The 219,460-nt window shown below is 37.3% G+C and carries 205 protein-coding genes, 10 tRNA genes, 3 other RNA genes and 4 pseudogenes (1 of these 222 running past the window's edge); 102 read left to right on the top strand and 120 right to left on the bottom strand.

Features of this window, described 5'->3' with window-relative positions; translation table 11 throughout:
* The 29 genes and pseudogenes from HX005_RS06910 to HX005_RS06770 all read right to left on the bottom strand — a co-directional run.
* Nucleotides 1-1,502: phage tail fiber domain-containing protein (locus HX005_RS06910; protein ID WP_502872725.1), on the bottom strand; the 1,502-nt coding region annotated here is incomplete at its 3' end.
* A gap of 12 nt (nt 1,503-1,514) precedes the next feature.
* Nucleotides 1,515-3,164, bottom strand: a complete 1,650-nt coding sequence (terL, locus tag HX005_RS06905; RefSeq protein WP_286376779.1) for a phage terminase large subunit — start codon at nt 3,162-3,164, stop codon at nt 1,515-1,517.
* Nucleotides 3,164-3,508, bottom strand: coding sequence for a hypothetical protein (locus HX005_RS06900; RefSeq protein WP_286376778.1), 345 nt, complete (start codon nt 3,506-3,508; stop codon nt 3,164-3,166). Before HX005_RS06900 ends, terL begins: the two co-directional genes overlap by 1 nt.
* A gap of 69 nt (nt 3,509-3,577) precedes the next feature.
* On the bottom strand, nt 3,578-7,105 hold the full coding sequence (locus tag HX005_RS06895; RefSeq protein ID WP_286376777.1) for a hypothetical protein: 3,528 nt from the start codon (nt 7,103-7,105) through the stop codon (nt 3,578-3,580).
* A 66-nt stretch (nt 7,106-7,171) separates the two neighbouring features.
* The gene (locus tag HX005_RS06890) at nt 7,172-7,387 is read right to left on the bottom strand and encodes a hypothetical protein (protein WP_286376776.1); all 216 of its coding nucleotides are present in this window, start codon (nt 7,385-7,387) and stop codon (nt 7,172-7,174) included.
* A 42-nt stretch (nt 7,388-7,429) separates the two neighbouring features.
* On the bottom strand, nt 7,430-10,399 hold the full coding sequence (locus HX005_RS06885; protein WP_286376775.1) for a lytic transglycosylase domain-containing protein: 2,970 nt from the start codon (nt 10,397-10,399) through the stop codon (nt 7,430-7,432).
* On the bottom strand, nt 10,396-12,435 hold the full coding sequence (locus HX005_RS06880; protein ID WP_286376774.1) for a methyl-coenzyme M reductase: 2,040 nt from the start codon (nt 12,433-12,435) through the stop codon (nt 10,396-10,398). Before HX005_RS06880 ends, HX005_RS06885 begins: the two co-directional genes overlap by 4 nt.
* Nucleotides 12,435-12,860 (bottom strand): hypothetical protein, encoded by a 426-nt coding sequence (locus HX005_RS06875; RefSeq protein WP_286376773.1) that lies wholly within the window; start codon nt 12,858-12,860, stop codon nt 12,435-12,437. The genes HX005_RS06880 and HX005_RS06875 overlap by 1 nt, the downstream gene beginning before the upstream one ends.
* Nucleotides 12,860-13,345 carry a hypothetical protein gene (locus tag HX005_RS06870; RefSeq protein WP_286376772.1) on the bottom strand — a complete coding sequence of 162 codons (486 nt, stop codon included), beginning with the start codon at nt 13,343-13,345 and terminating at the stop codon, nt 12,860-12,862. The genes HX005_RS06875 and HX005_RS06870 overlap by 1 nt, the downstream gene beginning before the upstream one ends.
* A 2-nt stretch (nt 13,346-13,347) precedes the next feature.
* Entirely contained in the window at nt 13,348-13,797 is a 450-nt protein-coding gene (locus HX005_RS06865) for a GNAT family N-acetyltransferase (protein WP_286376771.1), read from the bottom strand.
* A gap of 2 nt (nt 13,798-13,799) precedes the next feature.
* Complete coding sequence (locus HX005_RS06860) at nt 13,800-15,881, bottom strand: phage nozzle protein (protein WP_286376770.1); 2,082 nt, start codon at nt 15,879-15,881, stop codon at nt 13,800-13,802.
* Nucleotides 15,881-16,447, bottom strand: coding sequence for a phage connector family protein (locus HX005_RS06855; protein ID WP_286376787.1), 567 nt, complete (start codon nt 16,445-16,447; stop codon nt 15,881-15,883). The genes HX005_RS06860 and HX005_RS06855 overlap by 1 nt, the downstream gene beginning before the upstream one ends.
* 57 nt (nt 16,448-16,504) lie before the next feature.
* Nucleotides 16,505-16,825, bottom strand: coding sequence for a Gp49 family protein (locus HX005_RS06850; protein WP_286376769.1), 321 nt, complete (start codon nt 16,823-16,825; stop codon nt 16,505-16,507).
* Nucleotides 16,826-16,889: 64 nt separating this feature from the next.
* On the bottom strand, nt 16,890-17,792 hold the full coding sequence (locus tag HX005_RS06845; protein WP_286376768.1) for a phage capsid protein: 903 nt from the start codon (nt 17,790-17,792) through the stop codon (nt 16,890-16,892).
* 14 nt (nt 17,793-17,806) lie between these two features.
* Nucleotides 17,807-18,487 (bottom strand): hypothetical protein, encoded by a 681-nt coding sequence (locus HX005_RS06840; RefSeq protein WP_286376767.1) that lies wholly within the window; start codon nt 18,485-18,487, stop codon nt 17,807-17,809.
* Nucleotides 18,480-18,920: a Bbp19 family protein gene (locus HX005_RS06835; RefSeq protein ID WP_286376766.1), complete on the bottom strand. Its 441-nt coding sequence runs from the start codon at nt 18,918-18,920 to the stop codon at nt 18,480-18,482. Before HX005_RS06835 ends, HX005_RS06840 begins: the two co-directional genes overlap by 8 nt.
* Entirely contained in the window at nt 18,917-20,557 is a 1,641-nt protein-coding gene (locus tag HX005_RS06830; RefSeq protein WP_286376765.1) for a portal protein, read from the bottom strand. Before HX005_RS06830 ends, HX005_RS06835 begins: the two co-directional genes overlap by 4 nt.
* Entirely contained in the window at nt 20,558-20,737 is a 180-nt protein-coding gene (locus HX005_RS06825; protein WP_286376764.1) for a hypothetical protein, read from the bottom strand.
* Between the two features lie 2 nt (nt 20,738-20,739).
* Nucleotides 20,740-21,060 carry a hypothetical protein gene (locus tag HX005_RS06820; protein WP_286376763.1) on the bottom strand — a complete coding sequence of 107 codons (321 nt, stop codon included), beginning with the start codon at nt 21,058-21,060 and terminating at the stop codon, nt 20,740-20,742.
* Nucleotides 21,061-21,125: 65 nt separating this feature from the next.
* Nucleotides 21,126-21,416, bottom strand: a complete 291-nt coding sequence (locus HX005_RS06815; protein WP_286376762.1) for a hypothetical protein — start codon at nt 21,414-21,416, stop codon at nt 21,126-21,128.
* A gap of 14 nt (nt 21,417-21,430) precedes the next feature.
* Nucleotides 21,431-21,583 (bottom strand): hypothetical protein, encoded by a 153-nt coding sequence (locus HX005_RS06810; protein ID WP_286376761.1) that lies wholly within the window; start codon nt 21,581-21,583, stop codon nt 21,431-21,433.
* The gene (locus tag HX005_RS06805) at nt 21,573-22,046 is read right to left on the bottom strand and encodes a hypothetical protein (protein ID WP_286376760.1); all 474 of its coding nucleotides are present in this window, start codon (nt 22,044-22,046) and stop codon (nt 21,573-21,575) included. Before HX005_RS06805 ends, HX005_RS06810 begins: the two co-directional genes overlap by 11 nt.
* A 224-nt stretch (nt 22,047-22,270) precedes the next feature.
* Nucleotides 22,271-22,729 (bottom strand): annotated as a pseudogene (locus HX005_RS06800) (hypothetical protein); the annotation flags it as partial.
* 9 nt (nt 22,730-22,738) lie between these two features.
* Entirely contained in the window at nt 22,739-23,257 is a 519-nt protein-coding gene (locus HX005_RS06795; RefSeq protein ID WP_286376786.1) for a RusA family crossover junction endodeoxyribonuclease, read from the bottom strand.
* 2 nt (nt 23,258-23,259) lie between these two features.
* Nucleotides 23,260-23,895, bottom strand: coding sequence for a restriction endonuclease (locus HX005_RS06790; protein ID WP_286376759.1), 636 nt, complete (start codon nt 23,893-23,895; stop codon nt 23,260-23,262).
* Nucleotides 23,888-24,883 carry a replication protein gene (locus HX005_RS06785; RefSeq protein ID WP_286376758.1) on the bottom strand — a complete coding sequence of 332 codons (996 nt, stop codon included), beginning with the start codon at nt 24,881-24,883 and terminating at the stop codon, nt 23,888-23,890. The genes HX005_RS06790 and HX005_RS06785 overlap by 8 nt, the downstream gene beginning before the upstream one ends.
* On the bottom strand, nt 24,880-25,155 hold the full coding sequence (locus HX005_RS06780) for a hypothetical protein (RefSeq protein WP_286376757.1): 276 nt from the start codon (nt 25,153-25,155) through the stop codon (nt 24,880-24,882). The genes HX005_RS06785 and HX005_RS06780 overlap by 4 nt, the downstream gene beginning before the upstream one ends.
* Nucleotides 25,156-25,165: 10 nt before the next feature.
* Nucleotides 25,166-25,477: a hypothetical protein gene (locus tag HX005_RS06775; protein ID WP_286376756.1), complete on the bottom strand. Its 312-nt coding sequence runs from the start codon at nt 25,475-25,477 to the stop codon at nt 25,166-25,168.
* Between the two features lie 13 nt (nt 25,478-25,490).
* Complete coding sequence (locus HX005_RS06770; RefSeq protein ID WP_286376755.1) at nt 25,491-25,706, bottom strand: helix-turn-helix domain-containing protein; 216 nt, start codon at nt 25,704-25,706, stop codon at nt 25,491-25,493.
* Nucleotides 25,707-25,832: 126 nt separating this feature from the next.
* Here HX005_RS06770 and HX005_RS06765 point away from each other — a divergent pair, with 126 nt between their 5' ends.
* The 3 genes from HX005_RS06765 to HX005_RS06755 all read left to right on the top strand — a co-directional run bounded on the left by HX005_RS06765 (nt 25,833) and on the right by HX005_RS06755 (nt 27,475).
* A complete protein-coding gene (locus tag HX005_RS06765; RefSeq protein ID WP_286376754.1) occupies nt 25,833-26,507 on the top strand; it encodes a LexA family protein in 675 nt (224 codons plus the stop codon).
* A 156-nt stretch (nt 26,508-26,663) separates the two neighbouring features.
* Entirely contained in the window at nt 26,664-27,221 is a 558-nt protein-coding gene (locus tag HX005_RS06760; protein WP_286376753.1) for a hypothetical protein, read from the top strand.
* A gap of 56 nt (nt 27,222-27,277) precedes the next feature.
* Nucleotides 27,278-27,475: a hypothetical protein gene (locus HX005_RS06755; RefSeq protein ID WP_286376752.1), complete on the top strand. Its 198-nt coding sequence runs from the start codon at nt 27,278-27,280 to the stop codon at nt 27,473-27,475.
* Here the strand turns inward: HX005_RS06755 and HX005_RS06750 are convergent.
* A complete protein-coding gene (locus tag HX005_RS06750; RefSeq protein WP_286376751.1) occupies nt 27,450-27,626 on the bottom strand; it encodes a hypothetical protein in 177 nt (58 codons plus the stop codon). The two genes, HX005_RS06755 and HX005_RS06750, sit on opposite strands and share 26 nt — an antisense overlap.
* A 190-nt stretch (nt 27,627-27,816) precedes the next feature.
* Here HX005_RS06750 and HX005_RS06745 point away from each other — a divergent pair, with 190 nt between their 5' ends.
* From HX005_RS06745 to HX005_RS06720, 6 genes are all read left to right on the top strand, one after another.
* Complete coding sequence (locus HX005_RS06745) at nt 27,817-28,002, top strand: hypothetical protein (RefSeq protein ID WP_286376750.1); 186 nt, start codon at nt 27,817-27,819, stop codon at nt 28,000-28,002.
* A gap of 2 nt (nt 28,003-28,004) precedes the next feature.
* The gene (locus HX005_RS06740; protein WP_286376749.1) at nt 28,005-28,373 is read left to right on the top strand and encodes a hypothetical protein; all 369 of its coding nucleotides are present in this window, start codon (nt 28,005-28,007) and stop codon (nt 28,371-28,373) included.
* Nucleotides 28,370-28,624, top strand: coding sequence for a hypothetical protein (locus HX005_RS06735; RefSeq protein WP_286376748.1), 255 nt, complete (start codon nt 28,370-28,372; stop codon nt 28,622-28,624). The genes HX005_RS06740 and HX005_RS06735 overlap by 4 nt, the downstream gene beginning before the upstream one ends.
* On the top strand, nt 28,621-29,547 hold the full coding sequence (locus tag HX005_RS06730) for a PD-(D/E)XK nuclease-like domain-containing protein (protein ID WP_286376747.1): 927 nt from the start codon (nt 28,621-28,623) through the stop codon (nt 29,545-29,547). The genes HX005_RS06735 and HX005_RS06730 overlap by 4 nt, the downstream gene beginning before the upstream one ends.
* A gap of 49 nt (nt 29,548-29,596) precedes the next feature.
* Nucleotides 29,597-31,141 carry a hypothetical protein gene (locus HX005_RS06725; protein WP_286376746.1) on the top strand — a complete coding sequence of 515 codons (1,545 nt, stop codon included), beginning with the start codon at nt 29,597-29,599 and terminating at the stop codon, nt 31,139-31,141.
* Nucleotides 31,142-31,281: 140 nt separating this feature from the next.
* On the top strand, nt 31,282-31,536 hold the full coding sequence (locus HX005_RS06720; RefSeq protein WP_286376745.1) for a hypothetical protein: 255 nt from the start codon (nt 31,282-31,284) through the stop codon (nt 31,534-31,536).
* Here the strand turns inward: HX005_RS06720 and HX005_RS06715 are convergent.
* Entirely contained in the window at nt 31,525-32,748 is a 1,224-nt protein-coding gene (locus HX005_RS06715) for a tyrosine-type recombinase/integrase (protein WP_286376744.1), read from the bottom strand. The two genes, HX005_RS06720 and HX005_RS06715, sit on opposite strands and share 12 nt — an antisense overlap.
* Nucleotides 32,749-32,954: 206 nt before the next feature.
* A pseudogene (locus HX005_RS19680) lies at nt 32,955-33,026 on the bottom strand (hypothetical protein); the annotation flags it as partial.
* 404 nt (nt 33,027-33,430) lie between these two features.
* Here HX005_RS19680 and HX005_RS06710 point away from each other — a divergent pair.
* On the top strand, nt 33,431-33,640 hold the full coding sequence (locus HX005_RS06710; RefSeq protein WP_107007093.1) for a DUF1090 family protein: 210 nt from the start codon (nt 33,431-33,433) through the stop codon (nt 33,638-33,640).
* A gap of 57 nt (nt 33,641-33,697) precedes the next feature.
* Here the strand turns inward: HX005_RS06710 and HX005_RS06705 are convergent, their stop codons facing one another.
* Together HX005_RS06705 and HX005_RS06700 are read right to left on the bottom strand one after the other, a co-directional pair.
* The gene (locus tag HX005_RS06705; RefSeq protein WP_286376743.1) at nt 33,698-34,141 is read right to left on the bottom strand and encodes an acyl-CoA thioesterase; all 444 of its coding nucleotides are present in this window, start codon (nt 34,139-34,141) and stop codon (nt 33,698-33,700) included.
* Between the two features lie 98 nt (nt 34,142-34,239).
* The gene (locus HX005_RS06700) at nt 34,240-35,631 is read right to left on the bottom strand and encodes a Do family serine endopeptidase (RefSeq protein ID WP_107007091.1); all 1,392 of its coding nucleotides are present in this window, start codon (nt 35,629-35,631) and stop codon (nt 34,240-34,242) included.
* A gap of 227 nt (nt 35,632-35,858) precedes the next feature.
* Here HX005_RS06700 and nadB point away from each other — a divergent pair, with 227 nt between their 5' ends.
* Nucleotides 35,859-37,496: an L-aspartate oxidase gene (gene nadB, locus HX005_RS06695; protein ID WP_286376742.1), complete on the top strand. Its 1,638-nt coding sequence runs from the start codon at nt 35,859-35,861 to the stop codon at nt 37,494-37,496.
* A 63-nt stretch (nt 37,497-37,559) separates the two neighbouring features.
* Here nadB and HX005_RS06690 read toward each other — a convergent pair whose 3' ends face one another.
* Nucleotides 37,560-37,976, bottom strand: coding sequence for a PaaI family thioesterase (locus tag HX005_RS06690; RefSeq protein ID WP_286376741.1), 417 nt, complete (start codon nt 37,974-37,976; stop codon nt 37,560-37,562).
* A 178-nt stretch (nt 37,977-38,154) separates the two neighbouring features.
* On the opposite strand from HX005_RS06690, the gene HX005_RS06685 reads away from it, so the two are divergent.
* Nucleotides 38,155-38,604 carry a DUF6210 family protein gene (locus HX005_RS06685; protein WP_286376740.1) on the top strand — a complete coding sequence of 150 codons (450 nt, stop codon included), beginning with the start codon at nt 38,155-38,157 and terminating at the stop codon, nt 38,602-38,604.
* An 8-nt stretch (nt 38,605-38,612) separates the two neighbouring features.
* On the opposite strand, the gene tmk is transcribed toward HX005_RS06685, so the two are convergent.
* From tmk to pabC, 3 genes are read right to left on the bottom strand one after another with little or no spacing between them, the layout of a single operon-like run.
* Entirely contained in the window at nt 38,613-39,221 is a 609-nt protein-coding gene (gene tmk / locus HX005_RS06680) for a dTMP kinase (RefSeq protein WP_286376739.1), read from the bottom strand.
* Between the two features lie 9 nt (nt 39,222-39,230).
* On the bottom strand, nt 39,231-40,262 hold the full coding sequence (mltG, locus tag HX005_RS06675; protein ID WP_286376738.1) for an endolytic transglycosylase MltG: 1,032 nt from the start codon (nt 40,260-40,262) through the stop codon (nt 39,231-39,233).
* Nucleotides 40,234-41,079: an aminodeoxychorismate lyase gene (pabC, locus tag HX005_RS06670; RefSeq protein WP_286376737.1), complete on the bottom strand. Its 846-nt coding sequence runs from the start codon at nt 41,077-41,079 to the stop codon at nt 40,234-40,236. Before pabC ends, mltG begins: the two co-directional genes overlap by 29 nt.
* 161 nt (nt 41,080-41,240) lie before the next feature.
* On the opposite strand from pabC, the gene HX005_RS06665 reads away from it, so the two are divergent.
* The 7 genes from HX005_RS06665 to HX005_RS06635 all read left to right on the top strand — a co-directional run bounded on the left by HX005_RS06665 (nt 41,241) and on the right by HX005_RS06635 (nt 48,136).
* The gene (locus HX005_RS06665) at nt 41,241-42,248 is read left to right on the top strand and encodes a sulfate ABC transporter substrate-binding protein (RefSeq protein WP_107007084.1); all 1,008 of its coding nucleotides are present in this window, start codon (nt 41,241-41,243) and stop codon (nt 42,246-42,248) included.
* A 23-nt stretch (nt 42,249-42,271) separates the two neighbouring features.
* Nucleotides 42,272-42,877 carry an RBBP9/YdeN family alpha/beta hydrolase gene (locus HX005_RS06660; RefSeq protein ID WP_286376736.1) on the top strand — a complete coding sequence of 202 codons (606 nt, stop codon included), beginning with the start codon at nt 42,272-42,274 and terminating at the stop codon, nt 42,875-42,877.
* Between the two features lie 83 nt (nt 42,878-42,960).
* The gene (gene cysT / locus HX005_RS06655; RefSeq protein ID WP_107007082.1) at nt 42,961-43,794 is read left to right on the top strand and encodes a sulfate ABC transporter permease subunit CysT; all 834 of its coding nucleotides are present in this window, start codon (nt 42,961-42,963) and stop codon (nt 43,792-43,794) included.
* Nucleotides 43,791-44,684, top strand: coding sequence for a sulfate ABC transporter permease subunit CysW (cysW, locus tag HX005_RS06650; protein ID WP_107007081.1), 894 nt, complete (start codon nt 43,791-43,793; stop codon nt 44,682-44,684). The genes cysT and cysW overlap by 4 nt, the downstream gene beginning before the upstream one ends.
* Before the next feature lie 11 nt (nt 44,685-44,695).
* Nucleotides 44,696-45,757, top strand: coding sequence for a sulfate/molybdate ABC transporter ATP-binding protein (locus HX005_RS06645; protein WP_107007080.1), 1,062 nt, complete (start codon nt 44,696-44,698; stop codon nt 45,755-45,757).
* A 53-nt stretch (nt 45,758-45,810) separates the two neighbouring features.
* Nucleotides 45,811-46,740, top strand: a complete 930-nt coding sequence (locus HX005_RS06640) for a CysB family HTH-type transcriptional regulator (RefSeq protein ID WP_107007079.1) — start codon at nt 45,811-45,813, stop codon at nt 46,738-46,740.
* A gap of 178 nt (nt 46,741-46,918) precedes the next feature.
* Nucleotides 46,919-48,136: an outer membrane protein transport protein gene (locus tag HX005_RS06635; protein WP_286376735.1), complete on the top strand. Its 1,218-nt coding sequence runs from the start codon at nt 46,919-46,921 to the stop codon at nt 48,134-48,136.
* Between the two features lie 82 nt (nt 48,137-48,218).
* Here the strand turns inward: HX005_RS06635 and carO are convergent, their stop codons facing one another.
* Nucleotides 48,219-48,962: an ornithine uptake porin CarO gene (gene carO, locus HX005_RS06630; protein WP_107007077.1), complete on the bottom strand. Its 744-nt coding sequence runs from the start codon at nt 48,960-48,962 to the stop codon at nt 48,219-48,221.
* Between the two features lie 299 nt (nt 48,963-49,261).
* Here carO and dapD point away from each other — a divergent pair, with 299 nt between their 5' ends.
* From dapD to HX005_RS06600, 6 genes are all read left to right on the top strand, one after another.
* A complete protein-coding gene (gene dapD / locus HX005_RS06625) occupies nt 49,262-50,083 on the top strand; it encodes a 2,3,4,5-tetrahydropyridine-2,6-dicarboxylate N-succinyltransferase (RefSeq protein WP_107007076.1) in 822 nt (273 codons plus the stop codon).
* A 115-nt stretch (nt 50,084-50,198) separates the two neighbouring features.
* Entirely contained in the window at nt 50,199-50,909 is a 711-nt protein-coding gene (queE, locus tag HX005_RS06620; protein WP_286376734.1) for a 7-carboxy-7-deazaguanine synthase QueE, read from the top strand.
* A gap of 119 nt (nt 50,910-51,028) precedes the next feature.
* The gene (gene queC, locus HX005_RS06615) at nt 51,029-51,697 is read left to right on the top strand and encodes a 7-cyano-7-deazaguanine synthase QueC (protein WP_107007074.1); all 669 of its coding nucleotides are present in this window, start codon (nt 51,029-51,031) and stop codon (nt 51,695-51,697) included.
* A 16-nt stretch (nt 51,698-51,713) separates the two neighbouring features.
* A complete protein-coding gene (locus HX005_RS06610) occupies nt 51,714-52,121 on the top strand; it encodes a hypothetical protein (protein WP_107007073.1) in 408 nt (135 codons plus the stop codon).
* A gap of 72 nt (nt 52,122-52,193) precedes the next feature.
* Nucleotides 52,194-52,895, top strand: coding sequence for a Dph6-related ATP pyrophosphatase (locus tag HX005_RS06605; RefSeq protein ID WP_213069626.1), 702 nt, complete (start codon nt 52,194-52,196; stop codon nt 52,893-52,895).
* A gap of 2 nt (nt 52,896-52,897) precedes the next feature.
* Nucleotides 52,898-53,356, top strand: a complete 459-nt coding sequence (locus tag HX005_RS06600; protein ID WP_286376733.1) for a peroxiredoxin — start codon at nt 52,898-52,900, stop codon at nt 53,354-53,356.
* 62 nt (nt 53,357-53,418) lie between these two features.
* On the opposite strand, the gene HX005_RS06595 is transcribed toward HX005_RS06600, so the two are convergent.
* The 8 genes from HX005_RS06595 to HX005_RS06560 all read right to left on the bottom strand — a co-directional run bounded on the left by HX005_RS06595 (nt 53,419) and on the right by HX005_RS06560 (nt 61,936).
* On the bottom strand, nt 53,419-54,618 hold the full coding sequence (locus HX005_RS06595) for an alpha/beta hydrolase family protein (protein ID WP_286376732.1): 1,200 nt from the start codon (nt 54,616-54,618) through the stop codon (nt 53,419-53,421).
* Nucleotides 54,619-54,743: 125 nt separating this feature from the next.
* A complete protein-coding gene (gene ubiA / locus HX005_RS06590) occupies nt 54,744-55,631 on the bottom strand; it encodes a 4-hydroxybenzoate octaprenyltransferase (protein ID WP_286376731.1) in 888 nt (295 codons plus the stop codon).
* A 14-nt stretch (nt 55,632-55,645) separates the two neighbouring features.
* Entirely contained in the window at nt 55,646-56,146 is a 501-nt protein-coding gene (locus HX005_RS06585) for a chorismate--pyruvate lyase family protein (RefSeq protein ID WP_286376730.1), read from the bottom strand.
* Between the two features lie 186 nt (nt 56,147-56,332).
* Entirely contained in the window at nt 56,333-57,178 is an 846-nt protein-coding gene (dapF, locus tag HX005_RS06580; RefSeq protein WP_107007067.1) for a diaminopimelate epimerase, read from the bottom strand.
* A 13-nt stretch (nt 57,179-57,191) separates the two neighbouring features.
* On the bottom strand, nt 57,192-58,436 hold the full coding sequence (lysA, locus tag HX005_RS06575; protein ID WP_286376729.1) for a diaminopimelate decarboxylase: 1,245 nt from the start codon (nt 58,434-58,436) through the stop codon (nt 57,192-57,194).
* Nucleotides 58,437-58,470: 34 nt separating this feature from the next.
* Nucleotides 58,471-58,689 carry an LPS translocon maturation chaperone LptM gene (gene lptM / locus HX005_RS06570; RefSeq protein ID WP_107007065.1) on the bottom strand — a complete coding sequence of 73 codons (219 nt, stop codon included), beginning with the start codon at nt 58,687-58,689 and terminating at the stop codon, nt 58,471-58,473.
* A 118-nt stretch (nt 58,690-58,807) separates the two neighbouring features.
* Nucleotides 58,808-60,373 carry a hypothetical protein gene (locus HX005_RS06565; RefSeq protein WP_286376728.1) on the bottom strand — a complete coding sequence of 522 codons (1,566 nt, stop codon included), beginning with the start codon at nt 60,371-60,373 and terminating at the stop codon, nt 58,808-58,810.
* A 165-nt stretch (nt 60,374-60,538) separates the two neighbouring features.
* Nucleotides 60,539-61,936 (bottom strand): amino acid permease, encoded by a 1,398-nt coding sequence (locus HX005_RS06560; protein ID WP_107007063.1) that lies wholly within the window; start codon nt 61,934-61,936, stop codon nt 60,539-60,541.
* 419 nt (nt 61,937-62,355) lie between these two features.
* Here HX005_RS06560 and HX005_RS06555 point away from each other — a divergent pair, with 419 nt between their 5' ends.
* The 3 genes from HX005_RS06555 (at nt 62,356) to HX005_RS06545 (ending at nt 66,348) form a co-directional block, all read left to right on the top strand.
* The gene (locus HX005_RS06555) at nt 62,356-63,711 is read left to right on the top strand and encodes an alanine/glycine:cation symporter family protein (RefSeq protein WP_286376727.1); all 1,356 of its coding nucleotides are present in this window, start codon (nt 62,356-62,358) and stop codon (nt 63,709-63,711) included.
* A gap of 132 nt (nt 63,712-63,843) precedes the next feature.
* On the top strand, nt 63,844-65,232 hold the full coding sequence (gene radA / locus HX005_RS06550) for a DNA repair protein RadA (protein ID WP_286376726.1): 1,389 nt from the start codon (nt 63,844-63,846) through the stop codon (nt 65,230-65,232).
* Between the two features lie 120 nt (nt 65,233-65,352).
* A complete protein-coding gene (locus HX005_RS06545; RefSeq protein WP_286376725.1) occupies nt 65,353-66,348 on the top strand; it encodes a Tim44 domain-containing protein in 996 nt (331 codons plus the stop codon).
* Between the two features lie 71 nt (nt 66,349-66,419).
* On the opposite strand, the gene HX005_RS06540 is transcribed toward HX005_RS06545, so the two are convergent.
* Both HX005_RS06540 and HX005_RS06535 read right to left on the bottom strand, forming a co-directional pair.
* Nucleotides 66,420-67,112: an aspartate/glutamate racemase family protein gene (locus HX005_RS06540; protein ID WP_286376724.1), complete on the bottom strand. Its 693-nt coding sequence runs from the start codon at nt 67,110-67,112 to the stop codon at nt 66,420-66,422.
* Between the two features lie 134 nt (nt 67,113-67,246).
* Nucleotides 67,247-68,422, bottom strand: a complete 1,176-nt coding sequence (locus HX005_RS06535) for a S1C family serine protease (protein WP_107007058.1) — start codon at nt 68,420-68,422, stop codon at nt 67,247-67,249.
* 249 nt (nt 68,423-68,671) lie between these two features.
* Between HX005_RS06535 and HX005_RS06530 the strand changes: the two genes are divergently transcribed.
* Both HX005_RS06530 and sodB read left to right on the top strand, forming a co-directional pair.
* Nucleotides 68,672-69,430, top strand: coding sequence for a Nif3-like dinuclear metal center hexameric protein (locus tag HX005_RS06530; RefSeq protein WP_286376723.1), 759 nt, complete (start codon nt 68,672-68,674; stop codon nt 69,428-69,430).
* A gap of 216 nt (nt 69,431-69,646) precedes the next feature.
* The gene (gene sodB, locus HX005_RS06525) at nt 69,647-70,273 is read left to right on the top strand and encodes a superoxide dismutase SodB (protein ID WP_107007056.1); all 627 of its coding nucleotides are present in this window, start codon (nt 69,647-69,649) and stop codon (nt 70,271-70,273) included.
* A 145-nt stretch (nt 70,274-70,418) separates the two neighbouring features.
* Here sodB and HX005_RS06520 read toward each other — a convergent pair whose 3' ends face one another.
* From HX005_RS06520 to greB, 6 genes are all read right to left on the bottom strand, one after another.
* Nucleotides 70,419-71,306, bottom strand: a complete 888-nt coding sequence (locus HX005_RS06520; RefSeq protein WP_286376722.1) for a metal-dependent hydrolase — start codon at nt 71,304-71,306, stop codon at nt 70,419-70,421.
* Between the two features lie 126 nt (nt 71,307-71,432).
* On the bottom strand, nt 71,433-72,614 hold the full coding sequence (locus HX005_RS06515) for a lipid-transfer protein (protein ID WP_286376721.1): 1,182 nt from the start codon (nt 72,612-72,614) through the stop codon (nt 71,433-71,435).
* Nucleotides 72,615-72,697: 83 nt separating this feature from the next.
* On the bottom strand, nt 72,698-75,721 hold the full coding sequence (locus HX005_RS06510) for a peroxisomal multifunctional enzyme type 2 (protein ID WP_286376720.1): 3,024 nt from the start codon (nt 75,719-75,721) through the stop codon (nt 72,698-72,700).
* A gap of 262 nt (nt 75,722-75,983) precedes the next feature.
* Nucleotides 75,984-77,159, bottom strand: a complete 1,176-nt coding sequence (locus HX005_RS06505; protein ID WP_286376719.1) for an acyl-CoA dehydrogenase family protein — start codon at nt 77,157-77,159, stop codon at nt 75,984-75,986.
* Nucleotides 77,160-77,586: 427 nt separating this feature from the next.
* Nucleotides 77,587-77,676: transfer RNA gene (locus HX005_RS06500), tRNA-Ser, on the bottom strand.
* Between the two features lie 90 nt (nt 77,677-77,766).
* The gene (gene greB, locus HX005_RS06495; protein ID WP_286376718.1) at nt 77,767-78,261 is read right to left on the bottom strand and encodes a transcription elongation factor GreB; all 495 of its coding nucleotides are present in this window, start codon (nt 78,259-78,261) and stop codon (nt 77,767-77,769) included.
* Nucleotides 78,262-78,623: 362 nt separating this feature from the next.
* Here greB and HX005_RS06490 point away from each other — a divergent pair, with 362 nt between their 5' ends.
* Nucleotides 78,624-79,736 (top strand): transglycosylase SLT domain-containing protein, encoded by a 1,113-nt coding sequence (locus HX005_RS06490; RefSeq protein WP_286376717.1) that lies wholly within the window; start codon nt 78,624-78,626, stop codon nt 79,734-79,736.
* 72 nt (nt 79,737-79,808) lie between these two features.
* Here the strand turns inward: HX005_RS06490 and HX005_RS06485 are convergent, their stop codons facing one another.
* Both HX005_RS06485 and ttcA read right to left on the bottom strand, forming a co-directional pair.
* Nucleotides 79,809-80,192, bottom strand: a complete 384-nt coding sequence (locus HX005_RS06485; protein WP_286376716.1) for an SCP2 sterol-binding domain-containing protein — start codon at nt 80,190-80,192, stop codon at nt 79,809-79,811.
* Between the two features lie 221 nt (nt 80,193-80,413).
* Nucleotides 80,414-81,322 (bottom strand): tRNA 2-thiocytidine(32) synthetase TtcA, encoded by a 909-nt coding sequence (gene ttcA / locus HX005_RS06480; protein ID WP_107007049.1) that lies wholly within the window; start codon nt 81,320-81,322, stop codon nt 80,414-80,416.
* A gap of 489 nt (nt 81,323-81,811) precedes the next feature.
* On the opposite strand from ttcA, the gene HX005_RS06475 reads away from it, so the two are divergent.
* Both HX005_RS06475 and htpX read left to right on the top strand, forming a co-directional pair.
* Complete coding sequence (locus HX005_RS06475) at nt 81,812-82,693, top strand: lytic transglycosylase domain-containing protein (RefSeq protein ID WP_286376715.1); 882 nt, start codon at nt 81,812-81,814, stop codon at nt 82,691-82,693.
* 255 nt (nt 82,694-82,948) lie between these two features.
* Nucleotides 82,949-83,854: a protease HtpX gene (htpX, locus tag HX005_RS06470; protein ID WP_107007047.1), complete on the top strand. Its 906-nt coding sequence runs from the start codon at nt 82,949-82,951 to the stop codon at nt 83,852-83,854.
* Nucleotides 83,855-83,960: 106 nt separating this feature from the next.
* On the opposite strand, the gene HX005_RS06465 is transcribed toward htpX, so the two are convergent.
* The 3 genes from HX005_RS06465 to HX005_RS06455 all read right to left on the bottom strand — a co-directional run bounded on the left by HX005_RS06465 (nt 83,961) and on the right by HX005_RS06455 (nt 89,243).
* Nucleotides 83,961-84,551 (bottom strand): DUF4112 domain-containing protein, encoded by a 591-nt coding sequence (locus HX005_RS06465; RefSeq protein WP_286376714.1) that lies wholly within the window; start codon nt 84,549-84,551, stop codon nt 83,961-83,963.
* A gap of 102 nt (nt 84,552-84,653) precedes the next feature.
* The gene (gene mgtE, locus HX005_RS06460) at nt 84,654-86,006 is read right to left on the bottom strand and encodes a magnesium transporter (protein ID WP_286376713.1); all 1,353 of its coding nucleotides are present in this window, start codon (nt 86,004-86,006) and stop codon (nt 84,654-84,656) included.
* A 138-nt stretch (nt 86,007-86,144) separates the two neighbouring features.
* Nucleotides 86,145-89,243, bottom strand: a complete 3,099-nt coding sequence (locus tag HX005_RS06455) for a multidrug efflux RND transporter permease subunit (protein ID WP_286376712.1) — start codon at nt 89,241-89,243, stop codon at nt 86,145-86,147.
* 250 nt (nt 89,244-89,493) lie between these two features.
* Between HX005_RS06455 and HX005_RS06450 the strand changes: the two genes are divergently transcribed.
* Entirely contained in the window at nt 89,494-90,648 is a 1,155-nt protein-coding gene (locus HX005_RS06450; RefSeq protein ID WP_286376711.1) for a glycerophosphodiester phosphodiesterase, read from the top strand.
* Nucleotides 90,649-90,776: 128 nt separating this feature from the next.
* Entirely contained in the window at nt 90,777-91,151 is a 375-nt protein-coding gene (locus tag HX005_RS06445; RefSeq protein WP_107007042.1) for a diacylglycerol kinase, read from the top strand.
* 372 nt (nt 91,152-91,523) lie between these two features.
* Here the strand turns inward: HX005_RS06445 and HX005_RS06440 are convergent, their stop codons facing one another.
* Nucleotides 91,524-95,426 (bottom strand): YadA-like family protein, encoded by a 3,903-nt coding sequence (locus tag HX005_RS06440; RefSeq protein WP_286376710.1) that lies wholly within the window; start codon nt 95,424-95,426, stop codon nt 91,524-91,526.
* A gap of 358 nt (nt 95,427-95,784) precedes the next feature.
* Here HX005_RS06440 and HX005_RS06435 point away from each other — a divergent pair, with 358 nt between their 5' ends.
* Nucleotides 95,785-96,147: a hypothetical protein gene (locus HX005_RS06435; RefSeq protein WP_286376709.1), complete on the top strand. Its 363-nt coding sequence runs from the start codon at nt 95,785-95,787 to the stop codon at nt 96,145-96,147.
* 332 nt (nt 96,148-96,479) lie between these two features.
* Here the strand turns inward: HX005_RS06435 and groL are convergent, their stop codons facing one another.
* The 4 genes from groL to HX005_RS06415 all read right to left on the bottom strand — a co-directional run bounded on the left by groL (nt 96,480) and on the right by HX005_RS06415 (nt 100,357).
* The gene (gene groL / locus HX005_RS06430; RefSeq protein WP_286376708.1) at nt 96,480-98,114 is read right to left on the bottom strand and encodes a chaperonin GroEL; all 1,635 of its coding nucleotides are present in this window, start codon (nt 98,112-98,114) and stop codon (nt 96,480-96,482) included.
* A 71-nt stretch (nt 98,115-98,185) separates the two neighbouring features.
* A complete protein-coding gene (locus HX005_RS06425; protein ID WP_107007039.1) occupies nt 98,186-98,476 on the bottom strand; it encodes a co-chaperone GroES in 291 nt (96 codons plus the stop codon).
* Between the two features lie 203 nt (nt 98,477-98,679).
* Nucleotides 98,680-99,438: a metallophosphoesterase family protein gene (locus tag HX005_RS06420; RefSeq protein ID WP_286376707.1), complete on the bottom strand. Its 759-nt coding sequence runs from the start codon at nt 99,436-99,438 to the stop codon at nt 98,680-98,682.
* Nucleotides 99,419-100,357, bottom strand: a complete 939-nt coding sequence (locus HX005_RS06415; protein ID WP_286376706.1) for a diacylglycerol/lipid kinase family protein — start codon at nt 100,355-100,357, stop codon at nt 99,419-99,421. The genes HX005_RS06420 and HX005_RS06415 overlap by 20 nt, the downstream gene beginning before the upstream one ends.
* A gap of 407 nt (nt 100,358-100,764) precedes the next feature.
* On the opposite strand from HX005_RS06415, the gene HX005_RS06410 reads away from it, so the two are divergent.
* The gene (locus HX005_RS06410) at nt 100,765-102,597 is read left to right on the top strand and encodes a phosphoenolpyruvate carboxykinase (GTP) (RefSeq protein WP_286376705.1); all 1,833 of its coding nucleotides are present in this window, start codon (nt 100,765-100,767) and stop codon (nt 102,595-102,597) included.
* Between the two features lie 138 nt (nt 102,598-102,735).
* Complete coding sequence (locus HX005_RS06405; protein WP_286376704.1) at nt 102,736-103,440, top strand: hypothetical protein; 705 nt, start codon at nt 102,736-102,738, stop codon at nt 103,438-103,440.
* A gap of 52 nt (nt 103,441-103,492) precedes the next feature.
* Here the strand turns inward: HX005_RS06405 and glpD are convergent, their stop codons facing one another.
* A complete protein-coding gene (gene glpD, locus HX005_RS06400) occupies nt 103,493-105,013 on the bottom strand; it encodes a glycerol-3-phosphate dehydrogenase (protein ID WP_286376703.1) in 1,521 nt (506 codons plus the stop codon).
* 333 nt (nt 105,014-105,346) lie between these two features.
* Here glpD and HX005_RS06395 point away from each other — a divergent pair, with 333 nt between their 5' ends.
* Complete coding sequence (locus HX005_RS06395; RefSeq protein ID WP_286376702.1) at nt 105,347-105,775, top strand: hypothetical protein; 429 nt, start codon at nt 105,347-105,349, stop codon at nt 105,773-105,775.
* Between the two features lie 36 nt (nt 105,776-105,811).
* Here the strand turns inward: HX005_RS06395 and HX005_RS06390 are convergent, their stop codons facing one another.
* Together HX005_RS06390 and folD are read right to left on the bottom strand one after the other, a co-directional pair.
* A complete protein-coding gene (locus HX005_RS06390; protein ID WP_107007032.1) occupies nt 105,812-106,480 on the bottom strand; it encodes a class I SAM-dependent methyltransferase in 669 nt (222 codons plus the stop codon).
* A gap of 284 nt (nt 106,481-106,764) precedes the next feature.
* Nucleotides 106,765-107,613, bottom strand: a complete 849-nt coding sequence (gene folD, locus HX005_RS06385) for a bifunctional methylenetetrahydrofolate dehydrogenase/methenyltetrahydrofolate cyclohydrolase FolD (protein ID WP_286376701.1) — start codon at nt 107,611-107,613, stop codon at nt 106,765-106,767.
* 151 nt (nt 107,614-107,764) lie between these two features.
* On the opposite strand from folD, the gene HX005_RS06380 reads away from it, so the two are divergent.
* The 4 genes from HX005_RS06380 to HX005_RS06365 all read left to right on the top strand — a co-directional run bounded on the left by HX005_RS06380 (nt 107,765) and on the right by HX005_RS06365 (nt 109,263).
* A tRNA-Cys gene (locus tag HX005_RS06380) sits at nt 107,765-107,838 on the top strand.
* Between the two features lie 9 nt (nt 107,839-107,847).
* Nucleotides 107,848-107,933, top strand: a tRNA-Leu gene (locus HX005_RS06375).
* A 309-nt stretch (nt 107,934-108,242) separates the two neighbouring features.
* Complete coding sequence (locus HX005_RS06370; protein WP_286376700.1) at nt 108,243-108,974, top strand: hypothetical protein; 732 nt, start codon at nt 108,243-108,245, stop codon at nt 108,972-108,974.
* A gap of 203 nt (nt 108,975-109,177) precedes the next feature.
* Nucleotides 109,178-109,263: transfer RNA gene (locus tag HX005_RS06365), tRNA-Leu, on the top strand.
* A gap of 352 nt (nt 109,264-109,615) precedes the next feature.
* Here the strand turns inward: HX005_RS06365 and HX005_RS06360 are convergent.
* The 5 genes from HX005_RS06360 to rlmE all read right to left on the bottom strand — a co-directional run bounded on the left by HX005_RS06360 (nt 109,616) and on the right by rlmE (nt 115,736).
* Nucleotides 109,616-109,930 carry a DUF5713 family protein gene (locus HX005_RS06360; protein WP_107007029.1) on the bottom strand — a complete coding sequence of 105 codons (315 nt, stop codon included), beginning with the start codon at nt 109,928-109,930 and terminating at the stop codon, nt 109,616-109,618.
* An 80-nt stretch (nt 109,931-110,010) separates the two neighbouring features.
* The gene (locus tag HX005_RS06355) at nt 110,011-111,516 is read right to left on the bottom strand and encodes a vWA domain-containing protein (RefSeq protein ID WP_286376785.1); all 1,506 of its coding nucleotides are present in this window, start codon (nt 111,514-111,516) and stop codon (nt 110,011-110,013) included.
* 369 nt (nt 111,517-111,885) lie between these two features.
* Nucleotides 111,886-112,743, bottom strand: coding sequence for a dihydropteroate synthase (gene folP, locus HX005_RS06350; protein ID WP_286376699.1), 858 nt, complete (start codon nt 112,741-112,743; stop codon nt 111,886-111,888).
* A 140-nt stretch (nt 112,744-112,883) separates the two neighbouring features.
* Entirely contained in the window at nt 112,884-114,773 is a 1,890-nt protein-coding gene (gene ftsH / locus HX005_RS06345; protein ID WP_107007026.1) for an ATP-dependent zinc metalloprotease FtsH, read from the bottom strand.
* Nucleotides 114,774-115,085: 312 nt separating this feature from the next.
* Nucleotides 115,086-115,736, bottom strand: coding sequence for a 23S rRNA (uridine(2552)-2'-O)-methyltransferase RlmE (gene rlmE / locus HX005_RS06340; protein WP_107007025.1), 651 nt, complete (start codon nt 115,734-115,736; stop codon nt 115,086-115,088).
* 199 nt (nt 115,737-115,935) lie between these two features.
* Here rlmE and yhbY point away from each other — a divergent pair, with 199 nt between their 5' ends.
* The 7 genes from yhbY to HX005_RS06305 all read left to right on the top strand — a co-directional run bounded on the left by yhbY (nt 115,936) and on the right by HX005_RS06305 (nt 124,374).
* Nucleotides 115,936-116,259 (top strand): ribosome assembly RNA-binding protein YhbY, encoded by a 324-nt coding sequence (gene yhbY, locus HX005_RS06335; protein WP_286376698.1) that lies wholly within the window; start codon nt 115,936-115,938, stop codon nt 116,257-116,259.
* A 12-nt stretch (nt 116,260-116,271) separates the two neighbouring features.
* Nucleotides 116,272-116,811 carry a DOMON-like domain-containing protein gene (locus HX005_RS06330; protein WP_286376697.1) on the top strand — a complete coding sequence of 180 codons (540 nt, stop codon included), beginning with the start codon at nt 116,272-116,274 and terminating at the stop codon, nt 116,809-116,811.
* An 800-nt stretch (nt 116,812-117,611) separates the two neighbouring features.
* Entirely contained in the window at nt 117,612-118,754 is a 1,143-nt protein-coding gene (carA, locus tag HX005_RS06325) for a glutamine-hydrolyzing carbamoyl-phosphate synthase small subunit (RefSeq protein ID WP_286376696.1), read from the top strand.
* Between the two features lie 13 nt (nt 118,755-118,767).
* Nucleotides 118,768-122,001, top strand: a complete 3,234-nt coding sequence (gene carB, locus HX005_RS06320; protein WP_286376695.1) for a carbamoyl-phosphate synthase large subunit — start codon at nt 118,768-118,770, stop codon at nt 121,999-122,001.
* Nucleotides 122,002-122,097: 96 nt separating this feature from the next.
* Nucleotides 122,098-122,574 (top strand): transcription elongation factor GreA, encoded by a 477-nt coding sequence (greA, locus tag HX005_RS06315; RefSeq protein WP_107007019.1) that lies wholly within the window; start codon nt 122,098-122,100, stop codon nt 122,572-122,574.
* 169 nt (nt 122,575-122,743) lie between these two features.
* The gene (locus HX005_RS06310) at nt 122,744-123,628 is read left to right on the top strand and encodes a class I SAM-dependent methyltransferase (RefSeq protein WP_286376694.1); all 885 of its coding nucleotides are present in this window, start codon (nt 122,744-122,746) and stop codon (nt 123,626-123,628) included.
* Nucleotides 123,629-123,750: 122 nt separating this feature from the next.
* A complete protein-coding gene (locus HX005_RS06305; RefSeq protein ID WP_286376693.1) occupies nt 123,751-124,374 on the top strand; it encodes a CatB-related O-acetyltransferase in 624 nt (207 codons plus the stop codon).
* Between the two features lie 185 nt (nt 124,375-124,559).
* Here the strand turns inward: HX005_RS06305 and HX005_RS06300 are convergent, their stop codons facing one another.
* The 3 genes from HX005_RS06300 to ubiH form a co-directional block, all read right to left on the bottom strand.
* Nucleotides 124,560-124,805, bottom strand: a complete 246-nt coding sequence (locus tag HX005_RS06300; protein ID WP_107007016.1) for a hypothetical protein — start codon at nt 124,803-124,805, stop codon at nt 124,560-124,562.
* 171 nt (nt 124,806-124,976) lie between these two features.
* A complete protein-coding gene (locus HX005_RS06295; protein ID WP_286376692.1) occupies nt 124,977-126,221 on the bottom strand; it encodes an FAD-dependent monooxygenase in 1,245 nt (414 codons plus the stop codon).
* Nucleotides 126,218-127,429 carry a 2-octaprenyl-6-methoxyphenyl hydroxylase gene (gene ubiH / locus HX005_RS06290; protein WP_286376691.1) on the bottom strand — a complete coding sequence of 404 codons (1,212 nt, stop codon included), beginning with the start codon at nt 127,427-127,429 and terminating at the stop codon, nt 126,218-126,220. The genes HX005_RS06295 and ubiH overlap by 4 nt, the downstream gene beginning before the upstream one ends.
* Before the next feature lie 169 nt (nt 127,430-127,598).
* Between ubiH and HX005_RS06285 the strand changes: the two genes are divergently transcribed.
* Together HX005_RS06285 and HX005_RS06280 are read left to right on the top strand one after the other, a co-directional pair.
* Nucleotides 127,599-128,105, top strand: a complete 507-nt coding sequence (locus HX005_RS06285; RefSeq protein ID WP_286376690.1) for a metal-dependent hydrolase — start codon at nt 127,599-127,601, stop codon at nt 128,103-128,105.
* On the top strand, nt 128,102-128,809 hold the full coding sequence (locus HX005_RS06280; protein WP_286376689.1) for a hypothetical protein: 708 nt from the start codon (nt 128,102-128,104) through the stop codon (nt 128,807-128,809). The genes HX005_RS06285 and HX005_RS06280 overlap by 4 nt, the downstream gene beginning before the upstream one ends.
* 131 nt (nt 128,810-128,940) lie before the next feature.
* On the opposite strand, the gene HX005_RS06275 is transcribed toward HX005_RS06280, so the two are convergent.
* From HX005_RS06275 to HX005_RS06265, 3 genes are all read right to left on the bottom strand, one after another.
* On the bottom strand, nt 128,941-130,305 hold the full coding sequence (locus tag HX005_RS06275) for a spinster family MFS transporter (RefSeq protein WP_286376688.1): 1,365 nt from the start codon (nt 130,303-130,305) through the stop codon (nt 128,941-128,943).
* Nucleotides 130,306-130,781: 476 nt separating this feature from the next.
* Nucleotides 130,782-132,104, bottom strand: a complete 1,323-nt coding sequence (gene pepP / locus HX005_RS06270; RefSeq protein ID WP_286376687.1) for a Xaa-Pro aminopeptidase — start codon at nt 132,102-132,104, stop codon at nt 130,782-130,784.
* 114 nt (nt 132,105-132,218) lie between these two features.
* Nucleotides 132,219-132,851, bottom strand: a complete 633-nt coding sequence (locus HX005_RS06265; protein WP_286376686.1) for a UPF0149 family protein — start codon at nt 132,849-132,851, stop codon at nt 132,219-132,221.
* 64 nt (nt 132,852-132,915) lie between these two features.
* Between HX005_RS06265 and HX005_RS06260 the strand changes: the two genes are divergently transcribed.
* The 3 genes from HX005_RS06260 (at nt 132,916) to ssrS (ending at nt 134,036) form a co-directional block, all read left to right on the top strand.
* Nucleotides 132,916-133,467, top strand: a complete 552-nt coding sequence (locus HX005_RS06260) for a hypothetical protein (RefSeq protein WP_286376685.1) — start codon at nt 132,916-132,918, stop codon at nt 133,465-133,467.
* 2 nt (nt 133,468-133,469) lie between these two features.
* Nucleotides 133,470-133,754 carry a cell division protein ZapA gene (locus HX005_RS06255; protein WP_107007008.1) on the top strand — a complete coding sequence of 95 codons (285 nt, stop codon included), beginning with the start codon at nt 133,470-133,472 and terminating at the stop codon, nt 133,752-133,754.
* Nucleotides 133,755-133,854: 100 nt separating this feature from the next.
* A non-coding RNA gene (gene ssrS / locus HX005_RS06250) (6S RNA) lies at nt 133,855-134,036 on the top strand.
* Nucleotides 134,037-134,182: 146 nt separating this feature from the next.
* Here ssrS and HX005_RS06245 read toward each other — a convergent pair.
* Together HX005_RS06245 and HX005_RS06240 are read right to left on the bottom strand one after the other, a co-directional pair.
* The gene (locus HX005_RS06245) at nt 134,183-135,178 is read right to left on the bottom strand and encodes a hypothetical protein (RefSeq protein ID WP_286376684.1); all 996 of its coding nucleotides are present in this window, start codon (nt 135,176-135,178) and stop codon (nt 134,183-134,185) included.
* Nucleotides 135,179-135,316: 138 nt separating this feature from the next.
* On the bottom strand, nt 135,317-136,501 hold the full coding sequence (locus HX005_RS06240) for a putative solute-binding protein (protein ID WP_502872726.1): 1,185 nt from the start codon (nt 136,499-136,501) through the stop codon (nt 135,317-135,319).
* 439 nt (nt 136,502-136,940) lie between these two features.
* Between HX005_RS06240 and HX005_RS06235 the strand changes: the two genes are divergently transcribed.
* The gene (locus HX005_RS06235) at nt 136,941-137,540 is read left to right on the top strand and encodes a 5-formyltetrahydrofolate cyclo-ligase (RefSeq protein ID WP_286376683.1); all 600 of its coding nucleotides are present in this window, start codon (nt 136,941-136,943) and stop codon (nt 137,538-137,540) included.
* 136 nt (nt 137,541-137,676) lie between these two features.
* Complete coding sequence (gene lon / locus HX005_RS06230) at nt 137,677-140,106, top strand: endopeptidase La (RefSeq protein ID WP_286376682.1); 2,430 nt, start codon at nt 137,677-137,679, stop codon at nt 140,104-140,106.
* A 470-nt stretch (nt 140,107-140,576) separates the two neighbouring features.
* On the opposite strand, the gene HX005_RS06225 is transcribed toward lon, so the two are convergent.
* Complete coding sequence (locus HX005_RS06225) at nt 140,577-141,533, bottom strand: M28 family peptidase (protein WP_286376681.1); 957 nt, start codon at nt 141,531-141,533, stop codon at nt 140,577-140,579.
* Between the two features lie 158 nt (nt 141,534-141,691).
* Between HX005_RS06225 and rlmH the strand changes: the two genes are divergently transcribed.
* The 3 genes from rlmH to HX005_RS06210 all read left to right on the top strand — a co-directional run bounded on the left by rlmH (nt 141,692) and on the right by HX005_RS06210 (nt 144,121).
* A complete protein-coding gene (gene rlmH, locus HX005_RS06220) occupies nt 141,692-142,174 on the top strand; it encodes a 23S rRNA (pseudouridine(1915)-N(3))-methyltransferase RlmH (protein WP_107007003.1) in 483 nt (160 codons plus the stop codon).
* A 158-nt stretch (nt 142,175-142,332) separates the two neighbouring features.
* Entirely contained in the window at nt 142,333-143,109 is a 777-nt protein-coding gene (locus tag HX005_RS06215) for a DODA-type extradiol aromatic ring-opening family dioxygenase (protein WP_286376680.1), read from the top strand.
* 235 nt (nt 143,110-143,344) lie between these two features.
* Nucleotides 143,345-144,121, top strand: coding sequence for an META and DUF4377 domain-containing protein (locus HX005_RS06210; RefSeq protein ID WP_286376679.1), 777 nt, complete (start codon nt 143,345-143,347; stop codon nt 144,119-144,121).
* Nucleotides 144,122-144,568: 447 nt separating this feature from the next.
* On the opposite strand, the gene gdhA is transcribed toward HX005_RS06210, so the two are convergent.
* Nucleotides 144,569-145,912: an NADP-specific glutamate dehydrogenase gene (gdhA, locus tag HX005_RS06205; RefSeq protein ID WP_286376678.1), complete on the bottom strand. Its 1,344-nt coding sequence runs from the start codon at nt 145,910-145,912 to the stop codon at nt 144,569-144,571.
* Nucleotides 145,913-146,241: 329 nt separating this feature from the next.
* Between gdhA and HX005_RS06200 the strand changes: the two genes are divergently transcribed.
* The 3 genes from HX005_RS06200 to HX005_RS06190 all read left to right on the top strand — a co-directional run bounded on the left by HX005_RS06200 (nt 146,242) and on the right by HX005_RS06190 (nt 148,347).
* The gene (locus HX005_RS06200; RefSeq protein ID WP_286376677.1) at nt 146,242-147,033 is read left to right on the top strand and encodes an RnfABCDGE type electron transport complex subunit B; all 792 of its coding nucleotides are present in this window, start codon (nt 146,242-146,244) and stop codon (nt 147,031-147,033) included.
* Nucleotides 147,034-147,062: 29 nt separating this feature from the next.
* Complete coding sequence (nth, locus tag HX005_RS06195) at nt 147,063-147,740, top strand: endonuclease III (protein WP_286376783.1); 678 nt, start codon at nt 147,063-147,065, stop codon at nt 147,738-147,740.
* Nucleotides 147,741-147,870: 130 nt separating this feature from the next.
* On the top strand, nt 147,871-148,347 hold the full coding sequence (locus tag HX005_RS06190) for a GNAT family N-acetyltransferase (RefSeq protein ID WP_286376676.1): 477 nt from the start codon (nt 147,871-147,873) through the stop codon (nt 148,345-148,347).
* Between the two features lies 1 nt (nt 148,348).
* Here HX005_RS06190 and HX005_RS06185 read toward each other — a convergent pair whose 3' ends face one another.
* The 5 genes from HX005_RS06185 to HX005_RS06165 form a co-directional block, all read right to left on the bottom strand.
* The gene (locus HX005_RS06185) at nt 148,349-148,711 is read right to left on the bottom strand and encodes a hypothetical protein (RefSeq protein WP_286376675.1); all 363 of its coding nucleotides are present in this window, start codon (nt 148,709-148,711) and stop codon (nt 148,349-148,351) included.
* Nucleotides 148,712-148,726: 15 nt separating this feature from the next.
* Nucleotides 148,727-148,945 carry a hypothetical protein gene (locus HX005_RS06180; RefSeq protein WP_353621995.1) on the bottom strand — a complete coding sequence of 73 codons (219 nt, stop codon included), beginning with the start codon at nt 148,943-148,945 and terminating at the stop codon, nt 148,727-148,729.
* Nucleotides 148,946-149,035: 90 nt separating this feature from the next.
* The gene (gene adk / locus HX005_RS06175) at nt 149,036-149,689 is read right to left on the bottom strand and encodes an adenylate kinase (RefSeq protein ID WP_107006995.1); all 654 of its coding nucleotides are present in this window, start codon (nt 149,687-149,689) and stop codon (nt 149,036-149,038) included.
* Nucleotides 149,690-149,760: 71 nt separating this feature from the next.
* Nucleotides 149,761-151,077, bottom strand: a complete 1,317-nt coding sequence (locus HX005_RS06170) for a DUF445 domain-containing protein (protein ID WP_107006994.1) — start codon at nt 151,075-151,077, stop codon at nt 149,761-149,763.
* A gap of 58 nt (nt 151,078-151,135) precedes the next feature.
* Nucleotides 151,136-151,654 (bottom strand): hypothetical protein, encoded by a 519-nt coding sequence (locus HX005_RS06165; protein ID WP_107006993.1) that lies wholly within the window; start codon nt 151,652-151,654, stop codon nt 151,136-151,138.
* A 292-nt stretch (nt 151,655-151,946) separates the two neighbouring features.
* Between HX005_RS06165 and mrdA the strand changes: the two genes are divergently transcribed.
* The gene (gene mrdA, locus HX005_RS06160; protein ID WP_286376673.1) at nt 151,947-153,989 is read left to right on the top strand and encodes a penicillin-binding protein 2; all 2,043 of its coding nucleotides are present in this window, start codon (nt 151,947-151,949) and stop codon (nt 153,987-153,989) included.
* Nucleotides 153,982-154,536: a 16S rRNA (guanine(966)-N(2))-methyltransferase RsmD gene (rsmD, locus tag HX005_RS06155; protein ID WP_286376672.1), complete on the top strand. Its 555-nt coding sequence runs from the start codon at nt 153,982-153,984 to the stop codon at nt 154,534-154,536. Before mrdA ends, rsmD begins: the two co-directional genes overlap by 8 nt.
* Before the next feature lie 40 nt (nt 154,537-154,576).
* Here the strand turns inward: rsmD and HX005_RS06150 are convergent, their stop codons facing one another.
* On the bottom strand, nt 154,577-154,795 hold the full coding sequence (locus HX005_RS06150; protein WP_107006990.1) for a hypothetical protein: 219 nt from the start codon (nt 154,793-154,795) through the stop codon (nt 154,577-154,579).
* Nucleotides 154,796-155,010: 215 nt separating this feature from the next.
* Here HX005_RS06150 and HX005_RS06145 point away from each other — a divergent pair, with 215 nt between their 5' ends.
* A complete protein-coding gene (locus tag HX005_RS06145) occupies nt 155,011-155,772 on the top strand; it encodes a 3-oxoacyl-ACP reductase (protein ID WP_107006989.1) in 762 nt (253 codons plus the stop codon).
* Nucleotides 155,773-156,037: 265 nt separating this feature from the next.
* Here the strand turns inward: HX005_RS06145 and HX005_RS06140 are convergent, their stop codons facing one another.
* The 10 genes from HX005_RS06140 to sdhC all read right to left on the bottom strand — a co-directional run bounded on the left by HX005_RS06140 (nt 156,038) and on the right by sdhC (nt 168,482).
* Complete coding sequence (locus tag HX005_RS06140) at nt 156,038-156,553, bottom strand: hypothetical protein (RefSeq protein WP_286376671.1); 516 nt, start codon at nt 156,551-156,553, stop codon at nt 156,038-156,040.
* Nucleotides 156,554-156,697: 144 nt separating this feature from the next.
* Nucleotides 156,698-157,588, bottom strand: coding sequence for a succinate--CoA ligase subunit alpha (gene sucD / locus HX005_RS06135; RefSeq protein ID WP_107006987.1), 891 nt, complete (start codon nt 157,586-157,588; stop codon nt 156,698-156,700).
* Between the two features lie 12 nt (nt 157,589-157,600).
* Complete coding sequence (gene sucC, locus HX005_RS06130) at nt 157,601-158,764, bottom strand: ADP-forming succinate--CoA ligase subunit beta (protein WP_107006986.1); 1,164 nt, start codon at nt 158,762-158,764, stop codon at nt 157,601-157,603.
* A 168-nt stretch (nt 158,765-158,932) separates the two neighbouring features.
* Nucleotides 158,933-160,366, bottom strand: a complete 1,434-nt coding sequence (lpdA, locus tag HX005_RS06125) for a dihydrolipoyl dehydrogenase (protein ID WP_286376670.1) — start codon at nt 160,364-160,366, stop codon at nt 158,933-158,935.
* Nucleotides 160,367-160,465: 99 nt separating this feature from the next.
* Nucleotides 160,466-161,677 carry a 2-oxoglutarate dehydrogenase complex dihydrolipoyllysine-residue succinyltransferase gene (odhB, locus tag HX005_RS06120; protein ID WP_107006984.1) on the bottom strand — a complete coding sequence of 404 codons (1,212 nt, stop codon included), beginning with the start codon at nt 161,675-161,677 and terminating at the stop codon, nt 160,466-160,468.
* Nucleotides 161,677-164,514: a 2-oxoglutarate dehydrogenase E1 component gene (locus tag HX005_RS06115; RefSeq protein ID WP_286376669.1), complete on the bottom strand. Its 2,838-nt coding sequence runs from the start codon at nt 164,512-164,514 to the stop codon at nt 161,677-161,679. Before HX005_RS06115 ends, odhB begins: the two co-directional genes overlap by 1 nt.
* Before the next feature lie 577 nt (nt 164,515-165,091).
* On the bottom strand, nt 165,092-165,802 hold the full coding sequence (locus HX005_RS06110) for a succinate dehydrogenase iron-sulfur subunit (protein WP_286376668.1): 711 nt from the start codon (nt 165,800-165,802) through the stop codon (nt 165,092-165,094).
* A gap of 14 nt (nt 165,803-165,816) precedes the next feature.
* Complete coding sequence (locus HX005_RS06105; RefSeq protein ID WP_286376667.1) at nt 165,817-167,715, bottom strand: FAD-binding protein; 1,899 nt, start codon at nt 167,713-167,715, stop codon at nt 165,817-165,819.
* Between the two features lie 12 nt (nt 167,716-167,727).
* A complete protein-coding gene (gene sdhD / locus HX005_RS06100) occupies nt 167,728-168,093 on the bottom strand; it encodes a succinate dehydrogenase, hydrophobic membrane anchor protein (RefSeq protein WP_107006980.1) in 366 nt (121 codons plus the stop codon).
* Nucleotides 168,093-168,482 carry a succinate dehydrogenase, cytochrome b556 subunit gene (sdhC, locus tag HX005_RS06095; protein ID WP_107007113.1) on the bottom strand — a complete coding sequence of 130 codons (390 nt, stop codon included), beginning with the start codon at nt 168,480-168,482 and terminating at the stop codon, nt 168,093-168,095. The genes sdhD and sdhC overlap by 1 nt, the downstream gene beginning before the upstream one ends.
* 1,067 nt (nt 168,483-169,549) lie before the next feature.
* Between sdhC and gltA the strand changes: the two genes are divergently transcribed.
* Nucleotides 169,550-170,824, top strand: a complete 1,275-nt coding sequence (gltA, locus tag HX005_RS06090) for a citrate synthase (RefSeq protein ID WP_107006979.1) — start codon at nt 169,550-169,552, stop codon at nt 170,822-170,824.
* Nucleotides 170,825-170,883: 59 nt separating this feature from the next.
* Here gltA and HX005_RS06085 read toward each other — a convergent pair whose 3' ends face one another.
* Together HX005_RS06085 and HX005_RS06080 are read right to left on the bottom strand one after the other, a co-directional pair.
* Nucleotides 170,884-171,525 carry a hypothetical protein gene (locus HX005_RS06085; protein ID WP_502872724.1) on the bottom strand — a complete coding sequence of 214 codons (642 nt, stop codon included), beginning with the start codon at nt 171,523-171,525 and terminating at the stop codon, nt 170,884-170,886.
* Between the two features lie 115 nt (nt 171,526-171,640).
* Nucleotides 171,641-172,306: a YARHG domain-containing protein gene (locus tag HX005_RS06080; RefSeq protein WP_286376665.1), complete on the bottom strand. Its 666-nt coding sequence runs from the start codon at nt 172,304-172,306 to the stop codon at nt 171,641-171,643.
* A gap of 163 nt (nt 172,307-172,469) precedes the next feature.
* Here HX005_RS06080 and HX005_RS06075 point away from each other — a divergent pair, with 163 nt between their 5' ends.
* Nucleotides 172,470-173,135: a DUF2306 domain-containing protein gene (locus HX005_RS06075; RefSeq protein ID WP_286376664.1), complete on the top strand. Its 666-nt coding sequence runs from the start codon at nt 172,470-172,472 to the stop codon at nt 173,133-173,135.
* Between the two features lie 21 nt (nt 173,136-173,156).
* On the opposite strand, the gene HX005_RS06070 is transcribed toward HX005_RS06075, so the two are convergent.
* Genes HX005_RS06070 through HX005_RS06060 form a run of 3 tightly spaced genes read right to left on the bottom strand, consistent with a single transcriptional unit; the run spans nt 173,157 to nt 176,816 of the window.
* Nucleotides 173,157-174,962, bottom strand: coding sequence for an NAD(P)-binding domain-containing protein (locus tag HX005_RS06070; RefSeq protein ID WP_286376663.1), 1,806 nt, complete (start codon nt 174,960-174,962; stop codon nt 173,157-173,159).
* Nucleotides 174,963-174,983: 21 nt separating this feature from the next.
* On the bottom strand, nt 174,984-175,829 hold the full coding sequence (locus HX005_RS06065) for an SDR family NAD(P)-dependent oxidoreductase (protein WP_286376662.1): 846 nt from the start codon (nt 175,827-175,829) through the stop codon (nt 174,984-174,986).
* 30 nt (nt 175,830-175,859) lie between these two features.
* Nucleotides 175,860-176,816: a metal-dependent hydrolase gene (locus HX005_RS06060; RefSeq protein WP_286376661.1), complete on the bottom strand. Its 957-nt coding sequence runs from the start codon at nt 176,814-176,816 to the stop codon at nt 175,860-175,862.
* Between the two features lie 362 nt (nt 176,817-177,178).
* Here HX005_RS06060 and HX005_RS06055 point away from each other — a divergent pair, with 362 nt between their 5' ends.
* The 4 genes from HX005_RS06055 (at nt 177,179) to HX005_RS06040 (ending at nt 181,253) form a co-directional block, all read left to right on the top strand.
* Nucleotides 177,179-177,682 carry a hypothetical protein gene (locus tag HX005_RS06055; RefSeq protein ID WP_286376660.1) on the top strand — a complete coding sequence of 168 codons (504 nt, stop codon included), beginning with the start codon at nt 177,179-177,181 and terminating at the stop codon, nt 177,680-177,682.
* A gap of 361 nt (nt 177,683-178,043) precedes the next feature.
* Complete coding sequence (locus tag HX005_RS06050; RefSeq protein ID WP_107006972.1) at nt 178,044-179,669, top strand: NAD+ synthase; 1,626 nt, start codon at nt 178,044-178,046, stop codon at nt 179,667-179,669.
* 5 nt (nt 179,670-179,674) lie between these two features.
* On the top strand, nt 179,675-180,730 hold the full coding sequence (locus HX005_RS06045; RefSeq protein ID WP_286376659.1) for a hypothetical protein: 1,056 nt from the start codon (nt 179,675-179,677) through the stop codon (nt 180,728-180,730).
* A 28-nt stretch (nt 180,731-180,758) separates the two neighbouring features.
* Entirely contained in the window at nt 180,759-181,253 is a 495-nt protein-coding gene (locus HX005_RS06040) for an endonuclease V (RefSeq protein ID WP_286376658.1), read from the top strand.
* A gap of 105 nt (nt 181,254-181,358) precedes the next feature.
* Here HX005_RS06040 and HX005_RS06035 read toward each other — a convergent pair.
* Nucleotides 181,359-181,435, bottom strand: a tRNA-Met gene (locus tag HX005_RS06035).
* Nucleotides 181,436-181,601: 166 nt separating this feature from the next.
* Between HX005_RS06035 and HX005_RS06030 the strand changes: the two genes are divergently transcribed.
* Nucleotides 181,602-182,003, top strand: a complete 402-nt coding sequence (locus tag HX005_RS06030; protein WP_286376657.1) for a hypothetical protein — start codon at nt 181,602-181,604, stop codon at nt 182,001-182,003.
* Nucleotides 182,004-182,138: 135 nt separating this feature from the next.
* On the opposite strand, the gene HX005_RS06025 is transcribed toward HX005_RS06030, so the two are convergent.
* The 4 genes from HX005_RS06025 to coaD all read right to left on the bottom strand — a co-directional run bounded on the left by HX005_RS06025 (nt 182,139) and on the right by coaD (nt 183,444).
* A tRNA-Met gene (locus HX005_RS06025) sits at nt 182,139-182,215 on the bottom strand.
* A gap of 61 nt (nt 182,216-182,276) precedes the next feature.
* Nucleotides 182,277-182,659, bottom strand: an RNA gene (rnpB, locus tag HX005_RS06020) — RNase P RNA component class A.
* Between the two features lie 28 nt (nt 182,660-182,687).
* Nucleotides 182,688-182,951, bottom strand: coding sequence for a YfhL family 4Fe-4S dicluster ferredoxin (locus HX005_RS06015; protein WP_107006968.1), 264 nt, complete (start codon nt 182,949-182,951; stop codon nt 182,688-182,690).
* Between the two features lies 1 nt (nt 182,952).
* Nucleotides 182,953-183,444, bottom strand: a complete 492-nt coding sequence (gene coaD, locus HX005_RS06010; RefSeq protein WP_107006967.1) for a pantetheine-phosphate adenylyltransferase — start codon at nt 183,442-183,444, stop codon at nt 182,953-182,955.
* Nucleotides 183,445-183,584: 140 nt separating this feature from the next.
* Between coaD and smpB the strand changes: the two genes are divergently transcribed.
* Nucleotides 183,585-184,061, top strand: a complete 477-nt coding sequence (gene smpB / locus HX005_RS06005) for an SsrA-binding protein SmpB (RefSeq protein ID WP_107006966.1) — start codon at nt 183,585-183,587, stop codon at nt 184,059-184,061.
* A gap of 44 nt (nt 184,062-184,105) precedes the next feature.
* Here smpB and HX005_RS06000 read toward each other — a convergent pair whose 3' ends face one another.
* The 4 genes from HX005_RS06000 to rluD form a co-directional block, all read right to left on the bottom strand.
* On the bottom strand, nt 184,106-185,365 hold the full coding sequence (locus HX005_RS06000; RefSeq protein WP_286376656.1) for a hypothetical protein: 1,260 nt from the start codon (nt 185,363-185,365) through the stop codon (nt 184,106-184,108).
* A gap of 178 nt (nt 185,366-185,543) precedes the next feature.
* Nucleotides 185,544-186,098 carry a flavodoxin family protein gene (locus HX005_RS05995; protein ID WP_286376655.1) on the bottom strand — a complete coding sequence of 185 codons (555 nt, stop codon included), beginning with the start codon at nt 186,096-186,098 and terminating at the stop codon, nt 185,544-185,546.
* A gap of 39 nt (nt 186,099-186,137) precedes the next feature.
* Nucleotides 186,138-186,878, bottom strand: coding sequence for a peptidoglycan editing factor PgeF (gene pgeF, locus HX005_RS05990; RefSeq protein ID WP_286376654.1), 741 nt, complete (start codon nt 186,876-186,878; stop codon nt 186,138-186,140).
* 22 nt (nt 186,879-186,900) lie between these two features.
* Nucleotides 186,901-187,953, bottom strand: a complete 1,053-nt coding sequence (rluD, locus tag HX005_RS05985) for a 23S rRNA pseudouridine(1911/1915/1917) synthase RluD (RefSeq protein ID WP_286376653.1) — start codon at nt 187,951-187,953, stop codon at nt 186,901-186,903.
* Between the two features lie 71 nt (nt 187,954-188,024).
* Here rluD and HX005_RS05980 point away from each other — a divergent pair, with 71 nt between their 5' ends.
* Both HX005_RS05980 and HX005_RS05975 read left to right on the top strand, forming a co-directional pair.
* A complete protein-coding gene (locus tag HX005_RS05980; protein WP_286376652.1) occupies nt 188,025-189,089 on the top strand; it encodes an outer membrane protein assembly factor BamD in 1,065 nt (354 codons plus the stop codon).
* A 148-nt stretch (nt 189,090-189,237) separates the two neighbouring features.
* On the top strand, nt 189,238-191,130 hold the full coding sequence (locus HX005_RS05975; RefSeq protein WP_286376651.1) for a DNA primase: 1,893 nt from the start codon (nt 189,238-189,240) through the stop codon (nt 191,128-191,130).
* A 67-nt stretch (nt 191,131-191,197) separates the two neighbouring features.
* On the opposite strand, the gene hemA is transcribed toward HX005_RS05975, so the two are convergent.
* Complete coding sequence (gene hemA, locus HX005_RS05970) at nt 191,198-192,487, bottom strand: glutamyl-tRNA reductase (RefSeq protein ID WP_286376650.1); 1,290 nt, start codon at nt 192,485-192,487, stop codon at nt 191,198-191,200.
* A gap of 77 nt (nt 192,488-192,564) precedes the next feature.
* Between hemA and HX005_RS05965 the strand changes: the two genes are divergently transcribed.
* From HX005_RS05965 to panD, 11 genes are all read left to right on the top strand, one after another.
* Nucleotides 192,565-194,277, top strand: a complete 1,713-nt coding sequence (locus tag HX005_RS05965; RefSeq protein WP_286376649.1) for a tetratricopeptide repeat protein — start codon at nt 192,565-192,567, stop codon at nt 194,275-194,277.
* 7 nt (nt 194,278-194,284) lie between these two features.
* Nucleotides 194,285-194,863, top strand: coding sequence for a lipoprotein insertase outer membrane protein LolB (gene lolB, locus HX005_RS05960; protein ID WP_286376648.1), 579 nt, complete (start codon nt 194,285-194,287; stop codon nt 194,861-194,863).
* A gap of 21 nt (nt 194,864-194,884) precedes the next feature.
* Nucleotides 194,885-195,712 carry a 4-(cytidine 5'-diphospho)-2-C-methyl-D-erythritol kinase gene (gene ispE / locus HX005_RS05955; RefSeq protein ID WP_286376647.1) on the top strand — a complete coding sequence of 276 codons (828 nt, stop codon included), beginning with the start codon at nt 194,885-194,887 and terminating at the stop codon, nt 195,710-195,712.
* Between the two features lie 4 nt (nt 195,713-195,716).
* Nucleotides 195,717-195,791: transfer RNA gene (locus tag HX005_RS05950), tRNA-Gln, on the top strand.
* A 37-nt stretch (nt 195,792-195,828) separates the two neighbouring features.
* Nucleotides 195,829-195,903 (top strand) — tRNA-Gln (locus HX005_RS05945).
* Between the two features lie 91 nt (nt 195,904-195,994).
* Nucleotides 195,995-196,069 (top strand) — tRNA-Gln (locus HX005_RS05940).
* Between the two features lie 91 nt (nt 196,070-196,160).
* A tRNA-Gln gene (locus HX005_RS05935) sits at nt 196,161-196,235 on the top strand.
* A gap of 37 nt (nt 196,236-196,272) precedes the next feature.
* Nucleotides 196,273-197,226 carry a ribose-phosphate pyrophosphokinase gene (locus HX005_RS05930; protein ID WP_107006955.1) on the top strand — a complete coding sequence of 318 codons (954 nt, stop codon included), beginning with the start codon at nt 196,273-196,275 and terminating at the stop codon, nt 197,224-197,226.
* 97 nt (nt 197,227-197,323) lie between these two features.
* Nucleotides 197,324-197,620, top strand: coding sequence for a 50S ribosomal protein L25 (gene rplY / locus HX005_RS05925; RefSeq protein ID WP_107006954.1), 297 nt, complete (start codon nt 197,324-197,326; stop codon nt 197,618-197,620).
* Nucleotides 197,621-197,640: 20 nt separating this feature from the next.
* Nucleotides 197,641-198,219: an aminoacyl-tRNA hydrolase gene (gene pth / locus HX005_RS05920; RefSeq protein WP_107006953.1), complete on the top strand. Its 579-nt coding sequence runs from the start codon at nt 197,641-197,643 to the stop codon at nt 198,217-198,219.
* Nucleotides 198,220-198,368: 149 nt separating this feature from the next.
* Complete coding sequence (panD, locus tag HX005_RS05915; protein ID WP_004722504.1) at nt 198,369-198,749, top strand: aspartate 1-decarboxylase; 381 nt, start codon at nt 198,369-198,371, stop codon at nt 198,747-198,749.
* 227 nt (nt 198,750-198,976) lie between these two features.
* Here the strand turns inward: panD and HX005_RS05910 are convergent, their stop codons facing one another.
* Nucleotides 198,977-200,230, bottom strand: coding sequence for an acyl-CoA dehydrogenase family protein (locus HX005_RS05910; RefSeq protein WP_286376646.1), 1,254 nt, complete (start codon nt 200,228-200,230; stop codon nt 198,977-198,979).
* 13 nt (nt 200,231-200,243) lie between these two features.
* Nucleotides 200,244-201,419: pseudogene (locus tag HX005_RS05905) on the bottom strand (SfnB family sulfur acquisition oxidoreductase); the annotation flags it as partial.
* 374 nt (nt 201,420-201,793) lie between these two features.
* Between HX005_RS05905 and HX005_RS05900 the strand changes: the two are divergent.
* On the top strand, nt 201,794-203,173 hold the full coding sequence (locus tag HX005_RS05900; RefSeq protein WP_286376644.1) for an LLM class flavin-dependent oxidoreductase: 1,380 nt from the start codon (nt 201,794-201,796) through the stop codon (nt 203,171-203,173).
* 78 nt (nt 203,174-203,251) lie between these two features.
* On the opposite strand, the gene glpK is transcribed toward HX005_RS05900, so the two are convergent.
* Complete coding sequence (gene glpK, locus HX005_RS05895; protein WP_286376643.1) at nt 203,252-204,733, bottom strand: glycerol kinase GlpK; 1,482 nt, start codon at nt 204,731-204,733, stop codon at nt 203,252-203,254.
* A gap of 131 nt (nt 204,734-204,864) precedes the next feature.
* Between glpK and ssrA the strand changes: the two genes are divergently transcribed.
* From ssrA to ssb, 10 genes and pseudogenes are all read left to right on the top strand, one after another.
* Nucleotides 204,865-205,223, top strand: a transfer-messenger RNA (tmRNA) gene (ssrA, locus tag HX005_RS05890).
* A gap of 180 nt (nt 205,224-205,403) precedes the next feature.
* Nucleotides 205,404-206,633: a tyrosine-type recombinase/integrase gene (locus HX005_RS05885; protein ID WP_286376642.1), complete on the top strand. Its 1,230-nt coding sequence runs from the start codon at nt 205,404-205,406 to the stop codon at nt 206,631-206,633.
* 150 nt (nt 206,634-206,783) lie between these two features.
* Nucleotides 206,784-207,875, top strand: coding sequence for a DUF6387 family protein (locus tag HX005_RS05880; protein ID WP_286376641.1), 1,092 nt, complete (start codon nt 206,784-206,786; stop codon nt 207,873-207,875).
* Nucleotides 207,876-207,971: 96 nt separating this feature from the next.
* Complete coding sequence (locus HX005_RS05875) at nt 207,972-208,193, top strand: transcriptional regulator (RefSeq protein WP_286376640.1); 222 nt, start codon at nt 207,972-207,974, stop codon at nt 208,191-208,193.
* 2 nt (nt 208,194-208,195) lie between these two features.
* Nucleotides 208,196-208,405 carry a helix-turn-helix domain-containing protein gene (locus HX005_RS05870; RefSeq protein ID WP_286376639.1) on the top strand — a complete coding sequence of 70 codons (210 nt, stop codon included), beginning with the start codon at nt 208,196-208,198 and terminating at the stop codon, nt 208,403-208,405.
* A complete protein-coding gene (locus HX005_RS05865) occupies nt 208,402-208,911 on the top strand; it encodes a BRO-N domain-containing protein (RefSeq protein WP_286376638.1) in 510 nt (169 codons plus the stop codon). Before HX005_RS05870 ends, HX005_RS05865 begins: the two co-directional genes overlap by 4 nt.
* 122 nt (nt 208,912-209,033) lie before the next feature.
* Nucleotides 209,034-209,339, top strand: a complete 306-nt coding sequence (locus HX005_RS05860) for a hypothetical protein (RefSeq protein WP_286376782.1) — start codon at nt 209,034-209,036, stop codon at nt 209,337-209,339.
* Nucleotides 209,332-209,556, top strand: a complete 225-nt coding sequence (locus HX005_RS05855) for a hypothetical protein (RefSeq protein WP_286376637.1) — start codon at nt 209,332-209,334, stop codon at nt 209,554-209,556. Before HX005_RS05860 ends, HX005_RS05855 begins: the two co-directional genes overlap by 8 nt.
* Nucleotides 209,557-209,656: 100 nt before the next feature.
* Nucleotides 209,657-212,077, top strand: a complete 2,421-nt coding sequence (locus HX005_RS05850; protein ID WP_286376636.1) for a DUF927 domain-containing protein — start codon at nt 209,657-209,659, stop codon at nt 212,075-212,077.
* A gap of 262 nt (nt 212,078-212,339) precedes the next feature.
* Nucleotides 212,340-212,663, top strand: a pseudogene (ssb, locus tag HX005_RS05845) (single-stranded DNA-binding protein); the annotation flags it as partial.
* Nucleotides 212,664-213,057: 394 nt separating this feature from the next.
* Here the strand turns inward: ssb and HX005_RS05840 are convergent.
* Nucleotides 213,058-213,369: a hypothetical protein gene (locus HX005_RS05840; RefSeq protein WP_286376635.1), complete on the bottom strand. Its 312-nt coding sequence runs from the start codon at nt 213,367-213,369 to the stop codon at nt 213,058-213,060.
* Nucleotides 213,370-213,528: 159 nt separating this feature from the next.
* Nucleotides 213,529-213,786: a hypothetical protein gene (locus tag HX005_RS05835; RefSeq protein ID WP_286376634.1), complete on the bottom strand. Its 258-nt coding sequence runs from the start codon at nt 213,784-213,786 to the stop codon at nt 213,529-213,531.
* Nucleotides 213,787-214,431: 645 nt separating this feature from the next.
* Here HX005_RS05835 and HX005_RS05830 point away from each other — a divergent pair.
* The 4 genes from HX005_RS05830 to HX005_RS05810 all read left to right on the top strand — a co-directional run bounded on the left by HX005_RS05830 (nt 214,432) and on the right by HX005_RS05810 (nt 218,990).
* Nucleotides 214,432-214,971, top strand: coding sequence for a hypothetical protein (locus HX005_RS05830; protein WP_286376633.1), 540 nt, complete (start codon nt 214,432-214,434; stop codon nt 214,969-214,971).
* Nucleotides 214,972-215,387: 416 nt separating this feature from the next.
* Nucleotides 215,388-216,533: a tyrosine-type recombinase/integrase gene (locus HX005_RS05825; RefSeq protein WP_286376632.1), complete on the top strand. Its 1,146-nt coding sequence runs from the start codon at nt 215,388-215,390 to the stop codon at nt 216,531-216,533.
* A 567-nt stretch (nt 216,534-217,100) separates the two neighbouring features.
* Nucleotides 217,101-217,979 carry an SDR family oxidoreductase gene (locus HX005_RS05815; protein ID WP_286376631.1) on the top strand — a complete coding sequence of 293 codons (879 nt, stop codon included), beginning with the start codon at nt 217,101-217,103 and terminating at the stop codon, nt 217,977-217,979.
* Nucleotides 217,980-218,003: 24 nt separating this feature from the next.
* Nucleotides 218,004-218,990 carry a methyltransferase gene (locus tag HX005_RS05810; protein ID WP_502872723.1) on the top strand — a complete coding sequence of 329 codons (987 nt, stop codon included), beginning with the start codon at nt 218,004-218,006 and terminating at the stop codon, nt 218,988-218,990.
* Nucleotides 218,991-219,037: 47 nt separating this feature from the next.
* Here the strand turns inward: HX005_RS05810 and katE are convergent, their stop codons facing one another.
* On the bottom strand, nt 219,038-219,460 hold the 3' portion of the coding sequence (gene katE, locus HX005_RS05805) for a catalase HPII (protein ID WP_502872722.1). Its footprint extends 1,707 nt past the window's final position; only the last 423 of its 2,130 coding nucleotides appear in the window; its start codon lies beyond the right edge, outside the window; the stop codon is at nt 219,038-219,040.

Raw genomic sequence — 219,460 nt, 5'->3', positions numbered from 1 at the left:
GCCCCACCCATTGCGCATGCATGACGATGCGCATAAGCGTAATCAACATAAATATCTAAATCTTGGCAGTTTGAAGCAATAAAGCCATAATCAGTCCCAGTTGTTCCACTGCCTTTTTTTATTGCCGATCCTGATGCTTTTGACTTATAAATGCGATCAAAGATACAAGCATACGATGCTGTACCAATATTTAATAAGTTTTTAGCATCGATTTTTATTGTACTGTTTGATGCCAGCGCAAAACGGATCGCTGATAATCCATTTCCCTCAACAATCATATTAATATCTAAGTAGATAGGAGATATTTTATAAACTTTATCTTCTATCCCTCCAGGATAAATTGATTCTAAACTCTGATTTAAAGTAATAATATCATTAGAAGCAGAAACTACTTCTTTGATTTCTCCATCAAAATAATACGGACGATATTTATTAAAGCTATATTCTCTTGTATTCTGTATTGCAATAATGTCTGATTCAAATAAATTAGATACAATATCTAAAGTTACTTTATTATCAACTACAGATACTATACTTCCAACTTCTTCAATATCTCCTGTGAATGTAATAAAAGAGTTATTTGACTTTAAAATACAATTTGTATGTATTTTAACTTTCTTGCCTGGTGCTGAAATTATTATATTTTTTTTAAAAAAATATATCTCTCCGCTAAAATCCTCTATAACAATGTCATTATTTTTAATGTATTGAGCTAAATATTCTAATTGATTCGTGCAATCTTCATCATGTAAAAATCCGAAATCAAAAAAAGTAAATTTTGCGTCTTTATATTTCCAACCTGTCATATTTAGATTTGGATCATTTTTATTTTCTGCGATTACAGAAACTACTTGCTTCCCATTTTCAAGTAAAACCATTTCACCAAACAAGTAAAACTTATCAGATCTCCATCGGTTTGCCTGCCCAATTCGTGCTAAATCATTAATTTGTTTTTGATTTTCTTTTCCATCAGCAATAAACTCTGCCAACCAGCCTTTTTCTACAGCAACATTAGCTAATTTCTTATATAGCCCCTGAACATAGAGATCTAGTTGTTGCATTGAAACACCCTGCTTTTCAATCATTGCTAAAAATGCAGCTTTAGTTTCATCATTTAAACTATCAACATAAGCACCCAAGTCTTTAATATCATTATTGATCATCCAATTCAGTACGCCCATTTCTTGCAGCTTGTACCAAATTGAATCAAGATCTTCATTCACGGGTTCTGGTCGAAATGAGTTGTCATAAGTCTTATAACTACCATCTCGTTTAAGTGGTGTATCACGTCTAATTTTAATAACCGAATTGGCTTTTGGTGCTTTCAAAAAAGTCACTTGATCAGTATTAAAATCAAATGACCAATCACCCACTGGTGGTTCTACATCATCAACTAAAACAATAAGATGATCTTGTTCTTTAGCATCAAAATTTAAGGGAAAAACTGTAGTAGTTCCATTTGCAATAAATTCTTGGTAGGGTGTTTGCTCTGATACAGCCATGGTAAATTCACCTTAATATTCAAAATCTAAGGTGGCTTCAATCACACCACCGTCCGTTCTCCAATTAGGCGATGCATTCGCTTCGTTTTGTCTGTGTATTTTCCCGATGCGTTCAGGTGAATCAGTGATTGCACCAGCTAGGGAATCAAGATAATCATCTTCTTGATCTGTAATAGCAGGGTTGAACATACGCATTTGTTTGAATTGAACAGAAGTGTTTTCACCCTCATGTGTATCAAGTACAGAAACATGTGCCCACAACAAGCCTGAAACCAAAGGTCCTTCAATTCCATCTAAAATACGTTTATTTTTCTGCCCTGTAGAATGGTTCTCGTTTACACCACAACGAATTTTTCTTTTTTTCAACGCTGCTTTTAAGGATGCTGGTGCAAAATTACCAATGCCGTTGGTTTCAATGGTCACGCTTGGTATGTTGTATTCTTCGATCAAATCACATAACTGCCATACTTGGCCACCTGTGACTTCACCAAAATCATCTGTGATAATGACTTCGCCTTTCAATGCGATAGATCTATGCCAGTACTTGTTGCCAAGATCATCATGCAGAACCAACGTTACAGCAGAAACATCCGATTTTAACTTACCTGAACTTGGGTCCCATCGGCATGTCATCCCTACAATTTGACGCTCACCTAACATCATAATGTAGCGACCATTGGCACGTCTTAATATTGGCTCACAGTCATAAGCAATCAGTTTTTCAGGATCAAGGCGTACATCACCAGTAGGCTTGGCATGTAATTGGTACTGTGAATCCCATTCATTGATTGTTCGGCATTCTTTGCGTCGCTCTTCCATGACTGCAGGTGTAAAGCGTTCTGGCCATAGTGCTTCACTGTACACATCAATCAGATAATGCTGTTCTGTAAATATAATTTTGTAAGCTTTACCTTGTTGTACCCACTTATAATTAATGCCTTCTTTTAAAAGTTTTGCCTGGTTACCAATACCACTAAAAATATAAACCGGGTCAAAATCAACAATGGCTTCAAATACATTTTCAAATCGTTTTTCATGTTCAAACATTTTAAGCACCAAGCATTTTGCACCTAGTTTTTGAATGTGGGTGTACAAAGAATCATGTGTGTGTGGTGTACCAACAAAAAGTTTCTGTCCACCTGGTATTAAAATATGTGTTTGCTCAGATAGGCGATAACGCAGTTTTTCACGTGATTCAGGCGTACCAATATTGCTAGGAACTTCAACATCATCATTTTGGATTTCATTTGCACGTGAACCTGTGACATTGGATAAAATGCCACGTGCATGAATAGAGCCATGACGCACATCAGTTGAACCTGTTACCCACCATTTTTGTGTCTCCCCACGTGCTTTTTTGATACTGAAAAGTACACATAAAGGATGACGTTCTAATACTTGTTCAGTACCTCGACTGACTTTATAAGCATCAGGATCTGTTGCGCCCTGATGCAAAATGAGATGATCAGGATTGTTATAAAGTTTCCATGCATTATAAATATCTAAGATCGTTGATTTACCATGTCCACGTGGCATCATCAATAAGCCAAGCGTGCCGTAATCTTCTAAGAAATCACAAACATCTAAGTGAAAATCAGGCACGACCCAGTTTAATGTTTCAGCATAAACAAGGTAGAACGCAGCAAATGAAACCTTGATCATTAGCTTGGTCGATTTGGACGTTGTTTACGCTCACCAAGCTTTTTGGTCACACTTTCTAAAAGTGCTGCTGCTTGCTGTTCAGGTGTTATTGCTCTGTCATCCGTATTACCTTTTGTAAATTCATCATCATGTAAAATACGTTTGAGCTTTTCCATACAAGTGAGTGCTTCTTTCGCCCCTTTGTATAGCCACACCTTGTCCCCTCGTCCCTCTTTTGAAAAAATATCCTGTCCGTATGCTTCAGTCATTAAATCAACTGCATCGCTACTAGCCATTTCAAGACATAGTTTTAATTTCTCTTTAGTTTCAGGTTTTAAATGACCTTCTTTCTTTTCATCTGACATAAAAAAAGCCCTATCATCATGTTTCGATAGGGCTAGTGTTGCTGTGAAAGACTTGTGTTTGGTTGGGTACTATTGGACTACACGTTCAAAGTCAGGCATTTGTATATCAGAAAGATCATCACCCCAAAAACGTGTTTTGTCATGTTGCCGTTCAGCTTTCCGTAAAACTTTTTCACGATATCCTGGTGCAATGGTATCTTGCAATTCATCAAAAATCATACGGTTCATAACGGCTTTTGTATACCATAGATTTTGTCCCGGTATTTTTCCTTTGACCATTTTAAAAGCCTCATTCCCTGCATTGGTTTCAATGCCATTGGCGAGTTGAGTAGCATTACCTAAAGTCACATTGAGTGCAGTTTTCACATCAGATCCAAAAGGACCAGTTAAAACATTCTCAGTACTTCGCCCTGTTGGGTCCATCCCTGCCACAACAATATCCCCCATGATCGCCAAACCACCACCTTGGGCAATCGAACGTTTCATAAAGTCGACTGTTTTTTCAGGATCGTCACTATCCCACATGGTGAGTGGATCATTGCCGTTTACGATTTCACGAAGCTGTACTACAAATGCACCAAGTAACGATGTTAGCGCAACCAGTGAAGCACCATAAGTTGCTTTGCTCATTGTCGATGGTCTGCTAAAAGTTCGGCTACCATGACGCATAAGCATGGCTGCTGGGAATGATTTAAACTGCAGCATTGAGCGTAGAATCTCACCCATTGCAGTGCCTTTACGCAAACCACCAGTCATCCACGTTTTTTCACGTAGACCAGCTTCAATGACAGCCATGCCTTGCTCATCTAATAAATGCGCTTGGAAGCGTGAAGCTGCTTCGTCACGTAATTTTTTAGCAAGTTCCTTTTTTTCACCGTCAATACTTTTTGTTAACCGATCGGATACTTGTTCACGTTTTAACTGACGTTCATTAACACGTGTTTGATATTCAGAAAATTCATTATCTAATTTTTGAATACGTTTATCCAATTCATTATATTTTTTTTGAATTGCCTTATTTGCTTCACTATCAGCTTTTTTAATTTTCGCACGTAACTCAACCATACGACGTTCAGCATTGCCTATCCGTTTACCAATACTTTCACCACTTGTGTAGTTTTGACGAGCTTGTGAAGTAATCGAACTATCAAGTTTTGCATCCGTCTTTGACTTAAGCTTGCTTTGCTCAACAGCTTTTTTAATCTCAAATTCTTTTGTAATGTGACTTTGTTTAAGCTCAACCAAAGATTTGTATTCATTTAAAATATCAACTTGCTTCATAGCTTTAACTTCACGTGTGTTTGCAAATGAATTTAAGCGATCGGCTAACTTGCTTTCATACACTTTGAGCTGTTCAGGTGTAAGCTTTGTTTTGCTATTCAATAAGCCACTAAAATCATTAAACTTAGATTGAATTTCCTTATCATTCCTACTAACAGTATCTGATATTTTTTTTGTTTTCTGATGAACTTTGTTGTTCAGAGATTCTAATTCCTTTCCTAATTTTTTAGCACTATCAGCTATACGGTCAATTGCCTTACCTTGTGTAATACCATCCATAAACCCCTTTAAATTTTCGGTATTTGTAAGTGTTCGTAGATATGTATTCATATCAGCCTGTGCTGCTGCTGCCTCTTTTTGAGCATCTAATAAATCCATTCGATCCTGTAATGCCTGTTTCTCAGCAATAGCTTGACTATCCTTACGATTCGCATAGTCTTGTAATCGTTGTGATAATTGACGTTTAGTATCATCTAAACGCTGTGATCTATTTGAGACTCTTAAATCATCTTCAGTATTTCGAGTGTTAAGTTCATTAACTTGATTGTTAATATCATCAACTAACTTACGTACATCACCATCCATAGCAGCTAAAATTTTATCATCAGGAATTTGATAGATAGATCTGGCGCTCATGAGTTGATTACCTTTACGATCTAACACTGGCTCAGCCAAACGCATGATTTCCCATGTACGTTCATTTAAACCTGTACCTTGCAGCAGCTCACGGTCAATTGCTTCTAAATCATTCCATGACTTTTCACGTGTCAATCGACCGTACTTATCCATAAGCATTTTTGAAAAACCAACTTTATTGGCTGCGGTTAAAGCATTTAATCCCGATAGTCTTAATACTTGAGTTGCCAATGAACTTGATAATTTTGCAGCCTTTTCAGCTTTACCATGCACTGAGGTTAGACCATCATCCGACCAGCGTGTAATTGTACCTAACATTTCTTCAGTGGCTAAACCTAAGCTATGTGCCTGCTCACGATCTGCCTTATTCTTCGGATTAAGTTGGCTAATGATTTCACCAAAAATTTTACGATACGCAATATCATGGATCTGCGCTGTTTTAAGTGTCATCGCTTGGTCAGTCAGTGATGCAAGCGTAGTAGCACCTAACATTGATGCAACGTTCATGGAGCGATAAGTTAAACCAATGTTTGCCAGTACTTCGTTTTCAGGCATGTTTGCACCCATAAACTCATCAAACATGACTTGAGAACGGTTTAACCCCTTTTTAGTATCATTTGGATCAATACCTTTTTCCCAATCTTTTTGACGTGCTGCATCCATAAGAATACGCATAGCACCTTTTGGGTTACTTCCTAGGTTTTCGACCAATGCAATGTCTTTAGATAATCCATTCACATGTGCTTCAACTAGATCTACAAACTGCATACCGCCGTATTTTTCTTGATACTCAAGCCAAGCATCAGCATTTTTGAAATGTAGTACACGGCTTTCACTATGTTTGCTAGTGACTTTGGAATTACCACCAAAATTATTACGCCCAATCTCTAATTTGTTTGCACCATTACTGGTGATCGAATCGTATGAATATTCTAATAATGCTTTGATTTCTGCATCAGAATATAAAGAACCATCTTCTTTGACATACATTTCACGATCAATCACATTTTCAGCATCACGTACCCATTGGTCTTTACCTACTTGCACCATTTTCTGTGCGCTATGGGTTTGAGGTAATGCCCAATTATCAAGCTTGCCAATGTCTCCACCAGAACGATTAAAACGCTCTCGCATCCCTTCAAAGACTTCGCCCATCTTGTCTGAGATCTGTTTTGCCGATGCATTACCTGAGCTTTCACCAAATCGCTCTTTAATAATTTCATGCACTAATTTTTTATCAGTCCATACGCCAATACCGCCTTTAATATTGGTATAAAAGTCCATCAGCTCACCACGATAAATCCCTGCAATGGCACGTGCCTGTGAGCTAAAAGACTTAATGCCTGACATGTCACCATGAGGTGCAATCATACGATCGACAACTTGGGAAGCTGGTAAGGTTGGGTGATCTAACTGATTTAAGTTTCGTGCCTGAATAATAATGTCATTTGCAGCAATCCTATTTTTACGTCTAACCTCGCCTAAAATATCATCCGCAATACGCTGACCAGCCGCAGAAATACGATCGTTTAGGCTCATGTTTTGCCATTTTTGACGATCTTCACGTGCTAAGTTTTGCATCGTTTTATTAATGCTTTTTTCAACTGCTGCGACTTCTTGAGCGTTTAGTGTTTGTTTGCCTAATGCCTGTGCTACGGCTTGTTTACATTGGTCTTTCATAATAAAAATGCTCAGATAATTTCCACTATCTGAGCATTGACTGGGGTAGGGTTTGTTAGGTGTCTTTTAAATAACCCCTAGAATTTTTTTAATTCTGTCGTTTGCTACTTCATTTGGCATACTTTCAACAACCCAAAAAGTGTGTTCACCAACTAAAACTTTTCTATAAGTTTCTGATTCCCCAGTTTTTATATCACCAGCTTTGAAAGTGCTACCTTCATATTTATCAGGGTCAAAAGGAAAATCTTGACCATTTTGAAAACCGCCTATAAATTTATTCATATAACCACTCTAAAAATAAGTAAAAAATAGTTATAGTCACATTTACCCAAACTGTAAAGCGCAAGACAGCGCTGTCTGTGCTGCTAAAACATCTTGCTCTGCTGCCTTTGCTTCAGCGTCTAATTCATCCAAACGCTCACGTAAAGTCATTGTGATTTCTTCCACTTCACCATCGGGCTTGGTACGAGAAACTGTGATTTCTTGGTTGGGATTATTGGCAATAATTTCTAAAGCTGCTTTTTCTTCGGGTGATTCACCAAACAAACTGCCTTGGCGTGGATCCCCCATTGCTTCAACTTCATTAATTTTGGATTGAATGTTGTCACCAATGGCTTTGGCACTTCGCTTATTGCTGTCAAAAACATTGAGGAAGTCACGTGCACCTGCAGATAAACCGTCATCAATAAGCTGACCTTGATCAAGATAGTCACGGATATTTGAACCACTGGCTTTAATATCACTATATTTTTGCGTGGCTTGCGCTAGATCGGATGCAATTGTATTTTGATGTCTACCGCCTTGCTTCACTAAATCTGCAAGCTGTGCGAGTTGTGGTGCAGCACGAAGCAAAGAATTTAAAATATTTTTCCCATCTTCATCAAGATTTTCAGCAAGTCGTGTCACAAGGTTTGAATCACCGTAAGTGCGTTGCACCAGGGCAGATTCAATACGCCGTTTTCCTTCTTGTGATAAACGTCCTTCAGGTGTGATTGCTGTTGCACGTTCTGACTGTGGAAGTTGATCCACAAAGCCTCGAACAAAGTCCATTGAACTCTCGAGATTGATCGAACCGTCATTATTGATCTTCAAAAGTGATGAATCAGGTAAACGATCAGCATCCGTTTTTGCTCGTTCTGTTGCGCTGAATTGAGCTACATCGCTTTCATTTGCAAGCTTTGCGAAGTCTGCACGATTGGTATCAGTCAAGCGTGTACGTACTAAAACTGGATTTTCAATGCCTGAAATATCTAAACCTCGAGCAGCAGCAAAATCACTTACAAATTTTGTATATGCTTCGGCTTTACCTGTTTCGTATGCGCGATTAATTGCCAATGTTCGACCGTTACCCGATTCAACTACATTATCAAAACCAATAATTGGTGCGCCGTCTGACAACTTATAGGACTCACCTAATAATTCAGGTTTTAAGTCGTTGGCCATACTTTCAATTTGCTGACGTGATGCTTCACGTGTCCGATCACGTGGCTGTAGTTCGGCTGGATAACGTGGATTTACACCATAAGCCGTATCATTTGATGCGATTAGTTCGCCTAGTGATTTCACATCATAGGAAACATCGTAACTTGTACCGTCCATTGCATGAACAGTCTGAATATTTGAACCATCACCACCGTATTTTTTAGCAATATCATTCCATCTTTTTTGATATTTTGCTTTCACTTGCCCGACGGTCATACCATTAAAGCCATGTGACTTGGTTATACTTGTCCCTTGTTCTGCTGCAGTAATCATTCGACCTGTTTTTTTATTCTTATATGATTTACTCCAACGTGTGGCCACATTAACAAACAACTCATCATCACCAGCTTTTAAGAATACAGGACCACCACCTTCACCAAAGAAATGCATGAAGTACACTTCAAGCCCTGACGGATCACGGTTAAATTTATTTTTAAATATTTTGGCATTGTGTTGGTAGTAGTTTAAGCCAGCACGGATCTGATCATTACCGTTCCATCGATCACCACCACCCATAGAATCGAATGTTCTATCAAGTGTTTGATACAAACCCTTAGCACTAGAAAGCAACTTTCCATTTCTATCCTTGGGTTGGATTTTAGGATCAAACGTGCCGCCTGTTTCAATGTGAGAAATAACCACCGCATTGATGGGGTCAATACCACGCTTTTCTGCTTCAGTTGCGATTGTTTTTGCCCAAGGCTTGTTAGTATAGCTTGCAACTCTTGAAGCAGTTAAAACGGTTGTTTTGGGTGCGCCTTGCACGTTATGAGGTACATTGACAGGTTGGCCACTTTCAATTTGCGATCGTGCAGTATCTAAATTGACTAAATTATTATTGTGTTGGATTGGATCTGTCGTGCGTACTGGTGTTGAGATATTATCTAAATCAAGCTCGTTAGCAACCAAAGTATGTTCTGCTAGATCTTGTCGTGCTACCGCCGTATCAGCATCTAATGAGCGAATCTCAGCATCTACATTTTCATTTAGACCTTTTTGTTGATAATGTTTTAAACCACGTGCACCACTAAAAAATAAACCATTCAGAATAAGATTGGTTGCAACGCCTTCTTTTGTGATTTCATAATATTTAGCTTGTTGGTTATAACCTGCTGATTCTAAAATATTACCACTAACCCACTGCCCTGCGGTCATGATCCCAGTTGCACCGCCAATGGATAGCCCAGCATCAGCAAGTAAGCCGCCAGCACCTTTAAAACCATAGGTAATGGGTAAAGCAGTCGCACCCCCGGCAATAACACCGTCAGTCAAAGCAACTTTTAATGCAGTCCCCTCATCAACCCCTTTAGTTGTAAGGTTGTCATATACGAAATTTGTTTCAGATGCACCTGTAGCTGCTACAGCCCCACCAATACCACCTGCAGCACTACCAAGAACAGCACGTGTTAAGTAATCACTAACTGAAAAACCAATATTCCCAATAGTTCCTGTGTTTTCTGCATCTTGAAGCTGTTCAATTTCAGATACCAATTCTTGTTTTCTAACTTTGTTTTTAGCTTCGTGTACCTCACTAAATGATGGATCTGCAACGTTGATACCGCCATCAATGCCGTTTTTTTCAATATCATCATAAGCATATTGCACATGATCTTTAATACGCTCAAAAGGTTTTGCAGCCGTATCAATAACTTTGATTGTCCCTGCAACCATGCCTTTAGGAACTGCCAATGCAGCCCCATCCCAAAGACCAGGTGTTTTTTGCTGCGTAGGTTTATGAGCGATACCAGTAGCATTTAATGTATCTACTTGTTGCTGATCTTCACCCGAAAATTCTGATAGCCAATTACTCATTTGGTTTTACCTTTCATGTTAATTCGCCAGACGACACCATTCACAATCAATGGATTGCCACGCGCATTGACTAAATCATATTGAATTTCACCCTTAGCAGATCGTTGATCTGAGCGTCTTAAACGTAACGATTCAAGATCATTCACACTAATATTAGTTTTAGATGAAATATATTTAAGACCAGATGTGACATTGGTTTCAAAAGCATCATTTGCCATGCCGTATGGTTTTGATACCTTCCATTTTTCATTGCCATATTTCATGTCTTGCTCATATACACCACCAGTTGCTAAATCTAATGCCGTACTCAAAGCATCTTTACTTATGTCATCTTTGTCTTTGTGCTGATAATTATCGCGTTCAACCAAATGTGCATATATAGATTTAAAGCCAGCAAAGGTCATATTTGCAGTTTGGCCACTAGCAGTATTTCCCACGTATTTTGAAAATTCTTGTTTTAATAATTCATCTTTAGGCATGATCATTTGCTTATTTTTAAGCGCCTGTGTACCACTGATAATTGCTGTTGCTACATCCTCTCCTTCAGTGGATTTATAACCATATAAACGAGCAATACCAGCCAAAATATAAGACTGATCGCCACCACCCAATTGCCCTAAAGTAGCTCCCCAAATTCTATGACCATCGGGTAGATTTTTAGACTGACCAATCAAACTGCCAATAAAATTAAGCTTTCCATTCACACCAAGACTCTCAAAAGCTTGCTTAGCTTCTGGCAGATCCTCACTAGAAATAGGTTGGAGTTTAATGTTGGCATCTTTTAAAGCAATCTGATTCACGCCGTTCTCAACCACTTTTTTAGCAAATGATCCTGAATCTGTTTTTAATTCCGCTGCAGTCAAATCGTGTGGTTGTAAACCTGCTTCACGTACTGCTTGGTTTGGATTTTCTTTGATTGTATTGAGCTTATCTTTATAAATTTCCTCATAAACACCCAATACTTTTTCTTCAGTTTGAGCTTCTGCAGAAGAACTATTTTTCATTTTGGCTTTTTGCTGATTGATCATAGCTGATTGATCACTTGTTTTTAAGCGACTGAATTTTTGAAAATTTTCAGACTGTGCTTTATAAAATTGATATTCACCTTCGTATTCAGTACCTACAACAGATGTACCTACATTTGATGCATATTCAGAATCTATTGCACGACCAGTCAAAACATTGGCTTTAAACTCATTAAAAACTTTACCTGCCATTGTGACACGCTTGTTTTCTTCAACTTGTTTTTTCTGATTCAGTGCATCGATACGGCTTAAAACTTGTTTTTGTTTATCCTGGATTGTTGGTCCATCAACATAACCATATTGCCCACCCTTTAAATCAGTAAGCAATCCGTTTAAATCTTCAACACTTTCATTTTCTAAAGCTGTATTAATACGCCCATCAATCGACATAAGATTGCGTGTTGTGTTGTATTTTTGACGATAGGCAGACTTATCAGCTTCAGGTAAATTCGAATTTGTTAAATAAGTTTCAAGATATTCACGCCCTTGCTGCTCATCATAACGAGTAGCAATATCAAAAGCACGGTCAACTAACTGTGATGACTTTTGTAGATCCGCACGTAACTGCAGTGGTAAAAAATCATTTTCTTGACGCTGAATATTATTGTTCCAATATGCATCTAGCTCATGTTTCGAATGCATTGGAAGTGTGGGCGCAAACTCATCATATTTCGTTTTTGACCAAGTTTGAAGCTGTGTCTTACCTTCTTCAGCACTGATTACACCTTTAGAAACTTGATCTTTAATCGATACAATCTGATCACTCATTTCGGTTGTGAGTACATCATCAAGTTTTATCTTGGCTTCATCAGTTGCTAACTTATCGTGATACAGCGCAATTTGCTTCTGTTGCGCTTCTTGCTCACGTTGTTTCTGATCAAACTGCTGTGCAACCTGCGATACATTTTGCAGTGAATTAGCGATCATTTGACCGCTTTGAGACTGTGGTAATTGAGTCCGTTCAGCCTGTGGCATAGACTGACCGAAATTACCCATCGGGATTCTAGCCATTATTTCCACCCACCTTTAGCACTGGCACCTGCTGAAACCGTATTTAAAACACCTGTGGCTGCTGCAGTATTCGCATCACTACGATAAACACTTGCTGCTGCTTTTAGTTTCTGTGATGAATTAAACCCTGTCAGTCGCGCCATTTCTTCGTCATATGTTCCGTCACGCTCAATTTGATCATTGATCACAACAGAAGTGCCTTCGTTCACATCAAGCCCATTTTCCGCTGCTGCTGCACGTGCTGCTGATTGAGCTTTCTCTTTTTGTTTGCGAATACGTTCAGCTTCGACACGACCTTGTTTTACTTGCGCCTCTGCATCTGCTTCCGCTTGTTCTGCTGCTGTTTTATTTGATGAATATGCGGAATACCCACTAATTGCAGCACCTGCTACTGCTGCAACTGCTGCTACGGCTGCCCATGACATTATTCGATCTCCTTACATTTACTGGGTAAAGATGCAAGGAATTGATCGATTTCATGATCTGGAACAATTACTTGTTTTTCGATTTCTTCCAAGTCAGTGCTATTTGTTGGATGTACAGTGATCCATGAGCTATCTTCGTGAAAATAGCCGATTCGTTTTGTGCCAGGCATGGATTTTAAAACCACTGGCGCTTTCATAAGCTCAATACCATTTTCAGTCGCAACGGTTAATGAGCCTGTGAGTAAAATATTCATGTGTTCAGTACGATGCATCTTACTTACAACGAGCGTTCCAGCCTTAGCATCCATCTGACGCAGATAAACACCTGGTGCAAAATGATTTTGAATAGGTACATCAATTAATTCAGCACTGTCTTGAATCTGTTGTTGAACATCACGAACCACATCAATGTAAGCCTTGTTTTGAATGTCGCCTAAGATGTGCGCCAAAAGCTCGGTGTTATCAGGTGAAATGATTTCTGACATGTTTATAGCTCCATATCCAAAACTGTGCCGTATTGCTTAAATCCAAAGTGTTCATACAAACGAATACAGCCTTTTGACTCCACATCTGTTGTGGTACCACACTGAATTCGATTTGCCCCCATACCAGCCGCCCACCCAATAAAAGTTTGAATAAGATAGTAAGCAGCACGTGTTTTGCGAAATTCAGGAAGTACATACATCACATGATCAATGGCAATTTTTTGATTGTTAAACCAGTCTTTACCGATGCTACCTGCAAAGCCTGCAATCACTTCCTGGCGATGCTCAATGACAAAAATAACGCCTTGGCCATTAATCAAATCTTCAAAGTGTTTCTGTGCTTCTTGTGCAATAAATTCACGATTTTTATAGTTTGGTGACTCTTGGACAAAGGATGCTCCAAACTTTAATAAAACTGGTATATCATTCAGTGTTGCTACACGTATTTTCATGACTAACGCTCATTGATTGAAATATCGATAGCTATAGCTTGCAGATGAAATGGCAACGGTTTGTCGTGTGTTATCGTGAGTTTTACGTCATAGAGATCTGACCAGTCTCCTCCCTCATACAAATGCCGACCAGTGAAAGGTTTTTGCGAGTTCATAGGGGATTCAGGGAATTTATAAAGTTCTAAAATATTGTCGTTTAGTATTGGTGCTTGTGTCTTATAAAAGAAAAGCCAAACGCACTGTATTTTTGCTTTATTCGATAAAGATGATTGTGGTACTTGAGTCAGTTCAGGTGGAAATAAATCAACTTCGGAAGTAAACCCTTGCCCGACATAATATGTTTTTTGAGTTTTATCAATGATGTGATTTAACGTGTACTTGTCACCGTTTTTCTTATAATCAATATAGAACTGAAAAGTATTTGAAGATTGATAAATAGCTAAATTTTCAAGAAAGTTATATTGTAGATTATCAAAAGTATCACCCGTCATTGTTATTGTACGTTGGCAGTCAGTATATGCATTAAAAGACAACTCTTCTAACACTACCTTACCTTTACGATTGATCAACATATAACAATAATCTGAGCCTAACTCTGTCGGGATTGAACACATTGATAGTGCTGTACCACCAAAATCATGTTGTGCCCAAGCAATTACTTCTTGCTCTCGATTGAATGTAATACTGGCAACTTTGCCGTCACCCAAAACCAACCATACAAGCGATTCAGGTTCTTGCTGATACGTTGCTTCACTTATCCCTTTATGCGTTTCACCAATATGCCCAGCGACTGCACTCACCTCAGGTGATACCAGTCCGTCAACTTCATATCGATATGACAATGCACGTAAACGTTCACCGCCACGCTGTACAAATAAAATCTCATTACCCACTCGACAAGGGCGTGTTAAAGGATATGCGCCATAAGCTGTATTTTCATCAATTTGCACAGTTGTTGGTGATAATACTCCCTCAGATCCAATGAGAAATTCTGCACCACTTGTCAGAGCTACCAATCCCTTTTGTGGCACTAGGAATGTGATTGAATCAGACTGGTCGGAAGATGAAACGACACTAAATGCATCAGCATCGTCAGTTGTTTCTAAGAAGTTGGTTGTGTTACCAATACGGCTGAACCAAATTTTATTGGGGAACTTTCGAGTATTTGCAAAAACTAGACGCTGCTTAAAGTAAGTACAGCACTTTGGATAACCTAAAGTTGCGTTAAATGCTGCGGTTTTAAGCACCCATGATTTTGCAATTGCTTGAACGACTGCAGTTAATTCAACAACAACCTCACCCATAACGTTTCCAGAGTTAACAACTTCAGTGATACGTACATGACCGCCATTAATTTCAATAATTGCACCTAGATGTGCATTGGTGAATACATTCGCTTCTGATCCTGTCACCTCATCCCAATTCACATTGCTCGCTGTTGGTGCTGAGTTGGTATTATCAGTGACTGCACGCCATGTTTTGTTTGCATAAATCACACGGTCATTCTGAAAATAAGTCACAGTATTCGACCAAGTTGGATATTCAGCAGCAATCAAAGAAATCGTCATCCCTAATTCTTTATCACTTGGTGTTAGTGCAACGTTTGGTGTAGTAGTAACCTCATCAATTGGGGGAATATCAAACGACATCGCCCGAAATTCCCAATTCGTAAAGTCCTCTGAACATTCAAGCAAATGGACTGGGTACGATTGATGTGTAAAGTACATGACATAACGTGTATGCACATAATGCAGCTCTAAAGTTGCAGCAGCTAAATAAGGTGTAGTGAGTGTTTTAATGATCGTGTTAGTTTTAGGGTTGTACACCAACAATTGTTTTTCTTTCAGAATGATTAAGTAAGCATCTTTTGATGTGCTGACAAAAGGTAACAGTCGTTTAGCACCATCCATAATTGAGCGAAGATATGTACCTGGTCTTTTCTTTACTCCACCTTCAATCAATGGAATAACATTCAAAAGTGTACGTGCACCATTAGAATACTGCGCCACGTCGGTTCGAGTGCTTAAAATTGGTGACAACTCACCAGAGCTAAAATTATTTTTAATTAGGCTGTATTTAGGCATTAGTAGCGCACTCCAATTAATGAAGTGCTGTCGTAATCATCACTAAAGCTTTGACTTGGTCGTTCTTGACCATTGATTGCACGTGCTTGTTTTAATGTCACTTGAAGCCTTTGCCAAGCACTATCAGCTTCTGAATTGCTACCTGTTGTTGCTTTGGCTAATTTTGAAGCCATGTAATAAACCATGCTTTCAGTGAGCAATGAATCCCATGTTTGCTCATTATCATTATCAAAAACATAGACCAAATTAATGATATTTGTGTTCGCCAAGATGTGTCGATTTTCAATTTCAAACTCTTTTGTACCTGCATCAATCAAGCGAATAAAATCTTTAGGTAGGACAAATGCATTTGAATAACCAAAGCTTGGATAAGTTGAAGTTGGTGCGAGTTGAATCCGTTTTTTAGCACACGACCATGGATGCATTCGTAGCAATGTCTTGCGCGTTTGATCATAAAGAGTTGCACAACGTCTGGCACTGTGACTTGCTTCATCAAATGAAATGATCGACTGTGATCCAATCAAGTTCAGCGCTTCATTACAGATAGATACTTTTGTAGACATAATAAAAATCCCAATCATTTTGAACATCATGACTGGGATTTAATGTGGTTCGGTTGGGTGTTAAAGCTTGTTCTGAGAAGCAAACAAACGATAACCTTCTAATTCCCACAGCTTAGATTTCGCTTTTTTATATGCGTCATCACGTGCCATATGGAAGCCGATTTCTTCATCAAAATTTGCTTTATTTACACACGCACTAAAACCAGTAGCTAAAAAGAAACTACCATCAAGAAATGCATGTACAAATGTTGAAGTTGTACCACCTGGCTGCATAACAGGAACAAATGTTACACGTTCCATTAATGCATTAATTTGATCAGCAGTTACACGCGGTGCTACTGCTTTTGCTGCTAACTCTTGTTCTGTAATACCTTTAATCATTTTACTTTCCTATCTTAAATAATAAAAAAGCCCTGCACCTCGCCCGAAGATGCAGAGCAAAAACTTAGACTACAAAATCAATTGCAACGACTTTTTGCTCATTGGCACGACCAGCACCATAAGAAGTGATGCCACCAATTTGCTTAACGTTTTTCTTATCACCACGAACAGTGATATCGAAGTCATTAATTGATACGCGACCAAAATGAACACCACCTTTCGCATATGCAAATGTACGCTTTGTTGTTACAGGTGTTGCACCATCCGCTAACTCTTCATATGGCAACCAAATGAAGCCACCCCACTTTTTAGCAACATCACCATCCTGAATGGCTTGAATCGTATCCTTATCCCATTTGGTTAATGTCTCATCTACAAGGATCTGCTCAAGCATATTGCTGTCATACACCATGTAAAGCTCATGATCTTTATCAACATGATTTTTTCGGAATAATGCACGTGCACGTGCTAGCTTTGCTTTATTAAATGGTAATGCGCTTGCACCGATGATTTGTGTCGCAGGTAATGGAGTTGGTGTATATGTTTCACCATCTACAATTTTTCGATTAATTGATGCGCCTAAAGCAGCGTAAATTGTACGATCACGTTGTCTGTGTTCCGCTTGCAAGCAAAGTCGCATATAACTATCGTCAGGGCGTGCTGATAACTTTGGGGCATCTTTGGGTTCAATTGGTACAAATAAATCATAGTCTTCCATTAGAGCTAGACGTGTACCAGATTCAGGAATAGACCAATCAGTATCTTGGAAACGACCTGTTGATTTTTTCATTTCAACAGTACCCATATCGTTAATCGTAAAAGATGCACCTTGAATTACACCGCGATCCTTTACCGTTCCTTGTAAGACACTCTCTGTTTGAGCACAAAGAATATCAAACGTATCATGAAACTGACGCTTAAAAGCTGATGTAAGCATCCCTTTATTTGTTGCGAAATCTTGAGACATAATTTTTTACCTCTTTAATCTTTATATGATTTTGCGTAATGAGCTTCGATTTGTGCTGCAACCCGTTTATGCTCAGGATGAGACGAATCTAAATAAGCTTCCGATGACATCAATTCTGATAGGTTGGTAGCTGTGTTTGCTTGTGTGTTTTGAGGGGGTAGATCTTCCCCAAGTTGCTGACCGAAATACGCCATAGCTTTGAGTACGGCTGGATTATTTCCAAAGGCTGCGCTGTTGACTTCTTCTGACGTTAAGATGCCGTTTTGAATTGCATTGTTTGCAGCAGCTTGTGCAAAACCAAAATTGGCTTGTGTCTCATTACCCCATACATCAGTCATTGCCTGTACGCATGCTTCATTGTCTAAATGTGCATTGGCTTCCATCAGCCCTGGAATAATGTCGTTATATTCCTTTAGCAAGAAATTCAGGCTTTCATTACTTAAACCTGCTTCACGTGCGCGTTCTAAAAATGCCTGATTTTCTTCAATTGCTTTAAATTCTTCAAAGTCAAAGCCTTCGACTTCCACGTTATAACCGTCAATCGACTCAGGTGCGGTTGATGTTGTATTTGTTTCTGTTTGGCTTTGATCATTGTTGCCCTGATCTTGATCTGATTGCCCACCTAACAAACTTGTTTGAGTAGTTTCATCTGTTGAAGTGTTTTGTGTATCTGTGTTTTGATTTTCATCAGTCATCTGATTGTTCCTTAAAGTTTGGATCATTGGCTTGATTAATTTTTGCCAAAATATGGTTTACAACGGACGATTGCCCAGCTCTATAACAAGACTCTCGTTCTGCATCTTGACCACCACGTACATAAGTCGATCGACAAAATACGTTGGTTAGATCTTCTAAAATTCGTTGTCCGTTAATGTCAAAATCAAAGACATTTCGATATGTTTCCGCGGTAGGCTTTCGATAAAACTTGCGCTTAATTTGATGACCTGTTTCCACTTCTGAAACAGAAGTGGTGTCATTTGATGTACCTACATTCTGTGCATCTTCTTTGATTCGATGATTCACTAAGCGTTCCTCTTCTAACCCTCGATGAGCCTCTAACCAACCAAGACCACAGATCACAGTTGCTATTGCAAAGATAAGTACCAAGACAATTAAGAAATAAATCATTGCATCACCTCAGTACCCATTTGCTGTGCCATTTGCCCTTCAATACCCTTTGCCATTGCTTGACCTGCTATTTGCTGCATGGCTTGTTGCTGTTTCATTTCAGCTTGTTTTTCCTGAGCTTCTTGACGTGCTTTGCGTAGATCTTGAATTTCTTCGGCACTTCTTAAAATAGCTGCTGGTACACCTCGCCCTGTTGCCATGACTTGAGCTGCTGCATCAAAGTTAACGTTGTCTAAAATTGTGTTATCGATTTGTGCAGCATTGGCAATACTTGCAATGTATTGTTCAGTTGCCACAACTTCTTCCATTTGTTGTGAACGTGCCATTGGTGACATGAACTTGAATGAAAGATTGCGTCCTTGAAGCTCTTGTGGTGGATTGCCTAAAACGCCTGAACGCAACGCTAAACCAAAGCAACGGTCTAAAAGTGGAATCAGGTACTCAGATTGGAAACGTCCATACAAAGGACCTAGCATCTGACGAATAATTGCAACACGTGTATTAATCTCAGTCGCTGTCATTTGCTGTGTTCCGATCGGTGGCAACTGATCAGCCATAAGCTTTTTACGAATACCACCTTGCAAGCGATCTAAAAGCAGCTCAGATACTTGGAAATTAGATCCATCATCCAAACGCTTCATTGAATCAACACTGTTTGCCACAATGATTTTCTTGGGACCAATACGGACTGTATGCGGATTGAGTACGCCGTCATCTTCTGCGATCCACATACCAGCAATTGCAAGATCTGCAGATTCAAGCGTTTTGCGCATGAGATGATTTACAGACTTTGCATCAGGTAAAGCGACTGTCATTTGCCCCTTACCATAGACTGAATTAGGGATTCGGCGCATACGTGGACAAGCACATGGGAATTCGTGGAACCCTGATTCTTTCATCATGTGTTTATTATTGAGATCAATGTGATATGAAGCGAAAGGCATATCTTTACTAAGCTGCCCTGCGCCTTTAACTTTTCTTGGTTTAATCACATGCAGAACTCTAAAACGCTCTTCAGGATTACGTTTAGCAGCTTCTAAGATTGAGTGATGACAATTCTTTTCGCCGTATTCGTTGATAATTGCCTCACAAGTCATCATGTGTTCACGATAAATTGTATCTACCATTCCATCGGCACGGCTTGAACCTAGAAAACAATCACCAATAGCCCAAGACTCAAAGACATAACCACCGCCAGCTTCACGATCAATATCAACAAAAAGAACACCCCAACCTGCCACGGTCACATCAGTTACGGTTTCAGGTGCTTCACTATCAAAGTTTGCAGCGTGAATATTGCGCCACATAAATTGACAGACCGCTTCAAGCCAACGTTCACCCTCTGTCACTTCTGTAATGTCGTCCACACCATCAGGCACAGCTTTAAACCAAAGCGCATTTGACGGAGTGACACCCGACATAATTGAAGCAACAAGCAACTGAACAGACTCAGAAGCAGTGGAATCGTATATATCAGCGCGTTCAGTTTCACGTGTTGAGTTGACCTCTCCACCATCAAAACTTTGCTGACGCTCAGGTGCACCAAACTTATAGCATTCACGCCAATGAGCTTCGTGCATTGATCGTTGCAGTTTCATTTGTCCGTGCCGTTGGCACATCTGAACAGTCAAATTCATTTAGCCACCGCCTAAGGTTGTTTTCTGTTTTGGTTGAGCTGTATCAGAACTTGCAAGCACTGATTGACTAAGTGACTTATTACGCTGTGCAGTCTTAGCATTGGTTTTGATTGCAGCTTCTTCTGCTGCTTTCTTTGCGTCTGCCTCAGGATCTTGTTTAACGACTTTTCCGCCACACATAATCAAACGTCCTGTAATTCCATGCCATGTTTACCCTGTACCCACTTTTGCTTTTTAGGTACAAGGGATTCGATACCCCCTGCTTTGATCAAGGAGTCAATTTTCTTTTCGATACGAGCCTGATTATTGAGGATCTGTTTAAGAAGGTAACTTGATGCTGTTACTTCGGTTTCAGAAGTAGTGGTTTCTGGTTTGGCTTGCTCTGCTTCTGTTTCGGAAGTAGTAGCATTTAATGTAGCTGCATCCAATGTAGGTACATTTGATGTATCTACTTCGGTTTCTGTAGTGGTGGTTTCGCCCGGTGTTTTAAGAGTACGTGCCATAAAAAAAGCCCCATCGTTGTGATAGGGCTAGTTTGCAGAGTGAGTAGTTAGCTTTGGTTGGGTGATTATTTGATGAGTTTTAATTCTTCAATTGTTTTTAATTCAAAGCCATCTTCTACTGGATCACCATCTTCAACATAAGAAATACATAGTGTTTTATCGATTACGCACAAATGACTAACTGTTTCATGCCAACAATCATCATTTAAAACAAATTCAGGTTCAGTTTTCCATTCATTACTGCCGAACTCAATATAATCACTTCCTGCCGACTCCCAATCCCAACCATGCTTAAAGCATGCAAGTTGAGCCTGATCAAATGCTTCTTTAGTCGGTGTGCTTATGCAAATTTTCATGAATTACTCTCTTGTTAAATCGTTTTAAACTTATCATAAAAACTTTTAGGTTTAGATCCAACATACTGACACCACCCCCAACCCTCACGCCACCAGTACCATTCGTTGCTACTGGTTTGCATCCAATATGTGCCGTCATGTTCGATGTGAGTGGTGTCAGGTGGCATCATCACCTCGCAGGCGTTTTATGTCATCTTTCAAGCAACGAATCATTGCCATTTGCAGAAATTCAAAATTTTCACGTCGATCTTGCTCAACGTATTTCAAATCACCTTCTAGCATTTTCAATACTGTTTCAATCCGCTTATCTCTCTCTTTCAACTCTCTATACAGACAACACTGACCTCTCGCCAAGTCATCGTTATATTGTTGAAGCAGGTCAATCTCAGCCTGTCTTGATTGCTGACCTACCTCAAAAGCATCCCTTGCGATTGTTTCAGCATAAGCTTCATTGTTGTTGTGATAATCAGTGAACCACTGCTCAAATTTAGTCATTTTGGTTTCATTCCTCTTTGAGCTTTTTAAACCCAACTCCAATCTTTTGCTTTCTGCTTGAAGCATTCCTATTGCCAATTCAATTGGGAAATCAATCCCACCAACATCTTCAATCAAGTTGTTTATAGTTGTCATTTCCTAATTTCCTTCTCTCTCCACTTCCTGATTGCATACACAATTTCTTTCTTAGTTGCTTTACGGATCTGTGCTGACGGCGCGTTTGGTGGCATTGATGATCCAAACTTACTAACAAGTACAATATCGTGATTCTTGTGAACTCTAAGAAGTACTGGCTGACCAACCGTATACACAACAAGATCACCATGTTTATATTCATTATGATTAATTTTTGGCATAGCTAAAGCATCGTCCAGCTGCTCAATCACACCATCCAATATGTTTAATAGATCCAATTGACCAACCTTGTATTTATATGTGAGCCACTCATCTTCACGTGGATATCGATCAATGCCTGTTTGCTCTTGCCATAGCATGATGAGCTGCTCACCATTTTCATAAAATGGCTTTGTACCTGTTGACCAAGCTGACACAGTTGAAGCGCTTGAAACATCTAGTACATGCGCTATCTTTTCGTGTGACCAACCCAAGTTACGAAGATCCAGGATAATTCGGTTGAAGTCAGGACATCTGTAGCCACGTTTTTTGACAATGAAAGCCTTAGCTTGTTTACGTGCAGCAACAAAACGTGCGCGCGCGCGAGGAGAGTTCGAATATTCATACACAGACGCTTGTGTTGTACCTTTCTCTCCACCTAAAATTTCAAAAAAGCCATTACCTCTAGTTGTAACTACAGACATCCTCACCCCCTATAATTCCCAGACTTTTAAGCGAATAAGACCGCCTTTTACGACCGCACCACGTTTAACAATCAGCTCATCAAACTGCTCATCAAACTGCTCATCATCATCACAAAATCCACACTTCACTAAGCTGTCGATCGTTGCTTTAAGTGGGTTATCTATGTCTCTACGTTTACGATCAGGAAAGTGAAAAACAATTTCTAGCTTCAAACGTGATGACAACCTTAAAGCTGGTACAAGAGCCATCATCACAGCGTGAAATTGCCTTGCTCTATCCGTTAATTTCATTCCTTTGCCATTTCTCTCCCAATAGTGATTTACAGACGGTGGTGTTGCTGCCACTTCACAGAACAAAACTTGATTTTTGTCATATTCCGTATTTGGCTCTAATTTCGCTTGTACGATATCTTTCCTAGCTTGCTGTACCTTTGCATCGTTTTCGCTTTTAAGTCGAAATTTCGAGAGATTAGACCTATTTCTGTGCGCTTTTAAATGCGCTTCTAGCATTTGTTCGCTCCAACGCATTGTCATGATACTTTCCCTGCACGTTTGTAAATCAACTCAACTTGTGCTGCTAGATTCGCTGGCATTGGTGATACTGTTCTAGATCTTTCCTTTTGTTTTTCCTCAAATTCCTTTTGTTTTTCCTCACTATTTGTACGATCAGGTCTAACCCACATGAGTTGCGTACGATTCTGTTTTTTCGCTTCACGTAAATTAAATTCATACGTTTCGATAAACGGCTTGTATGCTGCCTTCTGCCCTTGTGTTGTAAGGATTTCAGACACTTCGAACAATGTTTTTCTTGTCAAATTTGTGATTGGTTTGGTGTTGTCCTTTTTCCAATTCAGTGCCATTGCCCAAGCCATTTCCGCTGTCCACCAAGAATCATCCTGCAAACACAAACGTCTGAACTCAGAAAGCGTTGGACACCATTTTTCACTACGCATGTTTTTGATGCCGTTGGCAAGCTGTGCTGGAGTAAGTCCATCCAAAACCACACGAAACGTTTCAATCAAAATTTCGATATCGGTTGCACCATGGACACGTTCAAAATCTGCCCCAAATACTGCCTCGATGACCCCAAGGATCTGCTGAGCAACTTCGATCGGGAAAGTGACGGTTTGTTCAAGTGCTTGCTGGTACTGCTGAACTTCAAACATCGTAGATCTCCCCTTGCTGTGGTTTTAAATATTTTCCAAATCGGCTGACACGTTTTTGTTTTTCAGCCTTAGGCGTTTGAGATTGAGATTTTTGTTGTTTACGTGCTTCGGCTGCTGCGAGTTCTGAATCACTTGGTAGGTTTTTCATGAACGTGTCTAGCCAGATCGTCATCCATTTTTGCGGTGTGTGATTTGATTTGTCCAAAGACCATTGCGCCATTTTTTTGAGATTTTCAAAAATGCGGTTTGGTGAGTGATCAGGAAAACTAACTCGTGCTTGATCCTGAAAATCGATTTGAGCTGAATATTTTTTGCAGAGCTCAGGAAATGAAATTTGTGTTCGGTCATCGGTGTGGTACTGAACAAAATTTAACTGACGATTTTGAGCCTGAAATTTCGCCTGCGCTTCCTCTTCATCTTTTTTAATATTTTCTTTTAAATCTATTTCTTTTAACGGGTGACATGCCATGTCACTGGTGGTGGGTACATCACATGCTACTGGTGTAGTGACATGTGATGCTACTGGTTCATTAAAAGCAGTAACATGTGATGCTACTGCTTTTGGTTTAATTTTAACTGCTTTATCACTTAAAGTGGGTACATGTGATGCTACTGCTTTTGGTGATATTCGACTTTCAAAATGTAAAAAATAAGTGTTCTTCTTGCCATCCTCTTTCTCAATTGTGACTAAATTAAACCTTGCCAATTCGGCCATACATTTTCTAATCGTGCGCTTATCTTTGATACCTGTAATCAGTACTACAGTATCTTCACTCATTGATTTATTTTCGATATGAAAGCCAATAATATGACGATTCAAGAAAATTAAGCATTTAACAGCATCACCGCCTAAGGCTGCTAAATACCCCTCATCACAGATGAAGTTAGGCAACGGTGTATAACCGTCGTTCTTATCTTCTGTATCCACAATTACCTCTTCAATTTGCGGATCAGGCGCGCGAAATGGAATTACTTCTGCAATACTCATGCTGCCACCTTCTCATGCTGTGATTTAACTTTGTATGTGCCTTTAACATGACCAGGGCGATAGCGGACGTTGTAACAACCTTTACAAGCTGCTTCATATTTAACGCCGTTTGGGTCTTTGATGGACTTGTTCTTACGTGTCCACCAAAATTCCTCGTCCAGTGGCCAATACTCTTGGCACTCAATGCAAAGTTTTTCTTTGCCCAGTTCTGTTTCGATATACTTTGGCAATTTTTCTTTTGCCAATTCTTTTGTCTGTGATACATTGGTCATCGGTAGTTCCTCATATCAATTCATTGGTATGGCAAATCAAGCTCAACTGGTCGCACAGATGAGCTTTTTTTGTGCCTGTGGTTTTTGGGGTGACATCACGTAAAGGAGCTGTAAGCTCAAACGTATCTCTTGTATCTGTGGTAAGACATGCAAAAGATTGGAGAGAATGGAGGTATTCACGAACCTCTTGGATTTTCTTCTTCATGCACACACGACTTAATTTAGAAATGTCAGATTTCTCAGCTAATGCGATAGCTTCAAATTCTCTTTTTTCTTCATATGTACATTTGAATGTAATGCTATCTGTGAGTTTTTCAGACATAAGGCTTTTACCCCTAACCTAAAACGACAGTTTTTAGAGCTGGACATAAATCCACGGCTTTAAATTTACCTTTTGTCGCTGCTTCTGCACGCATTGCTACGATTGGGGTCATATTCCAACGGTCAGTCACATAACCACATACCGTTGGTTGGCTAACACCAATAGCTTTTCCAGTAGCAACTTGACTGCCAAAGTAGTTGATTAATTCTTGATAAATGACTTTAGACATAATGGATAGCTCAAAATATAGGTATATACCAAATAATATTAGTATTCCTATTTTTATTCAATAGGTAAACTAATTTGTTTACCTATAGGCTATCTAATAAAATGAAAAAAAATTATTGGTGTAATTATGGAACTCAAAGATCGATTAAAATTAGCTCGTAAGAATGCTAAAAAATCACAAAAAGATGTAGCTGAAAGTGTTGGTATTACTCAACCAACGTTGAGTCAACTTGAAAGTGGCTTAATTACGTCATCTACATTTCTGCCAGCTATTGCTAGATACTTAAATGTGGATCTCTACTGGTTGGAAACTGGTAAAGGTGAAATGTTAAGTAAAAATGAAAAAACAGAAGAGTCTGAGTTTTCAAATATAAAAATAAATGGCAGAAAACTTTATAAAATTCCTGTTCTTGATTTTGTTCAAGCTGGTCTGTTTCATGAATCTTGCTATGACGGAATCAATGCTAAAGGTGAAACTTATACAACTTATGAAACACCAAGGCCTAAAGATGTATTTAGTGTTGAAGTTGATGGAATGAGTATGGCACCTGAGTTTATGCCAGGCGATGAATTAGTTATAGATGCAGCTTTAGCGCCTAAACCAGGATCTTATGTAGTTGCGCAGAATGGTGGAAATGAATCTACTTTCAAGAAATATAGAGTTACTGGTTATGATGAGTTTGGGCGAGATGAATTTGAGCTTGTACCTTTAAATCCTGATTTTCCAAAGCTTTCTTCAAGGGATCACGATATACGAATAATAGGTGTTCTTGTTCAGCATTTAAGAAGATACAGATATTAAGTTGAGATAAATAATGAGCAAAGAAGTAATACTTTTTATCCTATGGCAGTTAGGTAGCCTCGCTACACTAATCTATTTAATGTTCTTTGATGATACTAATTATAATTGGTGGAATTGGATAATTATAGTACCTATTAATTTTTTTCTAGCAGAAATATGGCCTATTTATTGGCTCTTAAAGTGGTTGGGGTTCGCATCATGAAATATTTTATTTGCTTAACTGTGATTTTTTTAATAACAGCATGTTCGAAAGTCGAACAAAATGAGAGTATTACCTATAATACACAAGGGTGGAGCTCTCAAAAAACTCCTACTGGGTTTGGTTTGGTTTGTACAGAATGTGAAAATCAGGTAATGATATCGATTGATATAGTTCCAGTTGATAGGTCAGACAAATATACTAAATCCAACTCGGATTTTATTAATTATTTAATGTCTGAAAAAGATACTGTATCTCAAAAAATGGCATCAGATATAATGCCAAGTGCTAAAATAGAAATGCTTAAAAGTGGTAAAGCTAAAATAAGTGATAAAGATGTTTTTAGATATACCTTCATCATTGACGATGGTTTAAAAAGCTCTTTTGATAACAGCTCACTCCTTATACATAACAATAATTTAATAAAAATAACTCTTAATTATCATGATGGATATTTTTCTGAAAAGGATAAAAAAATAGTTGATTCATTTTATAAATCAATCAAATTTAATTAATAAATAACCCTGCGAACCCGATGCAGCTCTTTCAAACAGATCGGGTGGAGAACATAGTGAACAACGATATTAAACAAGCAATAGCTCTTGAGATTACTAAACGTAAAATGGACTACATGGCAAACAAACACCCAAATTCTGATCTAAATGCAGATACTTGGGTCGATGAGTTTCATACAGCTTTAAGTAAAATTATTGAGGCTGAGAAAGATTATGCTAGGAATAAAACTAAGAATCGCTATTCTGAGTTTTGATATCTTTTTCCAATTCTTTAGGGAGTTCTCCTGTCATAATAAACTTTTCTGCCATCATTACGTCTGGAATAATTTGCTCAATGCAAATACCAGTAGAAAGCATTCTACTAACAATATCCTTACGCCATACTAGTAACTGATCTTTATCCATAACAAACTCCATCTAACCCACCCAGCGTGGGTTTTCTTTTGTCTATTAAAACATAAATATTAGTATCCAGATATAAAAATATAAGTATTCCTATTGACTATAAATATAGGTTTGCTAATATTAATCTCGTACCCACAAAAAAACCGCCGAAGTTTGAGACCCGAGGCGGTTACATAAATGCGAGATCATTATGAAACAAAAACATACTAAGAGTCAAACGACTCAGCTCTATCAAGAGCCGACCGCTGCTGAAATGCGTACTTCACGTCTATCTATCATCCTTGCCAATACTAAAGAATTTGCAATTTTTGCAATCATAGCTTTGGTGTTTTGGTTTGCTATCACTGCTGCATTAGTTGCGATGGCTGGGGGTTGATCATGAATTTAATTTTGCAAACCGCAATTCAGGCACCAGTAGAAATCCCTGCTTGGTTTGACGCTGAAAATGGTTGTTTTGAATTTTCGTATCCTGAATTTTCCTTAGAAAAGCCTGTAGAACCTCGTGATCTATCAGCAGTTGAGTGGAAAATTTTACAGGATTGGCTTGCTGACCCTAGTTTTGATCTACCAGAAAGTTTAGAGAAGATTGGTAATCAGTGGGTCGAATATTGGGATGCAGATCGTGATCATAAAGCAGCTAAAAGAGTTGCCTATGCACAAGCACGATATTTTGAATGGCGTAAATTCTACGCTTTGAACATGCTGAAAATTACCAGTAGTGATCAGTTTACGGTGGTTTACTTATGAACGATTGGAAAAAACTACGTGCTCGCTATGGCAGTACAAAACAGTATAAAAAACGTGTAGCAGTATTTCCAAGCCAAGTTGAAGAATTTAGTAATTGGCTTATAGATAATGGTGCTGATGTTTATGCCCATCTTGCACAAGATGAAATCTTACGTTTCAGAATGGATGGTGAGTACGGCATTGTTTGGCGCACTGGAGCTGGCAATTTAATCGCACACAATTGTGCAGAAAAATGGGGAGCTAACCAATGAATGCTTATATCGAACTTTCAACACCTGCTCAACTCATTGAGAAAATGAGTAACGATGAATATCACTCTCGTCCTGAATTTAGCTCAAGTCAGCTTAAAGATTTATTGCGCAGTGCTGCACACTTTCATTCTCATAACATCATTAAAGAACATGAGCGTGAAACTAAGAAACACTTAGATTTTGGCACATTGGCACACACTCTATTTTTAGAACCTGAACAATTTGATGCTGAATTTGTTGTGTTACCTGAGGATGCACCAAAGCCACCTACAGACGTTATGCGTAATGCTAAGAAACCATCTGAGGAATCTATAGCACGTGTGCAATGGTGGGATGCTTTTAACGCTGAAAATGCTCACAAGATCATTATCACGGTTGAACAATTGGCTGGTGCTCAACGTATTGCTGACAATTTAAAGTCATTAAGCATGTATGCAGAAATGCAAAACAATTATGGCATGGCAGAAGCAAGTATCTTCTTTACAGATCCTGTTTTTGACCTGCAACTACGTGTACGTCCTGACTATCACATTGTGCCGTGTTCACGTTTTCCCAATGGTTTAATTTTAGATGTGAAGTCATCTAAAGACGCACGTTTTCATAGTTTCTCAAAAGACTGTGGCAATTATGCCTACGATCTATCTGCTGCTATGTACCGTGAAGGCTTCCAGCAGTACTACAACACTGATGATAAACCACCTTTTATTTATCTAGTTGGTGAAAATACTGCACCATTTTTAGCGAAACAATATAAAGCCTCTCCGACTTTCATCAGTTGTGGTGAGCATCGCTATAACAAAGCTAAAGAATTACTTGCTGAGTCTCTACTTATCAATGAGTGGGACGGCTATTCACTTGATCTAGAAGAAATCAGCTTACCGAATTACATGCTTAAACAGGCTTTAGAAGCTGATTTTCACTAATTTTATTCATTTTTAAGACAGTTTTATTCAAATTTAAGGAATTTTATTCATGAACGCTCAAACACAAATGTCTGCACCAGCTCAACAATCAGTTGGCTTATTAAACCTTGAAGCTTTTGAACTATCACAACGTATTGCGAAAATGTTGTCTAGTTCTACCCTTGTACCTGAACAATATCGCGCAACGATTCAAAAGAAAGCAGGTAAAGATGATTATGGAAATCAGCTATGGCGTGAAGAACCAAACCCAAATGGTTTATCTAACTGCATCATTGCTTTGAATATGGCAAATCGTATGGGTGCAGATCCTTTAATGGTTATGCAAAATCTTTACCTGGTAAATGGTCGCCCTAGCTGGTCATCACAATTTATTATGGCTGGCATCAATAGCAGTGGTCGTTTCTCTGCTTTACGATTTGATATTCAAGATTTAGGTGAAAAAGAAGTTGAATATACGGAGGCTGTTTGGGAGAACCGCAAAAAGAAAAATATTACTAAAACTTTAAAAATTCATGATTTTAGTTGTGTTGCATGGGCAATTGAAAAAGAAACAGGTGAACGTCTTGAATCTTCTAAAATTACCATTGAAATGGCTGTAAAAGAAGGCTGGTACACAAAAGAAGGTAGTAAATGGCAAACGATGTCTGAGCAAATGCTTCGTTATCGTGCTGCTTCATTCTTTGGTCGTGTTTATGCACCTGAGCTATTAATGGGCTTACGCTCTGCTGAGGAAGAACAAGACCGCATTATTGATGTGACACCTGCTCAAGAATCAACAATAATCAATGCATCTGATTTCAAACACATCAAAAACTTAATTTTAAAAGCTAAATCAATGGATGATTTAGAAGAATTGGAAAGCAGTATCTATGCTCTTTCTGATGAAGCCGAACGTAATGAGTTAATTAGGTTCTGGACTGCTCAATCGAATAAATTCAAAGTCACTGACATTGAGCCAGTTGAAACAACTGAAGCAAAAAAGCCTGAACCAACTCAGCAAGAAGCACCACCAGTAGAAGAGGTAAAAAAACCTACATCAACACAGGTGCGTAAAGAAATGCTAGATCGAATCAGTGGTTTTACAAGCTCTCAAGACTTACAAGCAATTATTCCATTTATTCAGGGTAATGAGATCTTAACTGATACTCATAAGACATATGTTCTAAGTACAGTTCAGCAAAAGATTGATGAAATTAATAAATTGAAAGCACCTGTAGTTAATGAGATTAAAAGTATCAGTGTCAAAAATGGTTTGATCGCACAGATACAAGAATCTAAGGACGTTGCCGAGCTTGAGGAAATCGCTAAGCGTATTACTGGAAGCAAAGCTCAAATGACGAATCAACATCATCAAGAAGTTTTAATGTCCTATGCACAGCGTAAAGAGATCCTAAGTCAAGCCGATATTTTTGGCGAAGAAGAACCCAAGAAAATGAGTTATTTCGATTCAGCAATGGCACGTATTGCAAATGCTAGAAATCAGGACGATATCAATGGTGTGTTTATCGACCCTGCTTTTGATGAGCAAGACGATTTGACTAAGCAAAAGATTACTGTTGCAGCTCAAAAACGTGAAAGTGAAATTATGGGCTAAACAAGTTTGGCCACATTAAAAATAGTGTGGCCACATTGGAAATTAAAATGATCGAATATTGTTTTTTATGTAAAAAATTCACATTACGTTGTGGCGTGTATTGTAAAGAATGTGGGATTAGGTAAGGGAAGGTTATTAATATGTCTAAATTTACTGGGATGACAATTGAACAAGCTTTAAATTCACAACCTGTTTTAAGAACACCTGAGCTAGTTGAATTATTTGGTCGAACTGCACGAACACTAAACCGTTGGCAAGATGCAAATGTTTATGAAAACCCAATGCCGAAGCCATTTTCTGAATGTCGCGGTGCTGGAAACAACTATGACTCAGGTGAGATATTGGACTGGTATAATGACTGGCCAATCCGCAAAAAAGAAACGCTAGATTCCTAGCGTTTCATCGTTAATGATCGAATGAAAACGATCCACCCATTTTGTATAGGCTTCTCGCTGTTCTTCTAAATAATCATGTTTATCGTATGTTCCCCAAATTTTAGGTAAAGCATGTCCTAGCATGATTTCGCATACATGAGGCTGAGCGATCGTAGACATGTTTGTACGCATCGTCCGTCTTAAATCGTGTACAGACCAATGCTGAAGATCATAGTCTTTATGACGTTTTAACCAAGTAAAAATATTATTTGGCATTGTAAGGTGTGATGTTTCTCGCAAAGGCTCAATACTACCATCCAATGTAAATAAATACTCTGATCCTACTGATGTATCCATTGCCTCCAGTAAATAAGGTTTTATATTTTCAGTAATTGGACGGACAATTGGCTTTTTGGTTTTTTTACCTGTTTTGTGATTTTCCGCAGGTACTGTCCAGATATTGGATTCAAAATCGAAATCTACTTTTTTTGCAGCTTTTAACTCACCTACACGACACCCATATAAAATTAACAAAGTTAAGAACAATTTATTTTTATAAACCATTTTTGTGCGTTTCAATGCATAGAAAGTTAAATGGATCTCTTGATCAGTCAATGTACGCTCACGCATACCTTTTTCAATCCGTAGGTCATGCTTTGCTGAAACATTCATTAAATGATTTACAGATGTAAGTCCACGCTTACTACCCCACTTTAAACACTGATTTGCATTTAATAATACACGTGCAGCAATTGAAGGGCTTTTTTTGGTAATGCTTTCAAGTAATGATAGCCATTGATTCGCTGAAATGTTGTCACTGTTTTGGTTGCCAACTGTTGGTAAAACATAGATCTCAAATGATCTTTTAATATCGTGTGAGCTTTCTTTATTGGGTACACAAAATTTTTCATGCCATTCATAAAATAGCTTTTCAAAAGTATATGCGTTTTGGATCTCACTTAATTCTTGAAGTTTTACTTGCTTAGGATCATAGCCTTTTTCCAACTCAGCACGTAAGCGATCTGATTCGAGTCTGGCATTTTTTAATGAAAGATTTGGGTACGAACCTAAATCCAATCTGTGTTGTTTGCCATTGTAGCGATAGCGAAGCTGAAAGATGACCTTGCCTTTTGGTGTCACACGTACACTCATTGCATCACGATCTGCGAATTCTTCTAACTTCTCCCTATCCTTGCCTAGTTGTGCTTTCAACCAAGCCTCTGAAAGAGCCATAAAATCACCATGTACACATAAAATAAAACTATTGTGCCATAAACTAATAATATGTACCCAATTGTGTACATACTTATCGTGTCTTATAGCGTCCGTTGGTGTCCTATTGTGTCCGATAGTGTCGCATTAAAAAAGCCCATGATAGGGCTTTTATTAATGTTTATGTCTTATAGTGTCCGATAGTGTCGCTTGGTGTCTTATACTCAGTGGTTAATATGCGCGATGATACTGAAATTACGAATATTTTTAATATCGACGGATTTTTTAGCTTGCGCCATGGGCTACCTTGAAGAAAAACGCGCTATGTACTGAAAAAATATACATAACAAAAGCTGAATAGAAATTGCGAAGGATTATAGCAGATGGTTTTTTTAAAGTATTCATATTAATTTATGTAGAGCCTATAAATGTGAGTTGAAAACAAAAACTCAGCATCAAAAAAGTAAATTAATGAAAAAAATAGATCCTATAACTATTTTAAAAAATGAGAATCAATATACAAATAGTCAAAAATATATGTTCAAATTTTCAAAAAAAGATAAATAAAATAGATATTTATTCTTAATTCATCCATTATTTTAATATTTAAAAACGTGAATAATACTGTAATTAACAACTTTTCCACTTTATATGCATCAGCTCAACTTATCATACAGTTTTTATTACTTAAGATATATTTATCATGTTAAAACGGACGCTATTAACAGTTACAGTTGCTCTTATTTCAGTACAATCATTTGCTTATGATGCAAAATCATGCCAAATCAAAAAAGAGAAACTTGTAGAGCAATTACAATATGCTAAAAAATACAATAATACCCATCGCATTGAAGGGTTAAATAAAGCGATTGCACGTTTAGATCAAGACTGTGCAAAGTATGTAAAGAAATAATTCTCCACATATAAAAATTTTCAGCTATATGAAAAATATAGCTGAAAATAAGAATACTTATAATGTGGTAAAAGCGTAAGGATCTACTGCTAAATCAAGTGGCTGATAAGCCTGAATAAATGTCGGTGACATACGTTTTGGACGTCCTGAAGAAATTTCAATACATGCCCATTTGGTACTTCCTGTAAACAATAAACTTTTATCACTTGCTCTAAAAAAAGCATACTGACGAAACGAATATAGGGCATTAATATCATTAAACCATGTACGTAAAATAATCTCATCGTCCAACATTGCTGCTTTACGATATTGCACATGATGTTCAACAGCGACCATCGCATGTTTCATTTCTAAATATTCTTTAAGCCCTACACCTAGCGTTTCAATATGTGCAGTAGCGACATCTTGCATCCACTCTACATATACAACATTATTCACATGACCCAATATATCAATATGTTCTGGCTTTACCTTGATTTTTAAATCAAATATTGAACTCATGTTCGTCCTTTGTCTTTCATCTTAAATATTGCACTTATTTTGTCATAAAAAAGCCACTAAATAAGTGGCTAATATGATTTAAAAATTAAGGAATTGACTTATTGAATACGCAAGCCAATCATTGCATGTTGCCCTTCACGAATAATGGCAACACGTGCCACAGAATTTGCCTTTAACTCTGAAACTGCTGCAACAAAATCATTTGAATTTTGAATCGTTTTTGAATTGATTTGGGTAATAATATCACCAGCCATGATACGTGACTGAGCAGCTAAACCACCTCGTGTCACATCCTGAATCAAAACTCCACCTTTAATGCCCAAACGTGACTTTTCCACTTCATTTAAAGAACGAATTGCCACACCTAAAATTGGACCTTTTTTGCTTTTTACATCCGCTGCATTATCATCTTTTGCAGGTGTATCATCTGGTGCAATGGTCAACGTTGCTGAAATCACTTTTGGTTTATCATCACGTAATACTTCTAACTGAACAGTTTGTGCAGGTTGAGTACGATTCAAATAATTCAATAACTCACTTGTACGTGAAATAGGTGAACCATTATATTTCATAATGACATCGCCTGATTTAAAGCCTGCTTTTTCTGCGGGTGAATCAGGTGCAACTTGTGTAATGAGTGAACCTTCAGGTTTATCCAGTTTATAAGCTTCTGCTAAGTTACGATCAATATCTTGCAACATGACACCTAGATAAGAACGTGTCACTTTACCATTCTTTTTCAACTGATCTACAACATCCATCGCAACATCAATGGGTATCGAAAATGATAAACCCATATAACCACCTGTACCGCTAAAGATCCGTGAATTCACACCCACAACTTGACCTTGCTGATTAAATAATGGTCCACCTGAGTTCCCAGGATTTAGAGCAACATCTGTTTGAATAAAAGGAACTGAGGTTTCACCCATCATATTTCGAGACTTAGCACTCACGATACCCGCTGATGCCGAATAGTCAAAGCCAAAAGGAGAACCAATCGCTAAAACAGGTTGCCCCACTTTGAGCTGATCTATATTGCCTGTACTTAAAGATGGAAAATTTGTGCCGTCAACTTTAAGTAATGCAATATCAGTACGTTCATCACTACCCACAACTTTAGCATCAATTTCACGGCGATCATTTAATACGATAGTCACTTTTGAAGCATCTTCAACCACATGATGATTTGTTAACAAATAACCATCTTTACTGATAAAAAAAGCGCTGCCATAGCCTGTTTTTTCTTGTGGTATTTGCTGTTGTGGAATGATGATTTGATTACCAAAAAAACGTTTTAATATCTCAGGAACTTGTTGTTGTAATAACTCTTCTTGAGACAGTTTTTTTACAACATTCACACTCACAACAGCAGGGCTCACCTGCTCAACTAAATTTGAAAAATCTACAGGAGCTGACGCTTGTGCTTGTGTTGCTGCAACAGTAAAAACTGCAGCGTACATTCCTTTTTGTATAAAGCCACTTTTCATGAATAATCAACCTACAAATTTTGTTTTTTGTTGAAACATTTGTTTTTAGCATAAAAAATTACTTTTTTACGTAATATTATGTTTCTATATTATTAAAAAACAATACTTTACTTAAAAATTACTTAAAATATGACAAATTCGTCATATAAACCAAAATATGAGCGCTATAACGCTTGAAATTTGTTTAAAAAAAGAGTGTCATTATCAGACTTTTTTCAAATTAGCTGATGGACATGCCTAATTTAAAAACCACGCATCAATTTGACGTGATTATTGTGGGAAGTGGTGGCGCAGGTTTAAGCCTTGCTTTATCTTTGCCAGCACATTTTAAGATTGCGGTTTTAGCCAAATCAAATCTAACGGATGCAAGTACTTATTTTGCACAAGGTGGCGTTGCTGCGGTACTTGATGAAACAGACTCTATTCAACAACATATAGATGACACCATGATTGCAGGTGCCCAACTTTGTGAATTAGACGCTGTTAAACATACCGTTGAAGGTGGACGCCCTTCGGTTGATTTCCTGCTTGGTCATGGTGTGCAATTTACTTTAGATGATGATGAACAATTACATTTGACCCGTGAAGGTGGACATTCTCAGCGTCGTATTATTCATGCTGCAGATGCAACAGGCAAAGCCATTTCTACCACTTTGGTTGAACGCGCCCAAGAAAAAGAAAATATTACAATTTTTGAAAATTATATTGCTATTGACCTCATTACCACGCATAAACTTGGGCATACTCACGAAGCAAATCATGCTGTGGGCTTATATGCGCTGGATGAACGTAATGAAAATGTTCATACCTTTTTAGCACCATTTACTGCACTTGCTTGTGGTGGTGCTATGAAAGCCTATTTATATACATCAAATCCTGATATTGCCACAGGTGATGGGATCGCTATGGCATATCGTGCAGGTTGTCGTGTTGCCAATATGGAGTTTAATCAATTCCATCCAACCTGTTTATATCATCCTCAGGCGCGTTCTTTCTTAATCACAGAAGCCATGCGTGGTGAAGGTGCTTATCTGCGTTTACCAGATGGTGAACGTTTTATGCTGCGCTTTGATGAACGCGCAGAACTGGCACCACGAGATATTGTGGCACGTGCCATTGACTATGAAATCAAACGCTTAGGTATTCGGCATGTATGGCTTGATATCAGTCACAAACCTGCTGATTTTGTCAAAGAACATTTTCCGACACTCTATGCACGTTTACTTGAACTAGGCATTGATATTACCAAGGAAATGATTCCAGTCGTTCCTGCTGCGCATTATACCTGTGGCGGTGTCGTGGTTGATGAAAACAGTGAAACTGATATTGCAGGTTTGTATGCCATTGGAGAAACATCCTACACAGGCTTACATGGTGCAAACCGTATGGCAAGTAATTCATTACTGGAGTGTTTTGTTTATGGTATGAGTGCCGCCAAAGATATTGAAGATAAATATCAGCAGCATTTTGAAGTCCCACAAGTTCCTGAATGGGATGCCTCACAAGCTTCGAATCCAGATGAAGATGTGGTGATTTTACAAAACTGGGATGAACTACGTGCCACCATGTGGAACTATGTTGGTATTGTCCGAACCACGAAGCGTTTACAACGTGCATTACATCGTATTGAAATGCTTAAAAAAGAAATTACTGAGTACTATCAAGATTACCACGTCAGTAAAAATCTGATCGAACTGCGTAATTTGGTTTTAGTCTCAGAAATGATTGTACGCTGTGCGATGGAACGCAAGGAATCACGTGGTTTGCACTATACATTGGACTATCCTGAACTGGCGCCAGAACTACGTAAAACTGTACTCACGCCGCCTGACTTCAAAGTTGATACACCTCTGGTGAATACTTAATCAATACATTAAAAAAGAGATTCATTGGAATCTCTTTTTTTAACTAAAATAGTTTAGATGGTTTTATCTTTTCGGTGGAATCGAATACGTTCCCGTGACATGCGCGACAGGCTCATCTTGATCAATCGAGTAAATCCAAACTTCACCAACAATCAATGCCTGTCCAACTTTCATAAGTTTACATACCCCACGCAAATCTACGCCACCAGAGGGTTTACGTAAAAAATTAATATTTAAATTGGTTGTGACTGCCAAACCGACAATGCCAATTTCACCTAAAATCGCGACATATAAAGCAAAATCAGCCAAAGTCATCATGGTTGGTCCTGAAATCGTCCCTCCTGGACGAAGATCTGTGCCACTCACATGCCAAATCAAGCTTGCACCACACTCGGTGACTTCCTCAATTTCACATTTTTCTAAACTTGGTGGAAAATGGACGGTTAAAAAATCAATAATTTCCTTTTTAGTGCTTTTCATTTTTGATTCATCCCTTGAATTATTTCTTTATGACACTGTATTTTCAATATAAAGCTTTTTCTGTAAAGACTTGAGAACGCTTGGGTTCACATTTTCAATCAAAAAGAAGCTTTTTGCCAATGCTTTCATTTTGTTCTATTTTAAAAGTCACTCAAACCATAAATTTTCATCAAATACGATGCAAAACCCTTACATTTTTATAGATGCCGATGGTACACAAAGCTCGTGGTTATACTTAATTATTGAAAAATCAACGCAAGTATTTTATGCAAGTCAGTGCGCAGGTTTAGAGAATCAAATACGCAGCACTGAAGGCTATTTAATTCCGTTGATTGGACTGACATTTGATACAGATGTTTTATTAGATGAATATTCACACAAGTTAAGACAAATATTTCATCAAGGACAATCTTGTCGCAGTGCAACCAAACTCAATACACAACAATTAGATCGACTGCAAAGCAGCATTGAAAATATCACCATTTGGTTCACAAACAATGAACCAGAAGATGATCAACGTCAGCATTTATGTTTAGACATGAGCCGACTGGAGGAAATCACAGAAGCTTGGGTTCCTGTTATTTCCCCTTATGGCAAAGCAATTTTAATCTGGAAAAATTGTGACTAAAACGATGCTTAAACGCATTCAACCAGATAATTTAAAGCCTCAGCAAACACCTGTTCAGGACTTTGTGTTGCATCTAAACGCTTCATACGCTCAGGCTCACGTGTATGAATTTCTGCAAATCCTGAACGGACAGATGCAAAAAAAGCGACTTTTTCTTGTTCGAAACGGTCTAAAGCACCTCGCTCTCGTGCACGTGTCATGCCCAATTCAATTGGTGCATCCAACCAAAAAGTAAGATCAGGCATTCGACTGACAAAGTTTTCATTCAGAAGTTGTAACTTGTCCCGACTTAAACCACGCCCTGCACATTGATAAGCAAAACTGCTGTCCGTAAAACGATCACATAGTACAATTTTACCCTCTGCCAAGGCAGGTAAAATAACACGATCCAAATGCTGCGCCCGTGCAGCATACATCAACAATAATTCAGTATCATGACTCATTTGTTCATCATGATTGACTGACAGCAATAACCCGCGAATTTGCTCAGCCAACGGTGTTCCACCCGGCTCACGGGTCAATACAACCTCTTTGCCTTGCGTCTGAAAATGCTCAAATAATTTTCCAATCAGTGTGGTTTTACCTACGCCTTCTGTGCCTTCAAAACTAATAAACATAACTACTCCTTAATTTTTAGCACGCATGACAGCAAGGTATTCCTGAACTGCTTTGTTATGATCTGCCAGATTACTTGAAAATTTATGCCCACCATTGCCTGTTGCAACAAAGTAAATATTGTCTGAGTTGTCAGGATGCATGGCTGCCTCAATGGCTTTTTTACTTGGCAAGGCAATCGGTGTAGGTGGTAAACCATTGATCGTATAAGTGTTATACGGTGTAGGTGTACGCAAATCTTGTTTGCTGATATTACCTTTATAGTTGTCACCCATACCATAAATCACTGTCGGGTCAGTTTGCAGACGCATTCCTGATTTCAAACGGCGGACAAATACCCCTGAAACCTGACGTAACTCACGATCCACACTGGTTTCACGTTCAATAATGGATGCCATAATCAAGGCTTCATATTTGTTTTGATAAGGTAAACCTTGATCACGTTTTTCCCAAGCAGCATCTAAAATTTTCATTTGACGCTGATATAAATCGGTCAGAATCTTTTGATCAGTTGCGCCTTTATCAAAGAAATAGGTATCAGGTGCAAATAAACCTTCTGCATGCTCAAAAGGAATATTTAAAGCTTTAAGCATCTCAGCAGTAGGTAGATTTGCAAGCTCAGCTTTCACATATTGATCTTTTTTCAAGGTCTTTAAAAGCTGCTTTGTCGTCGTTCCTTCAATCACCAGAATACGGTTCATTTGTGCATTATCAGCATCAGAGACCATTAACAACACTTCACGTACACTCATGCCTTGTGTCACTTCATAGACACCTGCTTTCATGGTTTCCTGAATAAATGCTTTGCGATATAACTTTAAAATAATTGGAAAGCTGACTTTGTCATCTTTGGCTAATTGATCAATAAATCTAGTATAAGTTTCACCATTATCAATCACCAGTTTTTGCTTCTGACCATTGACTGGATAGGTTTTAAATAAACTCATTTTCAACACGACTGCACCTAAGACTAAAAGTCCACTCAGTACAAGCGCAATGCCTTTATAAAATTTGTTATTGGTTTTTACAGGAGTATTCGGCATGAGATTTAAACAGTTGTAATTGCAAAGTTTCAAATAATTCAACACAAGGTTGAATCTCTAAAGCACGTGTATTCAAAGTATGTACTATTTTCATCGGGCTTAACGCATTACAAAAAAATAGACTTTGAATATGTGGAATTTCATTAAAATCAACGATACGTTGTTCACATGAAATCTTGTGGCGTTGCATACGCTGCAAAATCTCAGCACGCATAACACCATGCACACCATTATAGCGGAGTTCAGGCGTAATCCATGTATTGTTTATTTGAATAAAACAATTACTGCTCACTCCTTCAACAATTTGATCTTGTATATCGACCACCAAAGCTTCAAGCCATCCTTTTTCATGTGCTTCTTTTTTTAACATCACTTGTTCAAGTCGATTCAAACTTTTTAATCCCACAAGTTTAGGCATGGTTAAACCAATTTTTTGGGTTAATACTCCACTTTGAATCAATTCGGGCTGAAAGTTTTGGGTATTTTGTGGATAATAAAATACATATAAATCTGCGGGATGATCAGGCATCAGGTAGCCTCGTTGCCCTTCACCACGACTGATTACGATTTTTAAAGTCCCATTTAATACATCAAATTTTTGTGTAAGCTGTTTGAGCATTTTATCTAAAAGGGAAAAATCTACTGTCAAAAATAACCGTTCAGCAGATTGTTGCAAACGTTGACGATGTAAATAGTCTAATTCGATGACATTTTGATGAATACGGGCAGTGGTAAAACAACCATCTCCATACTGAAACGCGCGATCAAAAATTGAAATATTATCAATAATTTGACCATTTTTATAACAAAAAACCATACTCATTTTCCTAAAAAAACACCAAAAACATACATATTTACCAATCCATCTTATGCGTTTTTATTCATATAAAATTCGTTTTTTATTATTTTTTATGGATAAAGACTGGCGTTATGCTGCACGCATATTAACGAAATTACGAATTATTTGGGGCATATCAGATGCAATTTTCAAAATTAAAATTAGGTGTTGTTGCTGCACTCATTTCAGTGACATCTTTGAGCGCAAGTGCAAAAGATTTTCTAAACGTTTCTTATGACCCAACACGTGAACTTTATGACAATTTTAATAAACAGTTTGCAGTATATTGGAAGTCAAAAACAGGACAAGATATTGATTTTAAACAATCACATGGTGGTTCAGGAAAACAAGCTCGTTCTGTGATTGATGGCTTAGGGGCAGATGTAGTAACGCTTGCTTTAGCAGCAGATATTGATGCAATTGCAGAAAAGACAGATTTATTACCAAAAGATTGGCAAAAGAAATTTCCACAAAACTCTACACCTTATACATCAACCATTGTCTTCTTAGTACGTAAAGGCAACCCTAAAGCCATTAAAGACTGGGCAGATTTAGTAAAACCAGGTGTAGAAATTATTACCCCAAATCCAAAAACGTCAGGTGGTGCGCGTTGGAACTATTTAGCAGCTTGGGCATGGGCAAAACATAAATATGGTACAGATGCTAAAGCACAAGATTTTGTGCGCCAAATTTATAAACAAACCAAAGTTTTAGACTCAGGCGCACGTGGTGCAACGACAACATTTGCTGAGCGTGGTATTGGTGATGTGCTATTGGCTTGGGAAAATGAAGCATTTTTAGCGCAACGTGAACAGCCTGGTAAATTTGAAATTATTACACCTTCACTCTCTATTTTAGCTGAACCACCTGTTGCAATTGTGGAAAAAAATGCTCAAAAAGATGGCAACCTGAACCTAGCTAAAGCTTATTTGAACTATTTATATTCACCAGCAGGACAAGAAATTGCAGCAAAAAATTACTACCGTCCACGTAATGCTGCAACTTTACAAAAGTATAGTACAACATTTAAACCACTCAAATTAGTCACGATTGATAAAGAGTTTGGTGGTTGGACTAAAGTTCAAAAGCAACATTTTGAAAATAATGGTGTTTTTGATCAAATTGTAAAAGCAAACACAGCGAAATAATACGCTTAAGCAGGAGCATCGACATGATTCATACCGTAATTGTTCCAGGTGTAGGTGGCAGTGATTATGATCATTGGCAATCTTGGTTACAGCGCCAATTCATGTCTTGCTCTCGTGTGCAACAAGAGAATTGGAACCTTCCTGTGTTAGCACATTGGATTGAAAAATTTGTTGATACCTTAAGTAAAACAAATCGTCCTGTCCAAATTGTTGCACATAGCTTTGGTTGTTTAACCAGTGTTGCAGCATTAGCTCAACATCCTGAATTAACTAAAAAAGTTAAAAAACTTGTTTTGGTTGCACCTGCCAACCCTGCTCGTTTTGGTGAAGCTGGTTTTGCACGAGATAGCATTGGCAATTATGCTGAGTATTTTCACAATCTAAGCATTCATGTGCCTGTTGATATGATTATTTCTGAAAATGATCCTTGGTTAAATTTTGAAGATGCACAGGCTTTGGCAAAAGCTTGGAACATTCAAGCTTATAATCTGGGGCAAGCAGGTCATATCAATGTTGCTTCTGGTTTTAATACTTTTCCTGAAATTTTTGATCATTTAATTGCAACACCATCAATACCTTATATCAATAATTTTGATGACAGCAAGTTGTTTTTTAAATTTGCAATTTGAGTATTGCCTTTTAAGCTTGGCAAAAGTTGTTTAGTTTATTGGCTTGTTGACTTCAACAAGCTTTCTCTCTTTGAGGAGTAGTCATGTCGCAGCGATCCCGAGTGCTGCCAGGATTTGGTCTTTCACTAGGCTTCACCCTTGCGTATTTGTCTTTAATAGTACTGATACCATTATCTGCTGTATTTATAAAATCATTAGGTGTAGGTTGGGACGGGCTTTGGGAAATCCTAAGTTCTGAACGTATTTTAAAATCTCTACAACTCAGCTTTAGTACAGCAATTATTGCAGCCTTAATTAATGTTGTATTTGGCTTGTTACTGGCTTGGTGTTTGGTTCGTTACACCTTTCCTGGTAAACGCATTGTTGATGCTCTCGTTGATTTACCGTTTGCATTACCCACTGCTGTTGCAGGGATTGCCTTAACTTCTCTTTATGCACCTACAGGATGGATTGGTCAATATCTAGAGCCTTTAGGAATAAAAGTTGCGTATACGCCTTTAGGTATTACTTTAGCATTGATTTTTATTGGAATTCCATTTGTAGTACGTACAGTACAACCTGTTTTAAGTGATTTTGAAACAGAATTAGAAGAAGCAGCTTCTGCTTTAGGTGCAAACCGTTTTCAAATTATTACTAAAGTGATTTTACCTGTGCTCTTTCCTGCACTATTAACAGGCTTTGCTTTGGCATTTGCTCGTGGTGTTGGTGAATATGGCTCTGTTATTTTCATTGCAGGTAATCAACCCTTTGAAACTGAAATTGCACCATTAATGATTATTTCTCGCTTAGAAGAATATGATTATGCAGGTGCAACAACAATTGCTGTGGTCATGTTAGTCATCTCATTTTTTATCTTGTTCTTAATTAACTTGATTCAAGCTTGGGCAAGTCGCCGTACAGGGAGAACTGCACGATGAGCTTAACAACAAATAGTCAGGCTTTAGCTGAAAAACTGCAGTCACGAGACGCAACACGTGAACCAAAATGGGTACGTTATACGCTTTTAACAATTGCCTTGGTTTTCTTCTTAAGCTGTCTTATTTTGCCATTAATTTTGGTTTTTGTTGAGGCGTTTAAACAAGGTCTCACGGTTTATTTTGAAGCTTTGGTTAATCCAGATACATTATCAGCCGTTAAATTAACCTTATTAACTGCTGCAATTGCAGTACCTCTTAACGTCATTTTTGGTGTTGCTGCTGCATGGTGTGTTGCGAAGTTTAACTTCCGTGGCAAAGCCATTTTAACCACGATCATTGATACACCTTTTTCAGTTTCTCCTGTAATTGCAGGTTTAATGCTGGTCTTGATCTTTGGTTCGCAAGGTTGGTTAGGTGGCTGGCTCATGGACAATGATATTAAAATTTTATATGCAACACCTGCCATTGTTTTAGCTACTGTATTTATTACCGTTCCTTTTGTTGCACGTGAGCTCATTCCACTCATGGAAGCACAAGGAACAGAAGAAGAAGAAGCCGCTATTGTTTTAGGTGCTTCAGGTTGGCAAACTTTCTGGAAAGTCACTTTGCCAAATATTAAGTGGGGTCTAATCTACGGTGTGATTCTATGTAATGCTCGTGCAATGGGCGAATTTGGTGCAGTTTCAGTTGTTTCTGGGCATATTCGTGGTGAAACCAATACGCTACCGCTTCATGTAGAGATTTTATATAACGAATATACCTTTAGTGCCGCATTTGCCGTGTCATCATTATTGGCTTTATTGGCAATTATTACCCTTATTCTTAAAACATGGGTCGAGTTCCGCCAAGAAAGACTCAACCAAAGTAAAGATGATTCAACAGTTTCTTAAGGAATGACCTCATGAGTATTCAAGTTAAAAATATTGAAAAACATTTTGGTGCATTCCATGCACTAAAAGATATCACTTTAGATTTTCCAGATGGTCAATTGGTCGCATTACTCGGTCCTTCTGGCTGCGGTAAAACCACTTTATTACGTATCATTGCTGGCTTAGAGTCCGCAGATCGTGGGCAAATCGTACTTGAAGGACAAGATGCCACCAATGTTCATGTTCGTGAACGTCAAGTCGGTTTTGTATTTCAGCACTATGCACTATTTCGTCATATGACTGTGTACGATAATGTCGCTTTTGGTTTACGTGTTCGTCCACGCGCAACGCGTCCTAGCGAAGCAGAAATTAAAAAACGTGTCACGCGTTTATTGGATTTGGTTCAACTTGGTTTTTTAGCTGATCGTTATCCTGCACAGCTTTCAGGTGGTCAACGCCAACGTATTGCTTTGGCACGTGCCTTAGCTGTAGAGCCTCGTGTATTATTACTTGATGAACCCTTTGGCGCATTAGATGCTAAAGTACGTAAAGAATTACGTCGTTGGTTGCGTACTTTACATGATGAATTACATATTACCTCTATTTTTGTCACACATGACCAAGAAGAAGCGTTAGAAGTTGCTGACCAAATTGTTGTGATGAATAAAGGTGATATTGAACAAATCGGTTCACCTCGTGAAGTTTATGAAAGACCTGCAACACCATTTGTTTTTGACTTCTTAGGTCAAGCAAACCGCTTTGAAGGTGAAAATCGTCAAGGTGTTATTCATTTAGGTGAAGATACGATTCGACTTGCAGCAGCGCAAAATACAGCAAATGGCAAGATTATTGCTTTCGCTCGCCCTGATGAACTCATCATTCATACTCAACCTACAGAAAATGCCATCCAAGCAACATTTTTACGTGAGGTTTGGATTGCAGGAAAAATCATGGCTGAGTTACATGATCGTCAAGGTAATCTCATTGAAATTTCTCTAAATTCTGAAGAAGCTAAATTACACAAATTTCGACCAAATCAAACTGTTTGGGTCAGTCCGTCTACTTTACACTTATTTGAAAATCAAGTTGCATAATGCGCTATACGGGTGAGTGATCTACACTCATCCATGATTGAGGTATCCACACAATGAACTTTCAACAATTACGAATTATTCGAGAAACGGTTCGACAAAATTATAATTTAACTGAAGCTTCTGCTGCTTTATACACCTCACAGTCAGGTGTAAGTAAACACATTAAAGATTTAGAAGATGAACTCGGTGTGCAATTATTTGTACGCAAAGGTAAACGTTTATTAGGTTTAACTGAACCTGGACAAGCTTTACTGAGTATTGTTGAACGCATGCTCATCGATGCGGATAATATTAAACGTCTTGCTGATGATTTTAATAAAGTGGATGAAGGCACATTAACTATTGCAACAACACATACACAAGCACGTTATGTGTTACCTCCAATCGTTAATTTGTTTAAAAAAGCTTTTCCTAAGGTTCATCTGATTTTACAACAAGCGAGTCCTGTTGAAATCTCTGAAATGCTACTTCTTGGTTTAGCTGATATTGGTATTGCAACTGAGTCACTCACCACTGAAGACAATTTAGGTAGCGTTCCATTTTATGAATGGAAACACAGTATTATTACGCCACAAGATCATCCTCTGAGTAAACTTGACGCGAAAGAAATTACACTAGAAAAATTGGCAGAATATCCAATTATTACCTATCACGGTGGGTTTACAGGTCGTTCTAAAATCGACAAAGCCTTTCAAGATGCCGAGTTAGATGTTGATATTGTGATGTCCGCACTAGATGCTGATGTCATCAAAACCTATGTTGAACTAGGTATGGGTGTCGGTATTGTCAATGATGTCGCTTATGACCCAGAACGCGACCATCGTTTAAAACAAATTGATACCGATATTTTTGGAATCAATACGACATGGATTGCTGTACGTAAAGGGCATTTACTACGTGGTTATGGTTATGAGTTTATTTCTCTATGCTCACCTGAAGCTGATATTAAAGCACTCAAGAAAATCGCCTACCCTGAAGACTAAATAGCCGCATAGTCAACAGATTTATATCAAAGAGAGCACTATTGCTCTCTTTTTAATTTTCACATTCAAAATCATACAATTATTCATTCTAATTATTGCGCATTGTAAAAAATCGACCTAAAATATTTGTATAAAAAAAAACCAATTTACTTTTTAAGATTAAGGTCAAGGTCATTACATGAATATTCAGTGGTTAGGGACAGCTTCGTTAGGGATGCTACCTGTATTTTGCATGGCTGCTGGATTGGAAAAATCAGACCAATCTATTCATGCCTTTTTAGAAGGTGGTAACTATTTAGAATTATCTTACGCACAACTGCATGCCAATGTATCAGGTCAAGTCAGTCATCAAGAGGAATTACAAAAAATTGGCGTACAAGATTTCTCAACAGGTGACTTAATTCAACCTTATTCTATGCTCAATGCTGCAATCAAAATTCAATATCAACCTAAATTATCCTTGGCTGTTATTTATGACCAACCTTACGCAGCAAACTTAAAATATGATTATTCACCACATACAACACTTGGAAAACAGTCTTTAGAATCTGCTCAATTCGATGTTAATAGTCATAACCTTTCCAGTATTTTTGGCTATCAACCCACACCGAATTGGAATATTTATTCAGGCTTTGCAATTCAAGATTTTAAAGGTTATTTAAATCTAAATGGCTTATCCTATTCGGTGATGAGTGGTTATAAGGCTCAATTTAAACCTGATACAGCCTTAGGTTGGATTGCAGGCTTAAGTTATCAGCGACCAGAATATGCCTTACAAGCAGCGATTACTTATCGTTCTGAAATCAAACATCAATCACATATTAATGAAAGTATTCAGGGGCAAACTTTGCTCTATACTCCAGAGCAATCAACAACAATTAAAACACCACAATCTATTAATATTGATTTTAGGTCAGCACTGAATACAAATAACTTGCTCTATAGTTCATTACGTTGGGTTAATTGGAAAAATTTTGAAATCCAACCCACTCAATTTGATGCTATTTTAAATACAGTGGTAGAACAATATCCAGATTTAGTACAACATTTTAACTTAATTGATTATCAAGATGATCAATGGTCTGCGAAGTTAGGTATTGCGCATCGTTTTACTGAACAATGGGTCATGTCTACAGATGCTTCATGGGATTCAGGGACAGGAAATCCCGCAGGAACCTTAAACCCATCAGATGGCTATTATGCTTTCGCTTTAGGTGTTATGTATTACCCACGACCTAAGAGTTTCATCGCAACAGGTGTTAAATATTTTAAACTACAAAAAGCTGATGTAATGAATCAATCGACCTTAATTACAGGTAATCAAAATACCAACCTAAACACTGTTAATAACAATGATGCTATTGCCTATGGTTTACGTATAGGACATTTTTTTTAATTATCGAACATTTAAGATTGAATGCGTAAAAATCAAAAAAACGAGCCGAAGCTCGTTTTTTATGTATGAAAGAAGGCTTGTTTTACCAGTGGTAACTCACACCAACTTTACCTACAGGCATCCATTCATATTTATCATCATTTGCAATTTTATTAGATTCATTTGCAAGTTCTTGATCTAAATTATGACCTACAGTTGAGCTAGCTGAACCAGATACCGCTTGAAGGTTTACTTTTGGATTACCTGTATAGTAAGCACCTACTTCACCAAAAACGCCGATGTTTTTAGTAATTTTTGGTGCAAAACCAAGACCAACATAAGGTGCTATATCATTATCATATGATAAATTACCTTTAATTTGTGTACCATTAGGACCTGCTTGGAAGTCTTTATGATTCACAGTAAAATTACGACCAGCGTTTACATTACGGTTTAGATCATAATCGTTATCAACATAGCCTACACCCGCTGCTACATATAAACCTTGAGCCCATACATTTTGACTTGCACCCCAAGGGCGGAATTCAGCATTTAAATAAGCAAGGCTGTTATCCATATCCATATCATATGTTGAGCCATTTACTTTAACATCATCTGACCATGAAATATCACCGCCATTATAACCTAAAGCCAAACCTACGTATGGATTAGCAGTCCAAAGTAAGGCACCACCATAACCTGTTGTACCAACTTCAGCACGTACACCTGTTGGAATGAGTTGGCTTTTATCAAATGTATAACCACTATGTACAACTTGGTCATCAGCCATAGCAAAACAAGATGCAGATAATGCTGTTGCTACCGCTAATACTTTTAACATTTTCATAGATGTCTCCTCAGAAAGCATTTCTTCTTTAATCATTCGTATATTTTTGACTCAAATTTATAATATGTAAAAATTACCTATCAAAAAATATGCATATTGATTAACTTTTGTTAACTTTTGATACAATTATGCATAATTATTTGTTTTTAGGTGCTTTACATCTATACAAAACTAGTATTTTTATGCTTATGCAATACAAACTTTTTCCAGTATGATATTTTTCTAGAAAAAGCTGTTTTTTTATCTCATTTAATCACTTTTGGTGTAGAATCTTCGGCAAACTTTTTTGGAAAAAGATCATGTCTCAGCTTTCCACTCTTATTGAGCAAGCATTTGAAGACCGTGCTAATTTCACTGCTGCAACATGTCCAGCAGAAATTCGCCAAGCAGTTGAGGAAGCAATTGCAGGTTTAGATAATGGCTCACTTCGTGTAGCAGAAAAAATTGATGGTGAATGGGTTGTTCACCAATGGCTTAAAAAAGCTGTTTTATTGTCATTTAAAATCAATGACAATAAGCCAATTGAATCTTGTGATCTTCGTTTTTACGACAAAGTTGATACTAAATTTAAAGGCTGGACTGAAACACAATTCCAAGAAGCAGGTGTTCGTGTTGTTCCTCCTGCTGTTGCACGTAAAGGCTCTTTCCAAGCAAAAAATGTGGTCTTGATGCCTTCTTATGTCAACATTGGTGCTTATGTAGATGAAGGCACAATGGTTGATACATGGGCAACTGTAGGTTCATGCGCTCAAATTGGTAAAAATGTTCATCTTTCTGGTGGTGTAGGTATTGGTGGTGTATTAGAGCCACTTCAAGCAAACCCAACAATTATTGAAGACAACTGTTTTATTGGTGCACGTTCTGAAATTGTTGAAGGTGTTATCGTTGAAGAAGGTTCTGTGATTTCAATGGGTGTCTTCATTGGTCAATCAACAAAAATCTATGATCGTGCAACTGGTGAAATCCATTATGGTCGCGTACCAGCAGGTTCAGTTGTTGTTGCAGGTAGCCTACCTTCTAAATGCGGTACTTATAGTCTATATGCTGCTATTATTGTGAAGAAAGTTGATGCTCAAACTCGTTCTAAAACTAGCTTGAACGACTTACTTCGCGAAGACTAAGTTTCTATTCATTTTTAAATAAAATTTAGTCCTTCCTCATCTCTACGCTCAGTGATGAGCGTGGAGATTTTTATTTTGTAAGCTGTGGCACTCTTTGTAATCTGTGGTAAAAGTCATGAATTCTCTACGTTCTTCAACTATTCCTGTTTCTGATCCGTCTGCGGGGCTACGTATCACGGAGATTTTTTATTCTTTACAAGGTGAAGCCAATGCTGCTGGTTTGCCTACGGTATTTATTCGCCTCACAGGTTGCCCATTACGTTGCACGTATTGTGATACAACGTATTCTTTTGAAGGTGGTGAACGTCAATCTTTAGACCACATTATTCAAACGACTTTAGATTTTAAAACACCTTATATTTGTGTTACTGGGGGCGAGCCACTTGCTCAACCCAATGCACTTCCCTTAATGACTCGTCTTGCTGACTTAGGCTGTCATGTATCGCTAGAAACAAGTGGTGCTTTAGATATATCTAAAGTAGATGCTCGTGTATCTAAAGTGCTTGATCTAAAAACACCAACATCAGGTGAAATGCAGCGTAATTTAATCAGCAATCTTGATCATTTAACCCAACTCGACCAAATTAAATTTGTTATTTGTAATCGTGAAGATTATGAATGGGCAAAACAGCAAGTGACAGATTTTGCTTTAAACCAAAAAGTGAGTACTGTTTGGTTCTCGCCCGCTTTCGCTGTAGAAAAAGGTGCTGTCCGTTTACCTCAATTGGCACGTGACTTGGCACAATGGATTTTAGAAGACCATCTCCCTGTACGTTTCCAATTACAATTGCATAAACTGCTTTGGAATGATGAAACTGGTCGTTAATACCTTTATTTTTTGATGCATTACTTTTTCTGATGATTGTTATTTTTCAATAAATGTGTAATTTCATTTTGAAGTAATAATCTATCTTTTTGAAAAAGTTCAATATTTGGAGTTAAAATATGCGCTCTCGTGCCGTAGTCTTATTATCTGGTGGCTTAGACTCAACAACCTGCTTAGCTTGGGCGCAAGCAAATTATGACTGTATTGCGCTAAGCTTTATGTATGGTCAACGTTCAACAACCGAGTTAGATGCGGCTCGTGCCATCGCTCAACAAGCGGGTGTTGAACATCGTGTGATTAACATAGATTTAGGTAACTTAGGTGGCTCAGCCCTTACAGACCATAACATTGACATTCCAGATCATGAAACCGATGGTATTCCTGTAACTTATGTTCCAGCACGTAACACTATTTTCCTCTCTTATGCACTCGCTGCCGCAGAAGTTTTCGACGCTCAAGCCATTGTCATTGGAATTAATGCTGTTGATTATTCAGGATATCCTGACTGTCGCCCTGAATTTATTGACGCTTTTGCTAACATGGCACGTCTTGCAACTAAAGTTGGTGTTGAAGGAAAACCACTTAAATTTGAAACACCTCTGTTACATTTATCCAAAGCGAATATAATACGCTTAGGCATAGAACATGGCGTAGACTATAGTCAAACGGTCTCATGTTATCAAGCAGATGACCAAGGACGTGCTTGTGGAATATGTGATAGCTGCCGCCTTAGAAAACAAGGTTTTAATGATGCAGGTGTTACTGACCCAACACGTTATATACAGTAATAACAAGGTACAGTTTATGAAAAACTTAAAATCGGGTCTCATTCTTTCAACTTTATTTTCTACAGTAGCATTGTTTGGTACTACGGCTCAGGCAGACAATAATGCATTACAACAAGCATATAAAAGCAGCAACGTAAAGTCTGCATTGATTGGTGTATGTAAAACTGAAACTGCAAAAGGCGGTAAGTTAACCAGTGCTGAAGTCAGCAAATATTGTTCTTGTGCAATTGAGTCCGATGGTAAATTAACCAATGACCAAAAATGGCAAATTCAAAGTGCCATCAATCAAAAGAAAAGCCCATCAACTTTAGCTTTTGTTCAAAAACAAAATCAAGAACTTCAATCATGCTTTGGTCCTCAGTTAACAGGTAAATTAAAAACTTTAACTGAAGCTGCAATGAAAGCTGCTCAAGCACAAAAATAAAATTTGGTATGTGTAAAAGCCTGCTTTATGCAGGCTTTTTTATCATTTGGAGTCAATCAATTAGATCGTATTATGCACAAATTTATTCCAAAACCCTTGCAACAGCGTAAATTTGTTGCTTCTTATAGTGGTGGTAAAGACAGCAGCCTTGCGCTTTATCATGCCATGCAAACAGGTACGCCTGTTGCTTTAATGATCATGCTAGAAGAACAAGGTCTACGTTCACGCTCCCATGCAATGCCTCTTGAAATTATTGATGCGCAAGCTGCAGCATTAGGTTTGCCTATTTTAAAAGCAGCCGCCACATGGGAAAATTATGAGCATGAGTTTTTACACATGCTAGATGAAGCAAAACAATATGGCGCTGAGATTTTAGTGACAGGAGATATTGATTTACTTGGACATGCGCAATGGAATCAATCTATTTGTGACCGTCAAGATATCGAGTTATGTATGCCTTTATGGCAAAAACCACGTCTTGAGGTTGTAAAAGAACTTATTTCATTAAATTTTAAATGTATTGTGGTTACTATTAATTTAAATCTAGGTATGAAAGTTGAAGACCTTGGGCGTGTTTTAGATCAAAGCTTTGTTGATGAATTATTAGCACGTCATATCGACCCATGTGGTGAAGCAGGTGAATTTCATACAACTATGATTGATGCACCTATTTTTAAACAACCACTTTCTGTGGTTAAAGGTGATATTCTGTATCATGAAAATTATGCTTTTTTAACATTGAAACTAGAGCATGAACAACATTTTAAGGAATAAGCATGACTGAAACGATTCAACTCCCAACACAAAATTTTTTAAGTACAACAGGCGAAATTAACCTTTCTGAACAATCAACGGATTGGTTAATCATTTATTTTTATCCAAAAGATAATACGCCAGGTTGTACGACACAAGCCGTTGGATTTTCTTGTTTAAAAGATCAATTTGAGGCTTTAAATACTACAATTATTGGGGTTTCTCGTGACTCAGTAAAAACGCATCAGAACTTTACTGAAAAACAGGCTTTAACGATTGACTTGATTAGTGACAAAGATGAAGTGTTATGTCAGCATTTTGATGTCATTAAAGAAAAAAATATGTATGGTAAAAAAGTCATGGGCATCGAACGCTCTACTTTTATTTTCCATAAAGGTCAATTGGTTAAAGAATATCGGAAAGTCAAAGCAGCAGGACATGCTGAAATTGTTTTAGAAGATTTAAAAGCTCTACAGAAATAACTCAACATTTAATATGAAAAAAATAAGGAGCATATAGCTCCTTATTTTTTTATAAGACTAAATTATTGTTTCATCAAACTATCTATAGTATTCACTAATAGTGGAATATTTTCAGATACAGCCGTGCTATGAGTTTTTCCTTCTAAAAGCTGCAATTTAACATTGGTTTTTTTCGCAGCCATATTTGCAGCCAATTGTTCTGTAATGAGATATGGGACTGTGGTATCAGCTTTACCTTGATAAATATATACTGGCTTTTCAAGTTTCACTTTGGCAGGTGTATTATCTGCTAAATAATGTGCAACATCAGGATCTGTTTTAAAGTTTGTTTGCAGTGCTTGATATTTACTAAAATTGCCGCCATTGGACTGTAAAGTTTTTTGAATATCCTCACCAAATTTAACGGCTAACTCAGGTGAACACAAACTTTCCGCTTGTTCTGCTAAAGGTACTTTTGCATCAATAAATGCTTGATTATATTTAAAGGTTGTTGATCCTGCTTTGATTCCTGAGCTGACAATTGCAGCATAGGTATATAAAGTTGCACCTATTTTTGTCGCCTGCACAGCATCACCTGCAAGTGCATATTGATTTGCAACTTGCATACCCAAATCAAGTGTTTCACCTAAATAAGATGCTGGTGCAATCGCCACTGTGCCTTTAAAATTATAATTTGGTAATGCTTTGCTATATTCAGCCGCAGCTAAAGCAGCATGCCCACCTTGAGACCAACCAATCACACTCCAGTTTTTAGAAAGATTACCATAGTGTTTATTTGCCTCATCTAAAGCAAATAAAATTGATTTTGCAGCACTTTGTAAATTGAGGTACGGATGTGCAACATTCTTATTACCTAAACCTTCATAGTCTGGTGCAACAACAGCATATCCTCTTTGAACTAAAGCCATAATTAGGCTTTTTTCAAGTCCATCTAAAGCATTCGCAGATGGTGCACATTGGTCAGCAGCACCCGTTGTACCATGAGCCCATACAACCACAGGCCAACCACCTGTTGGTACTGTACCTTTCGGTGTAAAGACTAGGGTCGTTGCACTGATATCTTTATTTAATACACTTGGCATTGTATAAGTAAAAATATCGTGTGTATTCACAACATTTGCCACATCATTATCAACTGTAAATGTTTTAGTCTTTGAATCTACTATAAAGTTAAAGTCGTCATCATCGTCATTACACCCCGCAAAAAAGAGAACCGAACTACAACTCAGTGCGATAAGTGATTTTTTAAGTAAGTGTTGCATAGTTACATCCTCATTGTTGTTTTTTCGCCCTTCATGAGCACTTACCTAATAAAACACAAAAAAAAGTACCTTACTAGGGTACTTTCCATGAAAATGTAATGTTTTCATCGTTTGTCTTTAAATTTTTAATTTTTAAAATATAAAGCAATAAATATACCGACAAAGATAATAAACCCCACCCAACGATTATGACGAAATGCCCAAAAACAGCGTTGTGGATCACGATCATTGGTTTTTGTCCATTGATAAATAAAATCTGCAACAACAACAATTAAAGCAATCAAGCCATAAGGAAATAATAAATTTTCTAAATATAAAGTTGCACCAATTAAAAGTACGCTGATCGCTTGTAACAATGAAATAATTTCGATGTCATATTTACCAAATAAAATGGCTGTCGACTTCACACCAATTTTTAAATCATATTCACGATCAGTAATCGCATATTGTGTATCATAAGCCACTGTCCAAGCCAAATTACCAAAATAAAGTAACCAACATGACCAATCCAAAGGCTTGCCCATCGCTGTAAAAGACATTGGAATACCCCATGAGAATGCCATGCCTAAAACCACTTGTGGTAAATGCGTATAGCGTTTCATAAATGGATAAATAAATGCCAATACCAAACCTGCCAATGCACAATAGAATGTTGCAATCGGTAAGAAAAACAATGTACAAGCACTCGCAGCCACCAAGGCAATAAAAACCCAAATCGCTTCTTTGGCTGAGATGACACCTGTGGCTAAAGGTCTATTTTTGGTTCTCTCTACATGCGCATCCACCTTGCGATCTGCAAAATCATTAATTGCACAACCTGCTGCACGCATGAAAATCGTACCTAATACCATAGCAGTTAATGTCACAAGATCAGGAATTCCCCCTGCTGCAATCCATAATGCCCACATCGTTGGCCAAAAAACCAACTCTGTACCAATTGGTTTATCAAAACGGCACAAATAATAATAAGCTTCTAAACGATCACGCCATGAGGTTTGTTGCAGAGTTCTCATGAAAATATAACACCTTATTTCAATGACTTACTTTCAATAAATTGCTCAAAAGTAGGTAGGAAAGTTTCTTGCACAATAAATTTACAGCCATGCCAAGTATAACAACTTTGACGAGTCCAACCATCGTCTAAAAGCAATACACGACGCTCACAAGCAGGATGTGTACGCTGAAATAAAAATCGACCTATAGGTTGTCGCCCAATATGCTGAAATAAACGGGCACGTTTTTGTAAGCTTAAAATCGGGAAAATACTTTTAGCTTTGACCCATGCATCTGCATCACAACCATATAAAAGGCTTTCACGTACCCATGCTGTATGTTGATACGGCATCTGCATCCATTGACTATCAATAAATGTTAAACGTTGAAAACGTTCCTGAGTAGGCACAACCTTAAATACACCACCTGCAAATTCAGTCAGTTGTTGTGTAAGCGAACCTTCAGCATAAAGCCATTTTTTTAAATGTTCAGGAATATCAGAAATCTGTTTGGGGCAGGAAGCAATCAATGTCATTTCCTTGAAATGTTAAATAAAGAAAAGCATCATTTAGAATAATCACAAAATAATGTCAATTTTTATAAAGTATATCAAGATGGTGACAAGCTGTGTTGTTATTGCCCGATTCTCATAAAAAATCTAGGCAATAACACAGTTTTGTAGGGTTAAATGATCTTTAACCTAAAGAAAAATAGATAAAACTTAACCTTGGAAATAACGTAAATCTAAACGACCTTCATAAACATTTGCAGTTGGACCTGTCATCCAAACCACATCGCCTTCTTTCCATTCAATGTGCAATGTACCGCCTGCAAGCTCAATTTCCACTTGATTAGACAATAAACCACGACGTATGCCCGACACTGCCGCAGCACAAGCACCTGTGCCACATGCCATGGTTTCACCCACACCACGTTCAAAGACACGTAAACGCGCATGTTTTTCATCAATGATTTGCATAAATCCTGCATTTACACGCTGAGGAAAACGCGCATGTGACTCAACTTGACGACCAATATTTTCAACATCAGCCGTTAAAACATCAGAAACCACGGTGACTGCGTGCGGATTTCCCATGTTGACAACATCAATCGTCAACTTTTGTTCATTGGCTAAATCGATGTCATATAAAGCATCTGCTTCTTCCGCAACAAATGGGATTTCAACAGGTAAAAACTTCGGATAGCCCATATTGACACGTACCCAACCATTTGCACCGATCTCAGGCTCTACAATTCCTGCACAGGTTTGCACCTTAAATTTGGTTTTATTGGTTAACTGACGCTCATGTACAAAACGCGCAAAACAACGTACACCATTACCACACTGTTCGACTTCAGAACCATCTGCATTGAAAATACGATATTTAAAATCGACATTTGGAAAATCAGGTGGTTCAACGATCAATAGTTGGTCAAAGCCCACACCAAAATGACGGTCAGCCAAACGACGAATTGTAGCGGTATCAAAAAAAGCACGTTGGCTGATCAGGTCAACCACCATAAAGTCATTGCCCAAGCCATGCATTTTAGTAAATTCTAATAACATCTTCATTTACTCCTTAAGGCAATAACTGTTCATTTTCCCAAAGTGATTCAATCGTTTCACGCTGACGAATCACATGTGCTTGATCGCCATCCACCATGATTTCAGCAGCACGTCCACGACTGTTGTAGTTTGAGCTCATCACAAAGCCATAAGCCCCTGCACCCATAACTGCCAAAATATCATTTTCTTGTAATGCTAAATCACGCTCTTTTCCTAAGAAATCACCCGTTTCACAAATCGCACCGACAAGATCCCATGTTTTTGTTTCAACATCGGTACGAGGTGTAACCGCTTGAATGTCCATCCATGCTTGATATAAAGACGGACGAATTAAGTCATTCATTGCTGCATCAATAATTGCAAAATTACGATGATTGGTCGGTTTCAACAAATCAACTTTGGTCAGCAATACACCTGCATTGGCAGAGATACTACGACCTGGCTCCATATAGACTTTTAAGCCAAGTTTTTCTAAAGCAGGACGCATTGCATTGGCATATTCAGTCACTGTAGGCGGTGTTTCATCTTTATAGGTCACACCTAAACCACCACCAATGTCGATGTGTTTTAGATTGATGCCAAGTGCTTTCAACTGTTCAATCATGGCAATCACACGATCAAGTGCATCAACAAAAGGCTGTGTTTCTGTCAACTGTGAACCAATATGACAGTCGATGCCCACAACATCAAGATTTGGTAAAGACGCTGCATATTGATAGGTTTCAAAAACGACATCTGAAGGAATACCAAATTTATTTTCTTTTAACCCTGTTGAAATATACGGATGTGTTTTCGCATCTACATCTGGGTTTACACGTAAAGAAATCGGTGCTTTTTTGCCAAGTTGTGCTGCAACTTTTTGAATACGATCAAGTTCAGCATAAGATTCAACATTAAAACAAGCAATGCCCACTTCTAAGGCTTTTTGAATATCTGCTTCTTGTTTACCTAAACCAGAAAATACAATTTTTGAAGCATCGCCACCTGCGGCTAACACACGTGCAAGCTCGCCACCTGTCACAATATCAAAACCTGAACCTAGTTTTGCCAGTACATTCAATACCGCAAGATTTGAGTTTGACTTCACCGCAAAACAAATTTGATGATCGATAAATGCAAAAGCTTTATCCATATCTAAATAATGTTTTTCAAACGTTGCTTTAGAATAAACATAAAGCGGTGTGCCAAATTGCTGTGCAAGCTGATCTAAAGAACATTGCTCTGCATGCAATACCCCATTAATGCGGGAAAAACTCATGAATGTATCCTTTCAATAAAAAACTATAAAAGCTTTAGTTAGTGGTGACTTCTGATGCAGCAGCAACATCGACTGAATCTGTCACCTTACGATCTGAATGAGATGCCTTAGGCGCTGCATTTGGATAAAGCAAATATTTTGCACGTTGATCGTAATTTGGGTCATTTGGAAGTTGTAAAGCGCCTGATTGACCACACGCTGTTAATAAGAGACTTATTGACAACAAAGCGATTTTGTTTGAAATAGCGCGCATCTGTATATCCAATACAATGTTTAACCAAAGTATAGCGTGATCATTCAGATGATAAAAGTCAAAGCCTATGATTTACTCATCGGCTTTTAACATAAGTGAAATTGATAAATTTGCTAAATTATTCTGTATGCTCTCCAACACTGTCTAATGCTTTTTGAATCGCATTTTTAGCAATGTCATAAGATAAATACCTGTATAAATCATGCAAGGCTTGTCTACCACTTTCACCATGCTGTAATAATACATAGATGGCTGTATTTGCTAAATTGGTGCTATTTGCACCGATCCCCGCAATTTTACGATAACCAATCTGTACAACACGACTTAATAATGCAATCACTTCTGGTTGTGTAGGCAATAACAATAAAAACCACAACACGCCTTTCAAGGTATTTTCATTTTTACTGTCAAATATACGCATATTTCGCGGTGAATTTTGCTCAATCAATGTCATCCAGCCTGACACACGCTGTACATAAGCATCCTGAATAGATGACTGTAAAATTTCTTCGGCTTTTTTTAACCATTTTTGACTGGGTTTTTTCGTACTTACATGGTCTACATGCTGCCAAAATATCTGCCAATCTGCTTTTTTGTCTGTATCAAAAGCTGAAAATTCTTGTTGTAAAATATCCACCCAAACCAAAGGCATCTCACTATAAAATGCCCTGCTTGGCGTCACCGCAGACAGCGGTAATTGATATTCGATATCTGCATTTTGCGCAGAACTGAGTGTATTTTGCTGCGTAAATGCTACTGCCAACTCGCTGACTTTGTGTTGAATTTGTTCCAAACGGCGCATAGCTATAGACTGGGTACTATGTTTGGTAAACTGAATCTGTTGCATCGCCTCTACAATGACATGATTCAATTGTTGCGCTTTGGCAACTTTTTCAATTGAAAATGCTAAATGTAAAATAAAAGGTTTGGCATAAATCATTTTTTGAATAATTAAATCAAAATTTTGCACTAATTTTTCTAAAATTTCAGTTTGATTTAAACGTTTGTCTTTTTGTTCCATTAACACAAAAAATAACTGCTTACTGACCCAATAGTGAAAATACGCTTCTTTTTCAATCGCAAATAAAAATAAATTTAAAATTTCTTCAGGATATGTTTTCACGATCTGCAATTGTAAGCCTTTGATTAAAGGCTCACGCTCATCATAATTCAAAGCCTGATAAGGACCTAAAAGGTCAATATATGCATCCAAGAAATCAAGTAAGCCTGCTGGAAAATGAAAATCTCCCTGATGATAAAGCTGTTGTAAATCCCAAAATTCTTGTGTTTTTTCTAAAATCTCTTTGAGATTTAACAGACCTTTTACCAAATATTCATGATAGGTATGCTGCCTTAAAAAATAGGGTTTACCCAAATCATATAATTCATTCAACAATGCAATGAGTTGTTGCCTTTGCTCAGGATGATCTCGATAAAAATTCGCGATCGCTTGTGCTCTTGGTACATAATGAATTTTATATTCAGAAATCGGCAAAACTGCTTCTAAACTTTCGATATAGTCAACACACAATGCCAACAATGCTGAAGGCTGCTGCTGATATTTTTCCTGAATTAAGCTTAACCATGTTTGATATCCTGCTCTAATTTCATGATTATGTGCCAGTCCATGCACACGTTGTATGTCTTGCAAATGTCTTTGTAAATATTCTTGATCATGACTCATGTTTATTTTCCCCCTTTTTATTTTGAATCAATATTTTAATATAGAGATTTGTTGTCTTCTAGAGCAAAAAATAAATCATAAAAAGTATAACGACATTCTTTGTCGCATAAAAAATACCCTATGAAAACATAGGGTATTTTAAAATTTCATTACGAAGAATAAGCACTATTTTTTCTTATAAAAAAAGAAATAACCGATGGCTAAAATCACCAACCATATTGGACTAACACGTAGAGCTTGTGCAGTAACTTCATCTTTTGATAGGACATAAATCATTCCAATAAAGAATAAAATCACCACATAACACGTTAGAGGACCACCAGGTAATTTGAAAATAGATTTTTGATGTAATTCTGGGCGAGTTTTATAATAAACCAAATAACTCCACAAAATAATAATCCAAACCAAGATAAATAAAATTGTAGATAAGGTTGTTGCTAAGGTAAATGCTTTCACAGTATCAGGTACAACATATTGTAACCCAGCACCTAACAATAAACATACACCAGAGAAATACAAAGCATTCGCAGGAACAGCACGACCATTCAACTTGCCAAAAGCTTTCGGACCTTGTTCTTCACGAGATAAACCAAACAACATTCGACTTGTAGAAAAGACACCGCTGTTCATTGATGACATCACAGATGATAACACCACTAAATTCATAATAATTGCGGCTGCGGCAATACCAGCTTGACTAAATAAATTAACAAACGGGCTGACTTGCGGATCAATCAAATCCCATGGCGTTACTGACATCACAATAACCAACGCCAATACATAAAAAATAATGATACGGACTGGAATTGAGTTCACTGCTTTTGGTAAATTTTTCTCTGGATCTTTGGTTTCTGCGGCTGTAGTCCCGACTAATTCAACACCAACAAAAGCAAAAATTGCAATTTGGAAACCCGCAAGAAAACCATCAAAACCTTTAGGGAACATTCCACCATGATCCCATAAGTGTGTAAATGAAGCGACATGCCCTGTTGTAGATGTAAAATCAGTAAAAATCATCCACAGACCTACAGCAATCAAAACAAGAATGGCGATAATTTTGATTAAGGCAAACCAAAACTCTAACTCACCAAAAAGTTTTACTGTCACCAGATTCAGCCCCATAATGAAGAAAATTGCAGCAATACTGATCATTGCCCCTTCAATAGGTGAAAATGCTTCACCACCATTAAAAAATTGTAAATAATAAATAATGGCTGATAAGTCTGCGATTCCGATTGTGATCCAGCACAACCAATACGTCCATCCAACAAAATAACCTGCCCAAGGACCAATTAAATCAGTGGCAAAATCAATAAACGACTTATATTTCAAGTTAGAAAGTAATAATTCGCCAAGCGCGCGCATGACAAAAAACACCATCAAACCAATGATCATATAAATAAATAAAATCGAAGGACCCGCTTTACTAATGGTCGAACCAGAGCCCATAAATAGCCCCGTACCAATCGCACCACCAATTGCAATCAACTGCAAATGACGGTTGGATAAACTCCGTGCGAGCTCCCCATTTTCATTGGAGGAAGTGTAATTTCCGTTTGACATTTTTAATTCATCTTTCGTGTTAACTCGCACAAATTAGCTTAATTTTGCAAAAAAATAAAAAAAAATATTCGACTTGACTACTTATTGCACATCTGGTTTTTAAAGTGTTTTCCATTTTTTACCAATCAATAATTTACTGATTTTATTTCACTTTACGAATTACTATAAAAATCAACCATTAAAACTGACTGCATTTCTACAAAATTTAAAATCTGAAATGACTTGTAACTTAAATAAATCTATGTCAAAAAAGAAATCATTGGAAAAAACAATATGTCCTTATGCGCTTGTTTTATAAAGTTCATATTATTTCAGTGATATGAATTCAAAGATAATAAGTAACAAAACACGGATGGCATAGCTTTTGCTTTATTAGAGCTAAGCTAAATTCAGAATGGAAATAACAAAGAAGAAGTATTATGCAAAATTTACAATCCCTGATGGAAACACTTAGCGGCTGGGTATGGGGTCCATACATGCTCATCCTTATTGTGGGTACAGGTATTTTCCTGACATTTCGGCTACTGTTTTTACAATTTCGTTTATTGCCTTTGGCATTCAAACAAGTTTTTGGCAAACATGACAAAGCGAAAAGTGCAGATGGCGACATTTCTCAATTCGCAGCATTAATGACCGCCTTATCTGCCACTATTGGTACAGGTAATATTGCAGGGGTTGCAACTGCATGCGTACTTGGTGGACCAGGCGCGGTTTTTTGGATGTGGATCACTGCTTTAGTCGGTATGGCAACAAAATATGGAGAAGGTGTTTTAGCTGTTAAATATCGAATCAGCAATGAAAAAGGCGAAAAATCAGGCGGTCCAATGTACTACATTGAACGTGGCTTAAAATGGAAATGGTTGGCTTTAATTTTTGCACTATTTGGTACTTTAGCTTCATTTGGTATTGGTAGTTCAGTGCAATCGAATACTGTTGCTTTAGCTGTAGAGAATAGCTTAGGTATCCAAACATGGATCACGGGTATTGCCATTACTGCTTTCTCTGCTCTTGTGATTTTAGGGGGAATTAAATCGATTGCTAAAGCGGCATCTTTTATTGTGCCTATCATGGCTATAGGCTATGTACTGGGTGGTTTGGTGATTATTTTATCCAATCTTGATTTGGTTATGCCTGCTTTAAGCTTGATTTTTCGTGATGCATTTACAGGTGAAGCCGTTGCTGGTGGTGCAATTGGTGCAGTGATTCGTTATGGTGTTGCCCGTGGTGTCTTTTCCAATGAAGCAGGTATGGGTTCTGCACCTATTGCTGCTGCTGCCGCAAAAACTGATCATCCTGTACGTCAAGGTCTAGTTTCAATGACAGGTACATTTATTGATACCATCATTGTATGTAGTATTACAGGCATTGTGTTGGTCATGGGTTATATCATGGCAGGCAACAGTTTTGGTGCTGAAACAGGTGCTGTACTCACCACACAGATTTTTGACCGTCTTCTACCGGGTGTTGGTGGTTGGATCGTGACATTTGGGATTATTTTCTTTGCTTATTCGACTATTTTAGGTTGGTGCTATTATGGTGAAAAATGTGCGACCTATTTACTTGGCGAAAAATTTGTTCTGATTTACCGCATTATTTATATCATCAGTGTTTTCGTGGGTACAGTGGCTACACTCGATCTGGTTTGGCTATTTGCAGATACATTTAACGGTTTAATGGCTGTACCGAACTTAATCGCATTACTGTTACTTTCTGGTGTGATTGCCAAAGAAACCAAAGATTTTATTGCTAAACGTAAATCGGGTGAATTGTATTAAATACTTCAAAATTTAATCCCCTATTTCCACATGAGAGCGACTTAAATAGTCGCTCTTTTTGGTTGGCTGACTGTGGAATCAACAAAATCTATTGTATAGTCAAAATAATTTTCATGTGTACTGAACTTATTTATGGCTAAAGTTAAAACTGTTTATCGTTGTGAACAATGTGGTACAGACCATTCTAAATGGGCAGGGCAATGTTCAGACTGTGGTGAATGGAATTCTTTAACTGAAGTACGTATTGAACCTGCTGTAACACATCGTGCCAAACCAATGGGCGGTGGTTATGCAGGACAAGCGGCAAATGTTACTTTACTCAATAAAATCACAGTATCTAATGAAACACGCTTAGCAACGGGAATTAGTGAATTTGATCGTGTTCTTGGTGGTGGTCTGGTCACAGGTTCAGTGGTATTAATTGGTGGTGATCCCGGTATTGGTAAGTCCACCATTTTATTACAAACAGCAACCCACATGGCGGCTGTAAATAACTCTGCTTTATATGTCACAGGTGAAGAATCACTCTCTCAAGTTGCCCTGCGCGCAAACCGTTTAGATCTGCCTACAGATAAACTACAAGTTATGGCAGAAACCTGTGTAGAGCGTATTTGTGAAACCTTGGCGCAACTGCGTCCATCCGTTGCAATTTTAGACTCGATCCAAACTTTATATACTGAAACGCTACAATCTGCACCTGGTGGTGTTTCACAAATCCGTGAATCTGCCGCACTCCTCACTCGTTTTGCTAAAAATAGTGGAACTGCTTTATTTATTGTGGGTCATGTCACTAAAGAAGGTTCTCTTGCAGGTCCTCGTGTACTTGAACATATGGTTGACTGTGTCCTATATTTTGAAGGTCAGTCTGACTCACGTTATCGTATGATTCGTGCAGTGAAAAACCGTTTTGGTGCGGTGAATGAACTCGGTGTGTTTGGTATGACAGACAAAGGGCTAAAAGAAGTTGCCAATCCATCAGCAATTTTTCTTAGTCGCTATGATGAAGCCATTCCTGGTTCTGTAGTCATGATCAGTCGTGAAGGTACACGCCCACTTTTGGTTGAAGTGCAAGCCCTAGTAGATGATGCTCACGGTCAACCACGTCGTGTCGCCTTAGGCTTAGAGCAAAACCGTTTAAATATGTTACTTGCTGTGATGCACAGACATGGTGGTGTACAAACTTCAGGACAAGATGTTTATGTCAATGTCGTTGGTGGCTTAAAAATCACTGAAACAGGCTCAGACTTGGCTGTATTACTAGCATGTGCTTCTAGTTTACGCTCCAAAGCACTTCCCCAACAATTAGCAGTATTTGGAGAAGTTGGCTTATCAGGTGAAATTCGTCCTGTACCGAATGGTCAAGAACGCTTAAAAGAAGCCATCAAACATGGCTTTAAATTTATTATTGTGCCACGTGCCAATGCACCACAAAAACCTATTGCTGGTGTACAGATTATTGCTGTTGCTCGCTTACATGAAGCTTTAACTGAAGCGATTCAATTAAGTGATGAACATAGTTAAAGAAATCGTTGTTTTTATGTGAATAACTGTGCAAAAAACTGTCGATCATTCTTGATATTTCTCCTAAAAGGCGTCATATATAGAAGTTATATTTCTCGTTATATTGAATAGGAAAACGCAATGGAAGTTCGACAGCGTAGTTTAATGGCTGGTGTATTAATGGCAGCATTGGTGGTTGCACCTTTAGCAGAAGCTAAACGAGCAGGTGGTGGTAAAAGTCATGGCATGAGCCGTTCCGCTACGCCAAGTCAGTCTTATTCACAACCGCGACAAGCTACGCCTGTACAACAACCAATGCCTGCTCAAAATACCCAACAGAAGTCAGGTTCTGGTGTAGGTAAAATGGTTGCTGCTGGTGTTGCAGGTGCAGCAGTCGGTGCAATTGCCGCAAATGCAATGGCAGATGACAACAATACAAATCCTCAAGCACAAACCAATGATGCAGAGTTAGCAAAACAACAAGCTGCTGCTCAGCAAGAAGAGGAAAAAGGTGGAATCCCAAGTTGGATTTGGCTCATTCTCATCGCAGGTGGTGCTTTCTTCTTGTTCCGTAAATTTGGTGCAAAAAAAAAATTAGCAGCAACTAATCCATACGCACCAAATAATGCAGGTCCAACAAGCGCTCCTTTTGGTAAATCAACTGCACCAAATCACCAAGACAATACCAATATTTTTGGTCAGTCGGTGGCAGGTGGTGCAGCAACTCAAGCACCGTTTGGTTCTGCATCAACACAAAGTGGCAATCAACTTCCAGATGGTACTGAACCTGCGGCATTTTTACGTATCGCACGTCAACGCTTCAACCATATTCAGTCTATGAATACAGCAAGTAATATTAGTGAGATTCAACGTTATTTAACACCTGATCTTTATCAGTCTATGTATAGCGATATCATGGCAAATCAAGATCAAGACGTTGCTGAATTCTCTAATTTAAATGCAATGGTGACAGATTCTGCGACTGAAAATGGACAATACATTGTCAGTGTTCGTTTTACAGGTACAGTGAGTGAAGACTTAAATAGTCAACCTGTGCCTTTTACTGAAATTTGGCATTTTGTTAAACCAGCAGGTTCTACACAAGACTGGCTCGTTGGTGGTATTCAACAAGCATAATTTTAATTTTCCAATCAAAAAACCAGTGCTCGCCACTGGTTTTTTATTTTCAAAATAATAACTTATAAAAATTAATTCGATAAAGAAAACTCAACCAAAGCATCAACATGAATATGTGTAGTATCAAAAATAGGAACTTGCAAATCTTGCTGTTGAATCAGTAAACCAATTTCTGTACACCCCAAAATAATGCCTTCAGCGCCTTGCTGCAACACCGTTTGAATGATCCTTAAATATTCATGTTTAGATGATGCATTTATTTTGCCACGACATAATTCCTGATAAATGACATCATGAACGATCATTTGATCGGCAAGTGTTGGCGTTAAAACCTTAATGCCTTGTGCAATGAGTCTAGCCTTATAAAAATCTTGCTGCATAGTAAATGCAGTTCCCAATAAACCCACACATTGAATATTTTGTTTTTTGATGACCTGAGTGGTTGCATCAACAATATGTAAAAAAGGGACTTGAACTGCACTTTCGATTTGTTCAGCAACTTTATGCATCGTATTGGTACATAGCGCAATCACCTCTGCGCCAGCGAGTTCCAACTGCATTGCGAGTTGTGCAAGATATTGCCCTGCTTCATCCCAACGATTTTCTCTTTGTAATTGTTCAATTTCATGAAAATCAACACTACTTAAAATCACTTTTGCAGAATGTAAACCACCATATGACTGCTGAATTTTACGATTGAGTTGTTGATAATAAATATCTGAAGATTCCCAACTCATTCCACCAAGTAAACCAATTGTTTTCATTTTCAGTTCATTCATCGCATTTTATGGTTAATTTTTTAACATAAACGCTTTAGAAGACAAAACAAATCGTGAGATAACAATTTAAAAGCCAACAAAAAGCCCTGAAAAATCAGAGCTTTTTAGACTATGTCATGTTAGCGTTTAGGCAAAGGAATATATTGTGAATCAGTTTGCTCAATCTGACGTTCACCTACTTTCACATTTAAATCAAGTGTTTCTTGTCCACGTACAACTTCAACTTTGATATGTGAATTTGGTGCTTGTAAAGCAACGTAATTAATTAAATGTGATGTTGAAGTAATCACTTCATCATTGACTTTAACAATGCGATCGCCAATTTTTAAGCCAGCATCGGCAGCAGGTCCTTGTTTCAGTACGTCTGCAACCACTACACCTGTTTGACGTGGAGCAAGAACATCGACTTGCGCTGGTGGAACTAAACTAATTCCTAACCAACCACGAATCACTCGACCATCTTTTAAAATAGAATTTAAAACTTGTTGACAAATTTTTGCAGGAATCGCAAAACCAATGCCTAAAGAGCCACCTGATTGTGAAAAAATCGCAGTATTTACCCCAATCAAATTACCTGCAACATCAATCAATGCCCCACCAGAGTTTCCAGGGTTAATAGCTGCATCTGTTTGAATAAAGTCTTCATAAGTGTTAATTCCTAAGTCAGAACGACCTGTTGCAGAAATAATACCTTGTGTGACGGTTTGCCCTACACCAAAAGGATTACCAATCGCAAGAACAACATCACCAACTTCATTACCACTGAGTTTAAACGGTAATACAGGCAAACTCTCTAATTCAATTTTAATAACAGCCAAATCTGTATCAGGATCAGTTCCAATGACTTTGGCTTCAGCCCGACGACCATCTTGCAATGCAACCACAATTTGATCTGCTTGTGCAATTACATGATTATTCGTCAAAATATAACCATCAGGACGAACAATCACGCCTGAACCTAAACTATTTTCATTTTGCCCTTGAGACTGTTCAGGAATTTGATTACCAAAAAACTCACGGAATGCAGGATCATTTAACAATGGATGATTTTGTTTTACTTTTTGTGTTGTAAAAATATTAACCACTGCTGGCGCTGCGACTTTTACCGCAGCATTATAGGAAACCACACCACCCGTACGAGATGTATCGACTAATGGCTCAACCTTTTCAGCTGGCATTTTTACACCATCTGATGCAATTGGTGCTTTTGGTTGTTGTAATTTTTGCCATACAGCAAAACTAATAATTACTAGGATGAGTAACACCCAAGGTAGCCATGTAAAGGTGCGGCGCACTTTTTCGCTCCTCTTCAGAATTTTTTAATTCATTGATGTGAAAGTATTTTCAATATTGTAATCTAATTCAATAAATAAACCTAAAAAACACAAAGAGTTTTGTTCAGCTTTAGTTACAATTTACAGTTAGGTTTAACCCGATCTTTGTTTAGTCATGATTTATATTTCATATAATCAAACTCAGCAATGTACATTCCCATATCATCTAAGTTAAAAACTTTAATTTTCACTCAATTTAATCAGAGTCATATGGCAAATTTAAATGAAATAATCCAATGGTGTAACCAAACTTTAAAAACGCATGAATTTAAAGACTATGCTCCTAATGGTTTACAAATCGAAGGAAATATCGAAGTCAAAAAAATTCTTTGTGCGGTTACTGCATCACAAGATGCCATCAATGCAGCAATTGAACAAAAAGCTGATCTTCTCTTGGTTCATCATGGCTATTTTTGGAAAGGTGAACCTTACCCAATTACGGGTATGCGTGGAAAACGAATTAAAGCATTGATTAAAAATGATATTTCTTTATTAGCTTATCATCTTCCTTTAGATTCACATCCAACACTTGGCAATAACGCAGCAATTGCTGAAATTTTAGATTTAGAAAATTTAGAAGCACTTGACCCAACTGAACGCAACCCAATAGGTAATATTGGTAATCTAAAAACTGCAATGTCACCAGATCAATTTAAAAATTATGTTTCTGAAAAATTGGGTTTTGATGCGATTCATTTGCCTGCTGAAAAGACACAAATTCAAAAAATAGGCTTTTGTACAGGTGGCGCGCAAGATTTTATCTCTAAAGCTGCTGCAATGAATTGTGATGCTTATATTTCAGGTGAAGTGAGTGAACGTACTTTTTATGAAGCACAAGAATTAAATGTACATTATTTTGCCTGTGGACATCATGCAACTGAGCGTTATGGCGTACAACGATTAGGCAAAGCTATTTCAGAACACTTCAATATTGAGTATAGTTATTTCGAATTAAATAATCCGATTTAATGGCGGCTCAAAAGTTAAATTTGAATGAACATAAAAACATTCAAATAGAAAGCTTTTTTGCCAAAAATAATGGCTGTTTTTTAACATTTTCTTTATACGTATTAAATCGAAATAAATTGTGTATTGTTATTTAACAAGCTGCGCAATTATTTGAAGAATCTATTACAATAAAGCCACTTAATGTTAAAACCCAGCAAAATGCAAGGAATTTAAAACATGACAACCATTACTTTACCTGCGCTTCCATACGGTTATGATGACCTCGCTCCGCACATCAGCAAAGAAACTTTAGAGTTTCACCACGATAAACACCACAACACTTATGTTGTTAACTTAAACAACCTCATTGCTGGTACAGACCTTGAAGGTAAATCTTTAGAAGAAATCATCACTGCTGTTGCAGGCGATGCATCTAAAGCAGGTGTTTTCAACAATGCGGCTCAAGTTTGGAACCACACTTTCTACTGGAACTGTATGGCTAAAAATGGTGGCGGTAAAGCGACTGGCGCTTTAGCTGCTAAAATTGATGAAGCTTTCGGTTCTTACGAAAAATTCGCTGAAGAATTTGCTGCTGCTGCAACAACTCAATTTGGTTCAGGTTGGGCTTGGTTAGTTGCTGACAAAGTAAATGGCGACCTTTCTATCCTTAAAACTTCAAATGCTGATACTCCACTTGCTCATGGTAAAGTTGCTGTACTCACAATTGACGTTTGGGAACACGCTTATTACATCGACTTCCGTAATGCACGTCCTAAATATATCTCTACTTTCCTAGAAAGCTTAGTGAACTGGGACTATGCAAATGCTAAATATGCTGGTCAAGAAGCTGGTGTAGAGAAATAATTTACTTTTTTATAAAGTAAATAAAAAGCCAGTCGGTGCAAACTGACTGGCTTTTTTTTAATGCATTTTTACATCTGTGGATTCAAAAATTAAGTAAACTTGATCTAAGACTTAAAATGTCCTTGATATCTTTGTGTTGAACGCATTAGACCTTTTTATTTTTCACTGATTCATCAGCCAATTTATAAATCAGATCTTGCATTGCAAGCATTTTGTCACGATTAGCATGATCCCAAGGATGAAAATTAGGACGAAAATAATCAATATAATTACCCAATTGCTTTCTTAAAGCACCCACTTCACCAAACGTATATTTGTACGCTTTACGCCAACTAGAAAGATCAGTCAATTTTTTCTCATCCATCACGATCTTGGTAAAGACAGGTAGTACAAGCCCCCAGAATACAATTGTTGCAAGTACTAAACCTAAACTACGGACTGCGTAGGCATAAGGTCCATGTCCCATAGCAGTATTCCACACATCGAAAGCAACGGCTTTATGTTCAGTTTCTTCAAAGGCATGCCAACGCCAAATATTGGCATAATTTTCTTCAGCACCATCAAAGAGTTCAGGAATTTGTAACACAGAATCTGCTAATAGTGCAGTAAAATGTTCTAATGCAATTGTCGCACTCAGCCAAAAATATTCTGGTGTATGCTTTTTGATTAAACCAAAAATATCCAAAACAAAAGCTTCAAATTTTGGTGCAATGGTATTTCGATCAAACAAGGCACTATTATAGTCTTCATGCTCACGACCATGCATCGCTTCCTGACCAATAAAAGCAGTCAATGCTTTTTGCAAATCAGGGTCTTGCACTAGATCTCGGTGCGCACGCACAGCATCAATAAAGAAACGCTCACCAATAGGCAAAACAATTGAAAATGTATTGAGCAATGCGGTAAAAATTGGTCCCGCCGAAGTATGCCAGTCCGCAATACGATCGGCTGGTAAATCAAATCGTACATCACGACGAATGGGTAATGGCTCATGATATACGGTGGATTTTATAAGTTTCTGTAAAATGCCCATAGCTTCATCCTATCTATTTATTTGAATAAGTGTGATGTCCCAAACAAAATTGTACTCTTTTGAGCACAATCTTCTATATCATTTCAACTCAATTCCATGTCATATCAACTCATTTCCATCAATTTTTCAGTCACGACGGTACATGGTAATGACACAAGCACCACCTAAGCCAAGATTATGCTGTAAGGCAATTCGAGCATTTTCCACCTGACGGTTACCTGCTGTGCCACGGAGTTGCCACACCAGTTCGGTACATTGTGCCAAGCCAGTTGCACCGAGTGGATGACCTTTGGACAGCAAGCCACCAGATGGATTGGTGACATATTTTCCACCATAGGTATTGTCAGCATCCCAAATGAATTTTTCCGCCTCACCCTCAGGGCATAAACCCAAAGCCTCGTAAGTCAGTAACTCATTTGCCGTAAAACAATCATGTAATTCAATCACATCAACATCTTCTACACCTACACCTGCTGCTTCATAGACTTGTTTCGCAGCGTGTTTGGTCATGTCATAACCGACCATTTTAATCATACTTTTTTCTTCAAAACTTGAGGCATAATCTGTGGTCATCGACTGCGCTGCGATATAAACAGGGTTGGAAATACCATGTTTTTTGGCAAATTCATCTGAACAGAGAATGACTGCACCTGCACCACAGGTCGGAGGGCAACATTGGAAACGGGTCAAGGGATCAAAGACTTCATCCGATGCCATGATTTCATCCAATGACAATACCTGACCGAACAAAGCGTATGGATTCTGACTGGCGTGTTTACGGGCTTTTACCGCAATTTGTCCAAAGGTTTCTTTTTTGGTGCCGTGCAACCAACGATATTCACGACCTGCGCCACCGAACATTTGTGCTGCAGGCGGTGCTGAATTGAAACCTTGTACATCCAACATGACTTGGGCATGTTGTCCCATTGGTGGTTCACGGTCATTGAATTTTGCTCCCAATGCGCCCTTTTCCATTTTTTCAAAACCCAGTGCAAGAACACATTCAGCCAAACCACCCTCGATGGCTTGACGTGCTAAATACAACGCACTCGAACCAGTTGAGCAGTTGTTATTGACATTGACAATGGGTACGCCTGTTAAACCCAACTCATAAGCCGCACGCTGTCCACAGGTTGAATCACCATAGACATAACCTGCAAACACTTGCTCGATTTCGTTATAGTTAATGCCTGCATCTTTCAGTGCATTTTGCCCTGCTTCTTTTGCCATGACATAATATTCTTCACTTGCACCCGGTTTGGCAAACTTGGTCATCCCAACACCGATGACATTGACACGTCTTTTCATTTCTTATTCTCCAATGTATCGCATTTTCCAAACTATCCTTTTGTAGAAAATGCGATGACTTTATTCATTTATATTGAGATGGATTAATTGCTTAAACCTTGTAGGAATTGCATCTGATGAACCAGTCGAATATCACCATTCACTTTGACCTCACCATGCTGATATAAGTCACGAATCTCACGCTGATTCGTCACCAACTCCGCCAAATGATGATCACTCAATGTTAAGATCACATCGGCATTGGCATCATTGCCCTGCGTGACACTTCCATTGGCTAAATTCACCGTCCACGACTCATTTGGTTCTGTGATGTTGAATTGATATGAATGATTGCTATTGCTTTCACCCTGTAAACGATTTTTCAAAGCATTGAAAATTTCAGGCGCTTTAGCTACTTTAGGCGTTGCATTACTCGTTGAAGCAGTTGTTGTCGTTGCACCTGAAGCCACTCGTGCATCGCGTGCTTGATCAACCAACTTCTTATCCATGTCCTGCAACACAGTTAATTTGTTGGAAGCCATAACATTGCCACCAATTTTCAACTGACCACCGAAGAATAACTTCTGTACAGAAGCAAGATCACCACCAAACACGGTTGGAATATGTTCTTCATCCAATTCCAGTGTCACATCAGGATTGGCAATGTCACCTGCACCAGCACTGCCTGCACCATTTTTTAGGTCAATAAACCAGACCGAATCAGGATTTTTAATCTTGAATAAGAATGAAGTTTTGGTTTTATCAACAAGATCTGCTTTGGACTGAATATGTTGATTCACCGCAGTAAAAACATCAGCAAGGGTAATTTCTGTATTGACCGATGGCGTTGCATCTGTATGAGTAGATGATGAGCTTGAACTGTCTGCACTGGCTAGGCGTTGATTTTTTGCTTCGCTAAACAATTTAGATTCAATCTCTTGCAGGACGATCAACTTATTGGAAGCCATGACATTGCCACCGATTTTAAGTTGACCACCAAAGAATAATTTCTGTACATCGGCAAGTGAACTGGTCACGACCGTTTCAAGATGCTCTTCATCCATTTCCAAAGTGACATCAGCATTGGAAATTTCACCTTGTGTGCATGAGCCTGCGCCATTCTTCAAATCCAAAGTCCAAACAGAATCAGGATTTTTCAGTTTGAATAAGAATGAAGTCTTGGTTTTATCGACCAATTCAGGGTGTTGTGCAACATATTCACCAATCACTTTAAATACATCTTTGGCAATGAGGCGATCAGGTTCAGCCGATGCTTGAACTTGTGCAGATGGCGCTGAATCCTGAGCTGCTTTCGGCTTAGCTTTCGCCGTTGGAATTTCCGTATACAATTCAATGGCAGCGTTTTTAATCACCACTTCATTGCGTTCTTTGACCCACGTTTCAAAAATGATTTTAGTGTCGGATTCCTTCCACATCTTGGTGACCAAGGTATCACCCGGATAGACGCTCTTGGCAAAACGCACTTTGATGCTTTTAAAATAACGACCATCGTTATTGCTAAATGCTTTAATCACATGGCGACCACTGAAACCAAAAGTACATAGACCATGTAAAATCGGGCGATCAAAACCAAAGGCTTTGGCAAATGCAGGGTCTGCATGGAGCGGATTCCAATCGCCTGATAAGCGATATAAAAGTGTTTGATTGACATCGGTTTTTTCTTCAATCACGGCGTCAGGTTCACGCTCAGGTGCGACATTTTGTTCTATTGAATCACCACGCTCACCGCCCCAACCGCCTGCACCACGTACAAATGCCGTCATTTCGTTGTAAATCAGTTCTTCACCATTTTCATCTTTCGAGGAAATCGCGAAAGTCACTACCGCATTTGGGTCTTTATCGTAGGCACTTTTTAAGGTGAATGTATGCTGTAACTTGGCATGTGGCGGTAAAGGTCGCTTAATTTCAGTATATTGCTCACCATGCAACACACGGTCAAAGCCATAATTCATGCCCGGAAGCGTCACACCTTGTTTCGCCATTTGTAACATGGCATTCATTTGTGGCATCACACCATAGGTTGGAAATGCTTGGAATTCACTGCCCAACTCATAAACGTAAGCAAGTTCAGAGCTGTCGAGTGGATTTTGCGCTGCGCCAATACCCAAAGCATATAACGATAAATCACGCTCATCATAAGACGATTCAATTTCCAGTTTGGCTTTCGAAGCGACATCCAAGTCTATAAATTCATTACCACCCAAGTTTGGATGATTGATGCCTTCAAGAATTGGTGTGAACGATTCTGTGGTCGAAGTCGGATGAGTCGATTCTGTGAAATCGGTGATTTTGTCCCAATGACGTGCAACATCATCGATATTAAATGGGCGTTTATTTGGGAAAATATAACCTTCTGTACGTTCCCAACGCAGTTTGGCAATAAAACCTGCACCAACTTCAAATAAGCCTTTATTTTCCTGACAGTCTTCATGCGCTAGCCACGCCACTAACGGACTGACTGCTTCAGGTTTCAGCAAAGCCAATAAATCAGGTGGCATCACAGTTTCAGTCAATCGTGACGCTGCCAAAGGTGCAATAGTATTGACGAAAATGTTTTTACTACGCCCTTCTTCCGCTAAGCAATTGGCGAGTCCGAGAATCCCCAACTTTGCCGCACAGTAGTTGGCTTGCCCGAAGTTGCCATAAATCCCTGCCGCAGAGGTGGTCATGATGATCCGACCATAACCTTTTTCACGCATGATGGGCCAAGCCGCATGTGACACGCTTTCCGTACCATTCAAATGCACCCGCATGATCAAGTCCCAGTCTTCTTGGGTCATTTTGGCAAAGCTGACATCACGTAGAATACCTGCATTGTTAATGACAATATCGACTGTACCGAAATGATCTAAAGCGGTTTGGACAATGGCTTGACCATTTTCTACTGAATCATAGTTAGCAACCGCTTCACCACCTGCGACACGGATTTCTTCCACGACTTTATCGGCTGCTGAGGACGATTGTCCTGAGCCATGCGCACCACCACCTAAGTCATTGACCACCACTTTACAGCCACGTGCGGCAAGGGTTAGCGCATGTTGGCGACCCAACCCACCGCCTGCACCTGTCACAATGGCAACGCGTCCATCAAAACGTAATTCTGACATTTTCAATCCTTTTTCTAAATCTTGTTGTTCTAAGCAATTTGAATTTTTAATCTTGTTGTAAAATGATTGAATGATCACAGGAAATTTATAATGGAAGTCCCCTCTCCTTTATTAAAGGATGAGCGTAGCGCAAGAGGGTGAGGATTTATTTAAAAATATCAATCAACCCGATCTTTCTCTGAACTGTTTAAGCAACAAAAAAAGAACTTTCCAGAATTAAATTTCCATCATGCTAATCATTTTACTTTTACAAATACGTGAATCAAATCGTCCGTGAAATCAACTCTTTCATGATTTCATTGGTACCACCATAAATACGGTTTGGACGCATATCCAAGTACGCACGTGCAATTGGATACTCAAGCATATAGCCATAACCACCATGCAATTGCACACATTCATCGACAACTTTACACGCTAAGTCCGACACCCAATATTTTGCTGTGCATGCTGCTTCAATCGACAATTCATTTTTCAAGACTTGTTGCATACATTGATCTACAAAAGTACGAGCGATTTGTACTTCAGCACGCATTTCAGCCAGTTTAAAACGTGTATTTTGAAACACTGAAATAGGCTTACTAAATGCCTTACGCTGTTTGGTATATTCCACTGTGTTTGCTAAAGCATTTTCAGCACCTGCTGCACAGATAATCCCAATCATCATGCGTTCCCAAGCCAGTTCTTTCATGAGCATGATAAAACCCATGCCTTCCATACCGAGCAAATTACTTTTTGGTACACGCACATTGTCAAAAAATAATTCACATGTATCTTGACCATGCATACCGACTTTTTTTAACGGCTTACCTTTAGTAAAACCCTCTCGATCAGCTTCAATAATGATTAAAGAAACATTTTGAGCAGCATTTTCACTTTTACCTGTTTTGACTGCAACGACAGCAATATCACATAGATAACCATTCGTAATAAAAATCTTGGAACCATTAATAATGTAATCGTCACCATCTTCCACTGCTGTGGTGCGAATACTTTGTAAGTCCGAACCCGTACCCGGTTCAGTCATCGCAATTGCACCTACTGCTTCACCTGTTGCCATTTTTGGCAACCAGTATTGCTTCTGCTCTTCATTACCAAAATTATTTAAATAGTTTGCAACAATGTCTGAATGTAAGGAAAAACCTGACGAAGAATCTCCCACACGAGCTTGTTCTTCCATTAAAATCATCGAATACAAGCGATCTACACCTGAACCTCCATATTCTTCTGGCATAGTGCAACATAAAAAACCTAACTCACCCGCTTTATTCCAAAGATGACGATCAATGTGCTGTTGTTCTTCCCATTTTTCACGATGTGGTGCAATTTCAGTTTCAAAAAAACGACGTGCCGTTTGACGAAATTGTTCATGCTCTGCATTGAATAAAGTGCGTGGAATCATTGCAGGAATAGCTTGTGGAATATTTAAAACAGACATGATCTTTCCTTAATTTAACGTTATTTTTCTAGCATGTTAAGAAGTTATGAGTTTTTAAGATATAGATATAACTTCATCTTCTACTTTTAAAATGAGATCAAATATTCGTCAATTGTAATAAACATAGTCTACTGATTAAAAATGATGTTTTTTGCCAAAAAATATTTTAAGCAATACCAGTAATTTTTATAAAATCATGATAAATCGTGCTGTTTTTTTATCGTTACAATCATACTGATTTAGCTTAATAAAATGAATTATTTCAACTTTAGCTATATCTCATTAGAGTTATTTTTACTTTTTAAAAAACATGGAAAATAGGGAAATTAAGTTTCTAACATTAAAACTTCAATTGTAGAAATTTTTATTGATTAAATTTTCACAATAAAAAAAAGACCCTTGAATGATCAAGGGTCTTTTAAATATTTGGCGGAAGCGGTGAGATTCGAACTCACGGAGGACTCGCACCCTCGTCGGTTTTCAAGACCGGTGCATTAAACCGCTCTGCCACGCTTCCAATGGCGGCTATCATATAAATAAAAAATCAATTTGGCAAATGTTTTTATAAAAATATTGAACCAAGTGTACAAAATAAAATCAAATATCACTATTTAGATGATTTTTCAGGCTTTTCATATTCAATTGAGTTGATATACCAATTTTTTTTGCCTGATGGGGTTAATACTTCAACTTCATCATCCACTTGTTTAGTAAGTAGTGCCCTTGCCATAGGTGAATCTATAGAAATATTTTGAGGATGATGGTCATAAATTTCATCGACTCCAACAATTCTAAGCTTTTTCTTCTCTCCTTCATCATTCTCTATTTCCACCCAAGCTCCAAAATAAACTTTGCCCTCTTGTTCCACAGAAAAATCAATTATCCTTAATTCTTCCAAACGCTTTCCTAAATATCGAACACGTCTATCAATTTTCTTAAGTATTTGTTTATTATATTGATAATCTGCATTTTCAGAACGATCACCGAGACTCGCAGCCCAATTCACTTTCTGGGTAATTTCAGGACGTTCTTCATGCCATAAACGTTGTAATTCAGCAACTAATTGATCATGTCCAGTTCGGGTAATTAAGTTCGATTTCATGATGTCATCCCTTTACTTCAACAGCATAACTTTACATTTTGAAATAGGAAATTCTCGTTTTCCACACAAAATAAGTATATAAAATTTTTTCACTAACTAAATCAATCCATTATGTTACACAAATTAAATAATCTCAGTACAAAATTTGACATTTTAAATTTTCAACTTTATTATTCGCACATGTTTTAGGTTGCCTATTTTTTATACGATGTAGTTTTTCTACATAATCCTAATTTCCCATATGTCATTTTTTGAATGACGTCCATGCCTGCCCACCCTTATTGAATTTATCAACTTAAGAAAGTCTTGAGTCGTACTGGCTTTGTCTTTTGAGGGCATAAATTACTAGTAGCGGAGACAACATGCACAGTAATTCAACATCTGGATCGAGGTTAAAGCTTGATTCTTTTTTTTCCACTCTCCCATTAAAAGCCTTGGTTCTGGCTAGTGCATTTATTCCATTTCATAGTATTAATGCCACTAAAGTTAACCAATACAATAGTGTTGTCAACAGCAACAAATTGACTGTTGTAGCCGTATCAATGCCAACAATCGTGTTTAAAGATGGTCAATATAAACATGGTTTTGGTTATGATTTAGCGCATAGCTATGCACAAAATTTAAATGTGCAATTAGATTTTAAAACAGTTGCAGACAATGCCACAGCTTTAAAAATGATTGCGCAGGGAAAAGCAAATTTTGCCATTACAACAGCATCGACTGAACGTATTGAAGCAAAGAAATTAACCTCTTTTTCTGCTACTTGTGGTGACTTAAATAGCTTAAAAAAGAATGGTTTAAATACCGAAATCAATTGGGTTTTTAAACATGCTGATGACCCTTTGACAGAAGCCGCAAGTGGTTTTGTTTGTCAAAGTAAGCAAAATGGTTCTATCCAACAACTGGCTTCATTTTACAACCGTAATTTGTTGAAAAAAGATGATTGGAATATTATTCAACGCGATTTAAGCGCTCGACTTCCTATTTATAAAGCCAGTTTTCAACGCTCAGCACAACAATATGGTCTAGATTGGCATTTGCTCGCAGCCATTGGTTATCAAGAGTCATATTTAAAACCAAATTCTGTTTCTCCTACAGGAGTTCGTGGTTTAATGATGCTGACTCATGCAACAGCACGTGAAATGGGTGTTTCTAACCGAACTGACCCAAGTCAGAGCATCCAAGGTGGCGCAAAATATTTTAATCAAATGTTGAATCGTTATAACTATATACATACTCCTGACCGTCATTGGTATGCATTAGTTGCCTATAATATGGGACCGGGTGCTGTTGATGCCATTCAAAAACGTATCAAAGCTCAAGGTAAAGATCCGAATGATTGGATGAATCTTTATAACTATTTAACACGCCACCAAACACGTAATGGTCGTTACAAGCAGGCGCTTCAATATGTCACGCGTATCCGAGCGTATTTAGAACATATTAAAAATACACCTGACTTGATGACAATTTAATAGTTCAGAGTATATTTATCTCAAATAAAAAAAGCTTACATCAATGTAAGCTTTTTTTTGCTTTAACGCAGCTTAAGCTGTTTGCTCAAGTACACGCTTGAATAAATCTTTTTGCTCTTGGCTTGGTTTAGCCGTTTGTAATGCCATCAACTGAGACATATCACCTTGAACTTTGATTTTACCAGTCATGAATGCTTGCATTGCAGCAGCCATATCAAACTCTAGGAATACTTTACGAAGTGTTTCGCCATCCATATTCAAAGTTGTTTTTGCATTTGGAGATAAACCTTTTACAATTTTACCGCCATCTAAAGATAATTCAGTATTACCATTATCATCAGCAACCACAAGGTTAATTGCAAGATTTGCCAATGCAGGTGGTAAATTCAGATCACCAGCTTCAGCAGTCAATTTTTCTACAGTTGCAAACCAATCATCAGTTAAAAATGCAGGCATGTTCATTCCTCAAAATTATTTATTCATTTATCGTGTTGTCTATCCAAACAACATCATGAAGCATTTCGCTTGTTAAAGGTTATAACACGATAATTTCTATTTGGGCTAAAGTTTTTTGTACTGGTTATTCTATTTTTATTGATTTTATCGTTTTATTTTTATAAATCAGGCACTCAAACGAATATGAATGCCCTTTTCGATCAATTTATTAGCAAAAAAGATCAATCAGCAGCAAAGCTTAAATTTACTACATCCAAACGGTTTTTCATTTCTTCAGTGTCACATTTCATATCAAACTCACGCTCTTCATCTAATTTTTCAAAATCAAATAAGTCACGATCTGCAAGTTGTGATGGCGAAACGTTTTGTAAAGCACCAAAAATACTATGTAAACGTTTTGGATATTTTTGATCCCAGTCACGTAACATATCATTTAAAATGGCACGTTGTAAGTTTTCCTGTGAACCACATAAGTTACATGGAATGATTGGGAATTTACGCATTTCTGCATATTTAATAATATCCTTTTCTTCAACATAAGCCAAAGGACGAATCAAAATATTCTTTTTGTCAGATGACAATAATTTTGGTGGCATAGCTTTTAAACTACCACCATGAAAGAGGTTCAAGAAAAAAGTTGCCAAAATATCATCACGGTGATGACCTAATGCCACTTTTGTTGCACCAATTTCTTGTGCGAAGCCATATAACGAACCACGACGCAAACGAGAACATACTGCACAATACGTTTTACCTTCTGGCGTTAAACGTTTTGTAATGCTGTAAGTGTCTTTTTCCAAAATATAATATGGAATGTTATTTTCTTCCATATAACGTGGTAAAACATCTTCAGGAAAGCCTGGTTGCTTTTGATCTAAGTTGACCGCAACCACATCAAAATTAATCGGTGCAATACGTTTAAACTGCAACAAGATATCTAGTAATGTGTAGCTGTCTTTTCCTCCAGATACACAGACCATGACCTTATCACCTTCTTCAATCATTTTAAAATCACGAATGGCGTGACCTACCTGACGACGAAGTTTTTTTAATAAACGATAATAAGCTGAACTTGTAGGAAGCTCTGGTTTGAAATTAAATCCTTGATCAGACTCAATTGGCGAGTACATAGAGGAGAATTACCCATAAAAAAATGCTGCCTGATTTTAGCCGATTTGCGTTTATATAACATCTAAAGATTTTTGTTTTTTACAATTATGCGATTTTGTCATTCATCTGTCTTATAGCAAGGTATAAAATAAGCAGTCATGGTTAAATATTCGCCCAAACGCTTATCTTTTGGACTTTTCCACAGTTTTCCACAAAAGCTGTGGATAAAACTGTGGATTGTTTAGGGCTTGACAAAGGGTAGCGCCGAATAAATGGAGCTTTTATTTAAATTGATCATTTTTTAATCAACTATTTTTTTGAATATTTTTCAATACCTTACAATAGTCAAGTGATCTTTAAATAAAAAAAATTAATTTTTTTTTTGCTTAAATGCAGATCAAATAGCACTTGATTTTTTCTATTTGCCTTGATAAAAATCAATTCAAGGTTTTACTTCATGATGAACTTTGTTAAACTCCAAAAGAATTGGGGAAAAATATAATATTACAATGAAAAATTTCATCCGCAGATCTACTTTTTTATTAGGTTGCATCAGTTTTAGTGTATTTACGTCATCAAGCTTTGCTGGGCAAATTTATATTTATAAAGACCAACAAGGAAGTACTTTACTGACCAACAAAAAAAGTTCAGATAGCTCATTACAAAAAGTGAAAGTCACTTATTATCCAGACAGTAATATTCACAGTTATAGCAACTGGGGAAGCTCTGAAGCATCCGTTTTACCAAGCTATAACCGTAATAAAAATGCATATGACCATATTATTCAACAAGCCGCAGCAACACATGGTGTTTCTGAAGGTCTAATTAAAGCCGTCATGCATACCGAATCTGGCTTTAATGCAAATGCACGCTCACCTGTAGGTGCTCAAGGCTTGATGCAATTAATGCCAGCAACTGCACGCCGTTTTAATGTTTCTAATTCTTATGATCCTCAACAAAATATTTTCGGTGGTGCTAAATACCTCAGTTGGCTGATAAAACGCTTTAAAGGTAATACCAATTTAGCCCTAGCAGCCTACAATGCTGGTGAAGGTAATGTTGATAAATATGGCGGTATTCCGCCATTTCGTGAAACACAAGATTATGTAAGACGTGTTTCAAGTCGTTATAATAATTTGTATTCAAATGGAACGGGCTTAAGTGCTAGCACGAGTTCAACCAGTAATAGCAACAATAATACAGCACCTCAAGGTCAAGTGATCGCCCAATCCAACAACTACAATTCAAACAGTGAAGCAACGGTTACAACACCTAAATACCCACAACGACAGATTATTGTTGCAAGTGATGGTACTTTTACTGATGCTCCTGCGGGTTCTTATTCGACCAATAATGCAACAGCTTCTGCACGCATCTATATATCCAATTAAAAACTGTGTTTACAATGATTTCTTAAATAAATAATCTAAAAATAAAAGTATTTCTCTTGATAAGAGAAATACTGAAAAATAGTCGAATTATTTTGACTATTTTACTAACTTCACTCTACTCATTGCAGAATCAAAGCAAATTAATGGGTATAGATTTTTTCAATTCTTCTTGAATTTTCACATATTAATCCTCATATTCCCCATAGGTTTATAATTTATAAATCACATTATTTTATTATTATGAGGATGTTCTCGATGATGCGGATTGGTTTGTTTTTGCTTACCAACCTCGCGGTACTGGTTGTAGCTGGCATTATCCTATCTGTTTTAGGTGTTGGTAGTTACCACGGCGCTGGCGGTCTAAACTTAGGCAACCTAATGGTTATCTGTTTTGTCTTTGGTATGGTGGGTTCTCTCATCTCACTGTTCATGTCTAAATGGATGGCGTTAAAAACAACAGGTACAGAATTAATTGATCCTAATGCTCCACGTAATCAAGCTGAAGTCTGGTTACTCCAAGAGGTTGCTCAACTTTCTCAACGCGCTGGTATTCAAATGCCAGATGTAGGTATTTTCCCATCTTATCAATCTAATGCTTTTGCAACGGGTTGGAACAAAAACAATGCGCTTGTTTCTGTTTCATCTGGTTTATTAGAACGTATGAATAAAGATGAGTTACGTGCTGTTATTGCACATGAAATTGGTCACGTTGCAAATGGTGACATGGTCACTCTATCTTTAATCCAAGGTGTAGTGAATGCCTTTGTCATGTTCTTTGCTCGTGTTGTTGGTGACTTTATCGACCGTAATATTTTTGGTCGTGAAGATGGTGAAGCTCCAGGAATTGCATATTTTGTCATTACGATTGTATTAGATATTGTCTTTGGTATTTTAGCATCTGCGATTGTGATGTGGTTCTCTCGCCACCGTGAATATCGTGCGGATGAAGCAGGTGCACGTTTAGCAGGTAAAGAAGCGATGATTTCTGCTTTACTTCGTTTGCAATCAGAATCAGAAATGCCTGATCAAATGCCTAAAGAAATGAAAGCCTTTGCCATTACTGAAGGTAAAGAACAAGGCTTTAGTTTAGCTGCATTATTTCAAACACATCCTAGTATTGAACAACGTGTCGCTGCCTTACGTCAGTTGAATGTACCATAATTTAATCACTACGTTCCAAAATTTAACAATAAAGCCTTAACTTATTGAGGCTTTATTTTTTTCAACAACTCAAATATTTTCCAATCTATTCAATTTATTTAAGATTTTATGCTGAATGTGCTTTCCACGCTTGATACCAATCCCACAGCATAGTTAAACCCAACCACATTGCCAAGCCAATCATGATTAAGACAAATATGCCTAAAAGATCAGGAATATGTAACCAAAACCAAGCCACGACAGGATTACGCCAAAATGCCGAATTTTGTTGTTTTTGTTCTAGACGTTCATGTAAAAATGGATGAATCACATGATCTTCTGTTTTAATTTGATATTCAGTCTGAATATGCTCATGCACAACATCTAAAGCTTTACGGCTAGGACGGATAAAAATATCAAATACTGTCCCCACAACTGGCACAAAACCGACAACCGCATCCATTACAGCCAATTTCATCACACCATTTAATTTCGTTTGTGGTACACCCAATTGCTTCGCTTTATAAATCGCATAGCAGGTCAATACAAACCCAGCAACATCACCTGCAACAGGAATTGTACTCAGTGCGGCATCAGCTCCTACCCCCTGCTTAGTAAATGGAATACGTACAACAGAATCCATCATATTGGCAAATTTGGCTAAATCACGTTCAAGTCGAATGACTTCTTGAGTTGATAGTTTTTTTTCTGTGCTCATATTTGAGTAATAACCTAATCCAAATCTTACATTAAAATCATAACGATTAAATTCCGTATATTGTGTATGAATTTAATATTTAACTTTCAATTTTATCTATGTTTATACAGCAACTTGCCCCAGCAAAATAGACGCTATAAATAAGTAGACAATTACACCTGTCGCATCACAAATAGACGTGACTAACGGTGCTGAAGCACTTGCAGGATCAAGTTTTAAGCGATTTAAAATAAAGGGTAAACTCATTCCAATCAAACAGCCTAATAAGACAATCCCCATCATACTCAATGCTAGAACCAATGCGACCATTGCATCACCTCGGATATAACCCAAAATAGACACAGCAAATGCCATCGTGCCGCCTAGACATAGAGCCACTAAAGTTTCGCGTCCAATTAAATACATCCAATCCTTTAATTGTACATCTCCCATTGCAAGCGCACGTACCATTAAAGTTGCTGATTGAGAGCCTGCATTTCCTCCACTGCCCACCAATAAAGGCAAGAAAAACACCAAAACAATATTGGCTGAAATAATATCTTCAAAGTGTGAAATCCCAATTCCAGATAACAAACTACCAAATACCAAAATCACCAACCAAAATACGCGTTTTTTATATAAGAAAAAAATGGGAGCAGTTTTAATGCTCATTTTGGGTGAACTACTGACCGCGCTAGATTTTAAAAAATCCTCCGTCATTTCTTCTTGTGCGACATCCATCGCATCATCATAGGTGACGATTCCTAATAAATGTTGCTCATCATCTAAAATAGGCAATGCAATAAAATCATAATGACTAAGTTTTTGCGCAATACTCTCTTGATCTTCATGTACTGCCCCCACCACCAAATCAGTCGTCATAATATCTGCTATGCGCTTTGTAGGTTCCGCTAAAATAATTTCACGTAAAGACACCACGCCCAACAACTTTGAGGCTTGATCTACAATATAAATAAGATATAAGGTTTCACGGTCAGACGCTTGCTGACGAATCTGTTCAATGGCTTGTGGTATTGTCAAATTTGGTGACAAAGCCACAAAATCTGAACTCATTATTGCCCCTGCTGACTCTTCAGCATATTGAGCAAGTTGTTGAATTTGTTGTTGTATCTGAGGGTCTAATTGAGCATATACTTCATTTTTTAAGTTTTTAGACAATGCTTTAAATAAATCTGTACGATCATCCGAATGCATTTCAGAAATTAATTGTACTAACTGAGATGTCGGTAATTGCTCTGCAATCTCAAGCTGCTGCTCTAAACTTAAAAATTCAAAAACATAAGCTGCATGTGGTAAATATTCAATTAATTTTACTTGAACATCAAAGCTTAATGTTGCCAATACATCAGCAAGATCCGCATGATTGACCTGTTTAATTAAACGCTTAATCTCCTCAATATTATGATCTTGAATGGCTTGTTCTAAATTAACAATAAGTTGAGAAGATAATTGCATACCGATAATACTCATTATTTTGCTATATCATAAAATGCTCGCTTTTGGTAAAGCAAACAAATTCACATAAATTGATGATAAAAGCAAAAATTGCCCATCAAAGTGAGCAATTTTTAAAATTTTATCGTGAAAAATTGATTATGTTTTTGCTTTTAACTTAAAAATTGAACGTACCATAACATACATAAATGGAATAAAAACAAGAACTAATACCGTACCAAAAATAACACCACCTAAAACACTCACACCAATTTCTTGGCGACTTGCTGCACCTGCACCAAAAGCAAAAACCAGAGGTACAATACCCGCACCAAATGCCAGTGAAGTCATTAAAATTGGGCGTAAACGAAGCCCTGCTCCTTCTAAAGCAGCTTGTACAACACTTTGCCCTTTTTCTTGAGCTAATGCAGCAAACTCAACAATTAAAATGGCATTTTTGCACGATAGACCGATTGTAGTGAGCAGTGCAATTTGAAAATAAATGTCATTTGGAAAACCAGCAAAATAACTAAATAAAATATTACCGCCAATTCCTAAAGGAATAGCACTCATCACTGCTGTTGGAATAGACCAACTTTCATAAAGTGCTGCTAAGCATAAAAAAATAAAACCAATCGAGACTAAATATAATAATAATGCCTGATTACTCGTTTGCTTTTCTTCAAAAGCAACACCACTCCATGCCAAATCTACACCCGAAATTTGACTGACTTGATCATCAATTTCTTGCATAGCTTGACCTGTACTTGATGCTTTTGCCTTATCTGCTTCTAGCTCCAATGCAGCATAACCATTAAAACGATTAACAACTTCAGGTGCGCCTGACCAACTGACCTCAGAAAAGCTACTAAATGGCACCATTTCATTCAAACTATTACGCACTGACCAATACTGTAAATCTTCAGGTTTGGCACGATAAGGAGCATCCCCTTGCATAATGACTTTTTTAATCCGACCACGATCAATAAAATCATTAATATACTTACTTCCCAACGCTGCTGACATGGTGCTATTAATATCAGTAAGCGACAAATTTGATGCCATTGCTGCTTTTTGATCAATTTTAACTTGTAAATTTGCTTTATCAGGTAAGGCTTTTTTATCTAAATTTTCATAATGCATCGCATGTTGTGATGTTTCTTTTAAAGCATTAAATTTCTGTGCTAAAGCATCACGACCTTGCCCATCAATATCACGAAACCAAACTGCAATGCCATTGGTATCTCCTAAACCATTCACCACAGGAGGCATATTGATCATCACTGAAGCAGCTATACTGCTTTTACGAAAATATTGACTTGCACGCTCACGAATAGCCGTTGCACTATTTGCTTGACCTGTACGCTCATCCCAAGGTTTTAACTTAACAAAACCTTGTGCTAAATGTTGTCCCGTTCCTGCACGATTACGCCCATAACGTAACATCACCAAATCAACATTTTCTTTTTCATGCTCTAAAAAGTAACGTCGAACATTTTCACCAACCTCAATCGCTTTAGACATTGGTGCATTATCTTGTAAAGTAATTTGTAAGCTTAGTGTGCCTTGATCTTCACTAGGTAAATAGCTCGTTGGTAAAGCTTTATAAATTAATGTAAAAGTACCAATTAAACCTATAGCAATAACTAAAGTGATTAATTTATGTTGAATCGTTATTTGTGCAATAGCAATATATTTATTTTTTATAGTCTCTAAAAAATTATTAAAACGCACCGCCCAACGGTAAGGTTTTGCAGTCGGTTTTAACATCAAAGAACATAATGCAGGTGTTAAAATCAATGCCACAGCCAATGAAATTGCCATAGCGGTCACCAGCGTCACTGAAAACTGCCGATAAATTACACCTGTAGAACCGCCAAAAAATGCCATTGGAACAAATACAGCTGTTAAAACTAGTGTGATCCCAATCAAAGCACCACTGATTTCCTGCATAGACTCAATAGAAGCTTGTTTGGCATCCAAACCCTTTTCATGCATTAATCGCTCAACATTCTCAACAACAACAATGGCATCATCAACCAACAAACCAATCGCCAAAACCAAAGCAAATAAAGTTAAAGTGTTGATACTCATTCCAAAAACATATAACACAGCCATCGTGCCTAACAACACAACTGGTACAGTCATTGCTGGAATTAAAGTCGCTCGCCAATTTTGTAAAAAGAGAAACATCACAATAATGACCAGCAAAATCGCCTCAAATAAAGTTTTAACGACTTCTTTGATGGACTCTTGCACAAAAGGTGTGTTGTCACGAGGATAGACCAGTTTATAGCCTTGTGGTAATTGCTTAGATAAATGCGTAACTGTTTGCTCAATCAATTTCGACGCTTCTATCGCATTCGCCCCTGAGGCTAAAGAAATTGCCATTCCAGCAGAAGGAAAACCATTAATCGTGTTATAAGCTTGATAATTTTCAGCACCAATTTCAACACGTGCTACATCTTTTAAATAAACAAAACCGCCTGATTGAGTCGATTTCACAATAATGTCATTAAATTCTTCAACCGTTTTTAGGCGTGTCCCTGATGTGACTTTAGCACTTAAATACTGTGTTTCTGCTGTTGGTAAATCACCAATTCCTCCTGCTGCTACTTGAGTATTTTGTGCTTCTACAGCTTTTTGAATATCACTAGGAATTAACTTATATTGTGTGAGTTTATTGGGATCTAGCCAAATACGCATCGCAAATTGTGAACCAAAAACATCTACTTCACCGACCCCTTCGACTCGCGCTAACTCAGATTCTAAATGTGCAGACAAATAATCTGATAGCTCAATATTATTACTACGACGACTTTCATCATATAGCCCAATCACCATATGAGTATCGCCTAACGATTTAAAAACATTAACACCTTGCCGTTGAACATCTTCTGGCAAACGATTAATCACACTATTAATCGAGTTTTGAACCTGAACTTGTGCTGTATCAGGATCTGTACCATTTTCAAAACTAATATTAATTCGACTACGCCCCGTCGAATCACTACTTGAACTAAAGTAAAGTAAATGATCTAAGCCTTTGATTTGTTGTTCTAAAACTTGCGTTACACTTTCTTCAACTGTTTCTGCATCTGCTCCCGAATATGTTGTACTAATCGCAATACGTGGTGGGGCTATGTCAGGATAACGCTCAACGGGCAAATTTAATAATGCAAAAAAACCAATTGCCATCACGAAAATAGCAAGAACAAAAGCAAAAATTGGACGAAAAATAAAAAATTTTGAGAGCATCAGATTAGATTCTGTATCAGATAAATATAAAGGTGTAATGTCTTTATAATGAAATCCATTTATATGGATATTCTGTGACTTAACTAAAAAAAACAAGAACTAATAACAGAAAAACTGCGCTTAAAGTGAAATAAGAAGAAAATATGTAGAAACTTAAAAATTATCTTTTGTAACTCAAAATACTTTTTCATTATTCTGCAAAAAAGATCGAGCACATTGCAATGACACAAACAAAACAATAGAGCGAATCATGATTAAAAAAACTGTACTGAGTTTCAGCCTTTTAGCAGCATTAACCGCATGCAATGATGACAATGATGATGACTATTCATCACCTCCTAAAACCGAGTATCAAGAACCTAAAATCATTATTGTAGGACATCGTGGCGCAAGTGCTTTACGTCCTGAGCATACTTTAGCTTCATATCAAAAAGCGATTGATGATGGTGCAGACTTTATCGAACCTGATCTCGTATCAACAAAAGACGGTGTTTTAGTTGCTCGTCACGAAAATGAAATTGGCGGCACATCAAATATCAGTACACTTAGTCAATTTGCCGACCGTAAAAAAACCAAAATTATTGATGGTACATCACTGACAGGTTGGTTTACCGAAGATTTTACTTTAAGTGAATTAAATCAAATTAAAGCACGTGAGCGTATTCCTAAAGAACGCCCAGCAAATACTCAATATAATGATCAATTTGCCATTCCAACCTTAGAGCAAATCATTGAACTTGCTGATCAAAACTATAAAAAAACAGGTAAAATTATTGGTTTATATATAGAAACTAAGCATCCAACTTATTTCCAAAAACAAAATTTGGCGATGGAAGATACGTTACTCAAAACATTAGCAAAATATGAATATACACGTGATATTGCCCCTATTTATCTACAATCATTTGAGGTCAGCAATCTAAAATATTTAAAAGACCAGCTTACACTACATAAAAGTTTAAAACATGCGAAAATCATCCAACTTTATGATGAAAAAACTGCACAACCTGCTGACTTTAAAGAACAAAAAAACCAAACTACTTATGCAGACATGGCAACAGCACAAGGTTTAAAAACAGTCTCGTTATATGCAGATGGTGTTGGACCATGGAAACCTTATATTTTTAATGACACATTTACTGCACCTTCAGACTTTGTTAAAAATGCGCATGCTGTCAACTTAAAAGTTCATCCTTATACCTTCCGCCCTGAAAATCATTTTTTAGCACCAAATTTAAAATGTAGCCAAGCAGAAATTGATGCTGCTCAGCGTTGTGAATCTGGTGCAGAAAAAGAGTTTGAAATGTACTTTAAAGCAGGCGTTGATGGCGTATTTACCGATGATCCTGCTTTAGGACGTAAAGCCTTAACGAACTATCAAAAAGCGAATCCATCTCTCAAATAATCTATTTTGCTCAATACATCAAATCGTATTGAGCAATTTTTCCTTTTAAAAGCCAGTAAAATTCAAATTAATGCTCATTTAAGCTTAAACTATGATAATTCAAACTATTCTTATTATTTTCCAAACTTATGAGTCTCTATTCTCCCCAAAAAGGTAAAACTGGTTTTAAACGCATCCTAAATGCAACAGGCTATTCTTTAGCTGGATTTAAAGCTGCTTACCAAAATGAAGCTGCTTTTCGGCAAATTATTTTTTTAAATATTATTCTTATTCCAATCACTTTTTTTTTAGATATTAGTGCTATTGAACAAGCATTAATGGTTGCTGTCTGCCTCTTTGCTATTATTGTTGAATTATTTAATTCGGCACTAGAGGCTGTTGTAGACCGTATCTCTTTAGAGCAACATCCACTTTCAAAAAATGCAAAAGATATGGGGAGCGCAGCACAGTTTGTTGCTCTGTCTATTATTTTTAGTACATGGTGTATTATTTTATTTTTATAAAAATTTTGATCCCATTTTCCATTAAAATCTAAACGTCTGATAAATTTAGAACTTAACTAAACAGCACTATCACACAAGACATGGATGTCACCGTTGAACGAAGCTGATCTAAATATCTTACGAAACTTAGCCTTTCATTTTTAATAAAGAATTTTTTATTGTCTTGCAGAATATCTTCTTTCTTTAAAATGAGGCACCATCTATACAAATGAATGTGAACCTTGCAATACAGATTGAGAAAATACCAAACAATAGTCTTACCCAATTTATTTGGCAACAAAAATATATTTAAAAAAAATCAATGAATTATTTTTATCCATAAAAAATCCCCGCATGAAGCGAGGATTTTTTTATTTTAGATGAAAAACTTAATTATTTGCCACCAAATACGTAAGATACACCAATTCGACCGCCAACTTCGCTACCACCAGCAACACCGATTGCACCACTTAGAGATGTACGACCATCACCAAATACTGTAGTTACACCTAAAGCACCTGCTGATTCACCTTCATAGTGACCTACACCACCAAACACAGCAAACTGACCTGGTTGGATATTAGGAACTGGTTGTTGAGCAGCTAATGCAATTGCGATACCACGATAAGCGGTTGATTCAACATCATCTACACGACGATTCAAATCAGATGCAAATGAACGAACTTGCCCCATATTTGCAGCATCAGAGTCAACAACACCATTTGCAACATTACCGATTACTTTATTACCAGCATTTAAGCCTTTATCAGCATTGATCGTAACATCACCAACTTTGATTTCACCAGCTTTAATTGAAGTAGAACCTACAACTGTAGTTGTTGCTTTACCAGCAGCATCTGTTGTAATTTTTTCTTCAGTTAATGTAATACCTTGAACATTATCTACACGAGTTTCAGATTTTGCTGTAGAAGTTTTGTCCGCTGCAACTTTAGTTTCAGTACGATTAATAGTATCTGACTCAAAAGTATTGAACTTATCTGCTACCGAAGTTTGTGTTTTAGCAACTACAGTTTTTCCACCATCTGCTGCCGTAATCGTTTCAGAGCCATAAACTTTTGCAGTAGCACTTTCATCTGTACGTTGGGTTACATCGCTACCACGTGTAATACTAATATCTGTCGTTTTACCGTCAGTACCAGTTTGTTTTAATGCTTCTGTACGCTCAGAAGTATTTGTTTGTTTCACATCTTGTGATGCCAACAAGCCCATATCTGTGTTATTTACAACATTATGTGCTTTCGTTGCTTGCGTGTATGTATAACCAGACTTGTCTTTGTTACTTACTACAGTTTCAAAATTAGACTCAGCTTTTTTCTCTGTTTCAATTTTTTGATCTGCTTGATATATAAGATCTTCAGCCTTAGCAGAACCTTTAGATGCTGTTGTTCTAGCATCTGTTACAACTTTTTCAGTTCCATTAGACTCTGTAATTGTTGAACTAGTTAATGCATTTTTACCTTCTTGGTAATTTACAGCAGTTGTTTTTGCATTGTCAGTATATTCATACGTCTCTGCAACAACAGCTTCACCTTTCGCATTTAGCTCATAAGTTTTTCCACTGCCTTCTTGTGAATTTGTTTTTACAGAATCACGATATTTATCACTTTGACCATGATTATAAAGTGTTACATCATCTGTAGACTTATTCGTTTGAGTAACAACAGTGCCATCTTTATAAGTATCTTTTAAGCTAGAAGAAGCTTGTTCAGATTTTTTATAAGCTACAGCACCTGTTTGATAAACATTTTCATCTACCTTTTTAGCACCAGTTGTTTCACGAACAGCTTCAATTGATGCAGTTTTAGGTTCTTGACGTGAAACCACATCTCGACCTAATTCGTCTTTAGCAAGAACACCATTCGTTGCTGATAAAGCTTTACCATCTTCGTCTACGCCATAATATGGTGTATTTACAAGATCAATAAGACCTGATTCTTTTTTAGATGCGTTTGCATTCGTTGCAATTGTACGATCAAGAGTATTCTTACCTTCAGCATATTGTGTTGCTGCAAGCGAACTATCAGATTTGTCATACGCAGTAACATTACCCTTCGCATCTGTAGACTGATTGTTTTTTGCTGCTGTAGAAGTAGAACTCCACACTTTTTCTTGACCAGCTTGATATTGCTGTAAAGATGCTTTACCTGAACTTGACTCAGTATCTACACCCAATACAACTACATTACCTTTTGAATCTAGTTCATAGTTCGTATGTGTACTTTCTTTATTATATGCTTGTGTTGTTTCACGATCTAAAGCATTTTTACCAGTCGCATATAACTTAACAGTTTCTTCTTTTGATCCCTTGCTTGAATCATAAACGATTTTGCCATCTTTTGATGTCGTTGCACTTTCATTTGATTCTTTTGCATTTAAATCATAAACAGTAGTATTGCTATGATCTACATTTTCTTTATAGTCATGAGATGATTTGCTAGTAACAACTGTAGCTACTTTGATATCTTGTGTTTCATCACCTTTACCATTCGTAAACGTAACTTCACTACGAATATCATTACCATCTAGATCTTTACCAAGTACAACATAATAACGTTGCTTACCATTTTCATCTTTCCAAGATTGAATCTGGTCTTCTGTGATCTCTTTACCTTGGTTAAGTACAATGTGTCCATTTATATCATTAATTTGGATATTATTAGTTGAACCAATTTGGTCATTAATTGAATCTTCAATAGTTAGAGCAACAGTACCCGCTTTAAATGTCGACTCACTGCCTGGCTTAGTTACAATTGAACCAACATTTTTAGTTCCTAACTGCTTGCTGTCAAACGTTGCTTGATCAACTAACACACGGTTAACTTCAATATTTTCTTGTTGGCTACGTTTATAGTCAGCAGAATCATTTGAAGTCGTTTTAGTATGTGCTACGAAACCATCAGCATAAGTTTTAGTTTCGCTAGATGATGATTTATCAACAGATTTTTGTACTGCTGAATCTGTATAACGTGTAGAGCCGCCATTATTCAAGATTTCATAATCTTTACCTTGGTTTTTACCAGCCGTATATTGTGTTGGCTGGTATTCTGAATCAAAACTTTCATTTGATGTTTCAGTTGCAGTTGTAAATGCTACAGTTGGTTTACCATTGGTTAAAACATACTCACCTTTAGCATTTTTAACAAATTCACGATTTGTTAATTTTGTCGTAGAACTTGAAGAACGTTCAAAAGCTAAATTACTTAAACCATCTTTATATTCTTTATTCGAGTCTGAAGAAGTCGAATTATTTACATAATTAAAGTTATCAAGTAATGAAGTTGACGTTTGTTCTGTTTTAGATGTTGAACTTTCATCTACTTTTAATGCAGCAACATCATCATAGCTTGTACTTTTGTCTGTAAACGCTGTTTTAGTATTAACAACTTTAGACTCATCTAAAGACTTCTTGTCAGCACTTAAGCTATAACCTGCAACTTCACCTTTCTCATTATGAGCATAATCAGTATTTACTGTTTCAGAAGTTACACTGTTTTCAGAAACTGAAAGACGACCAGCTGTATCTTGGCTTACATTTTTTCCAGCTGTGTTAACTTTTGACTTAAAGTTAATATCACTAGTATTTGTTTCACGTGCCACAGTACCAGTACTAATAAACTGTCCTGCGATTTCTTTACCATTCGCATCACGTTTTGCTTCAGATTTTAAATCTGTAACTTTAGTTTGTGATTCACGAGACGTTGCACGTGCATCAGCTGATGTGTAAGCTGTATTTACAGTTTTATTATAATAACTTTGTTTGATTGCATTATTTACTTTAGCTAAGTCATCAGCACTGAATTCAAAAGAACTATCTTTTGTACGTTGTTCAGAATCTTTAACCTCTGCACCTTTATCATTTAGCTGCACACGTGTATTTGCAGTACGAGTTACTAAACCACTTTGTTGAGTATTTTGTGAAATCACTTCTGAACGGCTGAGTTGAGTATTTGCATCAGTAACTTTGTCATTGGTTGTCGTACTTGATGTCGCTACTTCACCTTTACGTGTTTCTGTATAAGCATATTGTTGATAATTAACACCATTATCTTCAACTTTTTTACCAGCCACTTTTGCAGTAGCAGATTCAATTTTATCACTATTCGCTATTTCAGTTGTTAGTGGATTGCCTTTGGTATCTACAGTACCACTTGTTTGATCATATGCCCCTAGTTTTGTATCCGTTGCTGGACGATAGCTATAATCGGCAGCGATTGTTGCGCTAGATAAAGTTGCAATTGCAAGTGCAAGTGAAGTTTTTTTCATTACTAATTTCATATATAAATCCTGCTGAATACTTTTATATCAACGTTGTTCAAGCACATATAACTTCTAATAAGTATTTATTGTAGAAGTTAGACATTTTTTGTTTCCCATGGAGGATTCTAATATTGCTTTATATTTTTATCAATCAAAACTTGATGGAATATTTAAATATTACTTGATATGTGGTTTTTATTTTCTTATATCTTTATAAGTTAAATATCTAATTAACAATAAGTTAATATTTTCAAATAGTTTTTTATCTTTTTGTATACAAATCTTGGTTTTTTCATCTTATGTTCTTATAATTAAAAAAGTTTTTATTTTACAAATATCTCCTAACGTATATTTTTAAAGGATTTTTCACTTGATTATGGATAAAATTAATGAAAAAAAAGCATTTAGTGAACGACTAAAATCAAGTCTAGAGAACCTTAATTATTCTTGTGGTCCCACTTTCTTATGTAGAGAATTTAACCTACGTTATTCAGGTTCACCGATTAGTACACAAACAGCACATAATTGGTTAAATGGAAATGCTATCCCTAGCCAAGAAAAACTACAAATTTTAGCAGTATGGTTACAGGTGAGTAGTGAGTGGCTAAGATTTGGACAGCAATCTTCTGAATTTTCAGGTAGCCAACACATGTACCTTTCATCTATTGATGCTAAATTTCAGCGACTTGCTCCAAAACAACAGCAGCTCATTATGGACTTAATTGATAGTTTACTGTAAGACTTTCTATTTTTGATTCCCGTAGCTGTAACTTTAAGTACATATTTTCCGACTCCAATTTCTTAATTTTATTTAAGTTCTCAACAATCATTGCATATAAATGTTTTAATTCATCTTTATGAATTGTGGTTAATTGATCATTATCTTTAAGTGAGTTCAAGTGGCACCTCTCTTTTTTATTATTAAATTAAAAAATTCTTAAAATTTCCTCTACAAATTAAATCAAATTTTGATTTACTTCAAGCTTTTTTATTAAACAATACCTTTTAAGTATGCATAAAAAATCCCCGCTAAAAGCGGGGATTTTTTAAATCAATGGTTGTGCTGATGAATTACATCATGCCGCCCATACCACCCATGCCGCCCATATCAGGCATAGCTGGTTTATCTTCAGGAATATCAGTGATCATTGCTTCTGTAGTCAACATCAAACCAGCAACAGATGCAGCATGTTCAAGTGCAGAACGTGTTACTTTGGCTGGGTCAAGAATACCCATCTCAAGCATATCGCCATACTCTGAAGTTGCAGCGTTATAACCGAAGTTACCTTCACCATTTTTCACTGCATTGATCACAACTGAAGGCTCATCACCTGCGTTTGCAACGATTTGACGAAGTGGCGCTTCAATCGCACGACGTAAAATATTTACACCTACGTTTTGATCATCATTTGCACCAGTTACGCCGTCAAGTGCTTTTGCTGCACGTACAAGCGCAACACCACCACCTGCAACCACACCTTCTTCAACCGCAGCACGCGTTGCATGAAGCGCATCATCAACACGGTCTTTTTTCTCTTTCATTTCAACTTCTGTTGCAGCACCGATTTTGATCACTGCAACACCGCCTGCCAATTTAGCAACACGTTCCTGTAGTTTTTCTTTGTCATATTCTGAAGTTGATTCTTCGATTTGCGCACGGATTTGAGTTACACGCTCAGCAATTTGATTTGCATCACCTGCACCATCAACAATTACAGTGTTTTCTTTAGACACTGTGATTTTGTGTGCTGTACCTAAATCTTGAAGAGAAGCTTGCTCTAAAGTCATGCCCACTTCTTCAGAAATTACAGTTGCGCCAGTCAAGATTGCGATGTCTTGAAGCATAGCTTTACGACGATCACCAAAACCAGGCGCTTTAACTGCACATACTTTGATAATACCGCGCATGTTGTTCACAACAAGTGTTGCCAATGCTTCGCCTTCAACATCTTCAGCGATGATTAAAAGCGGTTTACCTGTTTTTGCAACAGCTTCTAAAACTGTAATCAATTCACGGATATTGCTGATTTTTTTATCAACAAGCAGAATGAATGGGTTTTCAAGTTCAGCAGTCAAAGTATCTTGTTTGTTGGCAAAGTACGGGCTGATATAACCACGGTCAAATTGCATACCTTCTACAACGTCAAGCGCATCTTCAAAGCCTGAACCTTCTTCAACTGTGATTACGCCTTCTTTACCAACGCGTTCCATTGCTTGAGCAATGAGTTTACCAACAGTTTCGTCAGAGTTTGCAGAAATCGAACCCACTTGTTCAATCGCTTTGGTATCTGACGCAGGTTTAGCAGTTGCTTTGATCTCAGCAACCAATGCTTTAACTGCAAGGTCGATCCCGCGTTTTAAATCCATTGGGTTCATACCTGCAGTTACAGATTTGATCCCTTCGTTTAAGATTGCTTGCGCAAGTACAGTCGCTGTCGTTGTACCGTCACCCGCGATGTCATTGGTTTTTGAAGAAACTTCACGAACCAATTGAGCACCCATGTTTTCGAACTTGTCTTTTAAAGTGATTTCTTTAGCAACAGTTACACCATCTTTAGTGATGTGCGGCGCGCCAAAAGAACGGTCAATTACAACGTTACGACCTTTAGGACCTAAAGTTACTTTTACTGCATCTGCAAGTGTATTTACACCCGCAATCATTTTTGAACGCGCTGAATCACCAAATTTTACATCTTTAGCTGACATGCTAAACTCCAAATATTTTTAAATTTTTAACAATTTGATTTGTTTAAAAAAGCCACAATGAACTGCGTAAATTAGCCTTCAAGTACCGCTAAAATATCTGACTCTTTCATGACTAGAAGTTCTTCGCCATCTACTTTCACTTTAGTACCAGCATATGCACCAAATAATACGTTATCGCCTACTTTTACATCCAAAGCACGTACACCATTGTCAGTAATTTTGCCGTTACCTACAGCAATGATTTCACCTTGAGCTGGTTGTTCAGCAGCTGAAGTACTCAAGATTAAACCACCCGCAGTTTTAGTTTCCTTTTCTACACGGCGAATGACTACGTTTTCATGTAAAGGACGAATCTTGCTCATTTCTAACTCCATAGACATTAAATAATGTCATTGATTACGAGGTGAAGATGACTTCTTATTCCTAGGTCATCGACAAATTTTTGATATGACACTTTTGTGGGGATGGAAATAATTGCTTCAAGGGGAAAGCTAAAAAAAATTTCAAATTTTGTATTATTTTTAGGCAAGCACATGCATTTTTATCATTCATCAAGCATAAACAATTATTTTTTGGGCACAAATACCTGACTCATTTCATCAAAAAAATAATGTTCAAATGAGCCATCACAATGAATCACATTAAAACTATTTGGCATATTTTTATGCAATCGCTTAGAAATCGCTGTTCCTGCATGTACTTCATAAACAGGTTGTTGCAAATCTAGTTCAAACTCTCGATTAATATCGTAGACTGCAACTAAATGTAAATGCCCATGTAATAAAGCATAGAGTTGATGTTGTCCCCATTCCTTAATGGCAAACTTTCCTAAGCTTGGACAATCTTTTAAATGATGATTTTCATTTGAAGTATAAAAGGGTTGGTGACTAACAATAATTTTTAATTTGTTCTGTGGTGCTTTTTGTAAGATTTCATCCACATGTTGAATTTGTTCAAGTGAAATATGCCCACGGGTATGATAACGACGGCGAATACTATTCATGCCTATCAAATAAAAATGTTCCGTTACTAAAGTATTTTCTAGGCTACCAAAAAATAATTGATATAAACCAAATGGGCTAAAGACCCGATTCCACAGTTGATAAAGTGGAATATCATGATTACCAGGTACAACGAAATATGGAATTTTTAAACCATCTAAAAACTGGCGACAAGCTAAAAATTCTTTAAATTTCGCCCGTTGGGTTAAATCCCCACTGACGACCACAACTTCAGGTCGTTGCTCTTGGCAAAAAGTTTGAATTGCTTGAATACATTCCTGCCGCTCAGTGCCAAAATGTAAATCAGACAGATGCAATAACATGAGGCACCATAATATTTAATGCATTTTTTTCAACATGTAATTTTAACGGAGTTGACATACTCACAATCTCACCATCTACAGCAACAGTCAGTTTAGGCTTTTTTGAATAGACAATGACCCTTTGCGCACCAAAACTATACACATCAGCTGCTTGTTCTAATTTACCTCGTATGGTTTGCAATAAAGTTTTAAATAAAGTGACCTTATCGCCCTTAGCAAGAACAACACCTGCGATTTCTCCAACTGCTGCACATTTTGAGATTTTTAAATTCAACTCTTTAAGCTGCAACTGATTATTTCCAAAGAAAATTAAAGGTGTTTTCACTGGATATTTTTGCCCATCCACCTCTATTTCTAGTTTTAACTCTTTACGATCTCGAATTAAAACATCCAAACCTGAAGTATACGCATTTAAAGGAAAGCGCCCAAAACGACGATTGTATTCTTCACGTTTTTTAATAAATAAGGGATACAGTCCTAAGCTTGCATTATTTAAATAAATTTGATCATTAATACACGCCACATGCGATGCTCGTGGTTCACCTGTGACAACGACCGTTGCAGCTTCAAGTAAATCAAGTGGAATGTTTAAAACTCTTGCCACATAGTTGAATGTTCCCATGGGTAAAATTCCCATCGGAATAGTTTGGTGCAACATTTGCGAAGCAACGGCATTTAATGTGCCATCTCCTCCTGCTGCAACAATCACACCTTGATGCATATATTGCTGATGACGCTGAAAGACTTTTTTCATTAAACTTTGAATGTTTGGCTCAGATGAAATATCAAAAACTTGGATTTCAAAGCCATGTGATGTCCAAATTGTCATCATTTGTTCATAAATATCTTCTTTTTTATTCGCATGAAACCCAGATTTTTCGTTATAAATCATGGAAAGTGGTTTAAGTTCAGTTGACATAAGTTTGATTATTTTGAAGTATTTATTCTAATTTCGCTGATTTTATAAACAATTAAAAGCAGCTTTATGTAAAATTCAAATTATGATCATTCATTTAATCAATAACAATTGAAAGTTGAATAAAATTCATAAACATTTGTTAATTATTACTATTTAAAATAAAAATAATATACATAATTTTAAAAAATGTGTTTAGATTACCCATACTTATGGCTTATACGGCTTATTTATCAACAACTTACAAGATGAAGTAAATAAAGTATCTTTTACGCCTTTAGTCTTATTTTTTTCATGAATATATGCTTTAATACAGCCACTTTTTTTCATACTTAAATCTAGATGGAATATCCGTCCATTTAGATTGTTTTTTGTACACAAAATTGTACACATTTAAGATAGGCCTCACCATGACCCAAGTGAACGCACCAGAATTCGTTCGTCATCCCAAGCTCATCGCATGGGTTGAAGAAATTGCTAAATTAACTAAACCTGCAAAAATTGAATGGTGTGACGGAAGCGAAGAAGAGAATCAACGTTATATCGACTTGATGATCGCTAACGGCACTATGCAAGCTTTGAACCAAGAAAAACATCCTGGTTCTTATTTAGCGAATTCTGATCCGTCCGACGTAGCGCGTGTTGAAGGTCGTACATACATCTGCTCTGAAAAACAAGAAGATGCTGGTGCGACTAACAACTGGGAAGCTCCTGCAGAAATGCGTGTTCGTCTTAACGGTTTGTTTGATGGCGCAATGGAAGGTCGTACTATGTACGTTGTTCCTTTCTCTATGGGTCCTTTAGGTTCTCATATTGCGCATATCGGTATTGAATTAACTGACTCTCCTTATGTAGCAGTAAGTATGCGTAAAATGGCTCGTATGGGCAAAGCTGTTTACGATGTACTTGGTACAGATGGCGAATATATCCCTTGCGTACATACGGTTGGTGCGCCACTTGCTGAAGGTCAAAAAGATGTTGCTTGGCCTTGCAACCCAGAAAAATATATCGTGCATTATCCAGAAACTCGTGAAATCTGGTCTTTCGGTTCAGGTTACGGCGGTAACGCATTGCTAGGTAAAAAATGCTTAGCGTTACGTATTGCATCATCTATGGGTCGTCAACAAGGTTGGTTAGCTGAACACATGTTAATCTTGGGTGTTACAAACCCTCAAGGTGAAAAACATTACATCGCAGCTGCATTCCCTTCTGCTTGTGGTAAAACCAACTTTGCAATGTTGATTCCACCAGCAGGCTATGAAGGTTGGAAAATTGAAACTGTAGGTGATGATATTGCTTGGATCAAACCAGGTGAAGACGGTCGCTTATATGCAATCAACCCTGAAGCTGGTTTCTTTGGTGTAGCGCCTGGTACAAATACCAAAACTAACCCGAACTGTATGGCAACACTTCATAAAGATGTAATCTATACCAACGTTGCTGTAAATGACAACGGTGAAGTATGGTGGGAAGGTCTTTCTAAAGAAGCACCTGCTAACCTTACTAACTGGAAAGGTCAACCACATACTGGTGAAGAAAAAGCAGCTCACCCGAATGCGCGTTTCACAGTTTCAGCAGGTCAATGTCCTTCTATTGATGCTGACTGGGAAAATCCAGCAGGTGTACCTATTTCTGCGTTCATCTTCGGTGGTCGCCGTGCCGACACTGTGCCTTTAATCTCAGAAGCTTTTGACTGGGTTGATGGCGTTTATAAAGCTGCAACGATGGGTTCTGAAACAACTGCTGCTGCTGTTGGTCAACAAGGTATTGTTCGTCGTGATCCATTTGCGATGCTTCCATTTGCTGGCTACAACATGGCTGACTATTTCTCTCATTGGTTAGAGCTTGGTGAACAAGTTGCTGCTAAAGCTGAAGCTGCTGGCAACAAACTTCCAGGTATCTACAATGTAAACTGGTTCCGTCGTGATGCTGAAGGCAACTTTGTATGGCCTGGTTTTGGTCAAAACATGCGTGTTCTTGAGTGGATCATTGACCGTTGTGAAGGTCGTGCAACGGCTGTAGATACTCCAATTGGTCGCGTTCCAACTTTTGAACAGTTAAACTGGACTGGTTCTGACTTCACTAAAGAACAATTTGATCTTGTAACTTCACAAGACAAAGATCAGTGGATCAAAGAACTTGAAAGCCACACTGAATTGTTCAACAAACTTGGTGAACGTTTACCAAAAGCGCTTAAAACTCGTCAAGACGAACTTTTAGAGGCGGTTAAGAAATCTGCTTAATATAAAGCAATAAAAAAGGTCACTTCGGTGACCTTTTTTTTACTAAAAACTCTCTATTTACTTACATAATTATGATGGAGAAATGCCTCATTTTTCCGTATAAAAGGCCCTACATCAACAACAATATCCATCATTACAATGTTAGAAGAAATTACTACAATACACCCCTATTTAACGTTATTACCAGACAATGAAGCTGTTTTTGCACCAAAAAGTGCATTTTTAGCCAAGCACTTACTTCCTCTGATTTCAATTGATTTATCTGTGGTCAACCCAAAATGGCAAGGCAAAATTCATTTGATTAATCCAATAGAACCTTATGAATGCTATATAGGTAGTGAAACCACAGAATTTGCAGATGAATTTACCAATGAAAATTGGTTTATTTTACAATTAAATGATGAAAATCAGTATGAATGGCTTGGCAACCCCAACTACTTCCAACTTGAAAATCCTGATTGTGATGAAGAGTTAAAGCAACATAGCCAAGAGATGCATCAAGACTATTTAGAGCTTAAAGCACGCTTTAAAGAAACAGGGAAAATTATTACATCCTCATCAATTCAATATAATAGCACTTCAACAGCAACACTTTTAGATCAACTTGGTGGTGAGGTCGATTATGGAAATTGGTGTAGTCCAATTGATCAACACTTTGACTTAAAATGTATTAATGAGGATACAGATGAACAAGAAATACACCTATATGATCAACAAGGTCAACGCTATTATTTTATCGCAGGTGTTGCAGGTTGGGACTATTGCTCGCACGGTGCAGATTGGATTTTAATGTTCTATCAACCTGAAACCAAACGGGTTTTATTTACCTTTGATTGGACTTAATTCATTCTCATTTATTTAAAAAAGAGGTCAGCAAATTACTGACCTTTTCATATTATGCGACATCTTTTTGCAATCTTCTTTCATGCAAGTCAAGTAAATATTCATCCAAAGCTTGCATCTCACTGTCACCAAATTGCAAATACAGCTTTGTTCTACGTTTTAAAATATCTTCACTTGTGACCGCCCATTCATATTCAACCAAATAGTCAACTTCTTGCGCATACAAGCCATGCCCAAAGTCTTGTCCTAGTTCGTAAACTGAAGACACATGATTTAAAAACCTCCAAACCCGTGTGCCATAAGCATGCGCCCATCGACTTGTTGTTTCAGCATCAATACCGATAATTTTATTTTCAATCTCAGTACTCAACACATCAATTGAGATTAAATTTTCAGCACCCGATAATAATGCTTTTTCTGTCCATGATTTCCCCAATTCTGGAAAAAACTTTTTTAAATGCTCCATCGCAGATTCAGCCAACTTACGGTACGTCGTTAATTTACCACCAAAGACCGATAGTAATGGTGCTTCATTTTCATGATCTTGTGATAATGACAAAGTATAGTCACGTGTAATTGCAGTAGGATTATCCGACTCATCATCACATAATGGGCGTACACCTGAAAATGTTTGAATAATATCACTTTGCGTTAACTGCATTTTAAAATGATCATTAGAAACATCTAATAAATAGTCAATTTCTTGTTGAGTAATTTCCACCTGATTTGGATCACCCGTGTATTCACGATCTGTTGTACCCAGCAAGGTATATTTCCCTAAATAAGGAATCGCAAATACGATACGTTGATCATCATTTTGCATGATAAATGCTTTATCACCCTGATAAATTTTAGGCACAATAATATGGCTGCCTTGAATCAAGCGAATGCTATATTGTGATTTTAAATTTAAATCCTGTTGAATAAACTTGGCCACCCAAGGTCCTGTTGCATTGACCAATACTTTAGCTTGTATTTGGTAAATACCCTGTATATTTTCCAGCTCAACAATCCAAAAACCATCTTTACGCTGTGCTGATTTACAACGTGTTTGTGTAACAATTTTTGCTCCCTGTTCTCGTGCTTGAATGGCATTTAAAACCACAAGCCGTGAATCATCTACAGCACAGTCTGAATATTCAAAACCACGTGTTATTTCATTTTTTAGTGGGCTATTTTCAGGCTTAAATTGCACGACCTGAGAACCTTCTAGCTTTTCTCTTTTCCCTAAATGATCATAAAAAAATAAACCTGTTCGAATCAACCATGCAGGACGTAAATGAGGTTGATGCGGCATGATAAATCGCATTGGGCGGATAATATGAGGTGCTTTAACCAACAAAATCTCACGCTCTGCCAATGCTTCATGCACCAACCGAAACTCTTTATATTCAAGATAACGCAAACCACCATGAATAAGCTTACTACTCGCTGAAGAGGTATGACCTGCTAAATCATCTTTTTCACATAAAAAAACTGATAAGCCACGCCCTGCCGCATCATTTGCAATACCAACACCATTAATCCCACCACCAATGACACACAAATCATAAACCGTTAAATTATCTTGCATATAATTCTCCCAAGCTGCACATGATGGTTGAGTTGCTTTTCGTAAAATTTAAATTCACATATTTTTAAAGCTCATTTTTACTTTTAATTTAGTTTAAAAATGCTGCATTTTTATAAAAAATGCAAACTAGTTTTAATCTATATCAAATATTTTTATAACATCATCATTTAAAATCAGTGAAATATGCATGATTTATAATTTATTTTCTAAAATAGAAAAAAAGAATGAAAAATTTAGAAAAAAATTAACTCAATTGAACAAGCAAATCAGTCATCGTTTAATTGATAGAGCTATGGCATACTTAAAACAACAACAGTGTGGAATTAACTAAACATGAAAAAAATTGGATTATTGGGTTTAGGATTTGTTATTTTAGGGTTAGCAGCTTGTCAAACCACACCACGCCAATTTAATGGTGTAACAGGTTACCAAATCGAAAACCAAAGTGAAAATTCCGCAACTCTTGCATACACATTAGCAGGGCGAGCAAATCAACAAATTGATGCCGACAAATTACAACGTGCTTGTCAAAAAGTTTTAGGCTTAAATAAAACATATAAAATTTCAGTTTTAAGCACCAATAAAATCGCCAATCCTGCCACTGAATCTGAAGAAAAATATGGTGTTCAATTAGGACATTCACGTACATCTTTAGGCTTATCTAACACACAAAGTGTAAATAGCAGTGAAAATTATGCGACACGTCAAGCACTTGAAACACGTCCAAGCACTTTACATGTCGTACGTTATACCTGTTCTTAATTGTTTATTGAATGTTTGATATAAAATAAGGCGCGATTACAGCGTCTTATAAAAACTTACATTGCGAAATTCTTTAGCTTCGTCTAAGTCTGGCCAAGTCGTTGCGCTACGCTCATCTAACTTTTGATAATGAACATGACTAAAGTTTTTCACTCGACTATCCGCCACCCACACTTCTGGGGCAAATTTTAAAAATTCATCTAAGAAAAAGCGATTACATTGATCATATAAGACATCCGCTGCGAGCAAAACATCAACCTGCTCAGCCTTGTATAAATCATCCAAATACTCAAGTTCAACATCATTCAATAATGCATTTTCACGACATGCATCTAGACTGACTTGGTCGATATCACAACAAATGACTCGTTTTGCACCTGCCATTTTTGCTGCAATCGCTACCACACCAGAGCCTGCACCAAAATCAAGCACCACCTTATCTTTAACATGATGAGGTTCTGCCAGCAGCCATTGAGCCATTGCTAAGCCAGAAGCCCAACAAAAAATCCAATAGGGTGTGTCATTCCAAATACGACGAATCACTTCATCATCCAAACGGTCTGTTGGGAAAACAGGTGGAATGAGCCATAAAGAAATTGGGGTTTCAGGCAACTGCTGTGCAAGCAGTTCACAGTTTGGAATTACTTCATGCAAAGCATCGAGTAAGTGTTGTGGGGCTTTTTGAAATTGAAATGTACAGCTCATAAGATTTCTTTTAATTCATTTTAATCTTGAAAATCCCCTCTTCTACTAGGAGAGGGTTAGGGAGAGGTCTTAATTTAATTAATGCCCTCATCCCAACCTTCTCCCTAAGGGAGAAGGAGCATCTCATTATTGTTCACAATGAAATTCTCTCTCCTTTTAGGAGAGGACTAGAGTGAGGTCTTAATCTCCCCTAACCCCTCTTCAAAAAGAGGGGAAACTGTTGCAAATTGAAGATTTGCAACTCCTCCCTTTATCAAATCAAAGGGAGGTTGGGAGGGATTCTATTAACCCAATGCCTTTTCAGCAGCTTCAACAGTTTGACGAATTAAAGTTGTAATTGTCATTGGACCTACACCACCCGGAACTGGCGTATAAGCAGAAGCTACGTCTTCAATCCCAACTAGTTGGATATCACCAACACCACCGCCTTCACGTGGATGGAAACCAGCATCAACGACAACTGCACCTTGTTTGATCCAATCTTTTTGAATCAATTCTGCTTTACCCACAGCACCCACAATAATGTCAGCTTGCTTGACAAACTCAGCAAGATTTTGAGTACGTGAATGACAAATGGTGACTGTTGCATTTGCTTCAAGTAACATCGCTGCCATTGGTTTACCCAAAATCGCAGAACGACCTACCACAACTGCGTGTTTACCCGCAATTTCAATGTTATTTTCTTTGAGAATGGTCATGATGCCCGCAGGAGTCGCTGAACCATAAGCAGCTTCACCCATTGCCATACGACCAAAACCAAGACAAGTCACACCATCAACATCTTTTTCTAAAGAAATGGCATCAAAACAAGCACGCTCATCAATTTGCGCAGGGACTGGATGCTGCAAAAGAATACCGTGTACATCAGGATTAGCATTTAATTTTTCAATTTCAGCCAATAATTGCTCAGTTGTGGTTTCTGTACCCAATTCAACTTTAAGAGAGTCCATACCTACACGACGGCAAGCATTACCTTTCATACGAACATAAGTTGCTGAAGCACCATCATCACCAACCAAAATCGTCGCAAGAATTGGGGTACGACCTGTTTTTGCTTTCAACGCTTCAACGCGAGTTAACAAGTCAGTTTCAATTTGTTTTGCCAATGCACGACCATCTAAAACTAATGCCACGGCACATCTCCAAGGTAGATATGAATCAATTTTGCAAATAATACATGATTATTTAGACAATTTTATTCTATATGCTGATTTTATGTGCATACGAATAAATATAGTATTGTTTTTTTTTCAAAGGTTGCTAATATGTGCATCACCAAGACACGGTGGGATGGCAGAATGGTGATGCAGCGGACTGCAACTCCGTAAATGCCGGTTCGATTCCGGCTCCTACCTCCAATCTTGTAAGCCCGAGTGGTGAAATCGGTAGACACAGGGGATTTAAAATCCCCCGCCCACAAAGCGTGCCAGTTCGAGTCTGGCCTCGGGCACCATTTTAATACTTATTAAAATGGTGCAATAAAGAACCCTGCAATATGCAGGTTTTTTTATGCCTAAAATTCCTCAACTTCTATCACCTTCACCCAAATTATAACAAAACGCCTACTAAATCATTGAAATACAATTATTATATAGCCACCTTAAAGCCACTATATTTATTTTCTGTATAATCATTTTTTAAAATCAGTAATTATCGACAATCTCTTGCCCTCATTTCTATTCAACACGTACAATATTCACCGACCAATCTTTCTAATTTGATAAGAAGCTATTTCTACCCGATTTAACTTCTCATGAGCAATATGAGCAAAACCCAACAGACCGCACTCTATTTACAGCAATTAGAAAAAAAGTATCCTCAAGCTTTTAAACGCAACTATTTATTTTATAGTCAGATTAAAACCAGAGGGATTTTGGATGAATTACGTGAACTCATCCCTTGGGTTCTTGCTGCCATGATTTTTGTCAGCATTGATTTTGCCTTAGGTAATTTCATCGAAACTCATTTTCATCAATTTGATGCAACACAATCTAAAGGCATTGCGATTCTAGTCATCATGCTATTTTTTATGTTGATTGTTCCTCTAATCATTAAACAAATGAAACATAGCTCAACCCATTTATACCAACAGTTTAAAAACGTACCGCTGAAACTCGCGATTGTCATTATTATACAAACCATTAATATTGCTTTTATACAAAGTATGTTTTTACAAGGCGTTCTATTTTTCTTTGCACTTAGCTTTGGCTTTGTTAAATTTTACAAAGAAAATATGTTCAAAGCACATACCAGCACCATTGAATACTATTATTTACAACAAGTTCGTCGTGCTTGCTTTTGGTCATACAAACAAGCCCTAAAGACCAAATCAAAATTAAAGCTTGCTAAAAAAGGCTCACCAGAAGCCAAAAAATCACAAGCCCAACTGAACGAGTACCTTGAATTACATATCAGCCTATTAAAATATGAAAATGAATTGTGTAAAAATTATAAATTCATTGATTTAGATGCTTATATGGATAGTTTAATGTAAACAAAACTCGCCAATACATCAAAATACACCAGCTAATGCAGCAATAAAAAATGAATAATCACATATAACAATAAGCGAATTTTTTAAAAATTAAGAAAAAATGCTGTTTTTTAAATCAGATACTTTCGAATTGATTGAAAATAAAGCAAATAATCATAAATATACTTGCCAAGTTTTATTTTGTTCTTTATTATTGCGCTCATGCCCGAGTGGTGAAATCGGTAGACACAGGGGATTTAAAATCCCCCGCCCACAAAGCGTGCCAGTTCGAGTCTGGCCTCGGGCACCATTTTAATACTTCTTAAAATGGTGCAATAAAGAATCCTGCAATATGCAGGTTTTTTTATGCCTGAAATTTTTATCATTTATTTCTGGTGTATTTCAATCCTTCTTATTCCGCTATTTAACATCTTCACTCTATTCAATTTTAATCAAAATGAATAAGGCAAGATATTTTCATCAAAGAAAAGCTAAATTGAATGAATAACAGAAAATGATCAACACAACAATATAAAGCATTTTAGTGTAGCGGTGATTTTGTGAATGGTATTTAAGAGAAGTTTTAGTGTAAAAGATCACTTTCATAGAACTGAAAATGAGCTTAAATCAATCAGTAAAAATTTAAAAAAATAAAGAGCGGATTACCACTCTCTATTTGAAATTAATTCTTCCATTTCAACATCCATATAACCTTGATCTTGCGCCACCATCATCATTGCTTCCGCAATATAATCTGCCGCAGTATCATCTAAAGATGAATCAAGATCTTCAAACTGTGGTTTCATTTTATTAATTTCCACTACAGTTTTATGTGCCACATGATAAAGTTCATCATCACTTAGGCTTGATTTTGCAATTTTTTTTGCAAAACCTTCAATGACCTGTTTGACCTCAGCAACCAAAATATCTGGATAATATTCATCGTCAAACATAGGGAGAAGTAAATCGTTAAACATATGAACCTAATATTTAGCATTCGTTAAGCGCATCTATATAACATAATGCATACAAAACAACAAACTTCTCCCTGCATAAATTAAGATGCTCGATTCACTTGTTGCACTGTAGGTTTATCAGAACTTAAGCTTTTTGCCTTTTTCAACAAGCCAATAAATTCATCTTTCAAACCAAATTCATCAGGTTGTTGAGCTGACTGTGCCAGTTGTAAAATATCATTCCAACCCATTGAACCCATATACTTACTGCTATTAAGTTGCTGACCATAACTTGCAACGGCAAGCGCAAAACGCGTATCACCACTTGCCTGAGTTAATGGCTTAGATGACGCTGAAATAGGCTGGGTTAATAAAATACTTTTTGTCTGATTTGGTAATTTATAACGTAAATTTAAATAAGCATACTCCGTCTTACTCCCCTGTGCTTTTGCCTCATTTTGATAACGAGAATCAGCCAACCAACCTTTTTGACCTGTTGGAATAATTTCATACAAAGCAGTCACAGTATGTCCAGCTCCGATATCACCTGCATCAACCTGATCATTATTAAAATCTTCTTGCTTCAACATACGGTTTTCATAACCAATCAAGCGATATTCTTTTACTGTGGCAGGATTAAACTCTACTTGAATTTTTACATCTTGAGCCACTGTTGCAAGTGTTGAACTAAGCTGTTGTTTTAATACCTTCTTCGCTTCATTTTCATTATCAATATAGCTATAGTTCCCATCACCAGCATCCGCTAATTGCTCCATAAGCTGCTCATCATAATTACCACGACCAAAACCTAAAGTCGTAAATGAAATACCTGTTTTGCGCTTCTCAGCAATCATATTTTTTAAGGTATCAAAATCTGTAATCCCGACATTAAAATCTCCATCTGTAGCAATTAAAATACGGTTAATTCCATTTTGAATAAAAGATTTTTGCGCCTCTTTATATGCCATTTGAATCGCACTTTCACCCGAAGTAGAACCACTTGCCGAAAGGTCATTTATGGCATTTAAAATTTTGCTTTTTTCATTTCCTGAAGTTGGCTCTAGCACAACCTCCTCATGTCCAGAATACGTAATTAAAGTCACTTTATCCTGAGGACGAAGCTGCTCAGTTAAAATTGTTAAGGTTTTTTTAACTAAAGGTAACTTTTTCTCTTCATCCATACTGCCTGAAACATCAACTAAAAATACCAAGTTTGCAGGGGGAAGCTGTTTTTGATCAATATTTTTAGCCTGAATCCCGATACGAATCACTTTTGCATTGGCTTGCCAAGGTGAATCTACTGTTTCAGTATTGACCGAAAATGGATGTTGACCTGTAGGCTGTGGATAATGATAGTTAAAATAGTTGATCATCTCCTCTACACGCACTGCATCTACAGGTGGCAAGGTTTTGTCTTGTGTCAGGAAGCGTCGTACATTGGCATAACTTCCTGTATCCACATCAGCACTAAATGTTGACACAGGCTCTTTTGCAACAACTTTTACCGTATTTTGTTCATTTTTTTGGTAGTTTTCAGTACTTCCCTCAGAACCATAGGCTTCTGCTTCTACAACCGCATCTGCTGCGACGACTTCTGTAGCTGCCATATCACTTACTGCTTCTTCGGTTTTTTTAGAACACCCTGACAGTAGTACCGTCATCATTGATGCTACTAAAATTGTGTATTTCATTTTCATCACTCAATCCTCAATTCAAATTTTGTAATTTTTCTGATTTATATCGATATACTTCATTTGTTATATTATAACATAAATGTATTTTAGCAATATGAGACTTGAATTTGGTTGACATGATTTTATAGTCATTTTGTAATTTAAAATTTAACTATAAATATCAAATATTTAAACAAATAAAACACAAATTATCAAACCTAAAGATCTCAAAATAAAAAACACAACAAGAACTGTGTTCTCATTGTGTGAAATTTTATAACTATTTTAAGCAAAATTTAAAAATTAAGTTGCAGCTGCTAAAGTTGCTTGCCATACCAATATCGCTTCATGCATCGCTTTTACATCATGTGCACGCACCATACATGCGCCCTGCTGAATACTCATCAGATGTGCAGTAACACTTCCAACCGCACGATTTTGCGCATCTGCTCCACCTAATGCCTCACCAATAAAACGCTTACGTGAAAGTGCAGAAAGTATTGGATATCCCATTTCATTTAACTTATACAGTTCATTCAATAGTTTTAAGTTTTGCTGAGCATTTTTTGCAAAACCAAAGCCCGGATCAATCATAATATTTTCAGGTTTCACACCTGCATCTAAAGCATCCGCTACACGTTGTTTTAACTCATAGATGACATCGGTTGTCACATCTTGATATTGATCCAAATTATTCATCGTGGTCGGCTCACCACGCATATGCATAATGATCACAGGAATGTCCAAATCAGCCGCGACTTGTAAAGCATGAGGTCGTGTTAATGCACGCACATCATTCCAAATATGCGCACCTGCTTGAACGGCTGCTTTAATCACTTCAGGTTCAGAAGTATCAATTGAAATAACAACATCTAATTTTGCCAATGCTTGCACAACAGGAATGACTCGCTGTAGCTCTTCTTCAATAGAAACAGGAGAAGCACCCGGTCTTGTTGATTCTCCACCAACATCAATTACAGTTGCTCCATCCACAATCATTTGTTGAGCAAATGCAATCGCCTGTTCAACTTCATTATGCATTCCTCCATCACTAAACGAATCTGGTGTGACATTTAAAATCCCCATGACATGTGGTTTAGATAAATCTAATGTCAAAGTCCCACAATTTAAAACTCGTTGAGTTAAGGGTATCAACTGCATAAGAACACTCCATTTTTACATTGCTATATTCTAACAAGTTCACTCCTTAAAATATTGAAATGTTTTACACCCCATAAATAATTTAAATAGAATAAAAAAAGAGCCTCTAAATAGAGACTCTTTTAACCATCATCAACATATTAATTTGCTGGTAATGGTGGAGGTGTTGATGGACCATTATTTGGAGTTACATCAATGACTGGATTTTCAGCAATATAAACTTTTGGTGGTTGTGGTTCACGACCTTCCATAATGTCACGGATTTGATCACGATCAATCGTTTCCCATTCCATCAAAGCTTTTACCATTGCGTGTGCGATATCTTTATTATTTTCAAGAATCTCACGTGCAACTCGATACTGCTCATCCAAAATACGACGTACTTCCTGATCAACCATTTGTTGTGTTGCTTCAGAAATTGTACGACTACCTACATTACCAAAGAAGCCATTTTGATTTTCATCTTCATAAACCATTACGCCCATTTTCTCAGACATACCGTACTTCGTAACCATTGCACGTGCCATTTTCGTTGCACGTTCAAAGTCATTTGAAGCACCAGTCGACATTTGGTTAATAAATACTTCTTCAGCAATACGACCACCAAAAAGAATTGAAAGTTCATTCAACATCTTATCTTTATAATGGCTAGTTTGATCATGTTCAGGTAACTGCCAAGTTACTCCCAAAGCCCAACCACGCGGCATAATCGTTACTTTATGCACAGGGTCTGTACCTGGAAGAATTTCAGCAACAATCGCATGACCTGCTTCATGGTAAGCAGTTGCACGACGTTCTTCTTCACGAATCACCATCGACTTACGTTCAGGACCCATGTAGATTTTATCTTTAGCATCTTCAAAGTCATGCATATCGACAGTGTTCTTGTTACGACGCGCAGCGAATAACGCTGCTTCGTTCACAAGGTTTGCCAATTGTGCACCTGAGAAGCCAGGCGTACCACGTGCTAGAACTTTAACATCCACACCTGTTACAGAAGGCAATTTCTTCAAGTGAACATTTAAAATTTGCTCACGACCTTTGATGTCTGGAAGACCTACCATCACTTGACGGTCAAAACGACCTGGACGTAGTAAAGCTTTATCGAGTACATCTGCACGGTTTGTTGCAGCAATGACGATAATACCTTCATTGCCTTCGAAACCATCCATTTCCACAAGCATTTGGTTCAGCGTTTGCTCACGTTCATCGTGACCACCACCTGTACCTGAACCACGGTGACGACCAACTGCATCAATCTCATCAATAAAGATGATACATGGTGCATGACGTTTTGCTTGTTCGAACATGTCGCGCACACGTGATGCACCAACACCCACAAACATTTCAACGAAATCAGAACCTGAGATACTAAAGAATGGTACTTTTGCCTCACCTGCAATCGCTTTTGCAAGTAAAGTTTTACCTGTACCCGGAGGACCAACCATCAACACGCCTTTAGGAATTGTTGCACCTAAGCGTTTGAATTTTGCTGGATCCTTTAAGAAATCAACAATTTCAACAACTTCTTGTTTTGCTTCGTCACAACCTGCAACATCTGTAAATGTTACTTTGATTTGGTCTTCTGAAAGCATTTTTGCTTTTGACTTACCAAAACTCATTGGACCATTTTTACCGCCTGCGCCACCACCCATGTTGCGCATAAAGAACATGAATAACAAAATGATTAAAAGCACAGGGAAGCTTGCGATAAGAAGCTGCATCAATAAACCTTGACGCTGAGGTGCAGTACCTTCAACAACAACGTTATTTTTGATTAGAGTAGGCATCAATTCAGGATCTTGAACCGCAGGACGGATACTTTCAAAATCTGAACCATTGGTTTTTTCGCCACTTATTCTTTCACCATCAATAGTGACTTGTTTAATCTGACCTGCATTAACCGCTGTAACAAACTCAGAATAGTTCATTGCTGCAGGCTTATTGCGGTCACTAATGTTACTGAAAATTAAAATCAGCACACCAAGTATCACAAGCCACAAGACGGCGTTTTTGAAGAGATCGCTCAAAGCTTTATTCCCATATCAATCTAATTTGACCATGCCCATAGAGGGTGATCCTAACAAAAAGCGAGTAATGAATTTCGCAATAAATTTTAAAAACGTACAAAATGCACAATTTTTAACAACTTGGCAAGAAGACTTATTGACAATTCATACATGAATTACACGATTCATTTCAATTTTTTTCAAAAATGCCTTTCAGTTGCATAATGTTATCTCATTATTCAACCAATACAGCTTTCATGAAACAATTTCAAACATAACACATGCATCAGAAAATGCTTTAGAAAAATTCACATTCTCTTTTATCAAAAATTCTTACTGCGAAGCCTTTTTACGACCTTGTCCAATTAAAAAAACTTCTTTTGAACGTGCTCGTGATGCAGCGGGTTTCGCTGTTTTCAACACATCAAAACTACTGACGACTTGTTTACGAAATTCATCAAAACCGTCCCCTTGGAAAACCTTAACTACAAATTGCCCTTTAGGTCCTAAAACCTTATTCGCAAAATCAAGTGCAAGCTCACACAAGTAAATTTGACGAGGTTGATCTACTGCCTTATTACCTGATGTATTGGGGGCCATATCTGAAATTACAACGTCTACAGTACGTCCATTTAAAATATTTAACAATTTTTCAAAAACTTCTTCTTCACGAAAGTCACCTTGCAAAAAGGTAACATCAGGTAAAGCATCCATTTCTAAAATATCTGAAGCAATGACTAAACCTTTATCACCAACGAGTTTTCCTGCAATTTGTGACCAACTTCCTGGTGCAGCACCAAGATCGACTACAGTCATACCCGGTTTAATCATTTTATATTTTTCTTGAATTTCAAGTAGCTTATACGCAGCACGAGCACGATAGCCTTCTTTTTGTGCTTTTTTCACAAAAGGATCATCTAAATGCTCTCTCATCCACGCACGACTACTTTTAGATAACTTTTGGTTGGTAATGCGTGTAGCCATAACTCTCTTAATACAAATTAATAATCCGCTCTTGATTGTACGTGAAAAATATTCGTATTGCAGTATGCAACAGCATTTAAATCATCTGTTATTCGTGTGTTTTTTTAAATCAGCATAATCGATTATTTCTACAGAATTTACAGCGCAGTGATATGGCTTTTGTTATACTAGGTCGTTTTTAAAATTAGGTTATGCTTATATGGCAACTCTCTCTATCCAAGAACGTAAACGTTTACGTCAAATCGGACATGCATTAAACCCTGTCGTAATGCTGGGCGATAAAGGCTTGACTGATAGTGTCGTTGAAGAATTAAACCGTGCTTTACACGATCATGAGCTTATTAAGATCAAAATTGCAGGTGAAGATCGCGAAACTCGTGCTGCGCTCATCACTGAAATTGCAAATACTGCTGAAGCTGAAGTCGTACAAACCATTGGTAAAATTGCTTTGCTTTATAAAAAAGCTGCAAAACAAAATCCTAAACTGTCGAACTTAGTTCGTCACGCTCATCTTTCAAATTAAGATTATTGTTTCATGGCAAGTTATGAACTCAATGCTTTTGATCGTCGATTTCAAAGCATTTCTCTCGTTGGTGCGATTGAACAAGTCAGTCCCTATACACTCAATGTGGGTTATTGGTTAAGAGATCCTAATCAACTCATTTTGTATCCTGACTTGGTTGCATCTCATCCACGTTTAGATTTTCTTTGGGAAAAAACTTGCTTTGAAATTTTTATAGGCGTACAGGGCGAAGATTATTATCGTGAGATTAACCTTTCCCCTTCGCAAGCATGGCAAGCTTATCAGTTTGAAGAATATCGCTATCCTGAAACTATGCCACCACAAGTTGCGTATGATATTGAACTCAATCAATTAAAACGCACGCATTATGGCTTAAATGTTAGCCTCGATTTAACTGAATTTATGTTAGCCCATAAGTTAAAGTGGTCTGATCTTTTTATTGGTCTAACAGCAGTTTTAGAAACATCACAAGCACAGCAGTTTTATGCTATGCAGCATAGTGGGCAAAATGCAGACTTTCACAATAAACGTGATTGGCTACATCTCTTTTAAGCCACATTGTCTTAATGAAATGTAAAAGTAACAAAAGCAAAAGGTTCCCCCCTTTTGCTTTATCTTTTTACAGCCAACTACCAACATCACTAGGAGATAAAACAATAAAAATAAATTGCTGATGAGAACAATCATATAAAGTATGCCCCTCCCATAACCAGAAACAAAATCCAATATAAATTTCATATAAAATTCACCCAGACTCTGTGTCAAAACTCCAAACATATACAAAGCCTAAAAGAGCGTTATGCCACCTCATTTTCCATTTTCTAATGTTTTGAATAATTCGTTTTAAAATTTATTTTTAAACTGATGATTATTTCCAACCCACTTAAACTGACTAATAAATAATACAAATGAACATTTTTTATGAAATGGTACACAAATAAAACGCCTGCTCATGCTTTATTTTTAAGCTATATTTTTATAACTCAAAACAATGGGAAAATATTTTTTACCAATCGTTAAATTTATTACGTTTTACTATTTTTAATAAAAACCTTGCTAACAAGCTAAACTATAACAATAAATTTTAAATTTTGATTTATCGAATAAATATTACATTTTAGCGATTAGATATTCATTTTTTATAAAACAGAAACTCACTCTAAATACAAGGCGTTTATCTGACATATTGTTAATTTTTTACATGGACTTCAAAGGCAATGATGCGTATAATGCAGTGTTAAGTTATAAGCGAGCAGACACAGGGAGGGTAGGATTTAATTAACCTTCCTTTTTTTTCGTCTACTCGCTTTTTTACAGCCCTATTTTTGTGGTTTTAGTTCAGGAGCTTTGGTTTGAGCACCCCCGCCATTTTAGCCCTTGCTGACGGTACTATCTTTAAAGGTACATCGATCGGCGCTACGGGAAGTACGACTGGTGAAGTCGTTTTTAACACTGCCATGACTGGTTATCAAGAAATCTTGACCGATCCAAGTTATGCCCAGCAACTTGTAACTTTAACTTATCCTCATATCGGTAATACTGGTTGTAATGACGAAGACGCTGAGTCTGGTCGCATTCACAAAGTCTGGGCGAATGGTTTAATCATTCGTGACTTGCCTTTATTACATAGCAACTTCCGATCAACGCAATCTTTAGGCGACTATTTAAAAGAACATAATGTCGTTGCAATTGCAGATATCGACACACGCAAATTAACACGTATTTTACGTGATAAAGGTGCACAAAATGGTTGTATTCTTGCTGGTGAAAATATCACTGAAGAAGAAGCGATTGCAAAAGCACGTGCATTTGGTGGTTTAAATGGTTTAGATCTTGCCAAAGAATGTTGCGATCCTGAAGGTTTTGAATGGACTGAAGGTTCATGGACTTTAGGCAAAGGTTTCTCTCAACCTGAAGCAAAATTCCACGTTGTTGCATACGATTACGGTGTCAAAACCAACATCTTACGTATGCTTGCAGATCGCGGTTGTAAATTAACTGTTGTTCCTGCACAGACACCTGCTGAAAAAGTCCTTGCTTTGAATCCAGATGGCATATTCTTGTCAAATGGTCCTGGCGACCCAGCAGCATGTGACTATGCGATTGAAGCAGTAAAAACAATTGTGGAAGATGCGCGTAATGTGCCTGTATTTGGGATCTGCTTAGGTCACCAAATTCTTGCTCTTGCATCTGGTGCTAAAACTGTGAAAATGCCTCACGGTCACCACGGTGCTAACCATCCTGTACAAAATCTTGAAGATGGTACAGTGATGATTACTTCTCAAAACCATGGCTTCGCAGTAGATGCAGAAACTTTACCTGCAACGCTAAAAGCAACGCACAAATCATTGTTCGATCAAACCCTGCAAGGGATTCATCGTACAGACAAGCCAGCGTTTAGCTTCCAAGGTCACCCTGAAGCAAGCCCTGGTCCACATGACTGTGCACCATTGTTCGATCATTTCATCGAACTTATTGAAGCATCTAAGAAGTAATTAAGGAGCGATCATGGCTAAACGTACAGACATTAAAAGCATCCTGATTATTGGTGCGGGTCCGATTGTCATCGGTCAAGCATGTGAGTTTGACTACTCAGGTGCTCAAGCGTGTAAAGCGCTTCGTGAAGAAGGCTATCGTGTTATTTTGGTGAACTCTAACCCAGCAACCATTATGACTGACCCAGCAATGGCTGATGCAACGTATATCGAACCGATTACTTGGCAGACTGTTGCAGCTATCATTGAGAAAGAACGCCCAGATGCAGTTCTTCCTACAATGGGTGGTCAAACTGCTTTGAACTGTGCTCTTGCACTTGATGAGCATGGCATTCTCAAAAAATTCAATGTTGAATTGATTGGTGCGACCAAAGAAGCCATCGAAAAAGCGGAAGACCGTAAACTTTTCGATATCGCAATGCGTAAAATTGGTCTTGAATGTCCAAAAGCTGACATTGCTGAGTCAATGGAAGAAGCTTTAGCGATCCAAGCACGTTTTGGTTTCCCTGTGATTATCCGTCCTTCATTCACTATGGGTGGTTCAGGCGGTGGTATCGCATACAACAAAGAAGAATTCATTGAAATCTGTGAACGCGGTTTCGATCTTTCTCCAACTAAACAATTATTGATTGATGAATCTTTAATTGGTTGGAAAGAATACGAAATGGAAGTTGTTCGTGACAAAAACGACAACTGTATCATCGTATGTGCGATTGAAAACTTCGACCCAATGGGTGTACACACAGGTGACTCAATCACTGTTGCGCCTGCACAAACATTGACAGACAAAGAATATCAATTGATGCGTAATGCATCTTTAGCTGTTCTTCGTGAAATTGGTGTTGAAACGGGTGGTTCAAACGTTCAGTTCGGTATTAACCCGAAAGATGGTCGTATGGTCATCATCGAGATGAACCCACGTGTTTCTCGTTCTTCTGCGCTTGCGTCTAAAGCAACAGGTTTCCCGATTGCAAAAATCGCAGCAAAACTTGCTGTAGGTTATACGCTTGATGAATTGAAAAATGACATCACTGGCGGTACAACACCTGCATCATTCGAACCTGCAATTGACTACGTTGTCACTAAAGTTCCACGTTTCAACTTCGAAAAATTCCCACAAGCTGACGCAACTTTGACGACACAGATGAAATCTGTGGGTGAAGTCATGGCGATTGGTCGTAACTTCCAAGAGTCTGTAAATAAAGCACTCCGTGGTCTTGAAGTGGGTGCTTGTGGTTTTGATGAAAAAATCGCGCTAGGTACTGAAGGCGCACGTGAAAAGATTTTAGTTGAGCTTAAAGTTCCAGGTCCTGAGCGTATTTGGTATGTAGCTGACGCGTTCCGTCACGGCTTCACTTTAGATGACGTTTTTGAAGCAACCAAAATTGACCGCTGGTTCTTGATCCAAATCGAAGATATCGTTAAAACTGAAAACGAAATCAGAACTTTAGGTTTTGGTGATTTGAATGCAGACAATATCCGTGCATTCAAACGTAAAGGTTTATCTGACCTTCGCATTGCGAACTTGATGGGCATTTCACAAAAACAATTCCGTAAACACCGTTGGAACTTGGGCGTAACCCCTGTTTACAAACGTGTAGATACATGTGCTGCTGAGTTTGAATCAGATACAGCATATATGTATTCAACTTACGATGAAGAGTGTGAATCAAACCCATCGACTAAAGATAAGATCATGGTAATCGGTGGCGGTCCTAACCGTATTGGTCAAGGGATCGAGTTCGATTACTGCTGTGTACACGCGGCGCTTGCAATGCGTGAAGACGGTTACGAAACCATCATGGTGAACTGTAACCCTGAAACAGTTTCAACCGATTATGATACATCTGATCGTTTGTACTTCGAACCAATTACGCTTGAAGATGTACTTGAAATCGTACGTACTGAAAAGCCTAAAGGTATTATCGTACAGTACGGTGGTCAAACTCCGCTTAAATTGGCTCGTGCTTTAGAAGAAGCAGGTGCACCAATTATCGGTACATCTCCAGATGCAATCGACCGTGCAGAAGACCGTGAACGTTTCCAACAAATGATTCAACGTCTACAACTTCGTCAACCAAACAACAGCATTGTAAAATCTGCTGAAGAAGGTATGGCTGAAGCTGCGAAAGTTGGCTATCCATTAGTAGTACGTCCATCTTATGTATTGGGTGGTCGTGCGATGGAAATCGTATATAACGATGACGAACTTAAACGCTACTTACGTGATGCGGTTCAAGCATCAAATGAAGCGCCTGTTCTTCTTGACCATTTCTTAGATGATGCAATCGAAGTTGACGTAGACTGCGTATCTGACGGTAAAGACGTTGTGATCGGCGGTATCATGCAGCATATCGAACAAGCAGGTATTCACTCAGGTGACTCAGCATGTTCTATTCCTCCTTATTCTCTTTCTCAAGAGATTCAGGATGAAATGCGTCGTCAAACAGTTGCAATGGCAAAAGAACTTGGCGTTGTTGGTCTGATGAACGTTCAGTATGCTGTAAAAGGTAATGACGTTTATATTTTAGAAGTAAATCCACGTGCATCACGTACTGTGCCATTCGTTTCTAAATGTATCGGTGACTCTTTAGCAAAAGTTGCTGCGCGTTGTATGGCGGGTCAATCTTTAGAATCTCAAGGATTCACTAAAGAAATCATCCCGACTCATTTTGCAGTAAAAGAAGCTGTATTCCCATTCAACAAGTTCCCTGGTGTAGATCCAATTCTTGGACCTGAGATGAAATCTACAGGTGAAGTGATGGGTGTAGGTAAAACTTTTGGTGAAGCATTCTATAAAGCTGTTTTAGGTGCAAATGAACGTTTACCTGGTCTTCCTACCGAAGGCGAAGTGAAACATGCATTTATTTCTGTACGTGATTCTGACAAGCCTCGTGCTGTTGGTATTGCAAAACAGTTAACTGATCTTGGTTTCAAAGTTATCGCTACTGGCGGAACTTATGATGTAATTAAAGATGCAGGTATTGAATGTGAACGCGTGAACAAAGTCACAGAAGGTCGTCCTAATATCGTCGACCGCTTGAAAAATGGCGAAGTTCAGCTCATTATCAATACAACTGAAGGTAAACAAGCTCAGCAAGATTCGTTCTCGATTCGTCGTTCAGCACTTCAAGGTAAAGTGTATTACACTACAACCTTAAATGGCGCTGATGCTGTTTGCCAAGCTTTAGCCATTAAATTGCCAATGGATGTATACCGTTTGCAAGATTTACAAACTGTAGGTTAATTCGTTTACCGAGAAGTCCCGTCACCTCTCGGTGGCGGGCTTTTTTCATTTCTAAACCTATGTTTTTTTCATACACTCACAAATTGAGGGACAACAATGCAACGTTATCCTATGACACCTGAAGGCAAGGTAGCCTTAGAAAAAGAACTTCAACAGTTAAAATCTGTTGATCGTCCACGTATTATTGCAGCGATTGCGGAAGCACGTGAACATGGGGATTTAAAAGAAAATGCAGAATACCATGCAGCACGTGAACAGCAAGGTTTCTGTGAGGGACGTATTCAAGATATCGAAGGTAAACTCGGTGCTTGTCAAGTGATTGATGTTAAAGAACTTGAACAAACAGGTCGTGTTGTTTTTGGTGTGACGGTGACCATCGAAAACTTAGATACTGAAGAACAAAAAACCTACCAAATCGTAGGTGATGATGAAGCTGATTTTAAAATTAATAAAATTTCTGTGAATTCACCTATCGCACGTGGTCTTTTGGGTAAAAATGAAGGTGATGAAGCTAAAATCATCACGCCACAAGGCGAAGTTGAATATGAAGTTGTCAGTGTTGAATATCTTTAATTCATATTAAAGCACAATATTTGATAGAATTTAGGGCTGATCATTCAGCCCTTTTTTATGCTTGCTCGAAAATGACCATATTAGCTACGTACTTCAAAGCAAAACGCCATTGTTAATTTTCACTATTCTTTTTAAAGTGTTAGAAAATAAAAAATCAAGTGGAAATATTATGAAAGCAGGACGAGTGAGTCGTACCGCTGAAGCCGCAGCAGCATTACGCGCCAACCATCATCTAAATGCTGAAAATCCTGTATTTTCAGACCCATATGCTTTTGATATGACCAATGCACGTTGGCGTTTACTGTTAAATAATTCGTTAGTTCGTAAAACCTTAAATTCAAGTTTTATGAACAAAACTTTTGGGAAACTGACTGGGCAAGTGGTAGGTCGTTCACGCTATAGTGAAGATTTATTACAGCAAGCGATTGAAAATAATAATGTTCAACAATATGTATTAGTTGGCGCAGGCTTAGATTCCTTTGTTTTACGTTTAGCTGATCAATATCCACAACTAAAAATTTTTGAAGTGGATCATCCTGATACGCAAAAAACTAAGATTGAAAAACTAAAGAAAATTTCTAAATCGAATCAATTGCCTGCTAATGTCGAATTTGTCAGCATAGACTTTGAAAAAGAAAAATTATCGGATGCTTTAAAGCGTAGTGGATTTGATTCTGATCATGCTGCATTTTTTTCTTGGTTAGGCACAACACATTATTTAACACCTGAAACAACTTTAGCCACATTGCAAAATATTGCCTCAATTGCAGCGCAAAATAGTGAGGTGGTTATGGACTATTCTGTGGACTATAAAGCCTTGAAAGGTTTTGAGCGCTTAGGATCACATTTTGTAATTCAATTTACACGTTTTATGAAAGAACCGTTGATGGGCGCATTTATTCCTAAAGAGTTACATAATGCTGTGCAAAAAATGGGTTATGCAGTTATAGAGGATTTATCTGGCATTGATATTACTGAGCGTTATTTTCATCATCGTCCTGATCATATTCGCCATACACATGCATCACATTTGATTCATTTAAAACTTGTATAAATTTCCACATCCTCTAAATCACTGAAATAGCCTAGTTTTATATACTACTTAGGCTATTTTACTTAATTTTTGATTCTTGCTCATATAGAATAGCCAAATATGCTTTCTGCTTTGTACTCTCTATGACTGACGCCATCAACTCACCTGTTAAACATTGGTGTGAATTTGAATTTATTTCTAAAACTGTGAAAAACCCCAATATTCATATTAAAGGAAATTATTCTTATTATTCAGCCTATTGGGATCAGGGTTTTGAGCGTTGTGTGGTGCGTTATTTACATGATAAACCTTCAACGCCAGAAAAGCCGATTGATCAGTTATATATTGGTAATTTTGTCTGTTTTGGTGCTGAATGTGTGATCATGATGGGGGGTAATCAGTTGCATCGTCCTGATTGGATTTCGACCTTTCCTTTTGATACCCGTAGTTTTTTACCTGCGGGTGATACAGTCATTGCCGATGGCTGTTGGATTGGTAGTCGTGCCATGATTATGCAAGGGGTAAAAATCGGTGAAGGTGCTGTGGTGGCAACGGGTGCTGTGGTCACGCAAGATGTACCACCCTATGCAATTGTTGGTGGTGTCCCTGCAAAAATTATAAAATATCGTTTTTCAGAAGAAGATATAACAAAACTGCTTTCTCTCAAATTGTATGAAATAGATGAAAAGCAGTTTTTAAAAATGCGAGAGACGTTGCAAAATCATGACTTAGATCAACTGAGTTCATTGATCGAAACACTGAAATAAAAATTAACTACTCACGTATCATCTTGCTAACCATCCTTCTTTTGAGGGTCAGTGGTTTTAATCTATTCATCGCCCCTATCTTATTGCAGATGAGTATCCATCATTGACATTCATCGTCAATAAAAAAAGCCCAAACTATTTTAAGCATCTACCTAAAATATTTGGGTTTTTTTGACAAAGTTTACTTAGTCTTTAGACTCATCAGGTGGAACTTCAGTAATTTTCCCACCACGTGCTAAAAATGCAGCAACTTCATCTTCCAATGCTTGGCGTTGTTTCAGCTTCGCAGTCACCGTTAGAGTTTCTGCTTCCGCTAAGTCAGTGTCAGTCACACTAGAATCAGCAGCATTTGCACCTTTCTCGGCTGCTTTTGCTTCATCATCATCAACTACATTGTCATCATTTTCATCATAATCATTTGTATCCGTCATTTAAGCTCTCCCCATGAATGACTCAGATCATTACCAAAATAAGGTTTATTTACGAAGAAATGTACCAATCTCTTTGGCATTCGCCTAGTACTAAATACACTAAAAGCGCATATTTTTTAACCAAATTAGTAATTTTATTTAAATGATTGTCTAAAAAATATCAAATCCTATTTAAATTGCATAACGTGTATTTTGTAAATTTGATAAACCATTTGCCTGCATCATAAAACGTTCTTTTAAAAATGCGGAATGTTCAACCTGTTTTAAACCAAAGTTTCTAGCCCAAACAAAAGGAAATAATTCAGCCGACTCTAACCAACCAATGATTGACATACTATGCATCATGGCATCATTTTGTCCTTTGCGTAGATGTTCATAACGCTTCAAAGTTTGCTCATGTGCCCATACGCCACGCTTTAAATCATGTAATAACACATCACATAAAATAGCAGCATCTAAACAACCAATATTTACCCCTTGTCCTGCCAAAGGATGAATCACATGTGCAGCATCACCAATCAGTGCTAAACCTTCTTTAACATAACGCTGTGCAGCACGCGCCTTGAGTGGAAATTTTGCACGTGGCGTTGCTTCTAAAATTTCTCCCAACATATGATGACTTTCTTGGGTTAAAAGCTGACAAAACTCGGCATCATTTAAAGCAGCATATTCATCTGCATAATCATCAGGTAGTGTCCAAACAATTGAAATCCAATGTTCTGCTTGTTCAGGTACTAAACTTGCCATGGGTAAAAATGCTAAAGGTCCTGTCGGATGAAAAATTTGTCGTGCAACATATTGATGAGGTTGTGTGCTACGAATCGCACAGGTTAACCCTGCTTGCTTGTAGTCCAAAATATCTAAATCAATAAATGCTTGCTCTCGTACAAATGAATTTGCCCCATCTGCACCAATTACTAATTTGGTTTTCAAGCTTGAGCCATCTGCAAGTTGAATGATCCAATATCCAACAGCTTGCTCTACACGAGTCACTTTAACTTGGGTACGATAGTCTTTTAATTTTTCCAGCATCGTTTGTTGAATGGCAAGATTTAAAACACTCGGTTCTACCATGGAACCTAGACTTTGTTCATCTGTGGGAAAATGTGTAGAAGCTTGACCAAAATTAATTTCGCCATAGCCATTTTTATTCCAAACTTGCATACCTGTATAAGGCATTTGACGTGCAATTTTATCCCATATATTCACTTTTTTAAGCAAATGAATAGTGGCCTGACTGAGTGCTAAAACACGTGGATTTGCGACAGCTAAAGTTTTGCTTTCATCTAAAATAGGTGCAGCATCCAAAACAGTCGCTTGTACACCACCTTCGGCAAGTAATAAAGCAGTTAAACCACCCACTAACCCACCACCCACAATCACCACGTCTAATATATTCTGTGTAGTTTGACTCATGCTTTTAGCCCCATTGCATAATTGGCAACTAAAGGTTTAATCCCAGGAATAAGATCAAAAGCCACCAAACCTGTATTACGTAGCAGTTTTAACATTGGATTTTGATTACTAAAACCACGTACAACTGAATCACAAAATTTAATCACACGCTTTTGATCTGACAAACGCGCTTGCTCATAGGCTTTGAGTATTTCAGGCTCACCAATATCGTTTTTATGAACCACTTGTTGATGAAGATAGCGAACTAAAACATCTGCATCACGCATACATAAATTAAAACCTTGCCCTGCCACAGGATGAATAGTATGAGCAGCATTGCCCATTAAAATGACACGACCTACAGCTTGTTGATGTGCTAATACTTGTGATAGCGGAAAACTAAAACGCTTTCCTGTTTTAATAAATTTCCCTGCACGATCTCCATAGGTTTTTTGCAAAGCATCAAGGAAATGTTGATCATTTTCTTCACCCAACCATTCATGTTCAGTTCCTTTGGTCACAGGCCAAACTACTGAACGGCGATATTCACCAGGTAAAGGTAATAGTGCTAAAGGTCCTAAATGACTAAAGCGTTCAAAACCTACTTGATGATGTGGTTTAGACGTCTGTACAGTGGTCACAATAGCAACTTGCTCATAATCATGTACGTCTACACCAACACCTAAAGCCTGACGACAAAATGAATCTCGACCATCCGCAGCAATGACTAATTTGGCTTTGAGTGCATGAATGTACTCTCCTCCACGTGTTGCTTCTATTTGTACTTCATCTTGATTTTGAGTCAGTGACGTGACTTGCACACCATCAATGAGTTCAATCAAGGGTTGTTGACGTACTTGAGTTAATAACACACGTCCTAACCATGCATTTTCAATCACCTGACCAAAGCTTTCGACTTTTTCTTCATCTGCTTTTAAACGTGCCTTACCAAAACTACCTTGCTCAGTAATATGCACTTCTAAAATTGGGGTAGCATGTTGTTGTAATGCATCCCATAGTCCAAGCTTCTGATAAATCTGCACTGTACGACGAGATAATGCTGTATTACGAGCATCAAAGCTTGAGTGATAAGGTGCAAGGGTTGCATCATCATAATTTGGATATTTGATTGCCTCGAGCAATTTAACTGCGATATTTGCTTTTGCCAACATCAGAGCCAAACTTAGCCCAACCATCCCACCACCCACAATAATGACTTCTTGCTGCATGTTTTAACCCTTTCTATATGCAATTCAGCATGCTGAATACTGCTTATCTTGATTGATTTTATATTACATGAAGCGCAATGATTTTTATATTGGATTAGTATCTTGTTCAGTGTGATTTGGCAGCGTTATGTTAATCTAGGCAAAATTCGTTTTATAAAAATATGAAAAAATGTTTATTGCACATATACCTTCTGGATATATTTTAGCAGATCTATTAGACAAAAAATTAAAACCCAATCTTCTCAGTCGTAAAGCGTTTTATAGCACGATTATGCTCGGTGCTATTTTTCCAGATATTGACCTATTTTACTTTTATTTCTTTGATCAACGCTCAGTACACCATCATCAGTATTTTTTACATTGGTTTTCTGTCTGGATCCCACTTTTTCTGTTGGCATTTGCTGCATGGAAAATCTTTAAACAGCATACTAAGTTTGCATTCATCGCTATGCTATTTTCAGGTGCTGCACTTTTACATATTTGTTTAGATACTTTTGTGGGCGATGTTTGGTTATTTGCACCCTTTATAAATCGATCCTATGTATTTTTTGAAGTTACAGCACGTTATCAACCTTGGTGGTTAAATTTTATTTTTCATTGGTCATTTTTGGTCGAGTTAGTCATCTGTGCTTATGCATTTATTTTATATATTCGTAAAAATAAGGCATTGAAATGATTGTTGCAGGCGGTGGTGCTGGTAGCTTATTTCTCATTATTTTCTTGTTGATTTTAATGTCACTCGGTTCAGCAAGTTTTTATTTTCTTTGGCGATGTCGATATACACGTAAAGGATTACTTGTTCCACCTTTAAAAAAATGGCAACTCTTTTTACTGTATAGCCCAATCGTTTTATGTGTTTTATTTGCAGCTTTGATTTTTTGGGCAGCTCAAGCGAATGAAAAATATGTGAAATTTGAACATGAAAAAGATAAAAATCGCTATTTCACCCTCGAAAAAGATACACCTTTTGGTGAAATTATTCTGCCCAAAGGGACACATATCAGCAAATATATTCCTGCGGGTTTTGATCATAATGCACCACGCGACTTAAATGATGTAGATGGGATTCAATTTCCATATCCAGTACAAATCAATGGCATGTCTGTTCTCGAAATCTCACCAACAATAGGTTTTTTACGTTTAGCTAAAGATTATCATTTCATTCATCAAGCTAAGAAAATGACTTGCCCTAAAACACACTATCTTGTCGTTGATCTTAATAATTATCAGCTAGAGTTAGCATATCGTGATAAAAATCTACCCATCCCACCACTTACATTTAAACCAAGTCTATGGACATTTCAAGATTGCATGTCAAAAATCGATTTCCCATCGTCATTACCGCATTGGAAAGATGGAAAGCTCATAAGTGCAAGGTAAAAAACTGATTTTTATGCTATTTATACATCAACTTATCATTTAAACAGATACAACTCAAATAGACTTTTACTCCACATGATTCATTTATTTATCAATCAAATTTCGTCGTAAAAGTCTATTGAAAGCGTTCATTAATTTGTACTGTTGCCCTCTTCAACCTTCATACTTTCAATGAAGTGCTTACATCCCGATTTTAATAAAACAATTGTCAATAAAGCAGCGACTCCACCAACAATCGCAATTGAATAACCAACTTTATTAATATCTGCAAAAACATGATCTGTGATCATTGCAACTAAAGTTGTGCCTATACCTAAACCGATCAAGCTACTGATTAACAAAAATATTGCAGAAATTTGAGCACGTAATTGGTTTGGTGCAAGTATTTGCATCGCCGCAGTTGAAGTTGGCATCGGAAAAGAAGCAAAAAACATAGCTATACTTAAAATAACTAAAGATACAGTCAGATTGTCTACCATGGTATAACTCATAATCGGCAAGAGAATGCCTAACCCACCTAGAAAACCTGTGTACATTGCCGCATCTTTACGTCCTTTCATGGTTAAATAATCCGTTAACCATCCTGCAAAAAACACGCCTGAAGTATTGGCAATCAACAGAATTGTTCCTAACATATACCCTGTTTCTACAGGTGATAAATGGTAATTTCTCATATAAAAAGCAGGTGACCAACTCATCATACAAAATAGAGCCATCGCATAAAATGTAAAACCCATATAGTGACATGTAAAAGTTTTACGATGCTTAGCTAAAAACTTAAATGAATCCGTAAATTTGACTTTTTCTACTTGCCCTAACGCATTGACACGCTGCCCTTTACGAATAGGATCTCGTACTGTAAGTAAAAAAACGATACCAATCAAAATACCTGGTAAACCAACCAAAATAAAAGCCACCTGCCAAGCTTTCATTAAACCAAACAAAGGAACCTGTATATGCGTTGCATCTTTTAAAAGACTAATCACATAGCCACCGACTAAAAAAGCAGTTCCCCCTCCAATGAATGAGCCAATTGAGTAAATACCAACAGCTTTTCCTAACTTTTCTTTAGAAAACAGATCACTAAATATAGAGTATGCTGCGGGTGATAAAGCTGCTTCGCCTATACCAATGCCCATTCTTGATAAAAATAATTGCAGAAAATTTTTACTCAATCCACAAGCAGCCGTAGCAAAACTCCAAAAAATAATTCCGATTGCAATAATTTTTGGTCTTGAGAAACGATCTGCAAGATATGCAATTGGCAATCCCATGATTGCGTAAAAAAGAGAAAAAGCTAAACCATGTAATAAGCTAAATTGAGTATCTGTCAGATTTAAATCATTTTTAATGGGTTCAATCATCAAAACTAAAATTTGACGATCTATATATGAAAATATATAGGCTAACATGCATAAAAAAACAACATACCAAGCATATTTAGAACTGTGCTGCTTTTGTGGTATCTCACCATCATTTGCATTTTCGTGTCTCATCATTTATTTCCTTATAATTCGAGATTACGTTATCAATCCACACTTTGGACTTTTTAAGTGATGAAAAAATCATTTTCCTAACGAAATGTATTGTTGTTGGATCATCATATTCGCTTTTGATTTTATCAGCACACTGATAATATTTCTTTTTATTTTAAGGAGCAAGTACATTCAGAGAAAATTTTTATTCTGCGTATTGCACAAAATTAGATCAAAAAATGCTGACAGCGGATGCTAATGCCATTTCTTTTTATGAATCTCTTGGCTTTAGTCGTGCTGGAAAAACTCAACCTATGTGGATTTGTGCTGGAACAGAACATTAAAAAATAGAAAAATAAATCAAAGCGCAAACAATAATAAGGACATAAAAAAACCCTCCTGTACTCAGGAGGGTAAAATCTTCAAAATGTGCCACCTTTCAAGATGACTTTTTAAGTGAAATTTTTAATATTCCACTGATTTTTACTGCACCATGCTTAGTTTGACTCTGCCATGAGTGCTTCAATATCTGCAACAGATTTCACAACATTTTTAGTCAAAACCAATGGACCATTTTGTGTTGCAACGACATCGTCTTCAATACGAATACCGATACCACGCCATTTTTTATCTACGGTTTGATCATCAGGTGCAATATACAAACCAGGTTCCACTGTCACCACCATACCTTCTTCATAGCAGCGCCATTCGCCTTGATCTTTATATGACCCTACATCATGCACATCCATACCTAACCAATGTCCTGTACCATGCATATAAAATTGGCGATAACGTTCAGTTTCAATAATCTCTTCCAAATCGCCCTGCATAATCCCTAAATCAAGTAAACCTTGAACTAAGATTCTTACCGCAACATGATGTGGTTCTTTATAAGAGTTACCAATACGTACAGCATCTATCGCAGCAATTTGTGAGTCTAATACAATTTGATATAATGCTTTTTGTTCAGGACTAAATTGACCATTTACAGGAAAAGTACGGGTAATGTCAGAAGCATAAAGCTCATATTCACAAGCTGCATCAATAAGAACTAAATCACCATTTTTCAATGGTTTATTATTTTCTACATAATGCAAAATACAGCCATTTTCACCACCACCTACGATACTATTATATGATGGCACACAACCATTTTTTCCAAAAATATAATTCAGTTCAGCCTCTAGAGCATATTCCATCATATTTGGTCGAACTGTTTGCATAGCACGGGTATGTGCTTCAGCACTAATCTCTGAAGCAATTTGCATAAGCTGAATTTCTTTGGCTGACTTATGCAAACGCATTTCGTCTACAATCTGATCAAGTTGAATGATCTGAGCAGGAACAGCCGCACCACGACGTGACTCACCTGTTGCTTTAGCAATCCACTGACTGACTCGCGCATCAAATTCAGCACGTTGCCCGATACGATAAAAAAGTTTTTCTTTATTGAGTAATTTTTCAATAATCTCTTCATCTAACAGATCAATGGCATAAGCTTCATCAGCATCATAATCGTCTATTGCACCATCAATTCCTGCACGATAACCATTCCAAATTTCCATTTCACGATTACGTTCACGACAAAAAAGACTATAGCTATAGTCTTCACATGTTGCATCTGTTTCAATAATTGCCACAGCTTCAGGCTCAGAAAAACCTGTTAAATAGAAAAAACTACTATCAGCACGAAATTTATAATCAGCATCTCGATTTCGCATCACTTCTGGACTGGTTGCAATAATCGCAATGCTATTAGGACCCATTTGTTCTGCGAGGCGGTCACGACGTTCCCGAAAATCTACTTGCGTTAATTTCATTCTTTATTCAGCTTATCATTCAATGGTAAAAATTAGTTTGGTCTTATTCAATCAAAAATAAAGGCTTTTTATGTGCAATATCATCTTAAAAAACCTTTATTTTGATGGGTAAATTTAACTAGGGCGATGTGGTGTAAACATCTCTACCACATTATTACTATCAGAAGCATCGATGACTTGCTTCATTTTACTGTGAAAATTTTGTAATAAGGAGCTTTCTAAAACTGGAATTTTCTTTCGTCCCATTGACAATGATACAGGAATTAAACGTACAAACTCATATAACTCTTGATAGCTTGCCTCACCTTCTTCATCATCATCTGACTCATCAAATTCAACAGAAGCAACATCTTGTAAACTTTCAATCAATTCTTGTTCATCTGCTCGAATATGACCTGAAGCTAAACCAAAACCGAGCACTACACCAGCACACCAATCTGCTAATGCTAAAACGCGCTCAGCAAGGCTATGCTCGTCATCTGGTAATAATGGTAAATAATCCAATTCATCTTCTGATAAAGCATGTGCAATGTCTTCGGCTTCTTCAGCTAACATTGCGAGCGCATCTTCGTTTACTTTTGGTACATCAATGGTTGATAAAATTTGTAACCATTCATCACGAGATGGCACTTCAGTAACACAAATTATACCTGTAAGTAAGCCATGTAACTCACTTGGGCTTGAAATTTCTTCAATTTGACCAAAGTTTTGATCCCAATCTGACCAACCTGAAATATCGTCTTGCATTCGCTTTTCCAATCTCTATACTTCTGTATATATTACCTTTGATTGCAGATCTGTGCGACCCGTTATGCTAGAACAATTACAGCGTCTACAAACGCATATTGGTGTTTTAAAAACACGTATTGAAAAAACTGAGAAAGAAAATGTAGCACTGTTAAAAGAGAAAGCTAACAGTGAAGAGCAGACACATACTCAGATTTTGCATAAGAATGGCATTATCACTCAAAAGCAAGATGAAATCGAAAGCTTGACTGAACAACTGTCTCAATTGCAAAAACAGTTTAATCAACTCAATACTGATGCAAAATCTTTGGCTGAACGTTATGGTCGCCTAGAAAAAAGTTGTACTGATCTAAAAACACGTTTTCAAGAGATTTTGACTGAACGTAATGAATTACGTGTAATGAAAGAAAAGCTTCACGCTGAACAGCGCCAATCTCACCAAGAGATTAAAGAATTAAATAATGAACGTGAACGCTTAATTCAGAAAAATGATCATGCGAAAACTAAAGTTGAAGCCATTATTCAACGTTTAGCTATTTTAGGTACAGAACAAGATCATCATGCGCAAGAAATTCAACAACTTGCTCATCCTGCTGAAACAAATGAGGAAGTTTAATCATGTCTGATGTTGTTATTGTTGAATTACGTTTAATTGAACAAATTTTTCGTTTAAGTACCACACCTGATAAACAAGCCGATTTAGAGCGTGCAGGAAACTTGCTCAATGAGAAATTTCAAGAATTTCGTCGTAAAGCACCAAATATGGAACATAACAAGCTTATGATCATGGTTGCTTTAGAATTAATGCAAGAGGTTTTAAGCCTTAACAAGTCCTTACAAGAATATACACATTGTGAACGGCTCCTTGAGGAAATTTTAAAAGATGTTGAAAAAGCAGTATAAACTGCTTTTTGTTTGTGCATTTGATGCAATCTAATTTATAAAAATACACATTTATTGAGAATGAGTATTTGCCACAGCATTCAGAATATGTATACTTAATATAACTCTGAGGTGTTCGCCAGTACGTCTATTCCCCTGCCGATACTTAAACTTACGGATGCGTTCTGTGTATTTTGAGTGTATGCCTACCCCGAGTAGGAAACCCAGTAAGTACGCGTCGTGTCCACCTTGAACTCATCGGGTTCAGGGTAACGACCATGCAGCGGCATCTTCGGAGAACTTAATTTTTTACAATAAACTTTAACCATCTCGTCTTTTTATTCTTTTAATATTTTTGTCTAATTGTTTGATTTAAACTCTTTTTGTAAATTTGATAGAAAAGCATAGTTCATGCTTTTCTATTTGAGTTCGTCTAGTGAATGATCAAATTATGCTTTACTTTTACAAATGTAATCTGCAATTTTTCCAGCCGCATCGTCAAAAATATAAATTAAATTTGGGTCTGTAGAACAAACAGAGGATTTAAATAAACCTTTTAAAGTCATCCAAATGCTTGTTTTTTCTGATTCGACCACAGCATTTGTTTGTACTGTACGCGTTTGTTTCATTGCATATTCAGTAAAAATTGTATGCCAATTTTGACCGAACTTTTTAATATCTGCCTCACTTGCACCATTTAAGTCAATAATTTGATTAATTTCGACAGAGTTTGGATTATAAATAGCAATAAATGGTCCATTTGAACGACGAAGTTTAGGATTGAGTTGAGTGAGTTCCTCTGCTGCGAGTTTATAATCATAAACTGCTAAAATTTCTTCACAGTCATCATTATTTTGTTGCAACTCAACTGTTACAGGCACTTTAGTCACAACTTGAGCTGTTTCAGCAACACCTTGATTTTCTGTCGCTTCTTCTACTGTTTCTAATTTTACAAAGCTATTACATAATGCAGTATTGGCTTTTTTTGCATTGGTTCCTTGACTCAATAAAATCACTGCCGATGGACGTGTACTTGCATGTACAGGCATCAAATCTGCAACACCCATGGTAAATTGGCGAGACATTGTATCTTGGGCATGAATAGGTGGCATCGCCATTACAGGCGGCATTGCCATCACGGGTGGCATGGTCATTGCAACAGGAGGAGTTAAGTCATCTAGCACACAACTTTGACCGTTTTCGAAAGTTGCTTTTAGTTGCCCCTGTTGCTCAAGAGCATCATTTAAACCGTCTATCTTGACATTTTTTGCTGTTTTACCTGATGCCAGAAAGGCTTGGCAACGGTCAGATGTCAATGTGATCTGTTGATTTTGATAACTAAATTTAAATTTACCTTGATGATTTTCCATTTTACCTGTGATCTGTGCAGAAGCAGCAAAAGACATTCCACACAAAAATAAGGTCGCACATAGTTTGTTCAGCATACATTTAACTCAATAAATAAAAACTGCTGAAATGTATCAAATAATATCGAATAAAGTTATTTAAAATCAATTATATGCTTATATATAAAACAAAAACTGTTGCTTTAAGCAACAGTTAGTATTTCCTATACACTTTATTTACTCATCGGTTAACGCACACTCAAAACTACTCGGATTTTGCCCACAACGTACTTTCTTTAATATCTTCATCATCGCAGGGTCATAATAGCCTTCTTTGGTCATTTGAACACGCGCCTCACGCATAATCTTGATATAACCAGGCTTATCTGCTTCACGGATTTCCATCCAATATTTTTCTGGTATTTCTTTTTCAATTTTATCAACAAATGCAAAAGCAGGATCTAGTTGTTTAGAGATCATTTCACGTGCAATTGACCCCATGCCTATTGGAAACTTGTTACGGTGCATAATCAAAGTACCTGTAACCTGAATAAGCGGAAATTTAATAATTCCACCTACTGTTTTTCCTGCTTTATCATTCATTCCTTTTTGTAATTCTAAGGGCTTAAATAACAAAGCAGGTCCAGCCATAATATCGACCTCTTTATTATTAAACTTGCCACCTACAGTGAGTAAATCAACAGAAATAGGCTGCGCCCCAACGTTTTGCACCAATTTTTTTTGCGTACCATCAAAGTTCATAACAGCAACTTTTTTCCCTGCCGCTTTTGCCAAAGTATCTATACGACGGTCATTAACCATAATATAAGCCGCACCTAAAGGTACAATACCGACCACCTCATAGTCTTTATTCACCATTTTAGAGTCATATTCAGGTCGTGCCAATAACTGAATTACAGCAGATAATTGCTTATAGCTTTGTACCGCACCAATGGCATCAATACTGCCCACAAATGGATTAAACTGACGTGCACGCAAATTACTAATTCCTGCACCATCACAACGTTTACTTCTAAAATCTTCTGTTAAAACACGCTCATCGGTATAAACACGTAAATTTAATTCAGTGGTGGCTTTTTTCTTTAATTTTGGATAATCCATATCTATGCGCATTTGCAGTTTAGAAGGTCGAGTGATTTTTAAATCAACACCAAAATCTTTTGCAATCTGCGCAATACGAGGTAATTCACTAATATAGGTTGTTGCTTGTTCAAAAGCTTCACCATTGGCGCCATCAGGTGAATAAACACACAAGGTCACTTGTTTAGGAATTTGCGCCCAAACTTTTGGATCATTCATTAATTGTTTAATTTTTTGTTGTGAATGTGCAGACAAAGTCAAATCCAGTTTAGGTGCAGCATAAGCCATATTTGAAACTGACCAAGGGAGTAAAATTGCCATTGCCAATAAACTGCTTTTAAACGCAGGTGCAATATACTTTTTCAAGTCATTTTTTTTGATCATATTCATGTTATTTTCCATTTTTATATCATGTGATGGTCTATGACCTTCTATCCTTATGCCTTAAGTTAAAAGAACTTGTTTTAGATTGAATTGACTGCTTAAAACCAAATGTCGTCAAAAAAGTTAAAATCTAAAAATCGTTCCACTTTTTATTTTTTATATATAAATATGAATCACTTAATACAAAGCTATTCGCTCACCGTTTATCTGATTTTTCATTAAAAATGTTTCTGTTTCTTAAGCTGATCTTTATTTTTAAATAAAATGTATGAATAGAACTCATCATTTTTTATTTCAATGATATTTGATTGGTAATATCACGCATTGCCTTGTTAATATTGAGGTTGATTTTTCAGTTTTTAAATACCTTAACCTTATGTCTAATCAAACTTTACAACTACGTAAACAACTCAGATCACAACGACGCCAATTAACAGCATTTCAACAACAACAACATGCTCAAGCTGTATTACAACATTTAAGACATTATCCGCGATTTTTTTCAGCAAAAAATATTGGTATTTATTTAGATGGGTTTGGTGAATTGCGCACCCAACATTTGATAGAACTTTGTTTTAAACATCAAAAAAATGTGTATTTACCGATGATTTGCAATATGAATCAAAGCTTACGTTGGGTCAAAATTTCACATCAACAATACAGAAATAAACGTTTTGTTCTACATAAATTAGGTATGTTTGAACCTATGACGAGTCGCGGTTTGCATGTTTCTTGTTTAGATCTGTTACTGATGCCACTCTTGGCATGTGATCTTACTGGAGCACGCATGGGAATGGGTGGTGGTTTTTATGATAGAACCTTAGCATCAGCGCCTTATAAACCCTATCGTTTAGGATTAGCACATGATTTTCAGTTTTTTGATGAAAAATTTGTTCGAAATCCTTGGGATCAAGCACTTCATGGCTTGGTGACACCAAGGAAATTAATGCACTTTCAACGTCAAATTAGCCAATAGTCATTTTTATGATTTATTTATTATCAAATACTTGACATTTTTTATGCAAATTATTTATTACAGCCCTTGTAATTTTTGAAATACACATCACTATAAAAAACATGACAAATTATTTTGTCACTCATTAGGAGTGCCCATGTCTGAGATTATTATGAATCAAGAAAACTTAGAGCCACAGGTTCCAAGTGTATTACCACTTTTAGCGCTACGTGATGTTGTGGTGTATCCACACATGCAAATTGCGTTATTTGTAGGTCGTGAAAAATCGATCAATGCAGTTGATGTGGCTCGTAACAGTGACAATTTAGTATTTGTGGTTGCGCAAAAAGATTCGCTTACAGAAGAAATTGATCACGACAACTTATATCAATACGGTACTGTCGCGAAGATCGTGCAAGTTGTGAATCACGAAAATGACGAAAACTGCATAAAAGTATTAATTGAAGGCTTACATCGTTCTAAGTTGGTACAAATTATTGACAACGATGAATATTTATCAGCTGAACATGCTTTAAGCCCAATGACTGTATCGGTTGATCAGGATACACAAGCAACACGTGTAGAAGAGTTACGTGCTTTATTTGCTCAATATGCAGAAGCAAAATTACGTAATGCACGTGAACTGATCGCAGCAGCGAATAAAATTGATGATTTATTACAATTATTATTCTTTGTTGCAACACGTGTGCCTTTGAATATTGATGTTAAACAAAAATTCTTAGAACACGATGAGTTTGAAGCACATTTACAAGAACTCATGACGTATTTATTGCAACAATCTGAAGAACAACAGATTGAGCAAACTTTACATGACTCTGTAAAACGTAATATGGAAAAAAACCAGCGCGAATACTTCCTCAATGAAAAAATGAAAGTCATTCAGCGTGAACTTTCTGACATGAATGGTGGTGCTGAAGATGATATCGCTGAAATTGAAAAGCGTTTAGCTGAAGCTGACTTACCTGAGCATGTGCGTAAAAAAGCTGAAGGTGAATTCCGTAAGCTCAAAGCGATGCAACCTGCTTCAAGTGAAGCGGCTGTGGTTCGTAACTATATCGAGGCAATTTTAGATACGCCTTGGAATAAAGCGAGCAAAGTCAGCATTAACTTGGCAAAAGCACAAGAAATTTTAGATACCGATCACTATGGTTTAGATGATGTCAAAGATCGTATCGTCGAGTATCTTGCAGTTCAATCACGTGTGAAAAAATTACGTGGTCCTATTCTTTGCTTGGTTGGTCCTCCAGGTGTAGGTAAAACTTCACTCGGTGAATCTGTTGCAAAAGCGACAGGTCGTGAGTTTGTCCGTATGGCTTTAGGTGGTGTACGTGACGAAGCGGAAATCCGTGGTCACCGTCGTACCTATATTGGTGCGATGCCGGGCAAAATTGTACAGTCATTAACCAAAGTCGGCGTGAAGAACCCATTGTTCTTACTCGACGAAATTGACAAGATGGCGCAAGACTACCGTGGTGATCCTGCTTCTGCTTTGCTTGAAGTGCTTGATCCATCACAAAACAGTAAGTTTAACGATCATTATTTAGATCTTGATCTGGACTTGTCTGAAGTCATGTTTATCTGTACTGCAAATAGCATGAACATTCCAGAAGCCTTACTTGACCGTATGGAAGTGATTCGTCTACCAGGTTATACCGAAGATGAAAAAATTAACATTGCAGACCGCTACCTTGTTCCGAAAGCAATTAAGAACAATGGTTTACGTGCCAAAGAATTGACTGTTCATGAAGAAGCAATTCGCGATATCGTGCAACGTTATACCCGTGAAGCAGGTGTTCGTAGTCTAGAACGTGAAGTGTCTAAGATTGCACGTAAAGTCGTGAAAGAAGCGGTCAGCAAAAAGGCGAAAAACCTTCAAATTGATGTCACTTCTACAAATCTTCCAGACTACTTAGGTCCACATAAGTTTGACTTTGGTATGGCTGAAGAAGAAGCACAAGTTGGTCGTGTGAATGGTTTGGCTTGGACGTCTGTCGGTGGTGAATTGCTCACCATTGAAGTTGCAGCAGTTAAAGGTAAAGGTAAATTCATCACCACTGGTTCACTCGGTGATGTGATGAAAGAGTCGATTACTGCGGCAATGACAGTGGTTCGTACCCGTGCTGATGAATTGGGTATTGAAGCTTCTCGTTTTGAAGAAACTGACGTTCACGTTCACTTACCTGAAGGTGCAACACCAAAAGATGGTCCTTCTGCGGGTCTTGCACTGACTACGGCACTTGTTTCAGCATTTACAGGCATTGCGATTCGTCCAGATATTGCAATGACAGGTGAAACCAGTCTAGGTGGTCGTGCGATGCGTATTGGTGGCTTAAAAGAGAAACTTTTGGCTGCACATCGTGGTGGTGTGAAACTGGTGTTCATTCCTCAGGACAACGTACGTGATTTGGCAGAAATTCCTGAAAACGTCAAAGAAGGCTTAGAAATTAAAGCAGTGAAAAGTATCGATGAGATTCTGCCACTTGCTTTGGTTGAACAACCAACACCTTTGGTTAAAGCACCAATTGTTAAAGCAGTTGATGATGGTAAAAAAGCGGCTCGCCACTAAAATATATTGAGTGATCTCGCATAAGAAAGAGCGCTTCGGCGCTCTTTCTTTTTTATGATATAGAGATAAAATGATTGAACCAAAAAATTCATTTATACATGTTCTCTTACAATATAAAGATTTTAATTTATTAAATTTATAGCACAATAATAGTGATTATATTTTAAACAAAAACCATTGAAATCAAATATAATTTATAGGAGATAAAATCTTATATATAAAAATATACATTGCAATGAGTCATATACCAAGTTTGTTTATATAGTTTATCTTAATTCTATATTTATTTTAATTGAGTACCTTGAAAAAATAAAAATAGACTCAATATTTATAGTAATCACTAAACTTCTTATAGTTTCCAGTTGATTAACTTCAATCTGAATCTCCAGACAGAGCGAAGTTAAAACACAGTCTAAGTTTTAAGACTGTGTTTTTTTATGTCACTTAAAATATAGCCAATTTTATCTTGATTATTCTTTTTCTAGCAAACTATACACCACACCATTAATGACATCCGTCATTTTATTTACATTCAATTTTTCAACCGTATCATCTTTGGTATGATAATGTTTATTTCTAAAAAATGCCGTATCTGTGATCATAATTGCAGGTATTTCAACATTCCAATAATTCATATGATCTGAAAAATCAATTCCTTTAACAAAGGATGGTGCAACCAAACGTTGACAATCTAAACGCTTTAAATCTTTCATTGAATCACAATATTTTTCACCTAAATGACGTGAACTAAAGTTACTCACTGCTCCAATAAAATTGCCATGTTTAGGATAAAACAACCCTAAACCTGAGGGGTATTCTTGTATTTCTTTATGGTCAAAATAGCCAATCATTTCTAAAATATAAACGGCTTGAATTTGAGATTTTTCATTTAAAATAGATTGAGCATGTACATAGCTTCCCATATGCTCAGTACGAAAATAGGGTGGCTCTTCTAAGGTATAAAAAACAAAATCGACATTATGTTTTAAACGTGTTTTATTTGCCGCCAAAATTCGTGCAGTTTCAATCACACCTGCCACACCTGAAGCGTTGTCATCTGCACCTTTGAAATTTCCATAAACATCGTAATGCGCACCAATAATGACTTTTTTAGAGTTTCCTGTTTGTAAATGACATACCACATTACGGTAAGTTTTGCCTTCCACCTGATAAGGTTGATATTCGCAAGGAATTGAAAATTGCTCAATTTGCTTTTTTAAGTAAGCTGCAACACGATCTAATTCTTTGGTATTTTCATAATTTCTAAAAGCATAAGGTGCAATAATATAATCTAAATAACCATTTAAACGGTATGCATCCGCTTGACGATGAATACTGGTATCTGCATAAATATTACAAGCAAAACCACAAATAACGCTCACACTTGCTAATTTTTTAAATTTTTGAAAGAGATTTTTAATGTACATTTCCTCGCCTTTTTATGCATTTTTTTAAATTTTAAAATTGTATTGGATGACGATTTACATCATCTGTGAATTTTTTACACCATCTATGAATTTTCTCGTCCTGAGCATCAACAATATAACGTTATAATATTGAGATTGCCACGTTAGATCATGTTTATATGAAAATCCGTATTCTGACCATCGGTCAAAAAATGCCTGCTTGGGTACTGACAGGTTTTGAAGATTATTTCAAACGTATTCAACCCTTTGTACAAACTCAAATCATTGAACTGCCTATGGCAAAACGTGGAAAAAATGATTCTGAAGCCGATATTTTAAAATACCGTCAAATTGAAGGTGACAGCATACTTGCGCAGTTAAAGCACAATGAAGTTCTCATTGCCCTTGAAGTAGGTGGTCGTGAGTTCAGCACCGAGAAACTCGCAGAAACCATGAAAGGTTGGATGCTTGAAGGCTATGATGTTGCTTTAGCCATTGGTGGACCAGATGGGCATTCTGAAGCTGTGCGCAAAGCTGCTGCATGGCATTGGTCACTGTCTAAACTCACCCTGCCACATCCATTGGTACGTGTTATGTTGATTGAACAATTGTATCGTGCAATGAGTATTAACCATAATCATCCCTACCACCGTGCAGGTTAAAACACTATTTTTAACATTAGTTTGCAGCGTTGCATCAATGCAACATTCTGTTGAAATTACAAGGCTTATGTCTTGAAAAAAACTCAGGCATTATTGGAACATTCATACAGTTCTGGTGAATGCTCTATCTTTTTGTTCTTCTGTTTAGGCGTATTGTTATGAATTTACAAACACTTCCGGGTTTATTTATTTCACATGGTTCTCCCATGCTTGCGCTTGATCCTGAACAAGTTGGTCCAGCACTGCAACGTTTGAGTTTGAATCTTCCTCAGCCTCAAGCCATCATCATCATGTCAGCGCATTGGGAAAGTGAAGCGCTTGAGGTGAGCACTGCTGTACGTCCTGAAACATGGCATGACTTTCGTGGTTTTCCACAAGAACTTTACGAAATTCGTTATCCTGCTGCGGGTCATCCTGAATTAGCAGAAGAAATTTTGCATCTTTTAGCAGAAGCGCATATTCCTGCGCATGCCAATAGCACACGTCCTCGTGATCACGGTGTGTGGATGCCTCTCTTACATATGTATCCTGAAGCCAATATTCCTGTGGTCGAAATTTCTTTGCCTATGAATATGAGTGCAGAGCAAATTTATCAGATTGGACAAGTGCTTGCACCATTACGTGAAAAGCAAATTTTATTGATTGGTTCAGGAAGTATTACTCATAATTTAAGAGAGCTGTCTTGGAATGGTGACAATAGCAATGTGCCAACATGGGCATCGACTTTTAGAAATTATGTCGTCAGTAAATTGACCCATAGTGATTATGATGCTGTGTTAGATTGGCAACAGATTCCTTTTGTACAAAAAAATCACCCAACACTTGAGCATTTTGCCCCACTGTTTTTTGCTATGGGTACAGGTACACGATTTAGTGTAGTACATAGCAGTTTCTCAATGGGTGCTTTAGGTATGGATCTTTACCGTTTCGATTAAAATGCCGATTTATTTAATTGAGAATAAGTGATCACTGGATTGCTTATTCTTAAGTTTTATCTGCTTTTCTTTTTCTACTTTTAACTATAATTACTTAAAAATAACATTTTGTTCAGTTTCATTTAACTTTCTACCTGATTCGTTACATTTTTAAACCGAATAATTCAATTCTATCCATATCTTTTAAATCTACCTGTTTTATCCTATACACAATTTATTGATACTGTGAATAAACATGAAATTCAAATATTTAGCTTTAGCAATTCTGCCATTGGCTGTGGCTGCTTGTCAGTCTAGTGACATTCAAAAAGTTGGAGATTTAGCAGTGTCAGTGTTACAACAACAAAATGCAGATAAAATTTTACCGACTTATCAATGGTCAGCAGATACTGGTGCAGCTAAACCATTAGTACTGAATTTTGCTCAAGATGGCAGCTTAGGTATTTCTACGAGCTGTAATGGTATGTCTACGAGCTGGAAAATTGAAAATAACCAAATTGTTAGCACCAATGTAGCATCTACATTGATGGCATGTTCAGGTGATGCAGCAAAACAAGAAAGTCTTGCAGCAAGCTTGTTTGAACAAGGTAAAACTGCTTTTGTATTAAATACAAGTAATCCACAAAACCCAACGTTGACCCTGACATCTGCTAAAGGTGAAAAAGTGGTATTTACAGGTCAATTAACACCTGAAACAAAATACCAATCTCAAGGTGAAACCATTTTCCTTGAAATTTCACCTGAAACTAAAGAATGTACTGCGGGTGTAATGAAGAAACAATGCTTACAAGTTCGTGAAATCAAATATGCGGACAATGGCGTTAAAACACAAGTAGATAAAGACTGGACGTTGTTCTACGACAATATTGATGGTTTCACTCATACAACCGATGAGCGTCAAGTCGTGCGTATTAAGCGTTATGAAATTAAAAATCCTGCGGCTGATCAATCTAAATATGCTTATGTACAAGACATGATCATTGAGCGTGAAGCGGTTAAAGGTTCTCTTTAATTTTTATACATCAAAATAGTTTTTTTAAAACCGATGTTTAGGCATCGGTTTTTTTAACACTAAAATTATTTTTTATCATTCAAAGCAAATAAGTGATGTGCTTAATCAAAATATTACGATTTTTCCCTGTCTTGTTTTGATATCTGCCTGTCAAAACTCCCCCATTCAAAATCAATCTCTAAACCCTACTACTCCGCTACCCACACAGCAATTCATTGATGTATTAACACAACATGAACAACACATTGCTCGAATCATGTCGAAGCCTATGAATATCAGGTTTGACTTTTCAACGCCTTTACCAATATTAATTTTAGAATCAAAATATCAACCCAATATGATTTTCCAAGCCATTCCACGGAAACAAGACCTAAAATCAACTTGATTCAATGCCATAAAAAACCGATGCAAAAGCATCGGTTTTTAGATTTATTCGAGGCTTAAAGCTTAGAATACACCTTGTGCGATCATCGCATCAGCTACTTTTACGAAGCCTGCAATATTTGCACCATTTACATAGTTCACAGTACCGTCTTCTTCAGTACCATATTTCACACAGTTACGGTGAATTTCTTTCATGATCGCATGTAAACGCTCATCTACTTCTTCAAATGTCCAACCCAAACGGATTGAGTTTTGTGACATTTCAAGCCCAGAAGTCGCAACACCACCGGCATTTGATGCTTTACCTGGTGCATAAAGAATTTTCGCTTCAACGAATTTCTCTACAGCTTCAAGTGTAGAAGGCATGTTTGCACCTTCAGCTACACAGATCACGCCATTAGCAAGAAGTGCAACAGCATCATCTTCATTCAATTCATTTTGTGTTGCACATGGTAGTGCGATATCACATTTGATTGACCAAGGACGTTGACCTTCAAGATATTCAAAACCGTGTTTAGATGCAAATTCTGAAATACGACCACGTTTTACATTTTTAAGTTCCATCACTTCACATAAAAGTTCAGTAGTAAAACCATTTTTAACGTATACCGTACCGTTAGAGTCTGAAAGTGAAACTACTTTCGCACCTAAGTACATCGCTTTTTCAGCAGCAAACTGAGCAACGTTACCAGAACCTGAAATAGCGACAGTCTTGTCTTTAAAGCTTTCACCACGAGTTTTAAGCATTTCTTCAGCAAAATAAACTGTACCGAAGCCAGTTGCTTCTGGACGTGCCAAAGAGCCACCAAAAGACAAACCTTTGCCTGTAAATACGCATGAAGTGTCATTGCTGAGCTTCTTCATCATACCAGCCATGTAACCCACTTCACGACCACCTACACCGATATCACCCGCTGGAATATCTGTATTTGAACCAAGGTGACGATAAAGTTCGATCATTAACGCTTGGCAGAAACGCATGATTTCGCCTTCTGACTTACCTTTAGGGTTAAAGTCAGAACCACCTTTACCACCGCCCATTGGCAATGTAGTCAAAGCATTTTTAAAAGTTTGTTCGAAACCTAAAAATTTTAAAATTGAAAGGTTTACAGATGGGTGGAAGCGCATACCACCTTTGAATGGTCCAATTGCAGAGTTATATTGAACACGGAAAGCACGGTTTACTTGTGTTTGACCTTGGTCATCTAACCAAGATACACGGAATTGAATCGCACGTTCTGGCTCTACAAGACGTTCAAGCAAACCATAATCTGCATATTGTGGATTTTTCTCAATAAATGGCCATAAGCTGGTCATTACTTCTTCTACAGCTTGCAGAAATTCGGGTTGGTTTGGATCACGTGCTTTAACGTAATCTAGGAAGTCATTCAGGCTAGTATATTTCAACGCTCAATCCTCAGCATAAGGGGTGAATCAAAATTGGTCAAATTTTTCAAAAGAATGATATATTTTGGCGCAAAGTATTTAATCTCTTTTGTTAACAATCTACAACACTTTTTCTAATGTTTTTTTAAATAATTATTAAATTCAACATGATATTTACTAATAAATAAAAAAAATTATGCCCATTCAGTCGCATTTTTCATATATTCACTGTGGCATTTTTGCTCATATTTAGCGCATTTTTCGTCCTATTTTGGATCAACCACAAAACCCTAGGAATATGTTAAAATTTATTCGTATTTTATTTTCCTGACCCCGCAAGTTTTTATCGCATGAATTCGCAAATTTCTCTCATCCAACAAATCGATGCCCTACTTCCACAAACTCAATGTGGATTATGTGGTCATCGTGATGGTTGTCTGCCTTACGCTCAATCTATTGCTCAAGGGGAAGCTGCGAATAAGTGTATACCTGGTGGGCAACCTGTTGCCGATGCTTTGGCACAACTTCTCAATCGTGAACAATTGGTTGCTGAAGAAAGTGTTTGGGCGACTCAAAGCGATGGTCGTCCACAACGTATGAAAGCGATTATTCGTGAAGATGAATGTATTGGCTGTACCAAATGTATCAGTGCCTGCCCCGTCGATGCGATCATTGGCTCTGGAAAGCTGATGCACACGATTTTGACAGACTTATGTACAGGCTGTGAACTATGCATTCCTCCATGTCCTGTAGACTGTATTGACCTTGTTGAAGACACTCAAGCAATTCCTGATGAACTTCACCGTATTGCTGAACAAAATGATTTACGCCAACGTTATTATTCACATATTCAACGTGAAGAAAAACGCCGTATTCATCGTAAAGGTCCTGTCGTACGTGCTGAGATTGACACCCAACTTTTTGCACAATTTTCGACACAAATCCAAGAATTCCCTTCAATTCAACTCAGTGATAAAAGCCCAGAGAGCACACCTACAATAGATGCTAAAACAACGATTGAACTTGCTAAAATTCGTACACAAATTAAGAAGTTAGAAAAACAACTATCTGTGCGTATGGATGAGAAAAAACAAATTCAACTCAATGAATTACAGCAACAATTAAGTGCTTTACAAAACTAAAAGAGGAGAAAATTGTGACTGTTAAAAATATGACTAAAAAGCAAATTCAGACTTTTTTTGAAATTTTGCGTGAACAACGTCCTCATCCTGAAACAGAGCTAAATTATTCAAATGCTTTTGAGCTTTTAGTTGCAGTCACTCTATCTGCTCAAGCCACAGATGTCAGTGTCAATAAAGCCACAGACAAACTCTTTCCCATCGCCAACACACCAGAGCAAATTTATGCGCTTGGTGTAGATGGTTTAAAAGAATATATAAAAACCATTGGTTTATATAACTCTAAAGCTGAAAATGTCATCAAAGCCTGTAAAATTTTGATTGAGAAACATAATAGCCAAGTCCCTGACAATAGAGCTGATTTAGAGGCTTTACCTGGTGTAGGACGTAAAACTGCCAATGTTGTGTTAAATACTGCATTTGGACAGCCTACAATGGCTGTAGATACTCATATTTTCCGTTTGGGCAATCGTACTGGCTTAGCCGTGGGTAAAAATGTATTAGAAGTTGAACATCGCCTCATAAAAGTCATTCCTAAAGAGTTTATTTTAGACTCACATCACTGGTTAATTTTACATGGTCGTTATACCTGTATTGCACGTAAACCGAAGTGTGGCGAATGTGTTGTTTCTCATGTTTGTAATTGGACTGATAAATATGAGTTTGGTGCAGCAAAAGAAATCAAAAATAAGCCCTTAGACCAAGCCTAATCATGATTTTAGGCTATTGATTTTCGAGTTTTAACATTAAATTATTTCAATATTTGAAGCTTTAAAATTGAAATAAAAGCTGTGTGATACTTATAATTTAGATCAAACAATCATTTTAAAAATCATCAAAATGTCTAAAATAATGATTCGACAACTGAACGCTGATGATGTTGGTGACTTTAGAACCATTCGACTTTCAGCACTCAAAAATTCGCCTGAAATGTTTGGCTCATCTTATACAGTTGAAGCTACGAAACCATTGAGTGTTTTCGCCGAAGTTATTACAAATTATGTTATTTTTTCCGCTTATACACAGCAAAAAATTATTGGTGTATTGATTCTTGATCTAGAAAATGACTCAAAAAATAAGCCTCAAGCACAGCTATATGGCTTTTTTGTTGAACCCGCTTTTCGTGGACAAGGCATTGCAACACAACTTTTACAAGCAGGCATTCAGTATGGTCAGCCATATGTAGAAAAAATTACACTTTCAGTGATGACGAGCAATATTCCTGCTATTCGTTTATATCAAAAACTTGGTTTTAAAATTAATGTTTCTAGTGAAATGAATGATGAAAATGAAGTCAAAATGATTTTCTTTTATTAATTTACTTTACAACAACCAAGTCATATTCCTTACGAAAATAAATATTTCCACCATAAGCATTACGGGTTGCACCTTCCAAAACGATTCGATACTGACCTGAGTGCGTGGGTGTACCTTTGATTTCGATGGTATGTTCACTATAAGGAAGTTGCCCTACCCCTGTATACATTTTCAACCCAGAATTTATAGGGATAGAAGTATCAACAAATAAACCATCGATCAAGGTAACTTTTTCAATCTCAATTTTAGCATTGTAATATTGTCCCACGACCGCATTGGGCAAAACTTTCGGCGTAATCTGAATCTCTTGAGTACATGCCATTAAAAACAAACTAAACAATAAACATAAAGCTTTTATCTTCATGCAACTCCAGATGTATTATTTATTTTTATTTTCCAAATCTCTTTTCATTTGTTCTAATCTTTTCCATTCCTCAGCAAGCTGTGGATGAACTTTATAATCTGCAGTTTTTCTCATTTCTCTACGTTCTTGCAACTCTTCTTTTTGTGCTTTACGTAATAATTTAAAACTGATCACCAATAAGCCCAGTAAAACAAGAACACTTAAAACAACCAAGGCAATTAATGCAATTTTAATCAAGATTTTATTCCTCAGCCATAAAAAAGAGCCCTAATATGAATGAGGACTCTTTTTTTGTCAAAGTTTTAACAACTTTGCACAATGGTTTTATTTATCTAAGATTGCGAATAAATCTTTTTGAACAACTTCGATATCACGTAAACCATCTAACTTATCATAAGTTGGTGCATTTTCACCTGAAGCGGCACGACCTTGATAAAAACCAACTAATTGTTCAGTTTCAGTATGATAAGAACCTAAACGTTTACGAATCGTTTCTTCTTGATCATCTGGACGTTGAATAAGATCTTCACCAGTTTCATCATCTTTACCTTCCACTTTTGGTGGGTTGTAAATTGTATGATAAACACGACCAGAAGCCGCATGCTGGCGACGACCAGAAAGACGTTTTACAATCTCTTCATCTGGTACATCAATTTCAATCACGTGATTGATAGCAATCCCTTCTTTTTCCAAAGCTTCAGCTTGAGGAATCGTACGTGGGAAACCATCAAAGATACAACCATTGACACAATCAGGCTGTGCAATGCGTTCTTTTACTAAACCAATAATCAATTCATCTGATACTAAACCACCAGATTCCATAACATTTTTAGCTTTAAGACCTAATTCAGTACCTTCACGAATTGCAGCACGGAGCATATCACCGGTTGAAATTTGTGGGATATTGTAGCGCTTACAGATCAACTGAGCTTGAGTACCTTTGCCTGCTCCAGGTGGTCCGAGTAGGATAATGCGCATAAAAAACATCCTCTTTTAAAACAATATGTATGATACCTACGATGATCCCTCTGGGATGCACGGGTATCTATTTATAAGAAAGCAACAAACAAATGGATTAGACCTGCTAAAAATCCTGTGACTCCTCCCAAAACAATCAAAAGCCATTCGTCTTCTCTAAAGGCAGGACGTAATAGATTTTGAAACTCTGTTGGTGTCAGTTCACGGATCCGCTCTCTAAACATTTGAAAGATTTTCTGTGCACGGCTCGCATTAAAGGCTGGGTCGCTTACAGGCACCATCGTAATTTCAATGGAACGATCAATCAAGTCTGTTTTAAGTTTAGCATATTCCGAAGGACCTATAGAAAGTTGTAAAGCTGTTCGTATCAATGGCGTTTCCATGATGCTATTCACATGGCGCTTAATAATACGACGTGTTTTTTCCTTTCTTGGTCCATACATCATTTCGGTCATGATAGATTTTAAAGTAATTAGGTCTTCTGTGACTACACTTGCGAAGACATCTGATACCTCATCCTGACGTTTCATGAATGCACCTTGCACATTATATGTACCGATACGCGGAATTACAGGTTTAATCCAAGGAAACTTCTTGTCTTTTGTACGCTCAAAAAATTGTGGATAGCGAACATAATGTGGATAAACAGGGTTAAATACCATCCAAATTGCAATCCAGTTGGTTAAAAAGCCCCAAATTGCTGCAAATACAGGCACAGTACGATGGTCAGGAATCAGAATATAGACTGCCATTTGGAAGATACCAAAGAGCATTCCTATTAATGCACTGATATGCCAAATAAAATTAATTTCTTTTTGCCCAACCTTTAAGAACATGCGTACCATTAAACGGCGGTCACCTTCCATTTGTCGTACAACCATTTCTTTCATATTAACCAATGATTCAACATTCATGGTTAACTCAGTCACGAGACCTTTTAAGATATTTGGCATTTGTTGATGCGCTTGGGCATAAATACGACGCTTAATGGAATAAGGTAGATTTTCCCACAAGACAGCATTACGATCTAACATGACTTCATCAATCAAATGTTCAAGCTCAAAACCGACTTGCTCACCAATGATACGTGCCATATCTTCTGGCTCCATAGCATTCAGGAACTCATTGAGTGAACCTAACTTAGACAAAGTATTATCTGTAATAATGCCTGAGATACGTCCTGCTTTGCGTGGCACAATTCCTTGCCAGCCTACAGGCAGTGGACCAATATGAAATCCCCAAAACTTAATTGGATAAAACACCATTTTCAGTGCCATCCATACATGTATCCACGTCACAAAAGCTGTCACCGGCACAATACTTAATATTGCAAGATGATCAGGTCGACTAAAAAAAGCTTGCCACAAATCGTTAACGTATTCCAACATGCATGACTCTCATATTTATTTCTATTTGCGGTCTAAAGAAAATGGATAAACATAAAAATTAAAGCCCCACACTCAATGTGTAAGCAAATTGAATTTGTGGTCGAGTTTCTTCAATCATATTGCCATTTCGATCATGTAATTCACTGCCCGCACCCATTCCAACACTGAATGTACTAATGCGCTCTTTGTTGAGTAAAACATATGACAAGTCTACACCTGCCCCATATTGAACTTTATCACCATTATCTACTTTTTTACTTTTGAGTGAACCACCATAAACGCCAACGTAGAAGCCATTTTTGTCAGTTCCATTTAAAACAACAGGATAGCGAAAGCCGACTTGCCCACCAAACTCATGATCACCATTTACAAATGCGCCCAATTTAGCATAAGCAATGCCATAGGGGTTGACCCATTCACCATTAAAGTGTGCTAATTTTTGTGTTAGACCTGCACCAGCATTAAGAGTTGAGGTATCGCTTGATTTTAATTTGGCTTCTGGTAAATAGTCTTGCCAATCGGCATATGCACTATTCCCTAATCCAAAAAGTAATATTAAGGGAAAGATTTTTTTCATTATTTTCTCCATTGTCCCTAATTTTGGGTCAAACATAATCTTCCATATTTTTCCGACTTTAACAGAATTATCACGCAACTCATATACAAAACCCTAGAAATTTAGTGTCTATAAGGTCAAAGCATAAATCGTTAAGGCAATCATCTGTATTTTTATAAGCCTATTTATAAATATGCCATTTTTACAGATTTTTATAGAGATTCAAAACGAATATTTCTAATTTTGCTGCAATTCTAAGGTAAAATGGCTGCCCGCAGTATCCATTCATTTAACACAGTAAGTCGAACTTAATATGAAACAACAGTTTCCTTTAAAAAATGTTCAGCAAGAAAAGCGTATCTTTCGCAGTCGCATTTTTTTTGCTATTGGCATTGTTTCATTTTTTTTGCTCTTACTGGTGGCTCGTTACGCCTATTTACAAATTTTTCATTATGAAGAGTTTAGCCAAGCTTCAGATAAAAATCGAATTCGCCTACAGCCTATAGCGCCTCCTCGTGGCTATATTTATGATCGTAACGGTATTTTACTTGCCGATAATTACCCTGTCTTTACAGCAACATTAAGTAAAGCCGATATTGAAGATATTGATGATACGGTTAAACGTCTCACACCTATTTTAAATTTAACAGAAGAAGATATTGATCGTTTTTCAAGTCGTATTAAAACATCCAAGAAAACTGAACGTGTCACACTCAAATTAAACTTAACTGAAGTGGATATTGCCCGTTTTAGTGAAGTGAAGTTTCAATTTCCCGGTGTTGATATTGAAACCCAAATGACACGTTACTACCCACATGGCGAATTATTTGCGCATGTTATTGGTTATGTTGGGCGTATTAATGATAAAGAGCTTAAAGCGATTGATAAAGATGCTTATGCAGGCACAAATTTAATTGGGAAAATTGGCGTTGAAAAATCTTATGAAGATTTATTGCATGGCGCTCCTGGTTATGAATCCATTGAAGCGGATGCACATGGTAATGTATTACGTCATTTAGGTCGTAAAGAATCAACACGTGGTAATGATTTATTTTTGTCTTTAGATTATGGCTTGCAAAGTGTTGCTTCTGAACAGTTAGCAGGACGACGTGGTGCGATTGTTGCGATTGACCCACGTACAGGAGAAATTTTAGCCTTAGTTTCAAGTCCAAGTTTTAATCCTAACCTGTTTGTTACAGGGATTGGGCATGCTGACTATAGTGCTTTACGTGACAATTTAGACCAACCTTTATATAACCGAGCGGTTCAAGGAAGTTACCCTCCTGGTTCCACAATTAAACCAATGGAAGCGCTTGGTGGCATTCATTTTGGTACAGTTGACTGGGGAACCACGATTTCTGACCCTGGATATTTCCATTTACCTGGTGACTCACACAAATTCCGTGATTGGAAAAAAACTGGTCATGGTAGTGTAAATATGCACAAATCTATCGTGGTTTCTTGTGATACTTATTTCTATATTCTTGCCCATCAAATGGGTATAGAAAGAATGAATGAGTGGATGCGTCAGTTTGGTTTTGGTGAAAAAACTGGTGTAGATTTACCAAGTGAAAGTACAGGTTTATACCCAAGTCCTGAATGGAAAATGCGTACTCGTAAAAGTAAATGGCTCAAAGGTGAAACCATTTCGGTCAGTATTGGTCAAGGTGCATTTACCGCAACGCCATTACAATTAGCCATGGCAACAGCAATTACTGCAAATCATGGTGCGCATGTTATTCCACATGTATTACGTGAATCTAAAGGCGCTAAAAAACACCAAGTACTCAATGCTCCTACTGGAAAAATTAATTTCAATGGAACAGATAATGACTGGATCAAAATGCGTGAAGCGATGGTCGATGTGATTCAAAGCGGTACAGGTCGTGGTATTCGTACACCAATGTATCAAATCGCAGGTAAAACAGGGACAGCGCAGGTAAAAAGTATTGCACAAGGTAAACGCTATAATGAATCTATTTTAACAGAGCGCCAACTTGACCACGGTCTATTCGTTGGCTTCGCACCTGCTGAAAACCCTGAAATTGCGATTGCTGTCATTTGGGAAAATGGTCGTCATGGTGGTTCGGCTGCCAAAATTGCACGTCCTATTTTTGATTATTGGTTACTGAAACGTGAAAAAAATCCGATTCTTCCAACAAATCATCAAATCAGTGGCGGTTTAATGACAGCAGGCATTAAACCTGGTGAGCTTCCAAGTGGTGAAGCTAATTTAGCAGCTGATCCTAATGCTGTACTAAAACCAAATGCAACAAAACCAAATACCACTACACCAACACACCAGCCTATAGCTCCTGTAGCAGCTATTCCACATGAGACTGAATTAAGTGACTAAAGCAAAAAATCAATTACGGATTATTGGTGGAGAATGGAAACGTCGTTTATTGCCATTTGCAGATATTGAAGGCTTACGCCCTACTCCTGACCGAGTGCGTGAAACCTTATTTAACTGGTTAATGTGGGATGTACAAAATAGTCATGTTTTAGATTTATGTACAGGTTCTGGAGCTTTAGCTTTTGAGGCGTTATCTCGTGGTGCTGCCAAAGTCACAATGATTGAACCCAACCAAACCCAAGCCACTGTTCTAAAAGATAATATTAAACTCTTAAAAGCGGAAAATTGTCATCTCAAAGTAATGACTGCACAACAAGCACTTCAACAACTCAAAGACCCATTTGATTTAGTGTTTTTAGATCCGCCGTATAGCCTAAATTTATGGCAAGAGTTAGCTTTAGCAGTCGATCCTCTGATTCAATCTCAAGGTTTTATTTATGTTGAAGCAGATCAAGCATTACAACTTTTAGATTTACCTGCACATTGGCAACTGGTCAAACAGACCAAAGCAGGTGTTGTACACGCTGGATTATTTCAAAAAGCGTAAAGTAAAAAGCTCAGTAAAATATACTGAGCTTTTTTAAAAATTAACGGTGTTGATGTGATGGACGATTTTGATTCCAATCTGGTCGGCTTGGGCGGTCATGATTCCAATTTGGACGATTTGGACGGTCTTTATTCCAGTGTGGTCGATCATCACGATCATAACCTGAATGATGACGATTAGGATGATCATCTAATGGTGCAACAATACAACCAGTTAATGAAACACCAAGCAATCCAACCAATAGCACTTGTTTAAGCATAGCATTTACTCACTTGATTTATTTTGTCTATTGATAAGATATCGCTTGGTGATGTAGAGCTACTGGACACTCTGTGTAAGTCTTGTATAAAACTCACACTTATTTAATTCATATTTCTATATTGATTGTTATATTTTTCAAATAGGCTTGCAGAATAGCTTTATTGAACTGATCTACTGTTAAAATATCATTATTTTTTAATTTAGAAGCTAAATATGGACATTCAAGATCAAATTGTACTTGTCACAGGTGGAGCGCGTGGTTTGGGTTTAGCCATTACACGAACTTTACTTCATCAAGGAGCACGTGTTGTCGTAAATTATTACACAAGTGAACAAAGTGCCTTACAACTCAGCCAAGAATTTCCAGAGCAAGTTTTTAGTTATAAAGCTGATGTCACCAAGCTTGAAGAGGTGAATATCATGTTCCAAAAAGCAAAGCAACATTTTGGGCATGCAATTACATCTGTAGTGAACAATGCTCTACTCAACTTTCAATTTAATGGTGATGCAAGACCAAAAGTTGAAACATTGAACTGGCAAAATATGCAACAACAAATTGAAAGTGCAGTTAAAGCAACATTGAATACCACCCAAGCTGCACTTGAAGATATGAAAAAAGACCATTTTGGTCGAATTATTAATATCGGAACAAATCTCGTGCAAAATCCTGTAGTTCCTTATCATGATTATACAGCCGCAAAAGCAGCACTATTGGCGTTTACTCGTACTACAGCACAAGATTTAGGACAATATGGCATTAATGTCAACATGCTTTCTGGTGGCTTACTACGTAAGACCGATGCCAGTTGTGCCACCCCAGATTTTGTATTTGATTTAATCGCACAATCTACACCATTAAAAGAAGTTACAACACCAGAACAATTTGCTGATGCTGTTTTATTATTTTTATCACCGTGGTCAAGAGCGGTTACTGGGCAAAATTTAATTGTAGATGGTGGTTTAGTAAAGGGGTAAATCTGCTCACTTTCTTCTAATCTTGCATCATATATTTCTGTAAAGCTAAATGAAATTTTTCAGTTTATACATTCACCTATTATATTGAAAAAATTAGCAAAAATTTATTATTGGACAAAGAAAATTTCTTTATTTCATTGTCCAATAGCACAACACTTATGCTGTCTGTCGTGATATTTAAAATGATGTTATGGAAATTTTTCCAAAAAAATGAAATGCCATTTAAAAAATGACGCACTCAGAAAATCAAAAAAATAACGAAAAATTACAATGCTTTAGTCCAATAAATACGTACCATTTGCCCACGATCATAAGGAAAACTCGATAAATACTCGTACCCTAATGTATTATTTTTATTGAGTTTAAATTCCATTCCATACCCCATTGAGATATTCAATCCTTGTACTTCTTGATGAATAGACTGACCTGCGCTAATTCTATTTTTAAAATCATCAGATGTAAAAGCAGTATAATTAAAAAGCTTAAAACGCTCGTCAGCATAAATTTGATTACTCAAAACTGAATAGTTTTTTAACTCCTGCTCGTGTTCTTCCGCGAGTTTTTTTTGCTCCTGATTCAAATCTTCATTTGCAATCTCAATCGCTTTTTCTATATCTATTTGTTGATTTTTATCTTTTTTCAAATGTTTAAAAAAATCATATTTGATGAAAGACGTTTTATTTTTTATTTGATCATTATTTTCTAAATTTACTTGATCTGCTGCGATCGCATAGGTTTCTATACAAAATAGAAAAATACTGCAATAGATTTTACCCGTCATTATTGTCCCATGACATTTTTAATCCAATTGATTTAAAAAACTATAGCACTATTTTGAACAACAGCTTTGAATATTTTCCGATTTTCTTTCATAAAAAAGAGGAAGTTTACACTTCCTCTTCTGAGTAACTCAGTTTAAATCACTTTAAACTAAGCCTTTACTTTTTAACAATTCAAGCATTGTTGAACCTAACTCAGCTGGGCTACGTGTATATGCCATGCCTGCTTTTTCAAATGCTGCAAATTTTTCTTCAGCTGTTCCTTGACCACCTGAAATAATCGCACCTGCATGCCCCATACGCTTACCTTTTGGCGCCGTAACACCAGCGATATAACCAACAACAGGCTTTGTTACATTTGATTTGATATATTCAGCTGCTTCTTCTTCCGCAGTACCACCAATTTCACCAATCATAATGATTGCTTCAGTTTGAGGATCTTCTTGGAATAATTTTAAACAATCGATTTGGTTCATACCTGGAATCGGGTCACCACCAATACCAATACAAGTAGACTGACCTAAACCAAGCTTCGTTGTTTGTGCAACTGCTTCATAAGTCAATGTACCTGAACGTGAAATTACACCAATTTTACCTGCTTGGTGAATATGACCTGGCATAATCCCAATTTTACATTCACCTGGTGTAATAATACCTGGACAGTTTGGACCAATGAGGCGAGCACCATTACCATAAGTTTCAAGGTAACGTTTTGCTTTGAGCATGTCTAAAGTTGGCACACCTTCAGTAATCACAACAATCAACTCAATACCTGAGTCAACAGCTTCAACAATTGAATCCAGTACAAATGGTGCTGGTACATAAATTGAAGTTGCATTTGCGCCTGTTTCTTTCACAGCTTCACGCATGGTATTAAATACAGGTAAATTTAAATGCGTTGTTCCACCTTTACCTGGCGTCACACCACCAACAACTTTTGTACCATAAGCAAGAGATTGCTCAGAGTGAAAAGTACCATTTTTACCTGTGAAACCTTGTACCAATACTTTGGTGTCTTTATTTACTAATACGCTCATGATCGATACTCCTTACGCTACTGCAGCAACAACTTTTTCTGCAGCATCAGCAAGACCTGTCGCAGAAATTAATTTCAAACCAGATTCATCAAGTAATTTTGCACCCAATTCCGCATTGTTTCCTTCTAAACGAACAACAACAGGAACAGTGACATTTACTTCTTGAACTGCTGCAATAATCGCTTCAGCAATCATGTCACAACGTACAATTCCACCAAAAATATTAATCAATACAGCTTGAACAGAAGTATCTGAAAGAATAATTTTAAATGCTTCGATAACACGATCTTTCGTCGCACCACCACCAACATCAAGGAAGTTTGCAGGTTGACCGCCATAAAGTTTAATGATGTCCATCGTTGCCATTGCAAGACCAGCACCATTCACCATACAGCCAATATTACCTTCAAGCGCAACGTAATTCAGATCAAATTCTGATGCTTTTAATTCACGTTCATTTTCTTGGGACTTATCACGCATCGCTGCGATTTCAGGTAAACGATAAAGCGCATTTGAATCGATACCCACTTTGGCATCAACACATAAAATTTCACCATTTTCACGAACTGAAAGTGGGTTAATTTCAAATAAAGCAAAATCATTTTCAATGAAAGCTTTATATGCACCCGTCATAATCGTGACAAATTGATTGATTTGTTTGTCTTTTAATCCAAGTTGGAATGCAACATCACGTGCTTGGAAAGGTTGTAAGCCTACTAATGGATCAACTTCTACTTTAAAGATTTTTTCAGGTGTTTCTTCAGCAACTTTTTCAATTTCTACGCCACCTTCAGTCGATGCCATAAAAGTCACACGACGTGATGAACGATCTACAACCGCACCCAAATAAAGTTCGCGTTCTACAGGATAAACATCTTCACAAACTAAAATGCTATTTACAGGTTGTCCATTTGCATCTGTTTGATAAGTTACTAAGTGTGTGCCTAATAAGCTTTTCGCATATTCAGCTGCTTCTTCGGCAGATTTTACAACTTTGACACCACCTGCTTTACCACGACCACCTGCATGAACTTGGGCTTTCATGACAGCAAATTTGCCTTCAATCTGCTCAAACGCTGCCGCTGCTTCTTCTGGTGATGTAATTAAAATGCCTTCTTGAACTGGCATACCATATTTTTTTAACAGCGCTTTCGCTTGATACTCATGTAGATTCATTTTTTACCTTTTACTACTTTTCACGTTGTTATTACCACCAACACTTAAACGTCCATCGCTTTAAATATTGGCATTTATTAAAATTTGTTCTTCTATATTTAGATGATTATTCAAATAAAAACAACCATCTTTTTAAAAAAAGAGCGGTCGGAACCGCTCTATTTCATTTTATTTACGTTTACGCTGGATCGCGTGAATCGCACGTCCATCTACAGCAAGTGCTGCTTCATGAACCACTTCTGAATAAGTTGGGTGACCAAAAGTCATCAACTGTAAATCTTCAACACTTGATACAAACTCAAGTGCAATCATACCTTGGTGAACGATATCAGAAGCACCAGGACCAATCACATGCATACCCAATAAACGGTCAGTTTTTGAATCAGCAACAAATTTCACAAAACCTTGAGATTCGTTTGCTGCTAAAGCACGACCATTCACCGCAAATGGGAATTGACCTGTTTTAACTTCGTGACCTTTCTCTTTTGCTTGTTCTTCAGTTAAACCAACCCAAGCCGCTTCTGGATGTGTATAAATCACAGAAATGATGGTGTCATAGTTCACTTGAGCAGCATGACCGTGAATACGCTCAACCGCCATTACGCCTTCTTCCATTGCTTTATGTGCAAGCATTGGACCACGTACCAAGTCACCAATCGCATAAACACCTTCAACAGATGTTAAGCACTGGTCATTGACTTCAACCAAACCGCGCTCAGTCAATTTAATGCCTGAATCTTCAGCCAATAAACCTTCTGCATATGCTTTACGACCAACACAAACGATGAGTTTATCAAACGCTTCAGTTTTGTCTTCGCCAGCTTGGTTATACTGAACAGTCACTTGACCATTGTTGATTTCAGTACCAGAAACTTTAGCGCCAATACGAATATCTAAACCTTGTTTAGTCAAGATTTTTTGATATTCTTTCGCAAGTGCTTTGTCTGCCATTGGTAAGAATGCATCTAATGCTTCAAACACAACAACTTCAGAACCTAGACGACGCCATACTGAACCAAGCTCAAGACCGATTACACCCGCACCAATCACACCTAAACGTTTAGGAATTTCTTGGAATTCTAATGCACCAGTTGAGTCAACAATTAAGTCTTCATCAACTTTTGCAACTGGAATATTTACAGGAACAGAACCAGTCGCAAGGATTACATATTTAGGTTCTAAAACTTGAACATCAGCACCTTCTAATGGTGTGAATTCAACTTTTTTACCTGCAAGTAATTTACCAGTACCTTGTAACCATTCAATGCCGTTGCCTTTTAATAATTGAGCAACACCACCTGTTAAGTTATCTACAACTTTGTCTTTACGAGCAAGAAGTTTTTGAAGATCAAGTTGTACATTTTCAACAGTAATCCCGTGTACATCTAAGCCATGAAGTGTATCTTCATAGTGATGCGAAGAATCTAAAAGCGCTTTAGACGGAATACAACCTACGTTTAAGCAAGTACCACCTAGTGATGGCTTACCTTTGTGTACGCGTTTTTCGATACACGCAACTTTGAAACCAAGCTGAGCAGCACGAATCGCTGCTTCATAACCACCTGGTCCACCGCCGATTACAACTAAATCAAATTGAGACATCTGTATCTCCAAACAATCCCCCTTAAATCCCCCTTTGATAAAGGGGGCAGATTCCCCTCTTTGATAAAGAGGGGTTAGGGGAGATTTATGCTGAATAAATTAAAGATCAAGGATAAGACGAGCTGGTTCTTCTAACAATTCTTTGATTGCTACAAGGAAACCTACAGCTTCTTTACCATCGATTAGACGGTGGTCATAAGAAAGTGCCAAGTACATCATTGGTAAAATTTCAACTTGACCATTTACAGCCATTGGACGTTCTTGGATTTTATGCATACCCAAAATCGCTGTTTGTGGCGTATTCAAAATTGGTGTTGAAAGTAATGAACCGAAAGTACCACCATTAGTAATAGTGAACGTACCGCCAGTCATATCTTCGATGCCTAATTTACCATCACGCGCTTTACCAGCGTATGCACGAATACCGTTTTCAACTTCAGCATAGTTCATGCGGTCAGTATCACGAAGTACAGGTACAACTAAACCACGCTCACTTGACACAGCAACACCGATGTCATAGAAGCCGTGATAAACGATGTCATCACCATCAATAGATGCATTTACTGCTGGATAGCGTTTAAGTGCTTCTGTTGCAGCTTTAACAAAGAAAGACATAAAGCCTAAACGTGCACCATGGCGTTTTTCAAATGCGTCTTTATATTGAGCACGCATTTCCATGATTGGTTTCATGTTCACTTCATTGAACGTTGTCAACATCGCAGTTTGTTGCGTTGCAGCAAGTAAACGCTCAGCAACACGCTTACGAAGACGAGTCATTGGAACACGTTTTTCAACACGTTCGCCTACAGCAACGCTTAATGGCGTTACAGAAGCTGCTGGTTTAGCTTGATGATTTGCAACATCTTCTTTAGTGATGCGACCACCACGACCAGTACCATCAACATCAGCTGCTGCGATACCTGTTTCAGACAATGCTTTACGTACTGCAGGAGCTTGGTCTGCCACTTGAGCACGTTCAACAACAGGTGCATTACCTGCTTGAGTTTGTGCAACTGCTTGCTCAACTTTCTCTTCAGACTGAACAGCTTGAGTTTGTGCAGCGCCAGAAACAGCACCTGCTTCAAAAGTTGCAATCACTTCAGCAGAAAGCACAGTATCGCCTTCATTTTTGATGATTGCAGAAATAGAACCGTCAGCAGGAGCAACAACTTCTAAAACAACTTTATCTGTTTCAATATCACAAATTACTTCGTCACGTGATACAGCTTCACCTGGTTGTTTGTGCCAAGTTGCAATTGTTCCATCAGCAACTGACTCTGGAAATACAGGTGCTTTAATTTCGGTTGCCATTATTTAGATTCTCCTGATTGATCAGCGACGATCGCTAAAGCGTCATTTACAAGCTGAGCTTGTTGTTTTGCATGCAAATAAGGTGAGCCACACGCAGGTGCAGCTGAAGCTTCACGCCCCGCATAGCTAATTTGAACTTGTTGACCTGCTTTCATCACGCCTTCATATAGACGTGGAGCAATGAATAACCAAGCGCCTTGGTTTTTCGGCTCTTCTTGACACCAAACAAGTTCTTTTACGTTTGGATAAGTCGCCAATACTTCAGCAAGACGTTTTTCTGGGTACGGATAAAGTTGCTCAACACGTACGATTGCAATGTTCAAGTTTTGTTCACGACGTTTTTCAAGTAAGTCGTAATAAACCTTACCACCACAAAGTACAACACGTGTTACATCTTGTTTATTGATTTGATCCACTTCATCAATCACAGTTTGGAATGTACCAGTTGCAAGCTCTTCTAAAGTCGAAGTTGCAAGTTTGTGACGAAGCAATGACTTCGGTGAAGTCACGATCAATGGTTTACGGATTGGGCGAACCGCTTGACGACGCATTGCATGGAAAATCTGCGCTGGTGTCGTTGGCGTAATCACTTGCATATTTTCTTCAGCACATAACTGTAAGAAACGTTCTAAACGTGCAGATGAATGCTCTGGACCTTGACCTTCAAAACCATGTGGAAGAAGCAACGTTAAGCCACACACACGTTCCCATTTGGTTTCACCAGATGAAATGAATTGGTCAATAACGACTTGTGCACAGTTAGCAAAGTCACCGAACTGAGCTTCCCAAATAATTAAACTTTTTGGAAGTGTAGTTGCATAACCATATTCAAATGCAAGAACCGCCATTTCTGACAATAATGAGTCATAAATTGCAGTACGTGGTTGATTTTCTTTTAAGTTACATAATGGAATGTAAACTGAACCATCAACTTGGTTATGTAATTTTGCATGGCGATGTGAGAATGTACCACGACCAACGTCTTCACCTGTCAAACGAACAAGGAAACCATCATCAAGAATAGAAGCATAAGCAAGTGTTTCTGCTGCACCCCAGTTCAATGGCATTTCACCAGTTTGCATTTTCAAGCGATCATCAATCACTTTAGATACTTGACGTTGCATCACGAAGCCTTCAGGCAACTCACGCATTTTACGACCAAGTTCTTTTAAGCGTTCGATTGGGAAAGTTGTATCCCAGTCATCTGTATAATCATGACCAAGATATGGTGTCCAATCGACAAACATTTTTTTGTTTGGTTCAAGAACAAGTGCATTGGCAACATGACGACCTGCTTCAAGGTCTTCACGATATTTTTCAACCAAAGCATCCGCATCCGCACGATCCAACACTTTTTCTTGTACAAGTTGATCAGCATAAAGCGTACGAGTTGTCGCTTTTTTATTGATCACTTGATACATCATTGGTTGAGTTGCAGCTGGCTCATCCGCCTCGTTATGACCACGACGACGGTAACAGAACATATCAATCACAACATCTTTACGGAATGTATGACGGAAATCATGTGCTAACTGTGCAATAAACAATACAGACTCAGGATCATCACCATTGACATGGAAGATCGGCGCTTGGATCATTTTTGCAATGTCAGTACAGTATTCTGTAGAGCGTGCATCACGTGGATCAGAAGTTGTAAAGCCCACTTGGTTATTCACCACGATATGAACTGTACCACCCACTGTATAACCACGAGTTTGTGACATTTGGAAAGTTTCTTGGTTGACACCTTGACCTGCAAATGCAGCATCACCGTGTACAATCACTGGTAATACATCATCACCGCCAATGTCTTTACGACGTACTTGACGTGCACGTACAGAACCTTCAACTACAGGTCCAACGATTTCTAAGTGTGATGGGTTAAACGCCAACGCCAAGTGAACTTCACCACCTGGAGTCATCACGTTAGATGAGAAACCTTGGTGATATTTAACGTCACCAGAACCTTTTTTGTTAAGTGATTTCCCTTCAAACTCACCGAACAATTCAGCAGGGTTTTTACCCATAATGTTCACAAGTAAGTTCAAACGACCACGGTGTGGCATCCCGATCACAACTTCTTTACAACCTACAGAACCTGCACGTTGAATCAGTTCGTTGACCATTGGAATGAAAGATTCTCCACCTTCAACGCCAAAACGTTTAGCACCAACATATTTATTACCAAGGAATTTTTCTAAACCTTCGGCTGCTGTTAAACGTTCAAGTACGTGTTTTTTCTGGTCAGCAGAAAAATTGAATTGACCACGTGCACCCTCTAGGCGTTGTTGAATCCAACGTTTTTCTTTGGTATCAACAATGTGCATATATTCTGCACCAATAGAAGCACAATATGTTGCTTCCATCGCTTCAACCATTTCACCTAAAGTCGCTTCAGTTTTACCAATTGCAAGATTACCAGCATTAAATACGGTATCTAAATCTGATTTGGTTAAACCATGCGCTGCAAGATCTAAATCAGGTACGTCTTCACGTTTCGCCAAACCGAGTGGATCAAGTTTTGCTTTTTGATGACCACGGTTACGGTATGCCGCGATTAGTTGTAAAACACCAATTTGACGACGTTCATGCTCAGTACTTACTTCACTTTGTACAACAGGCTGAACACGACTTGAATTACGACCTAATAATAAAAATTGCTCACGAATATTTCCGTGTGGTTGATCACCTTTAGGGAATTTATCGAAATATTGCTGCCAATCCTCGCCTACTGAGGTTGGAGAAGATAGGTACTGCTCGTAAAGCTCTTCAATATACGCTGCACTATCAGCGGAAAGTTCAGTATCAAGACGCAGTGCGTCAGCAATTTCTTGCATTTGTGGACCCATTTCCTATTGCAAAAACATTAGAGGGTGCTTTTTAAGCACTCCCATGATTGATCATGCCAAATCGGTAAATTGACATTCACCCATCAGGTACTTATGACCATGGGGCGTTACAACATTAGCTCAACACTAATGCAAATAATGAATCATAACGCCCTCATGGCATCATCACTCACTGATATACTCAACCAAGGCTGAGCAATTTTTTGCAAATCGACTTAGAAAAAATAAATATTCAGATTTATTTTTTCTAAAACGACTTCATTTTTATTCATATAAATAGTTATAAACCTATATGAAGCAGTCTTATGTTGAAAATATGTACGATAATTAAGTACTTTTTCACACTTATGACGGTTTGTTAAATCGTAACATGAACTATAACATCAATTGATTTTTTTGACACATACCTCTTATAAATTGGCGAAATACATGTGTTAAATAATCTACTATCATTCGCCCATTTATATAAACAATCCATACAATAAATCACTAAATTCAATTCATTTTTAAACTCAATAAAAAAGCGCACATCAAAATATGATGTGCGCTTTCTTTTTCAGCAAAATTAGCCTGCTTGGTCGAGCAACATGCTACGGATATGACCGATCGCTTTCGTTGGGTTCAAACCTTTAGGGCAAACTGACACACAGTTCATAATCCCTTTACAACGGAATAATGAGAATGGGTCATCAAGACGCGATAAACGATCTTGAGTTGCTGTATCACGAGAATCAATAATGAAGCGATATGCATTCAATAATGCTGAAGGACCCAAGAATTTATCAGGGTTCCACCAGAATGATGGGCATGAAGTTGAACAACATGCACAAAGAATACATTCATACAAACCATCAAGATGTTCACGATCTTCAGGAGACTGTAAACGCTCTTTTGGTGGCGCAGGTTGGTTATTGATTAGGAATGGTTGAATCTTGTCATACTGATCGTAGAACTGATTCATATCCACAACTAAATCTTTAACTACTGGTAAACCTGGTAATGGACGAATCACGATTTTTTCTGGTAAATCGTTTAAGTTCCATAAACAAGCAAGACCATTTTTACCATTGATGTTCACGCCATCAGAACCACAGATCCCTTCACGGCATGAACGACGGAAAGTCAATGATTCATCTTGTACTTTCAATGCAAGAAGAGCGTCAAGCAACATACGGTGCTTATCAGTCAATTCAAGTTTAAAAGTTTGCATGTACGGTGCTTTATCCTTATCAGGATCATAGCGGTAGATTTCGAATGTACGGGTACCTCTACTCATCTTAGTTCTCCCAATTAGAATGTACGTGGTTTAGGTGGAATTGGATCTACAAGTAATGGCTTATAGCGTACTGGTTTGTACTCTAAGTGATTATCTGCTGAGAACCATAAAGTATGTTTCATCCACTCATCATCACGACGACCATATGGGTAATCTGCATGATCAGGTGGTAACTCGTAATCTACAACCGTATGCGCACCACGACATTCTTTACGCGCAGCAGCAGAAATCAAGGTCGCTTTTGCTACTTCGTAAATATTTTCAACTTCTAAAGCTTCAATACGTGCAGTGTTAAATACTTTAGATTTGTCTTTTAAGTGGATGTTACGTACACGTGGTTCAATCGCAAGGATTTGTTTTACACCTTCGTCAAGCAATGCTTGAGTACGGAATACACCTGCGTGATCCTGAACGATGTCACGGATTGCATCTGCAACTTCCTGCGCATTTTCACCTGATGTAGAGTCATCAAGTTGTTTAATACGAGCAATTGTATTTTTAAGTACAGTTGTAGGTAGTGGTGTGTAGTCATCGCCATGATGTTTAGTCACGTAGTCAATGATGTGTTCACCAGCCGCTTTACCAAATACAACCAAGTCAAGCAGTGAGTTCGTACCTAAACGGTTTGCACCATGTACAGATACGCAAGAACATTCACCAATTGCATAGAAACCTTTTACAGGTTTAGTGAAGTCACGCTCACCACCATTGTGCGAATAAACACCAGTGTCCTTGTTATAGTTTGCAACAAGTTCCTGAGTTTCAGCAGACTCTGGAAGTACCACTTGACCATGAATATTCGTTGGAATACCACCCATTTGATAATGGATTGTTGGTACAACTGGAATCGCTTCTTTAGTGATATCCACGTTTGCGAATTTTTTACCAATCTCAAATACAGATGGTAAACGCTTCATGATGGTATCAGCACCTAAGTGTGTCATATCAAGTAAGATATAATCACCTTTAGGACCACAACCACGACCTTCCTTGATTTCTTGGTCCATAGAACGTGATACGAAGTCACGTGGTGCCAAGTCTTTCAAAGTTGGTGCATAACGTTCCATGAATGGTTCGCCGTCTTTGTTACGAAGGATTGCACCTTCACCACGACAACCTTCAGTCAACAATACGCCTGCGCCCGCAACACCTGTAGGGTGGAACTGCCAGAATTCCATATCTTGTAATGGAATACCTGCACGAGCTGCCATACCAAGACCGTCACCAGTGTTGATATATGCGTTAGTCGATGCACGGTAAACACGACCAGCACCACCAGTAGCAAACAATGTTGCCTTACCTTGGAATACTGCAATTTTACCAGTTTCTTGGTCAATCGCTGTTACACCAAGGACATCACCTTCTTCGTTACGAATAAGATCAAGTGCGATCCACTCTACAAAGAATTGAGTGCCCATTTTCACGTTGCTTTGATAAAGCGTGTGAAGAAGCGCGTGACCTGTACGGTCAGCAGCAGCACATGCACGTGGAACTGGCTTTTCACCATAGTTCGCTGCGTGACCACCGAAAGGACGTTGGTAAATTGTACCATCAGCATTACGGTCAAATGGCATACCAAGGTGTTCAAGCTCATAAACAACTTGAGGTGCTTCACGAGTCATAAACTCGATTGCATCTTGGTCACCTAACCAGTCAGACCCTTTTACGGTGTCATAAAAATGGTAGTGCCAGTTATCTTCTTGCATATTACCAAGAGATGCACCGATACCACCTTGAGCCGCAACCGTATGTGAACGTGTTGGGAATACTTTAGTTAGCACTGCAACTTTCAAACCTGCTTGAGCAAGCTGATAAGATGCACGCATACCTGAACCACCACCACCAACGATGACTGCATCGAAAGTTTCGTGTGGAATATTTGTGTAATCTTCTTTAGGGATTATAGCGCCCATGATTGTTTCCTATCAATTCGCCCAAAAAATCTGGATTGCCCAAATTGCGTATGCAAATACTGCAATAATCACTGCAGACGTCAACACAAGACGCAGACCTGAAGCTGAAGGACCCATTTGACGTGTAGTCACATAGTCAGTGAATACCTGCCACATACCAATCCAAGCGTGTGCAACAAGAGACAAAACTGACAATAAAGATAAAATCTTCATTGGCAATGTCATCATAAAGCCTTTCCATTGTTCGTAGTCAAATCCGCCATTGCACAGAATCCAACCAAGCACAACAACAGTATAAACAGCTAAAACAACAGCACTCACACGTTGGATATACCAATCACGAGAACCTGAACCCGTTAAACCTGTAGCACTTTTCATTAGAGAACAATCCATACAAATGATGCGATAACTGAGATCGCAGCCAAGATTAATGCAATTGTAGCTGCAACACGACCACTTTGCAGTTCTTCAGCAAAACCAAGGTCAGCAAGTAAGTGCTTAATACCCATAATCAAATGGAATAATAAGCCTGCTACAAATACCCATACAACAAAACGTACAACGAAGCCGCTAAAGATTGCTTGCACTTGCGCAAAACCTTCAGGCGTAGACAATGATTTGTCTAAAAGCCATAGAAGTACCGGTACGAGTAAAAATACGATGACACCTGAAAGACGGTGTAGAATTGATGCAATAGCCACAGGGGATTTTAAGTTTACATCTAAAACTTGACCCATGGACAAATTGACAGGTCTGTTGCTTTTCACAGCGGGCATCCTGTAAGTAAAAACTCCATCCGGAGTTTGTTGGAATTAATTCGAAGGAAAGCTGGCATTGTTAGGCAAGCAAATTGCCTAAACTTATAAACGACACTGAATTATAAATCGTGCACTGTCAAAATACAAACGATGCTATTTGGCTTTTTAATGAAAAACTCTACAAATAAGAATCATTTACAACAAAACATCTCATCATACAGAAAATTAAAATCAATAAAACCATTCTATCTATTTATTTTTTAAACGTTTAATTTAAATATGCTGATATATTTTTATTTATTTTTAAGTTTTTTAAATTTTAGACTAAAGCACAACATAAATACGAAACTCTGTTTTATTTAAAATTTCAATCATTAATGATATTGAATCATGAACTGTATATAAAGATATTTATAAATTAAACACTACCATTATTTTTAAAATAAATAGTGCATATCATTAATATAATATTTAACTTAAGAGTTTTTGAACAGAAATAAGTACTTAGTTTGTGAATAAATCAATTTTAGTTTTAAAAATAGCAAATAATTGCTTACTTTTAAGACGGAATTTAGCATATTTTTCGCGCTAAAGATCATTTTTTAAACAGTAAAAACTTTTTTCAAACTATTTTTTAACCAATCAATAATGAAAATGAAAAAAAATATTTCAATCATTTTTGTGTGGTTTTTTCACACAGTATTAATTTTTATGAATTGTAAGTCATGGTAATTAGATGGTTTTAGGTGATTTGCATACATTTAACAATATTTAAAAATTCAATAATTTTTAGGCTTTGATCACTGTTCTTGTCTAGCAAGATCAATTATTTTTATGCACCAAATCTAGAATTTGCCTTATTATACTGAGCCGATACTGTAAGTTTATTTAAAATTCTTTGAATGAGATTGCATGACTAAGCTACTGTGCTAACGTCACTTTTTATCCATAAGTATAATTGACAAAATTTCAGTACTCACTAAGCTAATAGCAATTTTTGATCTGTCTAACTTGTTTGGTAACAAATAACAATTACAAGTTAGATAAAACATTCACCAGGACAGGAGATCAATTGAATGTCTGCAGCAACTGGCAAAAAAGCCGTTTTACAACTTGATGGCAAAGAAATTGAATTACCAATTTACAGTGGTACATTGGGCCCAGATGTAATCGACGTTAAAGATGTATTGGCCGCAGGTCACTTTACTTTTGATCCTGGTTTTATGGCAACTGCTGCTTGTGAATCAAAAATCACATTCATCGATGGCGGCAAAGGTGTTCTTTTACACCGTGGTTACCCAATCGACCAACTTGCAACTCAAGCTTCTTACTTAGAAACTTGCTACTTATTATTAAGTGGTGAACTTCCTACAGCTGAACAAAAAGCTGAATTTGAAGCAAAAGTACGCAACCATACTATGGTACATGACCAAGTAAGCCGCTTCTATAACGGTTTCCGTCGTGATGCTCACCCTATGGCTATAATGGTTGGCGTTGTTGGTGCACTTTCTGCGTTCTATCACAATGGTTTTGATGTTGAAGATGTAAACCACCGTGAAATTACTGCGATTCGCTTAATTGCAAAAGTTCCTACACTTGCTGCTTGGAGCTACAAATACACAGTGGGTCAACCATTCATGTATCCACGTAACGATTTAAGTTACGCTGAAAACTTCTTGTACATGATGTTTGCTACACCTGCTGACAAAGATTACAAAGTAAATCCTATCCTTGCTAAAGCAATGGATCGTATCTTTACACTTCATGCTGACCATGAACAAAATGCGTCTACATCTACAGTACGTTTAGCGGGTTCTACTGGCGCTAATCCTTATGCATGTATCGCTGCGGGTATCTCTGCGCTTTGGGGTCCTGCTCACGGTGGTGCAAACGAAGCTGTTCTTAAGATGCTTGATGAAATCGGTACCGTTGAAAACGTTGCTGACTTCATGGAAAAAGTGAAAACTAAAGAAGTTAAACTTATGGGCTTCGGTCACCGAGTTTACAAAAACTTCGATCCACGTGCGAAAGTAATGAAAGAGACTTGTGACGAAGTTCTAAGCGCTCTTGGTATCAATGATCCACAATTAGCACTTGCTATGGAACTTGAACGTATTGCACTTTCTGATGAATACTTCATCAAACGTAACTTATACCCTAACGTAGACTTCTACTCAGGTATCATCCTTAAAGCGATTGGTATCCCAACAGAAATGTTTACTGTAATCTTCGCTCTTGCACGTACTGTTGGTTGGATCAGCCACTGGTTAGAAATGCACAGCGCACCTTACAAAATCGGTCGTCCTCGTCAGCTTTACACTGGCGAAACTCAACGCGATATCAAACGTTAATTCGTTATACGCTTTGACCATAAAAAACCACCTTTTGGTGGTTTTTTTATCACTTCAATTTATCGAATTTTAAAGGGTATTTTATCTTCTTTTATGGTCACTTTAGCACCTTTACATGCATTTGATGTTTTGCTTGTTCTCAATACATAATCTGCCTCAGAAACTACTTTTAATGTACTTTCAATATTCTCTCCAGTTTTACAATCTTCTTCACCTAATTTTTCACTATAACGCCCTGCATAACTTGAAGATTCAGCCGTCGCAACCACATAAGCTTTCCAACCATCAAAATAAACTAAGTCATCTCGACTAGAGACTTCACCCTGACCAGAACTTGCAGAAGTCAATTGCACAAGTTGAATCGGCTTGCTTTTAGCTTGAGCATTATAAACTTTAAATCTATTGGCTTGCCCGCCATATTCAAGGATTTGTGACTGCTTTAACTTTGGTCGAGTCAAAATATAACCACCCCAAAAATTGCGTCCTGCATCTTCAAACTCTACACCAGACAAGTAAGCGGCTTCTCCTGATTTTAGTCGTACTGCCTGTGTCTTATTAATATAAATTGCATTTTTGGGTGTTGCATAAGAATCATCTAAATTCGTTAAAGTTGAAATAATGTCTTTTGCTGTGGGAGCTGCTGCAAAGCCTATAGAACATACAAACACGCCAACCATCAAACAAATACTTTTTTTCATCATAAGTTTGCTTTCTCTATTTCAAACCAATAGCACAATAGAATTTTTGCAAAAACCAAAATAATCACGGATTGATTGAAAAATTAATATTAAAAGTCACTTCCCGATTTCAGTTTTATTAGCGCCCCCATTCCATCTTTTCCATATAAGGACGAACTTTTTTAATTCTCTGAATATTGGTCTTTTCAATTTGTGTAAGCTGATTTTCAACATTGGTACTGCACGGCATATACCAATCTGCCTCACTAAAAGCATTCGCTATTTCTTTATTTGCAAATGAATAACCATGACGCGCATAAATACTATTACGCATATAATCAAGTTCATCAGGTGGAAGTTGCAAATCATCATCTTTTAGCAAACGATTTGAAGCCTCTGCAAATGAACCTTCATTTTTTGCATAACGACACTGCTGTGGTTTTAAGTCAAAATATTTAGGTTTTACTTTAGCGGTTGTAGATTCCCAACTCGATTGTAGTGTTTTAGGCTGATTTTCACTGACTAAAAATGTAAATGTACCACTACTTGCTTTAGGACCACTTTCAACCGCCGTGATTTTATAACCTTGTGAAGTTGCTTGAACTTTTCCTGAGAAATTCTGCTTATTTTTACCTAAAATACTGTAGCCTTTGACCTGATTACGATCAATTGACTCAATAAATACCCCTATTTTTTGCCCATCATAAATACCTGACCAAGAGGTTTTAAGCTGTTGTATATTCAATGCAAAACTTGATTGCATGACAAAAAAAGGCAAGCAAAACATAAATAATTGCTTTTTCATTGTTATACCTATGTATGTATTTATATAAATCTCCACTATAATTTTAATTCAACTTTAACTTTTTTTAAGATTGAAAACGTAAAATTTTATCAAGATTTTTAGTCATCATTTACAAAACTACTTCACTGATATTGATCTTGCATAAATCATGCAGAATACAGCCATGAAAAAAATAGAACTAAAAAACGTCTTCTTGATTTTTATACTGCTAATTTATCTATATTTGAGTCTACTCATGGTTAAAATTTGCCTACAATATTTTCCTTGGCAAAATGACACTAATTTTCTAGCCTTAAAACAAGATGTAGTCAACACGCAACCTTGGCGCTTTGCCTTCCAAGCTCATGTCATCGTCAGTTCATTGATTTTAATCGCGGGTTTCACTCAATTTTCGAGTCAAATTAGACAAAAACTCCCAAAAATCCACCGTTATAGTGGTTGGCTTTACATTACAACTGTCTTAGCTTTTGCCTTACCTAGCGGCTTTATTATGGCATTTTCAGCCGCAGGAGGTTGGCAAACACAGCTATGTTTTATGCTACTGAGTATTTTATGGGGAATGACTACCTGTATTGCTCTCTATAAAATTTTTCAAAAACAATGGAAAGCTCACCAAAATTGGATGATTCGTAGTTTTGCTTTAGGGCTTTCAGCCTTAAGCTTAAGAACATGGAAAATCGTTTTATATCAGCTACAACCTTATTTTGATTGGCTTACACCACTTCATATTTATCAACTTGAAGCATGGTTAGGTTGGACAGTTAATCTTTTGATTGCAGAAATCATTATTTTTAGATTAAACAAAAATAAAAGCCCTAAACTAAGTTAGGGCTAAAATTCTTTCAATAACTTATGATGCTGTATCGTAATGCTTCAAATCTAAATCTTTTAACTGATTTTTTAACTCTTGCAATGACCATGGCCAAGCTGCAAAGTTACGACCATTTTGATCTAAATAATAAGACTTACAACCCCCTGCATTAAATACTGTCGTTTTCAGATTTCTTTGCACTTTCAAATTATGATAACGCACAACATTTTTCTTAATTTCAATACGTTTAATTTTTTGATCACGCATTTTCAATAAGCCACTGATAATATAATCCAGTTGTGCTTCTGCAATACCAATAAAAGAGTCATAAACTAAAATATTTGGACCTAACACCAAGAACGCATTTGGTACTTTTTCAATACTTGCACCCAAATAAGCCTCAGGAGAACTGTCTTTCCATAACTCAGACAATAATACACCGTCTGAATTCGTGACACGCTGCCCAATAGGTGGATGAGAAACCTCAAAACCTGTTCCCCAAATAATCACATCAACTTCATGACGCTCACCATTGGCAGCAACCACTGCATTACCGTCAATTTCAACCAAACCATGTGGAATGAGGCTCACATTCTCTTGTTGTAAAGCAGGATAATAGTTGTTAGCAAATAATAAACGCTTAAAACCAATATCAAAGTTTGGTGTAACATCTTGACGTAGTTGCTCATCTTGAATTTGTAATTTAAGCAATTGTTTACTTAAAAGATTAACAGGTTTTAAAATCTTTGGATGACGTAAACCAAAATTAATACCATTCAAAATTTGTGCAATACTATTACGCCAAGTTTGCTGAATCACAGGAAAACGTTCAACAATGCCTTTTGCCGTATCCCCTAATTCACGATCAGCTTTTGGTAAAACCCAAGGTGCAGTACGTTGAAATACAAATAGTTCTTTTGCTAATGGCTGCACTTGCGGAATAAATTGAATCGCTGATGCACCTGTACCAATCACTGCCACTCGTTTACCTTTGAGATCATAATCATGATCCCAACGTGCAGAATGGAACATTTTACCTTTAAAGCCTTCAATACCTTTAACTTTTGGCATAGAAGGCTCTGTGATCGGACCTGTTGTAAAAATAGTCGTTTTTGCTTGATATGAACCTTTTGAGGTTTCTAAGTGCCAAACTTGCTGAGTTTCATCCCATTTAGCACTCAATAGTTCATTGCCAAATTCAATTTTCCCACCCAAATCATGCTTTTCTACAACCTCTTCTAAATAGCTGAGAATTTCTGGTTGCTTCGCAAATAAATGACTCCATTTATGACTTGGCGAAAAAGAAAATGAATACAATGCTGAAGGAACATCACAACCACAGCCCGGATAATTATTATCACGCCATGTACCACCAACGCGCTCAGCTTTTTCGAGCACAATATAATTATGATAACCTGCTTGATTCATTTTATAAGCAGCGGCAATTCCTGAAATACCCGCACCCACCACAATCGTGTCATAGACATGAACGGGTTGAGGTTTTTTCACTGTTGCTTTTGCTTCAGCTACAGTTGCTTTTTCTTCAATCGCTTGTGATTTTGCAATTACTTTTGGTGCTTCAGCTTTTTCTTCCACAACTTTTTCAGGTTGAATCTGTGGCTCTACTTTTGCTTCAAGCTGAGCTTCAGCTTTAGGTGCTTTTGGCTCAACCGTTGTTTGCTTTACCTCAATTTTTGGCTCAGCTTTTACTTCAGCTTTCGCTGCTGCTTTCACTTCTTCTGGTTGAGTCACTTGTTTGATCTCTTCTACAGTCGTTGTTTGTGACGCTTTTTTCGCTGTTGATTTATCTTCTGGTAACTGGTCTACGGTACTTTCTGTTGTCATTTTTTTATCTCAAATGTTGGCTTATTTCATAAACTTATCAAATATTGGATAACCAATTCCCAATGCTTTGGTATACAGTGCAGGTGATGCACGTTTTAAAATCCAAAATAATTTAGCATCAGGTTGAGGAATGGTATAAAGCTTGCCTGCGTCTAAATTATTAAGCGTTTTAATTGCTACAGCATCACTTGTCGTAAAAGCATGATTCATTAATAAATCATCTGCTACGCCAGAATAACTATCAGGTAAGCGTCCATTTTTCATAATATTGGTTGGTACAAGTGTTGGACAAAGCACATTGACACTGATTTTATCTTTACGTAATTCAGCCGATAAAGTTTCAGATAGCGCTAAAACACTTGATTTGGTTACATTATAAGCCGTCATTTCAGGCGCGGCAGTATAACCTGCTGCTGATGCGACATTAATAATTGCACCGTATCCCTGCTGTTTAAACTTAGGTACAAAATAATGGCAGCCATAAATCACGCCCCAAAGATTAATATTGACACACCACTGCCAATCATCAAGGGAAACCTCGTCAAATTTGCCTCCCAACCCTACACCTGCATTGTTGATGACCAAAGTGACTGCATGATTCATTAACTTTTCAGCATTTTCAGACAATGCCTTAACTTGTGTCTTATCCGTTACATCACATTGCACAGCAAATGCTTTACCTGAAGTTTGGTTTGCGATTAACTGTACTGTTTCTTGTGCAGCATCTAAATTAATATCTGCACAAATAATGGTTCCACCACGCTTTGCAAGCTCCAAAGCAAAGCTACGACCAATTCCACTTCCTGCACCTGTAACTACAGCATATGCATTTTGTGTTGGCTTTTTCTTTTTCGAAAAAAATCCCATTGAGTTCTTCCATTTAACTTTTAAATTATTTTAAACACGGAGTGCAGGAATAAATTCTTTAACAAAAAATGGAGTTAATACGCCATTTTCAGGGTTCAATAAAGTTTCTTTGTAATATTCTAAGAACTCAGTTGTATCGTGGTCATTTGGATGGAAATCTGGGCGTAAATAGTCAAAAATATGTCCCCATGAACTTCCGTATACACCATCTTTTAAACCAAAAATTAAGCTAAAGCTACGCGGAACATCCTTCCAATAACTCCAACTAATTAAGTTACTTGGCTTACGATAAAAAGGAACCAATAATGATGCGACTGAAATAAGCACTAAAATCGTAATCAAAGCAGGGAAAAAGCCCGCAATACGTAATGCATAATTATTTGATAAAGTTTGGAACACATCATAAGCAATATCTTTATGCTCAGACTCTTCAAGCATGTGCCACATCCAAATTGCACGTTGCTTTTCATCTGTAGATCTAAAGAAAATTTCTTCGTGGTTCATCATATATTCAGCAAGTACCGCAGTAAAATGCTCAATTCCTGCCATCAAAGATAACTTCATCGGTTGTGGCAAACGGTTAAAACCATAATCAAACACATGACCTGCTAAGAAACGGAATAATTTAACAGGTAAATCAATTTCTATATAAGTATCATTTAATTCTTCATGCATTTTGGAGTGAATTGCTTCTTGTCCAATTAATGATGTCACACGCTGCTTTAACAACGGATCTTTAATAAAATCACGATGATAACGCGCTGTATCAATCACCAAATCTTCACCTAAAGTCAGAAAAATAGACAACGAAGCAAAGTATGCACTTGCCAATTCTGCATCCATATAAAATTTGTGATCCAATTTTTCTGGTTCAAAATTAAATTTCATATGACGAATTGGAATAATCGGGGTCTGTTTATCCAAGCTAAAAGGAGAATTAGAAAATACTTTTGAAAAGATAGATTTAACTGGCTTAGTGAATAACATGGCTACATACTCTTTATTTGATTAATGTATAAACAGCAACTCATCCTGTGACCTACTGCTCATGTTTTGAGTAAAAACTCTATTGAATATGTAAAAATTACGCTAAGCTTTATTAAATACCATTAGCATTTGAGGTCATTGAGTTAGCATTTTATGACTATTTAAAAAATTGTTAGACAATATTTTTTGAGTTAACACCTATTAACAATTTTTGACCTCTAAGGCTATTTTCTTTTTCATATTTTTACGTTTTGCTCACTTTGCAATGCTACTTTCAATATGAAAATTCAAGCAAAATATCAGCTTCACGTCGAAATTTGATGATCATTTTTATCTATAATTTCATACTAGGATTAAGATAAATGTTGTACTTTTATTGGTGGTTATTCAGGCTACTCGATATTGAAACATTTAAATGCCGTCGTTTAAGTCTAGGCGAAATCAAAATCAGTCAAATGGTTTTTGGAGATCTTATTGATTACTCTAAAGTTTTGATTATGAATCAGCCTTATCTCCCTTGGCAACCTGTTGGTATTTTAATGGCACCCAACGGCTGTATTCACATGAAAGATGCTGATTTTTTTGAGGATTTTTCTCAGAAAAATTTATCAACTCAAGCGCTTTTTATTCATGAAATGGCACATATTTATCAGCATCAAAAACACGTTAATGTACTTCTCAAAGGCGCTATTTTACAAATCGCATTCTATATCACTTATGGAAAATATAACCCCTATACATATAATTTAGAAAATCACAAAAAATATGAAGACTATAATATTGAACAACAAGGAGATATTGCTCGAGATATTTTTCTAAGAAAAATTAAGAACATTATTTTAGAAACTTCTGCAAATCATTTTTAAATATGTGGAGGTTTGCACAAAGAGTAAGATTTTCTCAGCATTTTTAATACATAAGAAACAAAATTAATCATCAAAAATCTTCGTTTTTTCATCAAAAACCTGTTAAATTCAAAAAGATGATAGATAAGTTTTAGACAATCTTTTTAAACATCTAGCATCTGGCATGATTTTCGTTAAAATAGCTCAAGTCTGTAATTTTTGCCGTGCAAGAAATAAAGATTTTTTGTCATGAAAATGATTTTTTATTTTATGCCTTTTGGCAGTGTTTTAAATTTCCGAATCACACACTATTGAATAATTATATATAAATCAATCTATTGTGTGTAAACATACTACCCTATAGGAATAGGACAAGGTTTAAATGAAAAGTTTTAAAGTTGCTCTCGCGCAATTCTCTCCACATATTGGTAATATTGAAGCAAATGTTCAAAAAATGATTGAACAAGCGAATCAAGCAAAAAAACAAAATGCTGATATTATTGTTTTTCCTGAACTTTCAACAGTAGGCTACCCTGCTGAAGATTTGTTGTTACGCCCAAGTATAAGTAAACGTACAGCTCAAGCTTTTGAGCAATTACATACGGTTAAAGATATTGTTATGGTCTTTGGCTTTGTCAATACAACCGAAGATGGGCAACGTTATAACTCAGCAGCAGTCATGAAAGATGGGCAAGTGCTTGGTGTATATAACAAACAAAACCTTCCAAACTATAGTGTTTTTGATGAAAAGCGTTATTTTAATGAAGGTCATCAACACCTTGTATTTGAGTATTTAGGTCATAAATTTGGTGTACTTATTTGTGAAGACGTATGGTCACTTCAAACTGTGCAACAACTTGCTCAACTTAATGTAGAAAGCGTTTTAGTTCTCAATGCATCACCTTATGAAGTAGGTAAACCACAACATCGTATTGCAACATTGCAAGAACTTGCGAGACAAATCAACATTCATCTGGTTTATACCAACCAAGTAGGTGGTCAGGATGATCTCATTTTTGATGGTTCAAGCTTTGTAATTAACAATACAGGTGATGTTGTCTTACGTGCAGAAAGCTACAAAGAGCAAGTGTATTTCATTGATTATGAAATTGAAAACAAAGCCTACAAAGCGGTCACTACTGCACCTGCTCTAGATACAATGGCTGAAATTTATCAAGCTCTAGTCATGGCAACACGTGACTATGTCGAACGTTCTGGTTTCCCAGGTGTCATTTTAGGTCTTTCAGGTGGAATAGACTCTGCGCTTACTTTAGCGATTGCTGTAGATGCAATTGGTGCTGAAAAAGTACAAGCTGTCATGATGCCATATACTTACACTTCTCAAATCAGTGTTGAAGATGCCGCAGAACAAGCAAAACGTATGGGCGTGACTTTTGGAATTGCCGAAATCCACCCAATCGTAAATAGCTTTATGCAAACACTGTTCCCATTCTTTGGCAACTCACCTGCGGATACAACAGAAGAAAACTTACAAGCACGTGCACGTGGCACATTGCTGATGGGTCTATCAAATAAATTTGGTAATCTGGTTTTATCAACAGGAAATAAATCTGAGTTATCAGTTGGTTACTGCACACTTTATGGTGATATGGTTGGTGGTTTTGCAGTACTTAAAGATGTTTATAAAACCATTGTATTTGAATTAGCAAAATACCGTAATAGTCTCAGTGAAACACCTGTGATTCCTGAGCGCGTGATTACCCGCCCACCATCTGCTGAGTTACGCCCTGACCAAAAAGATCAGGACTCTTTACCTGCTTATGATGTTTTAGATGCAATTCTTTATGCATATATCGAAGAAGATCAAAGCCAAGATGACATTATTGCCAAAGGTTTTGACAAAGATGTTGTAGAAAAAATTATTAAGCTTGTTGATCGTAACGAATATAAACGCCGTCAAGGTGCGATTGGTCCACGTATTACATCACGTGCATTTAGTCGTGAACGTCGTTACCCAATCGTGAATGGCTGGAAAGCAGGTGTTTAATCCTTGTGAGTAGCGAAAGCGCTTTATCATTCATGAGCTTTGCTCAACAACTTGCTCAAGCACTTCAGCTTGAGCAAGTTCGCTTTATTAAAAAACAGTTACTTGAAAGTCAAAACCCTATTTATATTGAAGGTTTCATCGCTCAGTCCTACCAAAATGCAGATAAAATTTTACTGCGTGATTTCATCAAACTAGAGCAACTTCAAGCAGTTGTACAAAAGTATGCATTTGAGCTTAATTTAGGACCCGATATACTTGAGTTTATTGGCGTTGCAGCACAAAAAATCCATCATTATGCTGCTCACAATTCGACTGTACTCAATGAGTTATTATCTGATGAAAATTTTGAATTATGGTTATTTAAAATTTTAGAATTAGAACAACTAAAAACCTATTTACAAGATCATCTTGAACATAACCCACAAATTCAACATATAAGCATTCAGCTTGCTAATCAAATTTTAGAACAAAATACACCTTGGCTGAGACAATTACGCCAATATACCGTCAAACAAGATCATCTGCGCTCTAAAGTACTGAGTTTCATTCAAGAACAACATCAAAATCTGGAGCTCAAGCTAGAACAACAACTTGCAGCAGCAATCCGCTCGCAACTGATTCATATCATTCAACTTCCAAATGAAGACCTTGCAAATCTCGCCTATTTGATTTGGTCTGATCTTAAACAACGTCCATTAAAAGAAACTTTTTCTCAGTTCCAATCTATCGATTTTGAAGAATTTTTTATTTTAGTCTATGAAACATGGAAAGGACTACGTCAAACTGATTTTATGCAACACATTATCCTGCATGTCGTTGCTGCATTTTATGAATATTTTGGTGAATTTAGCTTACAAGAATTATTACATTCTGTCGGTTTAAATGAACATGATCTGCGTCTAGAAGCATATCGCTTTATTCCATCTTGTATTAAAGCACTGGATGAACATGATCTACTCGACTCAATTATTGCCTCATTAATTGCACCTTTTTATCAAAATGAACATACTCAACAAACAATTGCCCATTTAATGAGTACAAATTTACCATTTAAAGCTTAAAATTTAACAAATATAAATAGAGTGAAAAATGATTTTAATTATTGATGTTCATTATCGAGAAACAGGTGCTTATGCTGTTGCAGGTTTAATCCAAGATTGGGATAGCCAAGAATTTGAACAATGTTATACCCTCCATATTACCGAAGTTGCTGAATATATTGCAGGAAATTTTTACAAAAGAGAACTTCCTTGCATATTGCAACTTCTTGAATGTATTGATAAAGATTTTAAATATATAGTGATTGATGGCTATGTACAACTTGGTGCAGAACAACAAGCAGGCTTAGGCACACATTTATGGAATGCTTTAACCCATAAAAAAGCAATTATTGGCGTAGCAAAAAATTATTATAAAGATACACCTGAAAACTGTGCGTTATATCGAGGAAATAGCAAAAAACCACTTTATATTACTTGCAAAGATATTCACTTAACAGATGCAAAAAATTATATTGCAAAAATGACAGGTCAATATCGAATTCCTGATTTAATCAAAAAAATTGACACTTTAACCAGAGTATAATCTTTTTCTATAGATGCTTTGAACGCATAAATTTTATCAAGCATTAAAAAATTATATTTTTACGCACAAAAAAAGAGACCATGCGGTGAGCATGGTCTATAAAAATGGTGGCTATGACGGGACTTGAACCTGTGACCCCCGCATTATGAGTGCGGTGCTCTAACCAACTGAGCTACATAGCCGTAAACTGTGTGCGCATTATCTAAATTTATAGATAATACGTCAAGCCCTCTCACGCACTAATGATCATGCTTTAAACAATTGAAAAACAAATGTTTAAAATTAATACATATTTCATTTTATTTATCGGACAATAGAGCAAAGTAAATCATCCATCTGGTCATAAAAATGAAGTTTAAATCTATTTTACTTACCATTAATCTCTCTTTTTTAATCACCGCTTGTCAGATGATCAGTCCTATTTTTGTAGACTATAATGGCGTTCGCATGGATGTTGCAAAATGGATTAATCAACAACAACTCTTAACGATGCAGCAAAAACGCAGCTTGGCTCAACTCAGCAAGGCTCAACAACGTTTTTATCAGCTTGAACAAGCAGATGAAGCTCAAAAATTTGAAATTAACAAACAAAATGCGATAGCACTGCATTGCGCTCACTTGCATGTGAGTGAAAGTAAAATTGAAAAATTACAACAACAGATTTTCTCTGAAGAAAGCGCTCATTATTTACAAATGGCACAGCAATTACCAAAACTTAAACTTGATGAAAAACAGATTCAATGTGAATAATTGACAATCTAATCAGTTTTCAACTTCAAACCCTATAATCTTCTGCTTTCAAAAGCAGCAGATCAATTTTATCTCATTATTTTTCATGTTGAATAGATAAAAAAAGACCACGTTTTGGAACGTGGTCTATAAAAATGGTGGCTATGACGGGACTTGAACCTGTGACCCCCGCATTATGAGTGCGGTGCTCTAACCAACTGAGCTACATAGCCGAAAACTGTGCGCGAATTATCTACTGTTATTACTAACTCGTCAAGCACTATTTTAAAAAATGTTTGAAGTGAGCCGATAAGCCGGGTTCTGTCGTGAACGATCATTCCTCTAGGCGTACAATCACTCATACGCTCAAGCGACCTACCCGAATCCAGCACGGGCCGTGCCTCAGGATTCCTATTTGGTCTTGCTTCTGGTGGGGTTTACCTTGCCATGAACTGTTACCAGCCATGCGGTGCGCTCTTACCGCACCCTTTCACCCTTACCATCTCTCTTGGTTTCCCCGAAAGGAAATTGCAAAGATGGCGGTCTACTCTCTGCTGCACTTGCCGTCGACTTTCGCCGCCCAGGCGTTACCTGGCACCCTGCCCTATGAAGCCCGGACTTTCCTCCCCTGCTTCAATCACGGAGATCTCCACAGCAGCGATCGTCTAGCTCACTTCAAGGGGCGCATATTAACAAATTTTTATATCAATTGCTTGTACTTTTTTGCGCAATCAGCCTTTTATATTTATCCATAAGCTGTTCTTGACTTTCAACATGCTCTGGATCTAAAGGAATACAATCAACTGGACAAAAAAGTGCGCATTGTGGCTGCTCATGATGTCCCACACATTCTGTACAAAGGCTTGGATTTATTTCATAAATCAACTCCCCCATATAAATTGCTTCGTTAGGGCATACAGGTTCACAGACATCACAATTGATACATTCATCAGTTATATATAAAGACACACTACCAACCTTGTTGAATTTTTTGTTCAAAAGCATTGACGACACATTGTGGAACAAATTTGTGTACATCACCTTTTAAACGTGCAATTTCCCTCACCATCGTGGAGGAAATAAAAGAGAATTGTTCCGAAGGTGTTAAAAACACAGTTTCAAAATGATGGTCTAATTGGCGATTCATATTTGCCAATTGAAATTCATATTCAAAATCTGAAACTGCTCTTAAACCACGGAGCACCGCTGTTGCCTTTTGTTCATTAAAGAAGTTTACCAAAAGTCCATCAAAACCGACAAATTCTACATTCGGTAAATGGCTTAAAGATTCTTGTGCTAATGCCACGCGTTCTTCTAAAGTAAATACAGGATTTTTATGATGTCCAATTGCGATAGCGACGACGACCTCATCAAACATTCGTGAAGCACGAGCCACTAAGTCGACATGTCCATTTGTTATAGGATCAAAAGTTCCAGGATAGATGACACGAGTTTTAGACATCCATTTATACTCTAGTTGTTTATGTAGATGCCTAGTTTAGCAAAAACTTATTTTGAAGCGAACTCTTCAATACATTTGAAAGCACTTCACCTACAGCCAAGTTTGAGGCAAAATAAGATTAATCTTGGAAATTTTGAATTATGTCTAAAAATATTGTGGTTAAAAAAAATAATGGTGGCACCATTGCACAAAATAAACGTGCACGCCATGATTATTTTATTGAAGAAAAGTTTGAAGCGGGTCTAGCTTTACAAGGGTGGGAAGTCAAGTCTTTACGTGCTGGTCGCATGACGATCACTGAAAGCTATATTATTTTTAAAAATAACGAAGCTTTCTTATTTGGCTCACAAGTTCAACCTTTATTGTCGGCTTCAACGCATGTTGTCCCTGAAGCCACACGCACACGTAAATTACTGCTTTCTAGACGTGAAATTGAGAAACTGCAAGGTGCAGTAAATCAAAAGGGCTATTCTTGTGTGCCTTTAGCATGTTATTGGAAAGGTCATTTGGTCAAAATCGAAATCGCTTTAGTGAAAGGTAAGCAACTTCACGACAAACGTGCAACTGAAAAAGACCGTGACTGGCAACGTGATAAAGCACGCATTATGCATAAATAAAAGCGGTAAAAAAACCTCCAAATTGGAGGTTTTTTATATCACTATTAGCAAAATTTTAGGCTGCCGTAGCAGTTTGGGGCAAAGTTTTGCGTGGCGAGTTGAATATCTTTAATAGGAAAATCTAGCGGTTTAGAGCCTGATAAATTAATATTTCCAATATCCAGACCAAAAATACACGAAAATAATGTACAACTCATTGTATTTTTTGCCAAGAATCCATTAATTTCAGGAACAACTTGTTTTAGAATATCATTTGTCACATCAATTGAGTTTGTTGGCGTAACTTTACCTATATCAATAGGATCCTCAATTGCTAACCACCATCCCCTATTTGCTGCAACTTCTGCTCCATTCCAATGGATCGCTTGTTTCTGTAATGAAAGTGAAAATGGATTATTCAACTGTAATTTATGAATAAATCCTAAACTTTCATTCACTTTTAAATCAGCTGTTAATCCTGAGATTTGTCCCGTAACATTAATGTTAATTGGCAACTTAATACCATAAATTGCAGGTTTAATACTCCCTCCAAAACTCAATGGATCAATTGTTGCCGAGCCGACTAAATTAACATTATTCATACGGCTCCCTGAAATAGTTTGCCCTTTAACTGCAAGTGTTGCATTTGCACTATTCAAATCAAGACTATAATTATCTGTTGAAAAAGGATGAGCTAAAAGTAATGCTCTGATTGTACCGTTTAAAGACATTCCCGTATCACCATACGTCATGGTACGCGGAGTTGTTGATGCCGTACCTGTCGTATCTTTAATTTTCATATAACCACTGAGGCTATTGATCCCATTGGGTGTACCTGTATTTTCCTCACCAAGGGTCAACATCCCTAATACTTTTTCCGCACTCAGACGAAAACCCATCATTTCACGAGTAGATGCTGAGTTTGGATTTTTAATAGCAAATTCAATAAAAGGATTGGTCATTTTTGCAGAAGAACCGACCCGCTCTTCACGTGTTTCAGCAATACCTGAAAGACTTAGGTTATCAATATCAATATCACAGCCACCTGCACCATTTACACCACCACAGCCCAGTTGTAACTTTTTAATATTGGCATTTAATTCCACATCAGCTTCCATACCCAGTTTATAAAAACCGATATTTTGTGAAGCCATTGAAGCATTTGCTTTTGAGGGATCGGTATAAGTAAGATTCATTAGTGCCTGACCTTGCACCTGAGAAAGTTCAGAATCTGATAATGATTTTAATGTTGAGTCATCTGCGTGTGTTAAACCTACTGTTAAAAAAAACAAAACACTAGAGATGACTAATCTCTTAGTTATCATTACGTTTACTCCAATTTTTATTTTATTTTTTACATGCTGATTCCATCAAGCAAGTCAGAGTATTATTAATTAAAATTAAACTTTTGAAAGTAAATAGGTTTACAAAATCTATATAGAAATATAAATTATATGAACCAAATCACAGTTGTTGATTTTTAACCAACTGTTTAAAAAAACATTATTTAGATATTCTTATTAACAATAAGGCAACATATTCGCCAAACCAAATTGCTGTTTCTAAATCTCCTTTGGGTGGCGTAATGTCTGTTGGTGCATTATCTGATTGAGTCATTAATCCTAGAAAACTCGACATCCGATTTAAGTCTTCTGTATTACGACCTGTCGGCATTAAAGGTAAACCTGTCCATAACATGCCGTGTTGCATTGCAAATAAATTGATTTGCTGAAGTACAGCCAGTTTGTCTCCACTCAGACCGCCGCCATTGGTAAAACCTGCTGCAAGTTTGCCTTGCCATGTACGTGCTAACCAACGTTTTGAAGATTGCTCCATAAATAGTTTTAAACCAGAAGTTAAATTACCCATATAGGTTGGGCAACCAAAAAGAATGGCATCTGCTTGATCCAAAACATCCCAATTTATATTTTCAATATTCATAAGATGAACTGTTACGCCAACTTGAGTTGCGCCTTGAGCAATATGTTGAGCAACTTTCGCTGTATGCCCATAAGGGCTATGATAAACAATCGCAAGAGATTTAGCAGATAAAGACATATCAATTAAAACAAACAAATTTACTCAAGTTTACATGAATTACTGCATAAAGACGAATGTCGCCATACGTCCTGTCTTTGCATTTCTACGATATGAATAAAAATCTTGCTGCTGTAAATATGAACATTGCCCTCCACCAAGCACCTGTGTGATGCCATTTAACTGGAGAATAAATCGGGCAATGGCATATAAGTCGGCATAATATTTACCTGTTTGCTGACCCGCTTGAAAAGCTTGCTCTAATTCAGGATATTTCGCGCAAAAAGCTGCTTTTACTTCTGCACCGACCTCAAAACAAGGTTGACTAATTGCGGCTCCAAGCCATGCCCAAGTCGGTTGTGTTTGCATTTCTTGAATTGTATTTTCAATAATACCACCTGCTAGCCCACGCCATCCTGCATGTAGGTTAGCAACTTCTGTGCCGTGTGCATTTCCTAAAACCACAGGCAAACAATCAGCCGTCATCATCATTAATGCATGACCTTTAGTTTGAGTTACTAGACCATCCCCTTCGAGTGCCTGTAATTCAATTTTGTCATTTACTGTATGGCAAATCGTGCTGTGCGTTTGAGTCATCCATGTGATTTTATTCACCGCATATTGTGAAAATTCATCCAATAAAATCATACGATGCTGTTGCACACGTTTCGGGTCATCATTCACATGCAATGCCAAGTTAAAACCTGCAAGTTCAGCTTGCTTTGAAGGTAAAGCTTGCGGATGTTGGATTTGAGTTTGTCCAACAAAGACGCCTTGTGGTAATCCTTGAACAAATTGCATGTGATTCTCCTTTATTTCTACATTAATACGCTTTATTTTCAGTGCGTAAAACTTCAACCAACTGTGCAAAATCTTCCGACCAAGGTGCTTCAAACATCATCTCTTCTTTGGTACGAGGATGAATAAGACCCAATTTTGCAGCATGTAACGCTTGGCGTTTAAAACCACGTAATGTATTAATCAAAGTTTCAGATGCCCCTGCAGGCACTTTAACGCGACTCATATAAACAGGATCACCCACTAAAGGATAACCAATATAAGAAAAATGCACACGAATCTGATGTGTACGACCTGTTTCTAGTTGCGCTTGTACACGGGTAAAGTTTTGGAAGCGTTCCTTAACATTATAATGTGTCACAGCATCACGCCCGCCCGGTAAAATCGCCATTTTAATACGATCAACAGGATGACGCTTAATTGGCTCATCAATCGTGCCACCTGCGATGATATTGCCATAACAAATCAAATCATAAATTCGGTAAACAGATTTTTTTGCTAACTGCTTACTTAAGGCAAATTGAGCTTCTAAATTTTTTGCAACAACCAGTAATCCACTGGTGTCTTTATCAATACGATGGACTAAACCTGCTCGTGTTAATTCTGCTGATTTTGGGAAATGATGCAATAAAGCATTCACCAAAGTTCCTGTTGGATTACCCGCACCCGGATGCACCACCAGACCTACTGGTTTATTAATCACTAGAATATCATCATCTTCATATACAATATTAAGAGGAATATTTTCAGGTTGTGCTGAAGTTTGTGCTGCTAATTCAACCTCTAAAGTAAGAAGCTCATTACCTTCACATTTGTACTTTGGCTTAACAATGTTACCATTTACCAACAAATGACCATCCTTCATCCACTGCTTGAGTTTTTCACGCGAAAACTCATTCCAAACAGTCGCTGCGACTTGGTCGATACGTTGCCCTAAGTAACCGTCATCCAATTGAAATTGCAACGATAAACGTGTTGCAGTTGTGGCTGAAGTATGATTATCTGCATCCTCAGAATCTTCAAGTAAATTGAAATCATTTTCTGAGAAATTAGAATTAGAAGATTGTGCTGAAGTCATTTGCTCATTCGGACAAAAGTGGTTTAATAGCGCAATTGTAGCCTATTGCCCGTATAAACAGAGGAATTTTTATGTCGCTACCACGTTATAAAGTTACAATGCTCGCATTATCTTTGAGCATAGCAACGGTATTTGTAGGCTGTAGCAGCAATCCGAGTAAAAAAGATATCGTTGATACTGGTCCTAAGTCAAGCGAGCAAAGCTACTACGACAAAGCGATGAAAGCCTTAGATAAAGGACAATATGGTGATGCTGAAAAATCATTACAAGCAATCGATACCTATTATCCAACTGGACAATATTCGCAACAATCTCAGTTAGAGCTGATTTATACCAAATTTAAACAAAAAGATTATGAAGCAACAATTGCTCAAGCAGATCGTTTTATTCGCCTAAATCCACAGCATCCAAATGTAGATTATGCTTACTATGTGCGTGGCGTGGCAAATATGGAACAAAACTACGATGGCATTATGCGTTATACGTCATTAAAGCAATCGCATCGTGATATTGGGTATTTAAAAGTCGCTTATCAAAACTTTGTTGACTTCATTCGTCGTTTCCCAAGCAGCCAATATGCCGTTGATGCAGCACAACGTATGAAATTTATTGGACAAGAACTTGCTGAAAGTGAAATGAATGCAGCGCGTTTTAATGTCAAACGTAAAGCTTATTTAGCTGCTGTTGAACGTTCACAATGGGTGATTGAGCATTATCCGCAGACTCCTCAGATTCCTGAAGCACTTGCAACAATGGCATATGGTTATGACAAACTCGGTGACAAAGCAACCTCTCAACAATATGTTGAACTCCTGAAACTCAATTATCCAAATCTTGTTAAATCAAATGGTGAAGTTAATTTACGCGCTGCTCGTAAAGAAGGAAGTTTCCTGAACCGTGCAACTTTAGGGATCTTGGGGCGTGGTGAAAAAACACGTGGTGTTGTTGAAAGTACTGAATCTAGTGCCAAAGAAAAAAATGACAATCAAGCAAGTTGGCTAAATCGTGCAACTTTTGGTTTACTTGACCGTCCAGACCGTGAAGTTTCTTCGGAACCTGCACGTGCAGATGAAAGTTTGTATGACCGCCAACGTACTCAACAAACACCTGTAGAACCAAAACAAGCTGAACAATAAGTTCGCACATTTATATCAATATACAAAAGGCGGAATTAAATTCTGCCTTTTTTATGTGTAAGCAAATTCAATACGCATATACGCCTTGCTAAATCTAAGCTAAACTTATCGACCCGCTTCTTTTTAGATGTATATTTGGCTTTGACCTATGGCAATTCCTCAACACACGATTGATCAAATTTTAGATCGAACTGATATTGTCGATCTGATTGGTCAACGTGTGAAATTGAAAAAGACAGGACGTACTTATTCAGGTTGCTGCCCTTTTCATCAGGAAAAATCGCCATCCTTTCATGTCTATCGTGATAAACAATATTTTCATTGTTTTGGCTGTCAAGCGAACGGTAATGCAATCCGTTTTTTAATGGATATTGATCATCGCAACTTTGTTGATGTGATGAAAGACTTAGCTAATCAAACAGGTATTGAGCTACCTAAAGATAATCAAGACAATAAAAGAATATCTTATAAGCGTGAAGCTGCAAAACCATCAACAGCGCCTAATTTTACTGCACCATCTAAAACACCTGATCTAAACCAAAACGATATTGCACCTGAAATTGATCCTTTTGAAGTATTCAGCCAATATCCTGACCCTGAAGATTTTGATCCAACTCAGTTTAATATGATGAGTGATCAACAAATTCCACAAGAAGGGAATTTGTATGATCTTTTAGAAAATGTAGCGCAATTTTATGAAAAACAACTGCCTTCAAGTCAAAGTGCTCAACAGTATTTTAAACATCGGGGCTTAGGTAAAAATACAATCCAATATTGGCGTTTGGGCTATGCACCTGAAGATTGGCAACATTTAGAAAAAGCCTTCCCACAAGATATTGAAGGCTTAAGATTGCTGGGTTTAATTCGCACCAGTGATAATGGTCGTGACTTTGACTTACTCCGTGATCGCGTGATTTTTCCTATTCGAGACAGTAAAGGTCGTGTGGTTGGTTTCGGTGGTCGTGCGCTCAATGACGATATTAAACCTAAATATATCAACTCGCCTGACTCTGAAGTATTCCATAAAAATCAGCTACTTTATGGTTTATATGAAGGTCGTAAAGAACGTGCACAGAACTGGCTCATGGTTGAAGGCTACATGGACGTCATTGCCTTACAACAATATGGCATTTCAGGCGCTGTTGCTACGCTAGGTACTGCAAGCAATGCAGACCATCTGGGAATTTTATTTAAACAAAATAATCAAATCACAATTGCTTTTGATGGTGATATCGCAGGTCAAAAAGCTGCTCGTCGAACACTAGAAATTGCTTTACCCTTACTTAATGACGGACGAGAACTTAAGTTTTTTGTCCTACCTAAAGAGCATGACCCAGATTCTCTGATCCGCAAAGAAGGCGTAGAAAGTTTCCATCGTTTATGGCAAAACGCGCCTTTACTTTCAGACTTTTTGTTTGCACTTCTCAGCCAAAACTATGAAATTACAACACCTGAAGGCAAAAGTCAGGTCATGGCTGAACTCAATCAATTGATTGAACTGCTGCCTAAACAAGGTTCATATCGCTATTTATTACGTCAGTTTTTCCGTGAAAAGCTTGGATTTAACAAAAAATGGCAACCTCAAGTCAGCTTAGACGCAACTTTATCTTTTGCGCAAAATACAGGTAATGAAGAATTTGCTATCGCAATTTTAATGCAGCATCCTTTTCTCTATATTCATTTTGAAGTGTTACGTGCTTTTATTCAACCCAATGATTTTATTGCACAAATTTTAACGATCTTTGATCTGATTTTTGATGACTTACCTGATGATCAAGAACTTGCAACCTATTATATTTTAGGCGCATGTAGTGCCTATCATTTGCAACTTTCAGAAATTATACAACGTACAAATATTCAAGCTTTAACTGACTCACCAGAAATGGCTGATAAACTCGCCTCAGATTATTCTCTCGCCTTACAAGAGAAATATGTTAAACAAAAGCTCAAATCTCCTTCTTCGCTCATTGAAATGCGAAATTTACGTCGACAACTCAATGAACTCACCAAGAAAATTAGTTTAAAATTGGTGCATAGTTAATCTAAAAATAAAACCGATCAAAAGATCGGTCTTTTTTATTCACATATTTTATCAAATATATTTAAGATCAAGGCTTCAACTTCACCTTACGACCATTAGCAAAAATATCCTGAATATTTTCTTTCAACCATTCAAAATGTGAAGGGTCTTCATCTTTAGCAGCATTGCGTAGCAAAATTGAAGTAGGATGTAAAAGTTTTTGAGTCAGACGATGTTGAAAATCTTTTAAAACCTGTTCCGCATTTTCGCCTGTTTGAATACGTTGCAACGCATCTTGTAGTTCAAGCTGACTTAAATTTTCACCTTGTTGACGATAGGCATGAATTGTTTCACCTGCATCATTAATTTTTTGCTGTGTCACTAACTGTGTCACGAGTTGATTGACCATCACTTCAGCTTCAACCGCCGCTTGACGACGATGTGCTAAATTTTCATCAATTACCGATTGTAAATCATCAACCCCGTACAAATACACACCATCTAAACTTTCAACTTTTGAATCAATATCACGTGGCACAGCCAAATCAACCAATAACATTTGTTGATAACGACGCTTTTTCAAAGCTGTCTTCACATCTGCAAAAGAAATGACTTGATACAAACTACCTGTACAACTTGAAATGACATCTGCTCGATGCAAATTTTCAGCTAATTCTGAAAATGGAATAATTTCAACTTCAACCCGATGTGCAATTTCTTGTGCTAACTTTTCAGCACGCTCTCGCCCACGGTTACAAATAAGAACTTTAGCAACACCCATTTCAGCTAAATGTTTTGCCACTAAGCTGTTCATCTCACCTGCTGCAACCACCATTACAGTCAGTTTTTCAGGTTTACTAAATACTTGTAATGCAAGCTGAGCAACGGCATAACCCATTGAAACAGCATGACTACCCACCGCAGTTTCAGAGCGTACACGTTTAGCTGCATAAAATGCATATTCAAAAATTTGATTTAGATTTTGCGAAACAATATGAGCATCTTTTGCCAAAGCAAGTGCAGATTTTACTTGACCTAAAATTTGAGGCTCACCCAACATTAAAGAGTCAAGACCACTTGCAACACGCATGAGATGTGAAACAGCATCTGTATTTTCATAACGATATACATGATTTGACAATTGTTTTACATCAATACCATTTGATTGGGCAAGCCAATCTAATACCATATCGGCATTTTCAGCCATGGCATAAACTTCGGTACGGTTACAGGTCGAAACCACCACCATATCGTTCATTTCGTGATGTTGACCTTGTCCTGCAAACAAATTGCTTAATCGCTCTGGATTAAACGCAATTTTTTCACGTAACTCTACGGAAGCAGTTTGATGGTTGACACCCAATGCAAAGAAAGACATATCAGATCATCATTTCGCTAAATTTATGTTATTGTGCAATAACGGTGTCATAAAAAGCATACTTGGATAAAGAAAAATTGCGTCAAATAAGCAGCCGAATTAACGGCACGACAATTAAGCAATATTCTACCACATTCTTACTTGTCGGTAGTATGGCTTCTAGCGCTCATCTTCAAGCGGCTGGAGGATTGTATCATGCAAATTATAATACAGAAGCATTAAAACAAACCATGATCGCCGAATTTGCCCTAGCGTATCATGATACACCAACTGCACTACATAACTATACCGTACTTGCTATTCGAAATAATTCAACTTCAATTAAACAACGTGCATTAGACATTGCGATTGAGCAACATGATTTGCAAGCAGCACTCGATATTGCAACACATTGGGTTGTACAAGAGCCTGAAGATGTGCCAGCTAAATTTTATTTAGCTCATATCGCACTCAAAGCACATGAATATCAACTTGCTGCTGAAACCTTAGATCATATTTTAAATATTGATGCCAATGCTGATCTAGAGCAAATTTTAGCAGGAATCACTCCCGAATCAGAAGAAGATCGCCTCAATCTACTCAATACCTTATATGCAAGCAAAGAGAAAAATAATCCCTCTGTTCTCATTTTAATTGCAGGGCTTGAAGCACAAAATAATCAAATTGAAACTGCTTTAGCAACAATCAATAAAGCACTTAAAAAACGCCCTAAAGTCACAGGCTTTATTCTCATGAAAGCCAATCTTTTAATGGCTTTAGGCGATGAAAAACAGACTTTAGAATGGTTTGAATACAGTAGCCGTAAACATAAATACAACCTAGAAGTTCGTTTGGCTGAGGTGCGTTATCTGATCAAAATCAACCAATCTGAACAGGCTTTAGACAAACTCGAAAAAATTATTAAAACTTGGCCAAATGCTGAGGAAGCATTATTTATCGGTGGCTTAACAGCGATTGACCTTAAACAATATGACTTAGCTGAACAATATTTAGTCGAATTGCGCTATTCGAGTAAATATCAAAATGATGCCTATTTTTACCTTGCTGTAAATGCAGAGCGCAAACAACAACTTGAAACAGCAAAAGCATATTATCGCTTAGTCGATGGAAATTTATATACCGTTTCTAGGCGTAACCTCATTTCAATCTATGACCATCAAGGTAAACTCAATGATGTATTGCGTTTTTTAACGCAAGAGCGTGTAAATTATCCACAACATGCGAGTTTTTTATATCAAGCACAAGCTGAAATTCTAAAAAAAATGAACAATAAAAAAGCAGCCTTACGCTTACTCAACGAAGCAGTGCATAATTTACCTGATGATCCAGAATTACTTTATTCAGAAGTTTTATTGCTAGATCCCTATGAAAATAAAGACCAATTGGATAAAGCACTCAAACAATTACTTATTTTAGAACCAAATAGCCCAACATATTTAAATGCTTATGCGTACACTTTAGCCTTGCAGAACCGCCGCCTAAAAGAAGCACGGAGTTATGCTGAAAAAGCGCTTGATTTTGCGCCAGAACAAGCCTCTATTTTAGATACTTTAGGCTATATTACCTTTTTGCAAAATGATTTTACGACCTCATCTCGAGTCTTACAAAAAGCTTATGAAATGAGTGGCAGCATCAATATTGGATTACGTTATGCAAAATCTTTATATATGCAAGGTTCTCTCGACAAATTTAATCAAGTGTTACAACAACTCAAAAAAAATCATCCAAATGATGCTGAATTACATCAACTTGATTCGTTATTGTTACCCCAACACTTAAATAAGAGTTAATTTCTTTATGCGCTTCATCGCTAAAACCGCTTTTGCATCTATAACGATGACAATCTTTGCTTTAACGGGTTGTCAACAATATGTTCAGCCGCAACAAAACACACCACCCCAGATTGAAACAGCTCAAAACTTTCAGCTTGAAGGGAAAATTGGCGTTAAAACACCTAAGCAATCAGGCAGTGCTTTTTATACATGGCAACAAAATAACGAAAATTTTGACATTCAACTCACTGGAATTTTAGGTATTGGCAAAACTGTTATTCAAGGCAAATCGGGTGAAGTGACATTAAACAGCTCAAAAACTGGAGAAATTACTGCAGAAACGCCTGAAGAACTACTTGAACGAGCAACAGGCTGGATTGCACCAATCACACATATTATTGACTGGGTACAAGCAAAACCTGCAACCACAGCAGCAATTCTACAAAAAGACTCACAACAACGCCCTATCAAAATTGAAGAAGATGGTTGGACGGTTGATTTAAGCTACAACGATGCAGCGAACTTGCCAAATAAGCTGATTTTAAAGCAAGCGCTTGAAGCAGGACAAGAAAATCGTATTACAATGATCATTCAAAACCGCTAATTGATATAAGTTTAGGCTCTCATGATTCGTGTCCCTTCCCCTGCTAAGCTCAATTTATTTTTACATATCACAGGTCGTCGTGCTGATGGTTATCATGAGTTGCAAACTATTTTTCAGCTCATCGATTTATATGATTGGATGGAATTTCAACAAACAGATCACGCTCAAATCACAATTGATGGTTTAAGTAATGTTGATTTGGAACAAAATTTAATCTACAAAGCCACACAAATTTTAAAGCCTTATGCAAAAAAGCAAACGGGTTTAAAAATTAACATTGAAAAAAATATTCCGATGGGTGCGGGTCTAGGTGGTGGTTCATCTAATGCAGCAACAACGCTGCTCATCGTCAATCAATTGTGGCAATGTGGCTTAAATATTGAACAATTGGCTAAATTAGGCTTAAAATTAGGTGCAGATGTTCCCATCTTTATTCATGGTAAAAATGCTTGGGCAGAGGGAGTTGGCGAACACTTAACATTCATAGACTTAGCTCAAAAACAATACATTGTGTTAAAACCTGATTGTTTTATCAGCACTCAGTTGCTTTTTTCACAAAAAACATTGACAAGAGATACAAAGCCCACTAAATTTTGCGCCTATCAACAAAACTCATTTAATTTTAGAAATAACTTTGAGCCTATCGCTCAAAAATTATATTCAGAAGTAAATGAAGCGATGCAATACTTAGATCAGTTCGGTAAAGCAAAGTTAACAGGTACAGGTGCTTGTGTTTTTGTTGAAGTCACTGAGCATATGATCATTGATGACGTTTTAAAAAATTCACCATGTAAAGCTTACTTGGTCAATAGTTTAAAAGAATCACCACTGATTCATGTTAAAGTGTAATGATAGGGGCGTCGCCAAGTGGTAAGGCACCGGGTTTTGATCTCGGCATCCGTTGGTTCGAATCCAGCCGCCCCTGCCATCATTTTCATCTGTAGATGTTTGTTCATCGCTGTAATAGGGGCGTCGCCAAGTGGTAAGGCACCGGGTTTTGATCTCGGCATCCGTTGGTTCGAATCCAGCCGCCCCTGCCATTTTCTCAAAAAAGACAGAACATGGTAATTTGTTTAAAATGTCGATATTCCTTGACATGAACAAGCAAAAATACTAAAATTCTGCCGCATTAGGGGCGTCGCCAAGTGGTAAGGCACCGGGTTTTGATCTCGGCATCCGTTGGTTCGAATCCAGCCGCCCCTGCCATTTTCTCAAAAAAGACAGAACATGGTAATTTGTTTAAAATGTCGATATTCCTTGACATGAACAAGCAAAAATACTAAAATTCTGCCGCATTAGGGGCGTCGCCAAGTGGTAAGGCACCGGGTTTTGATCTCGGCATCCGTTGGTTCGAATCCAGCCGCCCCTGCCATCTATTTTCAAATTTTGCCAACCGCCAAGGGTGCTTCATGCCCAATCTTGTCGTTTTTAGTGGATCAGCGCATCCGCAATTCGCCCAAAAAGTCGTAAGCCATTTGCATATCCCACTGGGAGCTGCTGCCGTAGGTAAATTTTCTGATGGTGAAATCACTGTCGAAATTACTGAAAATGTGCGTGGTAAAGACGTATTTATCGTACAGCCTACTTGTGCCCCAACCAATGACAACCTTATGGAAATCTTGGTTATGGCTGATGCTTTGCGTCGTGCAAGTGCTGGTCGTATCACTGCCGTGATTCCTTACTTCGGTTACGCTCGTCAAGACCGTCGTCCTCGTTCTACACGTGTTCCAATTACCGCAAAAGTTGTTGCAGATATGCTGACAACAGTTGGGATTGACCGTGTGGTGATGATCGACTTGCATGCTGACCAAATCCAAGGTTTCTTCGATATTCCTGTAGATAACATCTACGGTACACCTGCCTTACTTGCTGACTTACGTCAACAACAGCATCACAACTTAATGGTGGTTTCACCTGACGTTGGTGGTGTAGTTCGTGCACGTGCAGTTGCAAAACAAATGGGTGATATTGATCTTGCAATCATCGATAAACGTCGTCAAAAAGCGAATGAATCACAAGTGATGCATTTGATTGGTGATGTAAAAGACCGTGATTGTGTGATTGTCGATGACATGGTCGATACAGCAGGTACATTGTGTAAAGCTGCTGATGCACTCAAAACTTTTGGTGCTCGTAAAGTAGTTGCTTACGCAACTCATCCAGTACTTTCTGGTAAAGCACTTGAAAATTTAAGTAAATCTGTGATTGATGAATTGGTTGTTACTGACACCATTCCACTTTCTGAAGAAGCTTTAAAACTTGGTAAGATTCGCCAAGTTTCAGTAGCAAGTATGGTTGCTGAAACAATTCGTCGTATCAACAACGAAGAATCTATTAGCGCAATGTTTGATTCTTATCTATAATAGCGCGAAATTTTCAAAGCCCTGCCCTTTGGTGGGGCTTTCTATCACTGGACTGGTCGAAAGTTCAGTCAATTAAACTTAAATAGGATGTCTAATCATGGCAAACTTCGTATTAAATGCAGTAGCACGTGAAGAAGCAGTTCAAGGGAAAGGTTCGAGCCGCCGCCTTCGTCATCAAGCTAAAGTTCCAGCAATCATCTACGGTGGTGCTGCTGAGCCTGTAGCAGTTACTTTAGAACTTCGTGAGCTTGTTAAAGCTTTAGAAAGCAATGCTTTCTTTGAAGAAGTTGTTGAAATCAACATCGAAGGTAAAGTTGAAAGCGTTAAAATCCAAGCGTTACAACGTCACCCTGCTAAAAACACTCCTATGCACGCTGACTTCAAACGCGCATAAGTGTTAAATGGTGTAAATGAGTGAGTAAACTTTCACTGATTGTCGGTTTGGGTAATCCAGGTTCTGAGTATGCCCAAACCCGCCATAATGCTGGCTTCTGGTTCGTAGAACGCCTTGCAGAACAATATGGCATTCAACTCAAAGCTGATCCTAAATATAAAGGAATCAGTGGTCGTGGTAACATTGAAGGTCAAGACGTTCGTCTGTTATTACCAACAACCTTTATGAACCTTGTCGGTCAAAGTGTTGTACCTTTCGCCAAATTTTACCAAATTAAACCTGAAGAAATTTTGATCGCACATGATGAATTGGATATGGATCCAGGTATCATTCGCTTAAAAACAGGTGGTGGTCATGGTGGTCACAATGGTTTACGTGATATCGTCCCACATATTGGTGCAAACTTTCATCGCTTACGTATTGGTATCGGTCATCCCGGCTCAAAAGAAAAAGTTTCTGGGCATGTCTTAGGTCGTGCACCAAGTAGTGAGCAAAATTTAATGGATGATGCACTGCATCATGCTTTAAGTAAGGCTAAACTTTTAGTCAATGGTGAGATTCAACAAGCAATGAATCAAATCAATGCATATAAACCTTGATTTCCATTTATTAAAATAAAGCTTTGTTAAACAATTTTTCTTGCTATGTGGTTATTTTAAGAGCAAAATGCGCTTTCGAAAGTATCCCATTGTAAAGGTTATTGTTTAATTACATATAACTGTCGTAGGACAACTAGGAGACGCAAGCCATGCTATCTCGTTTATTAAAAGCTAAAATCCACCGTTGTGTCGTTACACAAGCAGAATTACATTATGAAGGTTCTTGTGCAATCGATGGCATTCTTTTAGATTTAGCTGGTATCCGCGAATATGAAGAAATTCATATGTGGAATGTCACCAATGGTAAGCGCTTCACAACTTATGCGATTCGTGGTGAAGAAGGTTCAGGCATTATTTCAGTTAATGGCGGTGCTGCACTTCAAGCTGATGTTGGTGATTTAATGATTATCGCAACATTTGGTGACTTTACCAATGCAGAAGCAGATGCACATAAACCACGTCTTGTATATGCAAACCCAGACAATACAGTCAATCACACAGCGAACTGTATTCCTGTACAAGTTGCTTAAACTAAAAATACTCATCTAGAATTGAATTAAACCCGCCCAAATTAGCGGGTTTTATTTTTTCGTTTCATTGTTGCTTTTTAGACTTATCTTGGCATTTTAAACTGTGAAATTTCCATCTTTTCATTCTCTATTTTACATTTATGTTATAACGCCACTTGTTAGATGATCACCATAAAAAAAGAGCCTTCATTGTAAAATGAAAGCTCCGAATTAGCCAAGTATAAATATCAAGCAGAAATATGTTTTGCCAATGGGCTATTTCCGATCTGCCAAATAAAAGGTAAAGGTGTTTGATTTACCAACCAATCGCCGATCACTTTTTCTTTATAAATAAGTGGATTATGCGAAGAAACTACACGTGCATTACGCCAAAAACGGTCTAATTGTTTTGCTGTTGTACTTGCAGATGCACCCAAAGCATTAAATAAAGATGTCGTTAAATCTAAAACCAAATCTGCAATCACTACCTGCCCTTGTGATGACTCTAACTCAGCCGCATTGTTGGCTTTTTGATCTGAAATATCATTATTTTGAAAATGACTCAAATATGCGGTATCTAAAGTTTCTGCTGCTGTTAATGCAATAGATTGACTCGCAAAAGCTTGTGCAGATGCTTTACCAATCACTTGTAAAACTTGTGCATCATGACGAACCAGATCTGCATTACCATGACTAAAAATACGAGTCCGTTGGCGAACTTCCTCTGAAAAAGTTTCAACTGCACTCAATGCAATACCTGCCAAAGTGGCTAAATGAAAGACTTGATAATAGGCTGTTTGATATTTAAAACGCTGTTCAAATGACAAAATATGATCACGCTCAATCGGAACTTGATTAATTTTGAGTGAGCCACTGCCCGTGGTTTTTTGCCCAAATCCATCCCAATCATCTGTTATCAAAATGCCCTGATCATGTGTCGATACAGCTGCAATCACATGTTGATCTAAGGTTTCATCATACGCAAAAAGGTCGATCCAATCTGCAAAAATAGTTCCTGTTGAATAGAATTTTTCACCATTTACCACTAACTTACCTTGTTGATTTTGTGAAACACGTGTAATGACATCACCAATTTCAACTTTACCAATTTCAGTCCATGCATTCCCCACCAAATCACCTTGTACAAAACGCTTAAACCAAATTTCTTGGGAAGAATCTCTATGGGCAACCAAACGATCCTCCACAAAAGCAAAATGCCCACGCAATGCTTGTACAATATTTGAATCAGCCGTTGCTAATTCGATCAGTAGCTGAAATAACTGACGTTGAGATAAACCTTCACCGCCATATTGTACAGGGACACGCACAGCCCCAAAGCCTGCATGTTTCAACCACTCAATTTGCTCGGTTGGTAAAATACGGTTTTTTTCTCGCTCTAAAACATCCTCTGCAATTTTAGAAAAAATTGGGCGAAACTTTTGGGCAACTTGCTCATAGTTCCCACCCAAAGAAAGCTCATGATTTTGTGTAAATGTTGTCATTGTTATTCTCCTATTAGCTCCAAGCATGACGTGGTGGTGGAATATCATTTAAATAATAATTACCTACGATATTTAGCTTCCAACGTACAGGATCATGCAAAGTATGTGTTCTTGCGTTGCGCCAATGACGGTCTAAATTTAATTCTGACAAAGTAGAACGTGTACCTGAAAGTTCAAATAATTTATTGGCTGCCAATAATGCAATTTCGGTGGTTAATACTTTTGCTTCAGCATTTAACAAAGTTGCTTCATTAACATGATGCTCAGAAGGTTCGGCTAAAGCCGCATCTATTGCCAATGCAGCTAAGTCTAAAACAGCTTCAGCAGCACGGAGTTTTATTTTTAATTCGCCAATATTGGCAATGGTATAAGGATCATCTGTCGCTTTTTCTAAACCAGAATCAATCCAAGGGCGAGTATATTGGCGTACATAATCAATGGTTTCTTGAATTGCACCACGTGCAATGCCCGCATCAACTGCGGCTTGAATAAACTGAGAAATAGCACCTGCCACAGTATGACGTTCAAAGGCTTGATAAATTGGAACAATATTTTCCAAATCAACTTTTACATGATCTAGAGTGACAGAACCACTCACCGTTGTTCGCTGTCCAAAACCACTCCAATCATTGCTAATGGTTAAACCTTCACGATGTTGTGGAATTAAAGCGGCAAAAGGTTTCCCTTCAGAACTTACAGCAACCACAGGAATCCAATGCGCTAAAAGTGCACCTGTTGCAAAAAATTTCTGCCCCGTTACTACAGCATGATCTTCCTTAAATTCAATTGTTGTGGTTAAATCTGCAACAGTTTTCGAACTTTTTTCTGAAAATGCATTACCTAAACGATGTCCTTGTAGCACTTGATCAAAGAAAAAAGCTTGCTGTTCAAGTGTTGCATCTAAACGAATATGTTCAACAAAAGCCCAATGATTTTGGGCGATTTGCCCCAATGAAGAGTCAGCACTCGAAATCGTTTTCACAACTTCAGCAAGCGTTTTATAACTCACACCTGCCCCACCAAATTGCTTAGGAATGGTAATTCCCCATAAACCAGACTGTGAATATTTTTCAATTTCGATTAAGGGTAAACGCCGTTCGTGGTCTCGAATTGCTGCTTCCTTTTTAAATTCTTGCGCCAAATTTTGAGCAATTTGGATTGCCTCAGCATCATTTTGAATAATATATGCTTTATTTTTTAATAAATAAAATTCTTTTGGAATATTTTCTGCTGAATTTAATTGGATATTAATCTTTGCTGTCATTTAGATTTCCCTAGTTTGATTTTCTATATTAAAACTAGCACCAATATTATTATTCACTTATATATTAAGATGGAAAGTAATTCACTTTAAATAAAATAAAAAAATTAAAAATAAGAGATATTCAATTAATAATCAAAATATTAAGTAAAAAATCTTTTTATTTATAAATAAAAAGATTAACTGATATCATTTACAAGTATTTTCATAAGTAAAAAAACAGATTTATATCTCAGCTTTAAATATAAAATAATGCCTTTATTTTTTATAAGATAAAAATATCCACTAAGATTTTTATTATTATGACCAAACAAATCCGCTTTAATGCTTTTGAAATGAATTGTGTTGCGCATCAATCACCTGGTTTATGGCGACATCCGCTTGATCGTTCTACAGAGTATAAAGATCTAGAATATTGGACTGATTTAGCTAAAATTTTAGAACGCGGTAAATTCGATGGTATCTTTCTTGCCGATGTTTTAGGCATTTATGATGTTTATCATGGCAATGCCCAACATGCGCTAACAGGCGCGGTACAAGTTCCAGTCAATGATCCCTTACAAATTGTGCCTGCAATGGCAGCCGTAACCAAACACTTAGGCTTTGGTGTAACAACATCTATTTCATTTGAGCATCCCTATCCTTTTGCAAGACGGATGAGTACTTTAGATCATCTGACCAAAGGACGTGCAGGTTGGAATATTGTCACCTCTTATTTAGAAAGTGGTTCGAAAAATCTTGGTTTAAAAACTCAAGTTACACATGATAATCGCTATGATATTGCCGATGAATATTTAGAAGTTTTATATAAGCTTTGGGAAGGTTCATGGGAAAATGATGCCGTAATACGTGATAAAAAGCGTGGTGTTTTTGCCGATTTCAATAAAGTTCATCCCATTGAACATGAAGGGCAATATTTTACAGTCCCAGGCATTCATATTTGTGAACCATCACCACAACGCACACCTGTTTTATATCAAGCAGGTGCTTCTCATCGTGGTCAAAGTTTTGCAAGTCAAAATGCTGAATGTGTATTTATTTCTGCACCCACTAAAACTGCGGTTAAACAACTTGTACAAGGCATTCGTTCCAAACTGGTCGAAGAAGGTCGAGACCCAAAATCCGTTTTAATTTATACCATGCTTTCTATTGTTGTTGATGAAACTGATGCTAAAGCTCAAAGTAAATTTGAAGAATATCAAAGCTATGGCAGTTATGATGGTGGACTAACGCTGGTTTCTGGTTGGACAGGTGTAGATTTTTCTCAATATCAATCAACTGATCAAGTTGAATATATTGAAACCAATGCGATTCAGTCTTTATTAAATTCTTATGTTAAAGCTGACCCAAATCGAGTTTGGACGATTGAAGAAATCGCGAAGTGGACAAGTGTGGGCGGCAATGGACCTGTTATTGTCGGTGCTGCTCATACTGTGGCAGATCGTTTACAGGAATGGGTTGAAGATACAGACATTGATGGATTTAATTTAGCGTATATCTTGGCGCATCAAACTTTTGAAGATGTGGTGGAATATGTTGTTCCTGAACTACAAAAACGCGGCGTCTATCAAAAAGATTATCGTGAAGGAACTTTACGTGAAAAGCTTTTTGGGCGTGGGGCGTATTTACCAGAAGAACACCGAGGCGCTTCATTTCGCTTTGAAGCGCTCAATACCATTTAAATCCAAGATCTAAAAAGATGCTGTAAATAATCAGCATCTTTTTTAGGTTGATGAATGAAATAAGCACCTGTAAATCAGTTAATGACTTTTTGCTCTTTGCAAAGCATCATTCCATTGTTGTAAATGGAACTGTCGTTTATCTTCTTGCATATTCGGTTCAAACGCTCGGTCTAATTGCCAAGACTCAGAGATTTCATTTAGATTTGAAAATACCCCCATTTTCAAACCTGCCATCGCTGCTGCACCCCAAGCCGTTGACTCTAAAAGTTTAGGGCGCAGTACAGGAACATTTAAAATATCTGCTTGAAATTGCATAAGCATATCATTTTGACTTGCACCGCCATCTACACGCAGCTCTTTTAATGGTTGTGAAATATCAGATTGCATGGCAGTCAGTACATCTGAAACTTGAAATGCGATGGACTCTAAAGCTGCTCGTGCAATATGAGATTTATTTGTACCTCGTGACATACCACAAAGTAAAGCACGCGCCTCACTATCCCAATGTGGTGCACCTAAACCCGTAAATGCAGGAACCAATACAACACCATCGGTATCTTTCACCTTACACGCCAATTTTTCGACTTCAGTACTATTTCGGATAATGCCTAAACCATCTCTAAGCCATTGCACAATCGCACCAGCCATAAACACACTGCCTTCAAGTGCATAATTCGACTGATTTTGGCAGCGCCATGCCAATGTACTTAATAATTGATTTTGACTGTATTGAATGTCATGACCTGTATTAAACAGCATAAAACAGCCCGTGCCATAGGTATTTTTTGCTGTTCCGACTTCAAAACATGACTGACCAAATAATGCAGATTGTTGGTCTCCTAAAATACCTGCAATCGGAATCTCAGCACCCAATAAACCTGCTGCTGTGTTGGAAATATATTGATCGGAATCAATAATTTTAGGTAAAACTGATTGTGGAATATTAAATAACGCAATCAGCTCGTCATCCCATTGCTGACTTTTCAAATTCATCAACATTGTTCGAGATGCATTGCTGACTTCAATGACATGTTCTGAACCTTGCGTTAAGTTCCAAATCAGCCAGCTATCAATCGTACCAAAAGCCACATGTCCTTGCTCTGCAAGTGTTCTGAGTCCATCAATATTTTCCAATAACCATACTAATTTTCCAGCACTAAAATAAGGATCTATTCTTAAACCTGTTTTATTTTGTATTTTTTCTAAATAATTTTTTTGTAGTAAGTCATTACACCACTCTACTGCCCGCCGATCTTGCCACACAATTGCAGGAGCTAAAGCTCGACCTGTGCGTTTATCCCAAATCACCGTTGTTTCGCGTTGATTGGTTACACCTAAAGCTTTGACATCCTTGGCTAATAATCGTGCAGATGCGATTGCTTGTTGTACCACAGCAATTTGAGTCGTCCAAATTTCTTGCGCATCTTGCTCTACCCAACCTGATTTAGGGGTCTTGATTTGTATTTCACGTTGTGCAGTTGCATGGATTTTTCCATGCTCGTCAAAAATAATTGCTCTGCTAGAGGTTGTTCCTTGATCAAGTACGAGTAAATAGCTCATCTTTTTTGTTTTTGACCCTTGAAAAATACTCATATTAACGCAATGATGTAAGCAATTGCATCATTTCACTTAAATGTCGTAAATTCACTGCGTAATTTTCAACATGTATGTTATGATTGCATTGTTATCTAGGGGATGTTTTTGGCTTCGACGCTGATGATGAAGCTCATAGATGCATGCCGAGAGCGCATTTTCTCTCGTAAATCAAATTTGCATATTTTAGTCGCAAACGACGAATCTTACGCTCTAGCTGCCTAAGGGCAGTTTGTCCGCTTCACTGAATACTTGTGGTCAGTGAACCCGACCGAAGCGCACGCACACAAGTCCGTATAAAGTCAAGCCTCGGGGCTTTATACCAAACTTAGAGGATCGCGGCTTGTACCCTGTTCGTTGGGTCACTTGTCGTTAAAATAATTAACGATATCTAAGCATGTAGTATTCTCGAGTGTAGTGTTGGCGGACGCGGGTTCAACTCCCGCCATCTCCACCAAATACCTTCCAAAACATGGCAAAATATGCCAAGTTTTAAAGACAAAAGGCTTGATTCTAAAGGGATTAAGCCTTTTTTCTTGCCTGAACATAACCAAACATAACTAGTTATAGTGTTGCTTTCCATGTATCCCCTTGTGTATCCTTTGAGAAATATTGAACTCAAGGGATACACGGATAAATGAAAAGATCAGAAATAAAACGCCGTCCTTTGTCTGATACTGTAATTGCCAATCTTGAACCTGAATTAAAAGAGTATCGGGAACTCGATGGCAATGGTTTATACATTCGTGTCAAAACTGATGGTAATAAGTCATGGCAACTTCGATATAAAAAACCTGATGGTAAATGGTCATGGCTAGGTTTAGGTGGCTATCCTGAAATCAGTGGACAATTAGCACGTAAGAAAGCCAAAGAACTTTTGGATGATGTATCTAAGGGTGAAAACCCAATCATTTCAAAACAAGAACGTAAACGCCAAGAGTTAGAACAGAATAATGCTACTTTTGAATTATTGGCTAGAGAATGGTTAGACACCAAAGTAAATACTTGGGTGAATGACACCATGACCCGAAATAAAGGCGCATTGGAAAAGCATATATTCCCAGTTTTTGGCAAACGCTTGTATACCACGATCAAGCCGATTGAATGGATGAATCATTTACAAGGTATTCAACAGAAGCAAGGCATCTATGAACAGGTCAACCGAGTTCGGGCAATGTGCCGAGATATTTATGATTATGCAAAGGTCACTGGTCGTATTGACTACAATCCTTTAGAGGGTATTCAAAAGTATTTGCAACAAGGTAAAAAAGAAAACATGGCGCATGTCAGTGAACAGGAGTTACCGACATTGATCAGAGCCATTAATAACTACCCTACTATGGATGTAAGAATTGGTTTACAGCTTTTGGCAATGTTGTTTTGTCGTCCAAGTGAATTAAGACAAGCAAAATGGAATGAGTTCGATTTTGATCATGCTGTATGGAATATTCCCGAAGAACGTATGAAGAAGCGCCGTGAACATGTTGTGCCTTTATCAAAACAAGCCGTTGCCATTCTGCAAGAATTAAAAACGTATGAAACCAATTCCGAGTTTTTATTTCCGAGTAGATCGGACAAGAGCAAGCCTAAATCAGATACCGTTTTCATTATGGCTTTGCGCCGTATGGGCTATGAGGGACGACAAACACCACACGGCTTTAGGCACATTGCAAGTACCCTTTTAAATAATCGTGGTTTTGATGAGCGTCATATTGAAGCTGCATTGGCACACGTAAAGGATGGTGTAGCAGGTGTTTATAACAAGGCTCAGTATTTAGAGGACAGAGCCAATATGATGCAATGGTACGCCAATTATTTAGAAGAAATCGCAGATCAAAGCATTATCCAGTTTAAAAAAGCTAAGTGACAGCTTATGTCGCATTACATACCAAAATATACAGAATTATAATTAAATATCGTTTATATTCAGTTTGCTAAGTCTAGGTTAGCTCCCGAAAGTCGGACACCCAATCCGATTGGCTTAGCAGCTTATTTGGGGATGCTGTGGGAGGCATGAATGGCTTACATAAGAAATGTATCTGAATTACCAAAGTGGTTTAACTTAGATAATTATAGGTTTAACTTGCCCGCCAATGATTTGCTTCAATTATTTATAATTAGATTTACTATATTAGATTTGCTTTTAGATGATGTTGATATTTCATGTGATGAGGTGCTGCAAGATCAAGATGCACTACAAGTTATAAATAATTTTAATAAAATTCCCTTAGCTTTTGTTAATCAAAGGACAGTATTCAAAAAGAGTATTCTTTCATTAAATGAAAGGGAGTACTTATATAATGATTGTCTTGATTACGCATTCTCAAAAATTATAAATGACCCTCTTATTTTAAATAATTGGTTAGATATTAATAGCCAGCCTTTTTTGACACTTAATTATTTATTAAAAAATCTTGTTGATAGGTGTATTAGGAAGTATGAGGTTAATCCTATACAAGAATTGACCATTGATGACGTTGGTTGTATGAGTGTACACATCCCACATGCTGCTAGAGAGTATTTACTGCACAAGTATAGTGAATATGATAGTGCATATGATGGTTGTGTCAGCAAAAAAGCGCGTGATAGTTACCTAGAAGAGCTTGATAATTATTTTTTAAATTTAGACTCTGATGACTGTGATGGGTACGAGAAATTTTGTGAGCTAGATTATTATGAATTTGCTACTGAAGATGAGCACCCATATTCTGCCAATCCTTGTATTTCAATAAATTTAAATATGCCCGATGCGGTACTTAGAGAGCAATTTAGTGCATGGTTATCAAATACAAGAAAAAAAGCCAGTAAAGTGATAATAGAGGATGATTTAGGCTCTGATTTTTTAATAGATTCAAATGGGGTAAAAATTGCTGAGAAAATCAATAAATACAAGATAATTCCATTCATTGATTTAATGCTATGGGAGTTAAAAACAGGAAATAAAATAAAACTATCCGTTTATGCTCATGCGCTTTTTAATGATGGTAGTGCTGATGGTGAATTTATTAGAAAAACCATAAAGCCATTTGTTCAAAATATAATAAATGATGACTATAAAATTATGTCTGAATTATTTGCTTTGAAAAATATGGAAGATTTTAGTTTGTAAAAATTTCCGCTTTTTCACTTTTTTTAAAATTCCGTTTTTATCTAAAAATCAAAAACATAATGCACCTACACAATATTTAGCCGTATAGGTGCATAAATGACTATTAAACCAATCAGAGTTCAATTTAAAACAGCTTGCCAAATCCTAGACATTAGCCGTGAATCATTACGTCATTTAGTACGTACAGATAAAACATTTCCCCAAGCAATCAAAACAGGTGAAGCAAAACAATCCCCTGTTTACTTCGATTATGCCCAACTCGTTGAATGGCATAAGAACCAAATGCAAAGCCTAGCCAATGCAGAATTGGAGGCTTAACCATGAACCATCAAACCCAAGTTTTAGACCACCTCAAACAAGGTAAAACATTGAGCCAAGCAGAGGCAATTCATCACTTTGATTGTTACCGCCTGAGTGCTGTTATTCAGCGTTTACGCCGTTTAGGTCATGACATTGTGACCCACCAAGAGCCGAACTTAAACAACAAAGGCACACACGCTCGATATGAATTAAATGAGGTGCAAGTATGAACCCATCTATTTTTAATTTTAATGAACACGGCGTTCGAGTTGTTTATGGAGTCGATGGTGAGCCTTTATTTTGTCTTACTGATGTATGCCGTGTTTTATCTGTAGATCGTACATCACGCTTATTACGTGAATTAGATGCAAAGGGTATGGCAGATTGCCACATCCTTACAAATGGTGGTACTCAAAAGGTTAAGTTTGTAAATGAACCTAATTTATACCGCATCATTTTCAGATCAAATAAACAAGAAGCGTTGAACTTTCAAAACTGGATATTTGCAGAGGTACTACCAACTATTCGCAAGACTGGCAATTATTCAGTTACAGCACGACAAACCGCTTTTGATGAATTAAACCGCCTTTGCATACAAGAAAAAATATCCAAGGACAAAGGCTCATTTCATAGTCTTGGAATGCACCGCCGTAAACGTGAAAAGCATTTAAATACTTTGCGTATCGAAACATGCAAAGCCAATTTGCAACTTACTTTTGAGGGAGTGGCGCAATGAAAAATCATACACCCCCTAAAATTCAGGCAATAGATACGCTCAAATCTGAGCGCATCTATTTAGCTCAGATTGAGCCACTAAATTCTATAGGGATATATCCAAAACTGGATTTATGCTTAAACATGAAAAATAAATCATTCAATATTGCCAACATGTCCAAGTATGGTTATAGTTCCCTTGCTTTGAGCAAAATCTCAAAGTTAGCTTTGGTCGGCTATGATTCAAACGGCGCACAGTCCGAAAGGGCTTTTTTTGTGCGTAATATCTCTATGCGTTCGCATTTTATGGTGAAGCTGTGGAGGGACACGTTTACGTGTGTAGGTATCCGTTTGAACCTATCGACCAACCCTTTACAGCTTTGCCACCCTCATTTGGTCGTGAATGGTAAAGCTCCTTTAAACTCAAACGGAGCGCATAATCATGCCTAAACAAAACAATACCCAAAAACCGCAACAAGAACAGTTACCTGTTAAGACTTATGATGCAGGTTATTTATGGGATGCTCATTCTATAGCTGAGGCTGATCTAGCTTGGTGTGATACAGCAATATCAGATTTAAAATCCAAATTTAAAGATCATAAAGAATACATGATCAAAGCCTATGGCGCACATGAAGCTCATTTTGCTCAAATCGAAACTTTTTAGAAATGTATGAATACCTGATTGATGACCGTTTGAAATATCATAAAGGCGAAGCAGAATCATATAAAGCTGAATGGAATACCAATGAAAAGGCGGTGACACTATGAATATCACCACCTCCATCAAACCCGATTCAATCTTAGCAAATTGTACGGTACTTAATCCACTGGATGACACATATCTAAACCATCCCATCATTGAACGCTTTGGCAGTCCATCACAGCCGATCTATGTTGATCAATGCAATGTAGACATTAACGGCGTGATGTATGAACAGCCTTTGATTCTACCGATTTATAACGCTCAATTAGAACTCGTACAATGTGCGGTATTACAGGATAAACAGCGAGTTCAAGTCATCCCTGATGGTTTAGCAAAAGGCTTTGCCTACTATGGTCATTTGCACCAGGATAAACCTGTCATTATTACCCATAATGTAGAGGCATTTTTTAAAGTGGCTCAGACAGGTTATGCCGTTGTTTTGGTCATGTTGCCTCATTTGTGTAGTCCCAATAAATCAGAACTCAAAGCATTTGATTTTGAACAAATACAATATGTTATTCATCAATTGTCTAAAGCAGGCTATCAACAGTTATACCTACCTGTTAGACCTGAACAGATACAGCTTGAGCCATTCAAGCAGCTTGAACAAAACACCCCTGTCCGTTTGCTCAATCAATATCTCAAGATTGGTGAAAGTGAGTTTTTTACTGAGTTGAACAAGGACAATGACGTTGAGGAAATACAAGCATTTATCAGTGAATCAATTGCTTTATTGCCTGAACTCGACCCATTACCTAAAGGACATTTAGCCAAGCCATTTCGTTATGGTGATGGTGTATTTCATCTTTTAGATAGTGGCTTGTACTACATTGAACAAACAAAGGATGATGAGTATAGACGCTATATTTCCAGTCCGATTCGAGTATTGGCACAAACAAGGGACACCACCAATAACGCATGGGGTCGATTGCTTGAATGGTACGATGCAGACGGTGTAAAACACACACAAGCCTTATCAATGGAACTATTCCAATCTGATGGCGTGGAACTTCGCAAGGCTTTGGCTTATCAAGGCGTTATCATTGCACCAGATGGCAGAGCAAGAAATTTATTGCAAAGTTATTTGATGAGCTACCCAACCCATGCAAGGGCGTTATGTGTTGATCGTGTTGGATGGCATGACAATGTTTTTGTGTTGCCCAATGAGCAGATCGGACAACATGAACATGATGATTTAATTGTCTATCAAACCACACAAGGTATTGATAGCAACTATCAGAGTAAAGGTAGTTTAAAACAGTGGCAAAATAATATCTCTATCCCTTTGTCTACTCATTCTAAATTAGTCGTGGCATTGAGTTCGGCTTTTGCAGGGCAATTACTCACACCACTGGAACAGCAGACAGGTGCAGGCGTTCATTTCAAAGGACAGTCATCCAAAGGTAAAACCACCGCTTTATATGTCGGCTGTAGTGTATGGGGTAAACCAAGCAATTATTGTAAAACTTGGAAATCCACAGGGAACGCTTTAGAACACACGGCATACATCCATAATGATGGATTCTTAGCTTTAGATGAGATTGGAGAAGTCGCCAACCCCAAAGAGTTGGGTAATATTGCCTACATGCTTGCCAATGGTAAAGGTAAAGCAAGACTGACTAAGGAAATCAAAGCCAAGCCATCATATACATGGAAAGTCATTTTCCTATCTACAGGTGAAAAGAGCCTCAAGGAAATCATGCAAGAGAATGGGCAAAAGACCAAGTTAGGACAAGAAATCCGTTTGATTGATATTGATATAGATCAGTCTGAATATGGTTTATTTGATCAGATCGACTTTGCCGAAGATGGTGCAAAACAGTCAAGGTTATTGGTTGAGCGTTCTAATCAGTTCTATGGCGTTGCAGGCATGGTATGGTTGCAATATCTCACAAATGATAAGAGTAAAGTCATTCAACAGGCTCGACAACTATTAGAGCAATATAACCGTGAATTGGTAGCAGAACATAAGCAAGGTCATATTGTCCGTGTTGCAAATGCCTTTGCCTTGATAGCCGTTGCAGGCGAACTCGCTACACAAGCAGGCATCACAGAATGGGAAACAGGTACAGCATTCAACGCTGTGAAAGAAGTATTCAATGCTTGGGTCAATGACTTTGAATATGTCGGTGACTACCAAACCAAAGAATATATTTTACATGTTAAGGCATTCTTTGAGGCGAATGAATCAAGCCGTTTTGAATCCATCACCCCTGACCCTGATCAACTTGAAAAAATTATCAACCGTGTTGGCTACTGGAAGATTGAGAACGGTGAAAAGTTATTTCTTGTGTTACCTGAGCAATTCAAAAATGAAGTGTGCAAAGGACATGACAATAGAAAAGTGGCAAAGGCTTTATTGCTTGAGCAACTCTTAGAGCATGACACAGGCAAGACCAGTAAGACTGTTAGAATCCCATCAAAGAAAAATGCCGTTAAGGTTTATGCCGTTAAAGAGGCTATTTTTAGTTGGGAAGCCTAAAAAAGCAAGGTAACAGAGGTAACACAGGTAACAACCTTATAAATAAAGGCTTTGAGGGCGTTACCTATAGCAAAAATGCAGAGGTAACAGAGGTAACAAGTTCGGTGTTTTTTCATATTTGTTACCCATGTTACCCCACGTTACCTATGAAAAAATAAGTAGGTAACACGCTGAAACCCTTTGATAGCAAGCGTGTTACCCATGTTACCTATGTTGCCCCTTAAAAATAGACATTCTGAGAGAATTTAAGAGATTTAGAACAATGCCAAATGTGAACAAAGTTATTTTAATGGGCGTTTTAGGTCGTGACCCTGAAACAAAACAATTTCCGAATGGTGGCAGTATTACCAATTTCAGTATAGCAACCACTGAACAATGGAAAGACAAAACCACTGGAGAACGTAAAGAATAAACCGAATGGCATCGAATCAGCACCAACAACCGTTTAGCGGACGTTGCCAGTAAGTACCTTAAAAAAGGCAGTAAAATTTATATTGAGGGCAGTTTAAGGACACGGAAATGGAAAGACCAAAGCGGTGCAGATCGGGAGATAGTCGAAGTTCGGGCAGATGTATTACAGTTGCTTTAAAAAAAGAAGCTCCTTAAATATGAGGAGCTTTTTAGTATCTAAATTATCATTTTAACCATTGAGGCTTAACTTGCTGCGATTCTAAATGTGACCAAGTGGATCTATCACTGAAATTATGATGATTGAAAGCTCCTCTTTTTTGACGACCTTAATAAACTACAAAACGCATTTGTGCACTTTGGTATTAAATCAATCATTTAGTGAAGTGGGATAATACCACCTCACTAATCACTAAAATTTCTTTTGAATGGTTGTTTATGGTTGTTATTGCCTACAGATCAAAGCAGTTGAACTCGCCATTTGAAATGTGAAAAAACATAATGAACCTGAACAAGTCACCAGTAGAATAAAACGCACTGGAGCGCATGAGGTAACTAGGTATAACCTAATCTTAGTCCTTACACTTGATGATTAAAGAATTAGATTTAATACTGACAGGAACTAACATACCACTAGTAAAAACAGTATCATGATTTGTCCCACTTACTTGATTCACTTGCTCATAGCCTTTGCCTTTGCATACTTGTTCTGCCTTTCTTTCTAACTTGGCATTTAAAGCACTTCGAGAACCAAAAGCATTACTTTGAGCGTTCAAGTTATATATACCGTTCCCCATATCAGCAACAGTCGCAGGAAACATTTGCACACATCCAGTTAAAGAAATTGAAGATACAGAAATTAAAAGAAATGCTATTTTTTTCACGGAATTATTACCCAATTTTTAGAAATTGAAATTTATCATATTATTTGTGACTCTTATCACAAAAAAATACTATATGAGTTAATTTTTATCACAAATCATTTTAAATTTTTCTTTAATAATTTTAAGTCAAGATCCTCAATTGAGCACACATCACATGATTTATTCATTTAGCATAGGGATAGGGTATTGTCGTGTGATATCTCTATCATCTAAAACAACTCGTATTCTTTCAAAATCAAAATAAACATTTACCAAGTTATCCTTAAAACCAATAATATCAACATTTTTTACATTACTTGTATAAGTAAATACTATAGTCGAAAGTGGCTTAATTTCATAAATCATTAACCAAGGTTCTATTACTAAGGTAATCACTTCGCGACCATCATTTTTATATGAAAATATATGCTTTTCCATTTTTATATTTCCTACTGGGCTTTAGAGTAGTATCAATTTTTCTTTTATGAGAGATACTTATATCTAAGAAAATTGTACTGTACTTCAAATATAATCTCACATGTAAATAGTCGGTATGAACAACTTTAAAAAGTTGTTCCTAGTTGTCATTGCCTACAGATCAAGGCGGTCGAACTCACCATTTGAAATGTGAAAAACATAATGAACCTGAACAAGCCACCAGTAGAATAAAACGCACTGGAGCGCATGAGGCAGAGCAGCAGAACCATTTATTCATCAAGTCAAGACCCTCAATTTTTAATTTCGAGCGTATAAAAATATGTTTATAGGTGCGGTCATGCAGCTTTAAACCTCTAGCTTTTTAGTTCCCCCCCTACCTATTTACCTAAATCATTAGGAAAAAAATGCAACGAAAACACGCTTAAATTCTCTATAAGCATTGATATGTAAGGCTTAGAGCCTTGTTATACAAAATGTTATCCGTCAACTTAAAATAGCTTGTTTTTAGCTATTCTGTAATTACTTTTAGCGAGTTCTAGTCATTTTTAGCCCTATTTTCATCAAAAATAAGCCTTTTTTAGTCAAAAATAGTGAGTTTTAAGCATGTTTAAGCAATCAAAAATACAAGTTGAGAACCTAAGGGCAATGGATAGCCGAATAATGCAGAAACAAGGCATCTTTAAAAATGGTGCAGGCTCATATTACTGGAAAGATGCAAACACCAATGAGGTACGAGCTAATATAGGTTACAGCTATCAAGATCAACAATTAACGCTTTCTTATTGTTGTAATGGTGAATCTTATGACTATGCCATTCGTGTAGATCGGACAGCCTGTCATTATGGCGGAACACGGTCATGGTTTATATGCCCATCTCCACAATGTAGGAAGCGAGTTGCTAAGCTGTATTTGTCAGAAAGTGGATATTTCACATGCAGGCATTGTAATAACGCGAACTATGCCATTCAGCAAATGAGCAACAAAGATAAGCCACGTTATCACATGCACAAAATGAGGGATAAGTTAGGTTGGAGCTATAATCATGTGCCATTTATCAAAAGAATAAATAAGCCTTTAAATATGCACCACAAGACATTTAAGGCTATGGTCGCCAAGCATGATGAATATGAGAGGCAATTTTTAGTAAATTTCCAAGCACTAATAGATAAGTTTGAGAATATGTAGATAAGAAGTCACTACCCTACTGCTCTACACAAATATAAATTCATCTCCGATGGCGACCACCAAACTAGCGTCCATTCATCTAGTTGTACTCCCATTTTATCCACCAAACTAAGCTAAAAAATGCCTAGCAACAGACAATTTGTATCCCCATGTGTATCCCTATATTTTTATATAAATTTTAATCATTAAATAACAATATGTTAATAACTCAGTTCAATTGTCGCCATCCCACCAAAATTTAATTCAGAGATGTCCGACTGAATGTAAAAAAGCCTTTAAACTCAATGTTTAAGGGCTTTTTTATTAGCGCCATTGTCCGATCTTATCCGATGCGATTTGACCCTAACTTTGCCTTCTTTGGGTAATTTTTGGGAAAATTTACCCAGCAAATATCATAAACATATTGGGTAATACAAATGGCACTTACTGATCAAGAATGTAAAAAAGCGCAACCTAGCAATAAGCAATACCGTCTTTCAGATGCGAATGGCTTATCATTAATTATTAGCCCTAAAGGACAGAAATATTGGAATATCCGTGTCACTGTTCATGGACAGCGTAAATCTGAATCCTTAGGACAATATCCAGATATTAGTTTAAAGAAAGCACGTGAGATCGCACTTGAACTAAAATATAAATATTCTCGCTCAACTATCCATGAAGAATTAAAACCTTTTTTTCGTGATGTCGCAGAGGAATGGTTTGAAAATCAAAAAGAAACTTGGTCTACGAAACATATTAGTAATGTACGCGCTTCTCTAGATGAATTGTATCTGAGTCTAGGCGATAAGCGTATTAACCAAATCCAAGCCCCTGAAATATTACAGAACATTAAAAAAATTGAAGCAAGAGGCTCTCTTGAAATTGCAAAAAGAACCTTGTCTCGTTGCGGTATGGTGATGAAATATGCCATTGCAAATAGTTATCGTTTAGATAATCCTGCTGGAGATTTAGTTTATGCACTTAAATCTAAGCGAGTTAAGAATCTAGCTTCACTTGCCGCCAGCGAAATGCCTGAGTTTTTAGCAAAGGTTCGTGCTTATCCAAGTGATGCACAAACACACCATGCACTTATATTAATTATGCTTACAGGTGTACGTGTTAGTGAATTACTTCAAGCCACATGGGACGAGTTTAATTTAGAGGAACGTAAATGGGATATTCCTTCTGAACGTATGAAAAATGGCTTAGCACATCGTGTACCTTTAACTAACTTTATGATTAAAGAGCTACAAGCGCTACGTTTAACGCATAATCAGGATTTGCTTTTTCCGCACCGATTAAATAATAAAGAACCAATGCGTAGTGAATCCATTCTACAAGTCATCAAACGTTCAGGTTATGCAGGTCGCATGACGACACATGGTTTCCGCTCTTTATTTAGTACAGTCGTCAATGAATCTAATTTATTTAATTTTGATGCAATTGAGCGCCAATTGACTCATGTTCCTCAAAATAGAATTCGTTCTGCTTACAATAGAGCACAATATTGGGATGAACGTGTCAAGATGATGAATTGGTATAGTGATCAAGTTCAGTTATGGGTTAAGGTGATATTATAACATTATATTAAATATTATTATATATACCTTGGTGCTTACTAATGCTTGAAATGAGAATATTCTAATTTCGTAAATTTAAGAGACTGGTGAAATCCAGCCTCTTAAGATTTGATGCGTGCAGAATTAACAAAAGACTTTTACTTTTTAAAAAATCTAAAGGTTTTTTTAATTCATCATGTTCAACACCAAAATTGGAGGTTATTAGTAATACTTTTTTGGTCATTTTTTTTGCTCCAAAAGTTATTTAAGATATCTTTTAAAATTTACTAAGTCTTACGAACAATAAATGTATAGCTTTAGATTCATTCTTGTTAAATATTTAATCTATTTATACAGTAAAGTTAAAATAACCATTTTTTTGCAACTTAATATTTCTATAAAAAAATTATTTTAACTATCTATTAAACTACTCCAAATAGATCAGTATTTTTTCATTTTATTTTAAAATAATAATTACAATTAAGTACAAAAAATAAACACTTAAAACTAATCGTAGATATAGTTACTACCAAAACTTACAACATTTCCAAGCATTATTTAAATTCATACCATAAAAGGATTTTTAATATGAATCACAAATCACAAAACTATCCTCAATCGGCTCCTGCACAAGAGCAATCTCATCAACCTGGTCAACAAAGTCAAATGCATCCTGAACCAGAAATCATTAAAAGTACTCATCAAGGTAGTAATAAGTTAAAAGATAAAGTAGCTTTAATTAGTGGAGGAGATAGTGGCATAGGTCGTTCAATAGCAGTCTTGTTTGCACGTGAAGGTGCAAAAATTGCTATACTCTACTTGGAAGAACAAGACGATGCTCAGAAAACTAAACAACTCGTAGAACAAGAAGGTCAAGAGTGCTTATTAATTAAAGGTGATATTTGTGATCCTCAAACATCTATAACAGCTGTTTCAGATACTCTTCAAACATTTGGTAAAATTAATATATTAATTAATAATGCGGGTGTACAGTATCAACAAAAAGATTTGAATGATATCAGTATCGAACAACTTAAAAAAACATTTAATACCAATATTCTCTCTATATTTCATTTAACTAAAATGACACTTCCTCATTTAAATGAGGGTGATTGTATTATTAATACTACAAGTATTACGAGTTATCATGGACATGATGAATTGATTGACTATGCCAGTACAAAGGGCGCAATAACTACCTTTACGCGAAGTTTATCGACAAATTTGATGAAACAGAAAAAAGGAATTCGCGTCAATGGAGTTGCTCCTGGTCCAATTTGGACACCATTAATTCCAAGCAGTTTTGATGCTAAAACTGTAGAGAAATTTGGTCAAACTACTCCAATGGGGAGAATGGGGCAACCAAGTGAAGTTGCGCCTGCCTATCTATTTCTTGCTTCGGATGATGCCAGTTATATTACAGGTCAAGTAATCCATGTAAATGGTGGAGAGATCGTAAACGGTTAATAAACCTCCTTTGGAAGTTTTTTTATGCATGGATTTAACATGATATATGAGTTACAAAGTGAACATATATTCTACAATGTCTTATTAAATCTCTTAACGTTTTTAAAAAATAAACATTATGAATTTACAGTGATCACTCCATTAACCCACCAACGTATTTTAAATCGCAGAAAAAAACCTAATATTTCTACGATTAGTTTACGAGATATTTTTGGTTGGAATTTGCCTTTTGAAGCCAACGATCTAGAATCCCAACTGTTTAGTCAACTTCTGAACACTGGATTAATCTCTTTGCAAAATGGGAAATATATTAGTCAAATTCGTATCGCATCTTTAGCTGATGAATTATTTATTCATTCCGCTTTTCCTACAGATGAACAAAATGCAGTGTTTTTTGGTCCTGATACTTATCGTTTTTATTACCACCTCAAACAATACCTATTAAACCGAAAAACACCTATTCATCAAGCAATTGAATTATGTTGTGGTACTTCAGCTGTTGCTTTATCTATAGCAAAAAAATTTCCTTCTATTAATCAAATCATTACTGTAGATTTAAACCCCAAAGCTTTAATGTATAGTCAAATCCATAAAGACTTTATGAAATGCAAGCATATTCTTCCAATTATGGGTGATTTACTGGGTAATATTAACCAAAAATTTGATCTTATATTCGCTAATCCTCCCTACATTATGGATATAAAGCAGCGCCAATATCGACATGGAGGAACTGCACTTGAAGGTTCAGAAATTGCCTTTAAGATATTGGAACAAGGAATTAATAAGCTAACCTCTACAGGCAGTTTATTTTTATATACAGGCATTGCAATAGATGATCAAGGACAAAACAAGTTTTTAGAAAGCTTAAAAATTTGGATACAAAAGCATCCTAATTTTCAATATCATTACGAGGAAGTTGATTCAGATGTATTTGGTGAAGAACTTGATTTGCCTCATTATCAACATATTGAAAGAATTGCTATAGGCATAATCCTCATTGAACACAAGTAGAATTAAACTTTTCATTTATAAAAAAGCCCTTAAAAGGGGCTTATATATTAGGCGGGTATTGCTTCAATCCATGCTTCTCTTGACCAAATACGGTGATGCTGTATACGCTTTTTAAAATCTTCCTGAATATCATTAAAATGATCTTCTATAAATATACCTTCATCTAGCTTTAAACCTAAATACTCAACTAATTGCTTTTTGTCCTGTAAAAATACAATTGGTTTTAGATGTTTATAGGCTTCTAAAATATAATGTTTACTTACTCCATCTGCGAGTATACGATCCAAATTTTCGCCATCAGGTACTATAACACCATCGTAAATAATAGATGGCTCGGCTTTTTGCATTCCATTAGAATCAACGACCTCACCTAACATATCTTTTACAGGACTTAATGTGGGGGTGAGATAATGTACAATTGCATTTTCCTGCTTTGCCCATATTTCAATTTTTTTAAGTGTCTTTGTATT

Source organism: Acinetobacter sp. R933-2, from assembly GCF_030325485.1.
GTDB classification, from domain to species: domain Bacteria; phylum Pseudomonadota; class Gammaproteobacteria; order Pseudomonadales; family Moraxellaceae; genus Acinetobacter; species Acinetobacter sichuanensis.
This window is presented reverse-complemented; position numbering and strand designations above follow the sequence as displayed.

Bases quoted from the DNA above. Each gene is read 5' to 3' on its own strand.
- HX005_RS06300 (WP_107007016.1), bottom strand. From the start codon at position 124,805: ATGACGGATACAAATGATTATGATGAAAATGATGACAATGTAGTTGAT.
- HX005_RS06690 (WP_286376741.1), bottom strand. From the start codon at position 37,976: ATGAAAAGCACTAAAAAGGAAATTATTGATTTTTTAACCGTCCATTTT.
- folP (WP_286376699.1), bottom strand. From the start codon at position 112,743: ATGCAGTTGATACCCTTAACTCAACGAGTTTTAAATTGTGGGACTTTG.
- HX005_RS06515 (WP_286376721.1), bottom strand. From the start codon at position 72,614: ATGAAAAGACGTGTCAATGTCATCGGTGTTGGGATGACCAAGTTTGCC.
- HX005_RS06530 (WP_286376723.1), top strand. From the start codon at position 68,672: ATGGCAAATTTAAATGAAATAATCCAATGGTGTAACCAAACTTTAAAA.
- nadB (WP_286376742.1), top strand. From the start codon at position 35,859: ATGGACATGCCTAATTTAAAAACCACGCATCAATTTGACGTGATTATT.
- HX005_RS06890 (WP_286376776.1), bottom strand. From the start codon at position 7,387: ATGAATAAATTTATAGGCGGTTTTCAAAATGGTCAAGATTTTCCTTTT.
- rluD (WP_286376653.1), bottom strand. From the start codon at position 187,953: ATGACTTCAGCACAATCTTCTAATTCTAATTTCTCAGAAAATGATTTC.
- HX005_RS06775 (WP_286376756.1), bottom strand. From the start codon at position 25,477: ATGTCTGAAAAACTCACAGATAGCATTACATTCAAATGTACATATGAA.
- adk (WP_107006995.1), bottom strand. From the start codon at position 149,689: ATGCGCATTATCCTACTCGGACCACCTGGAGCAGGCAAAGGTACTCAA.
- HX005_RS06740 (WP_286376749.1), top strand. From the start codon at position 28,005: ATGAATTTAATTTTGCAAACCGCAATTCAGGCACCAGTAGAAATCCCT.
- HX005_RS06105 (WP_286376667.1), bottom strand. From the start codon at position 167,715: ATGGGCGCTATAATCCCTAAAGAAGATTACACAAATATTCCACACGAA.
- radA (WP_286376726.1), top strand. From the start codon at position 63,844: ATGGCTAAAGTTAAAACTGTTTATCGTTGTGAACAATGTGGTACAGAC.
- HX005_RS05815 (WP_286376631.1), top strand. From the start codon at position 217,101: ATGAATCACAAATCACAAAACTATCCTCAATCGGCTCCTGCACAAGAG.
- HX005_RS06485 (WP_286376716.1), bottom strand. From the start codon at position 80,192: ATGCCTGCATTTTTAACTGATGATTGGTTTGCAACTGTAGAAAAATTG.
- HX005_RS06585 (WP_286376730.1), bottom strand. From the start codon at position 56,146: ATGACATTGATTGCTTCCTGCCCCAAACAGATTTCTGATATTCCTGAA.
- HX005_RS05910 (WP_286376646.1), bottom strand. From the start codon at position 200,230: ATGACAACATTTACACAAAATCATGAGCTTTCTTTGGGTGGGAACTAT.
- HX005_RS06715 (WP_286376744.1), bottom strand. From the start codon at position 32,748: ATGGCTCTTTCAGAGGCTTGGTTGAAAGCACAACTAGGCAAGGATAGG.
- HX005_RS06560 (WP_107007063.1), bottom strand. From the start codon at position 61,936: ATGTCAAACGGAAATTACACTTCCTCCAATGAAAATGGGGAGCTCGCA.
- nth (WP_286376783.1), top strand. From the start codon at position 147,063: ATGACTAAAAAGCAAATTCAGACTTTTTTTGAAATTTTGCGTGAACAA.
- HX005_RS06875 (WP_286376773.1), bottom strand. From the start codon at position 12,860: ATGTCATGGGCAGCCGTAGCAGCAGTTGCAGCAGTAGCAGGTGCTGCA.
- HX005_RS06390 (WP_107007032.1), bottom strand. From the start codon at position 106,480: ATGAGCTGTACATTTCAATTTCAAAAAGCCCCACAACACTTACTCGAT.
- HX005_RS06850 (WP_286376769.1), bottom strand. From the start codon at position 16,825: ATGATTAAAGGTATTACAGAACAAGAGTTAGCAGCAAAAGCAGTAGCA.
- ispE (WP_286376647.1), top strand. From the start codon at position 194,885: ATGATTCGTGTCCCTTCCCCTGCTAAGCTCAATTTATTTTTACATATC.
- HX005_RS06450 (WP_286376711.1), top strand. From the start codon at position 89,494: ATGATTAAAAAAACTGTACTGAGTTTCAGCCTTTTAGCAGCATTAACC.
- tmk (WP_286376739.1), bottom strand. From the start codon at position 39,221: ATGTTTATTAGTTTTGAAGGCACAGAAGGCGTAGGTAAAACCACACTG.
- HX005_RS06455 (WP_286376712.1), bottom strand. From the start codon at position 89,243: ATGCTCTCAAAATTTTTTATTTTTCGTCCAATTTTTGCTTTTGTTCTT.
- mgtE (WP_286376713.1), bottom strand. From the start codon at position 86,006: ATGCAATTATCTTCTCAACTTATTGTTAATTTAGAACAAGCCATTCAA.
- HX005_RS06215 (WP_286376680.1), top strand. From the start codon at position 142,333: ATGAATTTACAAACACTTCCGGGTTTATTTATTTCACATGGTTCTCCC.
- HX005_RS06445 (WP_107007042.1), top strand. From the start codon at position 90,777: ATGAGTCTCTATTCTCCCCAAAAAGGTAAAACTGGTTTTAAACGCATC.
- greA (WP_107007019.1), top strand. From the start codon at position 122,098: ATGCAACGTTATCCTATGACACCTGAAGGCAAGGTAGCCTTAGAAAAA.
- HX005_RS06210 (WP_286376679.1), top strand. From the start codon at position 143,345: ATGAAATTCAAATATTTAGCTTTAGCAATTCTGCCATTGGCTGTGGCT.
- HX005_RS06880 (WP_286376774.1), bottom strand. From the start codon at position 12,435: ATGGCTAGAATCCCGATGGGTAATTTCGGTCAGTCTATGCCACAGGCT.
- HX005_RS06110 (WP_286376668.1), bottom strand. From the start codon at position 165,802: ATGAGTAGAGGTACCCGTACATTCGAAATCTACCGCTATGATCCTGAT.
- HX005_RS06055 (WP_286376660.1), top strand. From the start codon at position 177,179: ATGTTGTACTTTTATTGGTGGTTATTCAGGCTACTCGATATTGAAACA.
- HX005_RS06075 (WP_286376664.1), top strand. From the start codon at position 172,470: ATGAAAAAAATAGAACTAAAAAACGTCTTCTTGATTTTTATACTGCTA.
- HX005_RS06050 (WP_107006972.1), top strand. From the start codon at position 178,044: ATGAAAAGTTTTAAAGTTGCTCTCGCGCAATTCTCTCCACATATTGGT.
- HX005_RS06370 (WP_286376700.1), top strand. From the start codon at position 108,243: ATGAGCAAAACCCAACAGACCGCACTCTATTTACAGCAATTAGAAAAA.
- HX005_RS06330 (WP_286376697.1), top strand. From the start codon at position 116,272: ATGGCAAGTTATGAACTCAATGCTTTTGATCGTCGATTTCAAAGCATT.
- rplY (WP_107006954.1), top strand. From the start codon at position 197,324: ATGGCAAACTTCGTATTAAATGCAGTAGCACGTGAAGAAGCAGTTCAA.
- dapD (WP_107007076.1), top strand. From the start codon at position 49,262: ATGTCTCAGCTTTCCACTCTTATTGAGCAAGCATTTGAAGACCGTGCT.
- HX005_RS05875 (WP_286376640.1), top strand. From the start codon at position 207,972: ATGACTATTAAACCAATCAGAGTTCAATTTAAAACAGCTTGCCAAATC.
- HX005_RS06030 (WP_286376657.1), top strand. From the start codon at position 181,602: ATGAAGTTTAAATCTATTTTACTTACCATTAATCTCTCTTTTTTAATC.
- HX005_RS06060 (WP_286376661.1), bottom strand. From the start codon at position 176,816: ATGTTATTCACTAAGCCAGTTAAATCTATCTTTTCAAAAGTATTTTCT.
- HX005_RS05980 (WP_286376652.1), top strand. From the start codon at position 188,025: ATGTCGCTACCACGTTATAAAGTTACAATGCTCGCATTATCTTTGAGC.
- HX005_RS06285 (WP_286376690.1), top strand. From the start codon at position 127,599: ATGTTTATTGCACATATACCTTCTGGATATATTTTAGCAGATCTATTA.
- HX005_RS06540 (WP_286376724.1), bottom strand. From the start codon at position 67,112: ATGAAAACAATTGGTTTACTTGGTGGAATGAGTTGGGAATCTTCAGAT.
- HX005_RS05825 (WP_286376632.1), top strand. From the start codon at position 215,388: ATGGCACTTACTGATCAAGAATGTAAAAAAGCGCAACCTAGCAATAAG.
- carO (WP_107007077.1), bottom strand. From the start codon at position 48,962: ATGAAAATGTTAAAAGTATTAGCGGTAGCAACAGCATTATCTGCATCT.
- HX005_RS06730 (WP_286376747.1), top strand. From the start codon at position 28,621: ATGAATGCTTATATCGAACTTTCAACACCTGCTCAACTCATTGAGAAA.
- panD (WP_004722504.1), top strand. From the start codon at position 198,369: ATGCTATCTCGTTTATTAAAAGCTAAAATCCACCGTTGTGTCGTTACA.
- HX005_RS06545 (WP_286376725.1), top strand. From the start codon at position 65,353: ATGGAAGTTCGACAGCGTAGTTTAATGGCTGGTGTATTAATGGCAGCA.
- sucC (WP_107006986.1), bottom strand. From the start codon at position 158,764: ATGAATCTACATGAGTATCAAGCGAAAGCGCTGTTAAAAAAATATGGT.
- HX005_RS06600 (WP_286376733.1), top strand. From the start codon at position 52,898: ATGACTGAAACGATTCAACTCCCAACACAAAATTTTTTAAGTACAACA.
- HX005_RS06065 (WP_286376662.1), bottom strand. From the start codon at position 175,829: ATGGGATTTTTTTCGAAAAAGAAAAAGCCAACACAAAATGCATATGCT.
- HX005_RS06240 (WP_502872726.1), bottom strand. From the start codon at position 136,501: ATGGCAATTTTACTCCCTTGGTCAGTTTCAAATATGGCTTATGCTGCA.
- lysA (WP_286376729.1), bottom strand. From the start codon at position 58,436: ATGAGTTTTTCCCGCATTAATGGGGTATTGCATGCAGAGCAATGTTCT.
- htpX (WP_107007047.1), top strand. From the start codon at position 82,949: ATGATGCGGATTGGTTTGTTTTTGCTTACCAACCTCGCGGTACTGGTT.
- HX005_RS06760 (WP_286376753.1), top strand. From the start codon at position 26,664: ATGGCCTATTTATTGGCTCTTAAAGTGGTTGGGGTTCGCATCATGAAA.
- HX005_RS06805 (WP_286376760.1), bottom strand. From the start codon at position 22,046: ATGACAACTATAAACAACTTGATTGAAGATGTTGGTGGGATTGATTTC.
- HX005_RS06070 (WP_286376663.1), bottom strand. From the start codon at position 174,962: ATGACAACAGAAAGTACCGTAGACCAGTTACCAGAAGATAAATCAACA.
- HX005_RS06200 (WP_286376677.1), top strand. From the start codon at position 146,242: ATGAATTCGCAAATTTCTCTCATCCAACAAATCGATGCCCTACTTCCA.
- lpdA (WP_286376670.1), bottom strand. From the start codon at position 160,366: ATGTCTCAATTTGATTTAGTTGTAATCGGCGGTGGACCAGGTGGTTAT.
- HX005_RS06635 (WP_286376735.1), top strand. From the start codon at position 46,919: ATGAATATTCAGTGGTTAGGGACAGCTTCGTTAGGGATGCTACCTGTA.
- odhB (WP_107006984.1), bottom strand. From the start codon at position 161,677: ATGGCAACCGAAATTAAAGCACCTGTATTTCCAGAGTCAGTTGCTGAT.
- pepP (WP_286376687.1), bottom strand. From the start codon at position 132,104: ATGAAATTAACGCAAGTAGATTTTCGGGAACGTCGTGACCGCCTCGCA.
- glpK (WP_286376643.1), bottom strand. From the start codon at position 204,733: ATGAGCTATTTACTCGTACTTGATCAAGGAACAACCTCTAGCAGAGCA.
- HX005_RS05850 (WP_286376636.1), top strand. From the start codon at position 209,657: ATGAATATCACCACCTCCATCAAACCCGATTCAATCTTAGCAAATTGT.
- HX005_RS06610 (WP_107007073.1), top strand. From the start codon at position 51,714: ATGAAAAACTTAAAATCGGGTCTCATTCTTTCAACTTTATTTTCTACA.
- HX005_RS06150 (WP_107006990.1), bottom strand. From the start codon at position 154,795: ATGCTTAAACAAGTGCTATTGGTTGGATTGCTTGGTGTTTCATTAACT.
- HX005_RS06770 (WP_286376755.1), bottom strand. From the start codon at position 25,706: ATGTCTAAAGTCATTTATCAAGAATTAATCAACTACTTTGGCAGTCAA.
- HX005_RS06295 (WP_286376692.1), bottom strand. From the start codon at position 126,221: ATGAGTCAAACTACACAGAATATATTAGACGTGGTGATTGTGGGTGGT.
- HX005_RS06165 (WP_107006993.1), bottom strand. From the start codon at position 151,654: ATGAAAAAAATCTTTCCCTTAATATTACTTTTTGGATTAGGGAATAGT.
- HX005_RS06235 (WP_286376683.1), top strand. From the start codon at position 136,941: ATGTCTAATCAAACTTTACAACTACGTAAACAACTCAGATCACAACGA.
- HX005_RS06170 (WP_107006994.1), bottom strand. From the start codon at position 151,077: ATGTTGGAATACGTTAACGATTTGTGGCAAGCTTTTTTTAGTCGACCT.
- rlmH (WP_107007003.1), top strand. From the start codon at position 141,692: ATGAAAATCCGTATTCTGACCATCGGTCAAAAAATGCCTGCTTGGGTA.
- HX005_RS06435 (WP_286376709.1), top strand. From the start codon at position 95,785: ATGGATAAAATTAATGAAAAAAAAGCATTTAGTGAACGACTAAAATCA.
- mltG (WP_286376738.1), bottom strand. From the start codon at position 40,262: ATGCCGAATACTCCTGTAAAAACCAATAACAAATTTTATAAAGGCATT.
- HX005_RS06840 (WP_286376767.1), bottom strand. From the start codon at position 18,487: ATGACTGATGAAAATCAAAACACAGATACACAAAACACTTCAACAGAT.
- HX005_RS06415 (WP_286376706.1), bottom strand. From the start codon at position 100,357: ATGTCAACTGAACTTAAACCACTTTCCATGATTTATAACGAAAAATCT.
- HX005_RS06605 (WP_213069626.1), top strand. From the start codon at position 52,194: ATGCACAAATTTATTCCAAAACCCTTGCAACAGCGTAAATTTGTTGCT.
- ubiA (WP_286376731.1), bottom strand. From the start codon at position 55,631: ATGAGAACTCTGCAACAAACCTCATGGCGTGATCGTTTAGAAGCTTAT.
- sdhD (WP_107006980.1), bottom strand. From the start codon at position 168,093: ATGAAAAGTGCTACAGGTTTAACGGGTTCAGGTTCTCGTGATTGGTAT.
- HX005_RS06040 (WP_286376658.1), top strand. From the start codon at position 180,759: ATGATTTTAATTATTGATGTTCATTATCGAGAAACAGGTGCTTATGCT.
- HX005_RS06835 (WP_286376766.1), bottom strand. From the start codon at position 18,920: ATGATTTATTTCTTAATTGTCTTGGTACTTATCTTTGCAATAGCAACT.
- mrdA (WP_286376673.1), top strand. From the start codon at position 151,947: ATGAAACAACAGTTTCCTTTAAAAAATGTTCAGCAAGAAAAGCGTATC.
- HX005_RS06510 (WP_286376720.1), bottom strand. From the start codon at position 75,721: ATGTCAGAATTACGTTTTGATGGACGCGTTGCCATTGTGACAGGTGCA.
- carB (WP_286376695.1), top strand. From the start codon at position 118,768: ATGGCTAAACGTACAGACATTAAAAGCATCCTGATTATTGGTGCGGGT.
- HX005_RS06895 (WP_286376777.1), bottom strand. From the start codon at position 7,105: ATGAAAGACCAATGTAAACAAGCCGTAGCACAGGCATTAGGCAAACAA.
- HX005_RS06255 (WP_107007008.1), top strand. From the start codon at position 133,470: ATGTCTGATGTTGTTATTGTTGAATTACGTTTAATTGAACAAATTTTT.
- HX005_RS06860 (WP_286376770.1), bottom strand. From the start codon at position 15,881: ATGCCTAAATACAGCCTAATTAAAAATAATTTTAGCTCTGGTGAGTTG.
- HX005_RS06720 (WP_286376745.1), top strand. From the start codon at position 31,282: ATGTCTAAATTTACTGGGATGACAATTGAACAAGCTTTAAATTCACAA.
- HX005_RS05975 (WP_286376651.1), top strand. From the start codon at position 189,238: ATGGCAATTCCTCAACACACGATTGATCAAATTTTAGATCGAACTGAT.
- pabC (WP_286376737.1), bottom strand. From the start codon at position 41,079: ATGGTTTTTTGTTATAAAAATGGTCAAATTATTGATAATATTTCAATT.
- HX005_RS06080 (WP_286376665.1), bottom strand. From the start codon at position 172,306: ATGAAAAAGCAATTATTTATGTTTTGCTTGCCTTTTTTTGTCATGCAA.
- HX005_RS06660 (WP_286376736.1), top strand. From the start codon at position 42,272: ATGATTCATACCGTAATTGTTCCAGGTGTAGGTGGCAGTGATTATGAT.
- HX005_RS05860 (WP_286376782.1), top strand. From the start codon at position 209,034: ATGAAAAATAAATCATTCAATATTGCCAACATGTCCAAGTATGGTTAT.
- HX005_RS06505 (WP_286376719.1), bottom strand. From the start codon at position 77,159: ATGTCTGTTTTAAATATTCCACAAGCTATTCCTGCAATGATTCCACGC.
- HX005_RS06710 (WP_107007093.1), top strand. From the start codon at position 33,431: ATGTTAAAACGGACGCTATTAACAGTTACAGTTGCTCTTATTTCAGTA.
- HX005_RS05870 (WP_286376639.1), top strand. From the start codon at position 208,196: ATGAACCATCAAACCCAAGTTTTAGACCACCTCAAACAAGGTAAAACA.
- HX005_RS06145 (WP_107006989.1), top strand. From the start codon at position 155,011: ATGGACATTCAAGATCAAATTGTACTTGTCACAGGTGGAGCGCGTGGT.
- HX005_RS05855 (WP_286376637.1), top strand. From the start codon at position 209,332: ATGCCTAAACAAAACAATACCCAAAAACCGCAACAAGAACAGTTACCT.
- HX005_RS05995 (WP_286376655.1), bottom strand. From the start codon at position 186,098: ATGTCTTTATCTGCTAAATCTCTTGCGATTGTTTATCATAGCCCTTAT.
- HX005_RS05900 (WP_286376644.1), top strand. From the start codon at position 201,794: ATGACCAAACAAATCCGCTTTAATGCTTTTGAAATGAATTGTGTTGCG.
- HX005_RS06360 (WP_107007029.1), bottom strand. From the start codon at position 109,930: ATGTTTAACGATTTACTTCTCCCTATGTTTGACGATGAATATTATCCA.
- HX005_RS06265 (WP_286376686.1), bottom strand. From the start codon at position 132,851: ATGCAAGACGATATTTCAGGTTGGTCAGATTGGGATCAAAACTTTGGT.
- HX005_RS06395 (WP_286376702.1), top strand. From the start codon at position 105,347: ATGAAAAAAATTGGATTATTGGGTTTAGGATTTGTTATTTTAGGGTTA.
- HX005_RS06280 (WP_286376689.1), top strand. From the start codon at position 128,102: ATGATTGTTGCAGGCGGTGGTGCTGGTAGCTTATTTCTCATTATTTTC.
- HX005_RS06685 (WP_286376740.1), top strand. From the start codon at position 38,155: ATGCAAAACCCTTACATTTTTATAGATGCCGATGGTACACAAAGCTCG.
- HX005_RS06490 (WP_286376717.1), top strand. From the start codon at position 78,624: ATGCACAGTAATTCAACATCTGGATCGAGGTTAAAGCTTGATTCTTTT.
- coaD (WP_107006967.1), bottom strand. From the start codon at position 183,444: ATGTCTAAAACTCGTGTCATCTATCCTGGAACTTTTGATCCTATAACA.
- HX005_RS06820 (WP_286376763.1), bottom strand. From the start codon at position 21,060: ATGGCACGTACTCTTAAAACACCGGGCGAAACCACCACTACAGAAACC.
- HX005_RS06865 (WP_286376771.1), bottom strand. From the start codon at position 13,797: ATGAAAATACGTGTAGCAACACTGAATGATATACCAGTTTTATTAAAG.
- HX005_RS06115 (WP_286376669.1), bottom strand. From the start codon at position 164,514: ATGCAAGAAATTGCTGACGCACTGCGTCTTGATACTGAACTTTCCGCT.
- HX005_RS06355 (WP_286376785.1), bottom strand. From the start codon at position 111,516: ATGGCAGCTACAGAAGTCGTCGCAGCAGATGCGGTTGTAGAAGCAGAA.
- HX005_RS05830 (WP_286376633.1), top strand. From the start codon at position 214,432: ATGGATAGCCGAATAATGCAGAAACAAGGCATCTTTAAAAATGGTGCA.
- terL (WP_286376779.1), bottom strand. From the start codon at position 3,164: ATGATCAAGGTTTCATTTGCTGCGTTCTACCTTGTTTATGCTGAAACA.
- dapF (WP_107007067.1), bottom strand. From the start codon at position 57,178: ATGTTATTAGAATTTACTAAAATGCATGGCTTGGGCAATGACTTTATG.
- HX005_RS06885 (WP_286376775.1), bottom strand. From the start codon at position 10,399: ATGAGTAATTGGCTATCAGAATTTTCGGGTGAAGATCAGCAACAAGTA.
- HX005_RS06810 (WP_286376761.1), bottom strand. From the start codon at position 21,583: ATGCCACCTGACACCACTCACATCGAACATGACGGCACATATTGGATG.
- greB (WP_286376718.1), bottom strand. From the start codon at position 78,261: ATGAAATCGAACTTAATTACCCGAACTGGACATGATCAATTAGTTGCT.
- HX005_RS06225 (WP_286376681.1), bottom strand. From the start codon at position 141,533: ATGTACATTAAAAATCTCTTTCAAAAATTTAAAAAATTAGCAAGTGTG.
- HX005_RS06790 (WP_286376759.1), bottom strand. From the start codon at position 23,895: ATGTTTGAAGTTCAGCAGTACCAGCAAGCACTTGAACAAACCGTCACT.
- groL (WP_286376708.1), bottom strand. From the start codon at position 98,114: ATGTCAGCTAAAGATGTAAAATTTGGTGATTCAGCGCGTTCAAAAATG.
- HX005_RS05810 (WP_502872723.1), top strand. From the start codon at position 218,004: ATGCATGGATTTAACATGATATATGAGTTACAAAGTGAACATATATTC.
- gltA (WP_107006979.1), top strand. From the start codon at position 169,550: ATGTCTGCAGCAACTGGCAAAAAAGCCGTTTTACAACTTGATGGCAAA.
- HX005_RS05835 (WP_286376634.1), bottom strand. From the start codon at position 213,786: ATGGAAAAGCATATATTTTCATATAAAAATGATGGTCGCGAAGTGATT.
- glpD (WP_286376703.1), bottom strand. From the start codon at position 105,013: ATGCAAGATAATTTAACGGTTTATGATTTGTGTGTCATTGGTGGTGGG.
- lon (WP_286376682.1), top strand. From the start codon at position 137,677: ATGTCTGAGATTATTATGAATCAAGAAAACTTAGAGCCACAGGTTCCA.
- HX005_RS06245 (WP_286376684.1), bottom strand. From the start codon at position 135,178: ATGCTGAACAAACTATGTGCGACCTTATTTTTGTGTGGAATGTCTTTT.
- HX005_RS06845 (WP_286376768.1), bottom strand. From the start codon at position 17,792: ATGTCTCAAGATTTCGCAACAAATAAAGGGATGCTTACATCAGCTTTT.
- queE (WP_286376734.1), top strand. From the start codon at position 50,199: ATGAATTCTCTACGTTCTTCAACTATTCCTGTTTCTGATCCGTCTGCG.
- HX005_RS06705 (WP_286376743.1), bottom strand. From the start codon at position 34,141: ATGAGTTCAATATTTGATTTAAAAATCAAGGTAAAGCCAGAACATATT.
- HX005_RS05865 (WP_286376638.1), top strand. From the start codon at position 208,402: ATGAACCCATCTATTTTTAATTTTAATGAACACGGCGTTCGAGTTGTT.
- HX005_RS06735 (WP_286376748.1), top strand. From the start codon at position 28,370: ATGAACGATTGGAAAAAACTACGTGCTCGCTATGGCAGTACAAAACAG.
- HX005_RS06900 (WP_286376778.1), bottom strand. From the start codon at position 3,508: ATGTCAGATGAAAAGAAAGAAGGTCATTTAAAACCTGAAACTAAAGAG.
- HX005_RS06825 (WP_286376764.1), bottom strand. From the start codon at position 20,737: ATGTGTGGCGGAAAAGTCGTTAAACAAGATCCTGAGGCAGACGCAAAG.
- HX005_RS06085 (WP_502872724.1), bottom strand. From the start codon at position 171,525: ATGATGAAAAAAAGTATTTGTTTGATGGTTGGCGTGTTTGTATGTTCT.
- queC (WP_107007074.1), top strand. From the start codon at position 51,029: ATGCGCTCTCGTGCCGTAGTCTTATTATCTGGTGGCTTAGACTCAACA.
- HX005_RS06260 (WP_286376685.1), top strand. From the start codon at position 132,916: ATGCTAGAACAATTACAGCGTCTACAAACGCATATTGGTGTTTTAAAA.
- HX005_RS06185 (WP_286376675.1), bottom strand. From the start codon at position 148,711: ATGAAGATAAAAGCTTTATGTTTATTGTTTAGTTTGTTTTTAATGGCA.
- HX005_RS06785 (WP_286376758.1), bottom strand. From the start codon at position 24,883: ATGAGTATTGCAGAAGTAATTCCATTTCGCGCGCCTGATCCGCAAATT.
- HX005_RS06555 (WP_286376727.1), top strand. From the start codon at position 62,356: ATGCAAAATTTACAATCCCTGATGGAAACACTTAGCGGCTGGGTATGG.
- HX005_RS06745 (WP_286376750.1), top strand. From the start codon at position 27,817: ATGAAACAAAAACATACTAAGAGTCAAACGACTCAGCTCTATCAAGAG.
- HX005_RS05930 (WP_107006955.1), top strand. From the start codon at position 196,273: ATGCCCAATCTTGTCGTTTTTAGTGGATCAGCGCATCCGCAATTCGCC.
- HX005_RS06780 (WP_286376757.1), bottom strand. From the start codon at position 25,155: ATGACCAATGTATCACAGACAAAAGAATTGGCAAAAGAAAAATTGCCA.
- ttcA (WP_107007049.1), bottom strand. From the start codon at position 81,322: ATGTACTCGCCAATTGAGTCTGATCAAGGATTTAATTTCAAACCAGAG.
- yhbY (WP_286376698.1), top strand. From the start codon at position 115,936: ATGGCAACTCTCTCTATCCAAGAACGTAAACGTTTACGTCAAATCGGA.
- HX005_RS06640 (WP_107007079.1), top strand. From the start codon at position 45,811: ATGAACTTTCAACAATTACGAATTATTCGAGAAACGGTTCGACAAAAT.
- lptM (WP_107007065.1), bottom strand. From the start codon at position 58,689: ATGCGCGCTATTTCAAACAAAATCGCTTTGTTGTCAATAAGTCTCTTA.
- HX005_RS06310 (WP_286376694.1), top strand. From the start codon at position 122,744: ATGAAAGCAGGACGAGTGAGTCGTACCGCTGAAGCCGCAGCAGCATTA.
- HX005_RS05880 (WP_286376641.1), top strand. From the start codon at position 206,784: ATGGCTTACATAAGAAATGTATCTGAATTACCAAAGTGGTTTAACTTA.
- cysW (WP_107007081.1), top strand. From the start codon at position 43,791: ATGAGCTTAACAACAAATAGTCAGGCTTTAGCTGAAAAACTGCAGTCA.
- smpB (WP_107006966.1), top strand. From the start codon at position 183,585: ATGTCTAAAAATATTGTGGTTAAAAAAAATAATGGTGGCACCATTGCA.
- HX005_RS06000 (WP_286376656.1), bottom strand. From the start codon at position 185,365: ATGATAACTAAGAGATTAGTCATCTCTAGTGTTTTGTTTTTTTTAACA.
- sodB (WP_107007056.1), top strand. From the start codon at position 69,647: ATGACAACCATTACTTTACCTGCGCTTCCATACGGTTATGATGACCTC.
- HX005_RS06725 (WP_286376746.1), top strand. From the start codon at position 29,597: ATGAACGCTCAAACACAAATGTCTGCACCAGCTCAACAATCAGTTGGC.
- pgeF (WP_286376654.1), bottom strand. From the start codon at position 186,878: ATGCAATTTGTTCAAGGATTACCACAAGGCGTCTTTGTTGGACAAACT.
- HX005_RS06765 (WP_286376754.1), top strand. From the start codon at position 25,833: ATGGAACTCAAAGATCGATTAAAATTAGCTCGTAAGAATGCTAAAAAA.
- HX005_RS06475 (WP_286376715.1), top strand. From the start codon at position 81,812: ATGAAAAATTTCATCCGCAGATCTACTTTTTTATTAGGTTGCATCAGT.
- HX005_RS06520 (WP_286376722.1), bottom strand. From the start codon at position 71,306: ATGGGCATTTTACAGAAACTTATAAAATCCACCGTATATCATGAGCCA.
- HX005_RS06795 (WP_286376786.1), bottom strand. From the start codon at position 23,257: ATGCGTTGGAGCGAACAAATGCTAGAAGCGCATTTAAAAGCGCACAGA.
- hemA (WP_286376650.1), bottom strand. From the start codon at position 192,487: ATGTCTTTCTTTGCATTGGGTGTCAACCATCAAACTGCTTCCGTAGAG.
- HX005_RS06565 (WP_286376728.1), bottom strand. From the start codon at position 60,373: ATGAGTCATGATCAAGAATATTTACAAAGACATTTGCAAGACATACAA.
- HX005_RS06305 (WP_286376693.1), top strand. From the start codon at position 123,751: ATGACTGACGCCATCAACTCACCTGTTAAACATTGGTGTGAATTTGAA.
- ubiH (WP_286376691.1), bottom strand. From the start codon at position 127,429: ATGCAGCAAGAAGTCATTATTGTGGGTGGTGGGATGGTTGGGCTAAGT.
- HX005_RS06425 (WP_107007039.1), bottom strand. From the start codon at position 98,476: ATGAGCAAGATTCGTCCTTTACATGAAAACGTAGTCATTCGCCGTGTA.
- HX005_RS06700 (WP_107007091.1), bottom strand. From the start codon at position 35,631: ATGAAAAGTGGCTTTATACAAAAAGGAATGTACGCTGCAGTTTTTACT.
- HX005_RS06465 (WP_286376714.1), bottom strand. From the start codon at position 84,551: ATGAGCACAGAAAAAAAACTATCAACTCAAGAAGTCATTCGACTTGAA.
- HX005_RS06440 (WP_286376710.1), bottom strand. From the start codon at position 95,426: ATGAAATTAGTAATGAAAAAAACTTCACTTGCACTTGCAATTGCAACT.
- HX005_RS06275 (WP_286376688.1), bottom strand. From the start codon at position 130,305: ATGAGACACGAAAATGCAAATGATGGTGAGATACCACAAAAGCAGCAC.
- HX005_RS06665 (WP_107007084.1), top strand. From the start codon at position 41,241: ATGCAATTTTCAAAATTAAAATTAGGTGTTGTTGCTGCACTCATTTCA.
- HX005_RS06595 (WP_286376732.1), bottom strand. From the start codon at position 54,618: ATGCAACACTTACTTAAAAAATCACTTATCGCACTGAGTTGTAGTTCG.
- rlmE (WP_107007025.1), bottom strand. From the start codon at position 115,736: ATGGCTACACGCATTACCAACCAAAAGTTATCTAAAAGTAGTCGTGCG.
- HX005_RS06870 (WP_286376772.1), bottom strand. From the start codon at position 13,345: ATGTCAGAAATCATTTCACCTGATAACACCGAGCTTTTGGCGCACATC.
- HX005_RS06405 (WP_286376704.1), top strand. From the start codon at position 102,736: ATGTTAGAAGAAATTACTACAATACACCCCTATTTAACGTTATTACCA.
- lolB (WP_286376648.1), top strand. From the start codon at position 194,285: ATGCGCTTCATCGCTAAAACCGCTTTTGCATCTATAACGATGACAATC.
- HX005_RS06830 (WP_286376765.1), bottom strand. From the start codon at position 20,557: ATGAATTTGACTGTTCAGATGTGCCAACGGCACGGACAAATGAAACTG.
- HX005_RS06410 (WP_286376705.1), top strand. From the start codon at position 100,765: ATGACCCAAGTGAACGCACCAGAATTCGTTCGTCATCCCAAGCTCATC.
- HX005_RS06420 (WP_286376707.1), bottom strand. From the start codon at position 99,438: ATGTTATTGCATCTGTCTGATTTACATTTTGGCACTGAGCGGCAGGAA.
- HX005_RS06190 (WP_286376676.1), top strand. From the start codon at position 147,871: ATGTCTAAAATAATGATTCGACAACTGAACGCTGATGATGTTGGTGAC.
- HX005_RS06140 (WP_286376671.1), bottom strand. From the start codon at position 156,553: ATGACGGGTAAAATCTATTGCAGTATTTTTCTATTTTGTATAGAAACC.
- HX005_RS06750 (WP_286376751.1), bottom strand. From the start codon at position 27,626: ATGGATAAAGATCAGTTACTAGTATGGCGTAAGGATATTGTTAGTAGA.
- HX005_RS06815 (WP_286376762.1), bottom strand. From the start codon at position 21,416: ATGAAAATTTGCATAAGCACACCGACTAAAGAAGCATTTGATCAGGCT.
- sucD (WP_107006987.1), bottom strand. From the start codon at position 157,588: ATGAGCGTATTAGTAAATAAAGACACCAAAGTATTGGTACAAGGTTTC.
- HX005_RS06645 (WP_107007080.1), top strand. From the start codon at position 44,696: ATGAGTATTCAAGTTAAAAATATTGAAAAACATTTTGGTGCATTCCAT.
- HX005_RS05885 (WP_286376642.1), top strand. From the start codon at position 205,404: ATGAAAAGATCAGAAATAAAACGCCGTCCTTTGTCTGATACTGTAATT.
- cysT (WP_107007082.1), top strand. From the start codon at position 42,961: ATGTCGCAGCGATCCCGAGTGCTGCCAGGATTTGGTCTTTCACTAGGC.